The organism is Xanthomonas chitinilytica (assembly GCF_026107455.2).
Classification (GTDB): Bacteria; Pseudomonadota; Gammaproteobacteria; order Xanthomonadales; family Xanthomonadaceae; genus Stenotrophomonas; species Stenotrophomonas chitinilytica.
On sequence record NZ_JAPCHY010000008.1, the window covers coordinates 1 to 222,694 of the forward strand.

Sequence of the window (222,694 nt, forward strand, 5' to 3'; positions counted from 1 at the left end):
GAGCGACCCAAGAAGGTGCTCGGCGGACTGACCCCGAGCGACTACGCCAGCCAGCTGGCATCCGCTACGATTGATCCCGGACTCTAAACCGCCGTGCTACTGAAGGCGGGGGGACGTCGAGCCTGGCAGAAGAATTTCGCCTTACCGTTGCGCCAAGCCTCTGCCGTGCGATTGTTGTGCAGTGCCGCGGTTCCGCAGCGCGAGCATTTGAATGATTTCTGCGGCGGCATGCGTTGCGGAATGAGCTTTGCAACGAGCCCGAGTCCGACAAGAGCAGCGACAGCTACGGCAATGATTATTTCGGGACTCATTGAAGTCTCAGTTTATGCCTAACGCCTGAATTAAGCCGCGCCGCGAAGCGGTGTCGGCTTGAATGAATTGTTAGGCGCTACCTGCCAGTTACACCGAGTCATCGTTGTGCTCTGCCCAAACAGCAGAGGCCTCCCCGTGTGAATCGACTCCTCGGAAGAACGCCTCACCAAGTGCCTGATAATCAGGGATGCCGTCACCTTGCCACTCAACAAACTTGGGGCGATGAACCGCAAATCCATTGGGGGACTCCACATTGCGATATGGAACGGCCATTGTGAGAGTGGCGGCAGGGGAGGAATAGGAGCGGACAATCACGAATAGTGCATCGGTCCGACCGGTAGGCAGAGCTATGTATCCGTCATACACCAACGCAGCGCGGTCAGACTGGTCTGGGTTTGACTCAAGATGCGTCTGAGCTTGAGCAACACCGTCCTCAAGCTGAGCAGTTGCAAAGCGAAGCATGTTACGGCCATTGGCCGCGGACTCCTGAGCCAGCATAGGAACTAAGGGTTCTCCGTCTGACACGCACCAGATACCGTGTGCAGCAAAGAATCCAGCAAGCTCAACTGCACGTTCCATGTAACTCTCCTGTGGCGCCTAACGCCTGAGTTAAGCCGCGCCGCGAAGCGGCGTCGGCTTGGACGAATTGTTAGGGCGCAGACCGACGATTGATGAGCGCACGAGCAATGGCTCCAACAATGCTGCCGGCTGCCATGCCCATAATTAAGCCCATCGTGAGTTTGCCGTAGGCGAAATGCCCAATGGATCCACCTGCCAGAAGCCCCAGGAGAGCTAGCACGCGCCAGACAAGCTGCCCCCGACTCTGCAAGTAAGCAGAGCGTAACTGCGCGGTCGCTGCCACGCTCCGTTGCCGCTCTACCTGCGGTTGCAGCAGCGCGTCCGCAGCGGCTTCGGTTTGCTCCCTTTTCACGCTTGCTACTCCTTTGGCTTCTGCGCCCTAACGCTTGAATTAAGCCGACTTGCGAAGCAAGTTCGGCTTGAATGAATTGTTGGGCGGCAGCCGCATCATTGCACTCCAAGTGGCAAGTCTTGCATAGCCACTAGCCTCAACGCGCTTTTTGCTGCGGAAGAAGGGGCAGCACACTTTGTCTTGAAAACGACCAGTCGCTTCAGGCTATTCATTCCTAGAATGAAATCCCAGTCATGAACCGGGGCGCACGCCTCAATAACAATTCCTTCCACGCTTTCCGGAATTGAGTCGTAGGCAAACACGTCTCTCCCGACATTCTTCAGCTCTATCTCTTTAAGAGACTTTAGTCGTGGCAATTTTCTTAGATTTCTCGCGTAAATGATTTCTAGATCAGTCAGGTGATCCATCTCGCTCATGAAATCAATAGATTCACCGCGAAACCCAACCAGTTCTAGCTTTTCGACACTTTGTGGCAATGGGAATGGATTGGCGTTCTTGGCGATGCCAATCTCATAAAGGTATGCATTTTTCAGAGAAGTCAAGGACTCGAGCCCTGAAGATTTAGGATGCCAGTGGTAGCAAATTGTCTGCAGCGTTTTAAAAATTGAAAATTCTATAGGAATCTTGCGGCCCACTATTCTCAGGAATTTTGCATGGCTGATTGGCGATAGCTTTGAACTAGAGAGTTTTTTTGAAAAATCTACGAACTCGAAATGCTCAACTCCTGTCGCATCTTCAAGAAAGCCCCAGTCCGTAACATCCTCTCCTTGAACGAAAAGCCCCGCCGGCACCCCTTGATCCAAGAGTTGGCGTGCAAAACATGTGGCTTCGCGCTCCCGCCCTGGAAGCACACGAACCAGGTGCTGGTCATGACACCTGAAATCATCAACTCGCAATAGAACCGTCATATGCCGCCTAACACCTAAGTTAAGCCGAGACGCGTAGTGGAACCAAGCACATGGCAAGCTGTATCTGCCATGTGCTTGGTGGAACGAAGCGGCTTCGGCTTGAACGCATTGTTAGGCATCACTACTTGCCAGTGAGATGTCGATTTCCGGATACCGCGCCGCGAATCTGTCTCTATTGATGGCTGGGAGGCGGCTGAGAGACTTGGCAAGTGATGTCCTGATAGAAACATAGTCGCCGGCGAATAGTTGCGCTGCTTTCGCAGCTCCGAGTGTCCGATAGAAGTAAGAGATGATGTCATACGTCTCTCTCGCATCAATGCTTGGCTCAGCTAGCTTTCTGTGATTCTTCTTGACGTACTGGTGCACAGCATCAGTTGCACGCTCATCACCGTATGCTGCAATGGCCCAAAGAGCATACGACTTTGCACGATATGAAGGGTCCAACAACTTCATGGCGTAATACTCAGTTTCCGCCGATCTGGAGATGCGGGCGATGGTTAGCATCGCCGTTGCTTTTATGTCTTGGGACGGATGCGTTGCGAGGGCTTTGAGGGATGGGATTGACCGTGCGGTACCGCAATCGCGTAGTGCCATAACGGACCAATATACGTCCATCTTTGCCTCATTCCTCTCGATCAGATTCGCGAAGAAATCTTCTGACCATGAAAATTCCTTGTGACGCCTGCCGAGTGTCTTGGCAATGTCGCGCTTGTCGCTGGGAGAAATCGAGAATGCCATGGGTGATGCCTAACGCCTGAATTAAGCCGCGCCGCGAAGCGGCGTCGGCTTGAATGAATTGTTAGGCCCTAGCCGACCACCCGCAATGCGAGTGCCGACTGATAGACCTTGCCTGCCAGTGTATCAACGTCCTCCATGCCGGATATCAGCTCAAGGGCTCCACCCGAGCCAATCCTTGTCACTGGTGCATAGTCATTGAAGCTGCCGGCGCCACCGTAAACACACATGGTTGAGCCAGAAAGCTCATTGAGTTGTTGCTGAGTAAATCCGTGAGCCAGCAACTCTCGGGTTGTGGCGAGACAGCTCTCGAAATGCCGCCCCCAGTTGCACAATGGATCAAGAGATAGCATGGCTATGAGCTGCTCCAAGTGCTTCTCAAGGCGGCCCAACTGCTGATGTCTTTCCATAAGCCTAACACCTGAGTTAAGCCGCGCCGCGAAGCGGCGTCGGCTTGAACGAATTGTTAGGGCGAGATTGGCCCATGACCTTGCGAGTTGCAAGTGAAGGCAGGGCCGCCGCAGCTTGACGAGGACGGCCCGTGAGCGCGGCCAGGAACGTTGAGCGCGAGAGTGGGGCTAGCCTTTCACGATGCCCAACATCACAACCGCAAGAAGCTCTGAGATAAGCGCGATTGACCAATTTCAAAGTCTTGCGCCAACTCGACCTAACGCCTGAGTTAAGCCGCGCTGCGATAGCAGCGTCGGCTTGAATGAGTTGTTAGGCAGCGGTGGCCGATGGACTTGCCGCCGGCCAATGCTGCCTGCTTGGAACATCACAACGGCGGCCGATGATGCCACAGCCCGCAAGACGGGCATGCCCGGCGAAGCCTGTCGCGTGGAGCCACCGAAGCCAAATGCAAAGCGAGTGTGGCGAACCTGAAATCAAGGCCGAAGTCGTAAGCTTGCCGATGCTGGGAGGGGCAAAGAACGGTGGCCGGAGCCGACCGGAAAGCAGCCAGTGGATTTGCCGAAGCAGGAACCACCCTGAACTTTGCCCCATTGCGGCCTAACGCCTGAGCTAAGCCGTGCCGCGAAGCGGCGTCGGCTGGAATGAATTGTTAGGTTGGCGGCGCGGCCTGCCCAGATCAACAGCGAACGCTTACATAGTGCTTTGCACACTCGATGCTGTGAAGCGCGCCCATGCCGTTGCGATGTAACTGCAAAGTTGGGTTGGCTTTAGCAACACTTGCTGCAAGCGCCTCAGGGAGCGATCCAGACAAGAAAACTACTGCTTCCGGAGACTTGTAGTTTACGAGCCCGACGGCTTGGATGACTGTTCCATGCTTTGCCACCTCGGCTAGCAAACGTTCTAAGTGAGGGCAAATCCAATGTCCGTACTCCTCATTGCGAAGCCACTGGTAGATTGAGGAATCCATGCTCTGGAGCCTAACGCCTGAAATAAGCCGCGTCGCGAAGCGACGTCGGCTTGATTGAGTTGTTAGGCAGCAATTGGGCCGATACAGGTGACGTGCCTAAACTGCTGCCTGCTTTGAACAGCGTAACGAAGGCCGATGATGCCACAGCCGCCAAGATGAGGCTTGCCCGGTAAGGCTGGAAGCGTGGAACCACCGAAGCCAAGAGCAAACCGAGTGTGGCGAGCGTGACGCCAAGGCCGAAGCCGTGAACTTGCCGATGCTGAGAACGGTAAAGAACGGTGACCGGAGCCGACCGGTAAACAGCCAGCAGATTTGCCGAATCAGGAACCACCACTCAACTTTTACCAATGCGGCCTAACGCCTGAATTAAGCCGCGCCGCGAAGCGGCGTCGGCTTGAATGAATTGTTATGCCTCGCACACTACATGCAGAAGCTTGCTAAATGAGCTCCTTTGCGGCTAGCCGTCGGTAGTGTTCGCCTAGAGCCGTGAGGCGGACCGTTTTACTTTCCATAGCAGCGTGCCACATGTGTGGCGCTCCTTCGGGTGCGACAAGCCCTACATGATTGTATTTCTGAAGGATTTTGAAGATCGCGTTGTGGTCAGGGTCTGGCGCTGGAATGCCTTGAGGGTCTGTGGCCCAAGTTTCATGCCGCTCGGGCTCATACGTCGGATCAAGTTGGAACTGAAATCCAGCGTCTGGGAAAAGCTCTGAAATTCGGCGAAGTTCCGCAAGTTCCAAGGGAGGTTGCACTTTCCGCAAAGAAACGAAACGTTTGACGTTGGTTTTGAAGACAGGCCGTTGCGCCCATGGCCCGAGAGATTGGTCTACGTGTGCATAGACGCCACCTGGCGTCACATCTCCGACTAGGTTTGCAGCAGCACCACCGAGTGCATCGACTAACAGGCTTGTAAAGACACCCGCCCCATCTTCTTCGGTCGCATACTGTTCCGCAGTCGAAGCGGTGAGGATGGTCACTCCATCGCTGATCTCTGCAACCTTCTGCTGCAATGCGCTTCCTCCCGCGACGCCGCTATGACAACTATCGAGAATGATCACGCGATTCTGCATCTTCGATTGGTTGGCCATTGTCATGATCTCGGCCAACGGCACGCCATCATTTCCGGTTTTTACGTCGGAAGAGCAAAGGTAACCACCTGTTGCCTCAATGTGCCCATGCCCGGCAAAGTAGAAGAGTGCAACTTCACCGTCACCAGAAAAAAGGCTTTCAATAGCTTGTCGAAGTTCATCGCGCTCCACCAGATCATTTGGTCCTGTGGCAGTTAAATGCTTCACCCCGAAATTCACCGATCCATCCGCGTGCCGATCAAGCATGGCCTTAACCGCGAACGAATCGTTCACGCACCCATAAAGTGGTGAGACGTTGGCGTAGCTGTCGATACCGACTACGAGTGCTTTGCGCATTAGAGGCTATCAATCCAGGCTGCGATGTTGTCCCAAGTCCAGACCATCGTATTCACGCCGGCAAGATCAGTGCGATCCTCCTTGTAGGCCCAGATGCCACGAATTTTTTTCTTCTCTTCCTTGGCGCATTGAATCTCCCACTTCTGACCGCTGGAGTTGAGGGAGTTCTTGCTGACGATTACGAGTACGCCATCGGAGCGAAGAATGCGGGTTCGCACTTTCTTCTTCCACTCTTCGTCGTAAGCCTCTTTGACCGACATGTCCACGTACTCGAAGGGCGAGTCGGTATGCAAGGACTGTCCTTTGATCATGTTGCGGATGTTCTCATCCTCGATTGCAAAAGCTACGAAGACAACTTTCTTGTCAGCCATGATGAACTCCTGTGATTAGAGGCATAACGCCTGAATTAAGCCGCGCCGCGAAGCGGCGTCGGCTTGAATGAATTGTTAGCCGTCACTTGGATCACTGAGAAAAGTTCTCAAGAATCGAGCGGCGATACTCCCAGCCAGGGTCGTTCATGAACTCGATCTCGACCGGGTAGCGCGGTTGGTCGGAAAGCGCGTCGTTGAACTCAGCCATGAATTGGTTGTAGTCCTGGACGTAGTAGCACAGCTCACTGACGCCACTACCGCGAATGATGTGAACGAGAAAGCTGTTGCCCGCCTCCGTGTTGAGCCCACCGAGCGAATCCTCGAACGTATGGATGGCAGATAGAGCTTCTGCGTCAGGTAGACCCTCATCCGAGTAGCTCCACTCAATCACTACTGCTACAGGATACTGAGCGGAATCCACGTTTTCGGGGAACGATTCCCGGATCTGCCAAAGCTTTGGGCCATCTCCTTCATCATTGGTCTCGTACATCACCCAATCTTGACGTTCGTCTTCCATCAGTCCTCCATGATGTGTGTTGTGACGGCTAACGCCTATTCGGTATCAAAATGGGGTGTAACCCCGGTGCGTAGCGCGGAACCTTTGGCTAATGCCTGTGGGAAATCCCTACATGCATCAACGGGTTCCGCGGCTTCTGGTGTGTAACGCCGGTGCCTAATCATGCCGTCGTATCCCCGGCGACTTCGGTGCGACGGTATCACCGGGATAATCGGGCAACAAGCGTCCTCGCGGAGGGTGGGATTCTGTCCGGTCACGCCAATGGCTCGAGCGCGCGCGTGGCCGCAACCGCACAACGAGAATGAGGCATGCGTTGGCCGGACCCGCGGCTTCATCCGCGATGCGTCATCCGTTTGCGCCTCGCCTGCCGGCGCATGTGCCGGGTCAGAACCGGCCCGGCGTTCGAGGGTGCGGCATGGTTTCAGCGCAGCAGTAGAACCTCATCCTCCGTTACCCTAGCTCGGTCGTCATATCGGACGTTTCGTCGCGTGTCGCTGGTAGACATGCGTTCGTCGTGGGAGCGTTGGAGCCGGGAATGAATGATGGAGGGATGGCATGGTTCCGGGAGCGCGTTGGAAAGGGGCATGGCTGGGAGCTGCTGCGCTCGCATGCCTGCTGTCGGCGACATCGTTGATGGCATCCGGGCTGCCGTGCGGGGTGGGAAGCTACCGCCTGGACGATGGCCGCGCGCTCGATATCGGACCCGGTAGCGAGGGCAAGCTGCGTTGGCGTACTGCCGATGGGCGCAGCGGTGCGCTGTCGCCCGCAGGTGGGGATGCATGGGCCAGCACGCTGGGTTGGACCGAACGGCCGGATGGTCACCGCATCATCTTCGACGATTGCGGGCGGGGCGGTATCCGCTTCGACGACACCGCCGGCCATCGCGTGCCGCTGGTGGAGATCGATACGCGCTTCCAAGGCAGTGGCGTCACCCTGGCCGGTCGGCTGACCTTGCCGGCGGGCGATGCCCAGGTGCCGGTCGTGGTGCTGGTGCATGGTGCCGAGCGCGACTCCGCGTTGCAGCGCTATTCGTTGCAGCGCGAGTTCGCCAACGCCGGCATCGGCGTGTTCGCGTATGACAAGCGTGGCACGGGAGCGTCGGGCGGCCGCTATACGCAGGACTACCTGACGCTTGCGATCGACGCGATCCACGCCGCGCGCGAAGCCCGGCGTCTGGCAGGTGCACGTGCGGGGCGCATCGGCTACCAGGGCGGCAGCCAGGGCGGCTGGGTCGCGCCGCTGGCGGCGCGCATCGAGCCGGTGGATTTCGTGGTCGCCAGCTTCGGGCTGGCGGTGTCGCCGCTGGAGGAGGATCGCGAGGCGATCGCGTTCGACATGGCGCGCGGCGGCTTCGGCGCGGATGCCGTCGCCGGCGCGATGGAGATCGCCGACGCTACCGCGACACTGATCGAGAGCGACTTCACCGAGGGTTACGCGCAACTGGAAGCGGTGAAGGCCAGGTATCGCGATGCTCCGTGGTATCCGGCGGTGCGCGGAAACTTCACCTGGTACCTGCTGGCAACCGATCCGGACACCATCCGCAAGGAAGCACCGGGGCTGGTGCGCGGCGTGCCCGCGCATTACGACCCGATGCCGGTACTGGAAGCGCTCGACATCCCGCAGCTGTGGCTATTCGGCGGCCAGGATCGCGACGCGCCTCCGGGCGAAACGCTGCGCCGCCTGGCTGCGTTGCAGCGCGACGGCAGGCCGATCGTCACCGCCGTCTTCGCCGACGCCGATCACGGCATGTACGAATTCGAAACTGCCGCCAACGGCGAGCGTGTTTCCACGCGTCAGCCCGACGGGTACTTCCGGCTGATGGCCGATTTCATCCTCGGCCGTTCGCTGCAGCCTCGCTACGGAACGGCGGCGCCCTCCATCCCGGGCAACTGACGAGGGATGTCGGAAGGATCGGCTTCCTGGAACGAAGGTCAGCGACGGTACGGGCGGGCATGGGTTCGCGATGCCCAGGTCGCCAGATCGTCCCGGCTGCCCATCCCTGGATCTGCCGGGAGCGGACACGCACGGCCTGGCGTTTGGGCAGGCCGGCCAGATGGCGGGTGGATGCTTCAGGCGCATCCGGGAGAACCGAGGCTGGAACGCATTGGGTGCAACGCTCCCGGTGCCGGAAGCCGCGCCAGGGACAGGAGCCGCAACAAGGCTCCCGCTTCGGCCTGGTTGTTTATGGGTAGCCGGGCCAACAGCGCTCCCGCAGGCGGGCATTCCTTTCGACCTTTCCTGCTGTCGGCGCCGGGTACCGCTCCCGGTAAACCGCCCGGAGCGCCCCGCCGGATCGGGCACGGATCCCGATTGCGTTGCCACATGGCTTCGCGCAAGCTCTGGGCTCCTTGAACCACGATTGCCGCCATGCAAGACAACATCATCCAGATCATGCCCGCCACCGGCTGGGTTGCCGTGTTCGAAGAGGACGGAGAGGAAAGTGCGCACGCCGTGGTGTGCTTCGCGGTCGTGGAAAGTTCCATGAAGCGGGAGGTGCGGGCGATGGTCGCCGACGGCAGGCAGATCAGCTTCGCCGACAGCCTGCCGAACTTCGTGCGTGTGGAGGAACTGGACACGTTCGAGGACGACGAGGAGGGCGAGGATGAGGAGGAAGAAGAGGGCGAGGACGAGGAGTAGTTTCCGGTAATCGGATACCGCCGTCGGCGGCGGTTTCCTGCCTGACGCTTCCGGCGTTTTCGGGATCGGCCGGTTCGGACTCGCATCCCGGACATGGGGATCGACACCCGTGCCCGGCGCGGGTATCAACGGGGCGTGCGCGGATCGGGCTTGGCAGCTGGAGCGGGGAGCCCGTGTTGAAGGCATCGGCGAGGTTCCTGGCCCCGGCAGTGTTGCTGCCGCGGTCGGCCGCGGCGCCTGCCGGCGATGCGACGGTGACCGGGTAGGGCGTGTCGTCGCTGCTGGATGAGGTGGTCGCGGCGGTTCGTCGTCGCGATGCCAATGCCGTGTTGGCCGGTTTCACGCCCGGCGCGAAGATGGCGATCCTGGCGCCGGCACGGCCGGGAGGTAGCCAACGGCTGTCGTTCGCCCAGTACCGGTCGATGTTGTTGGGAAACCGGTGCGACCTGTCGGGTTCGCGCCATGACGTGAGTGACAAGGCTGCCCGGCACCGCGTGGTCCGATGCGGCGCCTGTCGTGATCGCGCGCAAGCAGCGGCAGGACTCGAACGGCGATCGGTCCGTCGGTGAGTGGGGTCGCCCGATAACGCCATCGGCGTTGTCGCGTTCCCGTGTTCGCTGACATGGAACACACAGGCGTGGCCGGTATTCTTCCGGCATGTCCGACACGGCGGCCCCGTCTCCCCGCAAGCCTGCGCCGCGCGACTACGCGCCGGTGTTGCGCAGCGTCCTCGGGTTCATCGCCTTGGCCTTGGTCGTGGCCGCTGCCGTCTGGTGGGCCTGGCAGCAGCCGTTCATGGCACGCGTACGCATGGGCTGGGAACTGGCGCGCATGCCCGTTCCCGAGGCCCTCTCCGTGCCGGTGGAAGGCGTGCATGCGCGGCAGGTCGCCGATACGTTCGGCGCACCGCGCGGGCGCGACCGCAGTCATCAGGGCGTGGACATCTTCGCCGCACGCGGCACGCCGGTCGTCTCGGCCACGGCCGGAATCGTATCGTCCGTGCGCGAGGGAGGGCTCGGCGGCCGGCAGGTATGGGTGATCGGACCGGCACGGCAACGGCACTACTATGCCCATCTCGATGACTGGGCTCCCGGGCTCGCCGTCGGGGACATCGTGTGGCCCGGCGACGCGCTGGGCAAGGTGGGCGACAGCGGGAACGCGCGCGGTACGCCACCGCACCTGCATTACGGCATCTATGGCGAGGACGGCGCCATCGATCCATTGCCGCTTCTCCAGGCCGGTGCGGTGCGCGATGGGACGCGGGACGCAGGAGGTGGGCGGGTGCTTCCGCTGCATTGAGGGCGCGGGGAAGCGCTGCTCCGTCGATAGCGCAAGGCGAATGCGATGGCAGCCGTGCACGGCTGCGGCGGCATTCATCCATCCACGCTCGTGCGAGGCACCGGCCCAGGTGCTTGGGTGCCTGCGATTCCGGGCGCCTTTGCGGTCGTTCGAAACGCGATGCCGCAGCGGGATCCGTCACCGCCGCCGGGGGGGCGGGTGCGTGAAGGAGAACAGCAGGCATCAGCTGTCGATGGGCCGGGTGCAAGGTGGCCGGGCATCGGCTGCATTCACGCCGGAAGCTGCGGCGCAGCGATGCCGCGGCATTGTCTGATCCGCGCATGTGTGACCTGCGCACATGGAACTTGCGGGCACGGATCTTCTACGATCCGGTGAATTCTCCGACGAGTGCGAGGGGCGATATGGGAACTGCGATTGCACGTGCACAGGCGACGGTGCTGCTCTGCCTGCTGGGGCTGGTGGCATGTTCGAGGCCGCCAGTAGCGGAGGACAGCGCACCGGCGGCGGCAGGTGACGAGGGGAGCACGTCGGCGGAACAGGTGTCGGGAACCGCGGCACCGGGCGCCGAAGCTGTCGCCGGGGCCGCTACCCGCGCCTGCATGATCACCGGCGCCTTCCAGGTGATGGGCCAGACCATCCGTTCGCGCGATTGCATGCAGACCACCCGCGAGGTTCCGGAACAGGACCTGGTCCGTGCCTGCGAAGGCCTGGCCCAGACCTCGGCGCAGATGGGCGGCAAGGCCGGCGACATCGCCTACCTGGATGCCTGCCCGTTACCGGCGCAGGGCAGTTGCAGGAACCTGGCCGGCAAGGGCATCGACGGCTTCTACTACGAACGCAGCGCGGACGACCTGGTCTCGCTGCCGCAGAGCTGCGCCCTCTCGGGAGGCACCTGGGTACCTGCGGGCTGAGCGGACGGCCCGGCCTGCGGACGCCCGGGGCGATGGCGGCCGATGCCGGTCGCGTTGCGTTCCTGCGGCGCCGGCCGTTGTGGGCATGGGGTTCCCGGTGCCGTCCTGCTGCATGCAGGACGGCAACACACGCCTGGCCGAAGGCGCGACGGTCGCCACCGGAAGACCGCCGCCATCGCGGTGAGGTTTCCCGTCGGCCTCCGGCGCCGTCTTTCGCAGGCCGTGCCTCACCGCCTCCGGGTGGCGGTGAGGTCCCTGCCCGCTGCGGTTTCCCGATATCGGCCGACGGCTTTCCGGCCGTGCCGTTGCCGGCGCCCGAACCCGGCATCGGGAAGTGCGGTGGTTACTCGGTGACCAGCGTGGACCGGGTGAGGCTGCTGAGCGAATAGTTGGCACCGCCGTCGGATGTTTCCTGGAAGGTGATGTCGATTTCGTCGGTCCCGTTGGTGCACTGGAACACCCAGGTTTCGCTCCAGTGTCGGGCCCCCATCTGGCCCACCGGCATATCGCGCACGTAGGGAAAAATCGCGATGAGTTCCTGGCAGCCGTCGTTCTTCAGGAAGGCGAATGCAGACGGCATCACGTCGCTCTGCAGCTGTTCGCTGGCGAAGGTGCCTTCCTGCGCGACGCCCTCGGGGACGGGTTTGCCCTGTGGCGACTGTGCGCTGGCCGGAAATGCCACGGTGGACAGCACGGCAGCCAGCAACATGGCGGGCAACGGTTTGATCATCTTTGTCTCCTTCTTCCCTGGATGGATGCATGCAAGAGGCGGCCGGATCGAGGCGGGTTGCCCGGTCCATGGCAACGCAGCCCCATTGTGCGGGACCCCGGTGGCGAAAGCCGGGGTCGATACCCCATTCCGGCATGCTTTCGCGACCGGTGGCGGACGCGGTCGCCGTTGGCGATGGATCGGCCGATGCGCCGCCCGTGCGCGGCCGGCCCGGTGGCCGGCATGTATTATCATCCCACGACCTTTTGCCGGGAATCTTCCGCGATGACACTTCGATTGCTCGCCTTGCTCATGCTGTGCCTGCCGCACCTGGGCCAGGCGGAGCCCGTGTTCGACGTCCACGTCCATATCCGCGGCGGCGAGCAGGAAGTGCGCAAGTACCTGGAGCAGGCGGAGGCGGCGAAGCTGGAGCTGGCCGGCTTCGGCGCGATCTTCATGGCCGAGCGCGGCAAGCCCGCGCATACGCGCGAGAAGAACGACGAGCTGCTGGCGCTGGCGCGGCAGCATCCGGGCCTGCTGCCGGTCGGCTCGGTGCATCCGTACGACGGGCAGGCCGCGGCCGACGAGCTGGCGCGGGTGGCCGGCCTGGGCATGAAGGTGGTCAAGCTGCATCCGCATACCCAGCAGTTCGACGCCGCCGATCCGCGCGTGCTGGAGGTCTGCCGGCAGGCCGGCCAGCTGGGGCTGGCGGTGCTGTTCGACAACGCCAACATCCTGCCCGGCGACAGCGAGAAGCTGTTCAACCTGGCGCTGCAGGCGCACGGCACGCAGTTCGTGTTCACCCACCTGGGCGGCATGAATTTCCGCTTCTGGAACATCCTGCCGCTGGCGCGCACCGCCGAGGGCCTGCTCGGCAACAACATCAACTTCGACATCTCCGCGGTGATGGTGCTGATGGCCGGTTCGCCGATAGAGGAGGAGTTCGTCTGGACCCTGCGCAACGTCGGGATCGACCACATCCTGCTCGGCTCGGATTTCCCGCAGTTCACCCTGCCGCAGGCCGTGGCCGCGCTGGAGAAACTGGACCTGAGCGACGAGGAAAAGGCCAGGATCCGCTACGGCAACGCCCGGCGGTTGTTCGGTCTGTAAATCCGCCAGGCGGCCGCCGGCCATACCCCCGCGGCAAGGCGCGGGTGCGGCGTTTTTTCCGTGTGGAATGCATGCATCGGCTTGAAACCGGCCGCGATCTCCCCGATATTCGATCACTTGTAGAGATGAATGTAAGGGAGGCTCATGGAAGCCAACACCACTGGATGGGTCCAGTGCATGAAGTGCAATGCGGTGTACGAGCCCGCGATCAAGGTGCTCGAACGGGTCTGCCCGGAATGTCTGTCGATCAGGACGGCGCCGGTGGAACAAGACCAGCGCACCGTCGTCAACGCCGGTTGAGACCCCGTCTCTTCCGGCCATGTCCGAGGGCCAGGCGATCGCCTGGCCTTTTCTTTGGGCGATTCCCGGGTGGGGTGCGGGGGCGGGCGATCCGTGGGGAGAGAGGCCGCAGCCGATGGTGAAGAGCAGCATGGTGGCGGCACGCCCCGGCATGGCAAGCGGTGCCATCCGAGGGCGGGCGCCTGGCCCGGGATGGCATCGCCAGTGCACTTGATTCAAGTCAATTGAGAATCATTTGCATTTGTGTAGAATGCGCGCCGTCGGCTGCTTCGCTCCGGGCAGCCCGCCCTTCCCCACATCGCAGCAGGTCGGCTTCGTGTCCACGATTCGCCTTTCCGGCGCGTTCGCGCCCGCTCCATCGTTCCTTGCTCTGGCCCTTGTCCTGGCCCAGCCGTTCGCGGCCGCTGCCCAGGAGGCCACGCCCGTCCCCGATGGATCGGCCGAAGGCGGGGTGACGGAACTGGATGCGGTGCGCGTCAACGCCTACCGCACCACGTCCCATACCTCCGGCGCGACCAAGACCGATACCGCCATCGCCGAGACCGCGCAGTCGGTATCGGTGATCGCGCGCGAGGAACTGGATGCCCGCGGCGTGCAGAACCTCAACGAGGCCATGCGCTACGTCGCCGGCGTCGCGCTGGAAAGCAGCGGCATCGACAACCGCGTCGACGATTTCCGCATCCGCGGCTTCGATGCCGGCAGCTGGTCGAACAACGTCACCATCGACGGCATGCGCGCGCCGCAGGGCAGCCAGTGGAACCGCACCATGGTCGACAGCTGGAACCTGGACCGGGTGGAAGTGCTCAAGGGGCCGTCGGCGGTGATGTACGGGCAGGTGGCTCCCGGCGGCATGGTCAACCAGGTCAGCAAGACCCCGACCCCGGACCAGGAGCAGATCCTGCGCGTGGGCATCGACGGCAACGGCCAGTACAGCACTGCGTTCGACGTCGGCGCCGGCACCGGCGGCAACCGCCATCTGCTCCGCCTGGTGGGCCTGTACCGCGACGGCGGCACGCAGATCGACCACACCGACCAGCAGCACTGGTTCCTGGCGCCCAGCTACACCTTCCAGATCGCGGACAGGACCCGGTTGACGCTGCTGGGCCTGTACCAGAAGGACGACGGCGGCTCGACCTACCAGTTCCTGCCGATGGACGGCACCCTGGTCGCCACCCCGTATGGCCGCATGAAGAACACCACCTTCATCGGCGAGCCGGGCTGGAACGCCTACGACCGCACCCTCTGGACCGCCGGCTGGCTGTTCGAGCACGGTTTCAACGAACGTTGGACGCTGAGCCAGAGCGCCCGCCACACCGATGTCGAGTCGGTATTCCGTACCGTGGTCACGGGCGCGCCGCTGAACGCCGACGGCCGCACCCAGGCGCGCCGCGCCACCTGGGGCGAAGGCGATTCCAGGGGCGAGACCGTGGATACCCGCCTGACCGGCAGGTTCGGCACCGGCATCGCCGAACACACGCTGTTGTTCGGCGTCGACTGGCAGAAGGCCGACTGGACCGGAGCCCGCGGCGCGATGGCCAACCCGGCCGACATCGACATCTTCAACCCGGTGCATACCGGCTATGTGCCGGTCACCACCGGCATCTCCTACTCCGGCGGCGTCAATCGCCAGACCGGTGTCTACCTGCAGGACCAGATCGCCCTGGACAAGTGGCGCCTGACCTTCGGCGGCCGCTACGACTGGACCCGCGACGATACCTTCACCCGCAGCTACAACGCGGTGAGCGGCGTCCATGGCCCGGTGGTGCCGACCCTGGTCGAGAACGAGGCGTTCACCGGCAACGCCGGCCTGCTGTACGTGGCCGACAGCGGCCTGACCCCCTACATCAGCTATGCCGAGTCGTTCCAGCCCGCGGGCACCAACAGCGACATGAGCTACACGCAGTCGCCGTTCGACCCGGTGACCGGCAAGCAGTGGGAGGGCGGCGTGAAGTACCAGCCGGCGACGTTCGACGGCCTGCTCAGCCTCTCGGTCTACGACCTGCGCCAGCAGAACATCCTCACCGACGATCCCGACGCCACCCACGATACCTGCGGTAACTTCGGCAGCAGCCAGTGCCAGATCCAGAACGGCGAAGGCCGCGTGCGCGGCGTGGAGCTGGAAGGGCGCATCACCCCGCTGGACGGCTTCAGCGTGATCGGTGCGGCCAGCTGGATGGATTCGGAAGTCACCCGCGGCACCGATGGTTATGCCGGCAAGCAGCTGACGATGGTGCCCGACTGGACCGCCGCGCTGTGGGCCGACTACACCTTCCGGGTGGGCGCGCTGGAAGGCCTGAGCCTGGCTGCCGGCGTGCGCTACAACGGCAAGAGCTATGGCGACAGCGGCAACCTGTACCTGATCCCGTCCTACACGCTGTGGGATGCGGCGGTCCGTTACGACGCCGGCCGGCATGGCGCGGTGGCCACGCAGTTCGCGCTCAACGTCAGCAACCTGGCCGACAAGACCTTCGTGTCGACCTGCAGCACCCGGCAGTCCTGCTACTACGGCACCGGCCGCACCGTCACCGCCACGGCGCGTTTCAGCTGGTGACCGTCTTGCGCCGCCGGTGAAGCCCGGCTGGCGCTTTCCGTGGAAAGGCACTCCACCGGTCGGTGCCGCACCATGGGCCTGCTGCCGGGCATCGCTGCCACCGCGTCATGCATCGCGGCGGCGTTGCTGCCGTACGTCGCCTCGCCGCGGCGGTCGTTGCGTGCCGGTGGGCCCTGGCCGACGCGGCGCGGATGGTGGCCGTGCGCGCGGCCCATGCTGCTCTCGCAGGCGCCGGTCGAAGCGGTATCGGCATGCATGGCGGGCGCTGCCGTGCTGGCCGGGCCGCTGGCCCCGTTGCTGGCGGCCTGGCGCGCCGCGTTCCCCTGCCGCGGCGCCCATTCAGGCCATGATTGCGGGCGATCGTCCGGCCGCCGTTTCCGATGGTTTCCGTTGGCGGGTCGATGGATGCGTCAAGCTCTTTCCCGGTGCACGGATCCTGAAGGGGCGATCCTGGTTCTCGAGGCCGCGCCACGAACAGCCGCATCGCGAATCGATGTCCACGGACAGCCTGCCTGCCTTCACCCGGAATCCGTTCTGCCGGGTCTAAGATCCGGGCTGGTGTTCCGCGCCCACCAGGGCGGACGACAGCCACGCAAGGATTCCGGGCGACACGGATGCTCGCGGAATCCGGGCGGGGCAGCGCATGGGAGGATACCGTCGTGACAGCAAACGTTCGTGGGATGAATCCAGCCGCCGAACCGTCCGGAACCGGCTGCCAGGAATGTCTGGCCGCGGGTACCTGGTGGTTCCATCTGCGGCGTTGTGCCGAATGCGGCCACATCGGGTGCTGCGACAGCTCTCCCCACCAGCATGCGCGCAAGCATTTCCTCGCCACCGGGCATCCGATCATCAGAAGCTTCGAGCCGGGTGAGACCTGGTTCTGGAACTTCGAGACCAACGCCCAGGTCGGGGGCGAGCCGCTGGCGCCGCCCCAGGCGCATCCGCAGGACCAGCCGGCGCCCGGCCCGGCCGGACGCGTTCCCGCGAACTGGCAGTCGCTGCTGAACCAGTAGCGAGGATCGTCATGGGCCACGCGTGCTTTGCCGAGGACATGCCATGACCCGCGACAGGTCTTCCTCCGATTCGTGGCCGGCGCTTTCCTACCCGGCCTTCGAACCCACGCGATACCTTCTGCACATGGCGCTTCAGGCCGTCGGCAAGCTCAAGCTGGCGGAGCCATTCCAGGCGCAATGGGCCGAGATGCCGCTGTGGCTCAGCGCCAGCGGCCTGACCACCGGTCCGATTCCATACGGCGGCGGCGTCTACGAGGTCCGCATGGACTTCATGTCGCACGAGGTGCAGTGGCTCACGAGCTCGGGGGCGGCGGGACGGTTGCCGCTGGCTCCGACGTCCGTCGCCACGTTCGTCGACAGTCTGCTTGGCCAGCTTCGCCATGCCGGCATCGACGCCGCCATCAACCCGATGCCCCAGGAAGTGCCCAACCCCATCCCGTTCGACGAGGACACGCAGCAGCGCCCGTACGATCGCGACCTGGTCGATGCATGGTGGCGCATCCTGCTCGACAGCCAACGCGTCCTGCGGGTCTTCCAGGGCCGGTTCACCGGCAAGACCCAGCCCATCGGCCTGATGTGGGGGACGTTCGACATTCGCGCGGCCTTCTACAGCGGCAAGCCCGCGTCGCCTGCCGCAAACAGCGGCTTCATCCGTCGCAATGCGATGAATGCGGAGTTGATGGAGATGGGATGGTGGCCGGGCGATCCCTCCTGTCCCAAGCCCGCGTTCTATGCGTTCACCTATCCCCAACCGGCGGGGATCGAGAACGCGAAGGTGGACCCTGGCGCCGCACGCTGGGACGCCGCCATGGGCGAGTTCCTGCTCGACTACGACGACCTGCGCCAGTCCCGCCATCCCGATGGCGACCTGCTTGCCTTTCTCGAATCCACCTACAACGCCGGCGCGGTGGCGGCGGGTTGGGATTCCGGACTGCTGGGAAGCGGCCGTCCGGAGTGATTCTCCGCCCCCGCCGCCGGCCCGCACCGCGGGCGTCTGGCCGGATCTCCGGAGGCGCTTCGTGGTTTCCGCAGTAGCCGGGGTGGAGCGTTCGCCAATCCGCCTCGGGAGCCCATCGAGCGCGCGCAGTCCTGTGCTGCCTTCCGCTCCGCCCAATGGCGGCCGGCCTGTTCCGGTCAGAACGGCACGCCGTCGAGCCGGCCCATCCTGCCGCTGAGGAAGTCGCGTTTGGCCTGCACGATGCGCTCCGGCGTGTCCATCACGAAGGGACCATCGAAGATCAGTTCGCCTTCGACCCGCTCGCCGCCCAGCAACGCGATGGTGGCCGGCTGCCCGGCCGCGGCCTGCAGCGCGATCCGCGAGCCGGGACCGAACAGCGCCAGCGTGCCCGCTCCCAGCGCTTCGCCGGCCGCTCCCAGGGCCTCGCCCTCCAGTACGTAGAAGCCGAGCTCGTCGGCCTCGACGTCCAGTTCGATCCGGGCACCGGGTTCCAGCTGGACATGCGCAAACACCGTCGGGGTCGCGTTGCGCATCGGCCCGGTGGTGTCGTCGACCTTGCCCGCGATGACGCGGACGCGGGCGCCCGGCCGGCGGATCTCCGGGATGTCGGCGGCGCGGAACGACGCGTAGTCCGGCTCGGCGAACTTCATGGACGGCGGCAGGCTGGTCCACAACTGCAGGCCGTGGCGTCCGCCGATCGGCTGTTCCGCATGCAGCATGCCGCGCCCGGCGCGGATCCATTGCGCGTCGCCGGGACCGAGGCGGTCGCGGAAACCGGCGCTGTCGCGGTGCTCCACGCCCCCATCGAGCAGATAGCTGATCACCTCGATGCCGGCATGCGGGTGCGGCCTGTCGCCGATGCCGCGCCGGCTCTGGTGCCGGTAGTGATCGAGGAACACGAACGGTCCGAGCGATGGGCGATCGTTCACGGGCAGGGCGCGCCACAACCGCATGTCGCCGTCGTCGACGACGCGATCCGAGGGAACGACCGTTTCGATTCCGCGTTGGTTCATGGCAGGGCTCCCGCTACGACGGATCGGACCCAAGACTGGCACGCTCGCGGCCGCCGTGGCCCGGCTTCGCGGCTGGGCAGGCGGACCCGAGCGCACTGGCGCAGGCTACGTGCCGAGTTCCAGCACCGGCGCGAAGCCGCCATAGATCATGCGCTTGCCGTCGAACGGCATCGGAGTGTCCGCCGGGTCCATGCGCGGATCCTCCATTATTTTCTTCATGCCGGCGTCGCGGGTGGCCTTGTCGGGCCATTCGATCCACGAGAACACCACCGCTTCCTCCCCCGTGGCCTGCACCGCGCGGAAGAAATCGGTCTGCTGGCCGTGCGGCACGTCGTCCCCCCAGCACTCGAGCACGCGCAGCGCGCCGTACTCGAGGAACACCGGGTCGAGGGTGCGTGCGTGTTCGATGAACTTCTCCTTGTTGGCGTTGGGAACGGCCAGCACGAAACCGTCGATGTACGACATGGGATGCCTCCAGGCGCTTGCCATGGCGCCGGAACGGGCGCCTTCAAGTTGACGACGAATGGAAGGGGCGGAAATCGACAGGCGCCGGCGATCATGAGCGTACGGGCGTAACCGGGGCGTGACCCCGCCGGCACGCGGGCACGGCCGTTGCCGTTGCGGAGGCGCCATCCGTGCTGCAATGGACGCCCCTTGCAGGAGATCGGCGATGAACCCGTTCACCGCATTCATGTCGCTGTCGATGACGGCCATTCCGGCCGCGGACGCCGGCGCCATCAGGTTGCAACCCGCCGGCAGCACCGCTTCCGCGGCCGGGCCTGCGGACTACTTCAGCGGTCGCGTGCGCATCGATGCGCCGTTCCAGACCGAGCCGCCAGCCCGGGTCGGCGGTGCCACCGTTACCTTCGAGCCGGGCGCGCGCACGGCCTGGCACACCCACCCGCTGGGGCAGACGCTGATCGTCACCGCCGGCCACGGTCGGGTGCAGGAATGGGGCAGGCCGGCGCGGGACATCCGCCCCGGCGACATCGTCTGGATCCCGCCGGGCATCAAGCACTGGCATGGCGCCACGGCGGAAACGGCGATGACCCACATCGCCATCGCCGAAGCGCTGGACGGCTCGCCGGTGACCTGGCTGGAACACGTCAGCGAGGCGCAGTACCGCGGCGGATGAGCGCTGGCGTCGTCGCCGGCGCGCGGCCGGACGACGCCGGCGGACAGTCATTCGCCCTGGTACTGCTTCTCTTCCACCAGCGCCGAGCCGGCGAGGCGGTTGATCTCGTTCTTGACCGCCACGCGCTCGCCGTTGGTGCCGTACACGCCGCGGGCCAGGGCGATGAAGCCGTCGTCGAAGGCCTGCGCCGCTTCGCGCGCGCGCAGGCCGTCCTGGATGTCCCACATGCGTTCGTTGATCGCCTTGAGCCGGTCCTTCAACGCGGCCAGCGCCGGGCGTGCGGTGCGCTGCTGTTCCCACAGCGGCCACAGGCCGTCCAGTTCGGTGCGGATGTTGGCCAGCTTGGCGGCGTCGGCGATGCGTTCGGCCTTGATTTCCAGGATGGTGATCTTGTCGATCAGCTCGCCGATCGATACCGGAGTCAGGATCGTTTGCACGCGGGGACACCAGGGAAGAGGGGACGCCATGATAGCGCCGGCGGCTATGCGGGCCGATGCGGGCAGCCAGCGCCCGCGCGCGGAACGGCGGCCGGCGATGCCGCGATGGCAACGCCGGCACGCTTGCCGGAAGATGACGGGGCCCTCCATACCCGGGATCGTCCATGACGCCGCGCATCTCCATCGTCCTGCTGTTGTCGCTGGCGCTGCCGTCCGTGGCCGCGGAACGGACGCACACGGCGCTGGAAGGCGCCTGGCAACTGCAGTCCGGCGAGTACGTCGGAGAGGACGGTGTCGCGGTCGACTACGCGAGCCTGCAGCTGGCCGGCACCAAGCTGCTGGCCGATGGCCATTTCGCCTTCACCACGACCAGCCGGGGGCGGTTCTGGGCAGGCGGCTCGGGCACCTACGCCAGCGACGCGGCGACCTATACCGAGACCCCGCGCATGGCCTCCTACCCGCTGGAGGGCGATGGCCGCTACAGCTTCCGCTACACGCTGCAGGGCGATACCTGGACGCTGGAGCGCTGGGACGGCGATCGCCGGGTCGAGCGCGAGGTCTGGCGGCGGGCGCTGGCGGAGCCGCGACAGGCGGCGGGCGATACGGAACCGCCGCGGCCGGCCAGCGGCGGCTGAAACGGCGCGGCGCGCTCAGCCGTTGCCGCGCAGGCGCAGCGCCAGGCCCTTGAGGAAGTTGCGCAGCAGCTGGTCGCCGCAGGCGCGGTAGTTCTTGTGGCCGGGCTGGCGGAACAGCGCCGACAGCTCGGGCTTGGACACCGGGAAGCCGGCGCTTTCGAAGATCTCGTGCATGTCCACGTCCTTGAGCTGGAACGCGACCCGCAGCTTCTTCAGCACCAGGTTGTTGTTGATGCGCTTCTCCACCGGCCGCGGCGGCATCGACTCGTCGCGGCCGCGGTAGTGGAAGATCAGCCCGTCGAGGAAGTGCGCCAGCACCGGGTCCGGGCATTCGACGAACAGCGGTTCGTCGTCCTTGCGCAGGAAATCGTGCACCTGCGCCGGATCGACGGCGAACGCGGGATCGGCCAGGTGGATGGTATCGACGATCATGCCGTCGCTGAGGTCGAGGGTGTAGCGGATGCTGCGCAGGACATCGTTGTTGATCATTGCCACTCCGGAAAACCGCCGGGCGGGTGGCCTGGCCGGCGTCCATTCTAGCGCCGGGCGTCGCCGTGGCCGTCTAGAATGGCCGTCCTCCCGCCTGTCGGCCGCCGCCATGCACATCCCCGGAGGCGCGGCGCCGGGCGTCGGCGCCGCATCGCCGCCTTCCGCCGCCGGCCCGCGCGGGCCGGGGTGCCCGGGTCCCTCGCCATGAGCCTGCGCGCCATCCTCCACCTGTTCCTGCATGCCGCGGTACCGGCGTTGCTGGCGTGGCTGTTCTGGCGCAGGGATTTCGGCCGGGCGTGGCTGCTGATGCTGCTGGGCTGGCTGATCGACCTGGACCACCTGCTGGCCGACCCGGTCTATGCGCCCGATCGCTGCAGCATCGGCTTCCATCCGCTGCACACCGCGCCGGCCATCGCGCTGTACGCCGGATTGACGCTGCCCAGGCGCACCCGCCTGTTCGGCATCGGCCTGCTGCTGCACATCGTGCTGGATGCCATCGACTGCGCGTGGATGCGTTGTTGCGGCTGAGCGCGGCGCAGACGAAAAGCGCGCCGGACGGCGCGCTCGGGAGCATCGCTGGAACCGCGGCCTACCAGCCGTAGGGCGGCACCGGCCCGCGGTAGCCCGGTCCGGGCCCGAAGTAGCCCGGGCCCTTGCCCTGGCTGACGTCGATGTTGACGTCCACGCGCCGGGTCTCGCCCTCGTCGTTGGTGTAGTTCTTGCCCAGGTTGATGCTGGCCGCGCTCCAGTGGCTGTTGCCGTAGCGCTTGGAGTAGCCGATGCCGGTGCTCACGCTGCCGTGGACCTGCAGCTTGTCGTCCACCACCGTGGCGCGTGCGTCTTCCGCGTCGGTCAGCCGGCGGCCGCTGTGGTCGCCGTAGAAGGTGCCGGGCGGGTCGGCCTGGTAGGCCGGGTCGCCCAGGTAGCGGATCGGCTCCTGCGGCACGCTCAGGTCCAGCGCGGCGGGGTCGGTGGTCGGGGCGTCCTGCGCCGGGGCGATGGCCGGTGCCATCAGGCAGGCCAGGATCAGGGGGATGCGGATCATCGGACGACGGACTCCCGGGGCAGGCGGTGCGACACGGCAGGATGCAGCAACGGCAACCCTAGCAGCCGCGGCTTGAATGATGCCTGTCGCCGGCCGCGGCGGCCATCGCGGGCGCATCAGCCGGCGCGCTCGAACGAGAACAGCCGCGCCAGCGGGTGGCGGCGCTTCTCGATGCCGGCGCGCAGCAGCCCGGCGCCGATCATCGAATAGGTGATGCCGTTGCCGCCGTAGGCCATGGCGAAATGCAGGCGCGGCCCCCATTGCCGGTGCGGGCCGAAGAATGGCAGCCCGTCGGCGGTCTCGGCGAAGGTGCCGGCCCAGCTGAAGGCCGGTTGCAGCGGCAGCTGCGGCCACAGCCGCTGCACCTTGCGCAGCAGCGAGCGCGCCTTCTTCTCCACGCGCGCGTCGCGGCGGGCGGGGATGTCCACCGAGTCGTCGTCGCCGCCGACCAGCAGGCGGCCGTCGCCGGTGCTGCGCAGGTACAGGTACGGTCGCGCCGATTCCCACAGCATCGTGTCGCGCAGCGATCCGAGCGCGGCATCGTCGATGGGATCGGTGATGAAGGCGTAGCTGCTGCGGTTGCGCGCCACCCGCTGGCGCAGCCATTGCTGGCCGGCATAGCCGGTGGCCATCACCACGTGGCCGGCGCGGATGCGCTGGCCGCTGCCGGTGGTGACGGTGACGGCGCGGGTGCCAGGCTCGATGTCCTGCACCGAGGTGCGGTCGAACACCCGCGCGCCCTGCCGTTGCAGCCGCGCCAGCAGCCGATAGGCCAGCCGGTACGGATCCACCCGCGCCGCCTGCCGGCTGAGGATGGCCGCCGGCGCATCGAAGCCGTAGCCGGCGCGGATCTCTTCCGGCTCCAGCCAGCGCACCTGGAAGCCGTGCCGGTGGCGCAGCTCGAATTCGTCCCTCAGGTCGCCGCGATGGCGCCGTCGGCTGGCGTAGTACAGGCTCCGCATCGGCTTGAAGTCGACGTCGCGGAACGGTCGTGCCAGCGCCTGCAGCGCGGGGATGGCCGCCGCGCAGGCGCGATAGGCGAGCACCGCGTCGTCCTCGCCGTAGCGCTTGGCCAGGTCCACCATGTGGGTGTCGATCTCGTACTGCAGCAGCGCGGTACTGGCGGCGGTGCTGCCCCAGCCGATGTCGCGCTGCTCGACCACCACGACGTCGTGGCCGTGGCGGCCCAGTTCGTCGGCGATCAGCGCGGCGGTGATGCCGCCGCCGACCACCAGCACGTCGCAGCGCAGGTCCTCGCGCACGCAGGGGAAGGCGTGCATCAGGCCGTTCTTGATGGCCCAGAACGGGTAGCCGCTCTTCAGGTCCATGCGCTGCATCCTGTCGCCGGCCGCGCTGCACGCGTGCTCATGCGGTCGGCTTGCCGGTGTGCGGCGTGTGGATCAATCCGGCCAGGTCGAAGCCCTGCTGCACGGCACAGGCGAGGTAATGCCGCTGCACCATTTCGTCCAGCTGCGGTTGCCGCGCCAGCAGCCACAGGTGCTGGCGGTCCGGGCTGCCGACCAGCGCCACGCTGTAGCCCGCGTCCACCTGGATCACCCAGTAGTCGCCCTTGGTGAAGGGAATCCAGCGCAGGCCCTGGGGCAGGAAACTCACTTCCAGCCGGGCGTTGTCGCCATCCACCGGCGTGGCTTCGCCGACCGACTCCTGCAGCCCGCCGTGGTCGCGGCAGCGGTTGCGGATCTGCACCGTGCCGTCGTCCTGCCGCGTGTAGGTGGCGCTGACGTCGGTGCAGCCGGCCGGCTCGTGGCGCATCGGCAGGCGTGCGATCTCGTACCAGGTGCCCAGGTAGCGCGGCAGGTCGAGCGAGGCGACGGTGGTGAGGGGAGTGGGGGCGGTCATGGCGGGACTCCGGGGTGCCAGCGGGATGCGCGAACCGACCGCGCCTGGGTCAGGTATAGGGCGTGGCGGGTGAAGTGCCCGTGCTCGGCACCGGCCCGGCATGGCGGGATGCACTGTTGCCCGTGTCCCGGGAATCGCTGGCCGGATAGCGGCGTATCCTGTCCGCCGGTGTCGGCCAGCGCCGGCACCGCTCCGGCCGGCGGGATTCCCCGGACCGGACATGCCTGTACGGCGGCACCGCGCGGCTGCCGCTGTCGCCGAGATCCTCCATGCCTCCTGCTTCCCGCACTCCCACGCCGCCTTCGCCGTTGTCGCCGTCGCAGGTGCTGCACAACCTGCTGGCGCTGCGGCGCCTGCCGCGACCGCGCTGGCCGTTCGCGTTGCGTGCCGGCGTGTGCATCGCCCTGCCGATCCTGGTGGGTTGGCTGGTCGGCGACACCACCGCCGGGTTGATGGCCGCCACCGGTGGCTTCACCGCGTTGTACGGCAGCGGCCGGCCGTATCCCACGCGGGCGGCGGAACTGGCGGTGGTGGCGCTGGGTTTCGCGCTCGCGGTGGGCATCGGCAACTGGGTGGCGGATACCTCCTGGGCGGTGGTGCCGACCATGGCGGCGATCGCGATGGTCGCCACCTGGCTGTGCAACGCGCTGCGGGTGGGGCCGCCGGGGGCCTACATGTTCATGCTGGCCTGCGCCGCGGGGACGGCGATGCCGGCTCCGCACATCGGCCCTGCCCACGCCGGGCTGCTGGTGCTGGCGGCGGGCGCCTTCGCCTGGCTGGTGCACATGGCCGGTGCGCTGTTCCGGCCGCGCGGGCCGGAGAAGGCGGCGGTGGCGGGAGCCGCCGGGGCGGTGGTCGGCTATGTCGAAGCGACGGCAACCCCGGCCGAGGCCGACGCGCGCCAGCAGGCGGCGATGGCCTTGCACGATGCCTGGCAGGCGCTGGTCAGCTTCCAGCCGATGAACGCCCGGCCGGACGGCCTGCTGGCGCGGCTGCGCGGCCTCAACCGCGAACTGCACCTGCTGCTGGCCGAGGTGATGGCCGCGCGTGGCCGCGATGCCCCCTTGCCGGAAGGCACCCTGCAGCGTGCGCGGACGCTGGCGGCGCAGGTCGGGGCGCCGCCGCCGGCCGGTCGCCAGGATGCGATTCCGCTTGGCCATCCCGGCGCGCTGGCGGCGGTGGCCGAAGCGCTGCGGCCGCGTTCGATGTCGCTGCTGGTGATCGGCCGCGTCGGTGTCGCCGCGCTGCTGGCCGGCGGCATCGGCGCCGCGTTCGAACTGCAGCGTGCGTACTGGGCGGTGGCCGCGGCGGTGCTGATGCTGCACCAGGGCATGGACTGGCTGCGCATGGTGCAGCGTAGCGTCGAGCGGCTGCTCGGCACCTGGGCCGGGTTGCTGCTGGCCGGCGCGGTGCTGTGGTTCCAGCCGTCGGGGCTGGGCCTGGTGCTGGTGGTGGTGGCGCTGCAGTTCACCATCGAGATGCTGGTGATGCGCAACTACGCGCTGGCGGTGGTGTTCATCACCGCAGCGGCATTGACCCTGGCGTCGGGCGGACACCCGGTGCCGGACCTGGGCGGCTACCTGCTGGCGCGCGGCGTGGACACGGCGGTGGGCTGCGCGGTGGCGCTGGTGGTGTACCAGCTGATGGCGCCGCGCGCGGCCGCGGCGTTGATTCCCGAGCAGTTGCTGCGCACCGTGGACAGCCTGCGGCAGGTGCTGCCGTACCTGGCCGCCGGCGAGCCGGCCAGCGACGCGGCGCGGTTGGCGCGGCGCGACCTGATGCACCGCACCTTCGCACTGTCCAAGGCGTACGACGCGGCGATGGTGGCCGGGCGCGAGCAGCGCGAGGCCGCCGAGTGGCTGTGGCCGACCATCGCCGCCTGCCAGCGGCTGTCCTACCGGGTGCTGTCCACCAGCTGGGCGCTGGAGCGCATCGGTGGCGACGCCGCGGTGGATGCCGCGCATTCGATGTTCGGCGACGACGGCCTGGCGCGGCTGCAGGGCGCGCTGGACAGCGCCACGCGCGCGCTGCGCGACGGCTATCCACCGGTGCCCGGCGCGCGCCTGCCCTCGTTCCTGGCCGAGGAAATGCGGCAGCTGCTGGAGTGCCTGCAGCGGGAAACCGGCTGATTGCAGCCGGCCGCCGCTGCCGCCGCGCCGGTACGCCGCAGCTGCGCTGCGTCAAGGAAAGTGGGCGGCGGCTGCGCTACGGTGGCGCGGTATTCCGTCATCGCGAGGTCCGCATGTTCGACGTCATCCTGCTCAAGTACCCGGAAGGTTTCGCGCGCGAACACTGGCAACAGCTGCCGGAGCTGGTCGACCACGAGGGCATCGGCTACTCGTTGCGCGCCGGGCCGCGGCAACCGTTGCCGACCGACCGCGAATGGGACCCGGTGGCGGTATACGCGCCGGAGGAACTGACCGAGGAGGAGTTCCAGGAGCTCTACCAGCGCAACCGCGGCATCGTTCCCGAGCTGGACCTCAAGTACTGAGGCCGGCCGCGCGCTGCACACGAAAGCTGGACGGCGGCTGTCTTATAGTCGCCGCACGCGCGGTGGTCCGCGCATGCCGGTGTCCGCCCTTGTCGCGCTATCGCCCCACTCCCGACCGCCTGCGCCCGCTGCGCTGGCTGCTGTTCTGTCTGTGCCTGTGTCTGGTCCTGCCGCTGGCGGCGCAGACCGTCGACGCTCCGACCCCGCAGGCGCAGATCGACAAGGCCGCCAGCGCGCTGGAAGCGGTGCGGCAGTCGTTGGACAGCGCCGACACCCCGGACACGCTCAAGACCCTGGCCGAACGCGCGCTGGCGGTACAACGCGACGCCGATGCGGCCGCGCGCACGCTGGCGCCGGTGCGCGACCAGCTCGATGCGCAGCTGGCGCAGTTGGGCGAGGTGGCCGAGGGCACGGTCGAGGATGCCGACATCAGCCGCCAGCGCAGCAAAATCGGCCGCGATCGCAGCGACGTGGATTCGGCGATCAAGCGCGGCAACCTGCTGGCGCTGGAGGCGCAGCAGCTGGCCGAGTCGATCGAGCGCATGCGCGTGAGCCAGTTCGGCGCGCAGCTGTCGCGCCGGGTGGCCTCGCCGCTGTCGCCGGCGTTGTGGCGGCAGTTCCTGCGCGACCAGCCGGACGACTGGAAACGGCTGCGCGCGCTGTACCGGCAAGGCCGCGACGGCCTGCGCCAGGCGGTGGCCGAACACGGCTACGCGGCGCCGCTGGCGGGGGTGGCGGTGGCGCTGGTGCTGGCGCTGCCGCTGCGCCTGTGGCTGCGCCGGCTGGGCCGCCGCCAGGCGGCGAAGGCCAGCGCGCCGGACAGCCGCCTGCGCCGTTCGGGGCTGGCGGTGTGGCTGCTGCTGGTCGGCACCCTGGCCCCGGGACTGGCGGCGCTGGCGCTGGTGGAGGCGCTGCACTTCATCGAGGCGATTCCGCCGCGGCTGGAACAGGTGGCCTCGCAGCTGGTGACGGCCACCTTCATCGCCGCCTTCATCGCCTCGCTCAGCAGTTGCCTGCTGATGCCGCGCCAGCCGTCGTGGCGGCTGCTGCCGATCGACGACACCGCCGCGATCCGGCTGCGCAAGTACATCTGGGCCACCGCCGCGCTGAGCTGGATCAGCATGATGCTGCTGGCGGTCAACCGCGCCGCGCGCACCAGCGAGGTGCTGACGGTGGCGGTGGACGGCGTCGTCGCGCTGGCCAACATGGCGCTGATCATCGCCATCCTGGTGGCGCTGTCGCGGCTGCGCCGGCGCCGGGCGCAGGAAGCCGAGGCCGCGCGCCAGGCGGGTGCGCGCATGCGCGGCGCCAGCGGCAACGGCTGGATGGTGATCGCCAGCGTGCTCGGCCACGTGGCGGTGGCGGCAGCGCTGCTGGCGGTACTGGTCGGTTATCTGAACTTCGCCATGTTCGTCACCCGGCAACTGGTCTGGGGCGTGGTGGTGGTGGCGGCGCTGGCACTGCTGCTGAAGTTCGTCGACGACCTGAGCGGCTGGCTGTTCGGCGCCGACAGCAGTCTCGGCCGCGCCGCCAACCTTGCCACCGGCTTGAGCCCGGCGCGGGTGGAACAGGCCGGGGTGCTGCTGTCGGCGCTGCTGCGGCTGGGCCTGCTGGTGCTCGGCATCGGCGCGCTGCTGGCGCCGCTCGGCAGCGCAGGTTCGGTATTCGGCTGGTTCGACACCGCCGCGCGCGGCATCAGGCTGGGCGGCTTCGAGCTCACGCCCGGCGCAGTGGTGCGCGCGCTGCTGCTGCTGGCGATCGGCCTGGCGGTGGTGCAGGCGGTGCAGCGCTGGCTGAGCGAGACCTACCTGCCCCGGACCGAACTGGACACCGGCGCGCGCAACTCGATCAGCACCGTGGCGCGCTACGTGGGCATCATCGTGGTGGTGATGGCGTCGCTGGCGGCGCTGGGCATCGGCCTGGAGAAGCTGGCGCTGGTGGTCAGTGCGTTGTCGGTGGGCATCGGCTTCGGCCTGCAGGCGATCACCCAGAACTTCGTCTCCGGGCTGATCCTGCTGGCCGAGCGCCCGGTGAAGATCGGCGACTGGATCAAGATCGGCGACCAGGAGGGCGACATCCGCCGCATCAGCGTGCGTTCGACCGAGATCCAGGTGGGCGACAAGTCCACCCTGATCGTGCCCAACTCCGAGCTGATCACCAAGACCATCCGCAACATGACGATGGCCAACCCGCAGGGGCGGATCCAGATCCAGTTCTCGGTGCCGCTCAACACCGACGTCGCCCGCCTGCGGCAGTTGCTGCTGCAGGCCTACGGCGAGCATGAGGGGGTGCTGGACGATCCGGCGCCGTCGGTGTTCATCGACTCGATCGCCGGCGGCCAGGTGGCGATCAACAGCTTCGCCTACGTGTCCAGCCCGCGCAACGTCTACGGCACCCGCAGCGAACTGCTGTTCGCGATCCTGCAGCGGCTGTCCGCAGCCGGCATCGCGCTGGTCACGCCGACCGACATCCACATCGTCCGCGACCCGGCCGCCGCGGTGGAAACGGAAACGAAGGACTGAGGCGGGCGTACCCGCCGCCCCGGTCCCGCCGCCGGATCAGGAACGGTCCGGCAGCGCCTCGGACGGCACCAGCGCGTAGTCGTCCACCGCCAGCTTCTCGGCGTGGCTCAGCCAGGCGCGGATCTCCAGGTCGTCGACCTCGTGGTCCAGCCCCAGCGGCATGCGGATGCGGCCGTCGGCGTCGGGCTGCACCCACTGCTGCGCCACCACCACCTTGCGCTGCGAGGACACCGCCTCGACCCAGAACGGGCGCGCCGGCTGCTGCCTGGCGTACAGCTCCAGCATGTACTGGCCGGGATGGGTGTGGCGCGCCTCGCGGCTGATCATCCGCGACTGGCGCACGCTCGGGCGCGGGCCGTGGAAGCTGTCCAGCGGCGCGTCGACGGCGATGCCGCGGCGCAGCTGCGCGTCGCGGTACAGCTTGATGCCCTTGTCCTGGCTGACCAGCAGCGCGCACCAGTCGCCGTCGGCCGAACCGTCCTCGAACGCGGTGCAGCGGTCGACGTAGGCCAGGGTGTGTTCCGGGTCGGCGCTTTCGAACTGCTTGGAGGTGTTTTCCAGGTACACCGACTTCAGGTCCCACTGGCGGTCGTATTCCAGCAGTACCGGCGGCTGCACCTGCTGCACGCCGACCAGCACCTGGTCGCCGTCCAGCCGCAGCATGCGCGGGGTGTCGCCCAGCCACAGCGAGCGGGCGAAGGCCAGGTAGCGCGGGTAGTCCTTGCCGCCGTCGCGCTGCGCCGCGGCGCTGGCGCTGGCGGCGTCCGGGTCCAGCAGCGAGCGGCCGAAGCCGATGGCGGCGATGCCCGGGTCGAGCAGGTTGAGCAGGGTGGCGCCCGAATCCAGGGTGGAGCCGGCCTGCGCCACCACCTGCCGCGGTTCGATGTCCTTGTCCAGGAACAGCAGCAGGTTCTCGCGCTGCTGCTTCTCCAGCACATGGCTGAGATGGTTGGGCATGGCCAGGTGGTCGGAGGCGATCACCACCAGGGTGTTGTCGGCGAACTCGCTGCTGCGGATGCGGTCCACCAGCTGCGAGATCAGCCGGTCGCTGCACTTGAGCGCATGCAGCAGGCCGATGTTGCCGTGCTCGCTCTTGTAGCGGGTGCGCTTGCAGGCCACCGGCAGGTGGCCGGCCGGGTGGTGGGTGTCCATGGTCAGCGTGGTCAGCAGGAACGGCTGGCCGGCGCGCGAGAGCTCCATGAAGCGCTCGAACGCGGTGTCCAGCAGCACGTCGTCGTGCAGGCCCCAGTTGGAGAAGTGCGCCTTGGCGATCGGGCGCTCCTTGAAGTACGCCAGGTCGTGTACCTCGTCGTAGCCATGGCTGGCCAGGAACTCGCCCTTGGCGGCGAACTGGCCGTTGGCCCCGCCCAGGTAGTGGCTGGTGTAGCCCTGCTGCTTGAGGTAGTCGCCCAGGCACACCGCCTCGGGCAGGAAGCGGCCCATGCGGCCCATGCTGTTCTCGTCGCCCTGGGCGGTGGTCAGCGGCACCCCGCACATCGAGGCGACCAGCCCGGCGATGGTCCAGCCGCTGCCGTCGGCCGAGGCGATGCCGCGGAAATCCAGCGCTTCGCCGGCCAGGCGCTGGATGTTGGGCATCAGCCCCGGGAACACCTCCTCGTTCAGGTAGGTGCGCTCCAGGCTCTCGCCGTAGATCCAGACGATGTTCTTGCGCTGCGCCAATGCCCGGGTCGGCACCTGGTACTCGGGCGCGACCTGGGCGTAGTCCACCGGCTTGAGCTGCTGGTAGATGCGGCGGGCGTCGGAGTACAGCGGGCTGACCAGCACCGCGGTCGCCAGCAGCGCGGCGAAACCGCCGAAGATCGCCGCGCCGTGGCGCGGGCGGCGGAAGCGGCGCACGCGCAGCAGCGCCAGCGGCAGCAGCGAGACCAGCACCAGCGCCAGGAAGGCGACGATGTAGCCGGAGAAGTCGCCGACCCCGGCGCCTTCCATGTCGCTACGCAGGTGGTAGAGCGTGGCGGCGTTGATGCCGTCGCCGCTGAGCCGGTCGATCAGCCACCAGCTGCTGAGCGCCAGCAACAGCAGCGACAGCGACCCGGCTTTCAGCCACGCCCACTTGCCGGAGGCAACCAGAAGAAGGACAAGCAACGGCAGGCACAGCCAGAGAATCCAGGGCATAGGGTCGTCGTTATTGGATGGAAAGGGAGGGGCCGCGCGACGATTCCCTGCGCCGGTGCCCGCTTCCGGCCTCATCATGTCATGGCGATGACGGCCGGGTGACCGGATCATGCCAGCGCGAACCTGACTGAAATGTTTGTTTGAATCTGTGATGGATGCCCGCCGGAGCGGTGCCGGAAACCGCGTGAAGACAGGGTGAAATCGCTTGCCGGGCGGGGCATCGGGCGTGGTTCCGCGGCCCGCGCCGGTGCGGGCGGTGCGCCGTGGCGGACGCCGCCGGACGTCAGCGGTGGCCGCGTTCCTCGCGGGCGCGGGAACGGCGGTCGAACAGCAGCGCGCTGGCGATGATGCCCAGCCCCAGGATCACCCCCAGCAGGAACAGCACCATCGCGATCGCCGGGTAGCCGAGCAGGCGGGTGCCGGTATCGACCCGCATCATCAGCGAGGAAGCCAGGATCAGCGCGGCGGTGACGATGCCGGCCGCCACCCGGTTGGCGATCTTCTGCAGGCTTTCCATCAGCCGCGATTCCTCCAGCCCGGCCACCCGTACCTGCAGCCGGTTCTCGGCGACCAGGGCGAGGATGTCGGACAGCTTGCGCGGGCCTTCGCGCAGCAGCTGCTGCACCTCCATCGCCTCGCTGGCGAGATTGGCCGCCGACAGCGACTTCTTCAGCCGCGCCCGCATCACGTGCTGCAGCTGCCGCTCCACCACCGTGCGCGTGTCCAGCTCCGGCGACAGCTCGCGGCAGACGGTCTCCAGGTTCAGCAGCGCCTTGCCGAGCAGGCTCAGCTCCGGCGGCGTACGCAGCCCGCTGGCGGTGGCGATGCGCACCAGGTCCAGCACCACGCGGCCTTCGGACAGGGTGCCGTGGGCGGCGTAGCGGGCGATCATCTGCCCGGTCTCGCGCAGGTAGCGTTCCTCGTCGTAGTCCTCCAGCCGCGTGCTCAGGCCGATGATCTCCTCGGCCACCTCCTCGCCGCGGCCGTCGACCGCAGCGAACAGCACCTTGAGCAGGCGCTCGCGCAGCCGCGGCGGCACGTGCGCGACCATGCCCAGGTCGAAGATCGCCAGCCGTCCGTCCGCAGTCACCCGCAGGTTGCCCGGGTGCGGGTCGGCGTGGATCTCGCCGTGCACGAAGATCTGGTCCAGATAGCCGCGGATCAGCGCGCCGGCCAGCGGCGCCATCGACTGCTCGGTGCGGCGCACGTCGGGGATGGCGTCCACGCGCACGCCCTGCGCCAGCTGCATGGTCAGCACCCGGTGGCTGCTCAGGTCCCACACCGGCTGCGGCACCCACAGCGAGGCGAACGGCGCCAGGTGCTGGCCGAAGCGGGCCAGGTTCTCGGCCTCGTTGGCGTAGTCCAGCTCGGCCATCAGGGTCTTGCTGAACTCGTTGAGCCAGTCGGCCAGGCGCACGCGGCGGCCGATGCTGGTCAGGCGGTCGGCCGCCAGCGCGAAGCTGCGCAGCACGTCCAGGTCCGAGCGCAGCTGCACGGCCACTTCCGGCTTCTGCACCTTGACCGCGACCGGGGTGCCGTCGCGCAGCGTGGCGCGGTGCACCTGGGCGATCGAGGCGCAGCCCAGCGGCAACGGTTCGAAGCTGGCGAACAGCTTGGCTACCGGCGCGCCCAGTTCCTGCTCGACGATGGCGCGGATGCGTTCCACCGGCACCGGCGCCACCTGCTCCTGCATGCGCTCGAGCGCGGTGGCGTACTCGGGCGGGACCATGTCCGGGCGGGTGGACAGCATCTGCCCGAGCTTGACGAAGGTGGGCCCCAGCGCTTCCAGGTCGCTGACGAACTGTTCCGGATCGCCCTCGGCCGGCACCTCGTGCACCGCGCCGGCATCCAGGTTCATGCCGGAGAACACGCCGGAATTGCGGTAGCGCAGCAGCAGCCGCAGGATCTGGCTGCGGCGGCTCATGCCGCCGATCGGCGCGGTTTCGGGGGCGACGGGGCTGTTGCTCAAGGACGGCTCCGGGCAAGGAGAAGTATCGGCCGAGTGTGGCCACGCCACGGTGGTGGTGCGGTGAATGCGCCGGCCTCACCCATCGCGGCCGCGGGATCGGCGAGAATCCGCTCCTTTCCCGATCCGCGGAACGCCCATGGCCGGTGCCAGCCTGTTCGCCCTGCTCGACGACATCGCCTCGCTGCTGGACGACGTCTCCATCCTCACCAAGGTGGCGGCCAAGAAGACCGCCGGCGTGCTGGGCGACGACCTGGCGTTGAACGCGCAGCAGGTCACCGGCGTCACCGCCGCGCGCGAGCTGCCGGTGGTGTGGGCGGTGGCCAAGGGCTCGCTGCTCAACAAGGCCATCCTGGTGCCGGCGGCGCTGGCGATCAGCGCCTGGCTGCCGTGGGCGATCACGCCGCTGATGATGATCGGCGGCGCCTTCCTCTGCTACGAAGGCGTGGAGAAGCTGGCGCACAGGTTCCTGCATCCGCGCGGGCAGGAACAGCAGCGGCAGGCCGAACGGCTGCGCGCGCTGGCCGACGAGACCACCGACATGGTGGCGTGGGAGAAGAACAAGGTGAAGGGTGCGATCCGCACCGACTTCATCCTCTCGGCCGAGATCATCGTGCTGTCGCTGGGGGTGGTGGCGCACGTGCCGTTCGCACAGCGGGTACTGGTGCTGGTGGCGATCGCGCTGGGCATGACCGCCTTCGTCTACGGGCTGGTGGCCGGCATCGTCAAGCTCGACGACCTGGGCCTGTATCTGTCGCGCAAGGGCCGCGCGTTGGCGGCGCTGGGGCGCGGCATCCTGTATGCCACGCCGTGGTTGATGAAGGGCCTGTCGATCGCCGGCACCGCGGCGATGTTCCTGGTCGGCGGCGGCATCCTGGTGCACAGCGTGCCGGCGCTGCACCACGCCATCGTCGCACTGGCGCCAGCGCCGGGCTGGACCGGGCTGGCCAACGCGCTGGGCAGCGTGGTGGTGGGCATGCTGATCGGCGCGCTGGTGCTGGCCGCCGTCACCGTGTTCCAGCGCCTGCGCGGCAAGCCGGCCGCCGCGCACTGAGGCCGCGCATCAGTCGCGCTCGAAGCGTTCGATCTCGCGCAGCTGCGCCTGCGCGCGCGCCAGGTTGCAGCCGGACAGGTCGTCGATCATCCGCCGCAGCCAGGGTGTCGCCGGTGGCCGCCTGGCCCAGCGCCGCGCCAGCCACAGGCTGGCAACCATCGCCGCCGCACCGAAGGCCAGCGTCAGCCCGAACCATCGCGGCGCCGCGGCGTACAGGTCGAGGCCGAGCCAGCGGTACGCCGCCACCTGCGTGGCCACCAACCACAGGCACCACCACGGCAGGCCCAGCGCCACTTCGCTGACGGTGGTGAAGCGGCGCAGCCGCGCCAGCTGCCGCAACTGCTCCAGCACCGGCCCGGTCGCGTGCAGGCGCGCGGCCAGCAGTGCGCGGGTGGCCGATACCCAGATCGCGGCGATGCCGTAGGCATGCAGCGCCAGCCCGGCCGCCAGCAGGTGCGGGGTCTGTCGGTGCTCGACCCAGAAGCCGGCGGCGAACGCCACCACACCGATCCAGGCCAGCAGCCACAGCAGCTGGCCGATGCCGAACCGGCGCAGGCGGCGCTGCACCTGCTGCCGGCGCGGTTCGCGCCAGGCCAGCAGCGCCAGCGCCTCGACGCCCTCCAGGTGCAGTTCCTGCCGCTGCCAGGCGGCCTTGAGGCGTTGCAGTTCGGCGTCCATCAGGGTGTCCTCGGCGGGGCGGGGGCATCGAGCTGGCGGCGGATCTGCTGCCGCAGCCGGTGCAGGCGGGTGGCGACATTGCCGGGACTCATGCCCAGCACCTCGCCGATCTGGCGGTGGCTGCAGTCGTCCAGCACCAGCAGCATCAGCGCCCGGTCCAGCGGCGGCAGCCGGCCGATCAGCGCGTGCAGCCGGTGCAGGTCGTCGTGGTCCTGCGCCGGCGCGGCCCGTTCGCCGGCAGCCTCCAGCGGCGCGCGATGGCGTTCGCGCAGGCGCTGGCTGCGCAGCTGCGAGATCGCCACGTTCAGCGCGATCCGGTACAGCCAGGTGGAGAACTGCGCCCGCGCCGGATCGAAGCCGGCGAACGCGCGCCAGGCCTGGGCACTGATGTCCTGCACCAGGTCGGCGCGGTCCTGCGGGTCGGCGCAGTAGCCGCGGGCCACCTTCAGCACGATGCCGCGGTGCTGTTGCAGCAAACCGGCGAAGCGCTGCTGCACCTCGGCGGTGGCCGTTGCGGTGGATGCCGGACGGGGGCTCACGGTGGTCTCCATGCCAGGGTGATTCGCATGGAGGCGGGAAATATCACAGCGCGGCCGTCGCCGCTGGAGCGATGGCGGCTACTCGGCCGCCAGCACCCGGTTCTTGCCGACCCGCTTGGCCGCGTACATCGCACGGTCGGCGCGCTGCAGCAGCGCCCCGGCGGCCTCCGGCTCCCGCCACTGCGCGGTGCCGGCACTGAAGCTGACGTACACGCGCACGTCCTCGTGCAGGAACGGGCGCTGCGCCATCGCCCGCTGCAGCCGCTGGGTGATGGCCAGCGCCTCGGAGCGGGGGGTTTCCGGCAACAGCAACACGAACTCGTCGCCGCCCAGCCGGGCGATGCTGTCGCTGCTGCGCAGCTGGCCCCTGGCCACGGTGACCAGGTGGTGCAGGGCGCGGTCGCCGCCGGCGTGGCCGTGGCTGTCGTTGGTGCGGTGGAAGTCGTCCAGGTCCAGCAGGGTCACGCACAGCGGTGTTCGCGTGCGTGCGGCGCGTGCCATCTCGCGCTCGAGCAGTTCGTCGAAGCCGCGCCGGTTGAGCGCGCCGGTCAGCGGATCGGTACGCACCAGCCCGGAGACTTCCTGCAGCTGCTGCTCCAGCAGCTGGATGCGCTGCTCGGCGGCCTCGGCTTCGGCGCGCGCGCTGGCCAGATGGTCGCGCATCCGCAGCGCCTGTTCCTGCACCCGGCCGGTGTCCTGCAGCACGTCCTGCAGCAGCTGGTTGAGGTCGGCGATGCTGCGCGCCTGGCGCACCGCCAGCGAGTAGCCGGCGATGCGGTCGTGGTACTCGCCGGTGCTGATCGCCATGCCGTCCACGCGCTCGACGAAATCCACCATCAGTTCCTTCATCGCCGCCTTGGATTCGACGATGCCCTGCTTGAGCAGGCCCTGCTTGTAGATCACCTCGCGCAGGTTGCCGCGGGTCTGCTCCACCGAGGCGGCATCCAGCGGGCCGCCGAGCAGCTCGCGCACCGCGGCGATCTGGCCCTGCAGCCAGCTGCTGTCGTCGAGCAGTTCGCCGATGTTGTCCAGCAGCAGGTCGAACAGGCTCAGCAGCAGGTCGCGCTGTTCCTGCAGGCCGTCGCTGCGCACCCCGACCTGGTGGCAGAGTTCGCGCAGGCGCTGTTCGATCGTCTCCAGCGGCCGTCCCGGATGCCAGTCGCGCAGCGCGGCGACCACCTGCTGGGTCTCGCGCTGCAGCTCCGGGCTGTCCTGCAGCAGGCTGGCCAGGGCCACGCCCAGGGTGTGGCGCAGCAGGTCGCGCAACCGTGGCGCGTCGCCGCCGGGCGTGCCGGGGGCATCCAGTTCGATGGTGCGGATGTACTTGTCGATCAGCAGCCGCAGCAGCCGGCCGTAGCGTTCCCAGTCGGCATCGCCGTGCGCGCTCTGCAGGCGCACCCCCATGTCGCCCAGTTCCCCGGGCAGGGTGGCCATACCGTGCGCGAACGCGGCCAGCAGCGATTCGGGCTGGCCGATGCCGGCGAACAGGCGCTGCAGCATCGCCGCACTGCCGCCGCTGACCGCCACCGTGCCGGTGGCCGGCCCCGGCTCGTCCTTCCGCGACAGGATGCGTCCCGGCCCCGGGGTGGGGGAGGACGTCTTGTCGCGGTGATCGGGCATGGTGGGTCCTGGATCTGGGCGGGGTGGCCGCGGGTGCGGGCCTGCGCCCCGGCGGCGGTGGTATTGGACCCTGATTATCGGCAAGGTGGCAGGGGGCTTGAGCCAGCTACCCGGGCTGGCGGCAGCGAGGAGGCAGGATGAGGATATTGCTGTTGGGGGCGAGCGGCCTGGTCGGTGGCCGGGTGCTGGCGGCGCTGCTGGCCGATCCGCGGTGCGGCCAGGTGCTGGCGCCGAGCCGGCGACCGCTGGCCGTCAGCGATGGACGCCTGCACAACCAGGTGTTCGATTTCGCGCAGCTGCCGTCGCAGGCGGCGCAGTGGCAGGTGGACGCGGCGATCTGCGCGCTGGGCAGCACGCTGCGCCAGGCCGGCTCGCGCGAGGCCTTCTGGCAGGTGGACCACGACTATCCGCTGCAGGCGGCGCAGGCGCTGCGCCGCCAGGGCACGCGCGGGTTCGTGCTGAATTCGGCGATGGGCGCCGACCCGGACTCGCGCTTCTTCTACAACCGGGTCAAGGGCGAACTGGAACGCGACCTGCGCGCGCTGGACTTCGAATCGCTGACGCTGGTGAGGCCGGGCCTGATCGGCGGGCAGCGGCAGGTGCGGCGTCCGGGCGAGCACCTGGCCGGGCAGCTGCTGGGCGTGCTGGGGCCGCTGCTGCCGCGCCGCTACCGGATCAACCCGGCCGAGCGCATCGCCGCGGCGATGGTGGAGGCGGCGCTGCAGTTGCGGCCGGGCGTGCGGGTGATCGATTCGGCGCAGCTGGCATAGCCGTGGCCGGTGCCTGCCGGCGCCGTTTCGCGCGCGCTGGCCGGCCGCTCGTGGCCGGGCGCGGGAAATCCGCCACAGGTACCGGTGCGTGCGCATCCGGGCAGCATACGCCGCGCGGGCGGCCGCGCCTCAGCCGGGCAGGGCCTGGCCGCCGTCCACCGCCAGCACCTGCCCGGTGATCCAGCGCGCCTGCGGCGAGGCCAGGAACAGCGCCGCCTCGGCCACGTCCTCGACCCGGCCGAAGCCGCCGAACGGGATGCTGTCGCGCACCTGCCGGTACAGCGCCGGCTCTTCGTCGCGGCGACGCTCCCACAGCCCGCCCGGGAATTCGATCGAGCCGGGCGCGATGGCGTTGACGCGGATGCGTTCGCGCGCCAGCTCGGTGGCCAGCGTCACCGTGTAGTAGTTCAGCGCCGCCTTGGCCGCGGAATACGCGGCCGCGCGCGGGGTGGGGCGCAGCGCGTTGATCGAACTGATGTTGAGGATCGCCGGTGCCGGGCTGCGGCGCAGGTGCGGCAACGCGGCGCGGTTGCAGCGCACCGCCGCCATCAGGTCGATGTCGAAGCCGGCCTGCCAGCTGGCGTCGTCCACGCCGTTGCCGTAGCCCGAGGCGTTGTTGACCACCACGTCGATGCCGCCCAGCGCGGCGGCGGCGGCTTCCACCCACTGCACGATCTGCGTCGGCTCGGACAGGTCGCAGGCCTGCCAGTGCGGTGCCTGCCCGAACCGGCCCAGTCCGTCGGCAGCCTGCTGCAGGGCCGCGGTGCCGCGCGCGCACAGCGACAGCCGCGCGCCGGCGCGGGCGAAGGCGGTGGCGATGGCCAGGCCGATGCCGCGGCTGCCGCCGGCGACCAGCACCCGGGTGCCGGCCAGGGAAGGTGCGTCGTTCATGCGTGATCCGGTGGTGGGGGAACGGGCGCCATTATCGCCGCCGCGCGCCGGCTCACTCCCAGGTGTTGGGAACCGCGCCCTGCTCGGGGTGGCGCATGCGCACCACGCAGAAACGGTGGCCGGTGGGCGCTTCCATCACCCACCAGCGCTTGACGAAGCCGATGCGGCGGGCGCCGAGCGCCTCCAGCCGGTCGGCCTCGGCATCGATGTCGTCGCTCTCGATGTCCAGGTGCACGCGCGAGGGATGGCCGACCTTCTGCACCTCGACGTGCAGGGCCGCCGGGGTGCCCTTCAGCTCGGCGTACTGCGCGCCGTCGTCCTCGGTGTAGCCGGGTTCGGCGGTCCAGCCCAGCGCCGCGCTCCAGAAGCGCGCGGCTTCGTCGCTGTCGGTGTCCTGGCAATCGATGATGAAGCCGGCCAGGCGGCTGCGATGGCTCATGGCAATACTCCAGGCGGAAGGGCGCAGCTTACTGCGGCACCACGGCGGCGGATATCGCACTGCCGCAAGCTCTGTTTTCGCTCAGCCGGCCCGTTGGCCGATCTCCCCGGCGGCAGCCGCGGTCAGGAACGCGCCTGCTTCGTGAACTCGGCGAAGATCGCCAGGGTTTCCGGGCTGACGTGGTGCTCGATGCCTTCCGAATCCCGGCGCGCGATGTCCTCCGGCACGCCGAGGGCGAGCAGGAATTCCTCCACCGTGCGATGGCGTTCGCGGCTGGCGCTGGCCAGCGCCTCCCCGGCCTCGGTCAGGAACACCCCGCGGTAGCGGCGCTGCATCGCATAGCCTTCGCGCACCAGCCGCTTGAGCATCTTGGCCACGGTCGGCTGGGCCACGCCCAGGCGCTCGGCGATATCCACCTGGCGCGCTTCGCCGGCATGCGCGATCAGGTCCGAGATCAGTTCGACGTAGTCCTCTATCAGCTCCAGCCGATGCGCTTCGCGGACCTGGCGGAAGCTCTCCACCTGCACCTCGGCGTCGAGCAGTGCGGGAGGGGCAGAGGGCATCCGGGGGTTGCGCGGGTTGCTGGACATGGGCAGGAAGAGGTTGGGAACGCGCATTGTCGCCGATCGCGATCGGTGGCGTGCGAACGGCCGCGAGCGCGCTGCGGTCGGCGCGGACCTTCCCGCGGGCGTTGCCGCCCGGCTCGCTGCGGGCCCGCGCATCGGTCGTCTCACCGACGATGCCGACCCCATGCTGTTGCCGGGCGCGATGTTCGCGGCCGCGCCCGCGATCCGGGAACGGTGGAAGCAGGCTGCGTGGCGATTCTCCGCATCCGGCTGCCGGCTTGCCGGAAAGGTCCGGCACCGGCGCTGCCGTCATCCGATCATGGCGGCAAGCAGGCGCAGCGCCCAGTACGCGCCGATGAGCATCTGCACGGCAAAGGCGAGGAAGCGGATGTTGACCGCCAGCGCGCCCGACGAAGCCAGGTGCGCGCAGGATTGCAGCAGCCGCGCGGCGAGCAGCGTGTAGGCCAGCGGGTCGGTGATGCCGGTGTGACCGGCGACCAGCGCCACCAGCAGCAGGCCACCGGACACCGGCAGCGATTCGATGCAGTTGGCGTGGGCACGCGCCAGCCGCTGCATGAAGGGCGAAAGGTTGGCGTTGTCCGGCGTGAACGCGGTGGCCGCGACCTGGCCGCTGGCCACCAGCTTCACCCGCAGGATCTCCATGACGATCAACAGGAGCAGGGTCCAGGCGATGAAACCGGTCAAGGCGATGGCGCTCGGGTGGGACATGCTGGGCTCCGTGGCGGGAAAGGTGGAAATGCCGGTCCGGGCGATCCGTCCGGATGGCGGCAACCCGGATGACGCGTGTTTGCCGCGCAGCTTCCATGCCGTCACGCGCCGTGCGCCGGACACGATCCGTCAGGCGGGGCGTCGCCGCAAGCTCCGCCGCCCGTCCGCGACGGCGCCGACCATTGCGTGGATCCCCGGTTGGAATCGGCGTCGATGCGAGGCGCATAGGCATCGTCGCCCATCGCAGGTGCCGGCGAACGCCTTCGATTCCGATAGCGGGCCGGGCCGAGGAGACAGGACGCCGCTGCGCCCCACGCGCGCCCGGCCGGGGGCGGATGCCGGCCATCGCCTTCGGTCAGGCTTCGTGGCCGGAATTGCGCCCTGGCCTGCCGATCCTCGCCGCCACCGCCCGTACCGGGAAATGGCAGGCGAGCAGCGCCCCGGCGCCGAGCGCGAGCACCAGGGACGTGCGGTAGGGCGTCGAGGACAGGCCGGGAAACCAGTACGCGCTCCAGATTCCCAGGCAGGCCAACGTCACCCCCCACTGTGTCCTTTTCCGCGAACACAGGACCCGGGCGACGCCGTTTGCCGTTGCCAGCAACAACAGCAGGTACATGCCGTAGTGGAGGCCGATGCCGAACGCGATGTCGCGCCGCGGCGGTCCCCGCAAACAGCGCACGCCGTGCCATGCCAGTTGGTAGGTCGCCACGAACAACAGCGCCTGGGCCGCCGTCCACGCGGCCATCCTGCCCAGGACGGCGAACACACCCATGTCACGCCGCATCGGGACCGCCGTTTGCGGTGTCCCGCCGCGATCGGGAAGGGCCGCGGGGGTCGAAGCGCGCACCGACGGTGGAGAAATGGGCCAGCGCGAGGATGCCGCCCCAGAGCAGGCTGGCGACCTCGAACAGCGCGCTGGCCGGTGCGGAGGAAAGCGAGGCGCCGCCGAGGAGGATCAGGCCGATCGTGAGCGCGGTCGTGGCCAGCGACAGCGTGCGCGCCCAGCGCTTGAACCAGAACAGGCCGACGTAGCCGCAGACGCCGGCGAGGAAGAGCGGCAGCACGATGGCCAGCGCGGACCAGGGGTTTTGCAGCAGCGGCGACGCCGGTTCGTCGGCATAGGCTTGGGCCAGCGCCGGGGAATAGCCGCCGGGCAGGAAACTGGCGACGACGGCTGCGGCCAGGACGATGGCGTACAGCGCGAGGAGCTGGCGGAACCGTTTTTCCGTCATGCGCGACGATGCCCCCACGGCGCCGGTGTGCGCAGCGCCCGCGGTGCGGACGGAGGCATGCGGGGAGGCTGGCAACGCGGGATCACGACAGCCTCTTCCAGCCGTGGTCGCTGTCGATCCTGGCCAGAGTCTCCTTCGCCGCGTAGTACCTGATCAGGCCGCAGTCCTTGCAGACCACGGCCTTCATCCTGGCGCTGCTGAAGATGCCGCTGGCTCCCGGCAGCAGGTCCGGGCCATGGCTGCCCCGGGTCCCGATGTTGTCGCGGACGTACAGGCGGGTGCCATCGCATTCGGGGCAGGGCGTGCTGATGGGCATGGGGTTCTCTTCTGCGGCCTGGGGCGAAATCGGGTGTCCACCGCAGGCGATCCGCGGAGGCCAAAGGTTACGCGCCGCCGCCGACGAGCACATGGTTCTCATGACGGGAGGCGCCGAGCTCGAAGTATGCGGTGCCGGCCCTGGCGTAGCCATGGCGCCGGTAGAAGTCGATGGCGCGTTCGTTCCGTGCGTTGACCGTGAGCCAGAGCGGGCACTGGGCGCGGTCCCGTGCCCAGGCTTCGGCGGAGTGCAGCAACGATGCGCCGAGGCCTTTCCCGATGAAATGCTCCTGGACGTAGAGCGTCTGCAGTTCCACCGTGGAGCGGGGACTCTGCGTTGGACAAGGCTCGCCATGCCTGAGAACGGCAAGGCCGAGCAGGCTCTCGTCCTTCGCCGCCACCAGGACGTGGACCGAAGGATCCTGGAGGGACTCGGCGTACCTGGCCGGGGTGAGCTCGGCAAGCACGTGGGCCGCGATCTCGGGCGACACGCCGCCGGTGGCATAGGTGTGCAGCCAGACCTGGGTTGCGAGCACGGCCAGGCGCGATGCCTCTTCGGGGGCTGCCGGGCGGATATGAGCGTACTGGTGCATGCGGTGGGAATCCGTGGTGCGGTGAATGAGTGTCGGTGCGGGCAGTGTCCCGCCGTCGTTGCCGGGCAATGCCTGCTTCCTCCGGGAAGGCCGGGTTGCCGTGCCATCCGGATCGGGGGCAGCGCGTGCGCGGTCATGCCCAGCTAGGCGTCCGCTACCGGGGGCGGTTCGCCGCACCGGGTGGCACCGGTTCCGGCGGATTGCCGGATCTGCTGCTGGAAGGCCAGGCAGTAGCCGTTGCAGTCCTCGATGCCGAATTCCCGGGAGCCGTACGGCATGTCGCGTACCGGCCAGACGACGGCGACCCTGTCCTTGAGGGAGGCGAAATAGCCGTCCACGTCCGGGACGGTGAAGTAGAGGGTGCCGGAAACGCCGGGCGGACGCTGCCAGAGGTCGCTGGGGGTGAAGACGAGCACTCCGCCATGAAGCTCGACGGTCAGCGTTGCTTCGGCCGTGTCGCGGACGTTGAAACCAAGCACCGCCCGGTAGAACCGACGGGTCTGTTCCAGATCGCGGCAGCGAAGAAGCAGGGTCAGTGGCATGGGCGCTCCTGGCAGGTTCCGCGTCGGAATCAGGCCGCGCTGCGGAAGGCATCGGCGTGGATGAATCATCGGCTGCCGCCACCGGCAGCGCCGAAGAAGGCGAACGGAAAACAGGGGCACCTGACGAGCTTGGGAAAGACGGCGCCCGCCGCCGCCAGCAGCATGGCAACGGCAGTGGCGGCCCAGCCGCCCGGCACGATCGACGGAATCCGCTTGGCCGGCGTGCTTGGCGCCTGCCACCATGCCTGGAACGGGTCGAGCTTTCGTCGGCGGAACGATCTGGCCACAGGCAGCTGATACCCAACGGATCCGGAACCGGGTCGCTGCGCCGGATGGTCGGCGGGTTCGCGGCCGGGCGTCAACCATGGGCGGAAGCCTGCGTTCGGGGGAAAGCGGCGTTGGCGAAGTGCGTCGGCGCGAGGGTGCCCGTGCGGTGGTCGCTTTCGACAACGCCGGCGGGCATTGCCGCCGGCGCCGACAGCATCTCCACCGTCGTCCCCGCGCAGGCAGGGACGACGGGACCTGCTGGATGCCCTTACTGCGGCAGCGCCAGGTCGTCGAGCAGCGCGCGCAGGAAGCGGGCGGCTTCGCCGCCGGTGCAGGCGCGGTGGTCGAAGGTGACCGACATCGGGATGACCTTGTGCGACTCGAAGCCGCCCATCACCGGGGTCATCTGGAAGCGGGCGCGGCCGGCGCCGACGATGGCCACGCACGGCGGCACCACCACCGGGGTGGCGTAGCGGCCGGCGAACATGCCGAAGTTGGACAGCGAGATGGTGTAGCCGCTGAGTTCGGACGAGGCGATGGAGCGATCCTCCACCTGCTGGCGCAGGCGGTTGACGCCTTCGCGGATGCCGCGCGCGTCGAGCATGTCGGCATTGCGCAGCGCCGGCACGAACAGGCCGTCGTCGGTGTCCACGGCGATGCCGATGTCGACCTGCGCGTGCAGGGTGCGGGTCAGCGCCTCGCCGTCGAACCAGGCGTTCATCGCCGGCACCGCCTGGCAGGCGACCACGATCGCGCGCACCAGGCGCGCGGTGACGTCGTTGCCCGGCGCCCAGGCATGGATGTCGGCATCGTCGTTGAGCGTGGTCGGCACGACCTTGCTGTGCGCGTCGGCCATCACCCGGGCCATGTTGCGGCGCACGCCCTTGAGCGGTTCCGGCTGGCCCTTGGCGACCACGCCCGGCGGCTGCGTGCGCATCGGCCGGCCGGCCGCCGACAGCGGGGTGCGCGCTGCCTCCTGGCGTGCCGGGGCGGGGGCGGCCACCGCCTGTGGCTGCGGGGCGGCGGCGGGCGCGGCGCCGATGCGGGCGCTGCCGTCGGCCGCGGCCTGCTTGACGTCGGCCATGGTCACCGCGCCCTCGGCGCCGCTGGCGCGCACCCGCGACAGGTCGACGCCGAGCTTCTTCGCCATCGCGCGTACCGCCGGCATCGCCTTGACGCCGCCGACGGCCACCGCCTGTTCGGCATGCACGGCGTTGGAGCTGACCATCGCACCGACCACGGTGCCTTCGTCCTCGCGTTCGGCCGCGGCCGCTGCCGGAGCGGCGGCCGGCGCAGGTGCCGGGGCGGGCGCTTCGGCCGGGGCGCCATGGTGGTGGCCGGTATCCTGGCCTTCGGCGCGCTGCGGCAGGTTCGGGTCGATCTCGAACTGCGCCAGCATGTGCCCGGTGACGACGATGTCGCCGGCCGCACCGGCCAGCTTGAGCACCTTGCCGGAGACCGGCGAGGGCACTTCCACCACCGCCTTGGCGGTTTCCATCGACACCAGCGGTTCGTCGAGCCGGATGACGTCGCCTTCCTTGACGAACCATTCGACGATGGTGGCGTCCGGCAGGCCTTCGCCCAGGTCGGGCAGGTTGAAATTCTTGGTCTGGCTCATTTGCAGTTCTCTTCCAGCAATTCAAGGTCGCGTGCCGGCAGCCAGCCCTGCGCGCCATTGGCGCGTTCGGACCACCACCAGCCGCCGTATTCGTGGTGCAGCTTTACCAGTTCGCCGCTGTCGGCGTCCAACTCGCGCGCGTTGTAGTCGCGCAGCGCTTCGGCGCGGCCGTCGTCGAGCACGCGCAGCCAGGCCACCGGCGCCCAGCCGGCGCTGTTGTCCTCGGTGCGCACCCAGGCGAACGCGGGCCACTCTTCGTCGCGCACGCCCAGTTCGACGATCTGGCCGGTGCGGAAGCGGAGCGGATTGGGATACTGGCTGCGGTAGGCGCTGAGCAATCTCGCCCGCATGTCAGCCCGCCGCCACCGCACGCTTGGCCGCCGCCACGATCCGCTCCACGCTGGGCAGGTACTTCATTTCCAGGCGGAACAGCGGGATGTGGGTGTCGTAGCCGGTGACGCGCTCGACCGGCGCGACCAGGTCGTACATCGACTGCTCGGCCAGGCGCGCGGCGATCTCGGCGCCGAAACCGGCGGTCTTGGGGGCCTCCTGCACGATCACGCAGCGGCCGGTCTTGGCCACCGATTCGGCGATGGTGTCGAAGTCCAGCGGACGCAGCGTGGCCACGTCGATCACTTCGGCGCTGATGCCTTCGCCGGCCAGCTTGTCGGCCGCTTCCAGCGCTTCCTTCACCTGCGCGCCCCAGGTCACCAGGGTCACGTCGGTGCCGTCGCGCAGCACGAAGCACACGTCCAGCGGCAGTGCCTCGCCATCGTTGGCCACCACTTCCTTGTACTGGCGGTAGATGCGCTTGGGCTCCATGTAGATCACCGGGTCCGGCTCGCGGATCGCGGCCAGCAACAGGCCGTAGGCGCGCTGCGGGCTGGACGGCAGCACCACGCGCAGGCCCGGCACGTTGGTGAAGATGGCCTCGTTGGCCTCGCTGTGGTGTTCCGGCGCGCGGATGCCGCCGCCCCACGGCACGCGCAGCACCATCGGGCAGTGCAGGCGGCCGCGGGTGCGGTAGCGCAGGCGCGCGGCGTGGCAGATCAGGTGGTCCACCATCGGGTAGACGAAGCCGTCGAACTGGGCCTCGGCCACCGGCTTCATGCCCTGCGCGGCCAGGCCGACGGTGAGGCCGGCGATGGTGGTCTCGTCCAGCGGGGTGTCGAGCACGCGCTGGTCGCCGAAGCGCTGCTGCAGGCCGGCGGTGGCACGGAACACGCCGCCGTTGACGCCCACGTCCTCGCCCAGCACCAGCACCGACGGGTCGTGCTCCATCTCCCAGGCCAGCGCCTGGGTGACGGCTTCGATCAGGGTGATGGGGGTTGCGGTCATGCTGTCTTCTCCGCGCGCGGTGGCTGCGCTGTGCGCCGTGCCGTGGTCGTGGCCGGCCTGTGATTCGGGAACGATGCGCTTGCTCTCATCCATGGCGCCGCTCCAGTGCGATGGCCTCGGCGCGCTGCGCCAGCAGGTCCGGCGGCGGATCGGCGTAGAGGTAGTCGAACATCGCCTCCACCGGCTGCACCGGCGTGTTGAGGTAGGCGTTGACCTCCTCGTCCACCCGCGCGCCGCATTCGTCGGTCCACGCCTTTTCCTCGGCTTCGCTCCACACGCCCTGGTCGGTCAGGTACTTGCGCAGGCGCAGCATCGGCTCGCGCTGCCAGGCGTCCTTGACCTCGGCGTCGTCGCGGTAGCGGCGGGCGTCGTCGGCGGTGGTGTGGTCAGACAGGCGATAGGTCAGCAGTTCCAGCACGGTGCCGCCTTCGCCGGCCAGCGCGCGCGCGCGCGCCTGTTCCATCGCGGCGAGCACCGCGATCAGGTCGTTGCCGTCCACCTGCAGGCAGAACAGGCCGCCGGCGATGCCCTTCTGCGCCAGCGTCTGCGCGCCGGTCTGCGCCGAGCGCGGCACCGAGATCGCCCAGCCGTTGTTCACCACGCACAGGATCAGCGGCAGCTTGTAGGCGCCGGCCGAGTTGAGCGCGGCGTAGAAGTCGGTCTTGGAACTGCCGCCGTCGCCGCACACCGAGACGGCCACCTGCGGCATCCCGCGCAGCTTGAACGACAGCGCCGAACCGGCCGCATGCAGGCACTGGGTGGAGATCGGCACGCAGATCGGGAAGTCGCGCACGGCATCGCTGTCGCGGTCGTAGTCGCTGCCGCGCTCGTCGCCGCCCCAGTACATCAGCACGTCGCGCGGGCGCACGCCGCGCATGAACATCGCGCCGTACTCGCGGTAGCTGGGGGCCAGCACGTCGCCGGACTTCATCGCCGCGCCGATGCCCACGTGCGCGGCCTCGTGGCCCAGGCAGGAGGCGAACGTGCCCAGCTTGCCGGTGCGCTGCAGCGCCACGGCCTTGGTGTCGAACACGCGCACGGCCAGCATCTGCTTGAACATCGGCAGCAATGCGCGCGGGTCGCGCAGCGACTCGGGAAGATCGTTGCGTACCAGCGTGCCGTCGGCACCCAGGTACTGCAGGTATTCGATTTGGAACTGGGCGGAAACCGTCATTGCCGACTGCACCTTCTACAGATGGTTTCAAATGATAAGAATTGCCATGTTAAGGAACCCGGACGAAAAAGCCGTCCTGCGGCGCAGCACGACCGCGCCCAAAAAGAGACGCGGCCGAAGCCGCGTCCCGGGGTTTTGCCTGTCGCCGCTACGTATTCAGCACCCTCGCCCGCTGCAGGCGGTGCGGGTGCTGAAGCTGGCGCTGTTGTCGGCCGGGTCGGCCTCCGCGCTGGCGGAGGCCGCCGCCGCGTGCACCTGGATCAGGCCATCGGCCGGGGCCGGGCGGGTGTTGGCCTTGAGCTGGAACACCGCCTGGGCACCGGCCGCCAGCGGCTGCGTACCGCTGCAGTCGAAGCTGGCCTGGCGCGCGCCGCCTTCCTTGCGGCACTGCCAGCCGGCCGGGGCGACGACGCTGGCGGTGGCGGCCAGGGTGTTGCCTTCCAGCCGCAGCGTCGGTGCCTGCGCGTCGAGGTTGCCGTGGTTGGCCAGGGTCACCGCGTACTGCGCGGTGAGCTGGGTGGCCGGTACCGTGGCCGGGCCGTCGATCGCCACCGCCAGGTTGGCGGCATCGGCAGCGGCCACCGCCACGCTGGTGCTGTCGCCATCGTTGCCGGGCTGCGGGTCGGGCGTCTGCGAGCGCACCGACGCGGCCAGCTGCAACGTCTGGCCGGCCAGCGCCGCGTCGGTGGCCACGCGCAGGGTGAAGCTCTGGGCGCTGCCGCTGGCGAAGCTGGCGATGGTGCAGGTGAGGGTGGTATGGGCACCGGTCTGCGGCGGTGCGCAGCTCCAGCCCGGCGCGGCGGTGAGCACCGGCGCCACCACCGCGTCGAACACGAAGGCGACGGCGGCATGCTCGGCCGCATCCGGACCCTGGTTCTCCACGTCCACCGTGAACACCGCTTCCGCGCCGGCCACCACCTCGGCCGGGTCGGCGTTGGCGGCCACGCCCAGGTCGGCGAAGCGCTGCATCTTCAGCTTGAGCAGCACCACGGTCGGGTCGTGGTCGGACAGGCGGGTGGGGGTGTCGGCGTCGTTGCGCGCGGTTTCCGGGAAGTCGGCGTTGATCCGCGCGTGGCCGATGGCCAGCGTCTCCAGTTGCGGCGACTGCATCAGCGCCTGGTTGGCGAGGATGTGGTCCAGCGACTGCACGTTGCCGTCGTAGGCGTAGGAATAGCTCTGGTCCGGCGGCAGCAGCCAGGTGAGGTTGTCGTAGTCCGGGTCCACCCGGTCCACGCCGTCGCCGGCCACCACCGTCTGCGCGTCGGCGCTGGGCAGGCCGGTGACGGTGCCCATGGCGTCGACGTAGCCGTCGTTGAACTCGAAGGCGTTGAAGTCGCCCATCACCAGCACCTGCTCCTGCGGGTCGGCCAGCTGCCGGGCCTGCAGCAGGTCGGCCAGGAAGTCCGCCTGCGCCTGGCGCTTGGCACGGATGCGCTGGCCGCTGGCGGTGTCGGCCTCGGCGCCGTTGAGCGAGCGCTGGTGCACCACGATCGCGGTCAGCGGCAGCTGGCGGCCGTCGGCGAAGTTGACCGTGGCCTGCAGCAGCAGCGGCGGGCGGTCGTTGAGCAGGCTGGTGGCACCGCCCGGCTCGGTCCAGGTGGTGTCCTTGCCGTGCTGTTCGACCAGTTCCACCTGCACCCGCGGCAACCCGGCGGCGACCGGCGCGGTCTTGACCAGGAAGCCGACGTCGATGCCGCCGATGTCGTTGCCGTCGATCAGGTGGGCGACGTACTGCGGGTCGGGCTGGCCGGCGGCCACCGCGTCGCTGCCGATGCGGTCGGCCAGCGTCTGCAGCACCTGCAGGTTCTCCACCTCCACCACGCCGAGGATGTCGGGCAGGTGCAGGTAGTCGCGGATGCCCAGCGAGGCCTTGTTGAGGCGGGCCTGGTAGGCGGCGGGGGTGAGCACCGGCTCGCCTATCGACGGGTCGTTGTGGTCGTCGAAGAAACGCTGCAGGTTGTAGGTGGCCACGCTGACGTCGTCGGCCTGCGGCAGCGGCGCCGGGCGCGGCTGGTCGGCGCCGTCGCAGTCCACCTGCGGCGCGGCTTCGGGATAGATCGTGTAGCGGCGGAAGCCGTAGTCCAGCGGGCCGGTGACGCCGCTGACCACGCAGCCGGCGGCCACGTCGATGCGCTCGCCGCCCAGGCCGGCGCTGCCCACGCCGATCACGTGCGGGTTGGTGTTCCAGCGCGGCACCTCGCCCGGCGAGCCGGCCGGCAGCGGGTCGGGCTGCTGCACGCCGGGCCGGCGGTAGCCGCGGGTCACGCCGGTGACCACGGCATGGAACACGCCGTTGCTGCTGCCGGTGGCGTTGGCCTCGCTGACGTTGCCCAGCGTGGGCGTGTTGACGGTGAGGCTGGGCACGGTGACGCGCATGCCTTCCAGCGCTTCCAGCTGGTCGTAGTCGCCGTCCGGGTCGGGGAACTGCGGGGTCAGCGTCACCGGCGTGGGCAGGGGATGGCCGGCGGACTGGAACAGCACCGTCGGCGAGGTGATCTCGGTCAGCGGCGGCTGGCTCGGATCGGCGGTGGGGACGTACTCGAGCACGGTGCCCTGCACGGTGACGCGGTTGCCCACCGCGGCCTCGGCCGGCGGCGCGCTGCCGGTGTAGACGTAGATGCCCTCGGAGGTGCGCGGGTCGTTGTCGGCCTCGGCGTCGGGCATCTGCAGGAAGAAGCCGGCGCTGCGGCGGCCGGTGACGATGCCGCTGGTGGCCACCACCTGGCCGGCATACGGCGAACTGCCGCCGCTGCCCTGGATGGCATGGATCGGCAGCACGTTGAAGTCGTCGTCGACGATGGTGGCGGTGGCGCGGGCGGTGCCGAGCACGGCGCCGCTGATGTTGCTGAAGTCGACGTGGAAGGTCTCGTTGCCTTCCACCAGGGTGTCGTCGATCAGCTCGAACTGCAGCATGAAGCCGGCCACGCCCTCGGGCAGGGTGAGGGTGCCGGACCTGGCGACGTAGTCGCTGCCGGCGGTGGCGGTGCCGTCGACGGTGGCGTAGTCGACGCTGACCCCGCCCGGACCGGCCGGCTGGCTCAGCGACACCTGCAGGAACACGACCGGCGCGCTCTCGCCGGCCGAGCCGTCGGCCACGCTCAGCACCGGCTGCCCGCCGCCGCCGCAGACGTGGGCCGGTGCGGCGCTGTTGCGCGGCGTCGGCGCGCCGGTGGCGAAGTCGGCGCCGTTGTTGTCGCTGTCGCTGCAGCCGCCTTCCTTGCGCAGCACCGCCAGGGTGTTGCTGGGGGCCGGCGTCGGCGCGTCGCCCTCGGCGCAGTTGGCGGTGCCGCCGAAGCCGACCAGGTCGACCGTGCCGCTGGGGCAGGTGCCGCTCAGCGCGGCGGTGCCGTTGCTCAGCGCGACCTTGCCGGCGGTGCCGCTCATGGCGATGCCGCCGCTGGCGTCGGGCGCGGGCAGGTCGACGCTGCCGCCGGCGCCGTCGGCCTGCTTGACCAGGTAGTAGCCGCCCGGCGCGATGCTGCCGGCCAGCGGCGTCACCTGCCAGCTGCTGCCGGTGGCCGAGGCGTACTGCACCGACCAGCCGGCCAGGCTGACCGGGCTGCTGCCGTTGTTGTGCAGCTCGATGAAATCGCTCTTGTAGGTGGCACCGCTGTTGCCGCCGCCGCCGTACACCTGGCTGACGACGACCTGGGCCCGACCGTGGCCGGCAAACGCCAGCGCACACAAAACCACTGCACTCCGAAGCAGCAACGCACGCATAGGAAGAACTCCCCAGTCCTGTGGATGAGCGCCCCCCTGGGCTGGCCTGCCTGGCCAACCGGCGCCCGCCGATTCTGCCCCAGTTTGGCGGCAGCCGTGTGACAGGCGGTGCGGTACCCTTGCCGGCCCTGCAATCCAGCCCGCCCCAATGACCGTAGAAAAGAACCAGCGCGAACTCGAAGCCGGCATCCATACCGACCTGGAGGGCCGGCTCACCTACGGGGGCTACCTGCGGCTGGACCAGCTGCTGTCGGCGCAGCAACCGCTGTCCAGCCCGCCGCACCACGACGAGATGCTGTTCATCATCCAGCACCAGACCTCGGAGCTGTGGTTGAAGCTGCTGGCGCACGAACTGCGCGCGGCCATCGTCCACCTGCAGCGCGACGAGGTCTGGCAGTGCCGCAAGGTGCTGGCGCGCGGCAAGCAGGTGCTGCGGCTGCTGACCGAGCAGTGGGCGGTGCTGGAGACGCTGACCCCGTCCGAATACATGGGCTTCCGCGACGTGCTCGGCCCGGCATCGGGCTTCCAGTCGCTGCAGTACCGCTACATCGAGTTCCTGCTGGGCAACAAGAACGCGGACATGCTCAAGGTGTTCGGCCACGACCCGCAGGGCCAGGCCACGCTGCAGGCCACGCTGCAGGCGCCGAGCCTGTACGAGGAGTTCCTGCGCTACCTGTCGCGCTTCGGCCATGCGATCCCGGCGCAGTACGCCGGCCGCGACTGGGCGCAGCCGCACGTCTCCGACGCGCTGCTGCGGCCGGTGTTCGAGCGCATCTACGAGAACACCGACCGCTACTGGCGCGAGTACGCGCTGTGCGAGGACCTGGTGGACCTGGAGACCCAGTTCCAGCTGTGGCGCTTCCGCCACATGCGCACGGTGATGCGGGTGATCGGCTTCAAGCGCGGCACCGGCGGCTCCAGCGGCGTCGGCTTCCTCAGGCAGGCGCTGGAACTGACCTTCTTCCCGGAGCTGTTCGAGGTGCGCACCAGCGTCGGCGTGCCGCCGCCGTCGCCGCCGGCCTGAGCACGGGCCGGGGTTGTCGACATCGGCCGGGGCTGGCAAGGTCGAAGCCTTTCCGGATCAGGGGAACCGCTACCGATGAATACTCCCGCCGCGCCGCCGGCCACTGGCCTGATGGCCCGTTTCCTCGATTTCATCGAGCGCACCGGCAACCGCCTGCCCGACCCGGCGGCCCTGTTCCTGCTGCTGATGCTGGCGGTGTGGGGCCTGTCGTGGGCGCTGTCGGGCGTGGACTTCGCGGCGGTGGATCCGCGCAGCGGCGAGCCGATCCGCATCGTCAACCTGCTGGCCGGCGATTCGCTGACCGGCTTCATGGCCAACATGGTCAAGGTATTCCTCGGCTTCGCGCCGCTGGGCGTGGTGCTGGTGGCGATGCTGGGCCTGGGCGTGGCCGAGCACACCGGTTTCATCAACGCCGCGCTGCGCCGCGCGCTGTCGGTCACGCCGCGGCTGCTGCTGACCCCGGCGCTGGTGGCGGTGGCGGTACTCAGCCACGTGGCGGTGGACGCCGGCTACGTGCTGGTGATCCCGCTGGGCGGGGTGATCTTCTACGCCGCCGGACGGCACCCGATCGCCGGCATCGCCGCCGCGTTCTGCGGCGTGTCCGGCGGCTTCTCGGCGACGCTGTTCGTGCCCTCGTCGCTGGACCCGATGCTGGCCACCTTCACCCAGAGCGCGGCGCAGATCCTGGACCCGGCGCTGGTGGTCAACCCGCTCAACAACTGGCTGTTCACCACCGCCTCCTCGTTCCTGGTGATCGCCATCGGCTGGTTCGTCACCGACCGCATCGTCGAGCCGCGGCTGGCGCGCATGGCGGTGGACGGCGATACCCGCGAACTGCCGAAGATGGAGCCGCTGAGCGCGGCCGAGCGCCGCGGCCTGGGCTGGGCGCTGGCGGCGATGGCGCTGGCCGGGCTGCTGTTCGCGCTGAGCCTGCTGCCGGAAGCCAGCCCGTGGCGCGCGCCGGCCGCGGCGGTGCCCGAGGGCAGCCACCCGCTGCTGGTGGCCGCCGCGCCGGTGATGCAGTCGATCGTGGCGCTGATCTTCGTGTTCTTCCTGCTGCCGGGCGTGGTCTACGGCTACGTCGCCGGCACCGTGAAGAGCCACCGCGACATCATCGCGGCGATGACCAAGGCGATGAGCGGGATGGGCTACTACATCGTCATCGCCTTCTTCATCGCCCAGTTCCTGGCCGGCTTCAACGGCTCGGGCCTGGGCACGCTGATGGCGGTGGAAGGCGCCGACCTGCTCAAGGCGCTGGGCCTGCCGATGTGGCTGACCATCATCGGCCTGATCGTGATGACCGCCATCGTCAACCTGTTCATCGGCTCGGCCTCGGCCAAGTGGGCGCTGCTGGCGCCGATCATGGTGCCGCTGATGATGCAGCTGGGGGTGTCGCCGGACCTGACCCAGGCCGCCTACCGCGTCGGCGACTCGATGACCACGATCCTGACCCCGCTGATGCCGTACTTCCCGCTGATCGTGGTGTTCTGCCAGCGCTACGTGACCTCGGCCGGGATCGGCACCCTGGTCTCGGTGATGGTGCCGTACTCGATCGCGCTGTCGGTGTTGTGGACGCTGTTCCTGCTGGCGTTCTGGGCGCTGGGCGTGCCGCTGGGCGTGGGCGCCAGCTACGGCTACCCGGCCAGCTGAACGGGCAACCCCCGCGGACACCGCCACCACCGGCATTTGACGCCGGCGGTGGCGGTCGGTAATCCTCCCCCGGCCCCGGCATCTGCCGGGGTCCGTCTTTCAACGAACGTTTCAGGGGGAATCCCGCATGAGCGCTGCCGCGCCGAGTTCAGAACCAGCCCCGGCGCCCGTGCCGGAGTTCAAGACCTTCCTCGGGCATCCCAAGCCGCTGTGGATGCTGTTCATGTCCGAGTTCTGGGAGCGCTTCGCGTTCTACGGCATCCGCTGGGCGATGGTGCTGTACATCGTGGCCCAGTTCCACGGCGGCGACGCCTCGGGCGAGAAGCCGGCCAGCGAGCTGTACGGCGCCTACCTGGCGCTGGTCTACGCCGGCGCGATCTTCGGCGGCTACGTCGCCGACAAGATGGTCGGCTTCCAGCGTTCGATCCTGCTGGGCGCGGTGTTCATGGCGCTGGGCCTGTTCCTGCTGGCCTCGCCGACCGAGCCGCTGTTCAAGCTGGGCCTGGCCACGATCATCGTCGGCAACGGCCTGTTCAAGCCGATCATCTCGACCATGGTCGGCAAGCTGTACATGCAGGGCGACGCCCGCCGCGACGCCGGCTTCACCATCTTCTACATGGGCATCAACATCGGCGCGATGATCGCCCCGGTCATCACCGGCTGGCTGGCGCGCAAGGTGTTCGGCAGCAACGACAACCCGCATTACCAGTGGGTGTTCATCTCCGCCGGCATCGGCATGATCCTGAGCCTGGTCTGGTTCTGGGCCGGCCGCGCGCAGCTCAAGGGCATCGGCCTGCCGCCGGCCGGCCAGGAAGGGCTGGGCCGCGTCGGCCTGGTCGCGCTGCTGGGCCTGGTGGTCGGCATCCCGCTGTTCTACTTCCTGCTGACCATCGACGCCAACGTGCTGCAGGCGATCCTGATGACGCTGTTCGTGGTGCCGGCGCTGATGCTGCTGATAGAAGGCATCCGCGAAGGCAAGGTGGCGCGCGACAAGGTCATCGCGATGCTGGTGATCTTCGTGTTCAACGTGCTGTTCTGGGTGTTCTTCGAACAGGCCGGCAGTTCCTTCACCTTCCTGGCCGACCGCATCGTCAACCGCGAGTTCGGCGACTGGACCTTCCCGCTGGAGTGGTTCCAGTCGGTGAACTCGGTGGCGATCATCACCCTGGCGCCGATCATGGCCTGGCTGTGGGTGAAGATGGGCAAGAGCAACCCGACCATCCCGCGCAAGTTCGGCCTCGGCCTGATCTTCAACGGCCTGGCCTTCCTGCTGCTGATGGTGGCGCTGTCGAGCATGGTCGACGGCAACGGCAAGATCCCGTTCTGGACGCTGTTCATGGTCTACGTGATCCAGTCGGTCGGCGAGCTGTGCCTGTCGCCGATCGGCCTGTCGATGACCACCAAGCTGGCACCGGTGCGGTTGGGCGGCATGGCGATGGGCTGCTGGTTCCTGTCCATCGCCATCGGCAACAACCTGGCCGGCATCTTCGCCGGGCGGGTCAGCGGCACCGGCGGCATGACCGTGGAGTCGGCGCACACCGGCTACACCTTCGGCTTCTGGGCGCTGCTCGGCGCGGGCGTGCTGCTGTTCCTGGTCGCACCGCTGATCAACAAGCTCATGCATGGCGTGAAGTGAGGCAGACGATGGCGCCGGACAAGCTGATCCCCACCCTGCTGCTGGCCCTGTCGTTGGCGGCCTGTGCCCAACCTTCGGCGCCGCCGGCGGAAACCGTCCAGCCGCTGGATACCTCGCTGCAGAAGCTGGCAGTGGCCGACACCAGCCAGCCGGTGGCGTCCGGCAACACCCCCACGGCGGCCGACATCGCCGCCGTGGCTGCGCTCAACGCCCGCTTCGACCCGGCGCGCGATCCGGCCGCGGACCTGGAGACGGCCAAGGTCGAGGCCCAGCGCGGCGGCAAGCGCATCATCGTCGACGTGGGCGGGGAGTGGTGCTCGTGGTGCCACATCCTCGACGGCTTCATCGCCGGCGATGCGGAGATCCGCAGCTTCCGCGACGCCAACTACGTGTGGATGAAGGTCAACTACAGCGAAGAGAACGAGAACCGGGCGTTCCTGGCCGCGTATCCGGAGATCAAGGGCTACCCGCACCTGTTCGTGCTCGACGGCGACGGCCGGCTGCTGCATTCGCAGTTCACCGCCGAGCTGGAGAAGGGCAAGGGCTACGACCGCGGCAAGTTCTTCGCCTTCCTCAAGGAATGGGCGCCGCCGCAGTCGTGAGCGGCCGCACCCGTGCAACCGACGGCGCCGCAAGGCGCCGTTTTCCGTTGCGGCAAGCGCATGGCGCGTGCGGTTGCCGGGGGGCTTCATTTCCGGCGGGTGCCGCCGCTAAGTCCTAGGTGGTGTGGTCGCCGTGTCGCGAAGGCGGTGGCGGCCGGCCTTCCGCCCTTTCCCAGCGTGATCCCATGGCAGCCCAGGACAACTCTCCTCCGCCCCCGCAGACCGAACTCCCGCCGGTGACCCTGCCCACGGTGGAAGCGTTGCTGGACGAAAGCGCGCCGGCGCCGGAGCAGGACGACGCCGCTTCCGCGCTGCCGCCGCGCTATCGGCTGCCGCTGGCGGCGATCCCGGACAACGCGATGCTGCAATCGGCGGCGGCACGGCTGGTGGAGCAGAAGGAGAAGATCGACGCACTGGTCCGCGACGGCGGGCTGGCCGGATTGCTGCCGGGCGAATGGAGCGTCGGCAGCCGCGGCATCGACCTCAAGGCGTTCGTGCTGTCGGTGGTGCCGTTCGTGCCGAACGTGGCCAAGGCCGAAGCGGCCGCCGCGCGGGTGCCGCTGAAGTACCTGCTGGGCGATTCCTGGCGCTGGACCGCGGCCGAGGTGGAATCGCCGCGGGCGCTGGCGGCCTACCTGGCCAGCGACGAACGCGGTTCGGTGGGCAACGCCGACCACGCCGAGGTCTACCTGCTGGCGCCGCTGGGAGTGTGCTGGGCGCACGAGGGCAAGAGCCGCGCCGGCTTCCTGCGCGGCATGGGGATCGAATCGATGGCGGCACGGGTGACCGCGCTGCCGTATCCACCGGCCTCGCAGCTGGCGCTGTACGCCGTGGCGGCCGATGGCGTGGCCCAGGTGTGGTGCGTGCACGAAGGGCGCAAGCTGCGGCCGCTGGCGGCGCCGTGGCTGACGGTGCCGCTGCTCACCGCCTATGGCGTGGCCGCACCGCAGGCGTGGCCGGCGCGGTGGCCGCCGGTGGCCGAGGTGGCGGCGGAGATCGCACTGGCGCGCACCGGCAAGGGGGCGCCGGAAGTGGATCTGGCCAAGGTGGCCGCCAAGGTCGCGCGCGATACCTCGTCCGAGGCCTGGGTGGGGACCAACCTGCTGCAGATGCACACCTGGGTGCCGCGCTGGCGGTTCTTCCTCACCTCGTTCATCGGCCTGCCGGCGGCCTTGCTGATCATCGCCGCGCTGGCGTTGCCGGTGGACGTGGAAGCGGCGGCGGTGGCGGCCGCGCTCGGTTTCGCCGGCGGTGCCATCGCCGCGCTGGCCGCGCCGTGGATCTATGCCCGGCGCAAGCACCTGAACTGAGCGCGCCGCTGCAGTCACTGCGCGGGCGGGACGAGCGCCCCTGTGTCGCCGCCGCACCGGCGCTGTCCCGGCGATCGGTTGCCGGGTTCCGCCGCCGGCGCCTGGAAGTGGCCAACAGAACCGCAGCCGTCGTCCCCGCGCGGGCGGGAAGGGCCGGTCGGCAGCCGCCAGGCGGGTCGTCCAGCGACTTTCGCCCGGGAAAGACAAGGCACGGGATGACCAGGCATTCGCCTGTCGGGAAGCATCTCCCGCCTGCGCGGGGACGACGGGTTCTGTCAGCCGCTCTAATCCGGCATCGTCATCTGCGGCAGGCCGGCGTCGGCCAGACGGGTGATCAGCCGCTCCAGCGTCTGTTCCTCTTCCTCGGTCAGCACCGACATCAGCTTGCGGGTGATCTCCATCACCAGCGGCGCCACCGTCTCGTAGACCTCGAACCCGGCCGCCGACAGCGCCAGCACCGAGCGGCGTCGATCGTCGCCGTGGGTTTCACGGCGGATGAAGCCGCGCTCCAGTAGCCTGGCCACCGCGCGGCTGACGGCTACCTTGTCCATCGCCGTGCGGTCGGAGACCTCGCTGGCCGAGGAGCCCGGATACAGCGCCAGGATCGTGATCACCCGCCATTCGGGGATCGACAGCCCGTAGCGGTCGCCATACAGCTTGGCGATGTTGCTGCTGACCCGGTTGGACAGCACGCTGATGCGATAGGGCAGGAACTGCTCCAGGTCGAGCAGCACATGCGAGGCACGGATGCTGGTGGAGCGGCTGGGATCGGGCGTGCTCATGTTGCGGTGCACCTTGATGGTGGTTTCATATGTAACTATAAACCCTCGGTCCTGACCCGCCCATTCTCGCGAGTCTTTCTTCTGCCCGCACCTGGTTTTTCCGATGCGGCAACGCTTCTGGAGGCGAACATGAACACCCAACTCGATTCCGCATCGCACGCGCCGAACCCGGGCATGCAGGTCACCACCTTCGAAAACCCGATGGGCATCGATGGTTTCGAGTTCGTGGAATTCGCCGCCCCGGCCGGCCGCGGCGGCGAACTGCACGACTACTTCCGCAAGATGGGCTTCACCGCGGTGCTGCGCCACAAGCAGCGCGCCATCACCGTCTATCGCCAGGGCGGGGTGAACTTCCTGGTCAACGAGGAGCCGGATTCGTTCGCCGCCGATTTCGCCAAGGCCCACGGCCCGAGCGCCTGCGGCTTCGCCATCCGCTTCTCGCACCCGGCTGCCGGAGTGCTGGAGAAGGCCGTGGCCAATGGCGCCGAAGTGGTCGCGCACAAGGCCGACAGCAAGGCCGTGGCCGCGCCGGTGATCAAGGGCATCGGCGACTGCATGCTGTACCTGGTGGACCGCTACGGCGCGGCCGGCAGCATCTACGACGGCGACTACGAGCCGATCGAGGGCGCCGACCAGAACCCGGTCGGGTTCGGCCTGACCTTCATCGACCACCTGACCCACAACCTGTACCTGGGCAACATGCAGCAGTGGTCGGACTACTACGAGCGGCTGTTCAACTTCCGCGAGATCCGCTACTTCGACATCAAGGGCGCCAAGACCGGGCTGGTGTCCAAGGCGATGACCGCGCCGGACGGCATCGTGCGCATCCCGCTCAACGAATCGTCCGACCCCAAGAGCCAGATCAACGAGTACCTGGACGCCTACAACGGCGAAGGCATCCAGCACATCGCCTGCTTCACCGAGAACATCTACGACACCGTCGAGGCGATGCGCGCCCAGGGCGTGGAGTTCCTGGACACCCCGGACACCTACTTCGACGTGGTCGACCTGCGCATCCCCGACAACGGCGAGGACGTGCCGCGCCTGCGCAGGAACAAGATCCTGATCGACGCCGACCCGGAGACCAAGCAGCGCAAGCTGCTGCAGATATTCACCCAGAACTGCATCGGCCCGATCTTCTTCGAGATCATCCAGCGCAAGGGCAACGAGGGCTTCGGCGAAGGCAACTTCCAGGCGCTGTTCGAGTCCATCGAGCGCGACCAGATTAAGCGCGGCGTGCTGTAGGGCTTGGCCCGAAGCTTTTGCTTGAAAGCCCCTCTCCCTGCGGGAGAGGGGTTGGGGTGAGGGGCAGGAGGCACAGCAACGGTGAACCATCATCGACCACCAATGGCCACCATTGCACTGGAGCGTGCGCGAGAGCTGCGCGCGCGTTCCACCGACGCCGAACGCAAGTTGTGGGACATGCTGCGTGGTGGGCAACTGGACGGATTGAAGTTCCGCCGCCAGCACCCCATCCCGCCCTACACCGTGGATTTCTTTTGCGCATCGCTGGGGCTGGTGATCGAATTGGACGGTTCCCAGCACACCGAGGAAAGTGACCGGGCGCGCACCCGGTATCTGCAATCGAAGGGCCTCACCGTCCTGCGCTTCTGGGACAGCGAGGTTTTGACCCAAACCGAGGCGGTGGCCGAAGCGATCTTGAAGGCTGCGGCCTCCGTTTCCCCTTACCCCAACCCCTCTCCCGTGGGGAGAGGGGCTTGAAGGCACCCGTCATGAACAACGTCACCGATAATCGCTACATGACCGGCTTCGGCAACGAGTTCGCCACCGAGGCCGTGCCCGGCACGCTGCCGGTGGGGCAGAACTCGCCGCAGCGGGTGGCCCATGGGCTGTATGCCGAGCAGCTGACCGGCACCGCGTTCACCGCCCCGCGCGGCAGCAACCGCCGCAGCTGGCTGTACCGCATCCGCCCGGCGGTGGCGCACGGCGAGTTCGTTCCATTCGCCCAGCCGCGCCTGCACGGCGACTTCGGCCAGGGCGCGGTCTCGCCGAACCAGCTGCGCTGGAACCCGCTGCCGCTGCCCGAGGTGCCCACCGACTTCGTCGAGGGGCTGTTCACCATGGGCGGCAACGGCTCGCCCGACGCCCATGCCGGCGTCGCCATCCACCTGTACGCGGCCAACGCCGACATGCGCGGGCGCTATTTCTATGACGCCGACGGCGAACTGCTGATCGTGCCGCAGCTGGGCCGGCTGCGGCTGCTCACCGAACTGGGCGTGATCGAGATCGAACCGCAGCAGATCGCGGTGATCCCGCGCGGCGTGCGCTTCCGCGTCGAGCTGCCCGACGGTCAGGCCCGCGGCTACGTGTGCGAGAACTTCGGCGCGCTGTTGAAACTGCCCGACCTGGGACCGATCGGCAGCAACGGCCTGGCCAATCCGCGCGACTTCGAGACGCCGCAGGCCGCGTACGAGGACCTGCAGGGCGGGTTCGAACTGGTCGCCAAGTTCTGCGGCCAGCTGTGGCGCGCCGACATCGACCACTCGCCGCTGGATGTGGTCGGCTGGCACGGCAACTACGCGCCGTACCGCTACGACCTGCGCCGCTTCAACACCATCGGCTCGATCAGCTTCGACCATCCGGACCCGTCGATCTTCCTGGTACTGCATTCGCCCAGCGACACGCCCGGCACCAGCAACATGGATTTCGCCATCTTCCCGCCGCGCTGGCTGGTGGCGCAGCACACCTTCCGCCCGCCGTGGTTCCACCGCAACATCGCCAGCGAGTTCATGGGCCTGATCCACGGCGCCTACGACGCCAAGGCCGAGGGCTTCGTCCCCGGCGGCGCCTCGCTGCACAACTGCATGAGCGGCCACGGCCCGGACGCGGCCACGTTCGAGAAGGCATCCAACGCCGACCTGGGCAGGCCGGACGTGATCGCCGACACCATGGCCTTCATGTTCGAGACCCGCGGTGTGATCCGCCCCACCGCGCAGGCGATGGACGCGGCGCACCGCCAGCGCGACTACCAGGCCTGTTGGGGCGGGTTGGAAAGGCACTTCCCGGGCTGAGCCGGGCGCTCAACCGCAAGGCGGCTTTGGCTGTGGAGAGCTCCGGATCCTTCGGCCGGTGGCGCGCGTCGTTGGGCATGGTGCTGTTGCCAATGATGATGGTGGCTGGTGACGTTGCCGCCGTCTTTGTCATTGGTCTGTTCATAAATGTGAAAGAGTCGAAACGCGGGCGTGGTCCCGCGAGGCGGGTTTGTGGGGTCTGGACCATGCGTTGACTTCCCGTTGGCGGGTTGCTGAAAAGCTGCCAACGATCCATGCCACCCGTGTGGCCCCCTTCCGATCGACGTGCCCGGGATGTTGAAAGTTTGGCCCGGCCAACCTCCTGCTCGATCATGGGAGGCCGGTCGTGCCGGCCAACGGTGGTCGCCGTCCTGCCCCTGGCAATGCGACGGGAGCCGCCCGCCCTGTCCGGTTTCCCGTCCTTGCCCGGCGCGGGCCGCAATCCTCTTTTGTGCGCAGATTGGCTGCCGTGATGCAAGGCCGCTTCGGCATGGATTTGCCTCTTTGTTTAACTCCGCTTTAATTTTTTGCCAAGGGTGGATAGCATCGGTCGCGGCCTTGCCGAGTTTTGGTGTCCCTTTTGACGCCACCGGAGGGTTGACCCCCCAGCGGATCAATGTACGACCCACTTAGGAGAGAGAGATGAGACTCAAGAGAAGCAAGCTGCGCGATGCAATCATCGTATCGCTGGCTGTCGGTACCTTCACGGCCGCTGGCATGAGTGCCGCGATGGCACAGGACGCAGGCCAGACCGACTCCCAGGCTACCAATCTCGACACCGTCACCGTCACCGGCTCGCGCATCAAGAGCCAGACAATGACCGAATCGGCGCCGGTCATGGAAATCAGTGCCGAGGAATTCAAGCAGTTCGGCGCCACCACGGTCGAAGACCTGGTCAACCAGTACCCACAGGTTGACCTGAATTTCGACAACTTCGCCAACAACGGTTCCTACGGCCATGCCTACGTCTCCCTGCGCAAGCTCGGGCCGGAGCGCACGCTGACCCTCGTCAACGGCCGCCGCCTGCCGGCCAGCCGCAACGAAATCACCGACACCTCGATCATCCCGGCCGCATTGATCAAGCGCGTGGACATCCTGACCGGCGGTGCTTCGGCAATCTATGGCGCGGACGCCGTGGCCGGCGTGGTCAACTTCGTGCTCGACGATAAGTTCGAGGGCGTCAGCCTCAACTACGGCTATTCCGCCTACCAGCACAACAACGACAACAAGGCCCTGCAGGAACTCAACGAAGAGGCCGGCTTCCCCTATCCGACGGGAAATTCCGGCTTCGACGGCATCAGCCGCAACGCCGATCTCGTCATCGGCAGCAGCTTCGCCGGCAACCGCGGCCACGCTGTGGGCTGGCTGACCTGGCGCGAAAACGACGCCCTGTATCAGGGCCAGCGTGACTACTCGGCCTGTTCGGTGTGGTACGACTGGCCGGAGTGCGGTGGCTCCGGCACTGCCAACCCGGGTCGCTTCACCGTCAACGAATACGCCAATGGCGCGGTGGTTCCGTGGCCCACCGGCACCAACGCCAACTACGTCTACAACGGCAGCGGCTACGAGAACGGCCTGCCGATCTACAACTACGCGCCGATCAACTTCTACCAGCGCCCGGACAAGCGCGTGACTGCCGGCTTCGCCGCCAGCTATGAAATCAACGACAACTTCACGCCCTACATCGAGGCGATGTTCCTCGAGCGTCGTTCGGAAATGCAGATCGCCGAGTCCGGCGCGTTCGGCGTGCCGGTCAACATGGACTGCACCAACCCGCTGATCGGCAGCCTCTGCGCCGACGCCGGCGTCACCACCGACCAGGCCCGCATCACCCTGTGGAAGCGCAACGTGGAAGGCGGCCCGCGCATCCACCTGAGCGATGACAGCACCTACCGCTTCACCGCCGGTGTGAAGGGCATGATTCTCGACTCGTCGTGGACGTACGACATCTCGGGCGTGACCGGCCGCACCAAGACCATCGACATCGGCAAGAACGACTTCCTGATCACCCGCATCGCCTCCGCCGCGACGGGCTGCAACGACCCGGTCTACGGCACCTTCCCGGGCTGCACGCTGTGGGATATCTGGAACGACAACATCTCCACGGAAGCGGCCGACGCGATGGCCGGCACCAGCTTCAGCATCTACAAGACCAGCTATACCGCGTTGTCGGCGGAAGCCAACGGCTACCTCGGCTGGGCCTTCCCGTCGGCCGATGGCGAAGAAATCGCGCTGGCCGTGGGTGTGGAGCGTCGCGACTACTCCTACCGGACCGAGTACGACGGTGACTCCGCTGCGGGCAACTTCGCCGGTGCCGGTGCTGCCGACCTGCCGGTGGATGCTTCCAACTCGGTGACCGACTACTTCGTCGAAGCCGCGCTGCCGGTCTTCGTGGGCTCGGGTTCGGTCTTCAACCGTTTCGACGCCTCGCTGGGCTATCGTTATTCGGATGACGACACCTCCGGCTCCAACGACACCTACAAGGTGGGCCTGAGCGGCCTGTTCTGGGACAGCAAGCTGCTGGTACGCGCCGGTTACAACCGTGCCGTGCGTGCGCCGAGCCTGAACGACATGTACTACACCCAGCGCATTGCCCTGAACGCAGGCGGTGCCGACCTCTGCGCCGGCCCGTCGCCCAGCTACACGGCCGCGCAATGCGCCCTGACTGGCCTGCCGACCTCGGTGTACGGCAACGTGCCGGCCAACCCGGCCAACCAGTACTACAACGTGACCGGCGGCAATCCCGACCTGAAGCCGGAAGTGGCCGATACCTGGAGCGTCGGCTTCGCGGTCGAACCGATCAAGGATTTGAACATCGCGCTGGACTGGTACAACATCAAGATCAAGGATGCGATCGGCGGCATCGGCTACAACACCATCCAGATCCTCTGCATGGAGCAGGGCCTGTACTGCGACCGGATCAAGCGTGACGCGCGCTCGGGCGACTACGATCTGTGGATCGGCATGGCTTCGGATCCGGAGTCCGGCCACATCGTCAACCTGCCGGACAACATCGGCATAGACGAGCGTTCCGGTATCGACCTGAGCGTGAGCTACGGTTTCGACCTCGGCCCGGGCCGCTTGAACACCAGCCTGGTGGGCAACTATGTCCTGAAGGAATACACCCAGACACTGGCTGCCGAGTCGAGCACCGGTTACGAGTGCCGTGGCCTGGTCAACGACTCCTACCTCTGCCAGGCACCGAAGTGGCGTCACATCGCCTCGGCGCGGTACTCGTGGGATCGCTACTCGGTCAACCTGCGTTGGCGCTTCATCAACGGCATGGACTACAAGGACGTGGATGGCTCCCGCTTCACCCAGGACGATCGGGTCATCTGGATCGACAATGGCGTGCCTTCCTACAGCTACTTCGACCTGAGCGGCAGCGTGAGCATCGGCCCGGCGCTGGTGTCGGTGGGCGTGAACAACCTGTTCGACAAGGAGCCGCCGTTCGTGGGTGACAGCGGCCTTGCCGCCAACGCCAATGCCCTGGGTGGTTACGACCAGGTGGGCCGTTACATCTTCGGCAGCGTCACCGTGAAGTTCTGATAGAAGCAACGCGTTTCAAGGCAACAAAAAGGCGGCGGGCTTCGCCCCGCCGCCTTTTTTCCACCGGCCTGCACAACCGCCGGGGAACTGCCTGGGTGCGTGCTGCCCGGCCTGTGCAGGCAGTCGGCCTGCCGCAAACGGCAGGGCCAGCCTCAGCCTTCCCGGTCTTCCCGGCCCAGCGGCTTGTCATCCAGTTCGCGCATGAAATCCTTCGCCGCTTTTGCGCGCGCCTCCCACTGCTCCGGCGTGAAACACACCCTCTTTTTCATCCGGCTGCCGGTGACATCCTCGTAGTGGCACACCTTGTTGTCCTTCTTGCCACGCTTGGCTTGTGCGGCCGGCTGCTCCATCGGTGCGACGTCCTGCGTCTGAGTAGGACCCGGCTGCGTCGCATCCTGCGCCGCCACGTTTCCGGCGGCCAACAACCCGATGGTCGCCACTACGGCGAACGGCAGGTAACGGATGCGCCGCCGTCGCAGTGCAGACGCGATGGGCAGGCGGGTGGAGCGAATGGAATCGACGTGCATGGTGGCCTCTTGGGTGGGATGGAACACCCGCCACGATATGGCGGAATGGTTCGATATTGCGCCCAGTGACGCGTGAAAGTCATATGCTTCGAGTGGGTGGGGCGAGCTCGATGCGTCGCAAGCACCGATGGTGCCGATCCAATGACTGTTCACAGATGTTAGTTCCGTACGGTGCGAGTAGGTGTGCATCGACTGGATCAAGCTGTGCCACAAGCGGCATCGACGTGAGTGGATGGTTAGACCCGCGCTTGTGGTCAACGCTGAACTTCTGCCGGAGCCAATCGTTGATGCCTTGAGAGGATCTGATGTGGTAGTGAAAATCCAGCCAGATCATGCCCATGTCTTGGCGGATTTAGAAGCGATAAGTCGCGTTTTATTGCCCTGGCGAAACGAGACATGAGGATGCCCCAGTGCTGCTTGGCATCCATTCTTACTTTTTGCGGCTGCTAACACAAAAGCTCGACTACTTCTTCGGTTGCACATCAAAAGCGATGGTCAGCCGCGATTGGGGATCGTCGAACGGCACGGTGCCATGCCACATGCAGGAGGGGAACAGTGCGAGGTGGCCGGGTTTGGGCTGGATGACACGGCGTGGCGGCAGGGCCAGTCCCAGGTCTTCCAGTGGTTGCCCGAACTGAATCCATCCGGCGCGGGATGCGCCATTGGATGCAAGCACGCTGTCGGGCAGTGCGACGTAGAAGGCCGAACTGGCCCAGCCCTTGGAATGGATGTGATTGGCATGACGCCCGGATGCCCTGAGCTTCACCGACCACGAGCCGACGAAATGCACGCTGTGCTGTTTGCGTGACAGGAACGGGTGCGTCGCGTCGTCCGGCAGCGTTGCCAGCCAGTTTTCGACGGCCATGCGCAGGGTGGTCTCCGCTGCGCGGATGACTGCATCGTCGCGCCCGAACAGTTGGCCTGCGGTCTGTGTGCCACCACGCACACTCTGGTTCACCGGTTCGCGGGTGGCGCTGTGCAGGGTGTTCAGCGTGGCGGCCAGTGTCTGCAGGAAAGCAGGCACGTCATCGAAACCCGGCGGTGGCGCGATTTCGGCATAGCCCACCAGGCGGTCGTAATCGAACAGCCAGTGTTCGCGTTCGTCGCCGGCCAGCCGCCATGCCGTGCCGAGGTGGCTCCAGCCTTCCTGGTTGTGCGGGTCGAGCGTTACCGCTTTTTCCGAACAGCTTGCGGCCAGATCGAAACGTTGCGTGCGGAATGCGTGCCGTGCGCGGGCATTGAGGAAGTCCGGCAGGGCACCCAACTCGCTGCGCGCCGCCGATGCATACAAGGCGGCGGCCTGCTCGTGTTGTTGCAGTGCGTCCAGCGCTTCGGCGGCAAACCAGTCCAGCACGGCGTTGCCGGGTTCGCGCCGGCGCAGCAGGTGCAGTACGGCGAGGGCTTCGTCGGCGTGTTTGGTTGCCACCAGCATTCGCGCGAAAGCCAGTTGCAATGCGCGGTTGTCCGGCTGAGCCCGTGCCGCGATACGGAATTCGCCGAGCGGGTCTTCGCCGGGCGCAAGCTCCGCGCCGTTCTCCCACAGCAGGTTGCCCAGTGTTTCGTGGGCCGGCGCATGGCTCGGGTGTTGGGCGACGAGCCTGCGCGCACCGGCCAGCGCTTCGGCCGGGCGGCCCGCGTCGGCCAGCACGCCGTTGATGGCATCCTGCAATTCAGGTGCGCTGATGCCGCGCTGCTGCAGCAATCTTTCCGCGCTCCGGTACGCGGCAAGCGCCTCGTCGATGCGCCCCAGCAGGCGCAACACAGCCCCAAGATCGACCCATGCCGAAGGTTGTTCCGGCGACAACGCCAGCGCCTTGCGCAGCACCGGTTCGGCCGCGTCCAGTTGGCCCTGCGCACGCAGCGCCTTGCCGTGTTTGGCGAGGGACAGGCCGTAATTGCGTGACACCATGGCATTGCCCGGCAGCAGGGCCAGTGCGCGTTCGAACGCGGCATCGGCCTGCGTCTGACGACCGTTGTCGGCAAGGCACATGCCCAGCAACTGCCACGCGTCGGCGGCCTGTGGCGCCTGTTGGGCGAGGGCTTCGGCGATGGGCAACGCCTGCGCACATTGCCCCGATTGCAACAGCTCCAGCGCCTGCTTGAAGTGCTGCGCCTGCGTCAGGTTCAACGGCTGGTTGCGCGGCGCAGGCATCGTGCGCTCAGCGTGCGCGGCGCACGCTCAGGCGCACGCCGGCGGGCGTCACCAGCATGTAGCCGCCGATCAGGCCCTTGCGCACCTGCACGGTGTCGCCGGCTTGCACGTGGCCGCTGCTGCGCGATTCAGTCTGCTGCCAGACCTGCCCGTTTTCGAGCATGAAACTGCGCTGCCCGCCACGGCCGTGGTCAACCCGGATGACCCGGCTTTCGATGCGCTCCGGGTCGGCCTGTGCGGGCGTTTGCCCGGGATTGAGCAGTGTTTCGCGCGGCTTGTTCAGGCCGAAATCGGCCTGCGCCTTTTCCGCCACCGCCGCGTTCACGGCTGGTGGTGGTGGGAATGCCTTGTCGTAGCAGGCCAGTCGTCCGGCGGGTTCGGCCACGTTGGCACAGGCATGGGTGGCCTGTTGTGCCGCCAGTGGCGGTGCGAACAGGCACAGCAGCAGCGGCAGCAGGTGGCGCATAGGCATCGTCGGTTCGGCGGGAGGGGGCAGCATAACCTGCACAGCTCACGCGCCGTCGCTGGTGGTGCGCCAGTCGCGCATCGCGTTGGAAAGCGCCTTCACCATCTCGCGTTCGGCCAGGCTGAGTAGCGGATTCCACACATCGAACATCAGGATCACGCGCAGCGCGGTGCCGTCGTTGCGAGCCTCGTGTTCGATGGTGTCGTCGAACACCCAGCACTTGCCTTCCTGCCATTGCCGCCAGTCGTGGCCGACGCGGTAATGGCAACCATCCGGCACCACCAGCGGCAGGTGCGCCACCAGCCGCGCGTTGGTTTCACCGGTGTGCGGCGGGATGTGCGCGCCCGGGGCCAGTGCGGAGAACATCGCGTTCGGACACAGGCCGGCAAGTTCCACAGTATCCACCAGCGCCAATGCTTCGGCGGTGCGCGGGCATCGAGCCAGGTGTTCCTGCACCGGCTCGCCATGTGCGTACAGGTGGAAGCCGCTCCAGTTGCGCGAATGATTGAGCTTGTCCCACTGGTTGACCGGCGTGCCCGGCGGGTACTGAATGTACGGCACGAACTCGGCTTCGCGGCGCACGATCATGTCCTGCAATTCGGCCTTGATCGCGTCGGTTTGTGCTTCCAGTTCGCGCATCCACGGGAACAGGGCGTCGTCGTAGAACGTGAGTGCCGGCAGGCGCGGCACGTGCAACTGGTTGCAGTTGGAGTGGTAGGGCTTGCTCTTGCCGGCGAGGATGGATACCGCCTCGTCCCAGCGGCTGCCCAGCGCGGCGTCCACGGCCGAGCGTTGCGAGCCGGTCTGGTGCTGCAAAAAAGCGGCGATTTCCTCGGTGTCCCGCGCCACGGCGTCCTGTGCGTGTTGCAGGCGGGCCTGCAATGCGCGCGGCCATTGCTCCGGCGGCGGTGCCACTTTCAGCACGTCGCGGAATACCGCAGCGGCGGCGCGGGAGCGCTTCTGCCGTTCGAGGAATTCGCCGCGGGCCAACAGGCCCGGCAGGAAATACGGGTCGATGTCGAGTGCGGCGATGATTGCGGCCCACTCCCGATCGGGGTGGTGCGTTTCGCGATGGACGCGGGCGATGCTCAGCGGAATCATCGGGTCGCCCGGCGCGCGCGTGCGTGCCTGCTCCAGCAGTTCCAGCGCGCCGGCCGAATCGCCACGCTGGAATGCGTGTACGCCGAGACTGAAAAGGGCTTGCACGTGGCCGGGGTCTTGCGCCCGCACCTGCGCCCACAGGCGCTCGGCCTCCTGCCAGCGGCCGGCCGCCGCCGCCGCTCCCGCCGCGTTCACCAGTCCAGCCAAGGAGGCGCTCATCTGTCGGTCCCAGGCGCGCCCACGTGACGCGACGGCGCATTCTAGAGCATTTTCGCCTTATCTATTTACATATCCGCAGGCCGCGAAGTAGCTGCCGCACTCGGCCGGCGTGATGGTGTCGATCAGCCGCTTGGTTTCGTTCCAGAGTGCATCGACTGTCCTTGCAGCCGCCTTGCGCAGGACTGCCTTGAGCACGGAGAACAGCTTCTCGATCGGGTTGAGGTCGGGCGAGCAAGGCGGCAGATAGCGCGAGGTGGCGCCTGTAGCTTCAGTGCCCTCCCGAGACGCGTCGCACCGCCAGCGCGGCAACTTCGCACCGCCGGCCTAGGTGTGGGGTTTCAATAGGTTGTTCTCCTCTGACCGGAGGGAGAAGCTGATGCCGCCAGGCAGACAGTTTCATTCCGCGAGGGCACAACATGCACGAGAATGCGCGCCTGACAGCCATGGGGCTTCAACGCTTGCAGGCCGGGCAACGGGTAGCCGGGGCGGCCCAGGCTTTGGAGATTCTGAGCCGATGGTGCGCAAGTGGTGGCGGTGCTTCCAGCAGGGCGAGGATCTGGAGAGCCGCAGCAATCGGCCGTGACATAGCCCCAGGGCAGTGCTGGCCGAACGCCGTGCCCAGATCGAGGCCCTGCACCGGCAACGCCGTACCGGGCGCCTGATGGCATGCGAGGTGGGAGTCTCGGCCGCGACTGTGTCGCGGGTGCTGCACGGAGCCGGCTTGAGCCGTTGGCGCGAGTTGGAACCGCAACCGCCCGTGCCAGGCCTCACGGCAGCGCCGCGCGCGATGACTGGCTCCACCACTACAGTTGGCGCCGCCCGCACACTGCCTTGGGCGGCAAGCCGCCTATCTCCGGACTGGTGTTCAGCCGAAACAACCTGTTGAAGCTCCAAACCTAGGCCGGCACGCCCCCGGGCAGCGGCGGCAAAGTCGCCGCCAGCGCTTCGGGCAGCGCCTCGCGCACGCGCGCATGCACGCGCTGCGCGTAGCCGGCCGAGGTCATCTCCGGCAGCCGCGACAGCGCCTGCCGCAGCGCAACGACGGTCTCGGCATCGCCGCGCGCCAGCCGCAGCTGGCGGTGCAGCGCCGCGGCCGCGGCATGGCGCTGCAGCTGCAGGATGTCGAGCAGGTACATCTTCGCCGCCACCAGCGAGCGCCGCCGTTCGCCGGTTGGCGCGGCTGGCGGCGCAGCGGCCGCGGGCGGGCCGGCATCGGCGGGCGGAAACGGCTGCGCTTCCGCTTCCGGCGCAGGCGCGGTGCTCAGGTAACCGCCCTGGATCAGCTGGATCACCATCGCCGGCGCATCGGCGCCGACCAGCCGGGTCAGTTCGGCCACGTCGCGATGGCCGTCGCACAGGATCAGCAGTCGTCGCTGGCGCATGTCCAGCGGCGCGCGATGGGCCTGCAGCGCGGAGTGGGCGAGTTCGGTCTTGCGCGGTTGCATGGAGGGAGAAGGCGAAGGCGCTGGCACCAGCATTGCCCCGGGCGATGAAACCCGGGTGACAGCGGCCCCCGCTGCGTTCGCGATGCCACCACGACGGTGGCGCTAGACTCGCCTCCGGACACGGCAAAGAGGGAGCGGCGATGAAGGCGATGACTGGATTGTCGATGGGACTGGCGCTGGCGCTGGTGGCCTGCGGCCGGACACCGGCTCCACCACCGGCGGCGGAGAGTGCCGCCACCGGGACGGAACGGGCGGGCGACGAGGCGCCGCCGACGATGCCGCAGGAGGAAGCCGGCAACCGGGCGCTGGCCAGGCTCGATGGCTACGGGCCGCTGCGTTTCGGCGACGACGTCGCGCAGGTGCGCGATGCCTGGCAGGGCGAACTGAACGGGCCGGACGACGCGGGCGCGGGCTGCATCCATCTCAGCCCGGCCACGACCCGCCTGCCGCGCGAGCTGGCTTTCATGGTCGAGGGCGGTCGTTTCGTGCGCTACGACATCGGCACTGCCGTCCCGGCGGCGCCGGGCGGTGGCCGGGTCGGCATGCCGCTGCAGGAACTGCAGGAGCTGTACCCCGATCGCGCCGAGCTGCTGCCGCACAAGTACGTCGAGGGCGGGCACAACCTGCGGGTGGCACCGGCCGCGGCCGGCGAGGGCGTGCTCAATTTCGAGATCGGCAGCGATGGCAGGGTCAGCGCCTGGCGTGCCGGGCTGCCGCCGCAGGTCGACTACGTCGAAGGCTGCTCGTGAGCGCCGGCGGCGGCCGCAGCGCCTAGAATCTCCGTTTCGACGCCACGAAGGGGAAGCACATGCTGGGCGCAATCGGATGGTTCCTGCTGGGGTTGCTGCTGCTGGCGCTGGGCGGCGATTCCATCGTCAAGGCCGCGTCGGGGCTGGCTCAGCGTTTCGGCGCCTCGCCGTTCGTGGCCGGGTTGCTGCTGGTGGCCTTCGGCACCTCGCTGCCGGAGCTGGCAGTCAACGCACGCGCGTTCTTCGTCGGCAGCGAGGAACTGGCGCTGGGCAATGCGGTCGGCAGCAACATCGCCAATATCGGCCTGACCCTGGGCGCGGCCGCGCTCGCCGCGCCGTTGCTGGTGCGGGCCCGGTTGCTGTCGCCGCTGCTGGTGCTGCTGGCGGTCGCGTCGCTGGCGTTGATCGTGTTCGGGCTGGACGGGGTGGTCGGCCGGGTCGAGGGCGGCGTGCTGCTGCTGGGCTTCGTCGCGGTGCTGGCGTTCGTGCTGCGGCGTGGCCGTGCCGAGGACGGCCAGGTGCAGGAGGCGATGGCCGCCTACGCCGTCACCCGCACCGTGCTCGGATTGAATCTGGTGCGGCTGCTGATCGCCGCCGCGCTGCTGTACTACGGCGCGCGCTGGGTGGTGCAGGCCGCGCCGGTGCTCGGCCAGGGCCTGGGGATGTCGCCGTTGCTGGTCGGCCTGCTGCCGGTGGCCATCGGCACCGCGCTGCCGGAAGTGGCCGCGGCCATTGCTGCTGCCCGTCGCGGGCAGGGCGACATGGTGCTGGGCCACGTGATCGGCTCGAGCCTGTTCAACCTGCTGGTGATCGTCGGCGGCATGGCCGTGCTGCGCCCGCTGCCGTTGCCCGAATCGTTCGTGAAGCTGGAACTGCCGGCGGCCATCGCCTTCGTGCTGGTGCTGTACCCGATGCTGCGCGGCGACCTGCAGGTCAGCCGGCGCGAAGGCGGCATCCTGCTGGTCGCCTTCCTGGCGTGGATCGGGCTGGAGCTGGCGCTGCTGGCCTGATGGATCGAACGCGGTGGCCGGCATGAACGTACTGGCGGAGCAGGCGTTCGAGTTCCTCTGGCACCTGTTGTTCGACGGCGAAGAGACCATCGAGCTCGACTGCGGCGTCGCATGGCAGGAGTCCTTGCCGGACTACTTGTCGCGGATGAGCGAAGAGGAGAAGCGGACGCTGTCGGAAGTGGCCGGGGCGAGATACCGGCGCCTGACCGCCGCAGCCGATGCGCATGGCCATACCCGCAGGACGCGGATGACCGGCGAGCAGCGGGAATTCCCCGGATCGCTGATCCCGGGCGGGCTCTTCGAGCGGTTCGGGCAGCTCGACCAGGGCATTCGAATCGGTGGCTACGGTGTTTACGCCATCGCTCCCGCAAGAGGCTTCTCGACAGCCGCATGGCCGGTCAGGCGGGAGCGGCTTCGCAACAGCACAAAGCGCTGGTCGCCCGGCGCTTGGAGCCGGCCGACGAGATCCGTTTTCGCCGCGCAGGCGGGAGCTGCTTCCCAACAAAAGCGCTTCGACCGCTGAAAGGCACCCCCGCAGGGACGCCGGCTATCGGCATCCGCAGCAAGGATGCGCCGGGTTCAGTCGGCCTTGTCGCCGTCCGGCGGCGGCAGTGCCTCGTCCTGCGCGGTCTCGCTGCCCGGCAGCCGCGGCCGGCTTTCCATCATCAGCGACAGCGCCGCCTTGGCCATCAGGTGCGCGCTGATCGGCGCGGTGATGAACAGGAACACGGTGATCAGCAGCTCGCGCGGCTGCGGGTCCTCGCCCAGCAGGATGTGGTAGCCGACCGAGCCGAGCAGCACGCAGCCCACGCCCAGCGTGCTGGCCTTGGTCGGCGCGTGCAGGCGCTTGAAGAACTCCGACAGCCGCACCAGTCCCAGCGCGCCGACCAGGATGAAGAAGCAGCCGACCATCAGCAGCAGCGACAGCGCGATCTGGATGGCGGTGATCATTCGACGATGTCCCGGCGCAGCACGTACTTGCTCAGCACCACGGTGCTGCCGAAGCCGAGCATGGCGATGACCAGCGCGGCCTCGAAGTACACCGCCGAGTTGAGGTACATGCCGAACAGCATCAGTTCGGCGATCGCGGTCACCGACAGCGTGTCCAGCGCGAGGATGCGGTCGGGCACGGTCGGGCCGCGCAGCAGCCGCCACAGCGCCAGCAGCATCGCCAGCCCGACCACGTGCATGCACACGACGATGGTGGTCTGGATGAACATGTGTCCGGTCATGGGAAGATCTCCATCAGCGGCGCCTCGTAGCGCGTCTTGATTTCCCGGATCAGCCCGTCCGGGTCGTCCAGGTGCAGCACGTGCACCAGCAGGTACTTGCGGTCGTCCGACAGCGCCGCCGAGACCGTGCCCGGGGTCAGCGTGATCAGGCTGGTCAGCGCGGCGATGCCGTGGATGTTGGCGATGTCCAGCGGCAGCCAGATGAAGCCGGGATGGATGCGGTGTTCCGGGCCCAGCACCTGGATAGCGACCCGGATGTTGGACATCAGGATGTCCCACAGGGTCACGCAGATCAGCCGGGGCAGCGGCCGCAGCGAGCCGATGCGCGCGAACTCGCGGTCCAGGCGCGCGGCGAACAGCGGTACCACCAGGCCCAGCACCAGGCCCAGCAGCGCCTGGCCGAGGTTGAAGCTGTCGGTCATCAGCAGCCAGAACACGAGGATGGTCGCGCTCAGCGGCAGCGACGGGAACAGGCGTCTGAGCGTCTTGCGGGGGCGGTTCATGGCTGCCTGATCTCCGGCGTGGTGGCGCGCAGGCCGTCCACGTACTGGCCCGGCTGCAGCAACTGGTCGGCGGTGGCGCGGGTATGCCGCATCAACGGTTCGGCGAACACGGTCATGGCGATGCCGTAACCCAGCAGCAACGCCACCGCGACCACCTCCACCGGCCGCGTCGGCGCGCGCCGGGGCGGCGGCGCATCGTCCTCGGCGGACGGCACCCGCCAGAACAGGCGGATGCCGGCGCGGGTGACGCCCATGATCACCATCAGCCCGCTGCCCAGCACGGCGGCCCACACCGCGGCGGTATGGCTGGCCGGCACGTCGGCCAGCAGCGCCGCCTTGGCCAGGAACCCGGACAGCGGCGGCAGGCCGGCCACCGACACCGCCGCCACCAGGAACAGCAGGCCGGGCGCGGTCTTGCCCGGCATCGGCGCGACGATCTCCTTGCGGTCGCTGGCGCCGCCGCGGCGGCGGCGGATCAGGTCGGCGATCAGGAACAGCGCCGCGGCCACGAAGGTGCTGTGCGGCAGGTAGTACAGGCCGGCCGACAGCACCCCGGCATTGCCCAGCGAGAAGGCGATGAACAGCGTGGCCGCCGACACCACCACCAGGTAGGAGATCAGCACCCGCAGCCGTGCCGCCGCCAGCACGCCCAGCCCGCCGAGCAGCAGCGTGGCCACGCCGGCCCACAGCAGCCAGTCGCGGCCGTAGCCGGCCATCGCGCCGGCGTCGTCGCCGAACCACAGCGTCTGCACCCGCAGCGCCGCGTACAGGCCGACCTTGGTCATGATCGCGAACAGCGCCGCCACCGCCGCCGGCGCGCGCGCATAGGCTTCCGGCAGCCACAGGTACAGCGGCAGCAGCGCCGCCTTGGAGCAGAACACCAGCAGCAGCAGGCCCAGCGTCGCCTTGACCAGCGGCAGGTGCGACGGCGGCACCTGGGCGATGCGCTGCGCCAGCTCGGCCATGTTGAGCGAGCCCAGGGTGGCGTACAGCAGCCCCAGCGCCACCAGGAACAGGGTCGAGGCGGTGACGTTGAACACCACGTAGTGCAGGCCGATGCGCATGCGCAGGCCGCGGCCGCCGCTGAGCAGCAGGCCGTAGGAGGCGATCAGCATCACCTCGAAGAACACGAACAGGTTGAAGATGTCGCCGGTGAGGAAGGCGCCGTTCAGGCCCACCAGCTGGAACTGGAACAGCGCGTGGAAGTGCGGCGCGCGCCGGTCCCAGCCCGAGCAGGCATGCAGCAGGCAGGCCACCGCCAGCAGCACGGTGGTGGCCAGCATCCATACCGACAGCCGGTCGGCCACCAGCGCGATGCCCAGCCGCGACGGCCAGTCGCCGAGCAGGTAGGCGAGGATGGCGCCGTCCTGGGTGCGCACGAACAGTTGCAGTACCGCTACCGCCAGCACCGTCAGGGTGGCGAAGGCGACGCTGCGCTGCACCTTGGGGCCGTAGCGGCGGTGCTCGACGAACAGCGACAGCGAAGCGCCGATCAGCGGGATCAGGATCGGCAGGATCACCAGGTGGTTCATGCGCGGCCCTCGCGGCCTTCGGCGGCGGCGCTTGCCGCCGGTTCTTCCTCGTGCGCGTCGACGTGGTCGCTGTGGTTGTCGCTGCGGCTGCGCATGGCCAGCACGATGCTCACCGCGGTCATCGCGAAGGCGATGACGATGGCGGTGAGCACCAGCGCCTGCGGCAGTGGGTCGGTGTAGTTGTCCAGGTTGCCGGCCACGCCTTCGCGCAGCACCGGCGCCTTGCCGTGCACCAGCCGGCCGCCGGCGAAGATCAGCAGGTTGGTCGCGTACGACAGGAAGGTCATGCCGAGGATCACGTCGAAGGTGCGCGCCCGCAACAGCAGGTACACCCCGATCGCGGTCAGCACGCCGATCGCGCTTGCCAGGGCCAGTTCCATCAGTGCATCTCCCCGGTCAGTGCCGAACGGCGGGTGGGATCGATTTCGCCCTTGCGGGCATTGCGCGTGCGCGAGGGCTTGATCGTGCCCATCATCGACAGGATCAGCATGGCGCCGCCGAACACCACCAGGTACACGCCGGTGTCGAAGCCCATGGCCGAGGCCAGCGGCACCTCGCCGACCAGCGGCAGGTGCAGGTCCAGGTGGCCGCTGGTCAGGAACGGCACGCCGAACAGCATCGAGGCGCAGCCGCTGACGATGGCCAGCAGCAGGCCGATGCCGATGCAGCGGATGTAGTCGAAGCCGAAGCGCGACTCGACCGAGGCGGTGCCCTGGATCACGTACTGGATCAGCAGCGGCACCGCCAGCACCAGCCCGGCGATGAAGCCGCCGCCCGGCGCGTTGTGGCCGCGCAGGAACAGGAAGATCGACACCGTCAGCGTCAGCGGGAACATGATCTGCGCCAGGTCGGCCGGCACCGGCAGCTTGATCGGCGGGCCGGGCATGATCTGCTCCGGCGCCATCCGCGAGCGCCGCAGCATCGCGTGCACCACCAGCGCGGCGATGCCGAACACGGTGATCTCGCCGAAGGTATCGAAGCCGCGGAAGTCCACCAGGATCACGTTGACCACGTTCTGGCCGTAGGCCTCGGGCAGCGAGCGCGCCAGCATCTCGCCGGCCATGGTGTTGCCCGGCAGGGTCATGGCGGTGTACGCCAGCGCGGCCAGCCCGGCGCCGGCGACCACGGCGATCAGCGCGTCGCGGCGCTGGCGCCAGCGCGAACGCTCCGGCGGCGACTGCGCCGGCAGGTAGTTCAGGCCCAGCAGCATCAGCACCAGGGTGACCATCTCCACCAGCAGCTGGGTCAGCGCCAGGTCCGGCGCCGACAGGAACACGAAGGTCAGGCTGACCATCAGGCCGACGCCGCCCAGCACGATGACCGCCAGCAGGCGCTGCCGGTACAGGAACAGCCCGGCGATGGCGCAGGCCATCATCACCAGCCACAGCGCCCAGCCCAGCAGCGGGATCGGCTGCGGCGCCGGCCACGCCGGCAAGGCCTGGCCGGCCGCGAACGGCGCGGCGGCCACCACCACCGCGCTCAGCACCAGCGCCAGCAGCATGCGCTGCAGGCTGCCGTTGGCCAGCCCCTGGGTCAGGCGCAGGGCGAAGCCGAACAGCGAATCCAGCTGCCAGCGGAACAGCTGGCGGCCCAGCGAGCGGCTGACCACCGCGTGCAGGTCGATCAACCGGCGCAGGCCGAAGTACAGGGCCACGCCGCCGACCACGCCGGCGATGCTCATCGCCAGCGGCAGGTTCCAGCCGTGCCAGATCGCCAGGCTGTACCCGGGCATGGCCTCGCCGAGGATCGCGCCGGCGCCGACGTGCAGCAGCGGGGCGATGGTCAGCGCCGGGGCGATGCCCACCGCCACGCACAGCAGCACCAGCACCTCGACCGGGATCTTCATCCAGCGCGGCGGCTCGTGCGGCACCGCATCCAGCTGCCGCGGCCCCTTGCCGAAGAAGGTCTCGTGCACGAAGCGCAGGCTGTAGGCCACGCCGAACACGCCGGCCAGCAGCGCCGCGGCGGACATCGCCAGCCGCATCGCGTGCGGGCCGGAGGCTTCCAGCGCCTCGGCGAAGAACATCTCCTTGGACAGGAAGCCGTTGAGCAGCGGGATGCCGGCCATCGCCAGCGAGGCGATGATCGCCAGCGCGCTGGTGAACGGCATGTAGCGGCGCAGGTTGCCCAGCCGGCGCATGTCGCGGGTGCCGGTTTCGTGGTCGATGATGCCGGCGGCCATGAACAGCGAGGCCTTGAACGTGGCGTGGTTGAGGATGTGGAACACGCCGGCCACCACCGCCATCGGCGTGGACAGCCCGAACAGCATGGTGATCAGGCCCAGGTGGGAGATGGTGGAATAGGCCAGCAGGCCCTTGAGGTCGTGCTGGAAGATCGCGTTCCAGGCGCCGATCAGCAGCGTCAGCGCGCCGATGCCGCTGACCAGGTAGAAGAACAGCTCGGTGCCGGACAGTACCGGGTGCAGCCGCGCCAGCAGGAACACGCCGGCCTTGACCATGGTGGCCGAGTGCAGGTACGCCGAGACCGGGGTGGGCGCGGCCATCGCGTGCGGCAGCCAGAAGTGGAAGGGGAACTGCGCGCTCTTGGTGAAGATGCCGGCCAGGATCAGCAGCAGCGCCCAGGGGTACAGGGCGCTGCCGCGGATGGCATCGCCGGCGGCGAGCACCGTATCCAGCTCGTAGCTGCCGACGATGCGCCCGATCAGCAGCACGCCGCCGAGCAGCGCCAGGCCGCCGCCGCCGGTGATGATCAGCGCCATGCGCGCGCCCTCGCGTGCGTCCTGCCGGTGCGACCAGAAGCCGATCAGCAGGAACGAGCTGATGCTGGTCAGCTCCCAGAACACCATCAGCAGCAGCAGGTTGCCCGACAGCACCATGCCCAGCATGGCGCCCATGAACAGCAGCAGGTAGCAGAAGAACCGCCGTGCGCTGTCCTGCGCGCTCAGGTAGTAGTGCGCGTACATCACCACCAGCGCGCCGATGCCCAGCACCAGCAGGGCGAACATCCACGCCAGCCCGTCCAGCCGCAGCGAGAACGCCAGCCCGATCTGCGGCAGCCAGTCGTGGCTGCTGCGGACCACGTCGCCGGCGAACACCGCCGGTGCCATCAGTGCCAGCACCGCCAGCCCCAGCAACGGCGCGGCGGCGGCGATCCAGGCGATGGCGGAGCGGGGCAGGTGCAGCGGGAGCGCGATGGCGGCGGCCATCAGGAACGGCAGCGCCAGCAGGATTTCGGGAAGCGGAGTCATGCAGGGAATACGCGATTCGCGAGCAGGCCGGCCAGTCTAGCAGGCGGCTTTTGCTCCCCGTAACCCGTTGTACCCGGTTGCCGCCGGTGGATTCAGCTGGCCGCGCCGCCGCCACGGGCGCGCGGGTCGCGCACCAGCAGGGTGTCGGTTTCCAGCACGGCGAGCAGGCGCTTGGCCACGCTGCCCAGCACCAGGTCGAACAGCGCGCCGCGGCCGTGGGTGCCGACGGCCACCAGTTCGATGTCGTGGTCGCGCACGTAGTCGCGCAGTATCCGCGCCGGCTCGCCGGGCTCGACGATCAGCGCCGCCTGCGCCGCCAGTTCCGGCGACAGGTCGGCGCCGTCCACCATCGCCCGCGCCTGTGCCCGTGCCTCGTCGCGGGCCTGGGTTTCCACCGCGGCGCGGTCGCCGGTCAGCAGGCCCAGGCGCGGCACCTCCAGGCCGTGCACCAGCGCCAGCCACAGCGGCGGGCCGAACAGGGCCAGCGCGGTATCCAGCGCCAGTTGCGAGGGTTCGGAGAAATCGCTGGCCACGGCCAGGTTGCGGTAGGGCGCGCGGGCGCGGCCGTGCACCACCAGCAGCGGCAGCGGCGAATGCTGCGCCAGCCACGACACGGTCGAACCCAGCACCTGCGGCTCGAACGCCTTGTCGCTGGCCAGCCCGGTCACGATCAGGCCGCAGCCTTCCTCGTGCGCCACCTGCAGCAGGGTGCGGCCGACATGGCCGTGCTCCACCCGCAGCTTGAGCGGGGGCGGGGCGGCCAGTTCGCCCAGGTCGCGCAGCAGGCGGCGTTCGGCCAGCCGTTGCGGCGACAGGCGCTGCTGCCACGACGGGCTGCCGAGCATGTCCTCGAACAGTTCCTGGTCCTGTTCGGCGGGAACTACCGTGGCCACCACCAGCCGCGCGCCCCATTGCCCGGCCAGCTGCACCGCGCGGTCCAGCGCGCGGTCGCAGCGTGCGCTGAGGTCGGTGGCCAGCAGGATGGAAGCCGGTGGCGCGGCGCGGGAGGCGGTCTGGGTCATGGTTCCGTGTCGTCGGGGGACGCCCGCAGTCTACCCAACCCGGTGCGCGCGGCATGATCGCCTATCCTGTGGCGATGATTCCGATGCAAGACCCCGAAGACGCGACCACCGCCGGCAACCCGCCGCGCGCGCTGGTGTTCGGCGGCAGCGGCCAGATCGGCGAACGCCTGATCGGCAACCTGCGCGCCGCCGGCTGGCGGGTGCTGGCGCTGTCGCGCCGTCCGCGCGCGCAGGACGGCGTGGAATGGCGGGTCGGCGACCTGTCGCGGCCGTGGCCGGCGCCGGAACGCTTCGACGCGATCTTCAGCTGCGGCCCGCTCGACCACTTCGCCCGCTGGTATGCGGATGCGCCCGTGCAGGCGCCGCGGGTGGTGGCGTTCGGCTCCACCAGCGTCGAGGTCAAGCAGGCGTCGTCCGAAGCCGGCGAGCGCGATGTCGCCCGGCGGCTGCAGCAGGCCGAGACGCAGCTGCTGGCCGCCGCCGCCGCGCGCCAGGCCGCGGCCACGGTGCTGCGGCCGACCCTGGTGTACGGCGCCGGCCGCGACAGGACCCTGACCGCGATCGCCGCGCTGGCCCGCCGCAGCGGCCTGTTCGTATTGCCGGCCAGCGCCACCGGGCTGCGCCAGCCGGTGCACGTGCAGGACCTGGCCGATGCCGCGCTGGCGGTGCTGCCGCGGCCGGTCACCGCCGGACGCGCGTATGCGCTGGGCGGCGGCGAGGTGCTGGCGTACGCGGAGATGGTGCGGCGGGTGCTGGACACGCTCTCGCCGCGTCCGCGGCTGTGGCGGATACCGCACGGGCTGTTCGCGTTCGTCCTGCGCCTGGCGCATGCCGGCGGTCGCCTGCGCGGCATGAACGCAGCGGCGCTGCAGCGCATGGGCGAGGACCTGGTGTTCGACCTGGAGCCGGCCCGCCGCGATTTCGGCTATGCGCCGCGCCCGTTCGTGGCCGAGGCGGCGATGTTCGCCGCGCCGGCCGACGCGGCTCAGTAGCGCCAGCCCATCTGCCGGTAGCCCTTGGCCAGCACCCAGATCGGGCCGATCAGCAGGTACACCAGGTCGGTCAGGAAGCTGGGGCGGCGGCCCTCGATCTTGTGGCCGATGAACTGCGCGATCCAGGCCACCACGAACACCGCCACCGCCAGCCAGAACAGGCCGCGCAGGCCGATTTCCGCTTCCAGCAGCCGGCACACGCAGCCGCTGACGAAGAAGATCGCCAGCATTCCCAGTCCCAGCCGCCGCGACAGGCGGTTGTAGAACGCCCATGCGCCGAACATCGCCAGCGCCGCCCAGATGCCGTTCTGGAACCAGGTGATCAACGGCGGCAGGCACCACAGCAGCGCGATCACCGACCACAGGATGGCCGGCACCGCGACCACGTGGATGGCCTGGTTGGTGGCGTTGCGATGGTCGCCGGAGTAGCTGGCGAAATAGCGGTCGATCGGCCGCGCGCTGCTCATGTCCATGATTCCCTCCCAGGAAGGACCGCAGGATAGCGTGCGGCGCCGCCGGCGTGCCTGTCTGCGGGAGGCGTGGCCGTGGGGAAGGCGGTGGCGCGGCGGCGTCCCGGCAACGACCGGGCCGGGGCCATTGCAGGCGCGGGCACCGGGCACCGGGCAGCGCCGGCGCCCGCGTGCCGGCTCAGCCGATGTGGATCCCGGCCAGCTTCTGCAGCGCCTCGGCGTACTTGTCGCGGGTGCGGGCGATCACCTCGGCCGGCAGCGCCGGGCCAGGGGCGGTCTTGTCCCAGTCCAGCGTTTCCAGGTAGTCGCGCACGAACTGCTTGTCGTAGCTCGGCGGGCTGGTGCCGACCTGGTACTCGTCGGCCGGCCAGTAGCGCGAGGAGTCCGGGGTCAGCATCTCGTCCATGATGTACAGGCGGCCGTCGGCATCGGTGCCGAACTCGAACTTGGTGTCGGCCAGCAGGATGCCGCGCTCGGCGGCGAACTCGGCGGCGAACTTGTAGATGCGCAGGGTGGCGTCGCGCACGCGCTCGGCCAGTTCCGCACCCACCGCCTTGACCATCGCGTCGAAATCGATGTTCTCGTCGTGGTCGCCCACCGCCGCCTTGGTGGACGGGGTGAAGATCGGCTCGGGCAGCTTCTGCGCCTGCTGCAGGCCGTCGGGCAGCTCGATGCCGCTGACCTTGCCGGTGCGCTGGTAGTCCTTCCAGCCGCTGCCGATCAGGTAGCCGCGGGCGATGGCTTCCACCGGCACCGGCTTGAGCCGCCGCGTCACCACCGCGCGCCTGGCGTACAGCGCCGGGTCCACGCCCTCGGGCAGCACCGCGGCCACGTCGATGCCGGTGAGGTGGTTGGGCATCAGGTGCGCGGTCTTGGCGAACCAGAAGTTGGACACCTGGCACAGCATCTCGCCCTTGCCGGGGATCGGGTCGGGCAGCACCACGTCGAAGGCGGACAGGCGGTCGGTGGCGACCATCAGCAGGTAGTCGCCGGGAGGGGCGTCGGCGGGCAGGCGTTCGCGCGGGATGTCGAAGACGTCGCGCACCTTGCCGCGGTGGCGCAAGGGCAGGCCGGGGAGATCGGATTGCAACAGCGTGGTCGGCACGGGCACTCCTGGGACTTGGCGTTGATGGCCGTCGGCGCAGGACCCGGGGGGCCCGCGGCTTGGCGGCGGGCGGCCTAGTGTAAAGCGGTCCGGGCCGGCTGTGACGTAAAATGTGGCTTCTTTGTCACCCAGGCCGCCGGACGACCATGCGCTGGTACGGAAAACTGCTCGGATTCATCGCCGGTGCCCTGCTGTTCCGGCCCAATCCGCTGTTCGGCGCGCTGGTCGGGCTGTTGATCGGCCACGCCTTCGACGCCGACTGGTTCCGGCTCGGCCGCGACAGCCCGTACCGCGAACTGGGCGTGCCCCCCGATGCCACCGACGCCGAGGTCGACCTGGCCTACCGCCGGCTGATTTCCCAGTACCACCCCGACAAGGTCGCCGGCGCCGCGCCGGACCTGCGCCAGCAGGCGGAGAAGAAGGCGCGCCGCATCAACGCCGCCTACGACCGGATCAAGAACCTGCGCAAGCGCTGAAGGCCCCCTGCCATGTCCAACTGCATCATCGCCCCGTCCATCCTTTCCGCCGACTTCGCCAGGCTGGGCGAGGAGGTGGACAACGTGCTCGCCGCCGGTGCCGACTGGGTGCACTTCGACGTGATGGACAACCATTACGTGCCCAACCTGACCATCGGCCCGATGGTGTGCCAGGCGCTGCGCAAGCACGGCGTCACCGCGCCGATCGACGTGCACCTGATGGTCGAGCCGGTGGACCGCATCATCCCCGACTTCGCCGAGGCCGGCGCCAGCATCATCAGCTTCCACCCGGAGGCCTCGAAGCACGTCCACCGCACCATCCAGCTGATCAAGTCGCACGGCTGCAAGGCCGGGCTGGTGCTCAACCCGGCCACGCCGGTGGAAGTGCTGGACTGGGTGCTGGACGACCTGGACCTGGTGCTGCTGATGTCGGTCAACCCGGGCTTCGGCGGCCAGGCGTTCATCCCCTCCACGCTGGACAAGCTGCGCGCGGTGCGGGCGATGATCGACAAGCGCGGCAAGCCGGTGCGGCTGGAGATCGACGGCGGGGTGAAGGCCGACAACATCGGCGCCATCGCCGCGGCCGGCGCCGATGCCTTCGTCGCCGGCTCGGCGATCTTCAACGCGCCGGACTACGCGCAGGTGATCGCCGCCATGCGCGCCAACGTCGCCGCCGCACGCGGTTGAGGCCGGCGCCGTGGCCGCATTGAACATCCGCCCGGCCACGGCCGACGACGCAGCGCTGATCCTGCGTTTCATCCACGAGCTGGCGATCTACGAGAAGGCCGAATCGTCGGTGCAAACCGACGAGGCGGGCATCCGCGCCAGCCTGTTCGGCACCGATGCCACCGCCCATGCGCTGGTCTGCGAGGCCGACGGCGTGGCCATCGGCTATGCGGTGTACTTCTTCAACTATTCCACCTGGCTGGGCCGCAACGGCCTGTACCTGGAAGACCTGTACGTGAGCCCGGAACATCGCGGCAGCGGCGCCGGCAAGGCCCTGCTGCGGCACCTGGCGCGGATCGCGGTAGCGAAGGAGTGCGGGCGCTTCGAGTGGTCGGTGCTGGACTGGAACGCGCCGGCCATCGCCTTCTACGAGGCCGCCGGCGCACGGCCGCAGGACGCGTGGACCGTATACCGGATGGAGGGCGAGGCGCTGCGGTGCTTCGCCGAAGGCTGACGTGGGTCCGGTCGCGACTGACGTCGCTCCTACAAGCGGCAGCCGTTGTAGGAGCGACGTCAGTCGCGACCGAACCTTCCCCGGACAAAACCAAAAAAAGGCCGCGATGTCGCCATCGCGGCCCCGGGGAATAGTCGGAGGCTGATCCTGCCTCCCTCCGTCGTCCCTGCTATGGCCTTCCATTCTCCCGGCCCTCGATGACAGGACGATGACGTTCACTGCCGGCATACGCCGGCTTGCTAGCCTGCGCGCTCTTTCGCGCAGGAGCCGTGCATGGTCCGGAACCGCTGGTGGCTGATCCTCAACGGCAAGTCGGCCGGCGACGACGAGGTGCGCGAGGCGGTCGCGGCGATGCGTGCGGCCGGCTGCGAAGTGCAGGTGCGGCTCACCTGGGAAGGCGGCGATGCCCGGCGTTGCGTGGACGAGGCCATTGCCGCCGCGGCGGAAACGGTCGTCGCCGGCGGCGGCGACGGCACCCTGAGCGAGGTGGCCGCGGCCCTGGCCGATCGCGAAGAGCACGCCGCGGCGCTGCCGGGCCTGGGCCTCGTGCCGCTGGGCACGGCCAACGATTTCGCCACCGCGGCCGGCCTGCCGGCGTCGCCGCTGGCCGCGCTGCAATCGCTGGCCGGGAGCCGGCCGGTGCCCATCGACCTGCTGCGGATCGAGGCCAACGGACAGGTCCGCTGGTGCGCCAACCTGGCCAGCGGCGGCTTCGGCACCGAGGTGACGGTGGAGACCGCCGAGGGGCTGAAGAGCATGCTGGGCGGACTGGCGTACGTGATCACCGGCATCTCCCGGCTGGGCCGGATCGAACCGGTCCAGGCCCGCTTCCACGGGCCGGATTTCGCCTGGCAGGGCGGCTTCATCGCCCTGGGCATCGGCAACGGCCGCCAGGCCGGTGGCGGCCAGGTGCTGTGCCCGGAGGCGATCCTGGACGACGGCCTGCTGGACCTGACCATCGTGCCCGAGCTGTCGGGCGAAGTGCGCGCCACGCTCGCCGCGCTGGTCGCCGGCGGCAGGGAAGCGGCGCTGGAACGGCTGGCCGAACGCCGGCAACTGCCGTGGCTGCGGATCGACGCGGCCGAACCGCTGACCCTCAACCTCGACGGCGAACCGCTGCAATCGGCGCATTTCCGCATCGAGTGCGTGCCGCGGCGGATCCGCATGCACCTGCCGGCGGATTGCGTGTTGTTGTCCGGATCCTGACCGGCGAGGGGACAGGAGGGGCCGGCAGGATTGTTCGCGGCATGGGCGCTTCGACGAGGTGAACCGGCAACGGAAAAGAACGGCATCGCAACCGGCGGTCGATCTCGCTGCGGAACAGCAGGAACGGGAGGCCCGGCAACACCACGCGCGAAGCATGGCCTGACGCCTCGCGCCGCCGGGCGGAAGCTCCTCCGCGGCCGGCCTGTCGCCGAAGGCTTCCATCGTGTGGTTGCCGCGGGCCGTTCGTGGGCCGCTGTCGCCGGCGGCCGCGCGCTGGCCCCTGGCGGGAAGGGTGTCCTCCGCCGATGCCAGCCCGCTTCAGGGTCCTCGAAAGTCACGGTTGCAACCATGCCTGGCGGCCAGTGGGCCGCGGGAATCGGGGTTTCGCCGTGCCGGAACCTGCGGTACAGTCGCCCGGTGTCCACTCTGACGACCCCGCATACCCTTTCTTCCGCTCGCCGCTGGTGGCGATGGTGGCCCGTTGCCGTCGTCCGTACCGCCACCGTCGTTTCCCGGAAGGAAAGTCGTCTTGATCACGCAAGAGCAGTTCTCGCAGCAGGCCGCTGAAGGCCACACCCGCATCCCCGTCGTCCGCGAAGTGCTGTCCGACCTGGACACGCCGCTCTCGGTCTACCTGAAGCTCGCCGACGGCCCGCACACCTACCTGTTCGAATCGGTCGAGGGCGGCGAACGCTTCGGTCGCTATTCGATCATCGGCCTGCCGGCACGGCGGGTCTATACCTTCCACGGCCATACCCTGAGCGTGCGCGAGCACGGTCGCTTGGTCGAAAGCCGCGAGGTCGCCGATCCGTTCGCCGAGGTCGAAGCGCTGCGCTGCGCGCATTCGGTGCCCAAGCTCGATGGGCTGCCCGGCTTCACCGGCGGCCTGGTCGGCTGGTTCGGCTTCGAGTGCATCGGCTACATCGAGCCGCGGCTGGCGCCGCCGGCCGGCCGCGACGAACTGGGCACGCCGGACATCCTGCTGCTGCATTCGGAAGAGCTGGCGGTGTTCGACAACCTCAAGGGCCGCCTGTACCTGATCGTGCATGCCGATCCGCGCGAGCAGGGGGCATGGGACGAGGCGCAGGCGCGCCTGGACGGCCTGGTCGCCAAGCTGCGCGCCCCCGGCGCCGGCTACCCGGCGCCGATCGCCAGCGACGCGCTGGACGAGAATGATTTCGTCTCCGGCTTCACCCGCGAGGGCTTCATCGCCGCGGTCGACAAGTCCAAGGAATACATCCGCGCCGGCGACATCTTCCAGGTGGTGTTGAGCCAGCGCCTGAGCATCCCGTTCAAGGCGCGCCCGGTGGACGTCTACCGGGCGCTGCGCGCGCTCAATCCTTCGCCGTACATGTATTTTCTCGACGTCGGCGACGTGCAGGTGGTGGGCTCCTCGCCGGAGATCCTGGTGCGGCTCCAGGACGGCGAGGTCACGGTGCGCCCGATCGCCGGCACGCGTCCGCGTGGTGCCACGGTGGAAGAGGACAACGCACTGGAAGCCGAGCTGCTGGCCGATCCGAAGGAACGCGCCGAGCACCTGATGCTGATCGACCTGGGCCGCAACGACGCCGGTCGCGTCTCGCAGGCCGGCACGGTGGAGGTGGGCGAGCAGTTCGTGATCGAGCGCTACAGCCACGTCATGCACATCGTCAGCGAGGTCACCGGCCGGCTGCAGCCGGGCCTGAGCTATGCCGACGTGCTGCGCGCCACGTTCCCGGCCGGCACCGTCAGCGGCGCGCCGAAGATCCGCGCGCTGGAAGTGATCCGCGAGCTGGAGCCGATCAAGCGCAACGTCTACGCCGGCAGCATCGGCTACATCGGCTGGCATGGCGATGCCGACACCGCCATCGCCATCCGCACCGCGGTGATCAAGGACGGCCGCCTGCACGTGCAGGCCGGCGCTGGCATCGTCCACGACTCGGACCCGGACAAGGAATGGGACGAGACGATGAACAAGGGGCGCGCGCTGTTCCGTGCGGTGGCGCAGGCGGCGCAGGGATTGTGAATACCCAACCGGAGAGCGGGACATGAAGAGCATCATTGCCGCGGCTGTGCTGTCGCTGGCGGCGCTGGGTGCGCAGGCGCAGTCGATCAGTGGCCAGCCTTTCATCGCCGTGCATGGCACGGCGAAGGCGGAGGTGGTGCCGGACATCTTCCCGCTGGAAATCACCTTGTCGGAAACCAGCAAGGACGCCGCCAGGACGCAGGCGCTGATCGAGGGCCTTGCGCGGCAGATCATCGAGCTGACGCAGGCGATGGAGATGGCCGACCGCGACGTGACCCTGTCCAACCTCGATGTGTCGCCGGAATACCGCTACAACGACAAGGACGACACCGAGACCTTTCTCGGCAACACCTACCAGCGGCAGATCAAGCTGCGTTTCCACACGCTGGCGGATCTGCAGAAAATGATTTCCTCGCTGCCGCAGGTCAGGCAGGTGCGCCTGAACACCGGCAGCTTCGCAACGTCGCAAGCGGACGAACTGCGCCGCCAGTTGCTGACGCAGGCGGTGGAGGATGCGCGCAAGACCGCCGACATCATGGCGGCGGCCGTGGGCAGGCGGATCGGCACGGTCCACAACATCTCCAACCAGGGGTTCAACGTCCGCTATGTCACGTCCGATGAATACTCGAGGCAGTCGCTGGATAGGGTGATGGTGACCGGCTCGAAGATCGGCGCTCCCGTGGCGTTGCGCGAAGGCAGCATCCAGCTCGACCAGAACGTCTACATCATCTACACCCTGGTCGATTGAGGTGATCGAATGCTCTTGATGATCGACAACTACGACAGCTTCACCTACAACCTCGTGCAGTACCTGCAGACGCTGGGTGCCGAGGTGAAGGTGGTGCGCAACGACGCCTTGGGCGTGGACGAGATCGCCGCACTGGCGCCGAGCCACATCGTCGTCTCGCCCGGCCCGTGCACGCCCAACGAGGCGGGCGTGTCGCTGGAGCTGATCCGGCGGCTGGGGCCGTCCACGCCGATCCTGGGCGTATGCCTGGGCCACCAGAGCATCGGCCAGGTCTACGGTGGGCAGGTGATCCGCGCCGGCAACATCATGCACGGCAAGACCTCGCCGATCCGGCACCAGGGCAAGGGCGTGTTCGCCGGCCTGCCGGACCGCTACCAGGCCACCCGCTACCACTCGCTGGTGGTGGACAAGACGGCACTGCCGGACTGCCTGGAAGTCACCGCCTGGACCGAGAACGAAGACGGTTCGGTCGAGGAGATCATGGGCCTGCGCCATCGCGAACATCCGGTGGAAGGCGTGCAGTTCCATCCCGAGTCGATCCTCACCGAGCATGGCCACGCGCTGCTGAAGAACTTCCTGGAGCGGCAGTGACACGGTTGCGCGGCCTTGCCGTCCTCGTCGTGCTGCTGTGGGGCGCGGATGCGGCCGCCGCGACGGTTGCGTCCGGCCGCCAGTGTTCGGCGGACGCGCTGCAGCAGGCGCGCAGGCTGCTGGCCTTCCACGTCGACAACGACGAGCGCGCGGAAGTGCTGCCGGAGGTGGAGGCATTGCCCTCCATCGTCAATCCAGCCAACTCCCGGCAGCGCTTCGACGTGCTGCAGGTATGGGGTTCGGTCTACAAGGGCCAGTACCGCATGCGCCTGGAGTACTACCGTTCCGGCGATTCCTGCGTGCTGATGGGGCAGGAAATCCTCGAGCACGCCTCCCTCTGATCCACAACGGAATTCCCATGTCCATTTCCCCCCAGGAAGCCCTGCAGCGCACCATCGAGCATCGCGAGATCTTCTTCGACGAGATGGTCGACCTGATGCGGCAGGTCATGCGCGGCGAGGTGTCGCCGGTGATGACCGCGGCCATCCTCACCGGCCTGCGCGTGAAGAAGGAAACCGTCGGCGAGATCGCCGGCGCGGCCACGGTGATGCGCGAGTTCGCGCTGCCGGTGGCGGTGGCCGACAAGACCCACCTGGTCGACATCGTCGGCACCGGCGGCGACGGCTCGCACACGTTCAACATTTCCACCTGCGCCATGTTCGTGGCCGCGGCGGCCGGCGCCAGGGTCGCCAAGCACGGCAACCGCAGCGTGTCGTCCAAGTCCGGCAGCGCCGATGCGGTGGAAGCGCTGGGTGCGGCGATCGAACTGCAGCCGCAGCAGGTGGCGCAGCTCATCGCCGAGACCGGGATCGGCTTCATGTTCGCGCCGATGCACCACCCGGCGATGAAGGTGGTGGCGCCGGTGCGGCGCGAAATGGGCGTGCGCACCATCTTCAACATCCTCGGCCCGCTGACCAACCCGGTCGGCGCCACCAGCGTGCTGATGGGTGTGTTCCACCCGGACCTGGTCGGCATCCAGGCGCGGGTACTGCGCGAGCTGGGCACCGAGCGCGCGCTGGTGGTGTGGGGGCGCGACAACATGGACGAGATATCGCTCGGCGCCGGCACCCTGGTCGGCGAACTGCGCGACGGCAAGGTGCGCGAGTACGAGATCCACCCGGAGGACTTCGGCATCGCCATGTCGGCCAGCCGCAACCTCAAGGTCGCCGGGCCGGAGGAGTCGATCGCGATGCTGCGCGGCGTGCTCGACAACCAGCCCGGCCCGGCGCTGGACATCGTCGCGCTCAATGCCGGCGCCGCGCTGTATGCGGCCGGCGTGGCCGGCGACATCGCCGACGGCCTGGCCCGCGCGCGCGCGGTGCTGGCCGACGGCAGCGCCCGCATGCGCATGCAGCAGTACGTGGAAGCCACCCGCCGGATCGCCGGCGGCGCCTGAAGCGGCCTTCATCCGATCGACCGCCATGGCCGATAATGGCCGGCCTTCAGGACCCGAAAGACGATGAGCGACATCCTCAACACCATCCTCGCCCGCAAGACGCAGGAAGTGGCCGAGCGCAGCGCCCGCGTGCCGCTGGCCGAACTGGCCGCGCGCGCGGCCGATGCCTCGCCGGTCCGCGGTTTCGCGCAGGCGCTGAAGGCCGCCATCGGCAACGGCGACCCGGCGGTGATCGCCGAGGTGAAGAAGGCCAGCCCGTCCAAGGGCGTGATCCGCGCCGATTTCCATCCCGGCGACATCGCCGTGAGCTACGAATTCGGCGGTGCCAGCTGCCTGTCGGTGCTGACCGACGTCGACTTCTTCCAGGGCGCCGACGCCTACCTGCAGCAGGCGCGCGAGGCGTGCACGCTGCCGGTGTTGCGCAAGGATTTCGTGATCGATCCGTACCAGGTGTACGAGGCGCGCGTGCTCGGCGCCGACTGCATCCTGCTGATCGTCTCGGCGCTGGACGACCGCCAGCTGGCCGGGCTGTCCGATCTGGCGCTGCAGCTGGGCATGGACGTGCTGGTGGAAGTGCACGACATCGACGAGCTGGAACGCGCCATCCAGGTGCCGGTGCCGCTGGTGGGCATCAACAACCGCAACCTGCGCACCTTCGAGGTGTCGCTGGAGACCACGCTGGAGATGCGTTCGGCGGTGCCGCGCGACCGCCTGCTGGTCACCGAGAGCGGCATCCTGGCGCCGGCCGACGTGCAGCGCATGCGCGATGCCGGCGTCAACGCGTTCCTGGTCGGCGAGGCCTTCATGCGCGCCGAGGAGCCGGGCGAGGCCCTGCGTCAGCTATTCTTCCCGAATGACTGAGACCTATCCGACGCCGCGCGACGACGCGCCGCTGATCGTTTTCGATTTCGACCACACCCTGTACGACGGCGATTCGGGCAGCCACCTGTTCGCCTGGCTGATCCGCCGCAATCCGCTGCGCCTGCTGGCGGCGCTGCTGGCCACGCCGGTCCTGGGGCCGCTGGTGGCGATGTTGCCGACCCGTCGCCGCGGCATCTCCGGCTATGTCTGGATCGCCACCTTCGGCCTGCACCGCGCACGCGAATTCAACACGGTGATCGACCGCTACGTGCTCAGGCACGAGGAGGAGATCCGTCGCCGGCTGCTGCCGCGTGCGCTGGAGGTGTTCGCTCGCCACCGTGCCGCCGGCGACCGCGTGGTGGTCGCCACCGGCGCGCCGCCGGAACTGGCGCGCGCCATCCTCGCCTTCGTCGCCCACCACGGCGTGCCGGTGATCGGCAGCCAGGTCGGGCCGCGGCTGGGCGCGGTGACCGCCACCCGCCACTGCCACAACGAAGAGAAGATGCGGATGCTGCGCGAGCGCGGCTACGGCGACATCGACGTCGCCTATTCGGACAGCAGCGCCGACCTGCCGCTGCTCAAGGCCGCCAGGGCGCCGGTGGTGGTGAACCCGAAGCGCTCGCGGGTGTCGATGTTCCGCCAGGTGCTGCCGGCCGGTACCCCGATCCTCAACTGGGGCTGCCGCGACCGCGGCGGCGACCCGGTCGCCTGAGTCGTTCAGGTCGCGCCGCGCAGCCGCATCAGCGCGTGGCCGATCTGGAACAGGCTGATCGAGAGCACCAGCACGCCCACCGCCACCAGCACCCAGCGCTCGCGCACCCGCTTGACCAACACCGCCGCCACCGGCGCGGCCATCATGCCGCCGATCATCAGCCCGGCGACGATCGGCAGGTGCTGCAGGCCCATCGACAGCAGGAAGGTGGCGGAGATCGCCACGGTGACCACGAATTCGGCCGCGTTGACGGTGCCGATGGTGGTCCGCGCCTGGCCGCCGCGCGCCAGCAGGGTGGACGTGGCCACCGGCCCCCAGCCGCCACCGCCGCTGGCGTCGAGCAGGCCGGCGGTGAAGCCCAGCACCGGCACCCGCTGTACTTCGCGCTTGGGGATCAGCCGGCCGGCGGCCCGCAGCAGGATCATCACCGCCAGTCCCAGCAGGTACAGATAGATGAACGGACGGACCAGGTCGCCGGGCAGCTGCGTGAGCACATAGGCGCCGATGACGCCGCCCAGCGCCCCGGGCAGGGCCAGGCGCAGGAACAGTTTGCGATCGACATTGCCGGCGGCCAGGTGCGAGGCCCCGGATGCCCCGGTGGTGAACACTTCGGCGGTATGGATGCTGGCGCTCACCGCCGCCGGCGGCAGTCCCATGCTCAGCAGCACCGAGGAGGACACCAGCCCGAACGCCATGCCCAGCGCGCCATCCACCAGTTGCGCGGCCAGGCCGATCAGGATGAACCAGTAGAACTCGCTGCCCAATTCCATGCCCCAGCCTGCGGGCAAGGGCAGGGCGGGTCAAGGCAGGAGCGCCGGGCCGACCGCCGGCAGCGGAGTAGGCGGGGATGTGATCCCGGCAGGCTTTCCGGGGAGTCTGAGGAGGCGGGAGGTGCCAAGATTGATGCGCCCTACCCCCGCTTGGGAGGGGGCTGCGAGCGAAACCCACAGCTCAAATAGCCCCCTTTGGTAAGGGGGGGCGCGCCGACAGGCGCGGGGGTGAGGGTGGCCTGCTTGCGCGGCACTGCCGCGCAGGCCATCCGAACGCCCGGCGTGCTACGCCGGGCCGGGGGAGGACAAATCCGAAGCCGGGGCCAATGTTTGCTTCGCAAACATTGGCGGTAATTTGCGGATACGGATTACCGCGTCCCGTACAGCACCACGGTCTTGCCCCGGGCGTGCAGCAGGCCGTCGGCCTGCAGCTTCTTCAGCACCCGCCCGGCCATCTCGCGCGAGCAGCCGACCAGCCGCGCCAGCTCCTGGCGCGAGACCCGCAGCTGGGTTCCCTGCGGGTGGCTCATCGATTCCGGCTCCTTGGCCAGGTCGTGCAGGGTGCGCACGATCCGGTCGGTCACGTCCAGGAAGGCCAGCCGGCTGGCCTTGCGGCTGGTATGCAGCAGGCGCTTGGAAATCTGCGAGCCGATGGCGTAGAGCAGGCGCGGGGCGTCGGCCGACAGCGGGCCCAGGAACAGCTGGTGCAGCCGCTCGTAGCTGATCTCGGCCAGTTCGCAGGGGGTGCGGGTGCGCAGGATCACCTCGCGCTTGTCCGACTCGATGAACAGGCCCATTTCCCCGACGAACTCGCCGCTGCCGAAGTAGCCCAGCACCAGCTCGCGGTCGTCCTCCTCCTCGGCGATGATGCTCACCGAGCCGCTGATCACGTAATAAAGGGTGCCGGCCGGATCGCCCGGGCGGAAGACGTCGGTGCGCGTCGGGTAGCGACGGCGATGACTGTGGGCCAGAAAGCGGTCAATGGTGGCTATGTCCAGCGTTAGCGGACTGGTAGCAAGGCGCACGGTCGACACGGTATGGGTAGTCCCTAAGGTCATGGTGGCTTCACAGCGAGAATGAGGAAGCTTAACGACGACGGTTGCAAGGGGCAAACATGAGTACCGGCGCACGTTTCGCCGGGGCGCCATTTGCCCCATAATTGATCCTTTCCCGCCATTCACAGGATCGACCGCCGTGGTCAAGCCGTTGCCTCGCCTGAGGTTGCAGGGTTTCAACAACCTCACCAAGGCGCTGAGCTTCAACATCTACGACGTCTGCTATGCGCGTACCGAAGAGGAACGCCAGCGCTACATCGAGTACATCGACGAAGAATACAACGCCGATCGTCTCACGCAGATCCTCACCGATGTGGCCGAGATCATCGGCGCCAACATCCTGAACATCGCCCGCCAGGACTACGACCCGCAGGGTGCCTCGGTGACGATCCTGATCTCCGAAGAGCCGGTGATCGACAAGAAGCAGGCCGGCAAGGAACTGATCTCCGACGCGGTGGTGGCGCACATGGACAAGAGCCACATCACCGTCCATACCTATCCGGAGACCCATCCGCAGGAAGGCATCGCCACCTTCCGCGCCGACATCGACGTGGCCACCTGCGGCGTCATTTCGCCGCTGAAGGCGCTGAACTACCTGATCGAGAGCCTCGAGTCGGACATCGTGATCATGGACTACCGCGTCCGTGGCTTCACCCGCGACGTGAAGGGCAAGAAGCACTTCATCGACCACAAGATCAACTCGATCCAGAACTTCCTGGCCAAGAACATCAAGTCGCGCTACGAGATGTTCGACGTCAACGTCTACCAGGAAAACATCTTCCACACCAAGATGCACCTGAAGGACTTCGACCTGGACCAGTACCTGTTCGAGGAGAAGGCCAAGAACCTCTCGTTCAAGGAGCGCATGAAGATCGAGGCGTTGTTGCGCCGCGAGATCGAGGAACTGTTCCACGGCCGCAACCTGGTCGAGTGACGGTTACATGAGGTTCGGGTGGGGCTTGCTAGCCTTGCCCTGCTGAATCAAGGCGGGACGGCCCGCCCCGTGGAGCGATCCGCGGACCACAGCCGACGGCGGCCCGGTGCGAAAGCACCGGGCCGTTTTCTTTGCTGCTTCTCCCATCCGGGGAGAGGCGGCGTGTTTCCCGGATGGCCCTGTTGCCGCTCGGGAAGCCCGCGACTGACGCCGCTCCTGCAGGCGGCAGGGAGGCTGTCGTAGGAGCGACGTCAGTCGCGACCGCCCCGGCGGAGCCCCGGTCCCTGTATCCCGTTATCGAGGAGTGTCCTGCAATGCCCTGGATCTACCTGTTGCTGGCCGGCGTGTTCGAGATCGGCTTCGCGTTGGGCCTGAAGTACAGCGAAGGATTCACCCGGCTGTGGCCGAGCGTGGGCACCGTGGTGTTCGCCGGCATCAGCCTGTGGCTGCTGACCCAGGCGATGAAGAGCATCCCGGTCGGGACCGCCTACGCGATCTGGACCGGTATCGGTGCCATGGGCGTGGCGGTGCTGGGCATCTTCCTGTTCAACGACAGCGCCTCGCCGGCCCGCCTGGCCTGCGTGGCGCTGATCGTGGCCGGTGTGGTCGGCTTGAAGCTGGCGTCGTAGTCATGGCCGCTTCGCGGCCATGACCCCCAAGGTTTGCGCAGCAAACCTTGGGCCCCGACTCCGGGTTTGCCTATCCCCCGCCTTCGGCGCGCCCCTTAACAGAAGGGGCTCTACTCCAGATGGCTTCAGGGGCTTTGCTCCTCTTCCGCCGTAGGGGCAGTAGAAGAGAGGGGTGAGGAGGGCGTCGGCTCAGGGCCGGTAGGCGACGATCTTCATGACCCTGGGAGCCGGCGCTATCGCCGTCGAGGCGGGCCTGCTTCGCGGCCATGACCCCCAAGGTTTGCGCAGCAAACCTTGGGCCCCGACTCCGGGTTTGCCTATCCCCCGCCTTCGGCGCGCCCCTTAACAGAAGGGGCTCTACTCCGGATGGCTTCAGGGGCTTTGCTCCTCTTCCGCCGTAGGGGCAGTGGAAGAGAAGGATGGGGAGGGCGTCGGCTCAGGGCCGGTAGGCGACGATCTCCATGACCCTGGGAGCTGGCGCTGTCGCCGTCGAGGCGGGCCCGCTTCGCGGTCATGACCCCCAAGGTTTGCGCAGCAAACCTTGGGCCCCGACTCCGGGTTTGCCTATCCCGCGCCTTCGGCGCGCCCCTTAACAGAAGGGGCTCTACTCCAGATGGTTTCAGGGGCTTTGCTCCTGCTTCCGCGGCAGGGGCGATAGAAGGAAGGGCAAGGAGGGGAGGGGCTCAGAGCCGGTAGGCGATGGTCTTCATGACCCTGGAGGCCAGCGCCATCGCCGCCGGGATCGGCTGCGGCAGGATGCGCGCGCCGGCCTGTTCGGCGTGGTCGGCGTGGCGGGCCTCGTCGATCTTCATCACCTTGAGGATCTCGCGGCTGCGCAGGTCCGGCGGCGGCAGGGTTTCCAGGTGCTCGTCCAGGTGCGCCTCGACCTGGCGTTCGGTCTCCACCACGAAGCCCAGGTTCCAGCCGTCGCCGCGCAGGCCGGCCAGGGTGCCGATGGTGTAGCTGCCGGCGTACCAGAGCGGGTTGAACAGGCTCGGGCGGCTGCCCAGTTCCTGCAGGCGCTCGGCGCACCAGGCCAGGTGGTCGGTTTCCTCCTGGGCGGCCTCGAGCAGGTGTTCGCGGGTGGCCGGGTCGCGCGCCACCGCGGCCTGGCCGAAGTACAGGCCCTGGGCGCAGACCTCGCCGACATGGTTGATCCGCATCAGGCCGGCGGCATGACGGCGTTCGCGCTCGTCCAGCACCGTGTCCGGGGTGGATGCCGCCGGATAGGGGCGGGCCGCCGGCGGATTGCCGAACACGGTGTCCAGCGCGCGCTGGGCCTCGGTCAGGACGTGGTCCAGCGGGGTGGTCTGGCGGAGTGCGGTCATGGTCTCGATCGTGCGGCGTGGGGCTGGTCGCCGATTCTCGCCCCCGCGCCGGGTACTGCCAAGCGCGGCCCCGAGGGAGGGGAGTCGGCCGGTTGCGCGGCCGGGCGCCAGTGCGTACAATCCCGCCTCTTGCGTTTCACAATTCACAACGCGTGGCAGAGTTCCGGCAGCCGCACCGCCGCAATGAGCCCGACCTACCGAGTTCTTTCATGAGCACTTTCACTGCAAAGTCCGAGACCGTCCAGCGCGACTGGTATCTCGTCGACGCCGACGGCAAGACGCTTGGCCGTCTGGCCACCGAACTGGCCCGCCGCCTGCGCGGCAAGCACAAGCCGGTCTATACCCCCCACGTTGATACCGGCGACTACCTGGTCGTCATCAATGCAGAAAAGATTGCCGTCACCGGCAAGAAGCTGCAGGACAAGAAGTATCACCGTTTCACCGGCTACATCGGCAACCTGAAGACCGAGACCCTGGCCCAGGCGCTGGAGCGCCACCCGGAGCGCGTCATCGAGATCGCCGTCAAGGGCATGCTGCCGAAGGGCCCGCTGGGCCGCGCCATGTACCGCAAGCTCAAGGTGTACTCGGGTTCCGAGCACCCGCACGCCGCTCAGCAGCCGCAAGTTCTGGATATCTAATCATGGCTATCACGCAAAACTACGGCACTGGCCGCCGCAAGTCCTCCACCGCCCGCGTGTTCCTGCGCAAGGGCACCGGCAACATCACCGTCAACGACCGTCCGCTGGACGAGTTCTTCGGCCGTGAGACCGCGCGCATGATCGTGCGCCAGCCGCTGGAGCTGACCAACAACACCGAAAGCTTCGACATCAAGGTCACCGCCTCCGGCGGCGGCACCACCGGCCAGGCCGGTGCGATCCGCCTGGGCATCGCCCGCGCGCTGGTCGAGTACGACGAGTCGCTGAAGTCCGAGCTGCGCAAGGCCGGCTTCATGACCCGCGACGCCCGCGAAGTCGAGCGCAAGAAGGTCGGTCTGCACAAGGCCCGCCGCGCCACCCAGTTCTCCAAGCGCTGATCCCTGGTGCCTGGTCCGGGGCCGCTTGCGGCCCCGCTGGGAACACGCAAAAGCCCGGCTTCGGCCGGGCTTTTGCCGTTCATGCACCTGTGCTTTCCCCTGGTGGGCAGGTGGCGGGGCAAAAAGAAAGGCCCGATCTTTCGATCGGGCCTTTCTGGTGTATGGCTGCCCCGGATGGATTCGAACCACCGAATGCCTGAGTCAGAGTCAGGTGCCTTACCGCTTGGCGACGGGGCAATGCGTGCGTGCGATTATCGCACGTCCCGTAATCGGATCCAAGGTCCGATGGTGGCTATGGGTGGACTCGAACCACCGACCCCAGCATTATGAGTGCTGTGCTCTAACCGGCTGAGCTACATAGCCTAGGGAGCCGGTAATTCTGGTGGCCGAGCCGGCGTCTGTCAATACCTTTGCATGAAGCTTGTGGCCCGGCGACGGCCATGGCAGAGTCCCTGCAGTAGATTTTTTCAGGAGTCCGCATCGTGATCGATCCGGACGGCTATCGACCCAACGTCGGCATCGTGCTGATGCGGCAGGACGGGCAGGTGTTCTGGGCACGACGCGTGCGCCGGGATGGCTGGCAGTTCCCGCAAGGCGGCATGAACACCGACGAAACGCCGGTCGAGGCCATGTATCGCGAGTTGCAGGAAGAAACCGGGCTGCTGCCCGAACATGTCGAAGTGCTGGGCGCCACGCCCGGTTGGCTGCGCTATCGCCTGCCGAGCCGGGCGATCCGCCGCAACGAGCGCCAACTGTGCATCGGCCAGAAGCAGGTGTGGTTCCTGCTGCGCCTGACCGGCGACGAATCCCATGTCAGCCTGGACCAGACCGACAGCCCGGAGTTCGACCACTGGCGCTGGGTCGATTTCTGGTACCCGGTCGAGCACGTGGTGATGTTCAAGCGCAGCGTCTATGCGCGCGCGCTGCGGCACCTGGCGCCACTGGCGCGCGGGATCGCCGGTGCCGGCGTGCAGGCCATGCCCAAGTCGGCGCAGGAGGCGTGGCTGCCCGGCAGCAGCGCCGGCCACGACCGGCCGCGCAAGCGGGCGCGGCGTCCGGGCAGCGGCTGGGTCAAGCGGATCAATAACGATTAACGACAGAAATTGACAACCATTCTCGTTTGCGTTTGAATGGCGCCAGGCCAATCGGGGCCTGTCGAGCGCGATCCTCACGTGTACGTTTGCATCTGTAACGGGGTTACCGACCACCAGATCCGCGAGGCGGCCGAAAGCGGCTGCCAGAGCGTGTCGGAGCTGACCATGCGCACCGGGTGCGGTTCCAACTGCGGCTCCTGCCTGGACATGGCGGCGGGGCTGCTGGAACAGGCCCGCAGCAGCCGCACCTTGTCGCTGCCGGTGCTGGGCATGGCCAAGGCCGCCTGAGCGGGCGGCCCGGCTCCATCCCCGCCGGGGCATCTCCGGCCAACCGCGCCGCCACTTCCGGCAAACGCGGGTTAATGATCACGATTCGCGTTCCTTCATCGGCATTGCCGAAGCGCTAGAGTGCGCCCGTTACAACTGCGGGAGCTATCGCAATGAAGGGCGACGCCAAGGTCATCGAATTCCTCAACAAGGCGCTCTACAACGAGCTGACCGCCATCAACCAGTACTTCCTGCACGCCAAGATGCTGAAGAACTGGGGGCTGATGGAACTGTCCCAGCACGAGTACAAGGAATCGATCGACGAGATGAAGCACGCCGACGTGCTGTCCGATCGCATTCTTTTCCTCGAAGGGCTGCCGAACTTCCAGGCGCTGGGCAAGCTGCGCATCGGCGAGAACCCCACCGAGATCCTCAAGTGCGACCTGGCGCTGGAGCGCGAGGGCGTGGTGCTGCTGCGCGAAGCGGTGGCGTATGCCGATTCGATCGGCGACTACGTCAGCCGCCAGTTGTTCGTGAGCATCCTCGAGTCCGAGGAAGAGCACATCGACTGGCTGGAGACCCAGCTCGACCTGATCGACCGCATCGGCGAGCCGAACTACCTGCTGACCAAGCTGGAAGACTGAGGCCCCGCCCGCAGCCTGCCGCACCCGGAGCATCCTGCCCGCGTGCGGCGCCGGCCGGTGGCGGCGCTGCGGCGCATCCGGCGTGCGCCTTGCGCTCGCCGGGCGGCAGATCCGCCAATGCCTGTGGCCGCTTCGGTTCGGCCTTTGCCGCGGAACGCCCAGCAAACCTCGTCGTCCGCGCAGGCGGAGATCCAAGGGCTTGCCTGCGATGCCGGGTGGAGCCCGGTTGTTCTCCAACCACTGCTCCACCCGCACGAAAGTCGCTGGATGGCTCTTGCTTCGCGCTGCCGTGGGGCTTCCCCGCCTGGGTAGGAAGGGTGGGGAAGTCGCCAGGTGATCGGCCATGAGTCGTCAATGACCAGCCATTCCGCTGTTGAGAGGCTCTTCGGCTGTTGAGAGCATCTCGGCTGCCGAGATGCGCCTCGGCTGTTGAAGGGCGCCCTGGCGGTTGAAAGGCACTCCGGCTGACGGAGTGCGCTCCCTGCCCGCAAGAAGGCCCTTCTCCCATTCGCAGGGAAGGGCACGCCATTGGGTGCCTTGGTGCTGTTCGGAAAGTTCGCGACTGACGTCGCTCCTGCAACATTCCCCGGGCGACGCTGCCAGCGGTAGCCGCCGATGGCGTGACCGCTCGCCCCGGTGAAACCCCCGGGCCATTCGGCTGTCGGCAAACGGTGCGCAGGGATGGCGGCGAAAATTCCGTGGGCGGTGCTCAGCCTTCGATGCCGGTCTCGCTGCGCAGTGCGCTCTGGTAGCCGCTGAGCGCCAGCCGGGCGCGGGCGAATTCGGCGATCACCAGCGCCACCGCCACCGCCGGGCGTTCCAGCGTGCCGGCGCGGGCACCCAGTTCCACCCGTCGTGCCGCGGCCGACAGCGCCATGGCGCCGACATTGGCCGATGCGGACTTGAGGCTGTGCGCCAGCTCGCGCAACTGCTCCTGGTCGGCGGTCAGCGAGGCTTCCTGCAACTGCCGGATCGTCGGCGGGGTGTCGTCCAGGAACAGGGCGATGATGCGTGCGGTCTCGGCGCCGGCGATCTCCTGCAACTCGTCCAGCACGGCGGTATCCAGCACCGGCAAGGTGGTGGTCTGGCTGGCCGGGGAGCTGGTTTCCTCCGGGACCCGGACGGCCGCCAGCGGGGCGGGCGCCGAGCGTGTCGATCCCTGCGGCCGCCAGCGTTGCAGGCAGGCCTGCAACTGCTCGCGCGAGACCGGCTTGGACAGGTAGTCGTCCATGCCCGCATCCAGGCAGCGCTGGCGGTCGCCGGCCATGGCGTTGGCGGTCATCGCCACGATCGGCAGCCGCGGCGTACCCTGCCGCGCTTCCCATTCGCGCCAGCGGCGGGTGGCGGCATAGCCATCGAGCACCGGCATCTGGCAGTCCATCAGCACCAGTTCGTAGCGGTGCTGGGTCATCTTCGCCAGCGCGACTTCGCCGTTGGTGGCGGTGTCGGTGTCGCATCCCATCATCGCCAGCAGCTTCTGCGCGACCAGCAGGTTGACCGGGTTGTCTTCCACCAGCAGCAGCCGCAGGCCGGCGATCGGGGCGGGCGCACTTGCCTCGCCCGCGGCGGGGGCGTCGGGGATGTCCACGGTGGCCTGCATCGGACTGGCGGGCGGTGCCGCCGGCAGCGACAGCGGGCTGAGCATGCCGCGCAGGTCGGCATCGGCGACCTGCCGCGGCAACAGGTTGCCATGGGCGCGCAGGTCCTCGGGTACCGGCTCGTCGCCATACAGCCACACCAGGCGGATGCCCTGGTAGGCGGGGGTGCGGGTGAGGGCGCGGTGCAGGGCGTGCACGCTTTGGCGCAGCGGGTCGAGATCGCCGATCACCACGTTGAACGGTGGCGGCGAGCCGGGCGGGGTGCTGGCGCGCAGGCGTTCGAGTGCTTCCTGCACGGTGTCCACCGCATGCAGCGAGATGCCCCAGTTGGCCAGCAGCAGGTCCAGCCGCTGGCGCAGGCGCGGTTCCGGCCCGACCAGCAGGGCGCGCGTGGGGGGCTGGCCATCCGGCGGCAGGCGCAGGTCGCCGGCCACTTTCAGCAGCGGAATCTCGAACCAGAAGGTGGAGCCTTTTCCGGGCGCCGATTCCACGCCGATGCGGCCGCCCATCAGGTCGATGATGCGCTTGCAGATCGCCAGGCCCAGCCCGGTGCCGCCGTACAACCGGGTGGTGGAGGCGTCGGCCTGGGTGAAGGAGTGGAACAGCCGTGCCTGCTGCTGCTCGTCGATGCCGATGCCGGTGTCGCGCACCTCGAAGCGCAGCAGGTGCTGGGCGCCGGTTTCGCCCTGGCGGCGGACCTGGATCTGGATGCTGCCGCGCTCGGTGAACTTGATCGCATTGACCACCAGGTTGCTCAGCACCTGGCGCAGGCGTACCGGGTCGCCGCGCACCGACAGCCGCACCGCCGGGTCCAGCTGCAGCGACATGCGCAGGCCCTTGTGCTCGGCCGAGCGCTGCATCAGCTGCAGCATCGCGTCCAGCAGCTCGCGCAGGTTGAAGGTGGTGATCTCCAGCTCCAGCCGGTTGGCCTCCAGCTTGGAGTAGTCGAGGATGTCGTCGACGATGCGCAGCAGCTGCCGCGAGCTGTCGCTGGCGGTGTGCAGCATGTCGCGCTGGTCCGGCGCCAGCTGGCCGCGTGCGATCAGCTCCAGCATCGGGATGATGCCGTTGAGCGGGGTGCGGATCTCGTGGCTCATCGTGGCCAGGAACTCGCCCTTGGCCAGCGCCGCCGCTTCGGCGGCCTGCTTGGCCTGCAGCAGCTGTTGCTCCAGCCGGCCGTGGCGCAGCAGTTCGCGCTGCAGTTCGTCGCGCTCGCTCTCGGCCACGGCCCTGCGCGCCTGGCTGGCTTCGTGGTCGCGTGCCAGCCGTCGCGCGTTCCATGCCGCATAGGCGCCGGCCAGCACGCTGGCGGCGGTGGCCAGCAATGCCAGCAGCGGCCAGGGGCCGGGTGTCGCCCGCCAGGCCAGCAGTGCCGCCACGGTGGCGACCGCCGCGATGGCGGCGGCCAGTGTCGGCGGCAGCATTGCGCTCCCCCCGGTGCGCATGGCTACAGGACCGCGCTCTGGAAGTCGAAGTTGAGTTCGCTGCCGGCCGCCTGCACCACGTTGCCCTGGATGAAGTCGACACCCCCCATCCACATGGCGGCCGCGGCCTGCGGATCCTCGATCTGCTGGCCGATGATCTGCAGGCCGGCGCGGTGCGCGACATCGATCGCGCCGCGCAGTTCATCGCGCAGCGCCGGGTTGTTGTGGCTGCCGGAGAAGCGTGCGGCCATGCGGATGAAGCCCAGCGGCAGCTGGGTCAGCAGCGCGTTGGCTTCCGGGCCGGGTTCGAACTGGCTGAGGCAGAACTGCACCCCGGCCGGCATCAGCCGCGCGCAGAACTGCTGCAGGGTGACGGCGTGGATCAGGGCGTCGGGCAGGCGTACGTCGACCACCAGCGAGGTGCCGGCAACGCCGCGCTCGACCAGCGACTGCAGCAGCCAGTCGGCGAAGGCGTCGCGCGCCAGCGTGCGCAGCGACTGCGAGACGAACAGCCGCAGCGGCGGGGTGGCGTGCTGGTAGAGATGCAGCAGCCCCAGCGAGTGGTCCATCACCTGCTGGTCGAGGTCGACGATGCGGCCGGCCGCCTCGGCGGCCGGGATCACCTGGCCGGCCGAAAGCACGCTGCCGTCGCTCTGGCGCAGCCGCAGCAGCACCTGGTACTGCGCGGTATCGCCGCCGGCCACCGCCACGATCGGCTGGTACGCCAGCTCCAGCTGGCCGTCGAGCAGGGCCAGCTGTTCCTGTGAGTTGCTGTCCTCGCGCGGGACGAAGGCGGCCGCGCCATTGCTGAGCAGGCGCGCCTGCAGCGCGGTGCGCTCCACCGCCTCCAGCGCGGTGCCGGCATCGGCGAAGCCGGCCGACAGCGCGGCGTAGCCGGCCACGGCCCGCAGGTGCACCGATTCCTCGTCGCGGACCAGGAACGGGCGCGCCGACAGCCCAGTGCGTATCGATTGCGCCAGCGCTTCGAGCTGCGCCTCGTCGGCGCCGCGCGTGAGCAGCAGGAAGCTGTTGTCGTTCAGGCGCGCCAGCGGATACGGACTGGCGACCTCGGCCAGGCGCTGTCCGGCCTGCACCATCAGCCGTTCGAACGCGGCATAGCCGTAGCGTTCGCGCAGGCCCAGGGCGCTGGCGACCTCGATGAACAGCAGGCCGCCGCTGGCGCCGTCCTGCAGGGCGGCGGTGAGCTGCTGCATCACGTTGTGGCGGGTCGGCAGCCCGGTTTCCGGGTTGTTCAATGCCGGCGTGGCCGCGCCCGCGTGCTGGGCCTGCTGACGCGAGCGACGGATGCGGTTGGAGACCGCCGCGATCAGGTGCCGTGGCCGGATCGGCTTGGTGAGGAAGTCGTCGGCGCCGCTGTCGAGTACCTCGAACTGGCGTTCCGGGTCCGGGTCGCCGGTCAGGAACACGATCGGCAGCAACTGCTGCTGCGGCTGCTGGCGGATCAGTGCGGTCAGGCGCATGCCGTCCAGGCCGGGCATGTGCAGGTCCATCAGGATCAGGTCGGGGTGGTGTTCGGTGATGGCCTGCTGCACGCCTTCGGCTTCCATCTGCACGATGGCCTGCATCCCGGCGCCGTGCAGCACGCTCTGTGCGAACAGGGCCTGGGAACGGTCGTCCTCGACGATCAGTACCCGGTACGGGGATTCGGGCGCCGCCGCGGCGGCCACGGCGCCGCTGTCGCTGGCCGTCGCGCTGCGGGGCGCTGCCGGGGACGGAGGCGCGGCGATCACTTCGGCCGGCGTCGGTTGCGGCGCTGCCGGAGCCTCGCTGGCCCAGCGCTGCCAATACCCCGGCGGCGGGATTTCCGCGCCGGGGGCGCGTGTTGTCGATGCGACGTTGTCGGTGGCGGCCATCGTTACTCCCTGTATGCGGCGCATTATGCGATGAAGCCTACGGTGGCAGCGAATGCCCGCCACGCGTCGCTGGCGGCGTGCCTGCCCGGGCGCCGAACAGCCAGCGTACACCCCGCGACAGCATCCGCCACGCCAGCCAGACCAGCAGCGCGCCGGTCAGGCTGGCGGCGAGCACGAACGCCAGCGCCAGCCAGGGATGGGCCAGCGCCAGCGCCAGCGCGCCGACCACCACGGTGTCCTCGGCCAGCGAGGCCACCCAGTTGCTGGCCGGCTCCGGCGAGGTGTTGAGCAAGGCCCGCGTTCCGGCCTTCAGGCCGTGGCTGGCCAGGGCGACCCCGGCACCGGCGGCCAGCACCCCGGTGCTGAGTTCGCCGTCGGGCGAGAGCGTGGCCGCGGCCAGGAACGCCCCGGCCGGTACCCGGGCCAGGGTCTGCAGCAGGTCCCAGATCGAATCCACGCCGGGGATCTTGTCGGCGAAGAACTCGGCGATGGCCAGTGCGGCCGACGTGCCCAGCACCCACCACGACTGCGTGGCCTGCAGCGCCGGCGGCAGTTCGACCCAGCCCAGCAGGCCGGCCAGGCCGACGCCGAACACGGTCAGGTATACGCGGATGCCGGCCAGCCACGCCAGCAGGATGCCGATGACGAACAGGTGGGCTTCGGTCATGGTCGCAGCTTCGCGCAGGAATACGCCGGACAGGAGCGACACTATCGATGATGCCCGGGGCGATTGCCAGCCGGCGCGCGGCGGTGGCCGGCCCGGCTGGCATTACACTAGCCCGTCATTTTCCAAAGGAGCGGTGGCGACCCCCGTCCGTTGTGGACGGCGCGCCGGATCCCGTCATGAACGACCGACCTTCATCGCGCTTCCAGATCGTCCACCGTGGCGCACAGCGCAGCCGCCGCTGGTGGGTGGCCGCGATCGCCGTGCCCTGGCTGCTGTCGCTGCTGCTGGCCGGGCTGCTGGGGCGGTTCACCGCGGCCGACGCGGGCGACCTGGGTACGCGGCTGCGCCAGAGCGAGCGCCAGCTGGCCGAACAGCAGCGCACCATCGAGGAGCTGCGCCAGCGCGAGGCCACGCTGCAGGCGTCCGACCGCATCAGCCGCGCGGCCAATACCGAAGTGCAGGCCTCGCTGGCCGAGCGCGACGAGGAAATCGCCGGGTTGCGCGCCGATGTCGCCTTCTACGAGCGGCTGGTCGGCGCCACCAGCCAGCGCAAGGGGCTCAGCGTCCATTCCGCGGAGTTCTCCCCGGAAGCCGCCGGCACCTGGCACTACAGCGTGGTGCTGACCCAGAATCTCAACCGCGGTGCGATCAGCCAGGGGCAGATGCGCTTCTCGGTGGAGGGGGTGAAGGACGGCAAGCTGACCACGGTCAGCTGGGACGAACTGCACCAGCGCAAGGCAGTGCCGGGGCAGGAGTATTCGTTCCGTTATTTCCAGCAATTGAACGGCAGCGTGATGCTGCCCAAGGATTTCACCCCGCAACGTGTGAGAGTCTCTCTGGGTGGCCCGGGTGGGGCCGCGACCCAGAATTTCGATTGGAAACTCGCCGGCAGCGGCAGAGGGGAGTAGGTATGTTCGGTAGCAAGTCCGGCCGTGATGGCCATCTCGTCGTGGACGCGTTGATCGGTCCGCAGGTGGTGATCCGCGGCGACATTGTGTTCAGCGGCGGGCTGTACGTGGAAGGCCGCATCGAGGGCAAGGTGGTGGCCGAGGACGGCGCCAATGCCACCCTGACGCTGGCCGAGCAGGGCTGCATCGAGGGCGAGATACGCGCCTCGGTGGTGGTGCTCAGCGGTCGCCTCGAGGGCGACGTGCACGCCAGCGACCGGGTCGAACTGACGTCCACCGCCCGGGTCGCGGGCAATGTCCACTACCAGGTGGTGGAAATGAGCGCCGGTGCGCAGCTGACCGGGCGCCTGATCCACACCACGTCGGTGACCGCGCTGCCGTCGCCGGCCGCCGGCGAGGAAAAGGCCGCGCTGAAGCTGGCTGCCTCCAGCGCTTGAATCGGCCGTCGGCCGCCCCCATGCTGGGCGCATGAGTACGCTTGTCTCCCTGCCCGGTGCGCCGGCCGCCGCGCCCGACTACCAGTCGCTGGACCGTCCGTTGAATTTCACCGCGGCCGCCGCCGCCAAGGTGCGTGAGCTGATCCAGGACGAAGGCAACGATGCCCTGGCCCTGCGCGTCTACATCCAGGGCGGCGGCTGTTCCGGATTCCAGTACGGCTTCGAGTTCGACGAGAACCGGGCCGAGGACGATCTGGCGGTCGATACCGATGGCGTCACCCTGCTGGTGGATCCGCTCAGCCTGCAGTACCTGATGGGCGCGGAAGTGGACTACAGCGAGAGCCTGACCGGCGCCCAGTTCGTGATCCGCAATCCCAACGCCCGCACCACCTGCGGCTGCGGCAGCAGTTTCACGGTGTGACGGCGCGCCGCCTGCGGGCGGCGGGTTGCGGCTGCCACGCTTTGCCGGCACGCTCTGCCGGATGCCGAACACATCACTGGAGTTTGCCGGCTACGCCTTTGCAGGCGAGCCGCTGGACCGCGCCGACACGTTGCGCGGAGATGCCGAGGCGCTGGCCGGGCTGTGGCCCGCGGCGCGGATACTGGTACTGGACCACGACGGCAACGCCTACGCCGATGACGAAGGCCGCCCGCTGCCGTTGACCGGCGCGGAACTGGGCGGCGGCCCGGGCACGGCGATCTTCCTCGGGCTGCGCGAGGGTCGTGCCCATTTTTCGCTGGAATCGGAGGCGGTGCCGGTGCAGGCGCCGCGCCGCGTCGACCTGCGCCAGGCCGCGGCCAGCTGGCCGGCCGCCGACTCCAGCCTGTTCTGCTATGCCCGCGGCATGTCCTACTGGCAGTCGCGGACCCGCTTCTGCGGCGTCTGCGGCGGCGCCGTCGCATTCGACCGCGGCGGCTTCGTCGGCCATTGCCGGCAATGCGGCAACGAACACTATCCGCGGGTGGATCCGGCGGTGATCGTCGCGGTCGAGAACGATGGCCGGCTGCTGCTGGGCCGGCAACCGAACTGGGCGCCGCGGCGCTGGTCGGTGATCGCCGGTTTCGTCGAGCCGGGCGAATCGCTGGAGCAGACCGTGGCCCGCGAGGTGTTCGAGGAAACCCGGGTGCGGGTGCGCGAGTGCCGCTACCTGGGTACCCAGCCATGGCCGTTCCCCGGCGCGCTGATGCTGGGCTTCCGCGCCAGCGCCGAGGACGACGCGCCGACCGTGGACGGCGAACTGGAGGACGCGCGCTGGTTCACCGTCGACGAGGTGGCCGCTGCGCTGCGCCGCGAACACGAGGACGATGGCCAGGGCATCCTGCTGCCGCCGAGGATCTCCATCGCACGCAGCCTGATCGAGCATTGGTACCATCGCACGCGTGGTTGAGCCGGCCTGCCCGCGCCTGGCCCATCCCGCCGCGGCAGCGTTGCCGCATACGAAGCGCTGACGGCCACGGACTAGAATCGAGCCAGGAGGATTTCCATGTTCACGACCCTGGTCGCGGTGATCGTCGCGCTGGTGCTGGGCCATGTGGCACCGGCCCTGGTGGCGTCGCTGCGCCGCTTCGACTGGTACGGCAGCTGGGTGCGCTGGCTGGATGCGCAGGGCGGGGAGGGCAGCTTCTGGCGCAGCCGCTACGGCATCGCCTTGGCGATAGTGCCGTTGCTGCTGCCGGTGGCACTGCTGCAGTGGTTGCTGGACGGCTGGTGGCTGGGCCTGCCGGCACTGTTGTTCGGGGTGGTGGTCATGACCCTGTGCTGGGGGCCGCGCGACCTGGACCGGGACGTGGAGGCGGTGATCGATGCCGACGATGCCACCACCCGGCATGCCGCCATCGCCCAGCTGCAGGCGGCAGGCGGCAGCCTGCACCAGGACGTGCCGTCGCTGGTGGAGGCGACCATGTTCAACGCGCTGCGGCGCTGGTTCGCCACATTGCTCTGGTTCCTGCTGCTGGGGCCGGTGGGCGCGGTGGCGTACCGGCTGCTGGCGCTGGTGGTGGAAGGGCCGTTCGCGGTACTGCTGCCGGTGGAAAACGGCCGCGGCGCGCGGCGCGCGCTGGAAGTGATGGAGTGGCCGGTGGCGCAGCTGATGGCGCTGTCGATCGCGCTGGTGGGCAATTTCGACACGGTATTCACCGCCTGGCGCACGGCCGAAGGCGGGCGCTGGTCGCTGTCGGCCGCGTTCCTGGGGGCGGTGGCCCGCGCCAGCGTCAGCGCCGAGCTGCGCGAGGAGGCGCACGACTACGCCGATGCCGGCATCGCGCCGGTCTGGCGGCGACTGCCGGAACTGCGCGACGTGATGGGCCTGGTCTGGCGGATGCTGCTGCTGTGGCTGGTGCTGCTGGCGTTGCTGATCATCGCCGGCTGGGTGAGTTGAAGAGGCGCCGTTCGCCTCAGCGGCCGTCGGTTCCCCTTCGGTCGCGACTGACGTCGCTCCCACATTGCATTCCTGCCATCTGTAGGAGCGACGTCAGTCGCGACCTTTTCGAGCGGAAGGCGCCGATCCTGACGGACGCGTCGCCACGCGCCGGAAGCGTTTCCGCCGGCAGGGTGTTTTGCGCTCAGCCCGGCGCGAGCAGGGTAAACGGGAACCAGGGCAGGTTGCGGGCGACCCAGTAAACCGGCAACAGAACCAGCCACAGCTTCGGCTCCATCACCACCTTCATCAGCGGCTGCAACCAGCGCGGTTGCCAGCCATGGGACCAGGCCACCAGCAGCGGTACCAGTGCCAGGGTGAGCAGCGCGAGCGGGTTCATCGCGAAGGCGCCGGCGATGTCGCCGTGCACCAGCGCGTGCAGGGCGCGGGTCAGGCCGCAGCCGATGCAGTAGTAGCCGGTGAAGGCGCGGAACATGCACGGCGGGAAGGGATTGCCTTCGGCGTTGGGATCGAAGTTCCACAACAGCCATACGCCAGCGGGGATCGCGATCGCGACCCCCGCCAGCATTGCGACCTTCAACGGTCGTGGAGCATTGGTCATGCGTGCGCTTACTGGTACTGCTGCAGCATTTCCATGTAGCCGGTGGTGCCGACCGTGGCGAAGTAGACGATGTTGATCAGCAGGCCGATGATCGCCAGCGCAGTGGCCACCCAGCACCAGGTCTTGGCGTTGTCCGAGGCGCGACGGGCACCGTCGATGTCGCCCTGGGCCAGCAGCGAGTTGACCTTGGACGAGAACACGATCGCGACGATGCCCACCAGGCCCAGCGGGCAGCACAGGCAGGTGGCGAGCACGGTGGCGACGATCGCCCATGCAAGGTGGTTGGGAATGCTGCCGGGGGCGGTGCCGACGGGCGGGACGCTGCTCATGGAAATCTCCTGGGTTGAGGGAAAAGCGGTTCAGCGGGATTTGCAGGAATTGGCCGCGGTCAGGGGCGAGACGATCATCGCCAGGATCCAGCATAGCGGCGCGGTGATGAAACCGATGAAGACGAACATCAGCAATACGTTGACGAACAGCAGTCCCCAGTAGCCGAACATGAAGAGCAGCCCGGTACCGACGTTGCCCGCGTACATGTGGCCGATGCCGAAGGTCTGGAAGAAGAACCCCGGCAACACCTCCAGCAACGCGGCGGTACCGCCGGACTTGTGCGGGTGGTAGTAGTGGTGGACCTGGGTGGGCGTGACGCTTTCCGCCACGGGAACGGGCGGAGGCGGTTGAGACTGCATCGGATTCCCCTGCTTCAAAGTCATGACGGTCGCCTGGCGGATGCCCGCGCCCCCGGCGGCCATTATCGCCGCTAGCCTAGCGACAGCGGTGGTGCGCCGTAAAGCACCACCGGCTCATGCCTCGTCGTTGCGCAGTTCCCTGACCTGCCGTTCCAGCGTCGCCGCGTCGGCCGCGGCGCCATCCAGCGGCGCGGCCGCCACCACCTCGACGTGCGCGCGGAAGCGCCGCGGCACCCGCATCCGGCCCAGGCGGCTGTCGCGACGGCTCCACATGCTGGTCCACATGCCCTTGAGCGCCATCGGCACCACCGGCACCGCGCGGCGCTGCAGGATCTTCTCCACGCCGGACTTGAACGGCGCCATCTCGCCATCCCTGGTCAACGCGCCCTCGGGGAAGATGCAGACCAGCTCGCCCTCGGCCAGTGCCGCGTCCACCGCGTCGAAGGCGCGCTGCATCAGCCCGGCGTCCTCCTTCGGGCTGGCGATGGGAATGGCCTTGGCGGTGCGGAAGATCCAGCGCAGCACCGGGATGTTGAAGATCCGGTAATACATGACGAAGCGCACCGGGCGCGGCACCACCGCCGCCAGGATCAGCGCGTCCATGTAGCTGACGTGGTTGCAGACCAGCAGCGCCGCGCCCTCGTCGGGCACGTTGGCCTCGATGCCGCGCACGCGCAGCCGGTACAGCGTGCGCACCATCAGCCAGCTGAGGAAGCGCATCAGGAACTCGGGCACGATGCTGAAGATCCAGATCGCCACCAGCGTGTTGGCGATGGCCAGCGCGAGGAACAGCTGCGGGATGCTCAGGCCGGGCATCGGCACGGTGTGGCCGAACAGCGTCAGTTGCTTCAGTTGCAGCAGCAGGCCGATGACCGCGGCCAGCACGATGAAGCCGGAGTTCTGGATGTTCAGAGCGGCGAACACGCGCGACATCTCCGATTTCGGCGTGCGGCTCTGGATCAGCGCGAACAGCGGCACCACGAAGAAGCCGGTGAACAGGCCGATGCCGAGCAGGTCGACGATGATGCGCGTGCTGCCCGGCTGCTGCGCGAACTGCGCCAGCGAAAGGCCTTGCGCGGTGGCGGTGCCGGCGCGGGCGAAATACAGGTCGAGCAGGAACGCGCTCATGCCGAACGCGCCCAACGGCACCAGGCCGATTTCGACGGTGCGCGCCGACAGCTTCTCGCACAGCAGCGAGCCGGTGCCGGTGCCGATGGAGAACAGTGCCAGCGCGAAGATGTAGAGCGTGGGTTCGCCGCCGAGGTTGACCACCGCATAGCTGGGCAGCTGCGAGGTCAGCACGGTGCCGACGAACCAGAACCACGACACGCCGAGGATGGCGTTGCGCACCGCCAGCTGCTTCCTGGCCATGCGCAGCACCGCCACCGATTCGGGCAGCGGATTCCAGTTGATCTTCAGGTCCGGGGCGCCGGCGTCCACGCGCGGGATCCGCCGCGCCACCAGGTTGCCGGCCACCGCCAGCGCGATCACCACGGTGGCCGCGGTCGCCGGACCGTGGCTGCCGGCGACCTGGAAGATCAGGCCACCGACGATCATGCCGGTCAGGATCGACAGCGAGGTGCCCATCTCCACCAGGCCGTTGCCGCCGGTCAGCTCCTCCGGCTTGAGGATCGAGGGCAGCACCGAGTACTTCACCGGGCCGAACAGGGTCGATTGCATGCCGGTGCAGAACAATGCCACCAGCAGCACCGGCATGCTCTGGGTGAGGAAGCCGATGGCGGCCAGCGACATGACCGCGATCTCCATCGTCGTGGTGATCACGATCAGCCGCTGCTTCTCCAGCTTCTCGGCGATCTGCCCGGCGATGGCCGAGAACAGGAAGTAGGGCAGGATGAACAGCGCCGGTGCCAGGTTGGTGTAGAGCGTGCGCTGGTCGTCGTCCACGCCCAGGAAGAACAGCAGGCCGATGATCGCCTGGCGGTAGACGTTGTCGTTGAACGCGCCCAGCGCCTGGACGATGAAGAACGGCAGGAAGCGGCGCTGCCGCAGCAGGGAAAACTGGCTATGACCGGACATCGGCCCTCCTTGGTTGCGCCGCAGCCTAGCAGACACCGGCGGCGTCCGGCTTGTCGGCGTCCGGCCGCTCAGCCCGGCAGCGCGGGGGCGGCCGCGGCCGGTGCGGGCGGTTGCGGTGCGCTGGCGGCATTGGCGGCCTCGCGCAGCCGCGGCAGCAATTGCAGCATCAGCGCCAGCTGGGTGCGGATCAGCCGCAGGCGGCCGTCGAGCTCGTCGGGCATCTGCTCCAGCGCCTGCGCCAGGGCGGCATCGGCGCTTTCGTCGGCGGCCGGCAGCGGCTGCCGCGCCGACAGCGCGGCGGCGATCCGTTCCAGCGCCTGGCGCAGGTGCTCGCCGCCCTGGCCGATCAGCGCATCGTCGCCGTAGCCGTCCAGGCGCACGCGGTGCGCGCCCAGTGCCGACAGGTAGCCCAGCAGGGTGTTGGACAGGGCCAGGAAGCGGAAGCCGGCGTCCAGGTTGCGGCGCAGGTAGCCCGGCTCGCGCAGCATGTTGCCCAGCGCGGCCGAGAGCGCGGCGTCGGCGTTGTGCATGTCGCGGCGGGCGACGCGGTAGGGCAGGTCGTCGCGCATGCCGCTGTGGTACTGCCCCAGCACCTCCTGCAGGTAGCGGGCGCAGCTGGCCACCACGTTGGCCATTACCAGGTGCAGGCGCCGGCCCTGCCAGTCGGGCAGGATCAGGAACGACGCGGCGGCGGCGATCAGGCAGCCGATCAGGGTATCGAGCAGGCGCGGCCAGATCAGCACGAAGCCGTCGCCGAGCAGGTTGAAGCACACCAGCGCCATCACCGTGATCGCGGCGGTGGCGAGCAGGTAGCGGTCGCTGCGGGTGACGAAGAACAGCAGCGCGGCCAGCAACGCCAGCAGCAGCTGCGCCTCGGTGCCGGGGAACAGCTGCATCAGCGCCCAGGTGGCGACCAGGCCGACGACGGTGCCGGCCATGCGCTGCACCAGCCGCAGGCGGGTGGCGCCGTAGTGCGGGCGGCAGACGAACACGGTGGTGAGCAGGATCCAGTAGCCGTTGCGCACGTCCAGCAGGTGGGTCAGCGCGTAGCCGCAGACCAGCGCGATGGCCACGCGCAGGCCATGGCGGAACAGCACCGAGCCGGGCGTGAGCTGCTGGCGCAGGCGCAGCGCCATCTCCCCCAGGGTGTGCGGGGTGGAATCGCGCAGGCGGGTGTCGATGTTGTCCAGCGTGCTGTCGGCGAGCGAGGCCTCGGACAGCTGCCGCTCGATCGTGCGCAGGTTGCTGCACAGCAGTTCCAGCGAGCCGAGCAGTCGGCGCCAGCCGGGGGTGTGCTGGGTGTGCAGGAACGCCAGCGAGGCGTCCAGGTCGGCCATCGCCTGCCGGGTATGTTCGCCGTAGACGAACGGCTGGCGCAGGCGGATCGCCTCGCCCAGCCGCGCGCAGGCCTTGCCCTGCATCTCCAGCACGCGGTGGCAGCGGTACAGCACGTCGCTGTGGAAGAAGGCCTCGGTCAGCGCCTCGTACGGGTAGTGCGAGGAACTGGCGCGCTCGTGGAAGTCCTGCGCCATGTAGTACAGGCGGAAGTACAGCCCGGACTGCACGCCGGGCCGGCCGGAGCGGCCGAAGCGGGCCAGGATCGCGCCCTTGGCGGCGTTGAGCGCGGCCACCACCCGTGCGTTCTGCTCGGCCAGCGCCAGCCGCCGCGCCTGCAGGGTGTCCTCGCGCACCGGTTCGAACAACGCCGCCTTCAGCCGCAGGTAGCGGCCCAGCTCCACGAACAGCCGCGCCAGCCGCTCGCGCACCGGGCGGTTGGCGAACAGCGCCGTCCATAGGATCGACAGCAGCCCGTACCAGGCCGCGCCGATGAGCAGGTGCGCGGCCTCGCGCCAGGCCAGCGACGGGCCGCCGCCGCCGAGCTGGTCCAGCGCGATCATGGTGTAGATGGCCAGCGTCACCGTGGCCTGGGCGATGGAGGCGTAGCGCTCGCCCAGCGCGCCGAGCAGGGTCAGCGCGAACGCCGCCAGCGCCAGCGCCGCGGCGAACGGCAGCGGATGCGGGAACAGCGCGATCACCGCCGCCGCGGCGCCGGCGAAGCACAGCAGCGACAGCAGCACCGACTTGCTGCGGCCCCATACGTTGTCGTCGGTCTCGGCGATGGCGCTGGCGATGATGCCCAGGAACAGCCCCGGTATCGCCTGCAGCATCTGCTGCTGCCAGCACACCGCCAGCACCGTGGTCAGCGCGATGAACACCCGCAGCCCGTAGCTGGCCTTCTCATGGGCCCACAGGCGGCTGAGGCGGGATTCGACTGCGGGCATCGGCGAAAGGCGCGGCGGCGGCATGCGCCATTATCGCCCGCGGTCGCCCGTCCATGGCGGGCAGCCGCACAAGTCGTGCCGCGGGCGCGCGTCGTCGGGGTACGGCGGCACGCGGGCAGGAGCGGGGAGGGAAACCCCTGCCGGTGCGTGCCGCCGCACGAAAGCTCACAGTTCCAGTTGCACGCTCAGCGCGTAGGTGCGCGGCTCGCCGTAGCCGTTGCCGTCGCGGGTCCAGTAGCGGCGGTCGCCCAGGTTGGTGATCTCGGCGCGGAAGGTCACCGGACGCTGGTTCCAGCGGGTGCGGTAGTTGGCGCCGGCATCGACCAGGGTGAAGCCGGGCAGTTCCAGCAGGTTGTCGTCCTCGTACATGACCGCGTCGTAGCGCTTGACCGCGCCATGCAGGCTCAGGCCCGGTACCGCGGCCAGTTCGTAGTTGCTGTTGAGCGTGGCCTGGAACTTCGGCGTCAGGTGCGGGCGGTTGCCCAGCACCGCGGGTGCGGTGCGCAGGAACTCGGCGTCCAGCCAGGTGGCGCCGGCGCCGACGGTCCAGCCGGGCAGCAGCTGCAGGCGCCCGCCCACGTCCACGCCCTCGTAGCGGACTTCGCCGTCCTGCACGTAGTAGTTGTCGGCATTGCCGTAGCCGGCGCCGCGCTCGATGCGGAATACGGCCGCGTCCACGCCCCAGCGCGGCGCGTCGATCTTGTAGCCCAGCTCGTACTGGTGGCTTTCCAGCGGCGGCAGCAGCTCGTTGCGGTTCTCGTACTGGATGCCCGCCGTGCTGCCGCGTTCCAGCGATTCCACGTAGCTGGCGTACAGGGTCTGGTCCTGGCGCGGCTTGAACAGCAGCGCCAGCGTCGGCGTGGTCGCGGATTTCTCGTAGCTGCCGGTATGCGCGCCGGCCGGGTTCCAGCTGTCCTGCCGGTAGCGGGTGTGGCGCAGGCCGAGCAGCGCCTGCCAGTGCTCGCCGAAGTGGAGCGTGTCGCTGGCGAAGGCCGAGGCCTGCTCGACCCGGCTGCCGCGGTAGGTGTCGCGCGAATGGCTGCTGTGGTACTCCAGCCCGCTGGGCAGGTAGAGGTTGGAGTAGCCCAGCACGCTCCAGCTGTTGACCCGCGCCCAGCCGCTGTCGGCCTGCTGCCAGTCCAGCCCGGCCACCAGCTGGTGGCGCACCGCGCCGGTTTCGATCTGGCCCTCGAGCAGCGCCTGCGCCATGTAGTTCTCGGCACGGTTGCCCAGGTCGTAGATGTAGGTGGTGGTGTCGCCCTCGCGGTTCTGCACGTAGTCCCAGATCTTGTTGATCGCCGAGCGGTACTTGCTGTAGCTCAGGTCCAGGCGCGCGCTCCACTGCTCGCCGATCCGCCACTTCAGAGCGGTCATCGCCGCCTGGGTCTCGACGTTGTAGTAGGTGTCGTGGATGGCGCGGCTGCGGCGCGCATCCAGCCGCCGCGGCAGCACGCCGTCGGTGTAGCTGGCGAAGTACACCACCGGCGATTCGTTCTCCAGCTCGCGGTTCTGGTAGACCAGGTCCGCGGTCCAGGCAAGGGTCTCGCCCAGGCGCGCGTCCCAGCCCAGCGCGAGCATGCTGCGGTCGATATGGCTGTCGTTGTAGGTGTCGCCGTTCTCCTGCACCGCGTTGATGCGGTAGCCGAAGCGTTCGTCCTCGCCGAAGCGGCGGCTGTTGTCGAGGTGCGCGCTGAACACGCCGCCGTCGCGGTAGCCCAGGGTCAGGCTGGTCAGCGGCGTGTCGGTGGGCTTCTTGGTGATGTAGTCGAGGATGCCGCCCGGCGCGCCGAAGCCGTACATGAAGCCGGCCGCGCCCTTGAGCAGCTGCACCTGCTCCATCATCTCGTACGGCCACTGCGAACCGTAGGTGTACAGCGGCGTGCCGTTGAGCTTGAAGCTGGTGCTCTCGTGCAGGCGCAGGCCGCGCACGGCGATGGTGCTGTGCCAGCTGCTGTTGTAGGCGCCGACGTTGCCGGAGACCGACGGGTCGGCGATGAAGGCCTGCGCCAGCGAGTTGACCTGGCGGTCCTGCAGCTGCGCGCTGTCCACGCGGGTGATCGAGAACGGAGTGTCGACGATCGCGCGCTCGCCCAGCGCGCCGGCGCTGGAACGGCCGCGTTCGGCGGTGACGCGGATGGCGTCCAGGTCGGTGGCGTCGTCGCTGCGGTCGGGGGTTGCCGGCTGCGCCTGGGCGAGCAGCGGCAGCAGCGCGGCGGCCAGCAGTGCCGCGCGGGGCATGCGCCGGGGGGCCGGCCGGTGGACGGCAGGAGTGGGGGAAGCCAGCAGGTGCATCGATCGATCCTCCGCGGACAGCCGCTGACCGTCCGCCATCAGGGAAAGCGGTGGGGAAGGGATGGCTGGGTCGCGGAACTTCCCGAGGACTCGGGAGCGATCGCCGCAGGCGGCGTAGACACTGGCTAATGAGAATTGTTCTCTTTTGTGGGCGGGCGGTCAACGGAAAACCGCGGGCGGCGAGCCTGTGCCTGCCGCAGGCCGCCGTATCCCGGGCGTGGACCGGTCGCCGTCCTGCCGCGGGTAACATCGGGGTTTGCCCGTTGGAGAGCCCGGCCATGCACCTGCGCTACCTGCTTCCCCTGCTGCTGGCCCTGCCGGCCGCCGCCCCCGCGCAGGATGGCGCGCCGCCGGCCGACATGCGCGCGCTGCAGCCGCAGATGAGCGCCTGGCGCCGCGACATCCACCAGCATCCCGAACTCGGCGGGCAGGAAGTGCGCACCGCGCAACTGGTCGCCGACCAGCTGCGCGCGCTGGGCCTGGAGCCGCGCACCGGGCTGGCCCATACCGGCGTGGTCGCGGTGCTCAAGGGAGGCAGGCCCGGCCCGCGCATCGCGCTGCGCGCCGACATGGATGCGCTGCCGGTGAAGGAGGAAACCGGGCTGCCGTTCGCCTCCACCGCGACCACCACCTACCGCGGGCAGCCGGTCGGGGTGATGCACGCCTGCGGCCACGACATGCACGTGGCGATCCTGCTGGGCGTGGCGCAGGCGCTGGCGGCGCGCAGGGACACGCTGCCGGGCGAGGTGATGTTCGTGTTCCAGCCTTCGGAGGAAGGCCCGGCCGAACCCGGCGCGCCGTTCGGGGCGAAGATGATGCTGGACGAAGGCGTGTTCGCCGATTTCATGCCCGACGCGGTATTCGGCCTGCACGTGTGGGCTGGGCTGCATACCGGCCAGGTCGGTTTCCGCAGCGGGCCGTCGCTGGCCAGCGCCGACGAGTGGACGCTGACCGTGCGCGGCCGCCAGACCCACGGTTCGCGGCCGTGGGACGGGGTGGACCCGATCACCATCGGCGCGCAGATCCTGCTGGGCACGCAGAGCATGATCGCGCGCCAGGTGAACATCGCCGCCACCCCGGTGGTGCTGACCGCCGGCCAGTTCAACAGCGGCGTGCGCTTCAACATCATCCCCGACCAGGCGGTGCTGGTCGGTACGCTGCGCACCTTCGACCCGGCCATGCGCGAGGACGTGATCGCGCGCTTCCGCCGCATCGCCGACGATTACGCCCATGCCGGCGGCGGCAGCGCCGAGCTGGAAGTGCTCGGCAACGCGCCGGCCACGGTCAACGATCCGGTGCTGGCGCGCGGCGTCGCCGCCTCGCTGCAGCGGGCGGTGGGGGCGGACAACGTGGTCGAGATGCCGTTGGTGACGGTGGCCGAGGACTTCTCGCAGTTCGCCAACGTGGCGCCGGGCGCGTACTTCTTCGTCGGTACCACCCCGATGGACAAGGACCCGGCGACGATGCCGATCAACCACTCGCCGCACTACGCGCCGGACGAGGCGGCGCTGGAGGTCGGCAGCCGCGCGCTGCTGCAGGTGGCGCTGGACCATCTCGCCGGCGGCACACCGCGCTGAGGCGGGCGCCGGCGCGCCTAGGCGGGCTGCGACGCCGTCGCGGCACGCATGGCGCGGTAGCGCTGTTCCAGTTCCTGGCGGATCTCGCGGCGCTGCCGCCCCTGCTCGAACCGGCGCCGTTCCTCGGGCGTGTGCGGCTCGCGCGGCGGCACCGGCGTGGGCCGCCCGTCCTCGTCCACCGCGACCATGGTGAAGAAACAGCTGTTGGTGTGGCGCACCGCGCGGGCGCGGATGTCCTCGGTGATGACCTTGATCCCCACTTCCATCGAGCTGCGGCCGGTGTAGTTGACCGAGGCCAGGAAGCTGACCAGCTCGCCGACCTGGATCGCCTCGCGGAAGGTCACCTGGTCCACCGACAGCGTCACCACGTAGCTGCCGGCGTAGCGGCTGGCGCAGGCGTAGGCGACTTCGTCGAGCAGCTTGAGCAGCGCGCCGCCGTGCACCTTGCCGGAGAAGTTGGCCATGTCCGGCGTCATCAGCACGGTCATGCTCAGTTGGGCGCTGCCTGGGGTCATGCGGAAGGAGCCGGTGGCGATGGGTTCGAGGGTGGCATGTTCGCCGCGCGCAGGAAATCGACGAACACGCGCAGCTTGGGCGCGAGCTGCTCGCGCGAAGGGTAGTACAGGTGGAAGCCGGGGAACGGCGGCTGCCAGCCGTCGAGCAGGCGCAGCAGCCGGCCGGCGGCGACGTCCTGCTCGGCGGCGGCCTCGAACACCTGCGCCAGCCCCAGCCCGGCGATCGCCGTGCGCCGGCCCAGGCCGCTGTCGTTGAACACCAGCGTGCCGCGGACCTCGACGCTGAAGTCGTGGCCGTCGCGGGTGAATTCCCAGGGCATGATCCGGCCGTCGCTGCGGCGGTAGCGGATGCAGGCGTGCCCGACCAGCGCTTCGGGCGTGGCCGGCGGCGGATGCCGCCGCAGGTAGTCCGGCGCGCCGACCACCACCAGCCGCTGCGGCGGTCCCAGCGGCACCGCGACCATGCCGTCGGCCAGCGACTCGCCCAGGCGGATGCCGGCATCGAAGCCCTCGGCCACCAGGTCGGTCAGCGCCGCCTGCACTTCCAGTTCGACCTCGACCTGCGGGTAGCGGGCGCAGAACGCCGGCAGGAACGGCAGCACCAGCCGCTCGACGGCGATCCGCGGCGCGGTGACGCGCAGGCGCCCGGCCGGCACGTCGCGGGTCTGCTCCAGCGCCTGCAGCGCGCCGCCGATGCGGGCCAGCGCGGGCGCGGTCTCGCGCAGCAGGCGCTCGCCCGGTTCGGTCAGGCCGACCCGGCGCGTGGTCCGGTGCAGCAGCCGGGTGCCGAGCCGGCGCTCCAGGCTGCGCACCGTCTGCGACAGCGCCGACGGCGACACCGCCAGCTCGGTCGCGGCGCGGCTGAAGCTGGCGTGCCGGGCGACGCAGGCGAACGCGGCCAGCGCCGGCAGCAGCGAGGGGTCGATTGTGAAGTCGGGCTTCATTCCGAATGCGGATTATCCGGGTTTATCCGCGGCCGGGCCACCGCCTACAGTGGCCTCCCCCTCTTCCACCGGAGCTGGCAATGAAGACCCGTACCCTCGGCCGCAACGGCCCCACCGTCTCCGCCCTCGGCCTGGGCTGCATGGGCATGAGCGCGTTCTACGGCGGCCGCGGCGACGATGCGGCCGCGATCGCGGTGATCCACCGCGCGCTGGAGCGCGGCGTGACCCTGCTCGACACCGCCGACATGTACGGCCCGCACACCAACGAGGTATTGGTCGGCCGTGCCATCGCCGGCCGCCGCGGGCAGGTGTTCCTGGCCACCAAGTTCGGCGTGCTGCTCGACGCCCACGACCCGCAGGCGCGCGGCGTCGATGGCCGCCCCGAATACGTGCAGGCCGCCTGCGAAGCCAGCCTGAAGCGGCTGGGCGTGGACCACATCGACCTGTACTACCAGCACCGGGTGGACCCGCAGGTGCCGATCGAGGACACGGTCGGCGCGATGGCGCGGCTGGTCGAGCAGGGCAAGGTACGTTTCCTCGGGCTGTCCGAGGCCGCGCCGGAAACCATCCGCCGCGCGCACGCCACGCACCCGATCACCGCGCTGCAGACCGAGTATTCGCTGTGGTCGCGCGAGCCGGAGCAGAACGGCGTGCTGGCGACCGTGCGCGAGCTGGGCATCGGCTTCGTGCCGTACTCGCCGCTGGGCCGCGGCTTCCTGACCGGCGCGATCCGCACGCCGGAGGATTTCGAGCCCGGCGACTACCGCCGCAACTCGCCGCGTTTCCAGGGCGGCAACTTCGCGCGCAACCTGGCGCTGGTGGAGCAGGTGCGGGCGATCGCGGCGGCCAGGGGCGTGACGCCCGGACAACTGGCGTTGGCCTGGGTGCTGGCGCAGGGCGAGGACCTGGTGCCGATCCCGGGCACCAAGCGCGTGGCCTACCTGGAGGAGAACCTGGGCGCGCTGGACGTGGCGCTGGAGGCCGACGACCTGGCTCGCATCGACGCGGTGTTCCCGGTCGATGCCGCCGCCGGCGCGCGCTATCCGGCCGCCAGCATCGGCAGCGTGCACCGCTGAGGCAGAAACAACAACGCCGTAGAGCGGAGCTTGCTCCGCTGGAGTGTTACCGGGAAAGCGCCCAGCGGAGCAAGCTCCCAGCGGAGCAAGCTCCCAGCGGAGCAAGCTCCGCTCTACGGGGCATGGGTGTCTATTGCCGTTCGCGCTCGATCGCGCGCCAGCCGATGTCGTTGCGGTGGAACTCGTTGGCCCAGGTGATCGCCTCCACCCCGGCGTAGGCGTTGCGCTGCGCATCGGACACGCTGTCGCCCAGCGCGGCCACGCACAGCACGCGGCCGCCGGCGCTGACCACGTTGCCGGCGGCGTCCAGCGCGGTGCCGGCATGGAACACCTTGGCGCTGGCCGGCACGGCATCCAGGCCGGAGATCGCATCGCCGGTCCTCGGCGATTCCGGGTACGGCGCGGCGGCCATCACCACGCCCAGCGACGGGCGCGGGTCCCACTGCGCCTGCACCGCGTCGAGCCTGCCGTCGATGGCGGCCTCGACCAGCTCGACCAGGTCCGACTGCAGCCGCAGCATCACCGGCTGGGTCTCCGGGTCGCCGAAGCGCACGTTGAACTCGATCACCTTCGGCGCGCCGGTGGCGTCGATCATCAAACCCGCATAGAGGAAGCCGGTGAACGGCGCGCCGTCGGCGACCATGCCGGCCACGGTCGGCTCGACCACCTCGCGCATGACCCGCGCGTGCACCTCGGGGGTGACCACCGGCGCCGGCGAATAGGCGCCCATGCCGCCGGTGTTGGGGCCGCTGTCGCCGTCGCCCACGCGCTTGTGGTCCTGGCTGGTGGCCATCGGCAGCGCGGTGCGGCCGTCGACCATCGAGATGAAGCTGGCTTCCTCGCCTTCGAGGAATTCCTCGATCACCACCCGCGCGCCGGCATCGCCGAAGGCGTTGCCCGACAGCATGTCGCGCACCGCGGCCTCGGCCTCTTCCAGCGTCGTCGCCACGATCACGCCCTTGCCGGCGGCCAGGCCGTCGGCCTTGATGACGATGGGCGCGCCCTTGTCGCGCACGTAGGCCAGCGCGGCATCGGCGTCGGTGTGCACGGCGTAGAACGCGGTGGGAATGCCGTGGCGGGCGAGGAAATCCTTGGCGAAGGCCTTGCTGCCCTCCAGCTGCGCGGCGGCGGCGGTCGGGCCGAAGATGCGGTGGCCGGCGGCGCGGAAGCGGTCGACCACGCCGGCCACCAGCGGCACTTCCGGGCCGACCACGGTCAGGCCGATGCCTTCGGCCCGTACCAGCGCCAGCAGGCCGTCGAGGTCGGTGACCTTGACCGCGACGTTGCGGCACTTGGGCTCGGTCGCGGTGCCGGCGTTGCCGGGGGCGACGATCACCTCGGATACGCGCGGCGATTGCGCCAGCTTCCAGGCCAGGGCGTGTTCGCGGCCGCCGGAGCCGATGACGAGGACTTTCATGGACGTGGACATGGGGATCGGAACCGGAGGAGGAGACGATCGCGTCTCAGGTGAACAGGGAAACCAGGTTGATGGCGCACAACGCGACCAATACCCCCCACCACACCATCAGCTTGCGCAGCGACAGATGGAAACCCAGGCCGACGGCCAGGTGGAGCGCAAATGCCAGGCCGCCGATGGCGAACAGGCGGCCGGACTCCTGGTGAAGGCTGGTCGCATGCGTGTATGACACCGAGCAAGCGGGATAGAAGCTCCACAAGCAGTCGAAGAAATATCCCAGCTTGGTGCGCGTGGCCAGGCCCAGCGTGCCGCCCAGCATCAGCAGGCTGAAGAACACCATCGAGATGCCGATGTAGCCGATCCATTTGGCCTTCTCCATGCCCGCAGGAGCCGCCGATGCGTGTTTCGTCGCCGCCCGCGGTTGCGGCGCTGCCGGGGTGGCCGGCATGACGATGCCACGTTCGGCCAGTTCCTCGCGCGCCAAGCGGCGCACCGATGCGGCATATCCATCGTCGTCGCTGGCGGCGATGCGTCGCAGCGCCTCGTCATTGAGGGTGCGATGCCGTTCGCGTATCGCGTCGATGTCGAGGTCGCTGTACGTCATGCGTTCGTGCCGTTGCGTTGACCGTGGGGCGCGCCAGCATAGCGCAGCGTCTTCGGCCAGGCGAAACGCAGCCGCGGGCGGCGCATGCCGGCTTCAGGCGGTGGGCAACGCCCTTGCATACCTGGCCGGCACGTGGTCGCTGCGGATCCCGACGGTCGAACGCCGAGCGGATCAGTGGCGGAAATGCCGCACGCCGGTGAACACCATGGCGATGCCGTGCTCGTCGGCCGCGGCGATCACCTCGGCGTCGCGCATCGAGCCGCCCGGCTGGATCACCGCGCTGATGCCGGCTTCTGCGGCGGCATCCAGGCCATCGCGGAACGGGAAGAACGCATCGGAAGCCATCACCGAGCCCGGCACCACCAGGCCCGCATCGCCGGCCTTGATGCCGGCGATGCGCGCCGAGTACACGCGGCTCATCTGCCCGGCGCCGACGCCGATGGTGCGCTGGTCCCTGGCATAGACGATGGCGTTGGACTTGACGAACTTGGCCACCTTCCACGCGAACAGCAGGTCGGCGAACTGCGCTTCGGTGGGCGCCACCTTGCTCACCACCTTCAACTCGTCGCGCAGCACCACGCGGTCGTCGGCGCTCTGCAGCAGCAGGCCGGAGCCGACCCGCTTGCTGTCGACGAAGCCCGGCGTCGCCGCCGCGACGGGGATGCGCAGCACGCGCACATTGGCCTTCTTGGTCGCGTAGTCCAGCGCGGCCGGCTCATAGTCCGGGGCGATCAGCACTTCGACGAACTGGCGGTCGAGGATGGTCTTCGCGGTGGCCGCGTCCAGGGTGCGGTTGAAGGCCAGGATGCCGCCGAAGGCGCTGGTCGGGTCGGTGGCGTAGGCCTGTTCGTAGGCGGCACCGACGTCGGCGGCCACCGCCACGCCGCACGGGTTGGCGTGCTTGACGATGACGCAGGCCGGCGCGTCGAACTGGCGCACGCATTCCCACGCCGCATCGGCGTCGGCGATGTTGTTGTAGCTCAGTTCCTTGCCCTGCAGCTGGGTGAACGTCGCCAGCGAGCCGGGGGCCGGGTGCAGGTCGCGGTAGAACGCGGCCTGCTGGTGCGGGTTCTCGCCGTAGCGCAGGTCCATCACCTTGACGAAGGTGGAGCTCATCTGCGCCGGGAAGGCCTGGCGCGCCGGCACCGTGGTAGCGGTGTCGGTGACCGAGGAGAGGTAGTTGCCGATGGCCGCGTCGTACTGGGCCACGCGGTTGAACGCGGCCACCGACAGTGCGAAGCGCTGCCGCGCCGACAGTCGGCCGTCGTTGGCGTCCAGTTCGGCCAGCAGTTCGGGGTATTGCGACGGATCGGTCGCCACCGCCACGCGCGCGAAGTTCTTGGCCGCGCTGCGCAGCATCGCCGGGCCGCCGATGTCGATGTTCTCCACCGCCTCGGCCAAGGTGCAGTCGGCGCGCGCGGTCACCGACTCGAACGGGTACAGGTTCAGCACCAGCAGGTCGATCGGGGCGATGCCGTGCTGCGCCATCACCGCGTCGTCGGTGCCGGCACGGCCGAGCAGGCCGCCGTGCACCATCGGGTGCAGGGTCTTGACCCGGCCGTCCATCATTTCCGGGAAGCCGGTGACATCGGACACGTCCTTGACCGGCAGCCCGGCCTCGCGGATCGCCTTGGCGGTGCCGCCGGTGGACAGCAGCTCGACGTTGCGGGCGGCCAGGGCGCGGGCCAGGTCGATCAGGCCGGTCTTGTCGGAAACGGACAGCAGGGCCCGACGCACGGGCAGGAAATCAGCGGACATGGGGGACAGGTGGGAGCGAAGCGGGCCGATATTGTAGCGGCGCCGTCACATCCGTGGCCGGCCGGGACCGCATCCACGCCCCTCGACGCCGCAGGAGCGAGGTGAGTCGCGATGGAGCCTTGCCCGGGAAAGCGCTGTCGCGACTCAGGTCGCTCCTGCAGGCTCCTGCAGGGGTGCGGCTCAGGCCAGCCCGTATTCCTTGAGCTTCTTGCGCAGCGTGGCGCGGTGGATCCCCAGCATCGCCGCGGCGCGGCTCTGGTTGCCCTCGCAGTGGTTGAGGATTTCCACGAACAGCGGGATTTCCATTTCGCGCAGCACGATCTCGTACACGTCGTCTGCATCGCAGCCATTGAGGTCGCGCAGGTAGCGTCGCACCGACTGGGCGACATGTTCGCGCAGCGGCGGCTTCGGCGCGCCACGACTGCTGTCAGGACGGGTGGGGGCTGCGTTCAAGGGACGTTCCGGGTGACGATGGCCGCGGGCGCTGGGCGAGCGGCGGGAGGAGCGAGTCTAGCGCGTGGACCGGATGCCCGCCACGCCGACGGTCGCTGAATCCGGTCTCAGCGGAACTCGAAATTGAAGGCGACGGTAGCGGCGGCCGGCTCGCGCAGGCGGAACGCAATCTGTGCGCTCTGTCGGGGTTCCAGCCGTTGCGACAGGTCGCCGTCCGGGCCCAGATAGTCCTGCGGCAGGAACACGCGGCTGCCGATCACGCGGCCGTCGGCATCGGACAGCGACAGCTGCAGCGCCGGCCATGCCTGCGCCCAGCGCGCATCGTTGCGGAAGCTGGCATGCACCTGCAGCGCGCCGGGGTGGCCGGGCACCGGGCGTACCTCGCGGCTGAGCATGGTGAAGGCGGCCGGTTCGTGCCACGGCGGCAGCGTGCAGCGCAGCACCGCGCACAGCGCGCCGACCAGCGGCCGGGTGCTGGCGTCGGCGGCCAATCGCGCGCGGTCGGCCACGGCGATCTGCACCAGCAGCAGCACGCCCAGCCCGGCCGCCAGCAGCCATTGCCAGCGTGGTGCGCGGGTGGCGGGCACTCGGGCCGTACTGCGCAGGAAGCTGGGGGCGGCGGCGCGGGGAGCGCTGGCCGCCACCGCGACCGGCGCCGCGGTTTCGACGGCATCGGCCGTTGCGGTATCGGCAGGGGCGTCGGTTGCGGTTTCCGCCTCGGCATCGGTTGCCGTGGCGTCGTCGTTGCCGTCGCCGCCATCGGCTGCGGCAAGCGCGTCATCGCCGGTTTCCGGGTCAGCGGCGCCGGCGCCCGTCGCGTCGTCTTCCGTGCCGGTGGGCATCGGCACGGCATCGACCGGCAACGGTGCCGGTTCGGCCGCGTCGGCCGGTGGTTCCGGTGCCGCGGGCGTTGCCGGTTTGTCGCCGGCATCGTTGCGCGCGCCGCGCAGGAAGGTGGCGAGCGGGCGGCGCGGCGGTGTGGTTTCTTCGGTCATGTGCGATCGGGGCCGGAGCGCTGGGGCTATTCAAGCACGGCGTACGCCGTCGATGCGCATCCAGTCGCCGTCCTGTTCGGTCCGCAGCTGCTCGAACCACGGCGCATAGCGTTCCAGCAGCTCCTGTTCCTGGCCATGCAGGATGCCCGACAACGCGATGCGGCCGCCGGCGGCGACACGCGCGGCCAGCACTTCGGCCAGCGCATCCAGCGCCGAGGCCAGGATGTTGGCCACCACCACCGGGTAGGTGGCGGCCGGTTCGTCCTGCGGCAGGAACACCTGCATCCGCGCCTGCTCGCCGTTGCGCTCGGCGTTGTCGGCGGTGGCCAGCAGCGCCTGCGGGTCGTTGTCGACGCCGATGGCACTGGCCGCACCCAGTTTCAGCGCAGCCAGGGCGAGGATGCCCGAGCCGCAGCCGAAGTCGAGCAGCGGCTTGCCGGCCAGCTCGCCGGCGGCGGCCAGCCCGTCCAGCCAGCGCAGGCACAGCGCCGTGGTCGGGTGGGTGCCGGAGCCGAACGCCAGGCCCGGGTCCAGCCGCACCACCGCCGCGTCCGCGGCCTGCGCCTGGTCGGGCAGCTCGTGGTTCCACGGCACGATCCAGGTGCGCTGGCCGAAACGCATCGGCTGGAACTGGTCCAGCCAGGCGCGCTCCCAGTCCTCGTCGGCCACTGCGCGGAAGCTGGCGTTGCTCCAGTCCAGCCCGCCGTCGAAGGCTTCCAGCGCTGCCAGCAGCGCCAGCGCGTTGGTCTCGGCCGGGAACAGCGCGGTCAGCACCAGTGCGTTCCACAGCGGCGTCTCGCCCACGCCCGGCTCCAGGATCGCGCGTTCGTTGCCGGTGTCGGCATCGGCGTCGAGCAGGGTCACCGCCAGCGCGCCGACGTCCTCCAGCGCGTTCTCGTAACGGGGCTGGGTGGTTTCGGTGCAGCGCAGGGTCAGTTCGAGGAAAGGCATGGACGGCGGGGACAGGAAGAAAGCGGGCATCCTAGACGAGGCGGGCGCGGCGTGCTTGGCCGGCGTCACTGAATGCTGCCGTGGCGCGGGCTTGCTAGACTGCGCCACGGCGATTGCCGCTGCGACTCCTGCCGAGCGATGCTTCCTGCCCTGCCACGCAAGACCTGGTTCCTGCTGCTGCCTGCCGCGCTGATGTTGGTGGCGGTGGGCTACGGCGTGGGCGGTGGTTCGGCCGCCCGCTCCGGGCTCGCCGGTTTCACCACCGCGTCGCCGCCGCCGGTGGCCGCCAGCGCGGCGCTGCCGGAGGCGATCGCGATCGAGCGGGTGCGCGAGCGTCCGGTGGCGGTCGGCCCGGGCCTGCCGCTGGACCTGCGGGCCGCCTTCGAGGGCGATACCGACCTGTACGAATATGCCCGCCAGCTGCGGCTGGCCGGCGAGGCCGGCAATGCCGAGGCGCGCTGGATGGCCAGCCGCGTCTACGACTATTGCGCCGCCTATGCGATGGATCCGGCCGGCTATGCGCTGGACAATGGCACGCTGGCGGCGCTGGGGCTGGAAGCCGCGCCGGGGCTGGTGGCGGCGCGCGAGCGGGTGGGCCACCGCTGCGCCGGTTTCGTCGCCGCCGACGGGCTGGGCCGGGCGCTGGTGATGAGCCAGCGCAAGCTGGCCGCCGAGGGCGGCAACCTGGCGGCCGAGGCCTCGCTGCTGGCGCAGGGCGAGCCGCTGCAGGACGACGCGGACTATCGGCGCGGACTGGTCGAGCGGGTGCTGGAATCGCAGGATCCGGAAGCCTTCCTGGCGCTGTCGCCGGCAATGGGCGCGGCCGCCAGCAGCGACGACGCCTATCAGGGACTGGTGGCCGGCAACCGCTTCGCCGAGCTGGCGTGGCAGATGGCGGCGTGCGAGCTGGGATTGGCCTGCGGTCCGGACAGCGTGCTGATGAACAGCTACTGCGCCAACGGCGGCATCTGTTCGCAGGACCCCGGCCAGGATTTCATTTCCTTTGTGTTTGATGCCGCGGTGCCGCGGCAAGGTGCGGAAAAAATGAACGAATTGGTGAAGCGCCTGCGCGGTGGGCGGGGAGGTCGTTGATGAACTATCGCCGTCTGATCCATGGAGCCAAGTTCTGGTTCTGGGTGGTGTTGTTCGTGGCCTATTCGGCCGGGGCGGTCGGGCTGCTGCTGATCGACACCTACGAGGACCGCTACCGGCAACTGTCCAAGGTCAAGCTGACCTCGGTGCAGGCCGATGCCGAGCTGCGCCGTGCCGGTGCCAGCCAGGTGGCGGCGGTCTACCGCGCCCAGAGCGGCATGCCGTTCGCGACCCTGCCGCCGGGCAGCGCCTTCCAGATCGTCTGGCCCGATGGTTCGACCGAGACCGTGGTGGTGGTCGATCCCAGCTCGCCGGTGGGCACCGAACCGGTGGCCGGCAGCCAGCAGCCGGCCGACTGACGTTCCAGACGGGATGCGGCCAGGGAAAGGACTCCTGGTCCTGGCGAGTGTTGCTTCTCTGTCGCGAGGTTTTCCGGGCGGCAACCGGGCGATCGGAGGACGTGCCTTTCCCCGCGGTGGGGAGAGAAGCCAAAGAAAAAGGCGGGGAAAACCCCGCCTTTTTCGTGCCCGTCGTCGGCCGGCCTGCTCAGGTCAGTGCGATCGACTTGTTCTTGCGCTCGGCCAGCCGCTTTTCCAGGTAGTGGATGTTCTGGCCGCCGGCCTGGAAGCCCTTGTCGCGCATGATCCGCTGCTGCAGGGCGACGTTGGTCTTGATGCCATCGACCACCATCTCGCTCAGCGCCACCCGCATGCGGGCGATGGCGGTGTCGCGGTCCGGGCCGTGCACGATCAGCTTGCCGATCATCGAGTCGTAGTTGGCCGGCACCCGGTAGCCGCCGTAGATGTGCGTGTCCACGCGCACGCCCGGGCCGCCCGGCGGGTAGAAGCCGGTGATGGTGCCGGGGCAGGGGAAGAAGGTCTCCGGGTCCTCGGCGTTGATGCGGCACTCGATGGCGTGGCCGTTGATCTTGATGTCGCTCTGCGTGATCGACAGCTTGTGGCCGGCGGCGATCTTCAGCTGCTCGGCCACCAGGTCGATGCCGGTGATCATCTCGGTCACCGGGTGCTCGACCTGGATGCGGGTGTTCATCTCGATGAAGTAGAAGCGGCCGTTCTCGAACAGGAATTCGAAGGTGCCGGCGCCGCGGTAGCCGATGCGGATGCAGGCCTCCACGCAGACCTTGCCGATCTGCTCGCGCAGTTCCGGGGTGATGCCCGGCGCCGGCGCTTCCTCCACCACCTTCTGGTGGCGGCGCTGCATCGAGCAGTCGCGCTCGCCCAGGTGGATGGCGTTGCCCTGGCCGTCGGCGAGCACCTGGATCTCCACGTGGCGCGGGTTCTCCAGGAACTTCTCCATGTAGACCATGTCGTTGCCGAACGCGGCCTTGGCTTCCTGCTTGGTGGTGGCGATGGCGTTGACCAGCGCGCCCTCGGTGTGGACCACGCGCATGCCGCGGCCGCCGCCGCCGCCGGCCGCCTTGACGATGACCGGGTAGCCGATCTCGCGGGCGATCTTGACGTTGGTGGCCGGGTCGTCGCCCAGCGGGCCGCCCGAGCCGGGCACGCACGGCACGCCGGCGGCCTTCATCGCGCGGATCGCCTCCACCTTGTCGCCCATCAGGCGGATGGTGTCGGCCTTCGGACCGATGAAGATGAAGCCGGACTGCTCGACGCGCTCGGCGAAATCGGCGTTCTCCGACAGGAAGCCGTAGCCGGGATGGATGGCCTGGGCGTCGGTGACCTCGGCCGCGGCGATCAGCGCCGGGATGTTGAGGTAGCTCTCGGCCGATGGCGCCGGACCGATGCAGACCGACTCGTCGGCCATCGCCACGTGCTTGAGGTTGCGGTCGACGGTGGAATGCACCGCGACCGTGCGGATGCCCAGGGTGTGGCACGCGCGCAGGATGCGCAGCGCGATCTCACCGCGGTTGGCGATAACGACCTTGTCGAGCATGGAGTGCTCCTCAGCCGATCACGAACAGCGGCTGGTCGAATTCGACCGGCTGGCCGTTCTCGCCCAGGATGGCCACGACGGTGCCGGCGACGTCGGCCTCGATCGGGTTGAACATCTTCATCGCCTCGATGATGGCCAGGGTGTCGCCGGCCTTGACCTGCTGGCCGACGCTGACGAACGGCGGCTTGTCCGGGGCCGAGGAGGCGTAGAAGGTGCCGACCATCGGCGCGCGCAGCACGTGGCCGTCCGGCAGTGCGTTGCCCGGCTTGGCGGTGCCGCCGGTGGAGGCTTCGGTGGGCGAGCTCATCGGCATCGCCGGAGCCGCGGCGGCCGGGGCGGCATACACCGGCGCCGGCGCGGGGGCCGCGTAACCGGCGACCGGGGTGCGCGACAGGCGTACGGATTCCTCGCCTTCCTTGATCTCGATCTCGGCGAGATTCGATTCTTCCAGCAGGTCGATGAGCTTCTTGATTTTGCGCAGATCCATCAGGGGCCTCTTTGGGTTGGGCATCGGGGGCGGTCGGACGGGGCGTCGACCGGAATTCAATGCAGTTCGAAGTGTTCGCGCAGCTGCCGCTCGCGCGCGGCGAGATGCCGGTCCAGGCAATCCAGCCGCGCCGCGTTGCGGCCGCTGCCGTCGGAATGGAAGGCGTAGGCCGCTTCGCAGTCGGCATCGCGGAACGCGACCCAGTGCGCCTGGGCGCGGGTCAGGGCGGTGCGGGCCTCGCGGCAGGCGGCGGCGCTGGCCGGACACGCCGGCGAGGCGAGATCGTCCAGCGCGCGCTGGTACAGCGCCTGCAGCCGCGCCTGCGCCTGCTCGAGCGCGCGCGACTGGCACAGGTCGCTTTCCATGGTGGACAGCGGCGGCTGGCAATCCACCGGATCGGCAATGGCCGGCAGGGCCGTGGCGGCCAGCGCCAGGGCGGCGAGGGAGCGGATCATGCGGCGTCGGCTTCCAGCCGGGCCAGTGCGGCATCCAGCGCGTAGCGGTAGCTGTCGGCGCCGAAGCCGCAGACCACGCCGACCGCCTTGTCGCTGAAATAGCTGTGCTGGCGGAACGGTTCGCGGGCGTGCGGATTGGACAGGTGGATCTCGATGAACGGGATCGCCACGGCGGCCAGCGCGTCGCGCAGCGCCACCGAGGTGTGGGTGAAAGCGGCCGGATTGATCAGGATGAAGGCGGTGCCATCCGCGCGCGCGGCCTGGATGCGCTCCACCAGCACGTGCTCGGCGTTGGACTGCAGCGCTTCCACGGCGTGGCCGGCGGCGGCGGCCTGCGCCTGCAGGTCGGCGTCGATCTGCGCCAGCGTCGCGCGTCCGTAGACGTCCGGTTCGCGGGTGCCGAGCAGATTGAGATTGGGGCCGTGCAGGACCAGCAGCTTTGCCATGTGCAGCAGGGTTGGCAGGAAAGGGCGGCAGTCTGATGGAAGCTGGCAATACTGTCCAGTTCGGCGAAGTTGGCGTTGTTTTAAACGTTCGTTTGATTCTGGTGGGCGATCGTGCCGATCCGCTGCCGGCGCCGATCAGGGCGGCAACGTCGCCCAGCCGTCGATCTCGCCGCGGCTGAACGGTCCCAGCTTCTGGCGCACGATGCGGCCGTCGGCGCCGACCAGCACGCTGTAGGGCAGCAGGCCCTGGACGTTGCCCAGGCGCACGCTGGCATCGGTAGGGCCGGGGGTGTCGAGCACGATCGGGTAGTCGACCGGCACCTGCGCCAGGAAGTCGCGCACCGCCTCGGGGGTATCCAGCGCCAGGCCCACGACCTGCGTGCCGTCGTTGCCCTGGTCGCGGGCGTAGCGCGCCAGTTCCGGCATTTCCTCCACGCACGGGCCGCACCAGCTGGCCCAGACGTTGATCAGCAGCGGACGCCCGCCGAACCGGGCGAAGTCGACCGGGGTGCCGTCCGGGTCGGGCAAGCGCAGTGGCGGCAGCGGTTCCCCGGGTCGTGCCGCGGGCACGCCCGGTGCCGCGGCGGCGGGCGGCGGCGCCGGTGCCGGCCGGAACAGCAGCAGGCCGGCGCCCAGCCCCAGCGCCGCGGCCAGGCCGGTCACCAGCAGCAACGGGCGCGAGGGTCCCGGCATCAGTGCGCCGCGCGCAGCAGCGCGTCCTCGACGATGGCCTGGGTCAGCACCGTCGGCAGTACCGCCGGCGGCGCGCCGGGGCCGTAGACCACGTACAGCGGCACGCCCACCGCCTTGTGCTCTTCCAGGAAGGCGCTGATCTGCGGGTCGACGTTGGTCCAGTCGCCGCGCATGTACACCGCGTCCACGCGCCTGATGACGTCGCCGAAGGCGGCGCTGTGCAGCACGTTGCGTTCGTTGGCCTTGCAGGTGACGCACCAGTCGGCGGTCATGTTGACGAACACCACGCGATCGTCGGCGCGCAGGCGGTCCAGCATCTGCGGCGAATAGGCCACGGCGCCGCTGGTGTCGGTCGTGGCCGCCGGCGTCGGCGTGGCCAGCCGGGTCACGCCCCAGACCGGAACCAGCGCCAGCACCACCATCAGCGCGGCCAGCAGCATGCCCGGCCGGTGGCTGCGCCAGCGGTGGCGTTCGAACCACCACAGGCCCAGCGCCAGCAGCGTGGCGCCGACCAGCAGCATCGCCACCGCGTCCACCCCGCGTTGCTTGCCCAGCACCCACAGCAGCCAGATCGCGGTCAGGTACATCGGGAACGCCAGCACCTGCTTGAGCGTCTCCATCCACGGCCCCGGCCTGGGCAGCCGCCGCGCCAGCGTCGGCAGCAAGCCGATCAGCAGGAACGGCAGCGCCAGGCCCAGGCCCAGGGTCAGGAACACCAGCAGCGCCAGCAGCGGCGGGGCGGTGAACGCGTAGGCCAGCGCCGGGCCCATGAACGGCGCGATGCACGGGCTGGCGACCACGCAGGCGAGCACGCCGGTGAAGAAGTCGCCGACCGGGCCATGGCGGCTGGCCAGCGACTGCCCGACCCCGCCCAGGTTGCCGCCCAGGGTGAACACCCCGGACAGGCTCAGGCCCACCGCGAACATCAGGTACACCAGCGCGGCGATGAACCACGGCTGCTGCAGCTGGAAACCCCAGCCGGCGGCCTGGCCGGCGGCGCGCAGCGCGATCACCAGCGTGCCGATGGCGGCGAAGGCCAGCAGCACGCCGAGCGTGTACCACAGCGCATGGCTGCGGGCGCGCTGCCGGCTTTCGCCGCTCTGCGCCAGCCCCAGCACCTTCAGCGACAGGATCGGCAGCACGCACGGCATCAGGTTGAGTACCAGTCCGCCCATCAGCGCCAGCAGCAGCACCAGCGGCAGCCCGGGGCCGGTCGCGGCCGCCGGCGGCCGGGTACGGTTGGCGTTGCCGGGCGAGGCATCGGGTGGGACGGGGGCATCGCTGCGGGTCACCAGCGGTTGCGGCGCCGGCGGCGGCAGGGCCGGCGGCGCGTCGTTGCCGCGCCTGGCGCTGGGCAGCGGCGGGATCACCAGCGAAGCGACGGTGGCCTCGTCGGTCGGCGACACCTTGCCCGCCGGCAGCGACAGCTTCACCCGCCGGGTCATCGGCGGGTAGCAGATGCCGTCGGTCTGGCAGCCCTGGAAGGTGGCCACCAGGGTCGCCGGGGTGGCGTCGCCGTGCTCGCGCCGCAGCGGCACCGGCACCTCGACCTGGTCGAAGTACACCACCACGTCGCCGAAGTGCTCGTCGCGGTGCGAGCGGCCGGCCGGCCATTGCGGCTTGCCGGTACGTACCCCGGCAGCGCCTTCCAGCGACAGCGAGGTGCGGTCGCGGTACAGGTAGTAGCCCGGCGCCGGGGTGAAGCGCAGCAGCAGGGTGTTGCCGTCGTCGACGATGGCCTCGAAGCCGAAGGCCTGTTCCGAGGGCAGCGGCAGCGCCTGGCTGGCGGCCATGCCGGGCAGGCGCAGGCCGCCGCCGCCCGGCAGTGCCGGGGCCGCCGTGGGTGGGGCCAGCGCGGCGGCACCGGCGGCCGCAGGGGGCAGCTTGACCTGCACGGTGCGCTTCTGCGGCGGGTAGCACACCCCGGCATCGGCGCAGCCCTGGTAGCGCACTTCCAGCATCAGCGTGTCCACGCCCGCGGCGGCGGTGCCGGGCAGGGTGGCGGCCAGCTGGCCGTGGTAGGTCTCCACGTCGCCGAAGAACTCGTCGTGCTTCTTCTCGCCATCCGGCATCTGCAGGGGGCCGGCGGCGAAGCCCTGGCCGGTGGCGACGCTGGTGCGGTGGCGGTAGAGGTAGTAGCCGGGGGCGATGCCCCAGCGCAGCTCGATGCGGTCGCGGGCGGGGGCCTGCACCTCCAGCACGAAGGCCTGGTCGACCGGCAGCAGGTCCTTCTCGCTCAGGGCCAGCGCCGGCAGGGCGGTCGCTCCGGCCAGGCACAGCGCGGCGATACGACGGAACAGCATCTTCAAATCAGGTTTCCTCGCGGGTTTCTTTCCGGATCCAGTCCAGGTAGGCGGGCAATCCGGCGTCGGCTTCGACCGCGACAAGCTCCGGCAGTTCATACGGATGCAGCGCCTGCACCCGCGCGATGGCGGCCGGCAGGCGATCGGCGGTGGTCTTGATCAGCAGCTGGATCTCGCTGTCCTCGGCCACCGCGCCCTGCCAGCGGTAGGTGGAATGCGCTTCCGGCAGCCGGGTGACGCAGGCGGCCAGGCGCTCGTGCACCAGCGCATGGGCGATCGTCCGGGCGCTGTCCGCATCCGGGCAGGTGGTGAACAGCAGGTGGACCGCGTTGTCGGGCATGAGGCCCGCGAGTATAGGGCCTGCGCCGGCGGCGTCCGGACCGGCCGGGTCCGCCGGAGAAGGCGGGACCGGCCGAGGCCGGCCCCGCGCGGAGGCTTTATTGCGCCAGCTGGCAGCTGGCCGGCCTGGCCGACGTGAACAACGCCTGCGACGCCCATTCCGGGTGGTCGATGAACGGGTTGCGGTTGCCCTGGAAGTTGTGGATCACCTCGTTGCGGGCGCGCTCGGCGGCGTCCGGCGGATCGAGCTGGTGCCATTGCAGCAGGGTGGAGAGCAGGCCCATGTAGGCCGGCGATGAGGACGTGGCGACGATGCGGCTGCGGTCGTCGGTCAGCTCCAGGTCCGGCTCGGACTGGTCGGTGACCGAATGCCGGCCGCCCTCGTAGCGGATGGCCATGTACATCACCGCGCGGGCGATGTCGCCCTTGCGCTCGTCCCAGGTCTCGAAGCTGCCGCCGTTGCCGTCCGGCCCCTTGAACCAGTTCTGGTCGCCGCGGCCGCTGCCGCCGCCCGCGCCGTTGTTGGCCTCGGTCGCCAGCGCGGTGCAGCCGCTGCTGCAGTCGGCCAGCGGCTTGTTGCCGCGACTGGAATTCCAGTTGGTGTCGCTCAGGTAGAGCATGTGGGTATCGGTGTGCGGGGCGTACGGCAGGCCCTTGTCGCCGGTGGCGCTGGAGAAGCCCAGCGACTTGGGCCAGGTGTGCTCGCGGTTGTAGGTCAGCCCGCTGCCGCTGCCGGCCCGGGCGCTGACCTTGGGGTAGCTGCGGTTGCGGTAGATGTCCAGGATCCTGCCGCTGTCGTTCGGGTCCTCGTCGGCGATCTCCAGGATGGTCCAGGTGTTGGTCCCGCTGCCGCTGTACGGATAGGACGTGTGGTCGCGGATGGTGGCGTGCAGCGAGCAGCGCAGCTGCGACGGGCTGCTGGTGTTGACCCGCGCGTAGTAGCCGTCGTCGCCGCCGGCGGCCGCGACCGAGAACGCCACCTGGGTCGACTGCACCGGCTGCTGGCCGTCGCCGTCGCTGATCCGGGCGGCCACCACCGACAGCTGGCAGCTCTCGCCCGGTTGCAGCACTTTGGCCGGCTGCAGCGCGAACACCGTGCCGGTGGCCGGATGCGACAGCGCCACGCTGCCGGAGCCGGCGCATTGCAGGACGAAGGCGCCGCTGGCGGCACTGACCGCCTCGCTGAAGGTCACCGACAGGTCGCCGGCGGCCGGCACGTCGCTGGCGCCGTCGGCCGGCAGGGTGGCGGTGACCGCCGGCGGCTCGCCGGTGCCGGTGCTGCCGCCGATCTGCTGGCCGCTGTTGCAGGCGCCGAAGCTCTGCGCCGAGGAGGCGGCCCAGCTGAAGTCGCCGTAGCTGGCGCCGCTGCCGCGCAGCTGCAGCGAGGTGCCCGGCGCGGTGCTGTTGGTTTCCGAGACCGGCAGGTTCTGGCTGCCCATGCCCGCGGCCGGGCCGTTGGCGGCGCTGATCTGCCCCTCGTAGCTCAGGAACTGCACCACCTGGCCGTTGCCGTCCACCAGCGCCAGGCCGTCGGCCGGCCCGTTCTGCACGGTGTTGACGGGATAGGCCACGTGCGCGATGCGGACCTGGCCGCCGCACTGGACCACGTTCCCGGCCGGCACCGCCTTCGTGTTGTAGACCACGGCCGCGTTCGGGTTGCTGCCGTTGTAGAGATGGATGCTGTAGCCGGAGAGGTCCTCCCCGGCGGTGGCGACCACCTCGATTCCTTCGCCGGTGTCGCCGCTGGCGGTGGAATCGTCGTAGTGCAGCTCGTTGACGAACACCGCCGCGGCGGCCGGCGCGGCCAGCAGGCAAGCCAGCACGGCGGCCAGCGGACGAACCATTGCAGAAGACCTCATCGATCACTCCCTTGCTGTCAGAGGATCCCCCGCTGCAGGGTAGGGTGGGTTCATGACAGGTTCCGGGCAGCGGTTCCCAGTTCGCCGGCCACCGGGAAAATCCGCGGGCATCCAGGTCCGGGGCGGGGAGGCGGCGCCCCCATTGCGATACCGGAGGCGGGAAACCCTGTGGGAGCGACGTCAGCCGCGAGCTTGTCGGGCGGCACCCCAGGCTCCGGGAAGCGCGCTCCCCCGGACCGGCCAGGAACCAAAAATTTTCACCCCGCGCCCTTGAAAGCCGACCGGCAAGCTCCATCTCGGGCGGTATCCCGGGTTCCGGGTTTTTTCGTGAGCGTTGCTGGCAGTCGCCATGTGCGAGTGCTAACATCGCCGGACTTTTTTAGACCAATCAATAACTTAAGAGGTCTCACATGAGCATCAAGCCGCTTCACGACCGCGTTGTGGTCAAGCCGATCGAAGCCGACGAAATCTCCGCGGGCGGCATCGTGATTCCGGACTCGGCCAAGGAAAAGTCCACCAAGGGCGAAGTCGTGGCCGTCGGCCCCGGCAAGCCGCTGGACAACGGCAGCGTGCGCGCGCCGGCGCTGAAGGTCGGCGACAAGGTCATCTACGGCCAGTACGCCGGCAGCACCTACAAGGCCGAAGGCGTCGAATACAAGGTGCTGCGCGAAGACGACATCCTCGCCGTCGTCGGCTGAGCCCGTCGTTCCGCCCGATCCATCAGACCACTTACATCTTTTGAGGTAACAGCAAATGGCTGCCAAGGATATCCGTTTCGGTGAAGACGCCCGTTCGCGCATGGTGCGCGGCGTCAACGTTCTCGCCAATGCCGTCAAGGCCACCCTGGGCCCGAAGGGCCGCAACGTCGTGCTCGAGAAGAGCTTCGGCGCCCCGACCATCACCAAGGACGGCGTCTCCGTCGCCAAGGAAATCGAACTGGCCGACAAGTTCGAGAACATGGGCGCGCAGATGGTGAAGGAAGTCGCTTCGCGCACCAATGACGACGCCGGCGACGGCACCACCACCGCCACCGTGCTGGCCCAGGCGCTGATCCGCGAAGGTTCCAAGGCCGTGGCCGCCGGCATGAACCCGATGGACCTCAAGCGCGGCATCGACAAGGCCGTCGTGGCCGCCGTCGCCGAGCTGAAGAGCATCTCCAAGCCCACCACCGACGACAAGGCCATCGCCCAGGTCGGCACCATCTCGGCCAACTCGGACGAGTCGATCGGCAACATCATCGCCGAAGCGATGAAGAAGGTCGGCAAGGAAGGCGTGATCACCGTCGAGGAAGGCTCGGGCCTGGACAACGAGCTGGACGTGGTCGAGGGCATGCAGTTCGACCGCGGCTACCTGTCGCCGTACTTCATCAACAACCAGCAGAGCCAGTCGGCCGACCTGGACGACCCGTTCATCCTGCTGCACGACAAGAAGATCTCCAACGTGCGTGATCTGCTGCCGGTGCTGGAAGGCGTGGCCAAGGCCGGCAAGCCGCTGCTGATCGTTGCCGAGGAAGTCGAGGGCGAAGCCCTGGCGACCCTGGTGGTCAACACCATCCGCGGCATCGTCAAGGTCGTGGCGGTCAAGGCCCCGGGCTTCGGCGACCGTCGCAAGGCGATGCTGGAAGACATGGCCGTGCTGACCGGCGGCACCGTGATCTCCGAGGAAGTGGGCCTGGCGCTGGAGAAGGCGACCATCAAGGACCTGGGCCGCGCCAAGAAGGTGCAGGTCTCCAAGGAGAACACCACCATCATCGACGGTGCCGGCGACGCTTCGGCCATCCAGGCCCGCGTCACCCAGATCAAGACCCAGATCGAGGACACCTCGTCCGATTACGACCGCGAGAAGCTGCAGGAACGCGTGGCCAAGCTGGCCGGTGGTGTTGCGGTGATCAAGGTCGGTGCTTCGACCGAAATCGAGATGAAGGAAAAGAAGGCCCGCGTCGAAGACGCCCTGCACGCCACCCGTGCGGCGGTGGAAGAAGGCGTGGTCCCGGGCGGCGGCGTGGCCCTGGTGCGCGCGCTGGACGCCATCTCCAGCCTGAAAGGCGCCAACGAAGACCAGACCCACGGCATCCAGATCGCCCTGCGCGCGATGGAAGCCCCGCTGCGCGAGATCGTCGCCAACGCCGGCGAAGAGCCGTCCGTGATCGTCAACAAGGTCAAGGAAGGCAAGGGCAACTACGGCTACAACGCGGCCAATGGCGAGTTCGGCGACATGATCGAGTTCGGCATCCTGGATCCGACCAAGGTGACCCGTTCGGCGCTGCAGAACGCCGCTTCGATCGCCGGCCTGATGATCACCACCGAGGCCATGATCGCCGAAGCTCCGAAGAAGGAAGAGCCGGCCATGGGCGGCGCCGGTGGCATGGGCGGCATGGGTGGCATGGGCGGCATGGACTTCTGAGTCCGGCCGCAGCCCTGGCTGCATGCCGTATCGAGGGCCCCGCGCAAGCGGGGCCTTCTTTTTTGGGGTATCAGAGGTGCCCACCGGTCGCGACTGACGTCGCTCCTACAGGGGGCGGGAAACCCTGTAGGAGCGACGTCAGTCGCGAGCTTTCCGGGCAGGTCGCGAATGCGCCCCCTTCCCCGAAGGGGAGAGGGGACGGGACGACGGCGACCACCGCCGTCCTGCAGAAGCGACGTTTCCATGAAAGCCCATCGCCGCGGCCGCCGCTCCCGCAAAGGCACGAACCCATCGTTGCCGATGAAACAGTAGCGTGCCCGGAAAAGCCGTGTTATCAATGCTCCCCATGAACGCAGCCCGTGCCCGCTTTTACTTTTGGTACTACTTTCCGAAGCCGCTGGCGGAGGAAGGACTGCGCTCACCCTGAAGAAACCTTCAGACGCATTCCCGAAAAGCCGCCAGCGAACCTGGCGGCTTTTTTCATGCCGCCGCGCTGGGGTCCCCACATCCCAGGAGACTTTCCCCCATGCCCCCCCACACCGACGACCTCCGCATCCGCAAGATCGAACCGCTGACCCCGCCGGCGCAATTGCTGGCGCTGCTGCCCTGCGACGAGCAGGCTTCCGATACCGTCAGCGCCTCGCGCGCGGCGCTGCACCGCATCCTGCACGGCCGCGACGACCGCCTGGCGGTGGTGATCGGGCCGTGCTCGATCCACGACCCGGTCGCGGCCATCGAGTACGCCCAGCGCCTGAAGCCGCTGCGCGACGCGCTGGCCGGCGAGCTGGAGATCGTCATGCGCGTGTACTTCGAGAAGCCGCGCACCACGGTCGGCTGGAAGGGGTTGATCAACGACCCGGACCTGGACGGCAGCTTCAACATCAACAAGGGCCTGCGCGTGGCGCGCGGGCTGCTGCGCGACATCAACAAGCTGGGCCTGCCGGCGGGCGTGGAGTTCCTCGACGTGATCTCGCCGCAGTACATCGCCGACCTGGTGGCGTGGGGCGCGATCGGCGCGCGCACCACCGAAAGCCAGGTGCACCGCGAGCTGGCCTCGGGGCTGTCGTGCCCGGTCGGCTTCAAGAACGGCACCAGCGGCGACATCAAGATCGCCGCCGACGCGGTCGGCGCGGCCTCGCATCCGCACCACTTCCTGTCGGTGACCAAGCAGGGCGACACCGCCATCGTCGCCACCCGCGGCAATCCGGACTGCCACGTGATCCTGCGCGGCGGCAAGACGCCCAACTTCGATGCCGCCAGCGTGCAGGCGGCGTGCGAGGTGCTGGGCAGGTCGCAGCTGGCGCCGCGGCTGATGATCGATGCCAGCCATGCCAACAGCGGCAAGCAGCCGGAGAACCAGCCGGCGGTGATCGGGGACATCGCCGCGCAGCTGGAAGCCGGCGAACAGCGCATCGTCGGGGTGATGGTGGAAAGCCACCTCGTCGGCGGCCGCCAGGAGCTGGTCGAGGGCCAGCCGCTGACCTACGGCCAGAGCATCACCGACGGCTGCATCGACTGGGATACTTCGGTGCAGGTGCTGGAACGGCTGGCCGCGGCAGTGCGCACGCGCCGCACGCAGGCGCAGCAGGCGGCCTGAACGCACGGCAGGCGTGGTGGCGGAGCCGCCCGGTCGCCGCGCCGGCGGGCACCGCACGCTGCCGGCGCAACCGCGGCAGCGCCAGGAGGATCGCCGGGGGGGCGCAGCATCAGCCACTGGCCGACCAGCAGGCCGCCCCCGACGGCGATGCCCGGCGGCTGCGGCGATCTTCCTGGCCCTCGTCGCTGGCCCGCATGTCCTGCATGGCCGCGCGGGCCGATAATGCGCAGCATGACCGCCGCCACGCCCTGGTTCCTGTACCTGATCGAATGCCGCGACGGCAGCTACTACGCCGGCATCACCACCGACGTGGAGGCGCGGTTCCAGGCGCACGCGGCGGGCAAGGGCGCGCGCTACACGCGTGCGCGCCCGCCGGTGCGCATCCTCGGCATGCGCGCATACGCCGACCGTGCCGCGGCATCGCGGGCCGAGTGGCGGATCAAGCGACTGCCGCGCGAGCGCAAACTGGCGTGGCTGGAGCAGGGCGGGGACTGAGGGACCGGCGCGGCGGCATCCGGGCGCTTCCACCGGCTGCGCTTCTGTTCCATCCTGCGCTCCATGAAAGTACCTGCCGAACGACGTGAACGCGCGTTGCGCTGGTTGCGCAGGGCCGGATGGCTGGCCCTGACCTGCTATGCGCTGTACCTGGTTGCAGGCAATGTGTTCCTCAACAGCAGTCTTGGCCGCGATGCGCTGAACCGAAAACCGGAGGCGTTCGCCATGGCGTGGAGCGGCGGATACACCCTCTGGCCCGGGCGCGTGGCGTTGCGCGAGGTGCGGATGCACGGACATGTCAGGCGCGTGCAGTGGTCGGCGCAGGCCGACGCGGTGCGCGGCCGCATCGCGCTGCTGCCGCTGCTGGGCAGGCAGCTGCGGATGCCATGGATCGAGGCCGACGGCGTTTCCGGTTCGATCGTTCGTGCCGACAGCGAACGGCCCGTGCCGCCGCCGCGTCCCGGCGGCTGGACGCTGGCGCTGGAGCGGATCGGCAGTACCAGCCTGCGCGGCGCCACCCTGGGCGATTGGCGCATCGCCGGCGACGGCCGTGCCGAGGTCGGTTTCCGCAAGCAGCTGCGCGGCGGGCCGATGGAACTGCTGCCCTCGTCGGTGGAATTCGCGGCGATGCAGGTGGACAGGGGCGACGTCCAGTGGCTGCGCAATGCGCGACTGGCGGGCACGTTCTCGTTGCCGCGGCATGTGCCGGCCGAACATCCCGGCATTGCCCGGCTGGCGCTGCTCAAGGCCGTGCTGGAGCTGCAGGGCACGACCGTGCAGCTGCGCTCCACGCTCGACGACGAGGGGCGCTATGCCTTCGCGGCACTGCCCGGCGACGGACAGGTGCAGGCCAGGCTGTCGCTGGACCGCGGCGCGCTGGCGGCGGGCGACCACCTGCAGCTGCAGCTGCCGTTGTCGGACGTGGATGCCCAAGGCGTGGCCGTCGCCAACCAGCTCGACCTGCGCTTCGCGGTGGACGAGGCGATGCACCTGCGTGCCTCGCTGCCGGACCGCGACGGCCAGCACCTGTCGCTCGACACCCGCCTCGACCTGCCCGGCACCACGCTGCCGCTGCAGGACTGGCGCACGCGCCTGCATGCGGCCAGCGGCACGGTGCGCGCGCATGGCCACCTGCCTTCCATCGGCGGCGTGGTGGCGCTGTTCACCCGGGCCGACTGGATGGACCTGGAAGGCAGCGGCACGGTGGATGCGGACCTGCGGCTCGACGGCGGGCAGCTGATCGACGGCAGCCGCCTGCGGGTGAGCGACGTCGTTGCGCGCGCGGACGTGCTGGGTAACCGCTTCCGCGGCAAGGCGCATGCCGAGGCGGTGATCGGCACCGATGCCGACGGCAACCCGCAGTCGCGGCTGGACGTGGTGATGGCGTCGTTCAGCGCCGCCCCTTCCGAACATCCCGGCAAACCCTGGTTCACCGGCGAACAGCTGCGGCTGGAAACGGTGTCCGACGCACGCTTCGAGCGGATGCAGCAGACCATGCAGGCGCGGGTGCGCTTCGAGCGCGCGCGGATTCCCGAACTGGCGGTGTTCAACCCCTACCTGCCCAACGACACGCTGCGCTTCGCCGGCGGCAGCGGCGTGCTCAGCGGCGACCTGCGGCTGGATGGCGAGGGCGAGGTGGGCCGCGGCACGCTGCGGGTCGATGGCCGGCAGGTGCGGCTGGCGGTGGCGGGAATCGACCTGCGCGGCGACGTGACCGTGGATGGGCGGCTGCGCCGCGGCAACCTGCAGAAGGGCGAGTTCGAACTGGACGACACCATCGTCAGCGTGCGCAACGTCGCTTTCACCGAACCCGGCGGTGCCGTGCATTCCGGCTGGTGGGCGACGCTGACCATCGACAGCGGTCGCGCCGAATGGAAGCGGCCTTCGTCGGCCAGCGGGCAGGTGCAGGCGCGCATGCGCGATGTCGGCTTCCTGCTGGCGATGTTCGCCGACCGCACCGATTTCCCGTCCTGGACCGGCAAGGTGGTCGACGCCGGCGAGGCCAGGCTGCGCGGCAAGTGGCTGTGGCAGGGCAACCGGCTGGTGCTGGACCAGGCCCGTGCCGAGAACGACCGCTTCAGCGTGGATGCGCGGCTGTCGCTGGAGGGGCAGCGCAAGCGCGGCGACCTGTACCTGCAATGGGGCGTGCTCGGCGTCGGCGTCGAGCTGCACGACGGCGAGCGCAGGTTCCACCTGCGCAAGGCGCGCGAGTGGTACGACAGCCGCCCGCACCTGCTGCGTTGAGCGGGAGGCGATGAGCACCGTCCCGCCTGCCGGGCTGGCGCGCGCGTTTGTCCGGCCCGGATCCGGAGCCGTGGCTGGTGTCCCGCTATCGCGCCTACCGGAAGCGAGGTTTTTGCAGGAGCGACGCCGGGTGGCCTCGGGCCATCAGATGCGGGTTTCCCGGGCCGCGACAACCCGCTCCGGGAATACATTCCTTCCCCGGATGGATTGTCGACCGCCGGTGCCTCGGTATCGCCGGAGGCCGACCGCGCGCCTGCGCCGCAAGCACCACGCAGGCGCGGAACGGCGATGGCAAGCGGGCGGTACGGCTCAGCCGGCCTGCGCGGCCTCGGAGAACTCCTTGAACGCGGCCAGCGCGTTGGCCGCATACATCAGCGACGGGCCGCCGCCCATGTACACGGCGATGCCCAGCATCTCCTGCAGTTCCTGTTCGCTGGCGCCCAGCCGCACCAGCGCCTGGCTGTGGAAGCCGATGCAGCCGTCGCAGCGCGCGGCCACGCCGATGCCCAGCGCGATCAGCTCCTTGGTCTTCGCATCCAGCGCACCGGGTGCCATCGCCGCCTTGCCGAGGGCGCCGAAGCCCTTCATCAGGTCCGGCTGGCCGGCGCGCAGCGGCGCCAGGTTGGCGGAGATCTCGCGGGTCAGTTCGGGGAAGTTGGGAAGTGCCATGGCCGTGCTCCGGTCGGTTTTTGTTTAGTAAAATCTAAATTAGAGTGTGCTAAATTACAAGCTGCCAGTTGGAAACGGAAACAGGAACGGTATGGATCCGCGCGACCGCAAATTCATGCGCGAGGGGGCCGGCAAGGCCGCGACCCTGTTGCGGTCGGTGGGCAACGAGCACCGCCTGCTGGTGCTGTGCCTGCTGATCGAGCACGACGAGCTCAGCGTGGGGCAGCTGCTCGAATACGTGGACCTCAGCCCGTCGGCGCTGTCGCAGCACCTGGCGCGGATGCGCGAGGACGGGCTGGTCGGCAACCGCCGGGAGGCCCAGACCCTGTACTACCGCATCGAGGACCCGGCCGTGGAAACGCTGGTCGGCGCGCTCAAGCGGATCTTCTGCCCCTGAAGGAGACGAACATGAAGACCATCGAACCGTCGCAGGCGCGCGCGCTGCTGGAACAGGGCGCGTTGCTGGTGGACGTGCGCGACCATGACGAACATGCCCGCGAGCATATCGAGGGCGCCTGCTGCCGGCCGCTGGCGACGATCGCCGGGCAGCCGCTGCCGGCGGCGCCAGGGCAGGCGGTGGTGTTCCATTGCGCCAGCGGCATGCGCACTACCGGCAATGCCGCATTGCTGGCCGGCTGCGCGGGCGGGCCGGCCTACACGATGGCCGGCGGCATCGACGGCTGGAAGCGTGCCGGCCTGCCGGTGGTGCGCGATGCGCGCGCGCCGTTGCCGCTGATGCGCCAGGTCCAGCTCGGCGCCGGCACGCTGGCGCTGGCCGGCACGGTGCTCGGCGCCACCGTGTCGCCGTGGTTCCACCTAGTCTCCGGCTTCGTCGGCGCCGGGCTGATGCTGGCCGGTGCCACCGGCTTCTGCGGCATGGCGCGGGTGTTGGCGCTGATGCCGTGGAACCGTCGCTTCGCCTGAGCTGGCGTCGCCGGCCCGGCAAGAAGGTTCTTTACCCATCTGTGGGGAGTACATTCCGAGACCTGCCCGGAAAGCTCGCGACTGACGTCGCTCCTACGAACGGCAGGGGATGTTGTAGGAGCGACGTCAGTCGCGACAGGGGCCTGCATGGAATCCCCTCAAGAAAGTTCTAATACGGCCCCCAAGCCCGACCGGGCCGATCGTGCGCCTTCCTTCCCCCGTCGGGCGAAGAGCCAGCAAAAAGCCCGGGAAATCCCGGGCTTTTCGGTTCTTGCTGGCGGTTCTCAGGCCTTCATCGTGCCGGTGTCCAGCCAGCGCTGGTGCCACGACAGGGCCTCGGGCAGCAGGTGCGGGGTGTGCTTGCCGTAGCTGTCGCGGCTGGCGCGGTCGAAATAGTCCTGCAACTGGTCGCGGAAATCCGGATGCGCGCAGTTGTCGATCAGCACCTGGGCGCGCTTGCGCGGGGTCAGCCCGCGCAGGTCGGCCAGGCCCTGTTCGGTGACGATGATGGAAACGTCGTGCTCGGTGTGGTCGACGTGGCTGGCCATCGGCACGATCGCCGAGATGGTGCCGTTCTTGGCGGTGGACGGGCTCAGGAACGTGGACAGGAAACCGTTGCGGGCGAAGTCGCCGGAGCCACCGATGCCGTTCATGATGCGGCTGCCCATCACGTGGGTGGAGTTGACGTTGCCGTAGATGTCGACCTCGATCATGCCGTTCATGCCGATGCAGCCCAGCCGCCGTACCAGCTCCGGATGGTTGGAGATCTCCTGCGTGCGCATGATGATGCGCTGCCGGTAGAAGTCGATGTTGTCCTTGAACTCTTCGTTGGCCTGCGGACTGAGCGCGAACCCGGTGCACGAGGCATAGCTGAGCACGCCGGACTTGAGCAGTTCGAGCATGCCGTCCTGGATCACCTCGGTGAACGCTTCCAGGTCGCGGAAGCCGCTCTTCGCCAGTCCGGCCAGCACCGCGTTGGGGATGTTGCCCACGCCGGACTGCAGCGGCAGCAGGTTGGCCGGCAACCGGCCCTTGGCCACCTCGTGCTTGAGGAACTCGATCAGGTGGCCGGCGATCATCTCGCTGGTGGCGTCGATCGGGCTGAACGGACTGTTGCGGTCCGGGCCGTTGGTACGCACCACCGCCACGATCTTGTCCGGGTCGCAGCGCAGCGCGGTCTCGCCGATGCGGTCGTTGCCGTGCACCAGCGGGATCGGCTTGCGGTGCGGCGGCAACGCGGTGCCGTAGTAGATGTCGTGCATGCCGTCCACGCCGGCCGGCTGCCATTCGTTGACCTCGATGATGACCTTCCTGGCCAGGTCCAGCCAGGTCTTGTTGTTGCCGACCGAGGTGGACGGCACCAGCGCGCCGTCCTCGCGGATCGCCGAGACCTCGATCACCGCGGTGTCGATCCCGCCGTAGAAGCCGAACCACACGTGCTGGGCGACGTGGCTGAGGTGGATGTCGATGTAGTCCAGCTTGCCCTCGTTGATGCGGTTGCGCGCATCCGGGTCGCTCTGGAACGGCATGCGCATGGCGATGCCGTTGGCCTTGGCCAGCGCGCCGTCCAGTTCCGGCGCGGTCGAGGCGCCGGTCATCAGCTTGATCTGGAACGGCTGGCCTTCCAGGTGCGCCTGCTCGATGCGCTGGGCCAGCGCCATCGGCACCGCCTTCGGGTAGCCCGAACCGGTGAAGCCGCTCATCGCGACGGTCTCGCCGGGCTGGATCAGCGCGGCGGCGGTTTCGGCGGAGACGACGCGGTCGCGCAGGCGCGCGTCGAGAATGCGATCGACAGACATGACGACAACGTTTTGGGGGGAATCGGAGATTATCGCGGATGCCGGCGGCCGGGGCGTCCTACCTTGGTGGGATGGCGCCGGCCGGATCTTTCCGCCCCGGGCCGCCGGTGGAGGGGCTGATGTACTGATGGGTACTGTTTTGCAGTGCAGCGTGCAAGTTTTCCGCCGACCCCGCAGGATCGACCTGCATCCCGACGTGGGGGAGGGAGCAGGGCCCGCTGGCAGTTCGCTGCAAGCGGGCTTTTTTATGCCCGTCTTTCCGCAGGGGAGAGATGCGCGACCGGCCCGGCCGGGTTTCGCGACCGCATCCCCCGGACTTCGGCGAGAGCCGCCTTCTCCGGGCTCCATGCAGCCCCGCTGTCGCGACTGATGGCCCGAGGCCGCCCGGCGTAGTTCCTGCAAGAGCCTGTAGGAGCGACGTCAGTCGCGAGCTTTCCGCGCCGCCCCGGGCGCGTGGTGCCCCGGCGGATGGATGATGAAGAACCTTGCCCTTGCCGCTGTCCGGGACCGGCAAGCGCTTGCCGGCCCGGCAATGCCAGAATCACGGCATGCCCGATTCCCTTCCCGTCCTTCCCGACAACATCGCCGCGATGGTCGACCGCGCCCTGGCCCGGCTGCGGCTGGTGCTGCCCGATGCCGCCGCCTGGCCGCCGCAGCCCGGTTTCGAGGCAGCGCTGCGGCAGCTGGCGGTGGCCAGCGACTTCGCCATCGACACCCTGTGCCGGCAGCCCGAGCTGCTGTCCGCGCTGGCGCAACCGGACCCGCCGCCATTGCCGCTGCCGCAACTGGACCCGCTGCAGCCCAGCGCCTGGGCCAGCCAGTTGCGCCGTTACCGCGCCGCCGCCTCCACCCGGCTGGTATGGCGCGATGTCGCCGGCCTGGACGACGTCGACGCCACCCTGGCCGGCGCCACCGCGCTGGCCGAGGACTGCCTGCGCATCGCGCTGGAAGCGCTGGAGCAGGAGTTCGCGCAGCGCCACGGCGTGGTGCGCGCGGCCGACGGCAGCGTGCAGCGGCTGGTGGTGTTCGGGCTGGGCAAGCTCGGCGGCGGCGAGCTGAATTTCTCCTCCGACGTCGACCTGGTCTACGCCTACCCGCAGGCCGGCGAGTCCGACGGCGCGCGCCCGCTGGCGGCCGAGGAATACTTCGCGCGGCTGGGCCAGCGGCTGGCGCGGCTGCTGGACGAGACCACCGCCGAGGGCTTCTGCCACCGCGTCGACCTGCGCCTGCGGCCGTTCGGCAGTGCCGGCCGGGTGGCGCTGTCGTTCGCCGGCATGGACCAGTACTTCCAGCGCGAGGGCCGCGACTGGGAGCGCTACGCCTGGCTCAAGGCGCGCGCGGTGGCCGGCGACATCGCCGCCGGCGAGGCCTGGCTGCAGACCCTGCGGCCATTCGTCTACCGTCGCTACCTGGACTACACCGCGCTGGACGGCCTGCGCGAGATGAAGGCCGCCATCGCCGCCGAGGTGGCGCGGCGCGACCTGGCCGACGACATCAAGCGCGGCCCGGGCGGCATCCGCGAGATCGAGTTCCTGGCGCAGGCGCTGCAGCTGATCCGCGGCGGCCGCGAGCCGGCACTGCGCGAGCGACGGTTGTTGCCGGCACTGCGCGCGCTGGTGGCGGCCGGGCAGGTGGCGCCGGCCGACGGCGAGGACCTGATCGCCGCCTACCGCTTCCTGCGGCGGTTGGAAAACCGCCTGCAGATGCTGCGCGACGCGCAGACCCACGCACTGCCGGTCGATCCGCTGGACCGTGCCCGCATCGCCGCCGGCCTGGGCTACGCCGACTGGGATGTGCTGCATGCGGCGCTGGAACGGCAGCGCCAACGCGTGGCCACCGAGTTCGACGCACTGCTGGCGCCGCGGCGCCGGCAGGCCGCGCCCGACGCGCTGGCCAGCTACTGGCGGGTGCTGCCCGGCGGCGGCAGCGCCGAGGTGCTGGCCGACGCCGGCTTCGCCGATGCTGCCGGCGCCGACCAGGCATTGCGCGCGTTCGCCCAGTCGCCGGGGGTGAAGTCCTTGTCCGACAGCGCCCGCGCGCGGCTGGACCGGGTGTTGCCGGCGCTGCTGCATGCGGCTACCGGCTCGCCGCAGCCCGATGCCGCGCTCAGGCGGGTGCTGGGGTTGCTGCAGGCGATCCTGCGCCGTACCAGCTACCTGGCGCTGCTCGACGAACAGCCCAGCGCGCTTGCGCGGCTGGTCAACGTGCTGGCGCGCAGCGCGCTGTTGTCCGAACGGCTGCTGGCCTACCCGCTGCTGCTGGACGAACTGCTGGACACGCGGGTGGGCGGGCCGATGCCCACGGTGGAAGAGCTGCGCGACGCCTGCGCGGCGGCGCTGGCCATCGACGACCCGGAAGCGGCGCTGCGCACGCTCAACGAGACCCGGCTGGCGCTGAGCTTCCGCATGGCACTGGCCGCGCACGACGGCCGCCAGCGCGCGGTGGACAGCACCCGCCAGCTGGCGCAGCTGGCCGAGGCGGTGGTGGCGACGGTGCTGACGATGGCCCGGGCCGAACTGGTGGCCGCGCATGGCGAGGTGCCCGGCGGGCGTTTCGCGATCATCGGCTACGGCAGCCTGGGCGGGCTGGAACTGGGCTTCGGCTCGGACCTGGACCTGGTGTTCCTGCACGACCAGCCGGCTGGCGTCGAAACCTCCGATGGGCCGCGTCCGCTGGAAAGCGGGCGCTGGTTCGCACGATTGGCGCAGAAGGTGATGGCGCTGCTGGCCGCGGTCACCGCCGCCGGCCGCCTGTACGACATCGACGTGCGCCTGCGCCCGGACGGCGGCAAGGGCGCGCTGGTGTCGTCGCTGGCCAGCTATACCGAGTACCAGCGCGAGCGCGCCTGGACCTGGGAACACCAGGCGCTGGTGCGCGCCCGCGGCATCGCCGGCGACGCCGGCCTGCTGGCCGATTTCGAACGGGTACGCGCGGCCACGCTCGGGCGCGAGCGCAATCGCGACGAGCTGTATGCCGACGTGCTGAAGATGCGCGCGCGCATGCGCGCCGAGCTGGACCGCAGCGACGCGGCGCGGCTGGACCTGAAGCAGGGCGCCGGCGGGCTGGTGGACCTGGAGTTCCTGCTGCAGGCCGGGGTGCTGGAACAGGCCGTGCGGCATCCACCGTTGCTGGGGCCGCGCGACACGCCGGCGCTGATCGACGCGCTGGCGGCCATCGGCTGGTTGCCGGCGGACACTGCGCAGGCGCTGCACGAAGCCCATGCCGTGCTGCTGGACGTCGGCCTGGCCTGCACCCTGGACCGGCGCCCGCGGCTGGCCGCGCCGACGCCGGAAATCGCCGCAGCCTGCGCCGCGATCACCGCCGCGGCGATCGCCCGGGAGCTGCCGTTCGAGCCGGGCAGGCAGGCGGTCTGAGGCGGGCGCAGCGGTCGTAGGAGCGACGTCAGTCGCGACCGGGCCATATCGGGAAAGCTTCATCGCGACTGACGTCGCTCCTACAACACGCGTTGGTCACGGCTGGTCTGGCGGCCGCTGCCGATGGCGCGGCCAGGCCGGGCGCGGAATCAGCGGGTGCCCAGCGGCCGCCATCTTCCACGGCAGTGCGCGGAACGGCGCCAGCAGGAACACGCCGAGTGCGAGCCGTCTGAGATGGGCGCAGCAGTTGCAGGAGCGACGTCAGTCGCGACCGGGCCTTATCGGGAAAGCTTCATCGCGACTGACGTCGCTCCTGCAACACGCGTTGGTCACGGCCGTGGCGGCCGCTGCCGATGGTGCGGCCAAACCGGGCACGGAATCAGCGGGTGCCCAGCGGCGCCATCTTCCACAGCAGTGCGCGGAACGGCGCCAGCAGGAACACGCCGATCGCCAGCTTCACCGCCAGGTCGCCGGCGGCCCAGCTGATCCACGGCAGGCTGGAGCCGGCGAAGGCGATGGACCAGAAGATCGCGGTGTCCAGGGTGGCGCTGCAGGTGGTGGCCACCATCGGCGCGCGCCACCAGCGGCCGCGGCGCAGGCGGTCGAACACGGTGATGTCCAACAGCTGCGCGGCGATGAAGGCCGAGCACGAGGCCACCGCGATGCGCGGGGTCGCCACCCAGACCGACAGCACCACCGCCAACGCGAAGCCGACCCAGGCCACCCGGCGCGCGGCCTGCGGGCCGAAGCGGCGGTTGATCAGGTTGCTCACCAGGAACGCGACCGGGTAGCTGAAGGCGCCCCAGGTCAGCCAGTCGTTGATCGGGTACTGAACCAGCACGTTCGAGGCCAGCACCACCGCGCCCATGGCCAGCACCGCCAGCAGCAGGGCGTGCGGGGTGAGCGGGGCGAAGCGGAGATCGGCGTGACGGGACATGGGCAACGGGCGGCGGCGCCGGTCGGCGCGGGAAGGAGAGAAAGGAGAGCGGCACCGGCAGCGGACGCGGTGCAGGGCCGCGCATTGTACCCGGCCGTCGGTTGGCGGCCGGGTGCGCCGGTTCCGTCGGGCGTCGTCGTCAGAACCGGTTCACGGTCCCACCGCGCTTATCCATCCTGCGTGCCTGCGTGCCTGCGTGCCTGCGTGCGGTGCCCGAAATGCGCATGCGTCGACGCCATGCATGGCGCCTTCCGCGCGTCGCCGCGCGCAACCTGCCTGCGCGCGACAGATCGAGGACAGCTTCCCGGGTCCCCGCGCCGCCGCGGGCGATTCACCAGGCCTGGCTGTGGCTGTCCGCGGCCGCCTGCGCGGTGGGCACGAACGCCAGCGCGGCGCCGTCCTCGGCACGCAGCATCCAGCCCGAGCCCTGCGGGCTGGGGGTGAAGGCCACGGTCTGGCCGACGCTGAACAGCGCGGCCGGGTCGTCCTGGCGCTGCGGCCACTGCAAGGTGGCGGTGTTGCGCGGGTCGGCCGGGTCCTCCAGCGCCACCCGGCGGCCACCGTCCTCGTTGCTGTCCACCGACTTGACCTGCATGTCCGGGATCGGCCCGGCGCTGATGCGGCGCGGCTTGCCGTCGTCGCCCTCGCGGCTTTCCCGGGAGGCGTCGCCGGCCTTGCGCACGCCGGCGGCGGACAGGAACACCGGGCCGGAGACGACCAGTACGACGCTGCTGGCCACCACCAGTGTGGACACTTCGGACTTGTTGAGTTTGATGTCGCCCGCCTGCGCCGCGACCGGCGTCAGGGTGGCGGCGATGCCGAGGGCGAGGGTGCCGTGGCGGAACAGCTGTTTCATGGCGGGGTCTCCTGGAAGGGTGTCGCGGGGGAAGGGGCGGTCGGCAAGGCCTGCACCGCCGGCAGCGCGGTCTGGTGCGGGATGGCCAGTTCGCGCTCCAGCGCCTGCTGGCCGTGGAGGAAATCGAACACCGATTCCACCGTCACCACCGAGTAGTTGCCGGACAGCCGTTCGCTGGCCGGATGGTCGGTAACGGCGACGTTGTCGGCGAAGAAGCGCGCGCCCAGCCGCTTGCCGATGCCGATGTGCAGGCGCGAGGGCTGGAACGCCCGCTGTTGCAGCCAGTCGCGCGCAGCGTCGCGGTCGCCCGGTACCTGGCCGTCGTCGGCCAGGGCCATGGCCGCGGCGGTCACTTCCAGGATCCACTGGTTGGAGTTCTGGTAGTCGCTGCCGCCGGGCCAGGCCAGCATGCTGTAGCGCGGCTGGTGCAGGGCGCGGGCGGCTTCGGCCGGCGGGGCCAGCAACTGTTTCAGCGCCGCGCGTAGCGCCGGGACGGGAATGCCCACGCGCAGGTCGGTGGTCAGCGAACTTTCGCCCAGCAGGTTCGCCAGCCCCTCGCGGTAGAGCCGGGAATCGCCGCTCTTGCAGCGGTTGAGCAGGTGCACCACTTCCCACTCGCCGCCGTCGCCGCGCACCAGGAACGCCAGGTGGCTGTGGCGCAGGCCGTAGCGGCTCAGGTCCTGGCCGCCGCGCGCGGCGATGGCCACGTCCACCTCCGGCAGCGCGTCGAGCGTGTCGGCGGTCAGCGCCGCCATGTCGAACATCGCCGCCACCGTGACCGGCGACGGATAGCGCGGCGCGCAGGCCGGCCGGGCCTGGGCGATGCCGGCGGCCAGCAGCAGCGCCGCGCCGGCGCAGGCTCGCAGGAAGCGGCGGGAGAAAGAGCGCATGCCGGTGACTCCTGTCGTCGGGGAGAGGTTCAGAGCGAAAGCCGCGCGCGGACTTCGGCGGCGATGCGCGCGGTTTCGCGCAGCGGCACGATGGCGTCCCCGCCGGGCCAGTGTTCGAAACCGTCCTGCAGCCGGCCGCGCGCGCGCAGCGCGTCCTGGAAGCGGCGCATCCGCCCCTGCGCGCGCTGCGCCAGCACCACCGCCACCGGCACCCGGGTGGCGCAGGCTTCGGACAGCAGGTTGACCGAATCGGGGGTGCAGACCACGCGCGCGGCCCAGCCCAGCAGGCCGGCATAGGGATTGGTGCCGTCGCCGCCGTCGCTCCAGATCACCCCGGGCACATCGTTGAACGCGCGCAGCAGGGCGCGGGCCACTTCCGGCGGGGTGCGGCGCGAGGTGGTGGCCAGCACGCTGCCGCCGTCGCCACGGATCTGCGCGGCCAGCCGCTCGAACAGCGGCACGATGTCCTCCTGCCGCCAGGGCGCATGCGTGGTGGGGCCGCCGACCAGCAGCGCGGTGCGCGGCGCCGGCAACTGTTCGAACGCGGCGAACGCGGCGCGGCCGGTGGCCAGCCAGTCGTCGCCGACCGGGTTCAGGCTGCCCAGCAGGGTCAGTACGTTGTCGCCGCGCAGGCGGTCGTGCTCGGGCACGATCACCAGGTCCCAGTGCCGCGGCGGCAGGCGCGGATCGAGGATCTGCACCGTGCGGGTGCCGTGCGGGCGCAGCAGCCGCAGCGCCCCGGCCGCCTGCCGGCCGCAGCCGATGGCCAGGCCGGGGGGGGCGGCCAGCAGCGCGGAAAAGCCTTCGCCGTAGCCGCGCTGCATGCCCGGCAGCCGCCGCGGCGCGGCCCAGCGCCATGGCGCCAGTGGCTCCAGCTGCAGGCGCCGCTGGCCGCCCAGCCGCAGCGCCGACGCCAGCGCCACCGCCTGGCGGACATTGCCGGCACGGCCGTCGGTGATCGTCCAGGGCAGACTCGATCGTTTCACGTATGGCATTAATTCGTTTCAGTCAGGCCGGGTGTTGCAACAGTTGCGGCACTCTACACTGCATGCGTTCGTTCTTCGTGGCCACGCATTGTCCCGGCCTTTCCCCGGGGGTGCCATGGCCGGATCCATTCAGTAAAGAGGGAGTTCCCATGTCCGACGTCCTGCACGATGCCGCGCTCGACCAGCTGTTCCGCACCGCCCGTACCCAGAACGCCTTCCTCGACAAGCCGGTCGAGGACAGCCAGCTGCATGCGCTGTACGACCTGCTGAAGTGGGGGCCGACGGCGGCCAACGCGACGCCGGCGCGCTTCGTGTTCGTCAAGTCGGCCGAGGCCAAGCAGAAGCTGGCGCCGGCGCTGTCCGAAGGCAACCTCGCCAAGACCCTGGCTGCGCCGGTGACGGTGATCGTCGCCCACGACGAGGACTTCCACGAGAAGCTGCCGTACCTGTTCCCGCACACCGATGCCAAGAGCTGGTTCGACGGCCCGCGCGAAGGCCGCCATGAGTCGGCCTTCCGCAACGGCACCCTGCAGGGCGCCTACCTGATCCTGGCCGCGCGCGCGCTGGGCCTGGATGCCGGCCCGATGTCCGGGTTCGACAACGCCAAGGTCGACGAGGCGTTCTTCGCCGGCACCCACATCAAGTCCAATTTCCTCGTCAACCTCGGCTACGGCGATCCGGCGGGGCTGTTCCCGCGACTGCCGCGGTTGTCGTTCGACGAGGCTGCCCGCATCGCCTGAGGGCGCTGCATCCGCTTCACACCTGCTGTCGCAGCATTCTGCCGCGCATTGCCCCCACTTCCATCCATGGAGAGAGACCCGATGAACACCACCCGCAAACTGCTGCTGCCGCTGGCCCTGACCCTGGCCATCAGCGCCTGCTCCAAGCCGGCCGAACAGGCCGCCGATCCGGTCGTCACCGAAACCCCGTCCGCCACCGCGCAGAGCGTCAGCGCCGAGCCGGTGCAGATCGCCTCGGGCACCTACAAGCTCGACCCGACCCACACCGACGTGCTGGTGCAGTGGAGCCACTTCGGCCTGTCCAATCCCTCGGCGCATTTCGGCAACGTCGACGGCACCCTGGTGTACGACGCCGACGACGTCACCCAGTCCAGCGTGGAAGTGACCCTGCCGCTGTCGGGCCTGAACAGCTTCACCGCCAAGTTCGACGAGCACCTGCACAGCGCCGATTTCTTCGACGCGGCCAAGTTCCCGACCGCCACCTTCAAGAGCACCCGGGTGGAAACGGCCGGCACCAACAAGCTGACCGTGACCGGCGACCTGACCATCAAGGACATCACCAAGCCGGTGACCCTGGACGTCACCCTCAACGGCGGTGGCGAGCATCCGATGACGAAGGCGCCGGCCGCCGGCTTCGACGCCACCACCACGCTCAAGCGCAGCGATTTCGGCGTCGGCGCCTACGCCCCGAACGTCAGCGACGAGGTGAAGGTGCGCATCACCACCGAAGTCACCGGCGAAAAGCCGGCCGCATAAGCGTCCGTCCATCGTCGCGATAGGCAGAAAGGCCCGCCATCGGCGGGCCTTTCCTCGTTGCGGGCGCAGCGGACGGCCGGTGTGGCCGCTCAGCGGCCCTGCCTCATGAAATCGGCGTCGGCGTCCGCTTCGTCCCGCAGCCAGCGGCAGAACGCCTCGACGGCCTTGCCGGCGCCGGCACTTCTGCGGCGAACCAGCCAGAAGGCGTAGGCGTTGTCGCAGGCGTGGTCGAACGGCCTGACCAGGCGGCCATGGTGCAGGTCTTCCTTCACCAGCGGCGCGATGCCCAGGGCGATGCCGTGGCCGGCGATGGCGGCCTCCTGCGCCAGGTAGATGCTGGCGAAGACCGGGCCGCGGCCGGCATCCACACCGCCGGTGCCGGTGGCCTGCAGCCAGTCGGACCAGCCCGGCACGCCGGGTCGGCCCACCGCGCTCTCGTCGTGCAGCAGCGCGTGATGCCGCAGGTCGCCGGGACCTGCCAGCGGCGGCGAGGCGCCTGCCAGCAGCGACGGTGCGCAGACCGGGAACACCGGCGCCTCCATCAGCCGCTCGACATGCGCGCCGGTGTAGCCGCCGGGGCCGTAGCGGATGGCGATGTCGACGTTGCCATGCACGAAATCGGCATGGCCGTCGCCGGTTTCGATGCGCACCCTGACCTCGGGAAATCCGCGGTGGAAGCGGTGCAGCCGCGGTGCCAGCCACTTGGCGGCGAACGACTCCATCGTGCTCACGCGCAGGTCGGCCGTCGCCTGCGACGTCGCCCGGTCCAGCGCCAGGTCCAGTTGCCCGAACAACTCGCTCAGCGAAGCGGACAGCGCCTGGCCCTCGGCGGTCAGTTCCACCGAACGGTTGCCGCGATGGAACAGCCGGATGCCCAGGTAGGCCTCCAGGTGCTTGACCTGGTGGCTGACCGCAGCCGGCGTGACGAACAATTGCTGGGCGGCGCCGTTGAAACTGAGGCAGCGGGCCGCGGCCTCGAAGGTGCGCAGGGCATTGAGCGGAGCGGGGTGACGGGACTTCACGAACGCCTTTGCCTGCCTGGATCCTGCGGCATCGTATCGCGTTAATTTTTCTAAGGCGAACGGGAAAACAATTCGTTTGTCGCGGTTGCCGATCCTGGCAACGATGGCGCCACCCGGATCAAGGTGGTTGCCGTGAGAGTCGAAGAATTGAGTTCCAACGTGTGGATGTTCGTCGGCGACGAAGTCGAGTCCGTCGCCACCGCCTTCGTCGATGGCGACGACGTGCTGCTGGTCGACTCGCTCGGCAGCGCGCAGGACGCAGGCTGGCTGCGCCAGGTGCTGTGCGGCGAGATGGGCAAGACCGTCCGCCTGGTCGCGGCCACCCATTTCATGAGCGACCACATCGCCGGCATGCCGCTGTTCCCCGACGCGCTGGCGCTGGCGCACCGCCATTACCGCCACAGTTTCCTGTCGCAGAACCGCCGCGTCGATGCGTTCTACCGCGACCCGGAGGTGGTGTTCGACGACATGACCCTGCGCTGGGGTCCGCACGAGCTGCACTTCATGCACAACCCGGGCAAGACCATGGACCACCTCGGTGTGGACGTCCCCACCGCCGACCTGGTCTGCGCGGGCGACAACATCGTCGGCAACATCGTCTACCTGTCCCGGGCCGACCCGACGTTGATCGGCACCGCCATCGAGCGCCTGCGCCGGCTGGGCCGCGGTACCGTCGTGGGCGGGCACGTCGGGAAATTCGCATCCGTGGTGCTCGACAACGCGCTGCACTACCTGGCCGCGTTGCGCGAAGCGGTGGTGCGCATCCGCACGCAGGTGCCGTCGCCCGGAGTCGAAGCCCGCATCGCGGCGATCCGCATCGAGGAATGCCTGGCGCCGCAGGTGGAGCCGAGCGCATTCGAACGCGAGTGGCACCGGAACAATCTCGACGTGATCGTGGCGCAGTCCATATTCGCGCTGGATGCCGGGCTTGCGGCGCGGGAGCGGTACGCATGAACCGCGATGCGAAGATCGGGCCCGGCGACCTGGGACGCCGGCGATTCCTCGGGGGCTGCATGGCGGTGGCGGCCGCGGCCTGGCTGCCTGCGGGCAAGGCGCGGGCATCGGCCGATGCGGCATTGCGCATCCAGCGCCTGGCCTGGGCCGGCATCCGCCTGCAGTTGCCCGGGGCAACGCTGTTCATCGACCCGCTGGTCAACCCGGAAGCCTGGGGAACCGCACTCGGCGACCGCCTGGTTCCGGTGGACGACAGCGTGGGCGATACCAGCGTGCTCATCACCCACACCCATTCGGACCATTTCGATGCGCAGGCCGCGGCGCAGGCACTGTCCCGCGGCGGCGTGCTGGCCTATCCGGCGGGGACGCAGCCGCGTCCCGTTCCCGCGGGCGCCCGCGCCCGCCCCAGCCCGCTCTGGGAGCCGCAGCTGCTGGGGGACTTCACCGCCACGGCGGTGCCCGCCTCGGACGGCTACGGCGATACCCAGGTGTCCTGGGTGGTCTCCGCGGGCGGGCGTCGCATCTTCCACGGCGGAGATACGCTCTGGCATGGGTCCTGGTGGCGCATCGGCCGCCAGTTCGGGCCGTTCGATGCGGCGTTCCTGCCGGTCAACGGCGCGCGTTTCGGCTGGCAGCAACCGGCCAGCGGCCTGCCGGGCGTGCTCACTCCCGAGCAGGCGGTGGCGGCCGCCACCATCCTCGGTGCCCGCCGGCTGGTGCCGATCCACTACGGCATCAGCGGCATGAAGGAATACGTGGAGCTGGAGGACCCGATCGGCCGGCTGCGCCGCGCGGCCGCCGGCAAGGCCCCGGCGGTGCAGGTGCTGGCCCCGGGGGCATGGGTGGACTGGAACGGGTGAGTCGACGCTGGCCACACCCGGGCGGTGTGGCCAGCACCGTCATTCGCAGCGTACGGCGGTGATGATGTTGCCGGCGTCCAGATAAACGCGCAGGCGGTCGTCGCGGTGGTCGCGGGCGATCACCGTGGCCGGACCGACCGGATTGACCAGGCCGGCACCGCTCTGGCTGGCGAGCTTGCGCATGTTGGCCTCGTTGCCCGGCTCGCCCACCGCCCACTGCACCTGCGAGGCGTCGCAGTGGCCATCGCCGGCCACGCTGGGGCCGGGCGTGCTGAGGCAGGCGCCCAGGCCGGCCGCGAGCAGGACCGCGGCGGCCAGCGGGCGGACCGCGGAAAACCGGGGGCGGGAAGGGATATCGGTCATCGGCAAGTTCTCCAGCGGCAACGTATGGCGGGCATGGTAATGCGCCGGCGTCGCGCCGGCACCGTCATTCGCCATCGTCCGGATGCGCCTTCCAGTAGCCGGTGGAACGGATCCAGTCCTTGGGCACCTGCAGGTGGCCTTCGATGTACTTGCGCATCATCCGCGCGCGCCGCGACTCGGTGGCGATCCAGTAGAACGCGTCGCCGTCGGGTTGCTCGAAATCGCGCAGCGCGTCCTCCAGCAGCGTGCTGCTGGCCGCATCCACGCCGTTGCGTTCCAGCCACGACACCCGGATGCGCGGGTCCTCGGGCAGCGGCTGGCGGTCGCCGGCCTCGGGGATCTCGATGAACACATCCGCGCTGGCCTGCGCGGGCAGCGTCTCCAGCCAGCGGCCGATGGCCGGCAGCGCGGTTTCGTCGCCGACCAGCACGTAGGCGTCGTAGTCGTCGGCGGTGATGTGCGAGCCGCGCGGGCCGGCCACCGCCAGCACGTCGCCCGGTTGCGCGGCGGCGGCCCAGCGCGAGGCCACGCCGTCGCCGTGCAGGACGAAGTCCAGCGCCAGCTCGCGCGCTTCCAGGTCCCACCAGCGCGGGGTGTAGTCGCGTGCGGGCGAGGGTGTCAGCCCCTCGGGATACTTCGGGCCCTCGGCGGTCAGCGCCGGCGGCACCAGTTCGCCGTCCGGGTTGGGGAAGAACAGCTTGACGTGGTCGTCGGGAGAGGGCGAATCGAAGCCTTCCAGCGCCTCGCCGCCGACGACGACGCGGCGCAGGTTCGGGCTCAGCGCCTCGGTACGCAGTACCGTCAACGGACGGACTTTGGGGACAAGACGCAGCATTCGGTTTTCATGCAGGGACATCGGCGATACCTGTGGTCGATGTGGCGCGGGGGGCGCCGGGGGGATGACCTGGCTGGAAGGCTCTGGCTGGGGTCGTGTGTGCGGACGGCCGCGACGTTCAGTCGCGGCGCTCGCCGGTGTCGATCGCGTCGGTGGCCTGGGCCAGCAGCTGCGCCACGCGCTCGCCTTCGGCGTCGGTCCAGTGGCCCATGCGCCGCATCAGCGTGCGGGTGAGCTGGTGCATCGCCGCGCGCACCGGCGCCGGGAGGCTGGCCTTGGCGACCTGGCGTGCGCTGGCGTGGGTCCGTGCCAGGGCTTCGTCGATCGCCTCGCGCTCGGCATCGGCCTGGGCGCGGCCGGCATCGGTGATGCGGTAGCGCTTGCGGCCATCGTCCTGGTCGGCGGCGATCCAGCCCAGGTCTTCCAGCAGTGCCAGCGTCGGATAGACCACGCCGGGGCTGGGCACGTAGACGCCGTTGAACAGGTCGCCGATCAGGCGGATCAGCTCGTAGCCGTGGCGCGGCTGCTGCTCGATCTGCGCCAGCAGCAGCAGCCGCAGGTCGCCGCGGCCCAGCGGCCGGCGGCCGCCGCCATGGCGGCCGGGATGCCCGCCATGACCGCCACGGCCACCGTGGCCACCGTGGCCCGGATGGCCCGGATGGCCGCCGCGCGGACCGCGGCCGCCATGGCCTTGGTGGGAATCGTCCTCGGCCGAACAGCGGTGCGGGCGGCCGTGCCCGTGGCGCCCGTGGAAGGGGTCGGCCTGGTGATGGTGGGAGGGGCCGCGCGGATGGCCGCCGCGGAAAGGATGGGAATGGATATGGATATGCATGGCTCTTTTAGATATATCGATTTTACCCGAAAAAGATATATCTAAAACTTTCCGCATGCCAGCACCGGCGGGGTGGCCGGTGCAGTTGCCGTTCAGCTGTCCGGCGCGGTGCCGGCGGCCACCACCTTGCGCTGCATCGCATCCAGGTAGGCATCCAGCTCCTGGCGCGAGGTGAAGATCTCGTCCAGCGGCACCGCCTTGACCAGGTCGAACACCTTGCGGATCTGCGCCTGCGGGTTGACCACCAGCAGCCGGCCGCCGCGCCCGGCCAGTTGCTTGCGGGTGCGGAACAGCGAGCGCAGCCCGGCGCTGCTGATGTAGTCCAGCGCCTCCAGGTCCAGCACCAGGGTGTCCACCGGGGCGTCCAGCAGCGGCGACAGCGCCGCGTCCAGCTCGCCGCAGGTGTGGGTGTCCAGGCGCCCGCCCAGGGTGATGCGCTGGCGGTGCTCGTGCGGGGGATCGATCTGGATGCTCAGCGTGCTCATCACGACGGCTCCGGCGTCAGGGTGGCGAAAGGTCGCAGCAGGGTGGCGCGTATCCGGTTCTGCCCGTCCAGCCTGCAGTAGTCGATGTGATCGGCAAGTTGCCGTACCAGGTACAGCCCCAGCCCGCCGATCGGGCGCAGCGCGGCATCGGCTTCCAGCGCCGGTGCCGCTGCCTGGCACGGGTCGAACGGCGGGCCGGCGTCGCGCAGCTCCAGCACCAGCGCGTCCTGCTCCAGCAGCAGGTCCAGCCGCAGCTCGCAGCCGCCGGCGGCGTGGCCGTGGGTGATCGCGTTGCACACCAGTTCCTCCACGATCAGCCGCACCCGGCCGACGCGCTCGTGCGCCACTCCGTGTTCGGCCAGCACCGCGTCCAGCCGGGCGGTGAGCTCGGCCAGCTGTTCCAGCGCCGGGGCGATGCGCAGGCGCATCCTCATGCGCCGGCCCCCGCGCTGGCCTGCGGCGGGCGGAACTCGATCGCCAGCACGGTGATGTCGTCCGAAGCGGCGGCGCCGGCGCAGAAGCCGTGCACCGCGTCCAGCACCGCCTGGCATTGCGCCGCCGCGTCCAGCCCCGGCTGCAGCGCGGCCAGCAACCGTTCCATGCCGAACGCATCCATCGCCGGATCCAGCGCCTCGGTGACGCCATCGGTATAGCCGACCAGCATTTGCCCATGCTCCAGTTGCCCCTGCGCCAGCGGATAGTACCGCTGCGCCTCGATTCCCAGCGGCGGCCCGGAGTCCACCGGCAATACCCGCGCGCTGCCGTCGCGGCAACGCAGCAGCGGCGATTCGTGGCCGGCGCTGGCGAGCTGGTAATGGCCGCTCTCGATGTCGATCAGCCCGCACAGCACGGTGGCGAACATGCAGGTGTCGTTGCGCTCGGCCAGCCGCACCGAGGCCGCGGCCAGCATCCGGTCCGGGCGCTGCTGCGCGCGCGCGGCGATCTCCAGCACGGTCATCGTGCGCGCCATGAACAGCGCCGCCGGCACGCCCTTGTCGGAGACGTCGCCGATCACGAACCACAGCCGCCCGGGGCCGGCGTCCATGAAATGGTAGAAGTCGCCGCCGACCATCGTCGCCGGTTCCAGCAGCGCATGGGTCTGCAGGTGCATGCGCGCGCTGTCCAGCTGCGGCGCGGCCGGCAGCATCGCCTGCTGGATGTCGCGGGCGATCGCCAGCTCGGCGTCGATCCGCTGCTGCGCCGCCGCCAGCCGCGCGATCTCGCCGATGTGGCGCCGGATCGAATCGCGCGCGGTGTCGTAGGCGCGCGCCATCACCCCGACCTCGTCGCTGCGGCGCACGTGCGGCAGCGGGTAGTCGAACTCGCCGCGGCGGAAATGCTGGGCGCTGGCGGTCAGGTCCTCGATCGGCCGCAGCAGCCGGCGGGTGAGGCGCCGCACCAGCAGCGTCCACAGCAGCAGGCCGACCAGCGCCAGCCCGGCCGCGCCCCAGGCGATGCGCTTCAGCCCGCCCAGCACGTAGTCCTCGGACGCCGACAGCACGAAGGTCCAGCCGCTGTCGCCGATGCTGGCGCTGCGGGTGAGGTAGCGCTCGCCGTCGGGCGCGACATGGCTGAAGCTGGCCGGACGCCGGGCGGCGATGGCCTCGGCCAGCGGCGCCAGGTCCGGGCGGCTGCGCGCCACGTGCGTGGCCAGCGTGCGCCGCAGCCGCAATGCCGGGTCCGGATGCAGCACGATCAACTGGTCCGGCGACAGCAGCACCGGCTGCAGGCCGCCATCGGCCGGCAGTTCGGCCAGCGCCTGGCGCAGCCGCGCCAACGGCACGTCGACGCTGACCGCGCCGATGGCGGGCGCGTCGTCGGCGTCGCCCGGCCGCCGCAGCGGAAGGTTCAGCGTGGTGAAGTACTCGCCGCCGGTGTTGCGGTTGGAATACGGCTCGGACCACCATGGCTGCCGCGCCGCCAGCGTGCGCCGGAACCACGGCATTTCCCGGTAGTCGTAGCCCAGGTCCTGCGCCGCCATCTCCACCGTGGCATCGCCCTCGTGGCGCACGTACCAGACGAAACCGAGGTCGTCGTCCTTCAGCGTGCCCGGTTCGATGATCATCATCGCGCCGGCGATGTCCGGGTCGCTGCTGACGGTGGCGTGCAGCAGCGAGCGCATGTTGAACGGCTCGCGGCCGATGCCGGTGGCGCCGGCCGCCAGCAGGCGGCCGCTGACCTGCACCGAGCGCAGGGTGGTTTCCAGCGCCCGCGCGCTCTGTCCGGCCAGGTTGTCCACCTCGCTGCGGGCCTGGGCCATCACCACCGAGCGCGCGCCCAGGTAGAACACCGCCGCCAGCAGCAGCACCAGCGCCGCCTGCACCAGGAAGCTCCACAGCAGCATCCGCGTGCGCAGGCTGCGGCGCCAGGGCACCCCGGACGACGCCGGCAGGGACTCCGGAACGGTGATGGCGGTGCTCCCGGGCTGGGCCTGGGCCGATCATAAGCACAACCGGGGCGCCCCGGGTGGCCCGGAGCGGTGGCGCGGCGCTGTCGCGTGACAGTCCCCGTGGACAGCCTCCACGGCCTCCATACGCAGGCGTAGCGAACGTCGTAAAGGGCCGGGTGCGCTACACTTTGTGGCTCGAAAATTAAAACAAGCGCGCGCGTGCGTGCAGTAACTGGGAGCGCTAATGAACTGGTTGAACGAGGTGCTTAACAACGACCCGAATCCTGTGGAAACCCAGGAGTGGATCGAGTCGTTGAAAGCCGTTATCGATGTCGAGGGCCCCGAGCGCGCGCATCAGTTGCTGGAAGGCATGGTCGAACTGACCCGGCGCTCGGGCGCCTACCTGCCTTTCTCTCCCACCACCGAGTACGTCAACACCATCGCGCCGCACCTGGAAGCCAAGAGCTCGGGCAACGCCGAACTGGAATGGCGCATCCGCTCGATCATCCGCTGGAACGCGATGGCCACCGTGGTGCGCGCCAACCGCAAGCCGGGCGACCTGGGCGGCCACATCGCCTCGTTCGCCTCCGGCGCCACCCTGTACGACGTGGGCTTCAACCACTTCTGGCGCGCCCCCAGCGAGAACCACCCGGGCGACCTGCTGTTCATCCAGGGCCACAGCTCGCCGGGCATCTACGCCCGCGCCTTCCTCGAAGGCCGCATCAGCGAGCAGCAGCTGGACACCTTCCGCATGGAAGTGGACGGCGGCGGCCTGTCCTCCTATCCGCACCCGTGGCTGATGCCCGACTTCTGGCAGACCCCGACCGTGTCGATGGGCCTGGGCCCGCTGGCGGCGATCTACCAGGCGCAGTTCATGAAGTACCTGGAGCACCGCGGCCTGATCGAGCCGTCCGACCGCAAGGTCTGGTGCTTCATCGGCGACGGCGAGTCCGACGAGCCGGAGACCCTGGGCGCCATCGCCCTGGCCGGCCGCGAAGGCCTGGACAACCTGATCTTCGTGGTCAACTGCAACCTGCAGCGCCTGGACGGCCCGGTGCGCGGCAACGGCAAGATCATCCAGGAACTGGAAGGCGTGTTCCGCGGCGGCGGCTGGAACGTCATCAAGCTGCTGTGGGGCTCGTACTGGGATCCGCTCCTGGCCAAGGACACCAACGGCGTCCTCAAGAAGCTGATGATGGAAACCGTCGACGGCGAGTACCAGAACTGCAAGGCCTTCGGCGGCGCCTACACCCGTGAGCATTTCTTCGGCAAGTACGAGGAAACCCGCGCCATGGTCGCCAGCCTGTCCGACGACGACATCTGGCGCCTGAACCGCGGCGGCCACGACCCGCACAAGGTCTACGCCGCCTACCACCAGGCGGTGAACACCAAGGGCATGCCCACCGTGATCCTGGCCAAGACGGTCAAGGGCTACGGCATGGGCTCGGCCGGCGAGTCGCTCAACCCGACCCACCAGACCAAGAAGCTCGACGACGACGCGGTGCGCCACTTCCGCGACCGCTTCAACATCCCGCTCAGCGACAAGCAGCTGGAAGAAGCCGAGCAGATCCCGTTCTACCACCCCGGCGAGGACTCGCCGGAAGTGCAGTACCTCAAGGAACGCCGCGCCGCGCTGGGCGGCTACCTGCCGCAGCGCCGGCAGAAGGCCAGCAAGTCGTTCGTCGCGCCCAAGCTGGAAACCTACGAGCGCCTGCTCAAGTCCAGCGGCGAGCGTGCCTACTCCACCACCATGGCGTTCGTGCAGTCGCTCAACATCACCCTGCGCGACAAGGAGCTGGGCCCGCGCATCGTGCCGATCGTGGCCGACGAGGCCCGCACCTTCGGCATGGAAGGCCTGTTCCGGCAGATCGGCATCTACGCCCCGTTCGGCCAGAAGTACAAGCCGGTCGACGCCGACCAGCTGATGTTCTACCGCGAGGACCAGTCCGGCCAGGTGCTGCAGCAGGGCATCAGCGAGCCGGGCGCGATCGCCTCGTGGATGGCCGCCGGCACCAGCTACTCGGTGTCCGACGTGCCGATGCTGCCGTTCTACATCTACTACTCGATGTTCGGCTTCCAGCGCGTGGGCGACCTGGCCTGGCAGGCGGCGGACATGCGTACCCGCGGCTTCCTGCTCGGCGGCACCGCCGGCCGCACCACGCTCAACGGCGAGGGCCTGCAGCACGAGGACGGCTTCAGCCACATCGTCGCCGGCGGCATCCCCAACGTGCGCAGCTACGACCCGACCTTCGGCTTCGAAGTGACGGTGATCCTGCAGCACGGCACCAAGCGCATGATGGAAGACCAGGTGGACGAGTACTACTACGTCACCCTGATGAACGAGAACTACGCCCACCCGGAAATGCCCGAAGGCGCCGCCGACGGCATCGTCAAGGGCATGTACCTGCTGCAGGACGCCGGCAAGCCCAAGAAGGGCGAGCTGCGCGTGCAGCTGCTGGGCTCGGGCACCATCCTGCGCGAAGCGATTGCAGCCGCCGAGCTGCTGGACAAGGACTTCGGCGTCACCGCCGACATTTGGTCCTGCCCCAGCTTCAACGAACTGCGCCGCGACGGCTTCGACGTCGAGCGCTGGAACCGCCTGCACCCGGAGGCCGAACAGCGCAAGGCCTACGTCACCGAACTGCTGGAAGGCCGCCAGGGCCCGGCCATCGCCGCCACCGACTACGTGCGCGCCTACGCCGACCAGATCCGCGCCTTCGTGCCGATGACCTACTCGGTGCTGGGCACCGACGGTTTCGGCCGTTCGGATACCCGCGCCAACCTGCGGCGGTTCTTCGAGGTGGACCGGTACTACATCGCGCATGCCGCGATTGCGGCGCTGGCGAAGGACGGCAAGATGACGGCGAAGGATGTTGCACGGGCGATCAAGCAGTACAACATTGATCCGGAGAAGGCGAATCCTGTTGGGGTTTGATTAATCAACGATTCTTCGTTGCGAGTTGAGGAGAGGCGGCCTAACAGGTCGCCTTTCCTTTTGGCAACAAGGTCATCCTTCCATTTTGCCCTTGGCCTGTTCGAGGCAGTGCGCCATGAACTGGTCGATCCTGTAGTCATCCCAAACCTCGAAAGCGATTCCGGCCCCCATCAAGTTCACTTTTTTCATGAAGCGACCAAAGAGCTTGCCTTCAGTGAGTCGTTCTTCTGTTTCCAAGAGTCGAATTATGCCTCTGCCTAGCACTGGGCGCGCTCCAATGCCCGGACGCTCCACAAGTCCTTGTCGGATATCGGCCAGCGCGAGAATCTTCTTCAAAGCACGTGCGGGATTGTCAGGCATGATTTGCTTGGCGATGTGGTGGCTCCACCAGAGACGGGAAATGGCATGGTCATCGCGGCAGCTGGTAAGAGTTGGGGCGAAGAAGTGCTTGGATACGTCCTTGGCCACGCTTTCGTCGTCCTTGTCGGTCTGGAGCCAGCGGTTCCTGGAATATTCCAGACACTCGATATGACTGAGTCGAATCCAGATTCGGTTTTCCCGTGCGAGGGTGGGGGTCAAATTGCATAGGGCATGGCCAACAGTGATGGAATTCTGGATTTCAGTATCGGATCCACCATCCGCGGTCAAACTTTTCAATCCATCCAGATCGGCATCGAATGAAAGCGGAATACGCCAATCCCCCATTGCCTCCAGGTCAAGGAAGTTGCCTTCTTTATAGCGGGAAATATTCTCGGAAATGTTGTTCTTCAGGTCATCAGCCACTTGTTGGCCTACATAAAGGAGCTTGCTCATACAGACTCCCCCGCGAACAATTTCTGCAGTGATCCAAGTGGAGAGTCGAGCAGCTTCTGAGCCGCATCAGCAATATCGCCATTCTTGAGATCGATGCCTTCCGCATTGCAACGGGCATTCATGACGCTGTACCAGCGCTTTTCGGAATAAGCATCTTCCCCGCGCATTGCTTCCAGTACCGCCATGACTACTGGTAGGAAAAGTGACGAAAGAAGCGTGTCTTTCATTCTCTGTCCACGCAGCAGACTCAAGAATCCATGCAAGCTTGGAGCAACCAAGATCTCGATGGCTTCGCTCTCGAGATCAATTTTGAAAACACCCTCAGCCACGTCCTCATGCAGCTTGAGATGGAATACTGACTCCAAAGGCGCAAGCTTCTCTAGGCCAGCCTCGAATCTGAGTTCCTCGGTGAGGGCAATCAGGTCACCCGGTTTGACAATTCTTGCATGGGGCGGAAATTCGGGATCAATCCACTTCGAGTCCAGAGTGAGCTCATTCTTTGCAACAACAACACCTCGGACAAAAACCGGGCCACGTACCTTCCCATCGGAAAGGTCGATGTGGATGTCACCAAGCGGATGATGATGAAAATTATCCCAGTATGTGTCCAGGCAAGTAACCATTAAGCCAGAAACTGCATGTTCAGAATTCAGTGACTCATGAATTGAAGGATCATCCAACGTCATGGTGCCGCTCAGAACGGCATGGCCTGACTCCGGATTTTCTTGGACAGCCAAGACAAGTTGGAACGTCCTGTCGCCGTAATCACCGGTACCTGGAGAGAGGATCGGGTGCGGAAAGCTGGTGGAAGGCTTAATTCGCATTCTCACCCTCCGAGATGGAACTGAGGACGATGCTTATAGGTCCGATATACGGAGTGTCGAATTCAATATCCAGATTGATTCGTTTGCCTTGTTTCAATTCGATCCTGGGTGTCTTCGAACAAAGCTCTCCATTGATGGATCGGATCGTCAGTGCTTCATCATTAGAAACGCCAACTGCGGAAATCTCCATGAATGCTGGCGCCGATGCCTCTGGAGTGAATGCGATTTTTCGCTCTATGCCACTTGGGGACACTGAGTGGCGCAGACCGGTAAAGGCAATGCTTTTTCCTCCTCGTCCACCGACTGCCCCACGCCCACCCCCCGGTTGTCCACCGGAAGTTCTTCCGCCCTTTGTTTTGCTCTTCTTCGATCCACCTGAGGACCCGGATTCACCATGGTTGCCACTGCCGACCAATGGTTTCGGGGGAAGTGGATTCGGAGTGAGTCTGGGTCGCTCTGGGTCATCGTTCTTGTTGGCCGGGTCCGGGATGGACTGTCCGAGACTAGGCTTCGAGAAGAAACGATTCATCTCATCAAGTAGGACATCCGCTTCGGCTGGCTTGGTGGTTGCCGACCTGATCGTGTTTCTGATCCAATCCCCGACTTTCTTCATCGCCGTTTTGAGTTTCTTGCGTTGTACAAGATCGTCAAGACGCTCCGCCGAGATTTCGTCATGCCTTGGGCTTTCCATGTCTCGGACGCGACCGCTCGTATCCCGATCATCTGGCTCCAGAACGGCTACAAAATCTCTGGACATTGGAAAGCGGGCCATCGGATGATTAAAGTGGCGCAGGTTGTCGGCGATATACATGCCATTGCGCAGGATGCCCGCGCGTCTCGGAAACCCATCCTTCTGAAGAATTGTCAAGCGAAATGCACCGACATCGTTGAATTGCTCTATCAGCTTTTCCGAGTCGGGGGACCTCATTGCCGCAAGCATGGCAGCGCTGAAATCCAAGTCCTCGGCTGTGCCTGTGCTTTCGGCTGCTTCACGGACCTCCTGTCGAGCGAAAAGCTCTTCGAGCGAGGCCGCTTCGATTTCGATGATGTCCTTGTCTGACCATTGGACTGTGAACCGGATAGTCCCGCTATTGACTGCAGAAAAGAAGTTGCGAATTAGGGATTCTGTCATCAGCCAGTGCCAGTTTTGCTCCTCAGCGAAGCCGATACTAGCAACCGTTGTGCCAACCTCCGTGCGACGAAGCCATTCTGGCAGGAGTGCCACATCATCTACGGGCATGTAGCCAGTTTTGCCCCAATAGCCAGTCGAGCGCATGGGCTCAGCTGTTTGGTCGTGTGAAACAAGGATGCTTTTGCCTTGGGCCAAGTGAGTGGTCTTCTGCCCGTCACAATAGATGGTGGAGTAGAACACCGTGCGGAGATTGGATATGGCGAATGCTGCATTCTTGCCGATGCCAAATGAGCCGCTCGCATCTGCATCTGCCTTCTGGCTGACGCCGGAAGACTTGACCAGTGCATGAAATGGCTTGCCTTTGGTCGCGGGGCCGATCAGGCCGGTTGTCCCGTAGTCTTCAATGGACAAGACTGGGATTCTCGATTGATCGGCAACCTTAATCGCACGCTCGAGAAACTCCTTTTCCTTCTTCTGCTCCTTCCATTGAGACAGGCAAGTTCCGAGGGTGCTTTTCAATTCAGCAAGCCCCGGAATATCCGATGCTTGCACGGACAGGAGCCTGAAAACCAGATGCACCGGTTCAGAAGAGCCATCCGGCAACCGCGCGGCCGCATCCAGACTGTTCTGCGAACACTCGCGTGCGATGCCTGGATAGGGCGACCCCTTGAATGTCTCGATTCCTGCGTGGCCAAGCCCCTCTTCTTCCCGGCCCGGATTGGGCAAAAACTCCCATTTCGCCATGTGCTCCCCCCTTCATGCGTTATTTCCCCGGCAACTTTCGGGTATGGCATGTGCTTGCAATACACTGGTACGGCAAGACATTGACTTGTTGCATTGATTCGCGATCTTTAAGTCTACTCGGCTTGAGAGTATGACTTAAGGTGAATTGCTGCAGGCATCCACAATCCGACTTGATGTGTAGAGTGCTGGTAAGTCCTTGCTGGCAACGCGAAATTGGCTTCGCTTCTTTGGTTTTGGGGTGGGGGTTGAGACTCCTTCCAGCTTGATCCCCGGATCGTAATAGATTTTCCCTTCATGTGCCGCCTTCAGGAAAAGTCCGAATTCCGCACCTTCACCAAGCAGGATTCTATTCCCGTAGCGATATTGCCGTTCTGGCGCCATCCGCTGCTCTGCCGGAACGAAAGCGGCATGGGCATGCTTGGCTTTCCAATGATCCATCAGCTTCACGAAGGGCCAAGCTGCGGCCACGTTGTCCTTTCGGTCCAGAAGCTGAATGGCTCCGGCAGATGAATATTTGCCGTTCTCGGCGTTGAAACCGTCCAGAACAAGGCGCAGGCCAGTACGATCGTGGGCTGGATTGCTGGCGCGGTAGATGCCACCGAAATTCAGGCGATCGTCGCGGCCTCTGGTGTCCGCGTAGCCATAGCGGCGGATGAATTCGATGACGCCTTCGTTCATGTAAATGCCGCTGGTTGGTTCAGGAGTGAACAGAGTCACCACGCTGGCTCCGGGCTTGTCGGCGTTTGGCACTTGCCGCGCCTTGACTTCCCAGCCTCGGAAATCCGGGAGCGAGTAGCCATTCGAGCGAATGCCAAGCAGCGATTCCAACGTGTTGCCATTGCAATTGGAGGCATTGCAGGGGATCAGGTTTCCGAGCGGGTCAAGACGTGTGGAGGGAACCCAGCCACGTCGATGGATGCGGCACAACTCACGCATGAGTTCCAGGAATCCGTTGCCCTCGTCTTGTCCCGGCATTGGCAAAATGTTGAGAACGCCATAGGCATCATGCGGTTCGCTGGCACGGATCTCCCGTGCGGCAGGTGATTCCGGTGGCAAGGTGATGCCAAAAATCCTTGTGCCATTCCCGATACCCAAGACAAGGATGCGGTCAGGTTCTTCACCGCGACTATCCTTGACCCAAAGTGAGGACGGTGCGTCCTTGCAGCCTTGAAGGAAGCCGGAGAAGCGCACTTCGGGGTACTGTGGATAGAAGATCAATTTCGCATGTGGAGCGCGAATGGGTTGGCCATTGCGTCCAAGCCAATGGAAGTCCAGGGCGGAGCGGAAAACGGCTTCCTGGACACCGCTCTTCTGCGAAGTCGAAACATGCAGGGTCACCTCGCCAGAGGGAATCTTGCCAAGCTGCGAAAGGTCGGAAGCCAGGTAGACTTGATTCTTGCTGTTCGCGTTCCTCGGCAGAATCTTGTAGAGAACCCCGGTTGCACCATTGTCGCGCAGCATGGCGAACACGGTCGGAAGATCGATTTCCGACAACCACGAGTCAGTATCATCGGCCTTGGGCATCATTTCATTCCCCCGTCTTGCTTTCCACGATTGCAGTGGTGAGTTTGTCCAGTTCCCGTTCGTTCAACTGGCAGGACCAGATGACCAGCACCCGCCAGCCAAGCTCTCGAAGCTGCTGCTTCACCCGAGCATCTCTGCGAACGTTGTCGGCGAATTTTTCCTGCCAGAATGCCGCATTGTTGGCTGGGGTTGTGGAGAAGCGGCAGCCTTCGTGCCGGTGCCAGAAGCAACCATGCACGAACACCACGGTTCGATGCTTCGGAAGAACCAGATCAGGTTTTCCCGGCAGCTTGGCATGTAACCGGAAGCGCAGTCCCGCGCGATGCAGGAAGCTGCGCACGATCAGTTCCGGCTTGGTGTTCTTGCCACGGATGCCGGACATCATCCTGCTTCGCGTGGCGCGATCCACAACGTCGATCATCGGGCGTTGAGTGCTTCGTGAAATCCGGCTGTCTTCATGAAGATCGAGTAACAGGAGTCGACTACCTTGTTTCCGTGCTCGGCAAACATTTCCACCAGTACTCCGTCAGCTTCTGCGGCTTCCGCTTCCGTGAAGAGCGGTGTTCCATCGGGAAGGTGGATGATCTGAGTTGCCGAATCTTCCGGGTGAAACAGAAGGTCCTGCTTTGCCATTGCCACAAACCATTTCTGCATTCCGTTCGGATGAGTACGATCGTATGCGGGAATCCGTGACGTGTTCATCCATTTCCTCCTTCGGGTGTGACTGACGAGGGGCGTTGCATTCCATGCTCGGGGTCGAGCAATTCCAGGATACGCGGTTTCATTATGCGTGCAACTTCGCGCATCACCGGCATGACCACGCTGTTGCCGAACTGTTTGTAGGCTTGGGTGTCACTCACCGGAATGATGAAATCATCCGGGAAGCCCATCAAGCGAGCGCATTCACGCGGAGTGAGGCGGCGCGGGCGCTTGCGCGGTCCCTGCGAGAGCAGGATTTCCGAACCATCCTTGTAGTAGCGGGCGGACAGAGTGCGGGTAGTGCTGTCGCCATCCACCAATCCATAACCGAAACCGTTGCCGGCGGCGCGGTGCTTCGCTGCATAGGCTTGAAGATAGGCCCAGAGCTTCGGTGTGAGCGTATAGCGATCATCCACCTTGGCCTTGGGGCCGGTGGTGTAGTGCGACTCGGGGGACTCGCTGCCGTCTTGTGGATGCAGAATGCTGGAAAGCTTGGGCTTTTGCTCCGGCAGGTGCATTTCGGCGAAGCTGAAGTCGATTTTCTCGCGAAATCCCACGATCAGGATACGTTCGCGGTGCTGTGGCACGAAATGTGCACCATCCACCACATTGCAAGTGATGTGGTAACCGAGTTCTTCTTCCAGCACCTTCTTGATAACGCGGAAAGTGTTGCCCTTGTCGTGACTGACGAGGTTCTTGACGTTTTCCAGCAGGAACGCGGCGGGGCGCTTGGCGGCGATGATGCGGGCCACGTCGAAGAACAAGGTGCCTTGGGTTTCGTCGGCGAAGCCGTGGGCGCGACCCAAGGCGTTCTTCTTGGAAACACCGGCTATGCTGAACGGCTGACAGGGAAAGCCGGCCAGTAGCACGTCATGGTCGGGAATGTCGTTCTCGTCTACCTTGGTGATGTCGCCTTCCAAGGTGTGGGCAGATTCCGGAAAGTTGGCTAGATAGGTTTTCTGTGCATAGGGATTCCATTCGCTGGTGAACATGCATTGACCACCGTGAGCTTCGAAGGCCATGCGAATGCCGCCTATGCCGGCAAACAAGTCGATGAAGCGGAAATCCGAATTTCGGTCATCAAGATGAGTAGACAGCGGGAGCAGACGCTGACGGATGGCGTCTGCAGCATAAGGTGGTGGGTCGGTTTCACCGACCTCCCAGCGCCTGAGAGTGCGAGTGGTGATGCCCAAGGCTTCGGCGAGTTCACGCTGGTTGTAGCGCCCTCTGAGGTTGGTCAAGAGGGTGTGGATATCTTCCATGCGAGAGGTCTATCGGCGGGACGGAAAGCGGACATTATGTCCGCTTTTGTCTCACATCCCGCGACTCCCGCATAAAAAACGTGAAGATGGTGGGCGGCTTCAAGTTGCCGGCGTGGGTTGGCTGGGGTTGCTGGCCGGTGCTACGGGCGAGCTTCCTGCGCTGTTGCCTGCTTCCAAGCCCGCAACCCCATCACCGCCAGCCCGATGAAGAGCAGATACAGCCCGGCCGTGGCGTGCAGCGACTTCACCGCATACATGCCCACGTAGACCACGTCCACCGCGATCCACAGCCACCACGCGGCGGCGTGCCGGCGCGCCTGCCACCACTGCGCGACCAGGCTGAGGGCGGCGAGCATGGCGTCCAGCCAGGGGAGGGCGGCGTCGGTCCAGGTGTGCATGGCCGCGCCCAGGGCGAGGCCGAAGGCGATGCCCAGGCCGAGGTCGCGTGCGCAATGGCCGGGCGGCAGTGGCGCGACGACGATGCGGCCATCGGGTTTGTCCTGCCGGTGCCAGTTGATCCAGCCGTAGAGCAGGAACGCGGCGAAGGCGCCCTGCAGCAGGGTGTCCGAATACAGCTTGGCCTCGAAGAACACCAGCGCGTACAGGCCGACGGAAACCAGCCCGACCGGCCACGCCAGCATCCGCCGCTGCGCCATCAACCATACGCCGAGGATGCTGAAGGCGACGGCGGACCATTCGAGGATCGCGGGGTTCATAGCGCGATGGTCACCGACAGGCGCGCTTGGCGCGGGGCGCCGGGGAATAGGTAGTAGTCGCCGGCGCTGCTGCCGGTGTCGCGCCAGTAGAAGCGGTTGAAGAGGTTGTCCACCGACAGGTTCCAGTTCACCGCATGCCCCTGCAACGGGTGCTGGAAGCGCAGGCCGGCGTCCACCACGCTGTAGCCGGGGGCGCGCACGCGGCCGTCGGCGGTGGCGACGTTGGAAGAGGCGTAGCGCCAGCCACCGGTGAGGCCCAGGCCGTTGACGAACGGCAGCTGGTAGTCGGCGTGCAGGCTCGCGCGCGTGGTCGGCACGTTGACCAGCGGGTGGCCTTCGTAGGCCGGGGTGCCGGTATCGCGCGCGCGCGCCTGCAGCACGCTGGCGCTGGCGGTCAGTTGCAGGCGCTCGCTGACCTGCCCGCGTGCGCTCAGCTCCAGGCCGGTGTGGGTCTGTTGGCCTTCCTGCACGAAGGTGTAGCCGTAGTCGCTGTCGTCGGGCTTGGCGTACTGGAACGGCCGGCTGATGCGGAACAGCGCGGCGCCCAGCGTCAGGGAATCCGACGGCGCGTACTTGGCGCCCACTTCGATCTGGCGCGACAGCACCGAAGGCAGGAAGGCGCCGTCATTGGAGGTCCAGAACGGCGCCTCCTGGCCAAGCGCGATGCCGCGCACGTAGCTGGCATAGACGTTGAGCTGATCGGTCGCGCTCCAGATCAGCGCGGTCTGCGGCAGGAAGTGCGACACGCGGCTCTCGCGCTCGGGATTGCCGCGCTTGTCCCAGGCGCGCTCGTCCAGGCGCACGAAGCGGCCGCCGGCCAGCCACTGCCAGTCGTCGGCGAGGTTCACGCGGTCCAGCACGAACAGCGCCTTCTGCCGGCTGTCCAGGCGCCGCACCGATGCGCCGGGCTGCAGTGGCGAGGGATCGAACTGCGGCACCTGCTGGTCGTGGATGTTGCCCGTGCCGACGTACTCGTTGACGTTGAGGCGCTTGTCCACGGAGCGATCGAAGTAATCCGCGCCGACGGTGAGCTGGTGGCCCACCGCGCCGGTGGCGAAGCGGCCGCGCAGTTCGGCGCGCAGTTGCCGGTTGCGACGGGTGTCGTCCGGGCTGCGGTAGTCGTAGATGTCGTAGTCGCCGTTGGGCGCGAAGTAGTTGCCCGGCACGCTGCCATCCCAGCAGGATTCGGCGTAGTAGCAGCCATAGGCGAAGGCGACGTTGTCGTCGATCACCGAGCGGCTGTGGCTGGCCGACACCCGCGACTGCCACGCCGGGCCGAAGTCGTAGGTGTGCAGGGCGGTGATGTTGGTGCTGTCGATGCTTACCGGCTGCTGCCAGCGCTGGTAGCCGAGCATCTGCTTGCGGTCCACGCCGCGCGGCAGGGCGGTGGCGCCCAGCAGCTGGTAGCCCGAGACCGAGCGCTGCGCGCTGGTCTGGTAGTTGGCGTTCACTTCCAGCCTGCCGCGCTCGCCGAGCAGCCAGTCGCTGGCCAGCGAGTAGAAGTTGCGGCGGCCGTCGGCGTGGTCGACGTACGAGTGGCTGTCCTCCCATGCGGCATTGAAGCGCAGGCCGATGCGCGGCGTCAGCCAGTGGCCCACGTCCACGGCGGCGTAACGGCTGCCTTCCGCATCGGTGCCGAGGGTGACGTTGCGGATTTCGGCCGGGCGTTTGCCGACGAAGTTGACCACGCCACCGGGGGCGATCACGCCGGCGGCGAGGCCGGCCTCGCCCTTGAGGATTTCCACCTGCTGCACGTTCTCCAGCGCCAGCCGCTGTTCGCCGGCGAGGGTCAGGCCGTTGAAGCGGTAGCCGGTGGCGGTGTCCAGCGCGAAGCCGCGGATGGCGATGTTCTGGTAATAGCCCACCGGCGCGTAGCTGTCGCCCAGCGAAGCGTCGTTGCCGGCCAGCTCGGACAGCGTGCGCACGTGGCGGCTGTCGAGCAGGTCGCGGTCCAGCACGCTGACCGAGGCCGGGGTGTCCTTCCAGTCGCCGCTGCCGAAGCTGCTGGAAGCGGTGTCTTTCGCGGCGGCTTGCTTGGCCTGCACGCGCACGGCGGCCAGCTCGGTGGTGGAGCGGTCCTGGGCGTCGGTTTCAAGCGGGCTGGCGTGCAGCGGCAGCGCCGCGCCGAGGGCGACAGTCAACAGGGAAATGCGGTGGCGGCGGTTCATTCGGTTCGTCATCGGCCGGTAGGGGGAGACGAAGCGAAGGCGCGCATGCGCGACCGGCCACGAAGGCGGTGTGCCTGCTGCTCAAAGCTCCCTACGCCGGTGCAAACCGGATCAGGTTCCAAGGGACTCTCTCAGCCCGGTCAATCCAGGCACCCCCGCTTCAGGGGCGCATTTGACCACAAACGGTACGGATTTGCCCCGTGCGGATGTTCAGGCGGCGGCGTGCAGCGCGGCGAGCAAGGCCTGTCCATCGCGGGTCCGGAACCATTGGGCGTGACCCAGCAGGAAGTCGTGCCAGGCCACGTCGGCGTTCGCGGTCGAGCCGGTGGCGCCCTGGAAATAGTCGACTTCCGACAGCGCGAAGTCGAAATGCACCACCGGCAGCAGGTCCGCCAGCAGGTGCACCTGCGCGGCGGACAGGGGCCGTACCTGCCGGTAGCCGTCGAGCAGGGCGAGTGCGGTGTCGACATGTACGGCCTGCGCGCCGCGCTCCAGTTGCAGCCACGCCACCGCGTTGCGTTCGATCGCGGTGGCCAGGTCGAACAGGGCGCTGGTGGGCGAGGCCAGGCCGAAATCGAGCACGGTCGCCACGCGCATGACATCGCCTTCGCGGCGCCAGAGCAGGTTGGAGACATGCCAGTCGTTGTGCGCCCACAGCCGTGGCTCGCTACGCAGGCGTTCGTGCAGGCCCGCGTGCCACGGCAGCACGGTTTGCCGGAGGTCGTGTTGCCACGGTTTGCGCGACAGGTAGCCGGCCAGCGCCGGGCGTTCGCTGAGGTCGCGTTCCAGCATCGCGATCGGGTCGGCGGTGCGGATCAGGTCGTCGCGCGCGACCAGCATGTGGGTGCTGCGCTGTGGAGCGACGTAGTGGGCCGATGCCCGATGCAGCGTGGCCAGCATCCTGCCGGCCTCCCGCGCCGGGTCGTGCTCGGTTACCGGCGTCCACGAGGGTGCATCGCGGTACACATCCTGACCGTCGCCTACCGCATGCAGTTCGTAGGTCCAGCCGTCGTGTTCGACGGCGGTGGAGCCCTCGCGATCCTGCAGCACATGGACCACCGGTACGCCCGCGCCGGCAAGGTGGGCGATGAAGCGGTGCTCCTCGGCCAGGCTCGCCGCGTTGCGGACGTCGTGGTGATGGCGCTTGATGAAGACCTGCCCCGCCGCGCCTTCGACGATGGCGGCCGCCGACATCGGGCGCGGGCTGTGCCACTGCGCGGAGCTGGCACCTTCCAGTTGCGGGAATCGCCCGCGCAGCCAGGCGATCTCGCGGTCGCTGATCGCCGGCCAGTCGGCAGGCACCTCGTCGTTGTTGAGGCCCTGGACGCGATGGTCGATGTCGTTCATTGAGGGAAGAGCCGGAGCGCAAGGCGGTGTCTGGATGCGGCTAGGGTAGCGGCAGCGCGTGGGTTTGCGCCGGTTCCTGCCGTGCATCGTGGAAAGGGAATCCCGCAGTGGGCACGCGGTCATCTTTGTGTCCATTCCGCCACGCAAGGCCACGCCGCACTAACCGGTACCGGCGGAGGCTGGGCATGCGGCAGGTGCCGCGTCTGTGGAGACCGAAGATGACCCGCCATCGCAAGACCGATCAGGTGCAGCAACAGCCGCGCCCAGGTGTGGAGGACCAGCGCAGGACCAATCCGGCGCGGCAGGCTTCGCGCACCGAGCCGAGCCACCAGAAGGACGTGCATGACCAGCGGATGCTGGACAGGGAGCAGGAGCCGGAGGATCCGCGGGATTGAGGCGTGCGGTGGGCGATCCGTCGCAGTCGTCCGCTGCTGGCGTATCCGGCAGAGGAGGTGTCGGAGCTCGACCCTGACCCCTGTTTCCCCCTGTTTCCCGCCCCATTCTTTCAGGGTGCAGCGGCTTCGTAACCTGGTGTTCCGCGTCGGGGAATGGAGGAATGGCATACCTGCCGATTGCAGCGCCCCGGGGTGGGGCGTCGGCCGAAAGTGGACCTGTCGCTGCTTCAGTTCCCTGGGGTCTTCTTCGGTGCTGGCTCGAGTTGCCAGGTGGCCGTTATCAGGAACCGTGCTTTGGGACTGGATGGCTTGGAGCCTACTTTCGGGTTGAATGTGAGCTCGATGGTGGGGTGCCCTTTTTTCCTGAAGGGTATGACGAACCTGTCCTTCTTCCTCGCGATCTTGTCCGTGGCCGTATAGCCGCCGCGAAGCATCGTCTGCTCGATGCGCTCCACGGACGTGGAGATGTCCCCTTCCAGAATTTCCAGCACCACTTTCCTGCGCTTGGCGCCCTTCTTGCTCTTGTAGATCTGTTCGCTGCGCAGGTGGCAGGGAAGGTCCAGCGACGCCCCGGCCGGGAGTGCGGGATAGCAAGGGGCGCCAGCTTCGATGGTCCGTGCGCCAAGGAGCTGCAGGTCGGAATCGGACGCCACTTCGCCAGCCGGTGAGCAGGCGGCAAGCAGCGAGATTGCGGCAAGGGCAAGGAGTCGGATCGTCATGGGAGTCTTCATGCTTCAGTACCGGCCTCCATCCATCAGCCATTTGAAGTCGCTGCGGAAGTGGGCGTAGAGCAGGGCAGCACCGGTATCACTGATGTGGTCGTCGTCGCGGTACAGGAGCGTGCCGTCCCGATAGGGAGGGCAGTACCGGGTGTCGCAGAAAACCGGGGTGGGATCGATCAGGCGCACGCCGTCGACCTGGGCAACGGCCTCGCGCAGCCGGGACATGGATTCCCGGTTCTGCCTGTCGTTCGCCTCGGCGCTGATGGAGCAACGGTGCTGGTCGAGCATGTCGTACCTGAGTGACCTGAGCACGCAGGCGGCCGGGTTCTCTGTCGGCATGACCGGGACCGGACCGACGACGAGTATCCGTTCGACACCGGCCTTGCGCAGGTCTTTCAGCGTGGTGACCAGATACTGGACGAAAAGCCCATGCTGGTCGTCAGCCGGTCGTTCCTCACCACGTTTCGACAAAGCGGGGTAGTTGTCCCAGTAGGACGCGATGAGCGCGAAGTCCGGTGAGATGGTGCCGTTCCTCACCAGGTCCAAGGCCTCCTTCTTGTCGCGCTGGCAGCCGTTGTCCTGTTTGCCGGTCGACACGTGGTGCCGGGCGACTCCGTCGATCGGGTTGCAGCCGTTGCGGACCATCGTGACCAGCGTCGTGTTGTGGTCGACGATGGCGCGGCGGGTGATGACCGAAGTCAGGGCGCGGGAATGGGAGTCACCGAGCAGGAGTCCGAAGTGACGAGTGCTTGCGCCATGCAGTGCGATCTGCTTCTTGCAGGCCTTCGTCCCTTTCATCTTCTGCAGGCGGCAGTCGCCGCCGTCGGTCGCCTTGGACAGGGTGAACGAGGGGGGGATGTCATTCGCGCGCGATGCGGCCACCTGGGTGGTTACGTAGTGGCTCGTGCCGGAAACGGCCAGGCAGGACAGCACGCCGATGGCGATCACGCGCAGTCCGGCTCGCTTGGCGTACGGCTGCCAGTGCTTCTTGGCGGGCAGTTCGACGAATCGGTAGGTCAGGGTGGCGAGCAGCAGCGAGGCCGCGGCGGCGGCCAGACTCCAGGACAGCGGCAGCGACTCGAAGTTGTAGATCCGCGCGAACACCATGGTGGGCCAGTGCCACAGATACCACGAGTAGGACACCAGGCCGATCCATAGCATCGGCCGTACGGACAACATGCGGGCAGGCGGTGTGGTGGGCGCGCAGATACCGCCGACGATCACCAGTGCGGTGCCCAGCGTGGGCGCTGCCGCGAAATAGGACGGGAAGGGTGTGGAGTGGCCGAATCGCAGGACCGGCCAGACGATGAGCGTCAGGCCGAGGACGACCAGCGTGGCCAGCAGCCTGGGCGACAGTCGTTTCGCCGCCGGCAGCAGGAAATAGGCGGCACCGCCGGCCATGAACTGCCAGGCACGCAATGGCATGAGGTAGAACGCGTAGTTCTTGCCACCGAAGTTGGTGAAGCGAATGCACAGATACAGGGACGCGGCGAAGAGTACCGTTGCCAGCGACCAGAACAGGATTGTTCTGGCCGAGGCCGGCAGCTTCCTGCCGACGAACCAGGCCAGGCCTATCAGCAGCGGGGTAAAGAGGTAGAACTGTTCCTCGACTGACAGCGACCACAGGTGCAGCAGCGGCTTAAGCTCCGACGAGGTATCGAAGTAGCCCTCCATAGCCAGGAAGTGGTGGTTGACCAGCATCCAGGCCGAATACATCGCCTGCCGTCCCAGCTCCTTGAATTCCTCGGGCGTGACCAGCACGAACTGCGCGACCAGCAGCGTGGTCAGGACCAGGATCAGGTACGGCGGCAGGATACGGACCGCGCGCCGCGCCCAGAACTCGCGGAAAGTGAAACGGCCTGCCTGCAGCTGTTCGTAGATGTGGCCGATGATCAGGAAGCCGGAGATGACGAAGAATATGTCGACGCCGACGAATCCGCCCGGCAACCAGCTGGCGCCGGCGTGGTACAGGACGACGGAGCTGACGGCAATTGCACGGAGGCCATCTACTACCGGGTAGAACTTGTGCGCGCCGCGGGCGTTGGGGACTGGGTTGTTCAATGCGGTTAGGGATATGGGGAAGGTGGATCCGGCAGGGGGCGTTGAGGTCCGGACGGACCCCGGGAGCGGTAGTACCGGTCGGCGCCGGGCGGGGACCGGCTCGCGCAAGCAGGAAGGAAGACCTTCCCCGAGGCATGAAAAGGCGCCACTTTAATGGCACGCAGTGCCCGAGTACAGGAGGGCCAGCGGCTTGTCGGTGCCTGGGCCTGCCATGGGGGCTGCTGCTGGTTGGAGAACGGAAAGGCAGGAGTCGAAAACAGGGGGCAGGGTCGGGTTCCTCCCGTTCCGGCAGCCGGATGCGGCTCCCGGAACGCCGGGCACTCGTGACCTGTCGCCCATGCCGGCAGGGGACACCGGGCAGATAATGCGCGTTGGCCTTCCTGAGACGTGCCGCCATGCGTACCTGGTTGCTTCTGTTGCTCGCCTGCCTGCCGGTGCTGGATGCCAAGGCGCAGTCTTCTCCGGTGCCGCCGCGCGGGACCGTGGCATTCGTGGGCGTTCACGTGCTGCCGATGGACCAGGACCGCGCGCTCGCCGGGCAGACGGTGCTGGTCGAGGACGGCCGGATCGCGGCGATCGGCGGCGCGCTGCCGTTGCCACCGGAGGCACGGGTGGTCGATGGCGACGGCGCCTGGCTGTTGCCGGGCCTGGCCGACATGCACAACCACCTCGATGGCCGCCAGGACATGGCGGTGCAGTTGGCGCTGGGCATCACCACGACGCTGCACATGGGCGAGGCCCGCAACAGTTTCGTCGGGCGCACGCGGGCGGCAGTGGCGGCGGGCGAACTGGTGGGGCCGCGTAGTTTCGTCGCGCTGGCCGTGGACGGTTCGCCACGCTACGGGCACCTGGTGGTACGCGACGCCGACGATGCCCGGGCCACAGTGCGGGTGGCGCAGGCCAATGGCTACGATGCGCTGAAGCTGTACAACAATCTGTCGCCGGCGGCCTTCGAGGCGCTGATGACGGAAGCGCGCGTGGCCGGTCTGCCGGTGGTCGGCCATGGGGTAACCGCAGTGGGCCTGCGGCGACAACTGGAAGCCGGAATGGCGCTGGTGGCGCATCTGGAGGAATTCTTCTATACCTTCTTCCCGCCGGCGCCGGACGACGACCCGAATGCAGCGCCCGACCCGGCGCAGATCGAGGCGGCGGTCGCGCTGCTGCGTACGCGTGGGACGCCGGTGGTCGCCGACCTCGTGACCTATCGCACCATTGCGGCGCAATGGGGACGGCCCGAGGTCGTGACAGGTTTCCTGCTCCGTCCCGAGACGCGCTACCTGCCGCCGCAGTTCCGGGTATCTTGGCCGGCGCAGGGCTATGCGAGCCGGGAGGGCAGCCTGGACCGACGCGAGGCCTTCCTGCCGGTATTCGTGCGCGCGCTGCAGGAGGCCGGCGTGCCGCTGCTGTCGGGCACCGATGCACAGGACATCCCCGGACTGGTGGGCGGCTTCGCCTTGCACGACAACCTGGACGCGCTGGTCGATGCCGGGCTGACGCCGTACGAAGCGCTGGTGACTGCGACGCGCGCGCCAGGGGAATTCGTGCGCCGCCACTGGCCAGACCTGGCGCTGTCGGGTGTGGTCGCGCCGGGCGCACGTGCGGACCTCGTGCTCGTGCGCGACGATCCACGCACCGGCCTGGCCACGCTGCGACAGCCGTTGGGGGTTATGGCGGATGGTCGCTGGTATCCGGGCGACGATCTCGCCGGACGTCTCGAGGACGTCGAACGGCAGTACCGGGCTGCCGCCCACGACGCGCTGGAACTGCCATCTGCGGCTTCGGATAGAGCGCGGGGGAATCTGGCACGCTAGCGCGGCTGCGTACGATTCTGGCTGCCGGCCGTCCGCAAGGAGGCGCTCGCACATCTCTGGCGGTCGATTGCTGGGCGAGGTGCCAGGCCATCGGGCAAGGCACGACGCCGTACCACCCTCGGTCATCGCGTCAGGCAGGTGGGGCTGCACGGAGTCCCGATTCACATAGACTGCGCGGCCCAATTTTCATCCGCGTCTGCATGAACCTCCATTCCTCCCTGACCGAACTGCGCCAGCTGCTGGGCATCGAGCGCAATACCACGCGCCATGGCGAGAAGTGGATATCCGGGATCGGGGCATTGCTGGGCATCGTGTCTGTCTACGGGATCTCGTGTTGGGCGTTTCCGTTGCAGGCGGCCGGTGCGATGGGCAGCCTGTTGATGGTGACCTCGATGGGCGCGTCCGCGGTGCTGCTGTTCGCCGTGCCCCAGGGGGCGCTGTCGCAACCGTGGCCGGTGCTGGGTGGGCACCTGCTTTCCGCCTGTATCGGCGTGAGTTGCCAGAAGCTGTTTCCGGGCCAGGGCTGGACTGCGGCCGTCGCCGTGGGGCTGGCGGTGCTGGGCATGCACTATCTGCGCTGCATCCATCCTCCCGGCGGTGCCACCGCGCTGGCGGCGGTGATAGGTGGTCCCGAACTGCAGGCGTTGGGTTATCACTATCTGCTGGTTCCGGTGCTGATCAACGTGGTGGCCATCCTGTCCCTGGCAGTCGTGTTCAATGCGATGTTCCCCTGGCGCCGTTACCCGGCCCATCTGCACAGGCGTCGCGCGCCCAGCGAGGTGACGCGATCTTCGGAGCGCCAGTTCGAACTGACACAGGAGGACTTCTCCGCCGCCATGGAGCAATTGAATTCCTACGTGGACATCACCGCGGAGAATCTCACCGAGCTGCTGGAACTGGCCAAGCAGCACGCGGAACGGAACATCACCCACCCTGGGGAAATCAGCGCCGGCCGTTGCTACAGCAACGGCAAGCTCGGCAAGCTTTGGAGCGTGCGCCGGGTAGTGATGCAGGACGAAGTACCTGCGAACGCGGACGTCGGCGGTGTCCACTATCGCGTGTTGGCCGGTGAAAATGCCGGACAGTCCGGTGCCTGCGCGCCGGTTGAATTCCGCCAGTGGGCGCGCTTCGAAGTCGTACCGCAGGGCAACGGACGCTGGATGAAGGCCTCCTGACGTCCGAAATCCGGAAGCGGGGCCGCGTGTGCGGCGTGCTTCAAATGCCCGCCCGTGGTCAATGCGCCGGGCGGTGTTCGGATGTCTACGCGGCGCGTATTCATGCTCTACATGGCGATCGTCCCGCTACCGGCGTTGGTCGTGGCGGGCCGCGCTGTTCACGCCGATGGCGGCCGTGTCGCCACGGGTGGCGGGAAACACGAAGCGAATGTTCCCGTGGGCGGAGCCGGGAGCTCGTCTCTGCTCCCTTTCCCACCGGCCTCAAAGGTGAGAATGCGCGCCAAACTTTGAACCGCTGCCGCTGAAACGGTACCGATTCGGTTCGCATGGATGAACAGCTCCGGTCCCATCCTCCGGGACATTTGCGCGTGAACTCGAAAGAGGCAATCGGCCCTCAGCTCTCTTCTTCGAACTTCTCGCGGTCCACCACGGCGTACACCTCGGTGCCCGCCACAGCCAGCAGCTCGGCGCGGTGGCCGGCATCCCACAGGTCGAACAGGGACGGGCCCCAGCCGTTTCGGCTTGGCGTGGACGGAGCGTGGGTGGCGACAATGCCACCTGCGGCATGGAACCCGTGATCGTCGGTGAGTACCGCCCGCGCGCGGAGCTGGCCGAGTACTTCGAACATGTTGTGGTTGTAGGACCCATGGACGAACCCGTCGGCTATGCAGTCGCCGCCCACGATGACCCAGGCATCGGTACCAACGTGGCGGCAACGCAGGTCGCCGAGCACCGCGATGCGGCCGGTATCGCGGAGCGCGCCGTTCACGGTCAGATTGCCGGTCACCAGCAACAGGGAGGGCTGCAGCACGTCTCCATCGATGGTCAGGTCGCCGTTGAACACGATCGCATCGGTACTTCCCTGGTGCAGGGTGGCGATGTTGTCCGCCGCCAGTCGTGCTTCGATGGTGGGCAGTCGCTCGCGCAGGACCTGGCCGAATGCGAACAGCGTGCTGCAGAAGCCGCCTTCCAGAAATGCGATGACTTCGTCGATGTGGGCGACGTTGCGTCCGAGCTCGACGAGATCGTCCAGTTGCGGATTGGGGCTGCAGGGGAAATCGGGAAGGCCGTTGGCCGTCCAGCCATCGCTCGGGATACGGGTGGGATCGATCTGCATGATGTGTCTTCCTTGAGTGGATCCGGTTGTGTCGCGAACGGTGCGTGGGACCATGCTGCCGGCGAGGCGGAGGATGATACCGGTGTACGCGCTGTGGGGATGGAGCCTGGCTTCTGTTGGCTCCAGAAGCAGAGAGCCGGGAACAGAGAAGTGGAACCGGAGGTAAAGTGCATCCTTCGGGCTGGCCGCAAGCGGTCGGCAGCCTCGAGTTGGCGCAGGGGGGCGCTATGAGGAGAGTTCTGGAAAGGTTGCGACACGCCGTAGCGGCGCTGTCCGCGGTCATGCTGCTGGGGTCCGTGGCGCATGCCCATCCCGGTGGTCTCAACAAGGAGGGCTGCCACAACGACCGCAGGAATGGTGGCTACCACTGCCACCGTGCGGGCGCGTCAGGAACGTCGCATCGGGAGCCGGCGCGGCAATCCCTGGATGGCACGCCAGCCCGCGTGGCGCCGGCCGATCGAAGGGCGTTCCGGAACTGCGACGAGGCCCGTGCGGCCGGAGCGGCGCCCGTTCGCCGTGGTGATCCGGGCTACGGGCCGCACCTGGACCGGGACAACGACGGTATCGGCTGCGAACCCTATCGCGGGCGATGAGCGGGTGCAGCGGTTCGCCCGCTGCCGCAGCGGGCGAACCGCTTCTGTCGGCCTACGGGCGGACGAAGGCGATGCGCTGCATGCCGGTGGCTTCGGCTGCGGCGAGGATCTTTGCCAATCCTTCGTACTCGGCACCGGGGTCGGTTGCGATGCGCAGTTCGGGCAGGTTGCCGGCATGGGCCTGCGCCTGGGTTTGCAGGCGAGCCCGCAGTTCAGCCGCCGCGATCGGCATGCCGTCCCAGGTCATCTGGTTGGCCGCATCGAGACGCAGTTCGATCGGTGGCGGCGGATCGGGGCGATCGATGATCTTGTCTGTGGGCTGCGGCAGTTGCACGGTGATGGGCCGGGCCACGATGGGCGCGGTCACGATGAAGATGATCAACAACACCAGCATCACGTCCACCAAGGGCGTGACATTGATGTCCGCCAGCGGTCCGGAGTTTCCTGCAGTACTGAACGCCATGAGCTGCTCCCTGCAACGAGGCCGGTTGCCCCAGGGCCGAGATTACGCGTGCGCCTGGATTCCCTGAATCGACTGGCCGGGAGTGTTCAGTAGCCATTCCGCGAGTCGTGCATCCCGCGAGCGTCGGGGAGCCGGGGGCAGGAAAGCGACAAGGTGAGGCCGGATTCCCGGCAGCGTTGGAGCGGCGGCCATGCTGATGAAAGCGGAAGACATGCGGGGCCTGGGTGCCGGCTTGCTGCATCGCTCCGCCTTGCTGCCGGCCTTGGCCCCCGGGGGTGCCGACGGTCGACATCCATGGAAAAACGAGGGTCCGGGAACCGGATGAACCTACTGTGCTTGACACAGTATGGGTGGGGCGTTACTGTGCATGAAACAGTAATAGGTGGCGCATGGTAGAGCGAGACAACACGGGCCTGACCGAGCTGCGACGCGGGGTACTGGTACTGGCGGTGCTGTCGCGGCTGCAGGTGCCGCAGTACGGCTATTCGCTGAAACAGGCGCTGGCCGATGGCGGCATGCCGGTCGAGGAGGGAACGCTGTATCCGCTGCTGCGGCGGCTGGAAGGGCAGGGCCTGCTGACGAGCGAGTGGAACACCGAATACGCGCCGCCGCGCCGCTACTACCAGCTGAGCGCGGAGGGGGCGCGGGTGTTCGCGATGCTGGTCGCGGCCTGGCGCGATCAGGTCAGGGTGATGGGCGGTTTTCTTGAGAGGGAGTCGGCTGATGAACACGAATGAGATCATCGAATCCTATGTGCGCGACGTGGCGACCTGCCTGCCGCGTGCGAAACGCAACGACGTGGCGTTCGAACTGCGTGCGCTGCTGGACGAAGAACTGGCCGCCCGTGCGCGGGACGCCGGCCGCGCGCCGGACAGGACGATGGCGATGGCGCTCCTGAAGGAGTTCGGTCGCCCGGCGGAAGCCGCGCAGCGCTATCACGCGCGGCCGGCGCTGATCGATGCCGCGGATACGCATCATTTCCTGATATGGGCGCTGGGAGGTGCGGTGGTGCTGGTCTTGCACGCGCTGCTGGGCCGGAGTGGTTTCGACGTGGAGGCGGCGTTCCTGCAATGGCTGGGCATCCTGCTGGTGTTCTTCGCGCTGGCCGGCTGGCTGCGTCGTCATCGTCCCGGCGGGTTCTGGTGGCAGCCGAAGCGCGGGCCGAACTGGATGCCGCGCGGTGTCTCGGCCTTGTCCATGCTGGGAATCCTGGTGTTTCCCGTCGCCGTGTACGCGGCACCGGTGGCGTTCGCGAGGTTGCTGCTGCCCGATGTGGTTCCGGTGGATGGACTGGCATTGACCGCGCAGTTCGCCGGCAGCTGGCAGCGCGGACTCACGCTGGCCTTCCTGGTCGCGATGGTGCTCCAGCATGGCGTCGCGTTGCTGCTCGGTGCCCGGCCGCCATGGCTGCGCCGGGTCGAGGTGGGCTTGAACCTGGGCCTTGGCGCGTTGCTCGTCGCCCATGCCTCGCCGATGACCGCGTCCGATGGCGGGCAGTTCAACGTATTCCGCCTGGCTGAAGCCAATGCCATTGCCTCGCCCATCTTCCTGGTGATCGGCGGAATGATGGTGCTGTTCGGGCTCTACTACGCCTACAGGGAGTGGACGTGCATCCGTCCTGCGCCGGCGCCGATCAAGGGCGCGGCGAGCTAGCGTGCCTTGGCACACGGGCCAGGCTCGAAGCCGACCCGTGGAGGAACATCCAACCGGGGCGCCCCTGTTCTACCGGCTTTCCGGGGCGCGACCGCCTGCTTCTACTGGGCTTCGATGGCCGTGCCGGCATGGCCGAATGCAGGTAGAAGGTGCATCCATGGGCTATTGCATTGCGCATCCGCGATCGGGTCGCGTTCGATCCCAATCGCGTTCGTGGTCGCGCAACGGCCGCCTGCCATTCCAGGAGCCTGCCATGAACGACGTTCTCACCGAAGCCGCGCTTTACCTGCATCGGCTGGGCTACGACCGGCCGCCGCCGCCCACGCTGGCCACCCTGCGCGAGTTGCAGCAGCGTCACACCGCCACGTTTCCGTTCGAAACGATTTCCTCCCTGCTGCGCCTGCCCGTGCCGATCGACCTGCCGACCGTGCAGCACAAGCTGCTGCACGCCGGACGCGGAGGGTATTGCTACGAACTCAACCGCATCTTCCTGGCGTTGCTGCAGGAGCTGGGCTTTGATGCGCGCGGGTTGACCGCGCGCGTGGTGATGGGCGGGCCGGAAGACGCGCTTACCGCACGCACCCATCTGCTGGTGCTGGTGGTCCTCGACGGCGAACGCCATGTCGCCGATGTCGGCTTCGGTGGCATGGTGCCGACCGCGCCGCTGCGACTGGACACCGAGGATCCGCAGGCTACCCCGCACGAGCCGTATCGCATCACGCGGCACGATGGCCGGTACACCCTGCGCGCCCTTGTCGGCGGCGAATGGCGGGCGATGTACGTATTCGACCTGCAACCGCAGGCCGAGATCGACTACATCGTCGGCAACTGGTACGTCGGCACGCACCCGGACTCGTCGTTCCTGGGGCAGTTGCGTGTGGCTCGCACCGGGCCTGGCTGGCGCAGGACCCTCAACAACGGCAGCTTCGCCATCCATCGCATCGGCCAGGCCAGCGAACGCTTCGACCTGCCCGATGCCGACGCGGTGATCGCGGTGCTGCGGGATGAATTCGGCATACGCGTACCGGCCCATCCCGACCTGCAGGTCGCCATCGACGCACGCCTGGTGGGGTGACGCCGTGTGCTCTTGCGGGCAGCGTTTCGTCGGTGGGGACCGAAGCTGCATGCGCATGCGCATCCGCATCCGCATCCGCAGCGACGCCGGCGGAAGATCGCGGGATGCCGCGCCGGTCGAGTCGCGGTAGTCTGGTCGATGCGGGAGGGCTTGCGTGCCGGTATGCGGTTGTCCCGTGGCCGCGCGCCGTGCCGGAATGCCGGGTAGCGCTGGCGGCTCCCGCTGGAAAGTGAATCCGACCCGGCTACCGCGGCGGCCTTCGCTTGATCTGGATCAATGAGCACCCCGGGGCCGGGGAAGACACTGCCTGTGGATACCAGACGGAGAGAGTGGACATGTACACGCATCTTCTTGTTCCAACCGATGGCTCGCCCTTGTCCGATTACGCTGTCGACCAGGCATTGGCGCTGGCCAAGGCCTTGAACGCCAGGGTCACCCTGTTCACGGCCATCGAGCCGTTCCAGGTCTTCGCGTTGCTGCCCGAGCAGGTCGCCGAAACCCGCGACGCCTATGACGGCCACGCCAGGGTCGCGGCGGACACGCGTCTCGAGCAGGCCGCGGGCAAGGCCGCCGCCGCCGGTGTCGAGCATGCGACGGTGGTCGTGACCAGCGAGGACCCGCACGAGGCGATCATCGCGACGGCGAAGGAAAAGGGCTGCGACCTGATCGCGATGGCCTCGCATGGCCGGCGCGGGGTCAAGGCGCTGGTGCTGGGCAGCGTGACGGCCAAGGTGCTCACGCACTCGGATGTGCCGGTGCTGGTCTACCGGCAAAGCGCCGGCTGATCGTCTGCCACCGCAACGGCCGTCCCTCTGGCCACAACCACGTCGATGGCGTGGTTGTGGCGGGAAGCTGGAGGGGCTGCAAGGAAGGAGCAGGCCGTCTGCCCGCCTGCGGCGGTGCCTGTCCGATTGCCCGATGCAACGACGGGCAGGCGCTGCTGCAGGGGCTGGTCGTGGCCGCCGATGCCGGTGGCCCGGTCCGTTGCCTGCGAATGCCGCGATCCTGCTTCGGTCATGGCAGGTAGGCATTCGCGCCGGAGTGCCGGTTGCCGCCTGGACTCCGCGAATCGGAGCGACCCTTTCAGGCCGGGATTTCGTTGGAACGGCCGCTGACGGTTCCGCGCCGCATGTCGTCTGCCGGACCCCGGTCGCGACAACGCACGGCAACGGCGGACACGACGGCCGGGGAGGCGCTGTGCAGAGGGTGATGGCCCGACGGCCCGTTCCGGCGCTGCGGGGAAGCCGGCCAACGCATCGCCTGCTAACATGGCCGCGCCTGCCAGCCTGCCCACGATGCATCGATGTGTGGCCGGCCGATGGATGCGACGCCTGTCGAAACGGCGCCGCATCGCACCGGCCGCGCGAGCAAAGGACCTCCCTCTTTGCCACATCAAAGGACGCTCGCATGTCATCGCCTTCCGTATTCCGATCCGCCGCCCTCTCCCTGGCTGCATCGCTGATCCTCGCCCTGCCTGCCGCCTCGGCGGCGACAGCGCCAGACGGCCAGTCCGCCACCGCCGCGGACGCCGGCACCTCGGCCGTCCAGCGCAAGGCCGTCGCCAAGGGCCTGTACGAACTGGCCTACAGCCCCCGGCAGAACGCCGTGTTCGTGGCATCTTCCGGCGGCTTCGGCGACGCCGCCGGCCCGGCGCAGGTGCTGCGCCTGGACCCCGACACGCTGGCCGTGCAGGCGGGCATCGCGCTGGAGCGCAAGGCATTCGGCCTGGTCCTCGACGACGCCGGCGACCGGCTCTACGTCGGCAACACCGTCGATACCTCGGTGACGGTCGTGGATACCGCGCGCAACGCGGTCGTGGGCACGGTGCAGTTGATGGAGAAGGTGGTGGACAAGGACGGCAAGGCCTCCTACAGCCACGACCTGCGCGAGCTGGTGGTCGATGCCCCCAACCATCGCCTCTACGTCACCGGCCATTCGGGCGAGGGCAGCGTGCTGTTCGTGGTCGACACGCAGTCGCTCGAACTCGTCGACACGATTCCCGGCCTGGGCAAGGCCAAGGCGCCGGGCCTGACGCTGGATGCGGCATCCGGGCGGGTGTTCACCTCCAACCTGCTGGGTGAGGTGGTGGTGGTTGGCACCGACAGCCACAAGGTCGAGCAGCGTTTCAAGGTCGGTGCCGAGCAGCCGATGAACCTGGCGCTGGATCCGTCGGGCAAGCGCCTGTTCGTCACCGACCAGGGCCTGGAGATGATCCGCAAGTACCAGGCCAGCAGCATCCCCGGCTTCGCTTCCCGGCATCCGGGCAAGCGCGTGCTGGTGCTCGACCCGGCCACCGGCAGGGAACTGGCCAGCATCCCGACCGGCGCCGGCCCGCTGGGGCTGCTGCTGGATGCTCCACGCAAGCGCCTGTACGTGACCAACCGCGAGGCCGGCACGGTGACCGCCTACGACAGCGAGAGCTACCGGCAGGTCGCCTCCTACGCGGTGCCGACCCATCCCAACAGCCTGGCGCTGGATGCCCGGCGCAACGTGCTGTACGTGACCATCAAGAACGGCGAGGGCGACGCCAAGGACAGCGACGAAGGCGTGGCCAGGATTGCATTGGAAGGATGACCGGATGACGCCGCCCGGCCACGGCGACGTGGCCGGGAGCGGTTGTGACCTGCCGGCAGGTTTCGACGCGGGGCACACGCCGTTGCAAGGATGCTGCCGCCGTCGGCCTGCCCCCCGGAGCGCCCACGTTGAAATCCCCGCCGTTGCGAACGCCCGATGGCCGTTACCTGATCGTGCGGGGACGGCTGTGGCGTGCGGCCAATCCGCACCTGCCGGAAGCGCAGCGCGAGACATGGGTGAAGCGGCTCATGGCGGCGCGCAGGGAAATGGGAGCCGCCCGCAAGGCCGGCGACAGGGACCGCCTGGCGCAGGCCGGCGCCGCGGTGGAGGCGGCCAAAATCGCGCTGGGCGAACGCGGGCCGGTGTGGTGGAGCGATGGCGCGCCGGACTACAACCGCCATCTGGCGAAGAACACGCCTTATGCGGCGTGGTATTCATCGCGGGAGTGAGCGGGCCAGCCTGTCGGGAATGGCAGATGTTCCGGGTGATGGCGAGCGGGATCGATGCCGGTCATGTCGTCGTTTCGACCCTGCAACCGGCCCGTGTCGGATCGAAGCGGTGGCTACAGTCGCCAGAAGCGGGAGCGGCCAGGCATCCTTCCGCGCTGGAGATGAAGGTGCGGAAGGAAACAGGATGCCGGTGAACAATCGTTATGCAGCGCTGGCCGCCCGGGTCTACGACCTGGACAAACCGGTCGGCCGATCCTTCGGCGATGTCGAGTTCTATCTGGAACGGCTGAAGGGTTTGAACGGCCCGGTTCTCGAGCCCGCGGTGGGCAATGGGCGGCTGTTCGTTCCCCTGCTGGAGGCAGGGGTGGCGATGGAGGGCTTCGATGCTTCCGGGGAGATGCTGGGCTATTGCCGGAGAGCCTGCGAAAGCCGCTCGTTGCATGCCGGATTGAGCCGGCAGACCTTCCAGGACTTCTCGTATCCCGAACGCTTCGACGCGATCGTCGTGCCGCTGGGGTCGTTCCAGCTGATCACCCGTCACGAGGAGGCATTGGCGGTACTGCGCCGTTTCCATGAGCATCTGGCTCCGGGTGGGCGGCTGATCCTCGACCTGGATGCCATCGACGGCTTTCTCGGTGCGCCGCACTCGGTACGTACGTGGCAGGCGGGCGGGGACGAGTTGCTGACGCTGACGGCCGACCGGACCGGGACCGACTTCGTCGCGCAGACCACCACGACCTGCCTGCGCTACGAGCATTGGCGTGCAGGCAGGCTGGTCGACACCGAGATCGACCTGTTCTGCCTGCGCTGGTGGGGTGTCGCCGAATTCGAGATGGCGCTGCGGGCGGTGGGCTTCACCGAGGTGGTGGCCTGCGGCGACTACCGGCATGGTCGCGCGCCCCGCATGGGCGACGGGATCGTGACGTTCGAGGCCTGGCGCGACGCATCGGGCGCCTGATCGGATCGAAAGCCCCGCGCCGCCCTCGTCCCGGGTGGTGCAACCGGCATTGCATCGGCGATGCTGTGCAGGACGGTTGCCGCGCCGGTCGGCCAGCCCGGTGCCGCGCCGGGCGCAAAGCCGCGCGCGTTGCGCGCAATGAATCCAGTTGGAGGAAGTGATGGACAAGGTCAACCTGGCGGCGGCATTCGCGACGTTCAGCGAGCACTGGAGCCCGAAGGTCGCCGGCGACATCGGCGATTTCCAGATCAAGCTGGCCAAGTTCAAGGGCGCCTTCCACTGGCACCATCACGAGCGCGAGGACGAGTTGTTCCTGGTGGTGGCGGGCAGGCTCCGCATGGGATTCCGCGACCGTGCCGTCGAGCTGGGACCGGGCGAATTCATCATCGTTCCGCGCGGTGTCGAGCATCTGCCGGAAGCCCTCACCGATGAATGCCATGTCGTCCTGCTGGAGCCGAATACGACGCTCAATACCGGCAACGTGGAGAACGAGCGCACGGTGAAGGTACTCGACAGGATCGAATAGGGGATTCCTGCCGCGGCGACGATGACGTCGGGTTCGCCACCGCGACGGCGCGGATGGCGGCCGGGTGCGCCGCCTGCATTACGCCGGGCTCATGCCGGCGACTGGGAGAAACGGCCGGCGCGATCGGTATGCGTCCGGGCCAGGGATGCCGGTCGCCGCGGAAGTGCGCGAGGACGTGGGAAAGCCGAGGAGCAGGGCCGTCGGGGCTTTCCCGGTCCGGTTGCGTCCGGCCTTCCGGCACAGTCGCCCTGCACGGGGAAACCCATGCGGCTTCGCTGCATCCAGGGGAAGGGCATGGACAGCCGGCGGCTTGCTTGCCACCATCGGCGGAACGAATGGGGGGAGTCGCAGGGATGCCGTACCTGAAGCTGCTGGCCGGCCTGTTGCTGTGCGTCTTGCTGGTACCCGTCGCCGGTGCCCGGCCGGATACCGTCGACCTGGCCCCCTATCTGAAGCAGGACGTCTACGAGCGGGTGAAGATCTCGCCCGATGGCGCCCACTATGCGGTGACCGTGCCGCTGGAGGACCGCACCGCGCTGGTGATCATACGGCGCGCGGACATGAAGCCGACCACCAAGATCACCGGCAAGGCCGACTCGGTGGTGGACGACTTCTGGTGGGCCAACAACGAGCGCGTGGTGGTTTCGCTGGCCCGGAAGTACGGGTCGCGGGACCAGCCGATGGTCATCGGCGAACTGCACGCGGCGAACGTCGATGGCAGGCAGGCCATGTTGCTGGCGAGCCCGTACGGCATCAACGACGCGACAGGCAACGTGGCCACCTTCAGGTCGACGCTCGAGCAGGCGGTGTACATGCTGGACCCGCTCAGGGACGACCCGCGCAACATCCTGGTCTATGCGATGCCGCTGGCCAGCGATCCGTACATGCGCATAGAAAAGCTGGACATCTACAACCGGCGGCGCAGCCGCGTTGCCGATGCTCCCGTCCGCTGCGCCAGCTTCGTGGCGGATGCCCGGGGCGAGGTGCGGTTCGCCAGCGGCGCCGATACGGACAACCTGGCCAAGCTGTTCTACCGGGACGCGCGCGGCGAAGGCTGGCGCCTGGTCAACGACCAGCAGGCCAGCGGTCACCGCACGTTCCCGCTGGGTTTCAGCGCGGACGGGCAGCTGGCCTACCTGCAGGTGGAGCGCGCATCCGGGCCGGACGCGGTCGTGTCCTGGAATCCGGCGACGGACGAACAGGTCGAGCTGCTGCGCGACGAGGTGGTCGATCCGTACCGCATCCTCCATGACTTCGACGGGAGGACGCCGATCGGCGTGTCGTTCATGACCGACCGGGTGAGGAACCGCTTCTTCGACGAGACGTCGTCGACCGCGCGTTTCCATCGAAGCCTGGAAAAGGCTTTCAACGCCGATGCCGTGCGGGTGACGTCGACCACCGCCGATGGCCGGCTGGTACTGCTGTACGTGTGGAGCGACCGCAACAACGGCGACTACTTCCTGTTCGATACGCAGGCGCGCCGTGCGGACCGGGTGTTCAGCCGCAGGGAATGGTTCTCACCGGACCAGGTGCCGCCCTCCCGCTACGTGACCTTCCAGGCGCGCGACGGCATGACCCTGCATGGCTATCTCACCGAGCCGCTGGCGGCGGCGCCGGGCCCGCGACCGATGGTGATGCTGCCGCATGGCGGCCCGTACGGCGTATTCGACGAGTGGGCGTTCGACGACGATGCCCAGCTGCTTGCCGCGGCCGGCTATGCCGTGCTGCGGGTGAACTACCGTGGCTCGGGCAACTACGGCCATGCCTACCAGAAGGCCGGCCTGCGCGAATGGGGCGGGCGCATGCAGGACGACCTGGCCGACGGCACGCGCTGGGCCATCGCCCAGGGCATCGCCGATCGCGAGCGCATCTGCATCTACGGCGCCAGCTATGGCGGCTACGCTGCACTGATGGGCGCGGTGCGCGATCCCGAGCTGTACCGCTGCGCGGTGGGCTACGTCGGCGTCTACGACCTGGACCTGTTGCATCGCGATGCCGCCGCGCGCAGCAGGTCGGGCAGGACCTGGGCGCTGGAGTGGCTGGGCGAGCGCAGCACGCTGGCGGCGCGTTCGCCCAGCCGGCTTGCCGACCGGATCACGGTGCCGGTGTTCCTCGCTGCCGGGGGCAAGGACGAGCGTGCGCCGATCGAGCACAGCGAACGCATGGAGAAGGCGCTGCGGAAGGCCGGGGTCCCGGTCGAGACCCTGTACTTCCCGAACGAGGGACACGGCTTCTACACCGAGGCCCATCGCCGCGAGTACTACACGCGCCTGCTGGACTTCCTGGGCCGGCATCTGGGCGGTGCCAGGGCCGCGGAGTAGCCCGGGCGGGTCGCGCCCGTCCGGTTGGCCGCAATCGTCCTGCGGGGTGTGGGGCGTACTTCGCAACAGTCGTTCACGCGTGGGCCGGCAGCGAGCGCCGGTGCCGGGCACGAGCATCGCCCGGTGCGGTTGCGCTGCCCCGCCGAGGGCAGGGCGCCGGATCGAACGGCATCGCCGCCCGCCCCGACGGGCTCGACGCTGCGGTAACAATCGCCATGTTGCAGTGCATCATAATGGGCCATGGCCTCGATTCCTTCCCCCGCACCTTCCGCTGCCGCCGCACTCTCCCCCCGCCAGGTCGGCCTGATCCTGTTCGCGCTGGCGATAGGCGGTTTCGCCATCGGCACCAGCGAATTCGTGGTGATGGGCCTGATCACCGACATCGCGCGCGGGCTGGCGGTGAGCGAGCCGCAGGTGGGGCACGTCATCAGCGCCTATGCGCTGGGCGTGGTGGTGGGCGCGCCGGTGCTGGCGATCCTGGGCGCGCGGTTGTCGCGCCGCCGCCTGCTGCTCGGGCTGATGGGCTTCTACGCGGTGGGCAACCTGCTCAGTGCGCTGGCGCCGGGTTATCTGTCGCTGTTGCTGGCGCGTTTCGTCGCCGGCCTGCCGCACGGCGCCTACTTCGGCATCGCCGCGCTGGTGGCCGCCCGCATCAGCCGCCCGGAGCACCGCGGTACGGCGGTGGGACGGGTGATGCTGGGGCTGTCGGTGGCGCTGCTGGTCGGCAATCCGCTGGCGACCTGGCTGGGACAGACATTCGGCTGGCGCTGGGCGTTCGTGGTGGTGTCGTCGATCGCGCTGGCCACGGTGGCGATGACCTCGCGGGTGCTGCCGCCCGGCATGCACGCGCCGCGCCCGGACGCGTTGCGCGAACTGCGCGACTTCAACCGCAAGCCGGTATGGCTGGCGCTGGGCATCGGTGCGATCGGCTTCGCCGGCATGTTCTGCGTCTTCAGCTACCTGGCCCCGACGCTGGTGCACGTGACCGGGGTGCGCGAATCGTTCGTGCCGTTCGGGCTGGTGGCCTTCGGCATCGGCAGCATCCTCGGCTCGCTGGCCGGCGGCTGGCTGTTCGACCGCCTGCAGTTCCGCGCCGCGGCCGTGGTGCTGGTGTGGTCCGCGCTGGTGCTGCTGCTGTTCCCGCTGGCCGCGCATTCGGTGTGGAGCGTGCTGCCCGCGGTGCTGGCGGTGGGCACGATGGGCGCGCTGGCGCCGATACTGCAATCGCACCTGATGGACGTAGCGGCCGAGGCGCAGACGCTGGCCGCGGCCTCCAACCATTCCGCCTTCAACATCGCCAACGCACTGGGCCCCTGGCTGGGCGGCATGGCGATCACCGCCGGATACGGCTGGACCTCCACCGGCGTGGTGGGCGCCGCGACCGCGCTGGGCGGCCTGCTGATCTACGCCTGGGCCCGGCGCGGGCAGAAGGCTGCGCCGGAATGTGTGTCTTCCTGTCCTTGAGTTTCCGTATCCATCGGGGTGGTGCGAAGGGGGGGGCAGGACAGGTCAACAAAAGGTCCGGGAACGGATGTGTGGTCCGGTTCTTTAGTGCGGGGCAGGCCCCAATGGTCGGAACGACCCGTCCCCGGCCTGGATGCGGTGAGAACCCATTGCCGTACCCATGTCTCTCCCGCTGACCATGCGCTAGGGTTGGGGCCTGCTTGGCCAAAGGGGAAAGGGCGGTGCTTCGAACCTCCGTATGGTGGGCCCTGTGGCTGATGGCACTGAGCGGATGTGCCTGCGATGGGCGGGATTCCGCGCAGCCGCAGGGTCCCTCCGATGTAGCCGGCATCCATATCGACTACCAGTACGTGGGATGGGGGACGGCGGAGGAGAAGTTCACCCTTTTACCGGAGCTGTCCGGGCAAGGCTTTGTCCTGAAGGGGAGATATGTCGACTCGCGCGGAATGCCGCATGAGGTCGAGCGGTTCGTGCCGCGGGTGTCAGTGGAGAGCTTCGTGGCGGCTGCAGTGGCTCCGCCATGGCCCAGGGCGGCGGGTGTCCGTGCAATGGCCGCCAGGGTCGATCGGAGGGAGGTGAGCCGGATCGAACCTTATGTCCGGTTGCCGCCGATGCGATGTACGCATGACGAGATCCGGCAGCTGGCCCGGCTGCATGTGCGGCGCGAAGGCAGGGTGGCGCTCGTCGATGCGTACTACGGCCAGGGAATCAGCTGGACGGACGATTACCCTTACGCCTTGGTGCAGGTACATCGTCGCGATGGTGGCCGTATCGTGATGCATTCGAGCTCGCAGAAGGCAAGGATGCTGCCCTGGCATGTCGGCGAGCCGGCGGAGTCGATACCGGCATCCGGCGAGGACTGGTCTCCGTCGCTGAGTGAGGCCTTGCGCCTGCTCGTGCCGCCGGGGTCCCGGCTGCATGAACGTCTCGATGGCATCGCCATGATGCAGAGCCGCCTCGGGAACAGGGTCGCCCACCATGCCGAACGGAATTGCGATGCCATGCGGCCAGTGGCTGCGGAAGCGGCAGGCGGATCCGGCACCCAGCGAGTAGCGGACAGGTAGGAAGCGATGGTCCATTCCTGTTATTCCAGATGGGCGGCGAACCCTGTTTTTCCTGTTGCGATTCCATCCCGCAAGGTCAGCGCCGGAATCTCGTAGTCGGCATGGTTCTGCTTCCGGAACGGGATCGGACTGGCGGTGAACAGCGCGTCCAGCCGCTGTCCCAGTTCCCGGGTGATCTGCCGATAGCGCGCCTCGTCCATGCGGCCGGTGCGGTGGACGACATGGGGTGGCAGCACGTCGAAGCCCGGGTAGAACAGCACGCCGTGCTGGATCGGGAACAGCAGGTCGTCGATCGGGCCGTTGATGCCGCGCGCAGCGTAGTGCGAATCCCAGCCGCCGGTGGTGACCACCAGCATCGCGCGCTTGCCGGCCATGCTGCCTTCGCCATAGCGGTCGCCCCAGTGGTCGTCGGAGTGCTCGCCCACGCCGTAAGCGAAGCCGTAGGCGTAGACGCGGTCGATCCAGCCCTTGAGGATCGCCGGCATCGTGAACCACCACAGCGGGAACTGCAGGATCACCGCGTCGGCCCAGCGCAGTTTTTCCTGCTCGGCGGCGATGTCCGGGCTTTGTCGGTCATTCGCGTAGGCGCGCCGGGAATCGTCCGAGGGGTCGAAGCGTTCGCCGGCGGCACCGTCCAGGCTGTCGCCGGCATCGAGGGTGACCTTCCAGCGCATCGCGTACAGGTCGGAGACCCGCACGTCGTGGCCGTCCTGCTGCAGGTGGCCGACGATGAAATCCTTCAGGGATCCGTTGAGCGAGCGGGGCTCGGGATGGGCGTGGACCAGCAGTACGTTCATGCAGGCGACTCGTCGGGAAAGGCGCCCGGCCTGATCCGGGTCGGACTATGGCGGAAATGAATATCCAGAATTCCTGGTACAGCCATGGCCAATTTGAGGCGGTTGGACCTCAACCTGCCGGTCACGTTCGACGCGCTGCTGGCCGAGCACAACGTCACTCGCGCGGCCGAGCGGCTGCATCTGTCGCAGCCGTCGGTCAGCGTGCACCTCGCCAAGCTGCGCGAAGCGCTCGGCGACCCGCTGCTGCTGCCGGGTCCGCGTGGCATGCGGCCGACGGCGCGGGCCGAGCAGCTGCGCGAGCCGCTGCGCGCGGCGCTGGAAGGATTGCGGCAGGTGGTGGCGCCGGTGGCCGGTTTCGTGCCGGCCGAAGCCGCGCAGCGTTGGCGGATCGCCGCCACCGATTATGGGACGGCGGCCATCCTGTTGCCGGCGATGGCGGCGCTGCGGAAGCAGGCGCCGGGCACGCGGCTGGCGGTGCTGGAGATGGTGCCGGCGCGGATCGCGGTGCAGGCCGAGCGCGGCGGGATCGACCTGGCGTTGCATGCCAGCGACGATGCGCTGCCGGGGCTGCATCGCCGTCCGCTGTTCGCCGAGAAGTACGTGCTGGTCGGGCGCGACGGGCATCCGCAGCTGCGCCGGCGGCCGACGCTGCGGCAGTTCTGCATGCTCGAGCATGTACAGGTGTCGCCGGATGGCGGCGGCTTCGCCGGTGCGACCGACCGGAAGCTGGCCGAGCTGGACATGGCGCAAGGTGGTGCTGTCGGTACCGCATTTCCGCACCGCGTTGGCGATGGTGGCGCGGACCGACCTGGTGGCGATGGTGCCGCAGCGGTTGCTGCAGGAAGCGGCGGGACTGCGGATCGTGGCGCCGGCGCTGCAGGTGCCGGGGGTCGAGATGTCGATGCCCTGGCACGAGTGCATCCACCGCGACCCGGGGCATCGATGGCTGCGCGAGCTGATCGCGGTATCCCTGCGGACCGGCGCCGGGGCCGGGTGATCGCAGGCGACGGACGACGCGCAGGAAGATCGCGGAGACCGGGCACCATGGATGGCCTGTATCGATGCGGCGATATGAAAGTCATCGGCCAGGGAGGCGGATGTCCATGAGGCGGGGCGGTTCCGGTGCGATGCGTGCTGTGGCCCGGGCATCCGTAGTGCCGGAAACCGGTACCGTCAGCCGCGGAAGGTCTTCAGGTGCACGCTGGTCTCGGTGGCGGTGATGCCGGGGATGCCGCGGATGCGTTCGAGCACGCTGGACAGTTCCGCCAGCGACGCCACCTGCAGGCCGGCGAGCAGGTCCCAGCGGCCGTTGGTGTCGTGCAGCTCGGCCACCCCGGGCTCGCCGAGCAGGGCGCGCACCACCGCATGTTGGTTGCCCTTGACCGCGATGCCGGCCCAGGCGCGGATGTCGTCCGGGGCGCTGTCCGGGCGCAGGCGCACGCTGTAGCCGGCGATCACGCCCTCGTGCTCGAGCCGGGCCAGGCGGTTGCTGACGGTGCCGCGGGACACGTCCAGGCTCCTGGCCAGGTCGGCGATGGAGGCGCGGGCATCGTGCCGCAACCGGGCGATCAGGCGGTGGTCGAGGTCGTCCATTGGAGAATCCGGCAATATTTGTTGGCGAAATGCCAGTGAAATGGCGATGTGCTGGCGATATTGCCATATCGCCCTGGCAGGGGCGTGGAGAGAATGGAGGCATTGCGGCCGCGGCCGCCGATCCACGAGGAGCCTTCCATGACCCGGACCACCCTGCTCACCACCACCGATATCGCCCGCATCGTCGCGATCCATGGCCTGCCGGCCGTGCTGTCGCGGATGGTGGACTACCTCGAGGACGACTACCGCCGCTGGCAGGCGTTCGAGAAGACTCCGCGGCTGGCATCGCACTCGCCGGTGGGCGTGATCGAGCTGATGCCGATCTGCGACGACCGCGAATACAGCTTCAAGTACGTCAATGGCCACCCGGGCAATCCCGCCAGGGGACTGTCCACCGTGGTCGCCTTCGGCGTGCTGGCCGACGTGTCCACCGGCTATCCGGCGCTGGTCAGCGAGTTGACGCTGACCACGGCGATCCGCACCGCCGCCACCTCGGTGATGGCCGCGCGCCTGCTGGCGCGGCCCGATTCCGCGACGATGGCGCTGATCGGCAACGGTGCGCAGAGCGAATTCCAGGCCATCGCCTTCCATCACCTGATGGGCATCGCCGAAGTTCGGCTGTTCGACGTCGATGCGGCCGCCACCGACAAGCTGGTCGCCAACCTGGCGGCGTCGGCGCCGGGCCTGCGGGTGGTGCGCAGCGCCGATGCCGCCGAGGCGGCCCGGGGCGCGGACATCGTCACCACGGTCACCGCCGACAAGACCAATGCCACCATCCTCACCGCCGACATGCTCGCCCCGGGCATGCACCTCAACGCGGTGGGCGGCGACTGCCCGGGCAAGACCGAGCTGGAGGCCGCCGTGCTGGAGCGGGCCAGCGTGTTCGTCGAGTTCGAGCCGCAGAGCCGGATCGAGGGCGAACTGCAGCAGATGCCCGCCGAATTCCAGGTATGCGAGCTGTGGCGGGTGCTGGCGGGCGAGGTGGCCGGTCGTCGCGATGCCGGCGAAGTGACGCTGTTCGATTCGGTCGGGTTCGCACTGGAGGACTACGCCTCGCTGCGACTGATGCGCGACTACGCCCGCGAACTGGGCCTGGGCCGCGACGCCGGGCTGATCCCGGACATGGCCGACCCGAAGAACCTGTTCGGCTACATGGCCGCGATGGCGGCGCCGGCGGACAGCAAGGCGGCCTGAGCGGATCGGTGGGGAGCGGGCAGCGTATCGCCTGCTCCCTGCAATCGCGTGCCCGTGGTTTCCTGCCCGGAACGGAAGCACGGAGGGAGCAGGTATCGTTCCGCACGGGATGCCAGGGGACGGGGTTGCCCGCAAGGTGGCCGGTCTTTTCCCTCGAGCGGCGCACGTGGCCGGCCCGGCATCGATGCGGCGCTGGTCGCGCCGCAGGTTCCGCTGATGGTGGGCCGCTGCGGCAGCCCATGCCGCTGCGGGCTTGCCGGCCGCCCGGGAAGGCCACAACCCCGGCGCGCTGCATATGATCGCGCGACGGCCCGCCATGTGCGGACGGTGCGGGTAGCACGGCAACGGCCGTCCCGGGGGCGGAGTGCCGGTTTTTCACTGGAGACACCATGATCACACGTGATGCGGATGGGTTCCTCGCGGCGGCGCGGCAGTGCGCGGCGGATTTCGGGCCGGCCACGGCCCGGGCGGCGTTCCTGGTCTCGCCGGAAGGCTTCGCGCATGCCACGCAGTCGGCGGCGGACAACCGCTACATGGCCGCACCGGAGGACTTCGACCGCAACACTGCGCTGCGCCAGCATCGCGGGCTGCAGGCGGCCCTGTCCGAAGACGTGCCGGTGGTCTGTTTCCCCGGCCATGCGGAAATGCCCGACGGGGTGTTTCCCAACAACGTGTTCGCCACCGCGGCGCGGCGGCTGGTGGTGGGGCGCATGCGCCACCCGGTGCGCCAGCGCGAAGCCGCCCGCGGCGACATCCGCGCATTCTTCGCCGACGTGCTGGGCTACGGAACGATCGACCTGTCCACGCAGCGGCATCCCTGCGAGCTCACCGGCGCGCTGGTGATCGACCGCGCGCGCGGGCTGGGCTTCTGCGGGTTGTCCGAGCGCTGCGACGAGGCCGGCGCGGCATTGATGCACGAGGCACTGGGCCTGCGCGCGACCTGGATGTTCGACCTGGCCGAAGGCGAATACCACACCAATGTGCTGCTGGCAGTGCTGGCCGGCCGCGCGGCGCTGTTCTGCGCGGATGGATTCGCCGAACCGGTGCAGGCCGGGCGGGTACTCGATGCGCTGTACGGCCCGCACCTGGTCCGGCTGTCGGCCGCCGAGCAGGCCGCGTTCGCCGGCAATGCCATCGCGCTGTCCGAGCGCAATGTGTGGATGAGCCGGCGTGCGGCCGATGCGTTGTCCGGGGACAACCGCCGCATGCTGGCGGCGGCGGGATTCGCCGTGCGCGGGGTGGAACTGGACGCCATCGAAGCGGCCGGCGGCTCGCTGCGCTGCTGCGTGGCCGAGATCTACTGAGCCGTCGCATCGCGCCGCCCTGCCGGGCGCCGGCGCAGCGGGGAAATGCCATGAGCGGCGGGCAGGACCATTGCCGATGCCCCCGCGCAGGCGGGAAGCGCTCTCCAACAGTCCGCAGGCGGGTCACCCCGCGTCGAACGTTGCGGCCCGGCCGGACCCTGCAGCGTCGTCCCGGCGCAGGTGGAAAAGCTTCGCGACGGCACGAGTGCAGGTCATGGCCTGGCCTTCCTGGATGAACGCCGCTGGTGATTGGCCATGACCAGCGATCCGGTTGTTGAAGGACATTCCGGTTGTCGAAAGCGCTTCCCATCGGTGCGGAAGGGCGATGGGCTTTTGTTGGCGGCCCCGCGCCTGGAACACGCGCCTCCGCCCCGGGCTTGCCGGTGGGTCGCCGCGGCGCCGGGCGCAGCGTGCGGCCAATCATGAAGACGGTCGGGGACCGCCTCCCGGATCGGCGTCTGCTCCAATGTGCCCGTCCGGTAGGGCCGGCGACATCAGAACGGCGCCGCCGAATGCAGCGACAGCGGCTTTCCTTCCAGCGGATGGTTGAAGCACAGATGGCTGGCATGGAGGCACACCCGCGGTGCCGGTCCGGCGCCGTAGAACGCATCGCCGACGATGGGGTGGCCGATGCTGGCCAGGTGCACGCGCAGCTGGTGGCTGCGCCCGGTCACCGGCTCCAGCGCCAGCCGCGATCGATTGCGCGAAGCATCGCGCGCCAGCACCTTCCAGCGGGTCAGCGCCGGCTTGCCCCGTTCCATGTCCACCATCTGCCGCGGGCGGTTGGGCCAGTCGCAGATCAGCGGCAATGCGATCTCGCCCTCGTCGTCGGCGACCAGTCCCTGCACCAGCGCGTCGTAGCGCTTCGTCACCTGCCGGCGCTCGAACAGCGAGGACAGCGCCGCCTGCATCGGCTTGCCGCGCGCGAACAGCATCAGGCCGGAAGTGACCTGGTCGAGCCGGTGCACGGTCAGCGCGTCGGGGTGCATCGCCTGCAGGCGCGCTGCCACGCAGTCCTGGTTCCCGGGCGCGCGTCCGGGAACCGAAAGCAGGCCCGCGGGCTTTTCGACGACGAGCAGGTACGGGTCGGCATGGTGAAGGGTGAGATCGGTATCCACGCGGGGCCCGCGGCTGCTTTCATGGTTCGGGAAGGGCAATAGGGTAGCGTCGGGGCGGCCGACATGGCGGGAACAGCACGTGGCTGGCGGCCATCGGGACATGCCGATTCGACGGTTTCCGCACGGCCGATCCGCCGTGCATGCCGCGTGATGACCGGTAAGGGTCAAGAATTCCCTTTCCCACCCGATAGTTGTATAGATGGACGACGGCCCGCCCGACCAGGCGGCCGGGATGACGCGCGATATCGACCTCTCCGGGCCAGAGCGCCTGGCGGGGCACGGATCTTCCGTTGGTCCATCGTCGCCGCCGAGGAGCAGGGGCCATGGCAGTACCGGAGTCGACGCGAGCGCAGCAGGACGGTGGCACCGGGCCGGGCGCGGCGCGTACGCCCCTGCTCGCGTCCTCGGCCTGGGCACTGGCGGCGCTGCTGGCCGGGTTGCTGCTCACCGCGGAGATGGCGCGTCGCGAATGGCTGCAGGAGCGATTGCATGCCGACTCCCTGCAGCGCTCGCTGGCCGACGCCGCGCAGGAACGCATGCGCGACTCGCTGGAAGGCGCCGCGCTGGCGCTGCGTTCGATGCAGACCGTGTTCCTTTCCAGCGACCGCATGGACCAGCAGGCCTTCGTCCAGTACCAGCAGAACCTGCGTTCGCAGGAACTGGTGCAGGGCTATGTGCTTACCGGCTTCGCACGCCGGCAAGCGGATCCGGCCGCGCCCGCGCAGGCCAGCTATCGCTACGAATTCATCGCCCCGCTGCAGGGCAACGAAGTCCTGCTCGGGTTCGACATCAACCAGCAGCCGGAGAACCTGAAGGCGCTGCAGCGCGCCCGTGATGCCGATGTGCCGACCGCCTCGGCGCCGTTTCCGCTGCTGCAGTTCGAGGAGGCGGGTGGCGCCACCGCGCTCGGCATCACCGTGCGCCTGCCGGTGTACTCGCGTGGTCTCAGGCCAACGAGCGTGGAGGAGCGCCGGGCCCGCGAACTGGGGGCGCTGGCGGTCAGCCTGCGGCTGGAACCGATGGTGCGGGAGGCCCTGCAGGGCCGGATCCTGGAGCACATGCACGTGGACATCCGCGACCTGGATGCGGCCCCGGGGCAGGAGCAGGTGTTCGCGTCCGGGACGGCGACCGCGGCGGGGGTTCCGCTGCAGGTCCGGCAGCTGGACTTCGGCGGCCGCCGCTGGGAATTGCGCCTGTGGCCGCGCGTGGAGATCGCCGAGTGGGGGCAGTTGCGCTTGATCGTCATCGCCGGCAGCACGATCAGCGTGCTTCTGGCCCTGTTCCTGTGGTCGCAGATCACCACCCATCGCCGCGCGGTGGAGCTGGGGCGGCGCATGAGCGCGCGCTTCGGCGAGAGCGAGGCCCGCTTCCGGGTGCTCAACGAACTGCTGCCGGCGCTGGTGCTGCTGGCCGACGGCCGCGATGGCCGCATCACCTACGCCAACCAGGCCGCACGCCAGCAACTGGGCGGCGTGGTCGACAGCGCGCTGGTGTCGCTGTTCGCCGACCGGCAACAGGGCGAACAGGCGATCGCGGCCACTACCACCCACGGCGGCTGGAGCAGCCAGGAAACGGTGATCGTGTCCGGTACCGGCGCCGGGTTCTGGGCCAACGCCTCGCTCGCCGGGGTCGAGGTGGACGCGGCGCCGCACCTGCTGATGGTCGCCACCGACACCAGCGCCCAGCGCGAGATGACCGAGCGGCTGCGCTACCAGGCCGCCCATGACGAACTCACCGGGCTGCGCAACCGCCGCGAGTTCGAGCGGTTGCTGCGCCTGGCGCTGGCCGAGCGCGCCGGCAACCCCGCCGCCGCCCCGTTCGCGCTGCTGTACATCGACCTGGACCAGTTCAAGCTCATCAACGACCTTTCCGGGCACATGGCCGGCGACCAGTTGCTGGTGCAGCTGGTGCATGCGGTGCGCCAGCACCTGCGCGACGGCGACCTGCTGGCGCGGCTCGGCGGCGACGAGTTCGGGCTGCTGGCGTTCGACGTGGATCCGGAGCAGGCCGCCGCGCTGGCCGAGCAGATGCGCTGCTGCATCGAAAGCGTGGCCTTCCTCTGGCAGGACCGCACCTACACCGCGAGCGCCAGCATCGGCCTGGTGATGGTCGATCGCGACGGCTGCACGCTCAAGGACCTGCTGGCGTGGGCCGACAGCGCCTGCTACCAGGCGAAGGAGAATGGCCGCAACCGGGTGTGGGTGTATCGCGAGGACGACGACACCACGCGCCGCATGGGCGAAATGGAATGGACCAACCGCCTGCGCTGGGCGCTGGAGCAGGACCGCCTGCTGCTGGATTACCAGGAAGTCGTGGCGCTGGACCCGGCGCAGTGCAAGGCGAAGCACATCGAACTGCTGCTGCGCATGCGCGACGAGGAGGGCGGCGTGGTGTTGCCCGGCGCGTTCCTGACCGCCGCCGAACGCTACGGGCTGATGCCGGCGGTGGACCGCTGGGTGATCCGCGCGGCGCTGGCCAACTTCGCCCGGCTGCATCCCAGCGGCGCGCAGCTGGGCACCTGCGCCATCAACCTGTCGGGGGCCAGCATCGAGGACGAGGGGCTGGCCGATTTCATCCTCGCCGCGATCGACGAGTACGCCGTGCCCGCGCAGCAGCTGTGCCTGGAGATCACCGAGACGGTGGCGGTGCGCGACCTGCTGCGCGTGGTGCGGGTGATCGAGCGCCTGCGTGCGGTCGGCTGCAGGATCGCGCTGGACGATTTCGGCGCCGGCATGTCCTCGTTCGGCTATCTGAAGAACCTGCCGGTGGACGTCATCAAGATCGATGGCAGCTTCGTCCGCGACCTGGGCCGCGATCCGATGAGCCGGATCATCGTCGATGCGGTGACCCGGATCGGCCACCAGCGCGGACTGAAGGTGGTAGCCGAGTGGGTCGACGACGAGAACAGCCTGGCGGTGCTGCGCGATCTGGGGGTGGACTATGCCCAGGGTTTCGCCCTGCATCGTCCCGAGCGGGTGCTGTTCCAGCGCGAGGACCACGGACGCATCCCGCGCCGCGCCTAGCCGGTGCGGGCACCCGCGTTGCCGTGCGGGTGTCGCTTCCGTTTCCGCGAACGACGTTGCTGCCGCGCTTCGCGGCGGCGCTCGACCGTCGCGCCGCATGCTCCGGGGGAGGATTGAATGCGGCGTGCCGCTGCCGTCGGGAACAACCGTATGGCAACTGCAGGAGCGACCTGAGCCGCGACGGGGCATTGCCGGGAAAGCCCCGTCGCGACTCAGGTCGCTCCTACATGCATTCGCGCGAGCCGTTTTCCGCGGCGAGCAGCTGTTTCTCGCGTTCGGCCAGAACGGCGCAGGTGTCGTCCGCGTTTGCCGGGTTGTCGCAACCGGCGCGGATCCGTTCGAGCTGCAGGCGCAGGCGGCGGTCGTTCTCCCACCTGCAGCGCTCGCGGCCGGCTTCGCCGCGCTGCCGTGGCGGCACCGCCGTCCAGCCGCGGTTCCACCAGGGCGAGAAGCTGCCGGCGGTCTGGACAGTCGCCGCCTTCACGCGTCCTTCCAGCCCGGGGAAGAGCTGCAGCATCGCCGCCGCCATCAGCGCCGGGTCGGTGCGGCGCGGCAGCGCGGTGTCGCAGTCCATGCGCGCCGGATCGAAGCCGGGTGGATGCAGGCGGACGGTGGCGTACATGCGGAACGGATCGTCCGGCAGCTCCTGGACGGTGCGCCCGTCCTTGCCGGGCACCGGCGCCATGCCGGTCACGCGATAGACGCTGTCCCGCAGTGGCGGTGCTTCGGCCAGCGTCAACGTGCCGAGCGGCTTGCCGCCGCCGCCGAGCTGGCCGGCGAGGAACAACAGCGGGAATGCGCTGGTGGAGAAGATGCCGCGCATCTGCAGGTGGCATTGCGGTACCCGGTTGCGTGATCCGGGCGTCGCCAGGCCCCCGGCTTGTCCGCTCAATTCGACGGTATGCGGAAGCAGTTCCAGCGGGATCTGCTGCGGGCCGACCTGCAGCGTGGCCGTAACCCGTTCGGGCACGTCCGACATGCGCGGGAACCGGGCCACCGCCTGCAGGCCGGTTTCGAGGACGGCGAGCCGGTCGCCGGCGATGATGCCGCCGGCGGCGATCTGCATCTGGCCGTCGTGGAACCGGTAATGGCTGGGGACTTCCGCGCGCAGGGTGTAATCGCCGCTGCGGCTGCGCACGCGATAGCGGATCTGCCGCGAGGCGATCTGCAGGGTAGGCGTCAGCACCCGCACTAGCGCCGCGCGGTCGGCGGGGCTGTCCTGTCGCAGCTCGAGTGCGATGCGGGTGGAGGGATAGCCCCGCAGCTTGTCCAGGTGATGGTGCAGTTCCGCCTTGTCGGGGAAGCTCACGATCACGGCGGAGAAACCCGCGATCGCCGCCGCCAGCACCACCCAGTTCCAGTGCGGCGGCAGCAGCGCAGGAGCATCGGTTGCCGGTACCCGCCGCGGTGGTCGCGCTGGCCGAACCCGTGTGCGGACGTCGGCGCTGTCCTGTGCCCGCACCGGGCGCAGCAACCGCTGCAGGTACATCAGCAGGCGGCCGAGCAGGGCGGCCGACAGCGCCGCGGCCAGCGGTAGCGCCACGATGGCCAGCATCAACAGGAACGGGTGCAGCAGACTCATCCGGCGGCCACGGGAACGGAGAGGGCGGCCATCATGCCCCAGCCGCAGTTTGCGGTGCTTGTCCGGATGCGCCGGTGTGCCGTCTGCGCGGGACGAGTGCCAAGGGAGATGCGTGGACCGCGCTCGAGGGAACATCGCAGCCAATGCCGCCGACGCGGGCGCCGGCAAAGGAAGCGAGCGCGTTCAATGCGGAAAACATGCGGGACCCGGATCGCCGATGCGTTCGGCTTCGGCACGGCGCCGATGCCGGCGACGGGGCCATGCCCGCCATGTCGGCAACGGCATTGGCGGGCCAGCCGCTGCCTCTGCCCTGGCTCCCGCGGCCCTGGCCGGGAAAAGACCAGGGTGCTGGATGACCAGCCTGCGGATCGTGGAAGAACGCTTCCCGCCACGACCCGCCACTCGACTGTTGAAGAACTCTTCGGCAGAAGCCCCCGACTGTCGGAAGGCGCTGAGCGGGGATGACGGGTCCTGCCGGGCATCCCTACTTTTCCCGGGCGACGTCCATGATCAGCTGGGCGGCCAGGTACAGCCGGCGCGGGATCGCATCGACGAGCACGTACTCGTCGTCGTTGGTGTGGTAGCCGTAGCCCGGCAGGCCCAGTGCCTCGATCACCGGCTTGCCCGAGCGCGCGGCGAAGGCGGCATCCGTTCCGCCGCCGATGATCGGCGCCACCGCCAGCTCGTGGCCGAGGCTGCCGTAGATGGCGACGGCCCTGGCGATCAGGGCCTTGCTGGCGTCGTCGGCGGTGAAGGCCGGGCGGCCGGGGTCGGTCGCGATCTCGATGCGGGTGCCTTCGATGCCCGGTTCGGCCGCGCGCTGCGCGACATCCGCCACCAGCGCCTCGAACGAGGCGTTGGTCGGGTAGCGCACGTCCGCTTCCAGCGTGGCGCTGTCCGGGACGATGTTGCGCACCGCGCCGGCGCGGGCCACGGTCCAGTTGAAACGCAGCTTGCCGGGGCCCTGGTCCAGGTCGGTGGTGCGCTGGACGAAATCGGCGGCGGCCACCAGCGCATTGGCGCCGAGTTCCGGGGCGACGCCGGCGTGCGCCGACTTCCCGCTGACGGTGGCCACCACCGAGCCGATGCCGGAGGTGCCGTAGGTCAGGCCTTCGGGGCGGATGCCGGTCGGCTCGAACGAGAAGATGGCATCGCTCTCGCCGGCCAGCTTCTCGATCAGCGCGCTGGAGCCGGCCGAGCCCTGCTCCTCGTCGGTGTTGAACAGCACCGTGAGGGTGCCGAAATCGCCGAATCCACGATCCTGCAGCAGCTTGATCGCATGCAGGATGACGGCGATGCCCGACTTCGCGTCGGCGATGCCGGGGCCGTAGGCGCGGTTGCCGTCGACCCGGAACGGCGCCAGCGCCAGGCTGCCGCGGGTGTACACGGTGTCCATGTGCGCCATCAACAGCAGGTTGCTGCCGCCATCGCCGCGCAGGCGGCCGACGATGTTCTCGCCCACGCTGGCGCCGCCCACGCGCGCGCCGGTGGTCGGGTGGCGGGTGACGGAGAAGCCGAGCGCCTGCAGCTGCTTTTCCAGCAGGTCGCTCATCTCGGCCATGCCGACCGCATCGTCGGTACCGGTCTCGGTGTCGACCAGGCGCTCGAGCGTGGCCAGCGTGGCCGGGGCTTCCGCAGTGGCCGCGGCGAGCAGCGCGTCGTCGCGCACGACGGCGGTTTGCGCCCAGGCGGGCGCGATGCAGCAGGCGAGCAGGATGGCGATGGATTTCGGGAACATTGCATGGATCTCCTATCGGGATGTCCCGGTGCGATGGTCTCAGTTCGGCCGCACCGGCGCCAGCCGAGCCACCGGCATGGCCGGCGTGGAGCCGCGCACGCTCTACAATGCCGGGTTCGCACAAGGGGAATGGATGGAATGTCGATGCGTCTGGAAGGGAGAATCCTGCTGACCTGCCTGCTGGCGGCCGCGTGTGCTGCGGCGCCCGCCAGGGAACCGGACCTGGAGCGGTTGTTCGAGCAGGGCAAGCACGACCGGTTCTTCGCGCAGGCGCACGAGCGCGCCCTGCAGGACGATGCCGACGCGCTGTTCCTGCTGGGCAAGGCCTATCACCTCGGCCGCGGCGTCGAGGCGGACGAGGCCACGGCGCGGCTCCACTATCAGCGCGCGCGCTCGCTGGGATCGGCGCGGGCAAGCCACAACCTGGGGATGATGGCACTGGAGGCCGGCGAGATCGGCAAGGCCATCGATCTGCTCGAGGAAGCGCTGGGCCGCGGCCTGAAGACGCCCACCCTGTACAACCTGGGACGGGCCCATACGCCTCCGGAGGCGTTGTCGCGCTTCGGCCTGCCGGCCTACATCGACGGTGCACGGACCGCGGCGTCGTACTACGTACGCGCCTGCGAGGAAGCTCCCGGCGAGGATTGCCGCGAGGACGCGGCCCGGCAGTACGTGCGTGCCTACCTGATGGCGCTGGGCGGCGGCCTGGAGCAGGAGGAAATGGCGGACCTGCGCGAACAGGCTTTGGTATGGCTGCGCAAGGGCATGGATGCGGGCAGTGGGGTTTCCTGGACCAACTACGGCGCGCTGCTGCTGAACGACCGCGACTACGCCGGTGCCTGGGAGGCCTTCCAGCAGGGTGCGCAGCGGCAGCAGGGCGTGGCGCACTTCCACCTGGGCGAGATGGCGGGCCAGGGCCTTGGCAGGGAGGCGCGCGACCGCAAGCTGGCGCTGTCGCACTACCAGCAGGCGGCGGAGCTGGGCGTGGAACCGGCCCGGCGCAAGGCGTTCGACCTGCTGCTGGAGCAACTGGAATCGGAGGACGACCCGGCCGCACTCGAGCACGGCATCGAGCGGTTGCGGGCGTTGCAACCGGAGCCTGCATACGGGGAGTGGAAGCTGGGCCGGATCGCCGACCGCGTGCGATGGGGGCGGTTCCTGGCCGGAACCCGGCAGGCATTGCCGGCGCTGCCGCCGCAGGCCGGCGCCACGCTGTTGCTGGACGCCTGCGGCCTGGGCCTGAGCCAGTCGCACGGTGCCGCCTACAACATCGGCGAAGGCTCGCGGTGGCGTCTGGGAGCGTTCACCCGGCCGGGCAGGATCGAGCGGTTGTCGATCCGCGGCGAGGTCGACGACCGCGGTTGCGCGCGTTTCGAGATGCCGGTGGACGACGAGCTGTACGCATTGCTGCAGCAGCGGGCGCTGCTGGTGCTGAGTTTCCCCAACTACGACCTGCCGCTGTCGCTGTCCCGCCGCGGCAGCACCCTGGCACTGGCGTTGCAGCCGGTCGGCACGCCGCTGCCGGCCCCTTGACGCCGGGCACCGGCGCCTCGCGCAGCGCAGGCGACGGGCATGCCCCGGACAGGCCCGCTGCGCGGGGACGCCGCCGGCTTCACAAAAGCCATATGGCCGTGGCCCGACCATCGCGGGCAGGGCGCCGCTGAGGGCGCGCAAGCGGAGGAGAACGGCATGAATCCGATCATCGGCGCCGGGCGCAGGCGCTGGATGGCGTGGCTGTCGGGGCTGGCCATCGCCGGCGCGGCGGCCATGGCGTCCGCGCACCATGGCTGGGACTGGGCCGAGCAGGCGCAGAGCACGCTGGAAGGCACGGTCGAGTCGGTCTCGATGGCGCCGCCGCATCCGCGGCTGCAGGTGAAGGCCGACGACGGCAGTGCGTGGCAGATCGACCTGGGCAATCCCTCGCAGACCGAACGCTCGGGCTTCCGTGCCGACAGCGCGCGGCCGGGCGATCGCATCGTCGTGCTGGGCAACCGCAACAAGGATGCCGGCAAGCAGCACATGAAGGCGGTGCGCATCACCCTGGACGGCCGCCACTACGACCTGTATCCCGAGCGCCTGAAGACGCCGTGACCGCGGCGGTGGCCGACTGGCTGCAGGCCTGGCCCGGCGCACGCTGGCTGCAGGGCTCGGGCACCGCCTGGCTGTTCGTCAATGCCGCGCACCTGCTGGGCATCGCCCTGCTGCTGGGCAGCATGCTGCCGCTGGACCTGCGGCTGGCCATGGCCAGGGCGCCCGCGCAGCTGGCGGTGCTGGCGCCGGCGGCGATCCGGGTGGCGGCGCTGGGCCTGGCGCTGGCCATCGCCACCGGCCTGTGGCTGTTCAGCGTGCAGCCGCAGGCTTACCTGGGCAATGCGGCGTTCCGCTGGAAGCTGCTGCTGCTCGGGCTGGCGCTGGCCAACGTGGCGGCCCAGCACCGGCTGCTGCGCAACGCCAGGGGCTGGAATGCGCTCCCGGTTCCGGTGCCGGCCGGGGTACGCGCGCTGGCCGCGGTATCGGCACTGCTGTGGCTGGCCACGCTGGTGGCGGGCCGCTGGATCGGCTTCCTCTGAGTCCGGCACACCGGAGGCGATGGCGATCCGGCGCACGGCCGGACTCCGGTGCCGCCACAGCGGGCAGCCGCGCGATGCGCCGGTGGATGCGATGGTCGCCGACAGCCGGCCGCGCTTCGTCGCTCCGGTGGTGCGCGGCGCGCAGCGCCGGCATGGCATGTGGTGGCAGTTGGACGAACTCGGACCGGCGCGGATGGACGCGGCCGGCTGCACGGTGCCGTACGCCTGCGTCGCGGCGCGCGGCTTGGTCGCGCGCCTTCGCTTGCCGTCTTCCTGCCGGCGGTTCGGCCCGGGGCGAAGGCCGTGCGGGTTGCGGCTCAGCGCCGCGTCGCCAACACTCCGTCCAGTGCCAGTTGCGGCTTGAAGCCGGCCTTCCCCAGTCGCCGCGCGACCTCGCGCGGCACGTCGCGGCCGCTGGTGAGCCTGTTCGGCGTGCCGGTGTAGTGGAACAGCCGGCCGCCGCGGCGCAGCACCCGCGCCAGCTGGTCGTAGAACGCCTGCGAATACAGCTCGCCGGCGATGCCGAAACGCGGCGGATCGTGCAGGATCGCATCCACCGAATCGTCGGCCAGGCCGACGATGGCCTGCGACACGTCGCCATGGGTCAGCTGCAGGCGGCCGCCGGCGTCGGCCGAATCCGGGTCGGGCGACCATGGGTTGAGCGTGCGCAGCCACAGCACGTCCGGGTTCTTCTCGAACGAAAGCAGCCGCGCCACGCCGGCCTCCAGGCAGCAGGCGGCGAAATAGCCCAGGCCACCGCAGGTGTCTAGCAGCGTCCGGCCGCGCGGCTCCACCAGTGCCACCTTGCGGCGCGCGTCCTCGAACGGCGACAGCTGCGCGCTGGGCAGCATCTTGATGCCGTCGATCTCGAAGGTCGGCGCGCCCCACTCGGTGGGCACCAGCTTGATCAGGCCGCTGCCGAAGCGCGAGATCGCGGCGAATTCCCCGCCGTCCCAGTAGTAGATCGTGCGCTCCTTCAGCCGCTGCGGATACGGATAGGCGTGCCCGTGCCAGTGCCAGCGGTCGGCGTCGAGGCGGGCTTCGCTGCTGCTGCGGTCCAGGTCGAGCGAAGCGTTCCACGTCGCCGCGCCGCTGTCGCGGGCGGCCAGCAGGGCATCGGCGAGCGGGCGGGTGAGGAGGGGACCGGAATAATGGCTCACGGGCGGCACGGTCCGGCGGGAGCCGCAGGCAGCGGATCGTTCCGGACGCAGGGAAAAGGGGCTGAATCCTAACCCACGCCGGTCGTCGCGGCGCGCCTTGGCGTCGGCGATCATGTCCGCGCCGCGCACGCCGGGGCGCAGGAGCGGGCGCGACTGCGGCATCATCCAGGCAATGGCGACGCACTGGAACAGATGATGGATACACCCTGCAAACCCCGCATCGGCCTGGCCCTGGGCGGAGGTTCGGCCCGCGGTTGGGCGCATATCGGCGTCATCAGCGCACTGGAGGAGAACGGCATCAGGCCGGATGTGATCGCCGGCACCTCGATCGGCGCGCTGGTCGGCGCGGTCCATGCGGGCGGCCAGCTCGGCCCGTTCGAGGACTGGGTGCGCACGCTGACGCCGCGCGATGTGATGTCGCTGATGGATTTCCAGTTCGGCGGCGGCGTGCTCAAGGGCGTGCGGCTGATGGACTTCCTGCGCAACCGCTTCAATGACGCGCAGATCGAGGACCTGGCCATTCCCTTCGCCGCCACCGCCACCGTGTTGCAGACCGGCGCCGAGGTGTGGCTGCGCAGCGGCTCCGCGATCGACGCGGTGCGCGCGTCGATCGCGTTGCCGGCGTTGTTCACGCCGGTCCATCACGAGGGCCGGCTGCTGGTGGACGGCGGCCTGGTCAACCCGGTGCCGGTCTCGCTGGCGCGGGCGATGGAGGCCGACATCGTCATCGCGGTGGACCTGGCGTCCGGACTGCTCGGGCGCAACCTGCGGCCATCGGAGGCGAAGCCGGCCGAGCCGGGCGGCCACGAATGGCTGCGGCGGTTGCAGGCCAGCGTGGGCGGGCTGCTGTCCTCCTCGGCGCGTACCGAACCCAGCCTGCCGTCGCTGCTCAGCGTGGTCAGCACCAGCATCGACATCATGCAGGTACGCATCACCCGCAGCCGCATGGCCGGCGATCCGCCGGAAGTACTACTGCGCCCGCAGGTGGCCGACATCGGCCTGCTGGATTTCCACCGCGCCGCCGAAGGCATCGAGGCCGGCCGGCGTGCGGTCGAAGTGGACCTGCCGTCGCTGAAGCTGCACTGCGCCGCGGCCACCGCCGACGGCTGAGCCGTGCGCAGTCGCGGTTCCCCGGCATGGCCGGGAACCGTGCGGGCGTGGGTGTGGCACGTCGCTGCGGCATGGCGTTCCGCGCAATGGTGGGAGCATTCCGGCTTTGGCTGCCGACAGCCGGCGTCCACGCGCAATGCTTTCCGGCAGCCGAGGGGTCTTCGGCTGCCGCATGGCTGGTCACAGCCGAGCACCCGGCGACTTCCGGCGGGATCATCGCATCAGGGTGTCGGGCGACCAGCACTTTGCGCTGACGCGGTTTCTTTCCGCCCTGACCCCCATGCGGCTGTCGAAAAGCGTCCCGCGGAAGCGGCGACAGGATCTGCTGCAGGGATCCGTTCCGGAAATGTTCCAGCGCTGGCGGCTCGCCGGCGGCCGTGCCGCTGTTTTCCACCCGCCGCCGGTGCCGACATGAACGGAAAGCGCGGTCCCGGTATCGCCGGCGCCGGACCGCGGGAACTCCGCAGCCCGCCCGCAGTCAGTTCCCGGTCAACGGCCTGGGCGCAGTCTTCGGGAGTCGACGGAACTCCCGGCACGCATAGATGAACTTTCCTGGGGCGGCATGCTGAAACCGAAATTCGATGCCGAGCCGGTAGCGCAGCTGGGCGCCATGGTCGCCGCGGCGGCGATGCTGCTGCTGTTGGGAAAAATGCTGCTGCGCCTGCCGGAACTGCCGTCGCCGGCCGACGATGGGCGGATGGCGCTGCGTTTCCTGGTACGGATGGATGCGGTCGAACCGGAACCGCTGCCGGTACCCGCATCGCCATCGCCGCCGATGCCCGCCGCCTCGTCTCCGTCGCCAGGGTCACGCGGCGCGACCGCTGTCGCAGGGGCGCCGGCCACGCTGGCCCCGGCGTCCGGACTGTACGACGCGCAGGGAAAGCCGCGCCTGCCCACGGGCGTGGCGGTCGATCCGCTGGACCCGGGAGCGACCGCGCCGCCGGGGCTGCCGAACGAACGCGAACTGCGCCGCGCCCGGCAACTGCTGGAACGTCCCCGTGCGCTGGAGCACGAGCCCACCCGTTTCGCCAAGGACTGGATAAGCGACGGCGACGTCGCCGACGTCACCCAGCAGGCCATCGGCCGGCAGATGAAGAAGTTGAACGAGAAGATCTTCGGCGCCGACATCCAGCCGGCGGTCGCACGACCGCCGCCGGAGGTGCGCTTCAATCCCGCGCTGCACGAGCGCAGCGCCGACCTCGGCAGCGAGGCGACCGGCGATGCCTACAAGGCCGCGCCGATCGCCTTCGAGAAGGCGCCGGACCTCAAGGGCGGGGCCAGCAGCCGCATCCGTGCGGCGATCGGCGCGCTGGAGTCGCGCCATCCGCGCTGCGCACCGGCGCAGCTGCGTACCTGGATGGCGCCGGTGCTGGCACACCTGGACGAACTGCAGCGGGTCGAGTACGCCTACGCGCACGGTGCCGATCCGGTGATGGCTGCGCACACGCTGCCGCGCGCGGCCGACAGCGCCTACGACCTGGCGCGACGCGCGCTGTGGTACGCGGAGAAGCAGATGGCCGGCTGCGGTGGTTGAGCCATTCCGGCACGCCGGTGCCCGGCGGCGGTGCACATGCCGCATGCCCGGCAAGCGACCGCGCAGCGACAATGCACGATCCGGGAAAGGCGCGGGGTTCTGAAGGGAACGACGGTGCCAGTGGCGGCTTGTCGGGAACTCGGTACCCGAATGCCGGTCAGTAGCGCGATCGGCCATCTGTGGTGGCCTGCGGTTCCGCAGGGGGCGTTCCGACGGGGCAAGGGAGTGGCGTGCGCAGAAGGGATCCCGGTGGTGAAACGATGGCCCGCGTCAGCGGGTGCCTGGTGGCAGCCGCAATGCTGGCATTGCTGGGGCAACTGTTGCTGCAGATGCCGCAGGCATCGCCGTCGGGAACGGAACAACGCATGCGCTTGCGCTTCGTCGCCCGGGTGCCACCGGCTGCACCTGTGCCGATGGATGCACAGCCACGCCGGCAGTCGCCGGATGCCCCGGTGGGCGGTGTGCCGCCGATCGCCATCCCGCCGCCTGCAGCCCCGCCGCTGACAACGCCACCGCACGGGTCGCAGCGGTTGTTCGACGAGGACGGTCGCGTGCAAATACCCGATGCTGCGACCGATGCCGGTTCCGTCCTGCGAACGCCGGGGTCGCCGGTGTTCGAGCGGCGCGACCCGCTGGCGCGCGGCGTGGGCGAACGGGCCACGGCCGATCTGTTCTCGCGCAGCGCAGCCGGTACCCGGCAATCGCGGGCACAGCGCTGGATCTACGGCGACGACGTGCAGCATGCCGATGCGCGGCCGCCGCCGGAAGTACGCTTCAATCCGGCGCTGCACGAACGCCGTGCCGACCTCGGCCGCGAGGCGAGCGGCGATGCCGAACCGGTTGCGCCCATCGCCTTCGAGAAGGCACCGGGCCTCGAGGGCGAGGCCAGTCGCCGCATCCGTGCGGCGATCGGCGCGCTGGAATCGCGCCATCCGCGCTGCGCGCCAGCGCAGCTGCGTACGTGGATGGCGCCGGTGCTGGCGCCTCTGGACGAGCTGCAACGCGTCGAATACGCCTATGCGCATGGCGCCGATCCGGTGATGGCCGCGCATACGCTGCCGCGCGCGGCCGACAGCGCCTACGACCTGGCGCGACGCGCGCTGTGGTACGCGGAGAAGAAGATGGCCGGCTGCGGTGGTTGAGCCGGTCCGGGGTCGCCATGCGCCGTACGCCCGCACGGAGCGCACATGATCCGCGACCTGTCCGTTTCCGGCGAGCACGTTCCGCATGCGGCATGTGCGTGTCCTGCCGACGGCAAACGACGGCGAACGGGAGGACACCGCGCGGCCGGCGCGGCAGCTGCATCGCCGGTTGCCTGTCGCCATGCTGGCGCGTGTGCGGCCGCGATGCCGGCAGCCATGACCGGGCGCGGTTCCGGGCGGGGCCACGGTGGGACAACTTGCGCGGACATCGCATCGTTCCGCTGAACCGGCGTACTGCGGCTGCCTAGAATGAGGCTTCCTCCAGTTCGAACAGGAAACTCATGAAGGCGATCGCGTTGTTGTCCTGCCTGTGGGCGTGCAGTTCCGTCGTCCATGCCGAAGCCGTGGGTGCCGGTGTCGCGCCCGGGCACAGCCATGCGTTGCCGCGGCATGCGCTGGTCGGTTACCTGCACAACTTCGACAACGGCACCGGGCTGCTGCCGGTGGGCGAGGTGGACGAGGCCTGGGACGTGATCGTGCTGGCCTTCGCCGACGACATGGGCGAGGGCCGCATCGCCTTCAACCCCGACCCGGGCCTGGAGCGGGAGCGCCTGGTCGCCGACATCGCCGCCAAGCGCGCTGCCGGCAAGATCGTGGCGCTGTCCTTCGGCGGCGAACTGGGTACGGTCACGCTGGATACGCAGCGCGACGAGGACAACTTCGTGCGCACCACCGCGCAGGCCATCGATGCGTTCGGCCTGGACGGCATCGACATCGACCTGGAGAAGATCGCCGGCGTGGTCCACGGCGCCCCGGTGGTCGGCCATCTGGTCTCGGCGGTGAAGCGGCTGCACGCGATGTACCCGAACCTGTACGTGTCGATGGCGCCCGAGCACCCGTACGTGCAGGGCGGCTGGGTGGCGATGCGCGATATCTGGGGCGCCTACCTGCCGCTGATCGACGGCCTGCGCGACGAACTCGACCTGCTGCACGTGCAGCTCTACAACAACGGCGGCCTGCCCACGCCCTACCGCGAGGAGCCGTTCCCCGGCGGCAGCGTGGACATGATGGTGGCCTCGGCGAAGATGCTGATCGAAGGTTTCCCGCTGGAGCAGGGCCAGGGCGGGCACTTCGCAGGCCTGCGCGCCGACCAGGTGGCGCTGGCGCTGCCGTCGGGGCCGCGCGCGGCCAACAACGGCCAGGCCAGTGCGGACGACATCAACCGCGCCTTCGATTGCCTCACCACCGCCCGGGGTTGCGACAGCGTGGCGCCGCGGCAGCCCCATCCCGGTTTCCGCGGGGTGATGGCGTGGTCGATCAACTGGGATGTGGTCGACCAGCGGACGTTCTCCGGCCCGGTCGGCGGGCACCTGCGGGCGGCGCGGGAGCGCTGAACCGGCTGCGTCGGCGGATGCCGGGCCGCTGCGCGGGTCCGGGCCAGCGCGGGGCGCGCGTCCGCCGCTCACTCCAGGGTGAAGTGCACCAGGGTGACGTCCTCCCCGGCGCTGAAGCCGGGATACAGCCGCTGCAGTTCGGCGAGCAGCCCGGCCACGCTCCGGCAGCCCGGGTCATGCTCGTACTGCAGGTCGGCCCCGGTCAGCGCGGCGAACGGCTTGAGTTCGGTGCGCAGGGGGCGTGGCGGCGAAAGGTGGCCATCGGCCAGGCGCAGGCGGGCTTCCCGTATTCCGTGCCAGCGGCCGCCGCGGCGCACGCTGGTGTTCCGGCCGGGCAGGAACACCGGGTTGCGGAACTCGAGTATCGGCGGCTCGGGCAGGGTCATCGTGGGCCATTGTGGGCTGTCTTCCGCGCTGTGCGGCGACACCGCCTGTGGCCTTCCTCGCTGTTCGTCACCCCGGCTTTGCAGGGCCGGGCCCACGATCGCGCCGCGTCCATGCGAGGAAGGGAGCGGCGGACATGCGCCGGAGACTGCTGCCGGGTATCGCCCTGATGTTGTGCCTGCCGTCGATGGCGGTGGCCGCGCGCACCATCTACCGCTGCGTGCAGGGCGGCACGGTGAGCCTGGCGACCGCGCCGGAGCCGGGTTCGCGCTGCAAGGCGCTGACGCTGGACGACGATGCGGTGCAGTTGCCGAACCTGTGGGGGGATTTCGGCGTGTTCAGCGGCGTGCTGTACGAACGCGAGCAGGACGGTGCGCTGGTCTACTCCACGCGCAACCTGCCCGGATCGCGGGTGTACCTGCGGTTCACCGTGGTCACGCCGCCGGGCGAGCCGGCGCATGCGGGACTGGGCGAGGTGGGGCCGCCGCGGCTGGACCGCCATGCCCGGCAGTTCCGTGCCGCGGCGCGGACCACGGGCGTGGACGATGCCTGGCTGCGGGCGATCGCCCACGCCGAGAGTGCGTTCGACGAGACCGCGGTATCGCCCAAGGGCGCGCAGGGCGTGATGCAGCTGATGCCCGAGGTCGCCGCCGAGTACGGGGTGCAGGATCCGTTCTCGCCCTCGCAGTCGATCCTGGCCGGCGCCCGCCACATGCAGTCGCTGCTGCAACGCTACGACGGCGATCGCACCCTGGCCGCGGCCGCGTACAACGCCGGCATCGGCGCGGTCGCGCAGTACGGCGGAGTGCCGCCCTATGCCGAGACCCGCGGCTACATCGACAAGGTGCTGTCGTTGTACGCGCGTTATCGCGTGGCGCTGGGGACCGCGCCGGAGCGGCCGGCACGATGAGGCCGGGTACCGTCTTCCATTGCGGAGGGCGTCTCCCGGTCAGCGCATCGAATGGCCGCTGTGGATGTCGTACCGTTCGATCCGGCCCACCTCCGCCAGGGCGGCCTGTACCGCAGGGCGTGCCCGCAACTGCTGCCAGCGCGCATGCGTGGCGATGTCCGCCGGCAGCGGTGGCGGACGCCGGTAGTCCTGCAGTTCGGCCAGCGTCGCGTTGCGCTCCTGCGGCGATTGCAGCAATCCGACCAGGGTCGCCTCGGCCTCGTCCATCCGCTCGGCCACGACCAGCCCCCACAGATGGTTCTGCGGGGCCGCGTGCCGCAGTTCGTGCAGCTGCGCCAGCGCCTGGTCGATGCCGTCGCCGTCGCCGCGCAGCATCATCGCCCGCAGGGTCGCCAGCTGTTGCACGCTGCGCCCGTAATCGCTCATCTGCCCGACCGAAGCCAGGATGCCCAGCGCCTCGTCGGCCCGGCCGAGCCCGGCGTACAGCATGGCCAGGTTCAGTACCTGGCTGACGTTGGGATCGCCGCGTTCGCTGAGCCGGCTGGCGGTTTCCAGCGTGGCCACCGCTTCGTCGGTCCGGCCCAGGCGGCGCAGCGCGATCGCGCGGTTGTTGAGCAGCCAGACGAAATCCTCGAGGTCTTCGTAGGCGGCCGCCATCCGCGGATCGACCAGCGAGGCGGCGACCGCTTCGGAGATGCGCAGCACCTCCTCGTCGTCGCCGACGGTGAGCAGGGCGTAGCTCAGTTCCATCAGCACCGCCATCCGCTCCGGTTGCAGCAGGTTCCTGACCCGCATCGCATCGAGGTGCCTGCGCGCGGCCAGCGACGGATCGAAGCGGGGCAAGGTGCGTTCGATGAACGCATCGAAGCGCCGGTCCGCGCGGACCCGCACCAGCTCCATGGGCGTGTCGATGCGGGCCAGGGTGGCGCGCACCCGCCCGCTGTCGTCGTCCTGCAGCTGCAGCACGGCCAGTTCCAGCCAGGCGCCCGCGGGCTCGATGCCCTTGGGTTGCCAGCGGGCGTCGAACAGCGCCTGCAGCAGCGAGCGGCGGGCGGCAGGCAACGGTTCGAGCTGGTTGATCATCTGGAACACGAGCAGCTCGTCGATCTCGTCCAGCGAGTCCGGCCAGCGCTGGACGCGCCGGGTCATGTGCGCGGCCGCCGCCTCCAGGTTGCCGCGGTCGGCTTCCAGCGCGGCCAGCAGGTACCAGTCGTAGGCCACGTCCGGATCGGCCGCGACCGCGCGCTGGTACAGGGCCAGCGCCCGGTCGTTGCGCTCGAGCTGTATCGCGGTCGAGCCGGCCAGGGCCAGCAGGTCGTGCTGAAAGCCCGGGTCCAGCCCGGCGAAGCGGTGGTCGTCCAGGGCCCGGGCCAGCCGGGCGTCGGCCTCGGCGAACCGGCCGCTGTCGAACAGCGCCTCGATCGCCGGCAGTTCCCGGCGCCAGTGCCCGCTGGGCATCGCGTTGCGCGACAGGGTCTTGTCGTTGGCGGCGGGCTGGGCGGCGACTGCGACCGGCAGTCCCAGGACGATGGCGGCCAGCAGCGTGGCCAGCGGACGGAAACCGGGAATGGGAGCCAAGGGATCGATGCCGGATGGAGTGGCCGCCATTGAAGCGGCACCGGCGGTGCGGCACAAGCGATGGCGGTTCCGCCGGATGGGACGAGCGTCTATCGTGCGCAGTCCTGGATCGATACGGACGTGCATGAACCGCAAGTTTGGGGTGGGGGTGGTGATCGTGGCGGTGGCGGCCGCATTGGCGGCGACTTTCCTGTTGCCGCGACCGGTGCCGGCGCCGACCGGCCCGGCGCCGACGCCGCTGGGATGGCAGGGGCAGCTGTCGCTGCTGGCCGGCGACGGGATCGCCGGCAACACCGACGGCGCCGCCGCGCAGGCGCGCTTCGCCGACCCCTATGGCCTGGTCATGGATGCCGCCGGCACGGTCTACGTGGCCGATGC

At 68.7% G+C, this 222,694-nt stretch carries 216 protein-coding genes, 2 tRNA genes, 1 pseudogene and 1 riboswitch (1 of these 220 cut by a window edge); of the genes and pseudogenes, 102 read left to right on the forward strand and 117 right to left on the reverse strand.

What is annotated here, in order from left to right; genetic code table 11:
- Nucleotides 1-399: 399 nt before the first annotated feature.
- The 7 genes from OK345_RS09915 to OK345_RS09945 all read right to left on the reverse strand — a co-directional run bounded on the left by OK345_RS09915 (nt 400) and on the right by OK345_RS09945 (nt 6,576).
- Nucleotides 400-891 carry a hypothetical protein gene (locus tag OK345_RS09915; protein ID WP_265127813.1) on the reverse strand — a complete coding sequence of 164 codons (492 nt, stop codon included), beginning with the start codon at nt 889-891 and terminating at the stop codon, nt 400-402.
- 447 nt (nt 892-1,338) lie between these two features.
- Nucleotides 1,339-2,151: a hypothetical protein gene (locus OK345_RS09920; protein ID WP_265127814.1), complete on the reverse strand. Its 813-nt coding sequence runs from the start codon at nt 2,149-2,151 to the stop codon at nt 1,339-1,341.
- 111 nt (nt 2,152-2,262) lie between these two features.
- Nucleotides 2,263-2,889 (reverse strand): HEAT repeat domain-containing protein, encoded by a 627-nt coding sequence (locus OK345_RS09925; protein ID WP_156810419.1) that lies wholly within the window; start codon nt 2,887-2,889, stop codon nt 2,263-2,265.
- Between the two features lie 68 nt (nt 2,890-2,957).
- On the reverse strand, nt 2,958-3,296 hold the full coding sequence (locus OK345_RS09930) for a DUF6966 domain-containing protein (protein ID WP_265127815.1): 339 nt from the start codon (nt 3,294-3,296) through the stop codon (nt 2,958-2,960).
- A 1,405-nt stretch (nt 3,297-4,701) separates the two neighbouring features.
- Nucleotides 4,702-5,688, reverse strand: coding sequence for a caspase family protein (locus tag OK345_RS09935; protein ID WP_265127816.1), 987 nt, complete (start codon nt 5,686-5,688; stop codon nt 4,702-4,704).
- On the reverse strand, nt 5,688-6,059 hold the full coding sequence (locus OK345_RS09940) for a TIR domain-containing protein (protein ID WP_265127817.1): 372 nt from the start codon (nt 6,057-6,059) through the stop codon (nt 5,688-5,690). Before OK345_RS09940 ends, OK345_RS09935 begins: the two co-directional genes overlap by 1 nt.
- Before the next feature lie 91 nt (nt 6,060-6,150).
- Nucleotides 6,151-6,576 carry a DUF695 domain-containing protein gene (locus OK345_RS09945; protein ID WP_265127818.1) on the reverse strand — a complete coding sequence of 142 codons (426 nt, stop codon included), beginning with the start codon at nt 6,574-6,576 and terminating at the stop codon, nt 6,151-6,153.
- 633 nt (nt 6,577-7,209) lie between these two features.
- On the opposite strand from OK345_RS09945, the gene OK345_RS09950 reads away from it, so the two are divergent.
- The 5 genes from OK345_RS09950 (at nt 7,210) to OK345_RS09970 (ending at nt 11,423) form a co-directional block, all read left to right on the forward strand.
- Complete coding sequence (locus OK345_RS09950; protein WP_265127819.1) at nt 7,210-8,469, forward strand: alpha/beta hydrolase family protein; 1,260 nt, start codon at nt 7,210-7,212, stop codon at nt 8,467-8,469.
- A gap of 474 nt (nt 8,470-8,943) precedes the next feature.
- The gene (locus OK345_RS09955) at nt 8,944-9,213 is read left to right on the forward strand and encodes a hypothetical protein (protein WP_265127820.1); all 270 of its coding nucleotides are present in this window, start codon (nt 8,944-8,946) and stop codon (nt 9,211-9,213) included.
- Nucleotides 9,214-9,482: 269 nt separating this feature from the next.
- Complete coding sequence (locus tag OK345_RS09960) at nt 9,483-9,782, forward strand: hypothetical protein (protein WP_265127821.1); 300 nt, start codon at nt 9,483-9,485, stop codon at nt 9,780-9,782.
- 88 nt (nt 9,783-9,870) lie between these two features.
- Nucleotides 9,871-10,512: a M23 family metallopeptidase gene (locus tag OK345_RS09965; RefSeq protein ID WP_265127822.1), complete on the forward strand. Its 642-nt coding sequence runs from the start codon at nt 9,871-9,873 to the stop codon at nt 10,510-10,512.
- 599 nt (nt 10,513-11,111) lie between these two features.
- Complete coding sequence (locus OK345_RS09970) at nt 11,112-11,423, forward strand: hypothetical protein (RefSeq protein ID WP_265127823.1); 312 nt, start codon at nt 11,112-11,114, stop codon at nt 11,421-11,423.
- A 343-nt stretch (nt 11,424-11,766) separates the two neighbouring features.
- Here the strand turns inward: OK345_RS09970 and OK345_RS09975 are convergent, their stop codons facing one another.
- Nucleotides 11,767-12,153: a hypothetical protein gene (locus OK345_RS09975; protein WP_265127824.1), complete on the reverse strand. Its 387-nt coding sequence runs from the start codon at nt 12,151-12,153 to the stop codon at nt 11,767-11,769.
- A 264-nt stretch (nt 12,154-12,417) separates the two neighbouring features.
- Here OK345_RS09975 and OK345_RS09980 point away from each other — a divergent pair, with 264 nt between their 5' ends.
- The 3 genes from OK345_RS09980 to OK345_RS09990 all read left to right on the forward strand — a co-directional run bounded on the left by OK345_RS09980 (nt 12,418) and on the right by OK345_RS09990 (nt 16,093).
- Nucleotides 12,418-13,242, forward strand: coding sequence for an amidohydrolase family protein (locus OK345_RS09980; RefSeq protein WP_265127825.1), 825 nt, complete (start codon nt 12,418-12,420; stop codon nt 13,240-13,242).
- Nucleotides 13,243-13,386: 144 nt separating this feature from the next.
- On the forward strand, nt 13,387-13,542 hold the full coding sequence (locus OK345_RS09985; RefSeq protein WP_265127826.1) for a hypothetical protein: 156 nt from the start codon (nt 13,387-13,389) through the stop codon (nt 13,540-13,542).
- A gap of 316 nt (nt 13,543-13,858) precedes the next feature.
- A complete protein-coding gene (locus OK345_RS09990) occupies nt 13,859-16,093 on the forward strand; it encodes a TonB-dependent siderophore receptor (protein ID WP_265127827.1) in 2,235 nt (744 codons plus the stop codon).
- Here OK345_RS09990 and OK345_RS09995 read toward each other — a convergent pair.
- Nucleotides 16,045-16,350: a hypothetical protein gene (locus OK345_RS09995; RefSeq protein WP_265127828.1), complete on the reverse strand. Its 306-nt coding sequence runs from the start codon at nt 16,348-16,350 to the stop codon at nt 16,045-16,047. The two genes, OK345_RS09990 and OK345_RS09995, sit on opposite strands and share 49 nt — an antisense overlap.
- Nucleotides 16,351-16,773: 423 nt before the next feature.
- Here OK345_RS09995 and OK345_RS10000 point away from each other — a divergent pair, with 423 nt between their 5' ends.
- Both OK345_RS10000 and OK345_RS10005 read left to right on the forward strand, forming a co-directional pair.
- On the forward strand, nt 16,774-17,106 hold the full coding sequence (locus OK345_RS10000) for a UBP-type zinc finger domain-containing protein (protein WP_265127829.1): 333 nt from the start codon (nt 16,774-16,776) through the stop codon (nt 17,104-17,106).
- Nucleotides 17,107-17,149: 43 nt separating this feature from the next.
- Nucleotides 17,150-18,064 (forward strand): DUF5996 family protein, encoded by a 915-nt coding sequence (locus OK345_RS10005; RefSeq protein ID WP_265127830.1) that lies wholly within the window; start codon nt 17,150-17,152, stop codon nt 18,062-18,064.
- A gap of 176 nt (nt 18,065-18,240) precedes the next feature.
- Here the strand turns inward: OK345_RS10005 and OK345_RS10010 are convergent, their stop codons facing one another.
- Nucleotides 18,241-19,077, reverse strand: a complete 837-nt coding sequence (locus OK345_RS10010) for a pirin family protein (protein ID WP_265127831.1) — start codon at nt 19,075-19,077, stop codon at nt 18,241-18,243.
- Nucleotides 19,078-19,182: 105 nt separating this feature from the next.
- Nucleotides 19,183-19,542 (reverse strand): DUF1428 domain-containing protein, encoded by a 360-nt coding sequence (locus OK345_RS10015; protein WP_265127832.1) that lies wholly within the window; start codon nt 19,540-19,542, stop codon nt 19,183-19,185.
- A gap of 205 nt (nt 19,543-19,747) precedes the next feature.
- On the opposite strand from OK345_RS10015, the gene OK345_RS10020 reads away from it, so the two are divergent.
- Nucleotides 19,748-20,212 (forward strand): (R)-mandelonitrile lyase, encoded by a 465-nt coding sequence (locus OK345_RS10020; RefSeq protein ID WP_265127833.1) that lies wholly within the window; start codon nt 19,748-19,750, stop codon nt 20,210-20,212.
- A 47-nt stretch (nt 20,213-20,259) separates the two neighbouring features.
- On the opposite strand, the gene OK345_RS10025 is transcribed toward OK345_RS10020, so the two are convergent.
- Entirely contained in the window at nt 20,260-20,649 is a 390-nt protein-coding gene (locus tag OK345_RS10025; RefSeq protein ID WP_265127834.1) for a DUF6165 family protein, read from the reverse strand.
- Between the two features lie 164 nt (nt 20,650-20,813).
- Between OK345_RS10025 and OK345_RS10030 the strand changes: the two genes are divergently transcribed.
- Nucleotides 20,814-21,284: a hypothetical protein gene (locus OK345_RS10030; RefSeq protein ID WP_265127835.1), complete on the forward strand. Its 471-nt coding sequence runs from the start codon at nt 20,814-20,816 to the stop codon at nt 21,282-21,284.
- A 15-nt stretch (nt 21,285-21,299) separates the two neighbouring features.
- Here OK345_RS10030 and OK345_RS10035 read toward each other — a convergent pair whose 3' ends face one another.
- The gene (locus OK345_RS10035) at nt 21,300-21,773 is read right to left on the reverse strand and encodes a YehS family protein (protein WP_265127836.1); all 474 of its coding nucleotides are present in this window, start codon (nt 21,771-21,773) and stop codon (nt 21,300-21,302) included.
- 204 nt (nt 21,774-21,977) lie between these two features.
- Between OK345_RS10035 and OK345_RS10040 the strand changes: the two genes are divergently transcribed.
- Nucleotides 21,978-22,301, forward strand: a complete 324-nt coding sequence (locus OK345_RS10040; protein WP_265127837.1) for a DUF6122 family protein — start codon at nt 21,978-21,980, stop codon at nt 22,299-22,301.
- 61 nt (nt 22,302-22,362) lie between these two features.
- Here the strand turns inward: OK345_RS10040 and OK345_RS10045 are convergent, their stop codons facing one another.
- The 3 genes from OK345_RS10045 to OK345_RS10055 all read right to left on the reverse strand — a co-directional run bounded on the left by OK345_RS10045 (nt 22,363) and on the right by OK345_RS10055 (nt 24,678).
- A complete protein-coding gene (locus tag OK345_RS10045; protein WP_265127838.1) occupies nt 22,363-22,818 on the reverse strand; it encodes a hypothetical protein in 456 nt (151 codons plus the stop codon).
- Between the two features lie 116 nt (nt 22,819-22,934).
- Nucleotides 22,935-24,146: an NAD(P)/FAD-dependent oxidoreductase gene (locus OK345_RS10050; RefSeq protein ID WP_265127839.1), complete on the reverse strand. Its 1,212-nt coding sequence runs from the start codon at nt 24,144-24,146 to the stop codon at nt 22,935-22,937.
- 37 nt (nt 24,147-24,183) lie between these two features.
- Entirely contained in the window at nt 24,184-24,678 is a 495-nt protein-coding gene (locus OK345_RS10055) for a lipocalin family protein (protein ID WP_265127840.1), read from the reverse strand.
- A gap of 269 nt (nt 24,679-24,947) precedes the next feature.
- Here OK345_RS10055 and OK345_RS10060 point away from each other — a divergent pair, with 269 nt between their 5' ends.
- The 3 genes from OK345_RS10060 (at nt 24,948) to OK345_RS10070 (ending at nt 29,691) form a co-directional block, all read left to right on the forward strand.
- A complete protein-coding gene (locus OK345_RS10060; protein ID WP_265127841.1) occupies nt 24,948-26,807 on the forward strand; it encodes an FUSC family protein in 1,860 nt (619 codons plus the stop codon).
- 113 nt (nt 26,808-26,920) lie between these two features.
- A complete protein-coding gene (locus OK345_RS10065; RefSeq protein ID WP_265127842.1) occupies nt 26,921-27,169 on the forward strand; it encodes a hypothetical protein in 249 nt (82 codons plus the stop codon).
- Between the two features lie 62 nt (nt 27,170-27,231).
- Nucleotides 27,232-29,691, forward strand: coding sequence for a DUF3772 domain-containing protein (locus tag OK345_RS10070; protein WP_425510960.1), 2,460 nt, complete (start codon nt 27,232-27,234; stop codon nt 29,689-29,691).
- Between the two features lie 36 nt (nt 29,692-29,727).
- Here OK345_RS10070 and OK345_RS10075 read toward each other — a convergent pair whose 3' ends face one another.
- Nucleotides 29,728-31,827 carry a phosphoglycerol transferase I gene (locus OK345_RS10075; RefSeq protein WP_265127844.1) on the reverse strand — a complete coding sequence of 700 codons (2,100 nt, stop codon included), beginning with the start codon at nt 31,825-31,827 and terminating at the stop codon, nt 29,728-29,730.
- Between the two features lie 283 nt (nt 31,828-32,110).
- Nucleotides 32,111-33,751: an ABC1 kinase family protein gene (locus tag OK345_RS10080; RefSeq protein WP_265128026.1), complete on the reverse strand. Its 1,641-nt coding sequence runs from the start codon at nt 33,749-33,751 to the stop codon at nt 32,111-32,113.
- A 181-nt stretch (nt 33,752-33,932) separates the two neighbouring features.
- Here OK345_RS10080 and OK345_RS10085 point away from each other — a divergent pair, with 181 nt between their 5' ends.
- On the forward strand, nt 33,933-34,847 hold the full coding sequence (locus OK345_RS10085; protein WP_265127845.1) for a DUF808 domain-containing protein: 915 nt from the start codon (nt 33,933-33,935) through the stop codon (nt 34,845-34,847).
- A gap of 9 nt (nt 34,848-34,856) precedes the next feature.
- Here OK345_RS10085 and OK345_RS10090 read toward each other — a convergent pair whose 3' ends face one another.
- The 3 genes from OK345_RS10090 to OK345_RS10100 all read right to left on the reverse strand — a co-directional run bounded on the left by OK345_RS10090 (nt 34,857) and on the right by OK345_RS10100 (nt 37,684).
- Nucleotides 34,857-35,525, reverse strand: a complete 669-nt coding sequence (locus OK345_RS10090; RefSeq protein WP_265127846.1) for a hypothetical protein — start codon at nt 35,523-35,525, stop codon at nt 34,857-34,859.
- Nucleotides 35,525-36,064: an RNA polymerase sigma factor gene (locus OK345_RS10095; protein WP_265155084.1), complete on the reverse strand. Its 540-nt coding sequence runs from the start codon at nt 36,062-36,064 to the stop codon at nt 35,525-35,527. Before OK345_RS10095 ends, OK345_RS10090 begins: the two co-directional genes overlap by 1 nt.
- Nucleotides 36,065-36,142: 78 nt before the next feature.
- A complete protein-coding gene (locus OK345_RS10100; RefSeq protein WP_265127848.1) occupies nt 36,143-37,684 on the reverse strand; it encodes a GGDEF domain-containing protein in 1,542 nt (513 codons plus the stop codon).
- 137 nt (nt 37,685-37,821) lie between these two features.
- On the opposite strand from OK345_RS10100, the gene OK345_RS10105 reads away from it, so the two are divergent.
- Nucleotides 37,822-38,454 (forward strand): NAD-dependent epimerase/dehydratase family protein, encoded by a 633-nt coding sequence (locus tag OK345_RS10105; protein WP_265127849.1) that lies wholly within the window; start codon nt 37,822-37,824, stop codon nt 38,452-38,454.
- A gap of 129 nt (nt 38,455-38,583) precedes the next feature.
- Here the strand turns inward: OK345_RS10105 and OK345_RS10110 are convergent, their stop codons facing one another.
- The 9 genes from OK345_RS10110 to OK345_RS10150 all read right to left on the reverse strand — a co-directional run bounded on the left by OK345_RS10110 (nt 38,584) and on the right by OK345_RS10150 (nt 43,761).
- Nucleotides 38,584-39,345 carry an SDR family NAD(P)-dependent oxidoreductase gene (locus tag OK345_RS10110; RefSeq protein ID WP_265127850.1) on the reverse strand — a complete coding sequence of 254 codons (762 nt, stop codon included), beginning with the start codon at nt 39,343-39,345 and terminating at the stop codon, nt 38,584-38,586.
- Nucleotides 39,346-39,397: 52 nt separating this feature from the next.
- Complete coding sequence (locus tag OK345_RS10115; RefSeq protein ID WP_265127851.1) at nt 39,398-39,784, reverse strand: VOC family protein; 387 nt, start codon at nt 39,782-39,784, stop codon at nt 39,398-39,400.
- A gap of 122 nt (nt 39,785-39,906) precedes the next feature.
- On the reverse strand, nt 39,907-40,347 hold the full coding sequence (mntR, locus tag OK345_RS10120) for a manganese-binding transcriptional regulator MntR (RefSeq protein ID WP_265127852.1): 441 nt from the start codon (nt 40,345-40,347) through the stop codon (nt 39,907-39,909).
- Nucleotides 40,348-40,659: 312 nt separating this feature from the next.
- Nucleotides 40,660-41,079, reverse strand: coding sequence for an MAPEG family protein (locus tag OK345_RS10125; protein ID WP_265127853.1), 420 nt, complete (start codon nt 41,077-41,079; stop codon nt 40,660-40,662).
- A 355-nt stretch (nt 41,080-41,434) separates the two neighbouring features.
- Nucleotides 41,435-41,851 carry a hypothetical protein gene (locus OK345_RS10130; protein WP_265127854.1) on the reverse strand — a complete coding sequence of 139 codons (417 nt, stop codon included), beginning with the start codon at nt 41,849-41,851 and terminating at the stop codon, nt 41,435-41,437.
- A gap of 1 nt (nt 41,852) precedes the next feature.
- Nucleotides 41,853-42,311: a hypothetical protein gene (locus OK345_RS10135; protein ID WP_265127855.1), complete on the reverse strand. Its 459-nt coding sequence runs from the start codon at nt 42,309-42,311 to the stop codon at nt 41,853-41,855.
- 82 nt (nt 42,312-42,393) lie between these two features.
- Nucleotides 42,394-42,627: a hypothetical protein gene (locus OK345_RS10140; RefSeq protein WP_265127856.1), complete on the reverse strand. Its 234-nt coding sequence runs from the start codon at nt 42,625-42,627 to the stop codon at nt 42,394-42,396.
- Between the two features lie 67 nt (nt 42,628-42,694).
- Nucleotides 42,695-43,288: a GNAT family N-acetyltransferase gene (locus OK345_RS10145; protein ID WP_265127857.1), complete on the reverse strand. Its 594-nt coding sequence runs from the start codon at nt 43,286-43,288 to the stop codon at nt 42,695-42,697.
- A gap of 74 nt (nt 43,289-43,362) precedes the next feature.
- Nucleotides 43,363-43,761 (reverse strand): VOC family protein, encoded by a 399-nt coding sequence (locus tag OK345_RS10150; protein ID WP_265127858.1) that lies wholly within the window; start codon nt 43,759-43,761, stop codon nt 43,363-43,365.
- Nucleotides 43,762-43,821: 60 nt separating this feature from the next.
- On the opposite strand from OK345_RS10150, the gene OK345_RS10155 reads away from it, so the two are divergent.
- Nucleotides 43,822-44,058 carry a hypothetical protein gene (locus OK345_RS10155; protein WP_265127859.1) on the forward strand — a complete coding sequence of 79 codons (237 nt, stop codon included), beginning with the start codon at nt 43,822-43,824 and terminating at the stop codon, nt 44,056-44,058.
- A 238-nt stretch (nt 44,059-44,296) separates the two neighbouring features.
- Here the strand turns inward: OK345_RS10155 and OK345_RS10160 are convergent, their stop codons facing one another.
- From OK345_RS10160 to OK345_RS10180, 5 genes are all read right to left on the reverse strand, one after another.
- Entirely contained in the window at nt 44,297-45,646 is a 1,350-nt protein-coding gene (locus OK345_RS10160) for a dihydrolipoamide acetyltransferase family protein (protein ID WP_265127860.1), read from the reverse strand.
- Nucleotides 45,643-45,996, reverse strand: a complete 354-nt coding sequence (locus OK345_RS10165; protein WP_265127861.1) for an SH3 domain-containing protein — start codon at nt 45,994-45,996, stop codon at nt 45,643-45,645. Before OK345_RS10165 ends, OK345_RS10160 begins: the two co-directional genes overlap by 4 nt.
- A gap of 1 nt (nt 45,997) precedes the next feature.
- Nucleotides 45,998-47,077 (reverse strand): alpha-ketoacid dehydrogenase subunit beta, encoded by a 1,080-nt coding sequence (locus tag OK345_RS10170; RefSeq protein WP_265127862.1) that lies wholly within the window; start codon nt 47,075-47,077, stop codon nt 45,998-46,000.
- The gene (gene pdhA / locus OK345_RS10175; protein ID WP_265127863.1) at nt 47,070-48,158 is read right to left on the reverse strand and encodes a pyruvate dehydrogenase (acetyl-transferring) E1 component subunit alpha; all 1,089 of its coding nucleotides are present in this window, start codon (nt 48,156-48,158) and stop codon (nt 47,070-47,072) included. The genes OK345_RS10170 and pdhA overlap by 8 nt, the downstream gene beginning before the upstream one ends.
- Before the next feature lie 156 nt (nt 48,159-48,314).
- Nucleotides 48,315-51,878: a Calx-beta domain-containing protein gene (locus OK345_RS10180; protein WP_265127864.1), complete on the reverse strand. Its 3,564-nt coding sequence runs from the start codon at nt 51,876-51,878 to the stop codon at nt 48,315-48,317.
- Nucleotides 51,879-52,026: 148 nt separating this feature from the next.
- Here OK345_RS10180 and OK345_RS10185 point away from each other — a divergent pair, with 148 nt between their 5' ends.
- The 5 genes from OK345_RS10185 to OK345_RS10205 all read left to right on the forward strand — a co-directional run bounded on the left by OK345_RS10185 (nt 52,027) and on the right by OK345_RS10205 (nt 58,100).
- Complete coding sequence (locus OK345_RS10185) at nt 52,027-52,902, forward strand: tryptophan 2,3-dioxygenase (protein WP_265127865.1); 876 nt, start codon at nt 52,027-52,029, stop codon at nt 52,900-52,902.
- A gap of 75 nt (nt 52,903-52,977) precedes the next feature.
- A complete protein-coding gene (locus OK345_RS10190; RefSeq protein ID WP_265127866.1) occupies nt 52,978-54,552 on the forward strand; it encodes an AbgT family transporter in 1,575 nt (524 codons plus the stop codon).
- A gap of 127 nt (nt 54,553-54,679) precedes the next feature.
- Nucleotides 54,680-56,188 carry a peptide MFS transporter gene (locus OK345_RS10195; RefSeq protein WP_265127867.1) on the forward strand — a complete coding sequence of 503 codons (1,509 nt, stop codon included), beginning with the start codon at nt 54,680-54,682 and terminating at the stop codon, nt 56,186-56,188.
- Between the two features lie 8 nt (nt 56,189-56,196).
- Nucleotides 56,197-56,790, forward strand: coding sequence for a thioredoxin family protein (locus OK345_RS10200; protein ID WP_265128027.1), 594 nt, complete (start codon nt 56,197-56,199; stop codon nt 56,788-56,790).
- Nucleotides 56,791-57,026: 236 nt separating this feature from the next.
- Nucleotides 57,027-58,100, forward strand: coding sequence for a hypothetical protein (locus OK345_RS10205; protein ID WP_265127868.1), 1,074 nt, complete (start codon nt 57,027-57,029; stop codon nt 58,098-58,100).
- A gap of 284 nt (nt 58,101-58,384) precedes the next feature.
- Here OK345_RS10205 and OK345_RS10210 read toward each other — a convergent pair whose 3' ends face one another.
- The gene (locus OK345_RS10210) at nt 58,385-58,882 is read right to left on the reverse strand and encodes a MarR family winged helix-turn-helix transcriptional regulator (RefSeq protein ID WP_265127869.1); all 498 of its coding nucleotides are present in this window, start codon (nt 58,880-58,882) and stop codon (nt 58,385-58,387) included.
- Between the two features lie 129 nt (nt 58,883-59,011).
- On the opposite strand from OK345_RS10210, the gene hppD reads away from it, so the two are divergent.
- The 4 genes from hppD to OK345_RS10230 all read left to right on the forward strand — a co-directional run bounded on the left by hppD (nt 59,012) and on the right by OK345_RS10230 (nt 65,463).
- Nucleotides 59,012-60,127, forward strand: a complete 1,116-nt coding sequence (gene hppD / locus OK345_RS10215) for a 4-hydroxyphenylpyruvate dioxygenase (protein ID WP_265127870.1) — start codon at nt 59,012-59,014, stop codon at nt 60,125-60,127.
- A gap of 102 nt (nt 60,128-60,229) precedes the next feature.
- Nucleotides 60,230-60,604, forward strand: coding sequence for an endonuclease domain-containing protein (locus tag OK345_RS10220; protein WP_265127871.1), 375 nt, complete (start codon nt 60,230-60,232; stop codon nt 60,602-60,604).
- An 11-nt stretch (nt 60,605-60,615) separates the two neighbouring features.
- On the forward strand, nt 60,616-61,914 hold the full coding sequence (gene hmgA, locus OK345_RS10225) for a homogentisate 1,2-dioxygenase (RefSeq protein WP_265128028.1): 1,299 nt from the start codon (nt 60,616-60,618) through the stop codon (nt 61,912-61,914).
- Nucleotides 61,915-62,556: 642 nt separating this feature from the next.
- The gene (locus OK345_RS10230) at nt 62,557-65,463 is read left to right on the forward strand and encodes a TonB-dependent receptor domain-containing protein (RefSeq protein ID WP_265127872.1); all 2,907 of its coding nucleotides are present in this window, start codon (nt 62,557-62,559) and stop codon (nt 65,461-65,463) included.
- A 152-nt stretch (nt 65,464-65,615) separates the two neighbouring features.
- Here the strand turns inward: OK345_RS10230 and OK345_RS10235 are convergent, their stop codons facing one another.
- The 5 genes from OK345_RS10235 to OK345_RS10255 form a co-directional block, all read right to left on the reverse strand.
- Complete coding sequence (locus tag OK345_RS10235; RefSeq protein ID WP_265127873.1) at nt 65,616-65,990, reverse strand: hypothetical protein; 375 nt, start codon at nt 65,988-65,990, stop codon at nt 65,616-65,618.
- 463 nt (nt 65,991-66,453) lie between these two features.
- Nucleotides 66,454-68,118, reverse strand: coding sequence for a tetratricopeptide repeat protein (locus OK345_RS10240; RefSeq protein WP_265127874.1), 1,665 nt, complete (start codon nt 68,116-68,118; stop codon nt 66,454-66,456).
- Nucleotides 68,119-68,149: 31 nt separating this feature from the next.
- Nucleotides 68,150-68,614 carry a type VI secretion protein gene (locus tag OK345_RS10245; RefSeq protein WP_265127875.1) on the reverse strand — a complete coding sequence of 155 codons (465 nt, stop codon included), beginning with the start codon at nt 68,612-68,614 and terminating at the stop codon, nt 68,150-68,152.
- Between the two features lie 39 nt (nt 68,615-68,653).
- Nucleotides 68,654-69,928 (reverse strand): aspartyl/asparaginyl beta-hydroxylase domain-containing protein, encoded by a 1,275-nt coding sequence (locus tag OK345_RS10250; RefSeq protein WP_265127876.1) that lies wholly within the window; start codon nt 69,926-69,928, stop codon nt 68,654-68,656.
- A gap of 57 nt (nt 69,929-69,985) precedes the next feature.
- Nucleotides 69,986-70,237 carry a transposase gene (locus OK345_RS10255; protein ID WP_425510961.1) on the reverse strand — a complete coding sequence of 84 codons (252 nt, stop codon included), beginning with the start codon at nt 70,235-70,237 and terminating at the stop codon, nt 69,986-69,988.
- 292 nt (nt 70,238-70,529) lie between these two features.
- Between OK345_RS10255 and OK345_RS10260 the strand changes: the two are divergent.
- Nucleotides 70,530-70,688 (forward strand): annotated as a pseudogene (locus OK345_RS10260) (IS481 family transposase); the annotation flags it as partial.
- 136 nt (nt 70,689-70,824) lie between these two features.
- On the opposite strand, the gene OK345_RS10265 reads toward OK345_RS10260, so the two are convergent.
- Nucleotides 70,825-71,373, reverse strand: a complete 549-nt coding sequence (locus OK345_RS10265; RefSeq protein ID WP_265127877.1) for a hypothetical protein — start codon at nt 71,371-71,373, stop codon at nt 70,825-70,827.
- 140 nt (nt 71,374-71,513) lie between these two features.
- On the opposite strand from OK345_RS10265, the gene OK345_RS10270 reads away from it, so the two are divergent.
- The 3 genes from OK345_RS10270 to OK345_RS10280 are packed head-to-tail and all read left to right on the forward strand — an operon-like array spanning nt 71,514 to nt 73,655.
- A complete protein-coding gene (locus OK345_RS10270; protein ID WP_265127878.1) occupies nt 71,514-72,122 on the forward strand; it encodes a lectin in 609 nt (202 codons plus the stop codon).
- Between the two features lie 59 nt (nt 72,123-72,181).
- Entirely contained in the window at nt 72,182-73,132 is a 951-nt protein-coding gene (locus OK345_RS10275; protein WP_265127879.1) for a calcium/sodium antiporter, read from the forward strand.
- A gap of 22 nt (nt 73,133-73,154) precedes the next feature.
- On the forward strand, nt 73,155-73,655 hold the full coding sequence (locus tag OK345_RS10280; RefSeq protein WP_265127880.1) for a hypothetical protein: 501 nt from the start codon (nt 73,155-73,157) through the stop codon (nt 73,653-73,655).
- A gap of 56 nt (nt 73,656-73,711) precedes the next feature.
- Here the strand turns inward: OK345_RS10280 and OK345_RS10285 are convergent, their stop codons facing one another.
- The 7 genes from OK345_RS10285 to OK345_RS10315 all read right to left on the reverse strand — a co-directional run bounded on the left by OK345_RS10285 (nt 73,712) and on the right by OK345_RS10315 (nt 80,629).
- Complete coding sequence (locus OK345_RS10285) at nt 73,712-74,083, reverse strand: Na+/H+ antiporter subunit G (RefSeq protein WP_265127881.1); 372 nt, start codon at nt 74,081-74,083, stop codon at nt 73,712-73,714.
- A complete protein-coding gene (locus OK345_RS10290) occupies nt 74,080-74,364 on the reverse strand; it encodes a K+/H+ antiporter subunit F (RefSeq protein ID WP_265127882.1) in 285 nt (94 codons plus the stop codon). Before OK345_RS10290 ends, OK345_RS10285 begins: the two co-directional genes overlap by 4 nt.
- Nucleotides 74,361-74,867: a Na+/H+ antiporter subunit E gene (locus OK345_RS10295; RefSeq protein ID WP_265127883.1), complete on the reverse strand. Its 507-nt coding sequence runs from the start codon at nt 74,865-74,867 to the stop codon at nt 74,361-74,363. Before OK345_RS10295 ends, OK345_RS10290 begins: the two co-directional genes overlap by 4 nt.
- The gene (locus tag OK345_RS10300; protein ID WP_265127884.1) at nt 74,864-76,399 is read right to left on the reverse strand and encodes a monovalent cation/H+ antiporter subunit D; all 1,536 of its coding nucleotides are present in this window, start codon (nt 76,397-76,399) and stop codon (nt 74,864-74,866) included. Before OK345_RS10300 ends, OK345_RS10295 begins: the two co-directional genes overlap by 4 nt.
- Entirely contained in the window at nt 76,396-76,779 is a 384-nt protein-coding gene (locus OK345_RS10305) for a Na+/H+ antiporter subunit C (RefSeq protein ID WP_265127885.1), read from the reverse strand. The genes OK345_RS10300 and OK345_RS10305 overlap by 4 nt, the downstream gene beginning before the upstream one ends.
- The gene (locus OK345_RS10310; protein ID WP_265127886.1) at nt 76,779-79,607 is read right to left on the reverse strand and encodes a monovalent cation/H+ antiporter subunit A; all 2,829 of its coding nucleotides are present in this window, start codon (nt 79,605-79,607) and stop codon (nt 76,779-76,781) included. The genes OK345_RS10305 and OK345_RS10310 overlap by 1 nt, the downstream gene beginning before the upstream one ends.
- Nucleotides 79,608-79,699: 92 nt before the next feature.
- Nucleotides 79,700-80,629 carry a universal stress protein gene (locus OK345_RS10315; protein ID WP_265127887.1) on the reverse strand — a complete coding sequence of 310 codons (930 nt, stop codon included), beginning with the start codon at nt 80,627-80,629 and terminating at the stop codon, nt 79,700-79,702.
- A 74-nt stretch (nt 80,630-80,703) separates the two neighbouring features.
- Here OK345_RS10315 and OK345_RS10320 point away from each other — a divergent pair, with 74 nt between their 5' ends.
- A complete protein-coding gene (locus OK345_RS10320) occupies nt 80,704-81,621 on the forward strand; it encodes an SDR family oxidoreductase (RefSeq protein WP_425510963.1) in 918 nt (305 codons plus the stop codon).
- On the opposite strand, the gene OK345_RS10325 is transcribed toward OK345_RS10320, so the two are convergent.
- Together OK345_RS10325 and OK345_RS10330 are read right to left on the reverse strand one after the other, a co-directional pair.
- Entirely contained in the window at nt 81,615-82,094 is a 480-nt protein-coding gene (locus OK345_RS10325; RefSeq protein ID WP_265127889.1) for an Mpo1 family 2-hydroxy fatty acid dioxygenase, read from the reverse strand. The genes OK345_RS10320 and OK345_RS10325 overlap by 7 nt on opposite strands.
- Nucleotides 82,095-82,269: 175 nt before the next feature.
- The gene (locus tag OK345_RS10330; RefSeq protein ID WP_265127890.1) at nt 82,270-83,196 is read right to left on the reverse strand and encodes a phosphoribosylaminoimidazolesuccinocarboxamide synthase; all 927 of its coding nucleotides are present in this window, start codon (nt 83,194-83,196) and stop codon (nt 82,270-82,272) included.
- A 146-nt stretch (nt 83,197-83,342) separates the two neighbouring features.
- On the opposite strand from OK345_RS10330, the gene OK345_RS10335 reads away from it, so the two are divergent.
- The 11 genes from OK345_RS10335 (at nt 83,343) to OK345_RS10385 (ending at nt 92,371) form a co-directional block, all read left to right on the forward strand.
- Nucleotides 83,343-83,672, forward strand: a complete 330-nt coding sequence (locus OK345_RS10335; RefSeq protein ID WP_265127891.1) for a J domain-containing protein — start codon at nt 83,343-83,345, stop codon at nt 83,670-83,672.
- A gap of 12 nt (nt 83,673-83,684) precedes the next feature.
- Nucleotides 83,685-84,359 carry a ribulose-phosphate 3-epimerase gene (rpe, locus tag OK345_RS10340; protein WP_265127892.1) on the forward strand — a complete coding sequence of 225 codons (675 nt, stop codon included), beginning with the start codon at nt 83,685-83,687 and terminating at the stop codon, nt 84,357-84,359.
- A gap of 10 nt (nt 84,360-84,369) precedes the next feature.
- Nucleotides 84,370-84,852, forward strand: a complete 483-nt coding sequence (locus tag OK345_RS10345; RefSeq protein ID WP_265127893.1) for a GNAT family N-acetyltransferase — start codon at nt 84,370-84,372, stop codon at nt 84,850-84,852.
- Between the two features lie 273 nt (nt 84,853-85,125).
- Nucleotides 85,126-86,058, forward strand: coding sequence for a lipid kinase YegS (yegS, locus tag OK345_RS10350; protein WP_265127894.1), 933 nt, complete (start codon nt 85,126-85,128; stop codon nt 86,056-86,058).
- 529 nt (nt 86,059-86,587) lie between these two features.
- A complete protein-coding gene (trpE, locus tag OK345_RS10355) occupies nt 86,588-88,063 on the forward strand; it encodes an anthranilate synthase component I (RefSeq protein ID WP_265127895.1) in 1,476 nt (491 codons plus the stop codon).
- A 22-nt stretch (nt 88,064-88,085) separates the two neighbouring features.
- A complete protein-coding gene (locus tag OK345_RS10360) occupies nt 88,086-88,811 on the forward strand; it encodes an SIMPL domain-containing protein (RefSeq protein ID WP_265127896.1) in 726 nt (241 codons plus the stop codon).
- Between the two features lie 9 nt (nt 88,812-88,820).
- Nucleotides 88,821-89,402, forward strand: coding sequence for an anthranilate synthase component II (locus OK345_RS10365; RefSeq protein WP_265127897.1), 582 nt, complete (start codon nt 88,821-88,823; stop codon nt 89,400-89,402).
- Nucleotides 89,399-89,743, forward strand: a complete 345-nt coding sequence (locus tag OK345_RS10370) for a hypothetical protein (protein ID WP_265127898.1) — start codon at nt 89,399-89,401, stop codon at nt 89,741-89,743. Before OK345_RS10365 ends, OK345_RS10370 begins: the two co-directional genes overlap by 4 nt.
- Nucleotides 89,744-89,760: 17 nt before the next feature.
- Nucleotides 89,761-90,798 carry an anthranilate phosphoribosyltransferase gene (gene trpD / locus OK345_RS10375; RefSeq protein ID WP_265127899.1) on the forward strand — a complete coding sequence of 346 codons (1,038 nt, stop codon included), beginning with the start codon at nt 89,761-89,763 and terminating at the stop codon, nt 90,796-90,798.
- Between the two features lie 63 nt (nt 90,799-90,861).
- On the forward strand, nt 90,862-91,659 hold the full coding sequence (gene trpC, locus OK345_RS10380; protein WP_265127900.1) for an indole-3-glycerol phosphate synthase TrpC: 798 nt from the start codon (nt 90,862-90,864) through the stop codon (nt 91,657-91,659).
- On the forward strand, nt 91,652-92,371 hold the full coding sequence (locus OK345_RS10385) for a haloacid dehalogenase-like hydrolase (RefSeq protein WP_265127901.1): 720 nt from the start codon (nt 91,652-91,654) through the stop codon (nt 92,369-92,371). Before trpC ends, OK345_RS10385 begins: the two co-directional genes overlap by 8 nt.
- Nucleotides 92,372-92,376: 5 nt before the next feature.
- Here the strand turns inward: OK345_RS10385 and OK345_RS10390 are convergent, their stop codons facing one another.
- Nucleotides 92,377-93,141, reverse strand: coding sequence for a sulfite exporter TauE/SafE family protein (locus tag OK345_RS10390; protein ID WP_265127902.1), 765 nt, complete (start codon nt 93,139-93,141; stop codon nt 92,377-92,379).
- A 368-nt stretch (nt 93,142-93,509) separates the two neighbouring features.
- Complete coding sequence (gene crp, locus OK345_RS10395) at nt 93,510-94,199, reverse strand: cAMP-activated global transcriptional regulator CRP (RefSeq protein ID WP_265127903.1); 690 nt, start codon at nt 94,197-94,199, stop codon at nt 93,510-93,512.
- A gap of 136 nt (nt 94,200-94,335) precedes the next feature.
- On the opposite strand from crp, the gene speD reads away from it, so the two are divergent.
- Both speD and sugE read left to right on the forward strand, forming a co-directional pair.
- Nucleotides 94,336-95,130: an adenosylmethionine decarboxylase gene (speD, locus tag OK345_RS10400; protein WP_265127904.1), complete on the forward strand. Its 795-nt coding sequence runs from the start codon at nt 94,336-94,338 to the stop codon at nt 95,128-95,130.
- Nucleotides 95,131-95,444: 314 nt separating this feature from the next.
- Entirely contained in the window at nt 95,445-95,759 is a 315-nt protein-coding gene (sugE, locus tag OK345_RS10405; RefSeq protein ID WP_265127905.1) for a quaternary ammonium compound efflux SMR transporter SugE, read from the forward strand.
- Nucleotides 95,760-96,442: 683 nt separating this feature from the next.
- Here the strand turns inward: sugE and coq7 are convergent.
- Entirely contained in the window at nt 96,443-97,087 is a 645-nt protein-coding gene (coq7, locus tag OK345_RS10410; RefSeq protein ID WP_265127906.1) for a 2-polyprenyl-3-methyl-6-methoxy-1,4-benzoquinone monooxygenase, read from the reverse strand.
- Nucleotides 97,088-97,296: 209 nt separating this feature from the next.
- Between coq7 and rplM the strand changes: the two genes are divergently transcribed.
- On the forward strand, nt 97,297-97,725 hold the full coding sequence (gene rplM / locus OK345_RS10415; RefSeq protein WP_265127907.1) for a 50S ribosomal protein L13: 429 nt from the start codon (nt 97,297-97,299) through the stop codon (nt 97,723-97,725).
- A gap of 2 nt (nt 97,726-97,727) precedes the next feature.
- Complete coding sequence (rpsI, locus tag OK345_RS10420; RefSeq protein WP_265127908.1) at nt 97,728-98,120, forward strand: 30S ribosomal protein S9; 393 nt, start codon at nt 97,728-97,730, stop codon at nt 98,118-98,120.
- A gap of 162 nt (nt 98,121-98,282) precedes the next feature.
- Here the strand turns inward: rpsI and OK345_RS10425 are convergent.
- Nucleotides 98,283-98,357, reverse strand: a tRNA-Gln gene (locus OK345_RS10425).
- Nucleotides 98,358-98,406: 49 nt separating this feature from the next.
- A tRNA-Met gene (locus OK345_RS10430) sits at nt 98,407-98,483 on the reverse strand.
- 119 nt (nt 98,484-98,602) lie between these two features.
- Between OK345_RS10430 and OK345_RS10435 the strand changes: the two genes are divergently transcribed.
- From OK345_RS10435 to bfr, 3 genes are all read left to right on the forward strand, one after another.
- Nucleotides 98,603-99,214 carry an RNA pyrophosphohydrolase gene (locus OK345_RS10435; protein WP_265127909.1) on the forward strand — a complete coding sequence of 204 codons (612 nt, stop codon included), beginning with the start codon at nt 98,603-98,605 and terminating at the stop codon, nt 99,212-99,214.
- A 78-nt stretch (nt 99,215-99,292) separates the two neighbouring features.
- Complete coding sequence (locus tag OK345_RS10440; RefSeq protein WP_265127910.1) at nt 99,293-99,502, forward strand: (2Fe-2S)-binding protein; 210 nt, start codon at nt 99,293-99,295, stop codon at nt 99,500-99,502.
- 152 nt (nt 99,503-99,654) lie between these two features.
- Nucleotides 99,655-100,125, forward strand: a complete 471-nt coding sequence (bfr, locus tag OK345_RS10445) for a bacterioferritin (RefSeq protein WP_265127911.1) — start codon at nt 99,655-99,657, stop codon at nt 100,123-100,125.
- A gap of 709 nt (nt 100,126-100,834) precedes the next feature.
- Here bfr and OK345_RS10450 read toward each other — a convergent pair.
- The 3 genes from OK345_RS10450 to OK345_RS10460 are packed head-to-tail and all read right to left on the reverse strand — an operon-like array spanning nt 100,835 to nt 105,688.
- Nucleotides 100,835-103,132 (reverse strand): ATP-binding protein, encoded by a 2,298-nt coding sequence (locus OK345_RS10450; protein WP_425510964.1) that lies wholly within the window; start codon nt 103,130-103,132, stop codon nt 100,835-100,837.
- A gap of 38 nt (nt 103,133-103,170) precedes the next feature.
- Nucleotides 103,171-105,021, reverse strand: a complete 1,851-nt coding sequence (locus tag OK345_RS10455; RefSeq protein WP_265127913.1) for an EAL domain-containing protein — start codon at nt 105,019-105,021, stop codon at nt 103,171-103,173.
- A gap of 37 nt (nt 105,022-105,058) precedes the next feature.
- Entirely contained in the window at nt 105,059-105,688 is a 630-nt protein-coding gene (locus OK345_RS10460; RefSeq protein ID WP_265127914.1) for a DUF4126 domain-containing protein, read from the reverse strand.
- Between the two features lie 176 nt (nt 105,689-105,864).
- On the opposite strand from OK345_RS10460, the gene OK345_RS10465 reads away from it, so the two are divergent.
- The 5 genes from OK345_RS10465 (at nt 105,865) to ampE (ending at nt 109,411) form a co-directional block, all read left to right on the forward strand.
- On the forward strand, nt 105,865-106,596 hold the full coding sequence (locus OK345_RS10465) for a DUF6776 family protein (RefSeq protein ID WP_265127915.1): 732 nt from the start codon (nt 105,865-105,867) through the stop codon (nt 106,594-106,596).
- 2 nt (nt 106,597-106,598) lie between these two features.
- A complete protein-coding gene (locus tag OK345_RS10470; RefSeq protein ID WP_265127916.1) occupies nt 106,599-107,033 on the forward strand; it encodes a bactofilin family protein in 435 nt (144 codons plus the stop codon).
- Nucleotides 107,034-107,064: 31 nt separating this feature from the next.
- Nucleotides 107,065-107,454 (forward strand): iron-sulfur cluster insertion protein ErpA, encoded by a 390-nt coding sequence (gene erpA, locus OK345_RS10475; RefSeq protein ID WP_265127917.1) that lies wholly within the window; start codon nt 107,065-107,067, stop codon nt 107,452-107,454.
- Nucleotides 107,455-107,515: 61 nt separating this feature from the next.
- Nucleotides 107,516-108,421: an NAD(+) diphosphatase gene (nudC, locus tag OK345_RS10480; RefSeq protein WP_265127918.1), complete on the forward strand. Its 906-nt coding sequence runs from the start codon at nt 107,516-107,518 to the stop codon at nt 108,419-108,421.
- Nucleotides 108,422-108,517: 96 nt separating this feature from the next.
- Entirely contained in the window at nt 108,518-109,411 is an 894-nt protein-coding gene (gene ampE / locus OK345_RS10485; RefSeq protein ID WP_265127919.1) for a regulatory signaling modulator protein AmpE, read from the forward strand.
- Nucleotides 109,412-109,595: 184 nt separating this feature from the next.
- On the opposite strand, the gene OK345_RS10490 is transcribed toward ampE, so the two are convergent.
- The 6 genes from OK345_RS10490 to OK345_RS10515 form a co-directional block, all read right to left on the reverse strand.
- The gene (locus OK345_RS10490; protein ID WP_265127920.1) at nt 109,596-109,979 is read right to left on the reverse strand and encodes a DUF2752 domain-containing protein; all 384 of its coding nucleotides are present in this window, start codon (nt 109,977-109,979) and stop codon (nt 109,596-109,598) included.
- Between the two features lie 41 nt (nt 109,980-110,020).
- A complete protein-coding gene (locus tag OK345_RS10495) occupies nt 110,021-110,341 on the reverse strand; it encodes a CD225/dispanin family protein (RefSeq protein WP_265127921.1) in 321 nt (106 codons plus the stop codon).
- Nucleotides 110,342-110,371: 30 nt separating this feature from the next.
- Nucleotides 110,372-110,725: a TM2 domain-containing protein gene (locus OK345_RS10500; RefSeq protein WP_265127922.1), complete on the reverse strand. Its 354-nt coding sequence runs from the start codon at nt 110,723-110,725 to the stop codon at nt 110,372-110,374.
- Nucleotides 110,726-110,815: 90 nt separating this feature from the next.
- Complete coding sequence (locus OK345_RS10505; RefSeq protein WP_265127923.1) at nt 110,816-112,738, reverse strand: MFS transporter; 1,923 nt, start codon at nt 112,736-112,738, stop codon at nt 110,816-110,818.
- A gap of 68 nt (nt 112,739-112,806) precedes the next feature.
- Complete coding sequence (gene yccS / locus OK345_RS10510; RefSeq protein WP_265127924.1) at nt 112,807-115,020, reverse strand: YccS family putative transporter; 2,214 nt, start codon at nt 115,018-115,020, stop codon at nt 112,807-112,809.
- Between the two features lie 165 nt (nt 115,021-115,185).
- The gene (locus OK345_RS10515; RefSeq protein WP_265127925.1) at nt 115,186-117,258 is read right to left on the reverse strand and encodes a TonB-dependent siderophore receptor; all 2,073 of its coding nucleotides are present in this window, start codon (nt 117,256-117,258) and stop codon (nt 115,186-115,188) included.
- A gap of 332 nt (nt 117,259-117,590) precedes the next feature.
- On the opposite strand from OK345_RS10515, the gene OK345_RS10520 reads away from it, so the two are divergent.
- A complete protein-coding gene (locus tag OK345_RS10520; RefSeq protein WP_265127926.1) occupies nt 117,591-118,889 on the forward strand; it encodes an amidohydrolase in 1,299 nt (432 codons plus the stop codon).
- Between the two features lie 17 nt (nt 118,890-118,906).
- On the opposite strand, the gene OK345_RS10525 is transcribed toward OK345_RS10520, so the two are convergent.
- Nucleotides 118,907-119,404 carry an acyl-CoA thioesterase gene (locus OK345_RS10525; RefSeq protein WP_265127927.1) on the reverse strand — a complete coding sequence of 166 codons (498 nt, stop codon included), beginning with the start codon at nt 119,402-119,404 and terminating at the stop codon, nt 118,907-118,909.
- On the reverse strand, nt 119,401-120,348 hold the full coding sequence (locus OK345_RS10530; RefSeq protein WP_265127928.1) for a LysR family transcriptional regulator: 948 nt from the start codon (nt 120,346-120,348) through the stop codon (nt 119,401-119,403). The genes OK345_RS10525 and OK345_RS10530 overlap by 4 nt, the downstream gene beginning before the upstream one ends.
- Nucleotides 120,349-120,428: 80 nt before the next feature.
- On the opposite strand from OK345_RS10530, the gene OK345_RS10535 reads away from it, so the two are divergent.
- Nucleotides 120,429-121,424, forward strand: coding sequence for an aldo/keto reductase (locus OK345_RS10535; RefSeq protein WP_265127929.1), 996 nt, complete (start codon nt 120,429-120,431; stop codon nt 121,422-121,424).
- Between the two features lie 130 nt (nt 121,425-121,554).
- Here the strand turns inward: OK345_RS10535 and purD are convergent, their stop codons facing one another.
- The 6 genes from purD to prmA all read right to left on the reverse strand — a co-directional run bounded on the left by purD (nt 121,555) and on the right by prmA (nt 127,602).
- The gene (purD, locus tag OK345_RS10540; protein WP_265127930.1) at nt 121,555-122,841 is read right to left on the reverse strand and encodes a phosphoribosylamine--glycine ligase; all 1,287 of its coding nucleotides are present in this window, start codon (nt 122,839-122,841) and stop codon (nt 121,555-121,557) included.
- Nucleotides 122,842-122,887: 46 nt separating this feature from the next.
- Nucleotides 122,888-123,445 carry a hypothetical protein gene (locus tag OK345_RS10545; protein ID WP_265127931.1) on the reverse strand — a complete coding sequence of 186 codons (558 nt, stop codon included), beginning with the start codon at nt 123,443-123,445 and terminating at the stop codon, nt 122,888-122,890.
- A gap of 171 nt (nt 123,446-123,616) precedes the next feature.
- Complete coding sequence (gene purH / locus OK345_RS10550; protein ID WP_265127932.1) at nt 123,617-125,203, reverse strand: bifunctional phosphoribosylaminoimidazolecarboxamide formyltransferase/IMP cyclohydrolase; 1,587 nt, start codon at nt 125,201-125,203, stop codon at nt 123,617-123,619.
- Nucleotides 125,204-125,383: 180 nt separating this feature from the next.
- Entirely contained in the window at nt 125,384-125,656 is a 273-nt protein-coding gene (gene fis, locus OK345_RS10555) for a DNA-binding transcriptional regulator Fis (RefSeq protein WP_265127933.1), read from the reverse strand.
- A gap of 107 nt (nt 125,657-125,763) precedes the next feature.
- Complete coding sequence (locus OK345_RS10560) at nt 125,764-126,651, reverse strand: DUF3426 domain-containing protein (RefSeq protein WP_265127934.1); 888 nt, start codon at nt 126,649-126,651, stop codon at nt 125,764-125,766.
- A 30-nt stretch (nt 126,652-126,681) separates the two neighbouring features.
- Nucleotides 126,682-127,602: a 50S ribosomal protein L11 methyltransferase gene (prmA, locus tag OK345_RS10565; protein ID WP_265127935.1), complete on the reverse strand. Its 921-nt coding sequence runs from the start codon at nt 127,600-127,602 to the stop codon at nt 126,682-126,684.
- A gap of 138 nt (nt 127,603-127,740) precedes the next feature.
- Between prmA and OK345_RS10570 the strand changes: the two genes are divergently transcribed.
- Both OK345_RS10570 and OK345_RS10575 read left to right on the forward strand, forming a co-directional pair.
- Entirely contained in the window at nt 127,741-128,694 is a 954-nt protein-coding gene (locus OK345_RS10570; RefSeq protein ID WP_265127936.1) for a hypothetical protein, read from the forward strand.
- Nucleotides 128,694-129,053 (forward strand): hypothetical protein, encoded by a 360-nt coding sequence (locus OK345_RS10575; protein WP_265127937.1) that lies wholly within the window; start codon nt 128,694-128,696, stop codon nt 129,051-129,053. The genes OK345_RS10570 and OK345_RS10575 overlap by 1 nt, the downstream gene beginning before the upstream one ends.
- Nucleotides 129,054-129,240: 187 nt before the next feature.
- Here the strand turns inward: OK345_RS10575 and accC are convergent, their stop codons facing one another.
- The 8 genes from accC to OK345_RS10615 form a co-directional block, all read right to left on the reverse strand.
- Nucleotides 129,241-130,608: an acetyl-CoA carboxylase biotin carboxylase subunit gene (gene accC / locus OK345_RS10580; protein ID WP_265127938.1), complete on the reverse strand. Its 1,368-nt coding sequence runs from the start codon at nt 130,606-130,608 to the stop codon at nt 129,241-129,243.
- Nucleotides 130,609-130,618: 10 nt separating this feature from the next.
- A complete protein-coding gene (gene accB / locus OK345_RS10585) occupies nt 130,619-131,095 on the reverse strand; it encodes an acetyl-CoA carboxylase biotin carboxyl carrier protein (RefSeq protein ID WP_265127939.1) in 477 nt (158 codons plus the stop codon).
- A gap of 56 nt (nt 131,096-131,151) precedes the next feature.
- Nucleotides 131,152-131,550, reverse strand: a complete 399-nt coding sequence (locus tag OK345_RS10590) for a lysozyme inhibitor LprI family protein (RefSeq protein WP_265127940.1) — start codon at nt 131,548-131,550, stop codon at nt 131,152-131,154.
- Complete coding sequence (gene aroQ, locus OK345_RS10595) at nt 131,547-131,996, reverse strand: type II 3-dehydroquinate dehydratase (RefSeq protein WP_265127941.1); 450 nt, start codon at nt 131,994-131,996, stop codon at nt 131,547-131,549. The genes OK345_RS10590 and aroQ overlap by 4 nt, the downstream gene beginning before the upstream one ends.
- A 135-nt stretch (nt 131,997-132,131) precedes the next feature.
- Nucleotides 132,132-132,689 carry a TlpA disulfide reductase family protein gene (locus tag OK345_RS10600; RefSeq protein ID WP_265127942.1) on the reverse strand — a complete coding sequence of 186 codons (558 nt, stop codon included), beginning with the start codon at nt 132,687-132,689 and terminating at the stop codon, nt 132,132-132,134.
- Nucleotides 132,689-134,998, reverse strand: coding sequence for a protein-disulfide reductase DsbD family protein (locus OK345_RS10605; protein ID WP_425510962.1), 2,310 nt, complete (start codon nt 134,996-134,998; stop codon nt 132,689-132,691). The genes OK345_RS10600 and OK345_RS10605 overlap by 1 nt, the downstream gene beginning before the upstream one ends.
- 1 nt (nt 134,999) lies before the next feature.
- Nucleotides 135,000-135,332 (reverse strand): divalent-cation tolerance protein CutA, encoded by a 333-nt coding sequence (gene cutA / locus OK345_RS10610; protein WP_265127943.1) that lies wholly within the window; start codon nt 135,330-135,332, stop codon nt 135,000-135,002.
- A 97-nt stretch (nt 135,333-135,429) separates the two neighbouring features.
- Nucleotides 135,430-137,190 carry an endonuclease gene (locus tag OK345_RS10615; RefSeq protein ID WP_265127944.1) on the reverse strand — a complete coding sequence of 587 codons (1,761 nt, stop codon included), beginning with the start codon at nt 137,188-137,190 and terminating at the stop codon, nt 135,430-135,432.
- A 410-nt stretch (nt 137,191-137,600) separates the two neighbouring features.
- Here OK345_RS10615 and OK345_RS10620 point away from each other — a divergent pair, with 410 nt between their 5' ends.
- From OK345_RS10620 to OK345_RS10640, 5 genes are all read left to right on the forward strand, one after another.
- The gene (locus tag OK345_RS10620; RefSeq protein ID WP_265127945.1) at nt 137,601-137,888 is read left to right on the forward strand and encodes a co-chaperone GroES; all 288 of its coding nucleotides are present in this window, start codon (nt 137,601-137,603) and stop codon (nt 137,886-137,888) included.
- Nucleotides 137,889-137,943: 55 nt separating this feature from the next.
- Complete coding sequence (groL, locus tag OK345_RS10625; RefSeq protein WP_265127946.1) at nt 137,944-139,593, forward strand: chaperonin GroEL; 1,650 nt, start codon at nt 137,944-137,946, stop codon at nt 139,591-139,593.
- Nucleotides 139,594-140,119: 526 nt separating this feature from the next.
- A complete protein-coding gene (locus OK345_RS10630) occupies nt 140,120-141,190 on the forward strand; it encodes a 3-deoxy-7-phosphoheptulonate synthase (RefSeq protein ID WP_265127947.1) in 1,071 nt (356 codons plus the stop codon).
- Nucleotides 141,191-141,421: 231 nt separating this feature from the next.
- Nucleotides 141,422-141,685, forward strand: coding sequence for a GIY-YIG nuclease family protein (locus OK345_RS10635; RefSeq protein WP_265127948.1), 264 nt, complete (start codon nt 141,422-141,424; stop codon nt 141,683-141,685).
- Nucleotides 141,686-141,748: 63 nt separating this feature from the next.
- Nucleotides 141,749-143,929 (forward strand): hypothetical protein, encoded by a 2,181-nt coding sequence (locus OK345_RS10640; protein WP_265127949.1) that lies wholly within the window; start codon nt 141,749-141,751, stop codon nt 143,927-143,929.
- A gap of 309 nt (nt 143,930-144,238) precedes the next feature.
- Here OK345_RS10640 and OK345_RS10645 read toward each other — a convergent pair whose 3' ends face one another.
- Nucleotides 144,239-144,598: a carboxymuconolactone decarboxylase family protein gene (locus OK345_RS10645; RefSeq protein WP_265127950.1), complete on the reverse strand. Its 360-nt coding sequence runs from the start codon at nt 144,596-144,598 to the stop codon at nt 144,239-144,241.
- 91 nt (nt 144,599-144,689) lie between these two features.
- Between OK345_RS10645 and OK345_RS10650 the strand changes: the two genes are divergently transcribed.
- Together OK345_RS10650 and OK345_RS10655 are read left to right on the forward strand one after the other, a co-directional pair.
- Nucleotides 144,690-144,995, forward strand: coding sequence for an ArsR/SmtB family transcription factor (locus OK345_RS10650; protein ID WP_265127951.1), 306 nt, complete (start codon nt 144,690-144,692; stop codon nt 144,993-144,995).
- An 11-nt stretch (nt 144,996-145,006) separates the two neighbouring features.
- On the forward strand, nt 145,007-145,522 hold the full coding sequence (locus OK345_RS10655) for a rhodanese family protein (protein WP_265127952.1): 516 nt from the start codon (nt 145,007-145,009) through the stop codon (nt 145,520-145,522).
- A gap of 284 nt (nt 145,523-145,806) precedes the next feature.
- Here OK345_RS10655 and scpC read toward each other — a convergent pair whose 3' ends face one another.
- A complete protein-coding gene (gene scpC / locus OK345_RS10660; RefSeq protein ID WP_265127953.1) occupies nt 145,807-147,321 on the reverse strand; it encodes a succinyl-CoA:acetate CoA-transferase ScpC in 1,515 nt (504 codons plus the stop codon).
- 548 nt (nt 147,322-147,869) lie between these two features.
- On the opposite strand from scpC, the gene glnE reads away from it, so the two are divergent.
- Nucleotides 147,870-150,695, forward strand: coding sequence for a bifunctional [glutamate--ammonia ligase]-adenylyl-L-tyrosine phosphorylase/[glutamate--ammonia-ligase] adenylyltransferase (glnE, locus tag OK345_RS10665; protein ID WP_265127954.1), 2,826 nt, complete (start codon nt 147,870-147,872; stop codon nt 150,693-150,695).
- A gap of 379 nt (nt 150,696-151,074) precedes the next feature.
- Here the strand turns inward: glnE and OK345_RS10670 are convergent, their stop codons facing one another.
- The 4 genes from OK345_RS10670 to OK345_RS10685 all read right to left on the reverse strand — a co-directional run bounded on the left by OK345_RS10670 (nt 151,075) and on the right by OK345_RS10685 (nt 154,373).
- On the reverse strand, nt 151,075-151,632 hold the full coding sequence (locus OK345_RS10670) for a queuosine precursor transporter (RefSeq protein WP_265127955.1): 558 nt from the start codon (nt 151,630-151,632) through the stop codon (nt 151,075-151,077).
- Nucleotides 151,633-151,963: 331 nt separating this feature from the next.
- Nucleotides 151,964-152,488, reverse strand: a complete 525-nt coding sequence (locus tag OK345_RS10675) for a hypothetical protein (RefSeq protein ID WP_265127956.1) — start codon at nt 152,486-152,488, stop codon at nt 151,964-151,966.
- On the reverse strand, nt 152,485-153,378 hold the full coding sequence (locus OK345_RS10680) for a DUF2145 domain-containing protein (RefSeq protein ID WP_265127957.1): 894 nt from the start codon (nt 153,376-153,378) through the stop codon (nt 152,485-152,487). Before OK345_RS10680 ends, OK345_RS10675 begins: the two co-directional genes overlap by 4 nt.
- Nucleotides 153,379-153,407: 29 nt before the next feature.
- Nucleotides 153,408-154,373, reverse strand: a complete 966-nt coding sequence (locus tag OK345_RS10685) for a mitochondrial fission ELM1 family protein (RefSeq protein WP_265127958.1) — start codon at nt 154,371-154,373, stop codon at nt 153,408-153,410.
- A gap of 140 nt (nt 154,374-154,513) precedes the next feature.
- Here OK345_RS10685 and OK345_RS10690 point away from each other — a divergent pair, with 140 nt between their 5' ends.
- Together OK345_RS10690 and OK345_RS10695 are read left to right on the forward strand one after the other, a co-directional pair.
- Nucleotides 154,514-155,104: a malonic semialdehyde reductase gene (locus OK345_RS10690; RefSeq protein WP_265127959.1), complete on the forward strand. Its 591-nt coding sequence runs from the start codon at nt 154,514-154,516 to the stop codon at nt 155,102-155,104.
- A gap of 81 nt (nt 155,105-155,185) precedes the next feature.
- Complete coding sequence (locus tag OK345_RS10695) at nt 155,186-155,860, forward strand: YceI family protein (protein WP_265127960.1); 675 nt, start codon at nt 155,186-155,188, stop codon at nt 155,858-155,860.
- Nucleotides 155,861-155,949: 89 nt separating this feature from the next.
- Here the strand turns inward: OK345_RS10695 and gcvA are convergent, their stop codons facing one another.
- On the reverse strand, nt 155,950-156,882 hold the full coding sequence (gene gcvA, locus OK345_RS10700) for a transcriptional regulator GcvA (RefSeq protein ID WP_265127961.1): 933 nt from the start codon (nt 156,880-156,882) through the stop codon (nt 155,950-155,952).
- A gap of 132 nt (nt 156,883-157,014) precedes the next feature.
- Between gcvA and OK345_RS10705 the strand changes: the two genes are divergently transcribed.
- Both OK345_RS10705 and OK345_RS10710 read left to right on the forward strand, forming a co-directional pair.
- Nucleotides 157,015-157,836 (forward strand): MBL fold metallo-hydrolase, encoded by an 822-nt coding sequence (locus OK345_RS10705; protein ID WP_265127962.1) that lies wholly within the window; start codon nt 157,015-157,017, stop codon nt 157,834-157,836.
- The gene (locus OK345_RS10710; RefSeq protein WP_265127963.1) at nt 157,833-158,696 is read left to right on the forward strand and encodes an MBL fold metallo-hydrolase; all 864 of its coding nucleotides are present in this window, start codon (nt 157,833-157,835) and stop codon (nt 158,694-158,696) included. Before OK345_RS10705 ends, OK345_RS10710 begins: the two co-directional genes overlap by 4 nt.
- Before the next feature lie 39 nt (nt 158,697-158,735).
- On the opposite strand, the gene OK345_RS10715 is transcribed toward OK345_RS10710, so the two are convergent.
- The 6 genes from OK345_RS10715 to OK345_RS10740 all read right to left on the reverse strand — a co-directional run bounded on the left by OK345_RS10715 (nt 158,736) and on the right by OK345_RS10740 (nt 163,585).
- Nucleotides 158,736-159,059 (reverse strand): hypothetical protein, encoded by a 324-nt coding sequence (locus tag OK345_RS10715; RefSeq protein ID WP_265127964.1) that lies wholly within the window; start codon nt 159,057-159,059, stop codon nt 158,736-158,738.
- Nucleotides 159,060-159,123: 64 nt separating this feature from the next.
- The gene (locus tag OK345_RS10720; protein ID WP_265127965.1) at nt 159,124-159,915 is read right to left on the reverse strand and encodes a siderophore-interacting protein; all 792 of its coding nucleotides are present in this window, start codon (nt 159,913-159,915) and stop codon (nt 159,124-159,126) included.
- A 97-nt stretch (nt 159,916-160,012) separates the two neighbouring features.
- Nucleotides 160,013-160,726, reverse strand: a complete 714-nt coding sequence (locus OK345_RS10725; protein WP_265127966.1) for a PadR family transcriptional regulator — start codon at nt 160,724-160,726, stop codon at nt 160,013-160,015.
- 92 nt (nt 160,727-160,818) lie between these two features.
- Complete coding sequence (locus tag OK345_RS10730) at nt 160,819-161,211, reverse strand: STAS domain-containing protein (RefSeq protein WP_265127967.1); 393 nt, start codon at nt 161,209-161,211, stop codon at nt 160,819-160,821.
- The gene (locus OK345_RS10735) at nt 161,211-161,645 is read right to left on the reverse strand and encodes an ATP-binding protein (RefSeq protein ID WP_265127968.1); all 435 of its coding nucleotides are present in this window, start codon (nt 161,643-161,645) and stop codon (nt 161,211-161,213) included. The genes OK345_RS10730 and OK345_RS10735 overlap by 1 nt, the downstream gene beginning before the upstream one ends.
- Nucleotides 161,642-163,585 (reverse strand): SpoIIE family protein phosphatase, encoded by a 1,944-nt coding sequence (locus OK345_RS10740; RefSeq protein ID WP_265155092.1) that lies wholly within the window; start codon nt 163,583-163,585, stop codon nt 161,642-161,644. Before OK345_RS10740 ends, OK345_RS10735 begins: the two co-directional genes overlap by 4 nt.
- A 259-nt stretch (nt 163,586-163,844) precedes the next feature.
- Here OK345_RS10740 and aceE point away from each other — a divergent pair, with 259 nt between their 5' ends.
- Entirely contained in the window at nt 163,845-166,535 is a 2,691-nt protein-coding gene (gene aceE / locus OK345_RS10745; protein ID WP_265127969.1) for a pyruvate dehydrogenase (acetyl-transferring), homodimeric type, read from the forward strand.
- Between the two features lie 72 nt (nt 166,536-166,607).
- Here aceE and OK345_RS10750 read toward each other — a convergent pair whose 3' ends face one another.
- From OK345_RS10750 to OK345_RS10795, 10 genes are all read right to left on the reverse strand, one after another.
- Complete coding sequence (locus OK345_RS10750) at nt 166,608-167,348, reverse strand: DUF6339 family protein (protein ID WP_265127970.1); 741 nt, start codon at nt 167,346-167,348, stop codon at nt 166,608-166,610.
- Nucleotides 167,345-168,172 (reverse strand): hypothetical protein, encoded by an 828-nt coding sequence (locus OK345_RS10755; RefSeq protein ID WP_265127971.1) that lies wholly within the window; start codon nt 168,170-168,172, stop codon nt 167,345-167,347. Before OK345_RS10755 ends, OK345_RS10750 begins: the two co-directional genes overlap by 4 nt.
- The gene (locus tag OK345_RS10760; RefSeq protein WP_265127972.1) at nt 168,162-170,048 is read right to left on the reverse strand and encodes a hypothetical protein; all 1,887 of its coding nucleotides are present in this window, start codon (nt 170,046-170,048) and stop codon (nt 168,162-168,164) included. The genes OK345_RS10755 and OK345_RS10760 overlap by 11 nt, the downstream gene beginning before the upstream one ends.
- Nucleotides 170,049-170,183: 135 nt before the next feature.
- Nucleotides 170,184-171,572, reverse strand: coding sequence for an MvaI/BcnI family restriction endonuclease (locus OK345_RS10765; RefSeq protein ID WP_265127973.1), 1,389 nt, complete (start codon nt 171,570-171,572; stop codon nt 170,184-170,186).
- Nucleotides 171,573-171,576: 4 nt separating this feature from the next.
- Nucleotides 171,577-171,993: a very short patch repair endonuclease gene (locus OK345_RS10770; protein WP_265127974.1), complete on the reverse strand. Its 417-nt coding sequence runs from the start codon at nt 171,991-171,993 to the stop codon at nt 171,577-171,579.
- Complete coding sequence (locus OK345_RS10775; RefSeq protein WP_265127975.1) at nt 171,990-172,274, reverse strand: hypothetical protein; 285 nt, start codon at nt 172,272-172,274, stop codon at nt 171,990-171,992. The genes OK345_RS10770 and OK345_RS10775 overlap by 4 nt, the downstream gene beginning before the upstream one ends.
- Nucleotides 172,271-173,533, reverse strand: coding sequence for a DNA (cytosine-5-)-methyltransferase (dcm, locus tag OK345_RS10780; protein ID WP_306332094.1), 1,263 nt, complete (start codon nt 173,531-173,533; stop codon nt 172,271-172,273). The genes OK345_RS10775 and dcm overlap by 4 nt, the downstream gene beginning before the upstream one ends.
- A 140-nt stretch (nt 173,534-173,673) precedes the next feature.
- Complete coding sequence (gene pnuC / locus OK345_RS10785) at nt 173,674-174,249, reverse strand: nicotinamide riboside transporter PnuC (protein WP_265127976.1); 576 nt, start codon at nt 174,247-174,249, stop codon at nt 173,674-173,676.
- A complete protein-coding gene (locus tag OK345_RS10790) occupies nt 174,246-176,417 on the reverse strand; it encodes a TonB-dependent siderophore receptor (protein ID WP_306332095.1) in 2,172 nt (723 codons plus the stop codon). The genes pnuC and OK345_RS10790 overlap by 4 nt, the downstream gene beginning before the upstream one ends.
- Before the next feature lie 71 nt (nt 176,418-176,488).
- Nucleotides 176,489-176,584: riboswitch (TPP riboswitch) on the reverse strand.
- A 43-nt stretch (nt 176,585-176,627) separates the two neighbouring features.
- Nucleotides 176,628-177,764 (reverse strand): phosphotransferase enzyme family protein, encoded by a 1,137-nt coding sequence (locus tag OK345_RS10795; protein WP_265127978.1) that lies wholly within the window; start codon nt 177,762-177,764, stop codon nt 176,628-176,630.
- A gap of 218 nt (nt 177,765-177,982) precedes the next feature.
- Here OK345_RS10795 and OK345_RS10800 point away from each other — a divergent pair, with 218 nt between their 5' ends.
- The gene (locus OK345_RS10800; protein WP_265127979.1) at nt 177,983-178,159 is read left to right on the forward strand and encodes a hypothetical protein; all 177 of its coding nucleotides are present in this window, start codon (nt 177,983-177,985) and stop codon (nt 178,157-178,159) included.
- A 227-nt stretch (nt 178,160-178,386) separates the two neighbouring features.
- Here the strand turns inward: OK345_RS10800 and OK345_RS10805 are convergent, their stop codons facing one another.
- Both OK345_RS10805 and OK345_RS10810 read right to left on the reverse strand, forming a co-directional pair.
- Nucleotides 178,387-178,878 carry a hypothetical protein gene (locus OK345_RS10805; RefSeq protein ID WP_265127980.1) on the reverse strand — a complete coding sequence of 164 codons (492 nt, stop codon included), beginning with the start codon at nt 178,876-178,878 and terminating at the stop codon, nt 178,387-178,389.
- Nucleotides 178,879-178,893: 15 nt separating this feature from the next.
- Nucleotides 178,894-180,942, reverse strand: coding sequence for an acyltransferase family protein (locus OK345_RS10810; protein WP_265127981.1), 2,049 nt, complete (start codon nt 180,940-180,942; stop codon nt 178,894-178,896).
- A 395-nt stretch (nt 180,943-181,337) separates the two neighbouring features.
- Between OK345_RS10810 and OK345_RS10815 the strand changes: the two genes are divergently transcribed.
- Both OK345_RS10815 and OK345_RS10820 read left to right on the forward strand, forming a co-directional pair.
- A complete protein-coding gene (locus OK345_RS10815; protein ID WP_265127982.1) occupies nt 181,338-182,753 on the forward strand; it encodes an amidohydrolase family protein in 1,416 nt (471 codons plus the stop codon).
- Nucleotides 182,754-182,953: 200 nt separating this feature from the next.
- On the forward strand, nt 182,954-183,928 hold the full coding sequence (locus tag OK345_RS10820) for an HPP family protein (protein ID WP_265127983.1): 975 nt from the start codon (nt 182,954-182,956) through the stop codon (nt 183,926-183,928).
- A gap of 394 nt (nt 183,929-184,322) precedes the next feature.
- Here the strand turns inward: OK345_RS10820 and OK345_RS10825 are convergent, their stop codons facing one another.
- Nucleotides 184,323-185,045: a hypothetical protein gene (locus OK345_RS10825; RefSeq protein ID WP_265127984.1), complete on the reverse strand. Its 723-nt coding sequence runs from the start codon at nt 185,043-185,045 to the stop codon at nt 184,323-184,325.
- A 281-nt stretch (nt 185,046-185,326) separates the two neighbouring features.
- Between OK345_RS10825 and OK345_RS17725 the strand changes: the two genes are divergently transcribed.
- On the forward strand, nt 185,327-185,638 hold the full coding sequence (locus OK345_RS17725; RefSeq protein ID WP_343231580.1) for an excalibur calcium-binding domain-containing protein: 312 nt from the start codon (nt 185,327-185,329) through the stop codon (nt 185,636-185,638).
- Nucleotides 185,639-185,690: 52 nt separating this feature from the next.
- On the opposite strand, the gene OK345_RS10830 is transcribed toward OK345_RS17725, so the two are convergent.
- Entirely contained in the window at nt 185,691-186,101 is a 411-nt protein-coding gene (locus OK345_RS10830; protein WP_265127985.1) for an ExbD/TolR family protein, read from the reverse strand.
- Between the two features lie 389 nt (nt 186,102-186,490).
- Here OK345_RS10830 and OK345_RS10835 point away from each other — a divergent pair, with 389 nt between their 5' ends.
- The 11 genes from OK345_RS10835 (at nt 186,491) to OK345_RS10885 (ending at nt 198,185) form a co-directional block, all read left to right on the forward strand.
- Nucleotides 186,491-186,838, forward strand: coding sequence for a PadR family transcriptional regulator (locus tag OK345_RS10835; protein ID WP_265127986.1), 348 nt, complete (start codon nt 186,491-186,493; stop codon nt 186,836-186,838).
- Between the two features lie 61 nt (nt 186,839-186,899).
- Entirely contained in the window at nt 186,900-187,754 is an 855-nt protein-coding gene (locus OK345_RS10840) for a hypothetical protein (RefSeq protein WP_265127987.1), read from the forward strand.
- 253 nt (nt 187,755-188,007) lie between these two features.
- Complete coding sequence (locus OK345_RS10845; RefSeq protein ID WP_265127988.1) at nt 188,008-188,829, forward strand: arylamine N-acetyltransferase family protein; 822 nt, start codon at nt 188,008-188,010, stop codon at nt 188,827-188,829.
- A gap of 335 nt (nt 188,830-189,164) precedes the next feature.
- Nucleotides 189,165-189,614, forward strand: a complete 450-nt coding sequence (locus OK345_RS10850) for a universal stress protein (protein WP_265127989.1) — start codon at nt 189,165-189,167, stop codon at nt 189,612-189,614.
- Nucleotides 189,615-190,236: 622 nt separating this feature from the next.
- Nucleotides 190,237-191,403 carry a YncE family protein gene (locus tag OK345_RS10855; RefSeq protein WP_265127990.1) on the forward strand — a complete coding sequence of 389 codons (1,167 nt, stop codon included), beginning with the start codon at nt 190,237-190,239 and terminating at the stop codon, nt 191,401-191,403.
- Nucleotides 191,404-191,510: 107 nt separating this feature from the next.
- Nucleotides 191,511-191,852: a hypothetical protein gene (locus tag OK345_RS10860; protein WP_425510965.1), complete on the forward strand. Its 342-nt coding sequence runs from the start codon at nt 191,511-191,513 to the stop codon at nt 191,850-191,852.
- A gap of 184 nt (nt 191,853-192,036) precedes the next feature.
- Nucleotides 192,037-192,810 carry a class I SAM-dependent methyltransferase gene (locus tag OK345_RS10865; protein ID WP_265127992.1) on the forward strand — a complete coding sequence of 258 codons (774 nt, stop codon included), beginning with the start codon at nt 192,037-192,039 and terminating at the stop codon, nt 192,808-192,810.
- A gap of 160 nt (nt 192,811-192,970) precedes the next feature.
- A complete protein-coding gene (locus OK345_RS10870) occupies nt 192,971-193,336 on the forward strand; it encodes a cupin domain-containing protein (protein ID WP_265127993.1) in 366 nt (121 codons plus the stop codon).
- 353 nt (nt 193,337-193,689) lie between these two features.
- Nucleotides 193,690-195,657 (forward strand): alpha/beta hydrolase family protein, encoded by a 1,968-nt coding sequence (locus OK345_RS10875; RefSeq protein WP_265127994.1) that lies wholly within the window; start codon nt 193,690-193,692, stop codon nt 195,655-195,657.
- Nucleotides 195,658-195,897: 240 nt separating this feature from the next.
- Complete coding sequence (locus OK345_RS10880) at nt 195,898-197,121, forward strand: MFS transporter (RefSeq protein ID WP_265127995.1); 1,224 nt, start codon at nt 195,898-195,900, stop codon at nt 197,119-197,121.
- 221 nt (nt 197,122-197,342) lie between these two features.
- Complete coding sequence (locus OK345_RS10885; RefSeq protein ID WP_265127996.1) at nt 197,343-198,185, forward strand: hypothetical protein; 843 nt, start codon at nt 197,343-197,345, stop codon at nt 198,183-198,185.
- Nucleotides 198,186-198,205: 20 nt separating this feature from the next.
- On the opposite strand, the gene OK345_RS10890 is transcribed toward OK345_RS10885, so the two are convergent.
- Complete coding sequence (locus OK345_RS10890) at nt 198,206-198,982, reverse strand: NAD(P)H-dependent oxidoreductase (protein WP_265127997.1); 777 nt, start codon at nt 198,980-198,982, stop codon at nt 198,206-198,208.
- A gap of 84 nt (nt 198,983-199,066) precedes the next feature.
- Between OK345_RS10890 and OK345_RS10895 the strand changes: the two genes are divergently transcribed.
- A complete protein-coding gene (locus OK345_RS10895; protein ID WP_265127998.1) occupies nt 199,067-200,089 on the forward strand; it encodes a LysR family transcriptional regulator in 1,023 nt (340 codons plus the stop codon).
- Nucleotides 200,090-200,155: 66 nt separating this feature from the next.
- On the opposite strand, the gene OK345_RS10900 is transcribed toward OK345_RS10895, so the two are convergent.
- On the reverse strand, nt 200,156-200,575 hold the full coding sequence (locus OK345_RS10900) for an Lrp/AsnC family transcriptional regulator (protein WP_265127999.1): 420 nt from the start codon (nt 200,573-200,575) through the stop codon (nt 200,156-200,158).
- 138 nt (nt 200,576-200,713) lie between these two features.
- On the opposite strand from OK345_RS10900, the gene ocd reads away from it, so the two are divergent.
- Together ocd and OK345_RS10910 are read left to right on the forward strand one after the other, a co-directional pair.
- Complete coding sequence (gene ocd, locus OK345_RS10905) at nt 200,714-201,769, forward strand: ornithine cyclodeaminase (RefSeq protein ID WP_265128000.1); 1,056 nt, start codon at nt 200,714-200,716, stop codon at nt 201,767-201,769.
- Between the two features lie 389 nt (nt 201,770-202,158).
- Nucleotides 202,159-203,073 carry an arginine deiminase-related protein gene (locus OK345_RS10910; RefSeq protein ID WP_265128001.1) on the forward strand — a complete coding sequence of 305 codons (915 nt, stop codon included), beginning with the start codon at nt 202,159-202,161 and terminating at the stop codon, nt 203,071-203,073.
- A 123-nt stretch (nt 203,074-203,196) separates the two neighbouring features.
- On the opposite strand, the gene OK345_RS10915 is transcribed toward OK345_RS10910, so the two are convergent.
- Complete coding sequence (locus OK345_RS10915) at nt 203,197-203,358, reverse strand: hypothetical protein (RefSeq protein ID WP_265128002.1); 162 nt, start codon at nt 203,356-203,358, stop codon at nt 203,197-203,199.
- Between the two features lie 209 nt (nt 203,359-203,567).
- Nucleotides 203,568-204,191 (reverse strand): RluA family pseudouridine synthase, encoded by a 624-nt coding sequence (locus OK345_RS10920; RefSeq protein WP_265128003.1) that lies wholly within the window; start codon nt 204,189-204,191, stop codon nt 203,568-203,570.
- A gap of 323 nt (nt 204,192-204,514) precedes the next feature.
- Between OK345_RS10920 and OK345_RS10925 the strand changes: the two genes are divergently transcribed.
- The gene (locus OK345_RS10925; protein ID WP_265128004.1) at nt 204,515-207,214 is read left to right on the forward strand and encodes a bifunctional diguanylate cyclase/phosphodiesterase; all 2,700 of its coding nucleotides are present in this window, start codon (nt 204,515-204,517) and stop codon (nt 207,212-207,214) included.
- 223 nt (nt 207,215-207,437) lie between these two features.
- Here the strand turns inward: OK345_RS10925 and OK345_RS10930 are convergent, their stop codons facing one another.
- Complete coding sequence (locus tag OK345_RS10930) at nt 207,438-208,796, reverse strand: hypothetical protein (protein ID WP_265128005.1); 1,359 nt, start codon at nt 208,794-208,796, stop codon at nt 207,438-207,440.
- 484 nt (nt 208,797-209,280) lie between these two features.
- Nucleotides 209,281-210,534, reverse strand: coding sequence for a glutamate carboxypeptidase (locus tag OK345_RS10935; RefSeq protein ID WP_265128006.1), 1,254 nt, complete (start codon nt 210,532-210,534; stop codon nt 209,281-209,283).
- A 138-nt stretch (nt 210,535-210,672) separates the two neighbouring features.
- Between OK345_RS10935 and OK345_RS10940 the strand changes: the two genes are divergently transcribed.
- The 3 genes from OK345_RS10940 to OK345_RS10950 all read left to right on the forward strand — a co-directional run bounded on the left by OK345_RS10940 (nt 210,673) and on the right by OK345_RS10950 (nt 213,104).
- Nucleotides 210,673-212,067 (forward strand): tetratricopeptide repeat protein, encoded by a 1,395-nt coding sequence (locus OK345_RS10940; RefSeq protein WP_265128007.1) that lies wholly within the window; start codon nt 210,673-210,675, stop codon nt 212,065-212,067.
- A 156-nt stretch (nt 212,068-212,223) separates the two neighbouring features.
- A complete protein-coding gene (locus tag OK345_RS10945) occupies nt 212,224-212,625 on the forward strand; it encodes a DUF6152 family protein (RefSeq protein ID WP_265128008.1) in 402 nt (133 codons plus the stop codon).
- A complete protein-coding gene (locus OK345_RS10950; RefSeq protein WP_265128009.1) occupies nt 212,622-213,104 on the forward strand; it encodes a DUF6644 family protein in 483 nt (160 codons plus the stop codon). Before OK345_RS10945 ends, OK345_RS10950 begins: the two co-directional genes overlap by 4 nt.
- A 317-nt stretch (nt 213,105-213,421) precedes the next feature.
- Here the strand turns inward: OK345_RS10950 and OK345_RS10955 are convergent, their stop codons facing one another.
- Complete coding sequence (locus OK345_RS10955) at nt 213,422-214,264, reverse strand: class I SAM-dependent methyltransferase (RefSeq protein ID WP_265128010.1); 843 nt, start codon at nt 214,262-214,264, stop codon at nt 213,422-213,424.
- Between the two features lie 195 nt (nt 214,265-214,459).
- Between OK345_RS10955 and rssA the strand changes: the two genes are divergently transcribed.
- From rssA to OK345_RS10980, 5 genes are all read left to right on the forward strand, one after another.
- Nucleotides 214,460-215,374 carry a patatin-like phospholipase RssA gene (gene rssA, locus OK345_RS10960; RefSeq protein WP_265128011.1) on the forward strand — a complete coding sequence of 305 codons (915 nt, stop codon included), beginning with the start codon at nt 214,460-214,462 and terminating at the stop codon, nt 215,372-215,374.
- A gap of 136 nt (nt 215,375-215,510) precedes the next feature.
- Nucleotides 215,511-215,789, forward strand: a complete 279-nt coding sequence (locus OK345_RS10965) for a hypothetical protein (protein ID WP_265128012.1) — start codon at nt 215,511-215,513, stop codon at nt 215,787-215,789.
- Between the two features lie 147 nt (nt 215,790-215,936).
- Entirely contained in the window at nt 215,937-216,908 is a 972-nt protein-coding gene (locus OK345_RS10970) for a hypothetical protein (RefSeq protein WP_265128013.1), read from the forward strand.
- Nucleotides 216,909-217,090: 182 nt separating this feature from the next.
- Nucleotides 217,091-218,050, forward strand: a complete 960-nt coding sequence (locus OK345_RS10975) for a hypothetical protein (RefSeq protein WP_265128014.1) — start codon at nt 217,091-217,093, stop codon at nt 218,048-218,050.
- A 341-nt stretch (nt 218,051-218,391) separates the two neighbouring features.
- A complete protein-coding gene (locus OK345_RS10980; protein ID WP_265128015.1) occupies nt 218,392-219,444 on the forward strand; it encodes a chitinase in 1,053 nt (350 codons plus the stop codon).
- A gap of 68 nt (nt 219,445-219,512) precedes the next feature.
- Here OK345_RS10980 and OK345_RS10985 read toward each other — a convergent pair whose 3' ends face one another.
- Nucleotides 219,513-219,830: an ASCH domain-containing protein gene (locus OK345_RS10985; protein WP_265128016.1), complete on the reverse strand. Its 318-nt coding sequence runs from the start codon at nt 219,828-219,830 to the stop codon at nt 219,513-219,515.
- Nucleotides 219,831-219,964: 134 nt separating this feature from the next.
- Between OK345_RS10985 and OK345_RS10990 the strand changes: the two genes are divergently transcribed.
- Nucleotides 219,965-220,738 (forward strand): lytic transglycosylase domain-containing protein, encoded by a 774-nt coding sequence (locus OK345_RS10990; protein WP_265128017.1) that lies wholly within the window; start codon nt 219,965-219,967, stop codon nt 220,736-220,738.
- Between the two features lie 39 nt (nt 220,739-220,777).
- On the opposite strand, the gene OK345_RS10995 is transcribed toward OK345_RS10990, so the two are convergent.
- On the reverse strand, nt 220,778-222,316 hold the full coding sequence (locus tag OK345_RS10995) for a tetratricopeptide repeat protein (protein ID WP_265128018.1): 1,539 nt from the start codon (nt 222,314-222,316) through the stop codon (nt 220,778-220,780).
- 124 nt (nt 222,317-222,440) lie between these two features.
- Between OK345_RS10995 and OK345_RS11000 the strand changes: the two genes are divergently transcribed.
- A protein-coding gene (locus OK345_RS11000; RefSeq protein WP_265128019.1) for an NHL repeat-containing protein crosses the window boundary here: on the forward strand, nt 222,441-222,694 show its 5' end (the start). The gene runs 1,831 nt beyond the window's last position; only the first 254 of its 2,085 coding nucleotides appear in the window; its start codon is at nt 222,441-222,443; its stop codon lies beyond the right edge, outside the window.

Excerpts from the sequence above, each read along its gene's own strand:
- trpC (WP_265127900.1), top strand. The coding sequence starts at position 90,862 with ATGAGCGACATCCTCAACACCATCCTCGCCCGCAAGACGCAGGAAGTG.
- OK345_RS10080 (WP_265128026.1), bottom strand. The coding sequence starts at position 33,751 with ATGAGCCGCCGCAGCCAGATCCTGCGGCTGCTGCTGCGCTACCGCAAT.
- OK345_RS10600 (WP_265127942.1), bottom strand. The coding sequence starts at position 132,689 with ATGCCGGGACCCTCGCGCCCGTTGCTGCTGGTGACCGGCCTGGCCGCG.
- OK345_RS10180 (WP_265127864.1), bottom strand. The coding sequence starts at position 51,878 with ATGCGTGCGTTGCTGCTTCGGAGTGCAGTGGTTTTGTGTGCGCTGGCG.
- OK345_RS10185 (WP_265127865.1), top strand. The coding sequence starts at position 52,027 with ATGACCGTAGAAAAGAACCAGCGCGAACTCGAAGCCGGCATCCATACC.
- OK345_RS09985 (WP_265127826.1), top strand. The coding sequence starts at position 13,387 with ATGGAAGCCAACACCACTGGATGGGTCCAGTGCATGAAGTGCAATGCG.
- OK345_RS10060 (WP_265127841.1), top strand. The coding sequence starts at position 24,948 with ATGCCTCCTGCTTCCCGCACTCCCACGCCGCCTTCGCCGTTGTCGCCG.
- rssA (WP_265128011.1), top strand. The coding sequence starts at position 214,460 with ATGGATACACCCTGCAAACCCCGCATCGGCCTGGCCCTGGGCGGAGGT.
- OK345_RS09920 (WP_265127814.1), bottom strand. The coding sequence starts at position 2,151 with ATGACGGTTCTATTGCGAGTTGATGATTTCAGGTGTCATGACCAGCAC.
- OK345_RS10250 (WP_265127876.1), bottom strand. The coding sequence starts at position 69,928 with ATGAGCGCCTCCTTGGCTGGACTGGTGAACGCGGCGGGAGCGGCGGCG.
- OK345_RS10915 (WP_265128002.1), bottom strand. The coding sequence starts at position 203,358 with ATGTCCTTCAACAACCGGATCGCTGGTCATGGCCAATCACCAGCGGCG.
- OK345_RS10365 (WP_265127897.1), top strand. The coding sequence starts at position 88,821 with ATGCTCTTGATGATCGACAACTACGACAGCTTCACCTACAACCTCGTG.
- OK345_RS10265 (WP_265127877.1), bottom strand. The coding sequence starts at position 71,373 with ATGCAACCGCGCAAGACCGAACTCGCCCACTCCGCGCTGCAGGCCCAT.
- nudC (WP_265127918.1), top strand. The coding sequence starts at position 107,516 with ATGCCGAACACATCACTGGAGTTTGCCGGCTACGCCTTTGCAGGCGAG.
- OK345_RS10200 (WP_265128027.1), top strand. The coding sequence starts at position 56,197 with ATGGCGCCGGACAAGCTGATCCCCACCCTGCTGCTGGCCCTGTCGTTG.
- OK345_RS10035 (WP_265127836.1), bottom strand. The coding sequence starts at position 21,773 with ATGATCAACAACGATGTCCTGCGCAGCATCCGCTACACCCTCGACCTC.
- OK345_RS10230 (WP_265127872.1), top strand. The coding sequence starts at position 62,557 with ATGAGACTCAAGAGAAGCAAGCTGCGCGATGCAATCATCGTATCGCTG.
- OK345_RS10865 (WP_265127992.1), top strand. The coding sequence starts at position 192,037 with ATGCCGGTGAACAATCGTTATGCAGCGCTGGCCGCCCGGGTCTACGAC.
- OK345_RS10845 (WP_265127988.1), top strand. The coding sequence starts at position 188,008 with ATGAACGACGTTCTCACCGAAGCCGCGCTTTACCTGCATCGGCTGGGC.
- OK345_RS10470 (WP_265127916.1), top strand. The coding sequence starts at position 106,599 with ATGTTCGGTAGCAAGTCCGGCCGTGATGGCCATCTCGTCGTGGACGCG.
- OK345_RS10065 (WP_265127842.1), top strand. The coding sequence starts at position 26,921 with ATGTTCGACGTCATCCTGCTCAAGTACCCGGAAGGTTTCGCGCGCGAA.
- accC (WP_265127938.1), bottom strand. The coding sequence starts at position 130,608 with ATGCTCGACAAGGTCGTTATCGCCAACCGCGGTGAGATCGCGCTGCGC.
- OK345_RS10770 (WP_265127974.1), bottom strand. The coding sequence starts at position 171,993 with ATGATCGACGTTGTGGATCGCGCCACGCGAAGCAGGATGATGTCCGGC.
- OK345_RS10795 (WP_265127978.1), bottom strand. The coding sequence starts at position 177,764 with ATGAACGACATCGACCATCGCGTCCAGGGCCTCAACAACGACGAGGTG.
- OK345_RS10160 (WP_265127860.1), bottom strand. The coding sequence starts at position 45,646 with ATGAGCCAGACCAAGAATTTCAACCTGCCCGACCTGGGCGAAGGCCTG.
- OK345_RS10835 (WP_265127986.1), top strand. The coding sequence starts at position 186,491 with ATGGTAGAGCGAGACAACACGGGCCTGACCGAGCTGCGACGCGGGGTA.
- OK345_RS10910 (WP_265128001.1), top strand. The coding sequence starts at position 202,159 with ATGATCACACGTGATGCGGATGGGTTCCTCGCGGCGGCGCGGCAGTGC.
- OK345_RS10285 (WP_265127881.1), bottom strand. The coding sequence starts at position 74,083 with ATGATCACCGCCATCCAGATCGCGCTGTCGCTGCTGCTGATGGTCGGC.
- yccS (WP_265127924.1), bottom strand. The coding sequence starts at position 115,020 with ATGCCCGCAGTCGAATCCCGCCTCAGCCGCCTGTGGGCCCATGAGAAG.
- prmA (WP_265127935.1), bottom strand. The coding sequence starts at position 127,602 with ATGCCTTTCCTCGAACTGACCCTGCGCTGCACCGAAACCACCCAGCCC.
- OK345_RS10670 (WP_265127955.1), bottom strand. The coding sequence starts at position 151,632 with ATGTCCCGTCACGCCGATCTCCGCTTCGCCCCGCTCACCCCGCACGCC.
- OK345_RS10245 (WP_265127875.1), bottom strand. The coding sequence starts at position 68,614 with ATGCCTATGCGCCACCTGCTGCCGCTGCTGCTGTGCCTGTTCGCACCG.
- OK345_RS09925 (WP_156810419.1), bottom strand. The coding sequence starts at position 2,889 with ATGGCATTCTCGATTTCTCCCAGCGACAAGCGCGACATTGCCAAGACA.
- OK345_RS10930 (WP_265128005.1), bottom strand. The coding sequence starts at position 208,796 with ATGAGTCTGCTGCACCCGTTCCTGTTGATGCTGGCCATCGTGGCGCTA.
- OK345_RS10735 (WP_265127968.1), bottom strand. The coding sequence starts at position 161,645 with ATGAGGATGCGCCTGCGCATCGCCCCGGCGCTGGAACAGCTGGCCGAG.
- OK345_RS10190 (WP_265127866.1), top strand. The coding sequence starts at position 52,978 with ATGAATACTCCCGCCGCGCCGCCGGCCACTGGCCTGATGGCCCGTTTC.
- OK345_RS10140 (WP_265127856.1), bottom strand. The coding sequence starts at position 42,627 with ATGCCCATCAGCACGCCCTGCCCCGAATGCGATGGCACCCGCCTGTAC.
- aceE (WP_265127969.1), top strand. The coding sequence starts at position 163,845 with ATGAACTGGTTGAACGAGGTGCTTAACAACGACCCGAATCCTGTGGAA.
- OK345_RS09935 (WP_265127816.1), bottom strand. The coding sequence starts at position 5,688 with ATGCGCAAAGCACTCGTAGTCGGTATCGACAGCTACGCCAACGTCTCA.
- OK345_RS10455 (WP_265127913.1), bottom strand. The coding sequence starts at position 105,021 with ATGGCCGCCACCGACAACGTCGCATCGACAACACGCGCCCCCGGCGCG.
- mntR (WP_265127852.1), bottom strand. The coding sequence starts at position 40,347 with ATGCCCTCTGCCCCTCCCGCACTGCTCGACGCCGAGGTGCAGGTGGAG.
- OK345_RS10970 (WP_265128013.1), top strand. The coding sequence starts at position 215,937 with ATGCTGAAACCGAAATTCGATGCCGAGCCGGTAGCGCAGCTGGGCGCC.
- OK345_RS10130 (WP_265127854.1), bottom strand. The coding sequence starts at position 41,851 with ATGGGTGTGTTCGCCGTCCTGGGCAGGATGGCCGCGTGGACGGCGGCC.
- OK345_RS10530 (WP_265127928.1), bottom strand. The coding sequence starts at position 120,348 with ATGAAGCCCGACTTCACAATCGACCCCTCGCTGCTGCCGGCGCTGGCC.
- OK345_RS10615 (WP_265127944.1), bottom strand. The coding sequence starts at position 137,190 with ATGAGGTCTTCTGCAATGGTTCGTCCGCTGGCCGCCGTGCTGGCTTGC.
- OK345_RS10590 (WP_265127940.1), bottom strand. The coding sequence starts at position 131,550 with ATGATCCGCTCCCTCGCCGCCCTGGCGCTGGCCGCCACGGCCCTGCCG.
- OK345_RS10710 (WP_265127963.1), top strand. The coding sequence starts at position 157,833 with ATGAACCGCGATGCGAAGATCGGGCCCGGCGACCTGGGACGCCGGCGA.
- OK345_RS10945 (WP_265128008.1), top strand. The coding sequence starts at position 212,224 with ATGAATCCGATCATCGGCGCCGGGCGCAGGCGCTGGATGGCGTGGCTG.
- OK345_RS10075 (WP_265127844.1), bottom strand. The coding sequence starts at position 31,827 with ATGCCCTGGATTCTCTGGCTGTGCCTGCCGTTGCTTGTCCTTCTTCTG.
- scpC (WP_265127953.1), bottom strand. The coding sequence starts at position 147,321 with ATGTCTGTCGATCGCATTCTCGACGCGCGCCTGCGCGACCGCGTCGTC.
- OK345_RS10315 (WP_265127887.1), bottom strand. The coding sequence starts at position 80,629 with ATGACCCAGACCGCCTCCCGCGCCGCGCCACCGGCTTCCATCCTGCTG.
- OK345_RS10155 (WP_265127859.1), top strand. The coding sequence starts at position 43,822 with ATGAATCATCGGCTGCCGCCACCGGCAGCGCCGAAGAAGGCGAACGGA.
- OK345_RS10135 (WP_265127855.1), bottom strand. The coding sequence starts at position 42,311 with ATGACGGAAAAACGGTTCCGCCAGCTCCTCGCGCTGTACGCCATCGTC.
- OK345_RS10100 (WP_265127848.1), bottom strand. The coding sequence starts at position 37,684 with ATGCCCGATCACCGCGACAAGACGTCCTCCCCCACCCCGGGGCCGGGA.
- sugE (WP_265127905.1), top strand. The coding sequence starts at position 95,445 with ATGCCCTGGATCTACCTGTTGCTGGCCGGCGTGTTCGAGATCGGCTTC.
- OK345_RS10290 (WP_265127882.1), bottom strand. The coding sequence starts at position 74,364 with ATGACCGGACACATGTTCATCCAGACCACCATCGTCGTGTGCATGCAC.
- pnuC (WP_265127976.1), bottom strand. The coding sequence starts at position 174,249 with ATGAACCCCGCGATCCTCGAATGGTCCGCCGTCGCCTTCAGCATCCTC.
- cutA (WP_265127943.1), bottom strand. The coding sequence starts at position 135,332 with ATGCCCGACAACGCGGTCCACCTGCTGTTCACCACCTGCCCGGATGCG.
- OK345_RS10620 (WP_265127945.1), top strand. The coding sequence starts at position 137,601 with ATGAGCATCAAGCCGCTTCACGACCGCGTTGTGGTCAAGCCGATCGAA.
- hmgA (WP_265128028.1), top strand. The coding sequence starts at position 60,616 with ATGAACAACGTCACCGATAATCGCTACATGACCGGCTTCGGCAACGAG.
- OK345_RS10750 (WP_265127970.1), bottom strand. The coding sequence starts at position 167,348 with ATGAGCAAGCTCCTTTATGTAGGCCAACAAGTGGCTGATGACCTGAAG.
- OK345_RS10360 (WP_265127896.1), top strand. The coding sequence starts at position 88,086 with ATGAAGAGCATCATTGCCGCGGCTGTGCTGTCGCTGGCGGCGCTGGGT.
- OK345_RS10895 (WP_265127998.1), top strand. The coding sequence starts at position 199,067 with ATGGCCAATTTGAGGCGGTTGGACCTCAACCTGCCGGTCACGTTCGAC.
- purH (WP_265127932.1), bottom strand. The coding sequence starts at position 125,203 with ATGTCCGCTGATTTCCTGCCCGTGCGTCGGGCCCTGCTGTCCGTTTCC.
- OK345_RS10790 (WP_306332095.1), bottom strand. The coding sequence starts at position 176,417 with ATGAACCGCCGCCACCGCATTTCCCTGTTGACTGTCGCCCTCGGCGCG.
- OK345_RS10830 (WP_265127985.1), bottom strand. The coding sequence starts at position 186,101 with ATGGCGTTCAGTACTGCAGGAAACTCCGGACCGCTGGCGGACATCAAT.
- OK345_RS10545 (WP_265127931.1), bottom strand. The coding sequence starts at position 123,445 with ATGACGTACAGCGACCTCGACATCGACGCGATACGCGAACGGCATCGC.
- OK345_RS10270 (WP_265127878.1), top strand. The coding sequence starts at position 71,514 with ATGAAGGCGATGACTGGATTGTCGATGGGACTGGCGCTGGCGCTGGTG.
- OK345_RS10495 (WP_265127921.1), bottom strand. The coding sequence starts at position 110,341 with ATGAGCAGCGTCCCGCCCGTCGGCACCGCCCCCGGCAGCATTCCCAAC.
- OK345_RS10825 (WP_265127984.1), bottom strand. The coding sequence starts at position 185,045 with ATGCAGATCGATCCCACCCGTATCCCGAGCGATGGCTGGACGGCCAAC.
- OK345_RS10680 (WP_265127957.1), bottom strand. The coding sequence starts at position 153,378 with ATGCGCTCTTTCTCCCGCCGCTTCCTGCGAGCCTGCGCCGGCGCGGCG.
- rpe (WP_265127892.1), top strand. The coding sequence starts at position 83,685 with ATGTCCAACTGCATCATCGCCCCGTCCATCCTTTCCGCCGACTTCGCC.
- purD (WP_265127930.1), bottom strand. The coding sequence starts at position 122,841 with ATGAAAGTCCTCGTCATCGGCTCCGGCGGCCGCGAACACGCCCTGGCC.
- OK345_RS10870 (WP_265127993.1), top strand. The coding sequence starts at position 192,971 with ATGGACAAGGTCAACCTGGCGGCGGCATTCGCGACGTTCAGCGAGCAC.
- OK345_RS10880 (WP_265127995.1), top strand. The coding sequence starts at position 195,898 with ATGGCCTCGATTCCTTCCCCCGCACCTTCCGCTGCCGCCGCACTCTCC.
- OK345_RS10385 (WP_265127901.1), top strand. The coding sequence starts at position 91,652 with ATGACTGAGACCTATCCGACGCCGCGCGACGACGCGCCGCTGATCGTT.
- hppD (WP_265127870.1), top strand. The coding sequence starts at position 59,012 with ATGAACACCCAACTCGATTCCGCATCGCACGCGCCGAACCCGGGCATG.
- OK345_RS09975 (WP_265127824.1), bottom strand. The coding sequence starts at position 12,153 with ATGATCAAACCGTTGCCCGCCATGTTGCTGGCTGCCGTGCTGTCCACC.
- dcm (WP_306332094.1), bottom strand. The coding sequence starts at position 173,533 with ATGGAAGATATCCACACCCTCTTGACCAACCTCAGAGGGCGCTACAAC.
- OK345_RS10010 (WP_265127831.1), bottom strand. The coding sequence starts at position 19,077 with ATGAACCAACGCGGAATCGAAACGGTCGTTCCCTCGGATCGCGTCGTC.
- OK345_RS10535 (WP_265127929.1), top strand. The coding sequence starts at position 120,429 with ATGAAGACCCGTACCCTCGGCCGCAACGGCCCCACCGTCTCCGCCCTC.
- OK345_RS10085 (WP_265127845.1), top strand. The coding sequence starts at position 33,933 with ATGGCCGGTGCCAGCCTGTTCGCCCTGCTCGACGACATCGCCTCGCTG.
- OK345_RS10925 (WP_265128004.1), top strand. The coding sequence starts at position 204,515 with ATGGCAGTACCGGAGTCGACGCGAGCGCAGCAGGACGGTGGCACCGGG.
- OK345_RS10940 (WP_265128007.1), top strand. The coding sequence starts at position 210,673 with ATGTCGATGCGTCTGGAAGGGAGAATCCTGCTGACCTGCCTGCTGGCG.
- OK345_RS10460 (WP_265127914.1), bottom strand. The coding sequence starts at position 105,688 with ATGACCGAAGCCCACCTGTTCGTCATCGGCATCCTGCTGGCGTGGCTG.
- OK345_RS10165 (WP_265127861.1), bottom strand. The coding sequence starts at position 45,996 with ATGCGGGCGAGATTGCTCAGCGCCTACCGCAGCCAGTATCCCAATCCG.
- crp (WP_265127903.1), bottom strand. The coding sequence starts at position 94,199 with ATGACCTTAGGGACTACCCATACCGTGTCGACCGTGCGCCTTGCTACC.
- OK345_RS10030 (WP_265127835.1), top strand. The coding sequence starts at position 20,814 with ATGACGCCGCGCATCTCCATCGTCCTGCTGTTGTCGCTGGCGCTGCCG.
- OK345_RS10150 (WP_265127858.1), bottom strand. The coding sequence starts at position 43,761 with ATGCCACTGACCCTGCTTCTTCGCTGCCGCGATCTGGAACAGACCCGT.
- OK345_RS09940 (WP_265127817.1), bottom strand. The coding sequence starts at position 6,059 with ATGGCTGACAAGAAAGTTGTCTTCGTAGCTTTTGCAATCGAGGATGAG.
- OK345_RS10235 (WP_265127873.1), bottom strand. The coding sequence starts at position 65,990 with ATGCACGTCGATTCCATTCGCTCCACCCGCCTGCCCATCGCGTCTGCA.
- OK345_RS10965 (WP_265128012.1), top strand. The coding sequence starts at position 215,511 with ATGCTTTCCGGCAGCCGAGGGGTCTTCGGCTGCCGCATGGCTGGTCAC.
- OK345_RS10775 (WP_265127975.1), bottom strand. The coding sequence starts at position 172,274 with ATGAACACGTCACGGATTCCCGCATACGATCGTACTCATCCGAACGGA.
- OK345_RS10310 (WP_265127886.1), bottom strand. The coding sequence starts at position 79,607 with ATGACTCCGCTTCCCGAAATCCTGCTGGCGCTGCCGTTCCTGATGGCC.
- OK345_RS09980 (WP_265127825.1), top strand. The coding sequence starts at position 12,418 with ATGACACTTCGATTGCTCGCCTTGCTCATGCTGTGCCTGCCGCACCTG.
- OK345_RS09945 (WP_265127818.1), bottom strand. The coding sequence starts at position 6,576 with ATGGAAGACGAACGTCAAGATTGGGTGATGTACGAGACCAATGATGAA.
- aroQ (WP_265127941.1), bottom strand. The coding sequence starts at position 131,996 with ATGGCAAAGCTGCTGGTCCTGCACGGCCCCAATCTCAATCTGCTCGGC.
- OK345_RS10275 (WP_265127879.1), top strand. The coding sequence starts at position 72,182 with ATGCTGGGCGCAATCGGATGGTTCCTGCTGGGGTTGCTGCTGCTGGCG.
- OK345_RS10990 (WP_265128017.1), top strand. The coding sequence starts at position 219,965 with ATGCGCCGGAGACTGCTGCCGGGTATCGCCCTGATGTTGTGCCTGCCG.
- OK345_RS10805 (WP_265127980.1), bottom strand. The coding sequence starts at position 178,878 with ATGACGATCCGACTCCTTGCCCTTGCCGCAATCTCGCTGCTTGCCGCC.
- OK345_RS10820 (WP_265127983.1), top strand. The coding sequence starts at position 182,954 with ATGAACCTCCATTCCTCCCTGACCGAACTGCGCCAGCTGCTGGGCATC.
- OK345_RS09930 (WP_265127815.1), bottom strand. The coding sequence starts at position 3,296 with ATGGAAAGACATCAGCAGTTGGGCCGCCTTGAGAAGCACTTGGAGCAG.
- OK345_RS10725 (WP_265127966.1), bottom strand. The coding sequence starts at position 160,726 with ATGCATATCCATATCCATTCCCATCCTTTCCGCGGCGGCCATCCGCGC.
- coq7 (WP_265127906.1), bottom strand. The coding sequence starts at position 97,087 with ATGACCGCACTCCGCCAGACCACCCCGCTGGACCACGTCCTGACCGAG.
- OK345_RS10050 (WP_265127839.1), bottom strand. The coding sequence starts at position 24,146 with ATGGACCTGAAGAGCGGCTACCCGTTCTGGGCCATCAAGAACGGCCTG.
- OK345_RS10280 (WP_265127880.1), top strand. The coding sequence starts at position 73,155 with ATGAACGTACTGGCGGAGCAGGCGTTCGAGTTCCTCTGGCACCTGTTG.
- OK345_RS10505 (WP_265127923.1), bottom strand. The coding sequence starts at position 112,738 with ATGTCCGGTCATAGCCAGTTTTCCCTGCTGCGGCAGCGCCGCTTCCTG.
- OK345_RS10640 (WP_265127949.1), top strand. The coding sequence starts at position 141,749 with ATGAAAGTACCTGCCGAACGACGTGAACGCGCGTTGCGCTGGTTGCGC.
- OK345_RS10890 (WP_265127997.1), bottom strand. The coding sequence starts at position 198,982 with ATGAACGTACTGCTGGTCCACGCCCATCCCGAGCCCCGCTCGCTCAAC.
- OK345_RS10210 (WP_265127869.1), bottom strand. The coding sequence starts at position 58,882 with ATGAGCACGCCCGATCCCAGCCGCTCCACCAGCATCCGTGCCTCGCAT.
- rplM (WP_265127907.1), top strand. The coding sequence starts at position 97,297 with ATGAGCACTTTCACTGCAAAGTCCGAGACCGTCCAGCGCGACTGGTAT.
- erpA (WP_265127917.1), top strand. The coding sequence starts at position 107,065 with ATGAGTACGCTTGTCTCCCTGCCCGGTGCGCCGGCCGCCGCGCCCGAC.
- pdhA (WP_265127863.1), bottom strand. The coding sequence starts at position 48,158 with ATGACGGTTTCCGCCCAGTTCCAAATCGAATACCTGCAGTACCTGGGT.
- OK345_RS10875 (WP_265127994.1), top strand. The coding sequence starts at position 193,690 with ATGCCGTACCTGAAGCTGCTGGCCGGCCTGTTGCTGTGCGTCTTGCTG.
- OK345_RS10985 (WP_265128016.1), bottom strand. The coding sequence starts at position 219,830 with ATGACCCTGCCCGAGCCGCCGATACTCGAGTTCCGCAACCCGGTGTTC.
- OK345_RS09950 (WP_265127819.1), top strand. The coding sequence starts at position 7,210 with ATGGCATCCGGGCTGCCGTGCGGGGTGGGAAGCTACCGCCTGGACGAT.
- OK345_RS10335 (WP_265127891.1), top strand. The coding sequence starts at position 83,343 with ATGCGCTGGTACGGAAAACTGCTCGGATTCATCGCCGGTGCCCTGCTG.
- OK345_RS10715 (WP_265127964.1), bottom strand. The coding sequence starts at position 159,059 with ATGACCGATATCCCTTCCCGCCCCCGGTTTTCCGCGGTCCGCCCGCTG.
- OK345_RS10115 (WP_265127851.1), bottom strand. The coding sequence starts at position 39,784 with ATGAGCCATCGCAGCCGCCTGGCCGGCTTCATCATCGATTGCCAGGAC.
- OK345_RS10325 (WP_265127889.1), bottom strand. The coding sequence starts at position 82,094 with ATGGACATGAGCAGCGCGCGGCCGATCGACCGCTATTTCGCCAGCTAC.
- OK345_RS10520 (WP_265127926.1), top strand. The coding sequence starts at position 117,591 with ATGCACCTGCGCTACCTGCTTCCCCTGCTGCTGGCCCTGCCGGCCGCC.
- OK345_RS10170 (WP_265127862.1), bottom strand. The coding sequence starts at position 47,077 with ATGGATGAGAGCAAGCGCATCGTTCCCGAATCACAGGCCGGCCACGAC.
- accB (WP_265127939.1), bottom strand. The coding sequence starts at position 131,095 with ATGGATCTGCGCAAAATCAAGAAGCTCATCGACCTGCTGGAAGAATCG.
- OK345_RS10040 (WP_265127837.1), top strand. The coding sequence starts at position 21,978 with ATGAGCCTGCGCGCCATCCTCCACCTGTTCCTGCATGCCGCGGTACCG.
- OK345_RS10675 (WP_265127956.1), bottom strand. The coding sequence starts at position 152,488 with ATGAAACAGCTGTTCCGCCACGGCACCCTCGCCCTCGGCATCGCCGCC.
- OK345_RS10125 (WP_265127853.1), bottom strand. The coding sequence starts at position 41,079 with ATGTCCCACCCGAGCGCCATCGCCTTGACCGGTTTCATCGCCTGGACC.
- OK345_RS10300 (WP_265127884.1), bottom strand. The coding sequence starts at position 76,399 with ATGAACCACCTGGTGATCCTGCCGATCCTGATCCCGCTGATCGGCGCT.
- groL (WP_265127946.1), top strand. The coding sequence starts at position 137,944 with ATGGCTGCCAAGGATATCCGTTTCGGTGAAGACGCCCGTTCGCGCATG.
- OK345_RS10560 (WP_265127934.1), bottom strand. The coding sequence starts at position 126,651 with ATGACCGAAGAAACCACACCGCCGCGCCGCCCGCTCGCCACCTTCCTG.
- OK345_RS10850 (WP_265127989.1), top strand. The coding sequence starts at position 189,165 with ATGTACACGCATCTTCTTGTTCCAACCGATGGCTCGCCCTTGTCCGAT.
- OK345_RS09970 (WP_265127823.1), top strand. The coding sequence starts at position 11,112 with ATGATCACCGGCGCCTTCCAGGTGATGGGCCAGACCATCCGTTCGCGC.
- OK345_RS09965 (WP_265127822.1), top strand. The coding sequence starts at position 9,871 with ATGTCCGACACGGCGGCCCCGTCTCCCCGCAAGCCTGCGCCGCGCGAC.
- OK345_RS10760 (WP_265127972.1), bottom strand. The coding sequence starts at position 170,048 with ATGGCGAAATGGGAGTTTTTGCCCAATCCGGGCCGGGAAGAAGAGGGG.
- ocd (WP_265128000.1), top strand. The coding sequence starts at position 200,714 with ATGACCCGGACCACCCTGCTCACCACCACCGATATCGCCCGCATCGTC.
- OK345_RS17725 (WP_343231580.1), top strand. The coding sequence starts at position 185,327 with ATGCTGCTGGGGTCCGTGGCGCATGCCCATCCCGGTGGTCTCAACAAG.
- OK345_RS10320 (WP_425510963.1), top strand. The coding sequence starts at position 80,704 with ATGATTCCGATGCAAGACCCCGAAGACGCGACCACCGCCGGCAACCCG.
- OK345_RS10900 (WP_265127999.1), bottom strand. The coding sequence starts at position 200,575 with ATGGACGACCTCGACCACCGCCTGATCGCCCGGTTGCGGCACGATGCC.
- OK345_RS10685 (WP_265127958.1), bottom strand. The coding sequence starts at position 154,373 with ATGCCATACGTGAAACGATCGAGTCTGCCCTGGACGATCACCGACGGC.
- OK345_RS10720 (WP_265127965.1), bottom strand. The coding sequence starts at position 159,915 with ATGTCCCTGCATGAAAACCGAATGCTGCGTCTTGTCCCCAAAGTCCGT.
- OK345_RS10090 (WP_265127846.1), bottom strand. The coding sequence starts at position 35,525 with ATGGACGCCGAACTGCAACGCCTCAAGGCCGCCTGGCAGCGGCAGGAA.
- trpD (WP_265127899.1), top strand. The coding sequence starts at position 89,761 with ATGTCCATTTCCCCCCAGGAAGCCCTGCAGCGCACCATCGAGCATCGC.
- OK345_RS10655 (WP_265127952.1), top strand. The coding sequence starts at position 145,007 with ATGAAGACCATCGAACCGTCGCAGGCGCGCGCGCTGCTGGAACAGGGC.
- bfr (WP_265127911.1), top strand. The coding sequence starts at position 99,655 with ATGAAGGGCGACGCCAAGGTCATCGAATTCCTCAACAAGGCGCTCTAC.
- OK345_RS10105 (WP_265127849.1), top strand. The coding sequence starts at position 37,822 with ATGAGGATATTGCTGTTGGGGGCGAGCGGCCTGGTCGGTGGCCGGGTG.
- OK345_RS09955 (WP_265127820.1), top strand. The coding sequence starts at position 8,944 with ATGCAAGACAACATCATCCAGATCATGCCCGCCACCGGCTGGGTTGCC.
- OK345_RS10935 (WP_265128006.1), bottom strand. The coding sequence starts at position 210,534 with ATGTTCCCGAAATCCATCGCCATCCTGCTCGCCTGCTGCATCGCGCCC.
- OK345_RS10650 (WP_265127951.1), top strand. The coding sequence starts at position 144,690 with ATGGATCCGCGCGACCGCAAATTCATGCGCGAGGGGGCCGGCAAGGCC.
- ampE (WP_265127919.1), top strand. The coding sequence starts at position 108,518 with ATGTTCACGACCCTGGTCGCGGTGATCGTCGCGCTGGTGCTGGGCCAT.
- OK345_RS10800 (WP_265127979.1), top strand. The coding sequence starts at position 177,983 with ATGACCCGCCATCGCAAGACCGATCAGGTGCAGCAACAGCCGCGCCCA.
- OK345_RS10220 (WP_265127871.1), top strand. The coding sequence starts at position 60,230 with ATGGCCACCATTGCACTGGAGCGTGCGCGAGAGCTGCGCGCGCGTTCC.
- OK345_RS10690 (WP_265127959.1), top strand. The coding sequence starts at position 154,514 with ATGTCCGACGTCCTGCACGATGCCGCGCTCGACCAGCTGTTCCGCACC.
- OK345_RS10570 (WP_265127936.1), top strand. The coding sequence starts at position 127,741 with ATGCTTCCTGCCCTGCCACGCAAGACCTGGTTCCTGCTGCTGCCTGCC.
- OK345_RS10755 (WP_265127971.1), bottom strand. The coding sequence starts at position 168,172 with ATGCGAATTAAGCCTTCCACCAGCTTTCCGCACCCGATCCTCTCTCCA.
- OK345_RS10020 (WP_265127833.1), top strand. The coding sequence starts at position 19,748 with ATGAACCCGTTCACCGCATTCATGTCGCTGTCGATGACGGCCATTCCG.
- yegS (WP_265127894.1), top strand. The coding sequence starts at position 85,126 with ATGGTCCGGAACCGCTGGTGGCTGATCCTCAACGGCAAGTCGGCCGGC.
- OK345_RS10390 (WP_265127902.1), bottom strand. The coding sequence starts at position 93,141 with ATGGAATTGGGCAGCGAGTTCTACTGGTTCATCCTGATCGGCCTGGCC.
- OK345_RS10015 (WP_265127832.1), bottom strand. The coding sequence starts at position 19,542 with ATGTCGTACATCGACGGTTTCGTGCTGGCCGTTCCCAACGCCAACAAG.
- OK345_RS10855 (WP_265127990.1), top strand. The coding sequence starts at position 190,237 with ATGTCATCGCCTTCCGTATTCCGATCCGCCGCCCTCTCCCTGGCTGCA.
- OK345_RS10465 (WP_265127915.1), top strand. The coding sequence starts at position 105,865 with ATGAACGACCGACCTTCATCGCGCTTCCAGATCGTCCACCGTGGCGCA.
- OK345_RS10695 (WP_265127960.1), top strand. The coding sequence starts at position 155,186 with ATGAACACCACCCGCAAACTGCTGCTGCCGCTGGCCCTGACCCTGGCC.
- OK345_RS10525 (WP_265127927.1), bottom strand. The coding sequence starts at position 119,404 with ATGACCCCAGGCAGCGCCCAACTGAGCATGACCGTGCTGATGACGCCG.
- OK345_RS10000 (WP_265127829.1), top strand. The coding sequence starts at position 16,774 with ATGAATCCAGCCGCCGAACCGTCCGGAACCGGCTGCCAGGAATGTCTG.
- OK345_RS10515 (WP_265127925.1), bottom strand. The coding sequence starts at position 117,258 with ATGCCCCGCGCGGCACTGCTGGCCGCCGCGCTGCTGCCGCTGCTCGCC.
- OK345_RS10005 (WP_265127830.1), top strand. The coding sequence starts at position 17,150 with ATGACCCGCGACAGGTCTTCCTCCGATTCGTGGCCGGCGCTTTCCTAC.
- OK345_RS10980 (WP_265128015.1), top strand. The coding sequence starts at position 218,392 with ATGAAGGCGATCGCGTTGTTGTCCTGCCTGTGGGCGTGCAGTTCCGTC.
- OK345_RS10765 (WP_265127973.1), bottom strand. The coding sequence starts at position 171,572 with ATGCCCAAGGCCGATGATACTGACTCGTGGTTGTCGGAAATCGATCTT.
- OK345_RS10645 (WP_265127950.1), bottom strand. The coding sequence starts at position 144,598 with ATGGCACTTCCCAACTTCCCCGAACTGACCCGCGAGATCTCCGCCAAC.
- OK345_RS10195 (WP_265127867.1), top strand. The coding sequence starts at position 54,680 with ATGAGCGCTGCCGCGCCGAGTTCAGAACCAGCCCCGGCGCCCGTGCCG.
- OK345_RS10055 (WP_265127840.1), bottom strand. The coding sequence starts at position 24,678 with ATGACCGCCCCCACTCCCCTCACCACCGTCGCCTCGCTCGACCTGCCG.
- OK345_RS09915 (WP_265127813.1), bottom strand. The coding sequence starts at position 891 with ATGGAACGTGCAGTTGAGCTTGCTGGATTCTTTGCTGCACACGGTATC.
- OK345_RS09995 (WP_265127828.1), bottom strand. The coding sequence starts at position 16,350 with ATGCATGCCGATACCGCTTCGACCGGCGCCTGCGAGAGCAGCATGGGC.
- OK345_RS10815 (WP_265127982.1), top strand. The coding sequence starts at position 181,338 with ATGCGTACCTGGTTGCTTCTGTTGCTCGCCTGCCTGCCGGTGCTGGAT.
- OK345_RS10045 (WP_265127838.1), bottom strand. The coding sequence starts at position 22,818 with ATGATCCGCATCCCCCTGATCCTGGCCTGCCTGATGGCACCGGCCATC.
- OK345_RS10500 (WP_265127922.1), bottom strand. The coding sequence starts at position 110,725 with ATGACTTTGAAGCAGGGGAATCCGATGCAGTCTCAACCGCCTCCGCCC.
- OK345_RS10630 (WP_265127947.1), top strand. The coding sequence starts at position 140,120 with ATGCCCCCCCACACCGACGACCTCCGCATCCGCAAGATCGAACCGCTG.
- OK345_RS10730 (WP_265127967.1), bottom strand. The coding sequence starts at position 161,211 with ATGAGCACGCTGAGCATCCAGATCGATCCCCCGCACGAGCACCGCCAG.
- OK345_RS10490 (WP_265127920.1), bottom strand. The coding sequence starts at position 109,979 with ATGCTGGCGGGGGTCGCGATCGCGATCCCCGCTGGCGTATGGCTGTTG.
- OK345_RS10305 (WP_265127885.1), bottom strand. The coding sequence starts at position 76,779 with ATGGAACTGGCCCTGGCAAGCGCGATCGGCGTGCTGACCGCGATCGGG.
- OK345_RS10635 (WP_265127948.1), top strand. The coding sequence starts at position 141,422 with ATGACCGCCGCCACGCCCTGGTTCCTGTACCTGATCGAATGCCGCGAC.
- rpsI (WP_265127908.1), top strand. The coding sequence starts at position 97,728 with ATGGCTATCACGCAAAACTACGGCACTGGCCGCCGCAAGTCCTCCACC.
- glnE (WP_265127954.1), top strand. The coding sequence starts at position 147,870 with ATGCCCGATTCCCTTCCCGTCCTTCCCGACAACATCGCCGCGATGGTC.
- OK345_RS10110 (WP_265127850.1), bottom strand. The coding sequence starts at position 39,345 with ATGAACGACGCACCTTCCCTGGCCGGCACCCGGGTGCTGGTCGCCGGC.
- OK345_RS10295 (WP_265127883.1), bottom strand. The coding sequence starts at position 74,867 with ATGAACCGCCCCCGCAAGACGCTCAGACGCCTGTTCCCGTCGCTGCCG.
- OK345_RS10575 (WP_265127937.1), top strand. The coding sequence starts at position 128,694 with ATGAACTATCGCCGTCTGATCCATGGAGCCAAGTTCTGGTTCTGGGTG.